The following is a 230686-nucleotide window of genomic DNA, read 5'->3' as shown; positions in this document are numbered from 1 at the left end:
CAGCATCGGGGTCAGCGCTTTGGGCGGCAGTGGCCAGCGGATCGACCATGATCGTCAGAAACGCCTCAGCGCCGGGTTCGGGCCCGACGACGACCAGCCATCGATCGCTCGTTTGGACGATGCCGGGCACGAATGCCAAACCCGACTGCGCCCCCAGCACGGGCGGGCGGATCTCGACCACTGCCTCTGCGTCAGCATCGTCAGATTCAGGGTCGCCGGTCTGCGTGCCGGCCGAAGCCGATTCGTCGGTCTGGGCGACCACCGTCGAAGACTCGCCGCCGGAAAGCTCGGAGACAGACTCGGCGGCAGCGTCAACACGGTCTGAGGCAAGCGCAATGTCGGTCAGCGGGCTCGCTGGGGTGCCGACCAGCGTCTCCGCCCACACGACGATCGGGACATCGTTCTGCGAGACAACGGAGACTCCGAATGGGAGGCCCGGCGGGGCGAGGAGCGTGTCGAGTCCAGGTGCCAGCTCGCCAGGCGCGGAGATCGTCAACTCCGTGACATCGTGCGATGCCACCGCGAATGCCACACGGTCACCCGCTAAGCCCTCAGCCACCACCGATGCGACGACTTCCGCGACCTCATCGGAGGGATTGAAGATCCGTACCCACAGGTGTGTTCCATCGTCGATACCGGCCACCGGCACGAGCCAGCGTCCGCCGAGGTTCACCGAAGCCAGCTCCGCAGCAAATCCACGCCGGCCGATGCTCCCGTCATAGGCCACGAAGGAATCCACCGCGACGCGACCTGTGCGGGCCCGCACCGATGCAGCCACAACATCTCTGCGACGTGCATGTTCGCCGACGTTGACGACAACCGTGCTCCACGCTGGTACCACCACCCCGGTCAGCGCTGGTGCGACGAACGGTCCGAATTCCGCCTCCGAGGCAAATGTGACGTCGACGATTGCGTCCCGCGGCAGTGGATTCATGATTGCGAGCAGTCCCAGCGCATCGGCCTGGGTGTCCCCGACCGGGACGTACCAGTTCGGGGCCAGCACGCTTGAACAGCGAGCCTCGTCCACCCCAAGCGGGGACACGAATCTCCGCGTCACTGCCAGACCGCCCGAGGAGGCCTCCACCAGCGCCCCGATGACCTCGTCGCGCGCATAGTCGGAGGTGTTCACGACCCCGGTGCTCTGCGGTGCAACTTCAGCCCTCACGAATTGCCGGCCCGTCGTACGGCCGCGCAGCTCGACCGATACCGATGCCGTTGCACCGGTCATGTTCGTGAGCAGCAGCTCTGTAGTTGTCTCGCCGAATCCCCGAACCGGAACCCGCATGCCGACGACCGGGCAGAACCAGCTCGACGTCAATGCGTCAGGTGGCGGTACCACGACTCGCGTCAGCGCCTCACGCCCGTTGACCGCGGCCGTCGGCAGGTCCCGATCGATGCGCGCATCGATCACCAAGGCCGCAACGATCAGCAGCGGGATCAACAGCCGCGGCAGCCAGCGGATGATCCTCATCGTCGTACCAACCGCTTCAAGGAGGCAGTCACGCGATCGGCGAGCGGCGTGGGCTGGCCGATCGCAACCCAGACCATCGCCAGCCAGATCAGCGCTTGAGCCGCCGTCCGGTTAGAGACGGCAACCGAGCGCTCATAGCTCAGCTCAGCCTGCCCAGCGTGGGGAGGATCGAAGCGCATCGCCCAACCCAGCGCCGGAGTCGGCTCCGTCCGTGTGTCCCCGATCTGGAGATACCAGCCCGGGTCGTAGGTCTCAGCCACCAGTACCGCTCCGGCGCCCACAGACCCGAATTGGCTCGTGGCCGACTGGTAGTCGGTGAGCACCCCGATGCCGTCGCTCAAATCGCTCACCACGAGGTCGACCGGATTAGTGGCGAAGCTGGCCGGGATCGGCTGTTCGAACTGCGAACGCGACGACCACCACGCCTCGTTGCGGAACACCTGCACCGATGGATCCGCCGCCAGGGGGCGCAGATCGATCTGGGAGGCGAGTGCCTCAGAGGTAGCCGATGACACCGGTCGGTCCCAACCATCGGAGTACGACGGGCCTGAGCGCTCTACCACCACCACGTACCTGATGCCGAACGACCCCAGCAGCCTCCCCAACCGCAGCGTGTCGCCCGCCAGCCCGATCCGAACAGCTTCAAGCAGGCGCTCGGTGCCGGGTGCCTGCGGAGTCGCCCACGAATGCCTCACGTCGGGGTATCCCCGTACCGAAGTCCCCGCCGCAAGTCCCTCCACGCCGAGATCGGTGCCACGCAGCGGCAAGACCTCTGGAGCGCCGATCCAGAGGACTCGGTAGTCGGGTCCGACGTCGCGGTCGTCGACCAGTCCCAACGGCACTCGGTGGTCGAAGCCCGGAGCTGACCAATTGCCGTCGACCGATGCCCACGCCGTAGGGAGCACCATGGCCCCGACAGCGATGCCGCACAGCAAGACCATCGCACTGCGAATCCGGGGCGACGTGTCGCCGTCGTCGGCTGCGAGCGCCGCCGGTCCCGAAGTTGCCGCCCAGCACAGACCCACGGCCCCCAGCGCCAGAGATACCGCCGCCAGCGAGTGCCCCAACAACCTCTCGCCCACCAGGACATCGGCCCATCCTGCGACGATGGCCCATGCAAGGGCGAAGCCGGCAAGCCCTACCAGCCAGCCGCGCACCGCCCACCACAACCGAGCGCCGCGTGCGACCAGGAGGGGCACAACTGCAGCAGCCACCAGCCCCCAGTTGAGCGGCAACTCGCCGAGCGGACCGGTCTGGAATCGCAGCAGCTCAGGCAGCGATGACGGCGTCGAGGCCGTGCGATTGCCGAGTGAGGCATCGAAGTAGGCCTGCAATGAGCCGAACTCGATCAGCCAGGGAAGGTGCGCAACGAAAGCGAGCGCCACTGCGCCGACAACCTGCAGCAATCCGGCAAGCGGTGTACCGATCGGCTCGCGGCTCGCCGTTCGCCTCATCAACTCCACAACGGCGAGGGCCAACGCTGCAGCCAGGGCCAGCACGACGATGAACGGCTCGAAGGCCGCTGCCACGGCGAGGAGCAACCCAAGCGATGCCACCCTGGCCGAGGTGCCGCGCCGGCTTCCGTCGCGGGGGCCCCGAGCGGGGGACGCGCCGATCAGCCGGCTCACGAGCAACACAACCACCGGTGCAGTCCCGTAGGCCAGCAACACGTCCCAACGACCGCCGGCGAACGCGTTGTACGGCAGCGGGCAGGCGGCGTACAGCACCAGTGCGACCAACCTGCCATTGCGGCTCGGTGAGGACGCGCACAGTTTCCAGATGCCGACAAGGCCGGCCAGGACCAGGCCCCAGACGGCGATACCTCTCAACAGTCCTGTGGCACCCAGCGCGACGGTCCCGCCGAGGCCCAGCAGGCCCATTGCCGGATGGCCGATGCCCGGGGCACCGACACCGCTGTCGCGCCAACCGTCGAGATACGCCCCGAGCATCGTGCCGGCGTCGGCGAACGCTGAGAACTGACCGTATGCGGGGATGCCTCCCCGCAGCAGGTGGCGGGAGCCGAAGGCAATGGAGCCGAGCACGAGCAGCCAGACCACCCACACGGATCGGTGCGCGTTGCGTCGCCATGTGCCCAAGATGCTCTCGTCGATGGTGGTTCGTGCAGCCAGACCTCCTTCGGGACTCAGGCGGTATCGGAGCCAGTCGGCGACTCGCACCGAACCGCCCTGCTGCAATCGACGCAGATCGGCGTCGCGTACCCGCCGGTAACGCTTGGCGGCACCTCGCAGAGCGAATGTGCCTCCCACATGGCGCGCGTTCCACAGCCAAGCCAGTGTCACATCGGCGGCCTGAGCGAACCTCCCGCGCAGCGCCGAGAAGAGCACCTCACCCACGCCGAGCAATGCTGCGAGCGCCGCAGCCGGCAGCAAGTGCACCCACCCGTAGCACTTGAGCAGAGTGCGAAGCCGAGCGCGGTGGTTGTGCTGGCGCACCGAGGGCCCTTGCGGGGCGCGTGCGACTTCGGGCCGCAGCAGCCCGGTTGCGGCCGGTACGACACGGACGCGAGCACCGGACAGCTGAATCCGCCAGCACAAGTCGACGACGGCGCCGTCGCCTTCGAGAGCAGGATCGAACCCGCCGACGATACGGAAGTAGTCCTCACGCACCAGGAGGGCTTCGGTTGGCGCCACGAACAGATCGCGGGCCTCGTCATGCTGCTGTTGATCCAGCTCGCCTTCGCCGGCGACGGGAATTCGAACGCCGAGACGGTCTGCTGTGCCGCCCAGGTCGCGCAACGTCGCGGCGTCGTCGGCGTCCAGCAGCTTGGGGCCGGCGATGCCGACGATTCTGCCTGGGGCATTCTCGGCGTCTTCAATCAGGGTGCTGATGGCGTCGGCTGCCAGCGCGACGCGATCGGACAGGAACAGGAGATAGTCCGCTCCGCGCACCAGCGACGCGCCCCGATTGTTGACTGCTCCCGTGCGCTGGCGGTGCGGGCCGCGGCTGCGATTCCGTCGTGACGACACTCGATTTGCGACAGCGGCGGTCGGGAACGCTTCCTGAACACGGCGGCCCTGTGCGCCCTCCGCATCGCACAGCACCAGCACGGCGAGCCGTGGATAGTCCTGCGCAGCCAATGCGCGCAAGGTGGCCTCGGTGTCGGACCATCGCGATCCCATCGTGACGATGGCTGCTACCGCCGGTGGAGGTGCCAGGACTGCCGGACCCACGGCGCCCTCGGACGACAGTCCGGTGGAGACGGGCGAAGTCATGGCGATGTCACGTTTCGCACAGTTGCTTACCGCACCGATTCGGCAGCAACGACGCCGGAACCCGCCCGAGAGGTGCGGTAGTCCGGCGCATCTCCGTAGTTGAAACTGGTTCCGTCACTCCATACCAACCAGTAGCCGTCACCAGTAGCAGTGCCTGCGATGGCGACCGTCCGCAGACGGTTCTGCCGGTCCGCCCGGTCATCGTGGTGCTCGGCCGACCCGACCGGATGCACCGCGGTATCAGCCCCGGCGAGCCAGTAGCCCTCGCCATCAGGCTTGACGGCTAAGCCGACCGCAACCCCGTCGGCGCCAAGTGGCGCACCGCAGCCGCCGTCATACGCATCGCCAAACGCCAGCACTCGGCCGTCGGCGAGTGCCAGCCAGTAGCCGTCACCCGTCGGTGCGGCTTCGATGTCCACCACTGACGACGCCAAACGCAAGTGAGCGACGCCACCCCAGTGTCCGGCGGCACCAAATGCGAACACCGTGCCGTCGCCGGTCGCGAGCCAGTAACCGGCGCCCCCAGGGTGTGCAGCCATTGCCACGACAGGCTCCGCAAGGTTGACACCCATCGCATCACCGTGATCGCCAGCGTCCCCGAATCGGTGAACGTCGCCATCGGATGTGGCCAACCAATAGCCCTCGCCGCCGGGTTGCCCAGCCATCGCGACGAAGCGAGTCGACGAAGACGTGCCATTGCCGAAGTGCTCAGCGGCGCCGTCGGCGAGGACCGTCCCGTCTGATTTCAACACCCACAAGCCTGGACCGCTCGCTTCTACGGGTGTATCGCCCGACCCCGGCTCGCACGTGAAGCTCGGATCGAACTGCGAGAAGCGGTACCAGTCCGACCTCAGCGAGAACGCCCGCCGGAACGGATCGCGGGCCCATCGGCCCCATCGCCCGTCGGTAACACCCCTGTAGTCCTCGAAGTCCTCGACGCCGTTCGTCCCGACGAGACGGAGCCCGCGCGTCCGACCCCCCCAGGCGCCGTTCCCGTTCCGGTGCGTCACCTCGATGCAGATCAGCTGGCCGATGTCCGGGAACTTGGTCTCGATGTCCGAGCGACGGATCCCACTTTCCCATGCGTGATTCGGGTTGCCTTGCGTGGCATCGCCGAGATCCTCAACACCCGGGAAGTGGGATCCCTCGTCGATTCCGGCTGTCCAGCCGCCACTGGAAGAATGGAACTCGGCGAACGCAATCCGGCCGTCGGGGTGAACGAGGACTCGCCCGGCGGTATTGATGATGGCCGTGTTGCTGTGGATGTAGCGGGTGCCATGGTCAAGGCCCTGCCCGTTCTTGGCGGCACCTGCATAGACCTGACAATTCCAGTAGTCGCACGTGTCGGTGAACATGCCGCCGCGTTCACGCGCAGCGGCAAGCGAGAGCACATATGACCGCGCTGCGATGGCCTGGGCTTCGAGCGCTGCGATGCCGCGTCCGTTGCCTGCTGCTCCCCACTCGGGGATGCTCTCGCGCGGCACTACACCGCGCAAGTACTGCTCTAGCGGAACTCGATTGACGGCAACTGGACCGTTTTGATCGATCACTGCGAGCGAGCCGCGGTACGCGACACGCATCGATTCCACTGCTGAATCGGTGCCGTCGCAATAGATCATCACGAGCATCTGAGACTGGTCGTCGACACTGAAGTCATCGTTGCTGGGCAGCACCTCCACAAAACGATCTCCGCGACGGCTCGATGCTGTCAGCCCATCGGCGACGAGGTTGCCCCTCGCTCCGCAACCGCTGTTCGAGCGGACCCAGAAGTCGCCACCGCTGACGCCGACTCGAACGACGGCCCCGCCGCCGAAGTCGCGACCGGCAACGCTGAACGCAGATTCGGAGGTGACGAGCAGGTCGCCACGATTGCGCGTCAGGTGGACCCAAATGTCCCGTTCGGCGATGTCGGTTTGCGAGGTATTGCTGTAGTAGTGGCCAAGGATGCGTTCGCTGGTCCAGCCGTAGTCCAGCGCATAGCCGAGCGCTCCCCATTGGCTCAGACCATTGCCGTGGCCGAAGCCGCGGCCCTCCACGATGATCACGTCGGGCGCCAGTCGGTATTCGTTCTGCTGAGCACCCGCACTAGGCGCCACTACTGCCAGCGTGGCGGCCAGCACTGCCGCGGCGACGATCGCCCGTATGGCACGCGTCGGCATCGAGTCCATCACTGCAGCTTGCGCCGCTCGATCTCGAGGTCGTGGGAGACCATCGTTGTCACCAATTCGTCGAATGTCATCCGAGGTTCCCATCCCAGGACCCGTTTGGCCTTGGATGCGTCGCCCACCAGCAGGTCGACCTCAGCTGGGCGAAAGAACCGGGGGTCGATCCGAACGTGGCGCTCCCAGTCGTCGATGCCCGCTGCGGCAAATGCAAGCTGGACGAAGTCGCGCACAGCGTGGGTGTGCCCGGTCGCAATCACGTAGTCGTCGGGCTCGGGCTGCGCCAGCATGAGGTGCATCGCCCGCACGTAGTCGCCGGCGAAACCCCAGTCGCGCTTGGCGTCGAGGTTTCCGAGCGCTACTTCGTCCTGCAGGCCCAGCTTGATGCGCGCAACGGCGTTGGTGACCTTGCGGGTCACGAACTCGAGGCCGCGTCGCGGCGACTCGTGGTTGAACAGGATGCCGCTGCAGGCATACAACCCGTAGCTCTCGCGGTAGTTCACGGTGGTGTTATGGCCGAACACTTTGGCTGAGCCATATGGACTGCGCGGGTGCAATGGAGTCAGCTCGTTCTGAGGGGTCTCGCGCACCTTGCCGAACATCTCGCTCGAAGAGGCCTGGTAGAAGCGGATCGGATTCTCCACCCCGCCCACAACGCGGATTGCCTCAAGCAGTCGAAGCACGCCCAGACCGGAGATGTTGGCGGTCAACTCGGGCTGTTTGAACGACAGCGCCACGAAACTGATCGCGCCAAGGTTGTAGACCTCGTCGGGCTGGGTGTACTCGAGCGCGGCGATGAGGGACCCGAGGTCGGCGAGGTCGCCGGGCACGAGCTCCACATAGGGCAGGTCGGCGGCCATCGTCTCAGAGCGCGGATTGCGCTGGCCGGTGATGAGCCCGACGACCCGGTAGCCCTCGCCGTGCAGGAACTCAGCCAGATACTGGCCGTCCTGGCCGGTGATTCCGGTGATGAAGGCCGTCGGCACGAGTCGGCTCCGGATCGGGTGGGTGGAGTGCGGGCGTCGGGGCGCGGCGGCGTTCGGGACCGGACCGATGGAGGTCGTTCCGGCTGAGAGGCGAGTCCCGGGTGCGGGATTGTGGCGCCTCGGTTCAGGGTACGGGGCACCGGCATCGCTGTGAAGTCACGTGGGATCGCTCTGAGGCTCACCCGTATGACCGACGGGTTCCGATACCGTACCGCGGATGGCACTCCGCCCGCCCGCCAGCCGGCGGCGCCCACCGCTCGCAGTGGTGGGCGCAATGCTGGCTGCAACGGCCGTCGTAGGAGTCGGGACTTCGGCTGGCGCTGCGTCGCAGATCGAATCGAATCGACTGTGGGGGGCCGACCGATACGAGACTGCGGTGGAAATCGCCACCGAATTCGTCTCCGAGGCCGGCGCGATCGACACCGTCATCGTGGCCTCCGGGGAGTCCTTCGCCGACGCCCTGGCAGCCACCCCGCTGGCGAACGTGCTCAATGCACCGATCCTGCTGACGCCCTCAGACGTGCTCCATCAAGCGACGCGCAAGTTCATCGAGAGCCATCGCATCACTGACCTCATCATCGCGGGGGGCCCTGCCGCGATCTCAACCGATGTCGAGGACTCGCTGTCTGAGCTGATCGACGGTGCGCCTGAACGGCTGGAAGGCGTGAATCGCTACCGGACGGTGACAACGATTGCGCGCAAGATCGGCGCCAACGAGATCGGCAGCTTCTGCGAGGACGGCCTCCGGACGGCTTTACTTGCCAACGGGGAGACATTTGCCGATGCTCTAGCGCTGTCGCCGCTCGCCTTCGCAGGCCCGCATCCGGCTCTTCTGACGAAGCGCGACCGGCTTCCCGAGGCGGTCAAGGAATACGTCGTGGACCTTGACATCGAGCAGGTCGTGATTGCCGGCGGACCGGCCGCGATCAACGTCTCGGTTGCCGAGGAACTCGAGGAACTGGGAATCGAAGTTCAGCGCCTGTGGGGCCAGGATCGCTTTGAGACAGCAGTCGAGATCGCTCAATCGCTGACCGATCGCTGCTTCGACACTGACGAATTCGGCCTCGCGAACGGCAGGAAATTCCCCGATGCGCTGGTTGGCGGGACGCTGTTGGGCCTGCTGCGCGCTCCGTTGCTGCTCTCCGAGCAGGTCCTGCCGGACCCGACATGCGGCTTCTTGGGGAGTCCGACTCCCGATGCAGATGCTGTCAAGCTCACGATCTTCGGCGGGTCCGCAGCTGTCGCCGATTCCGTTGTCGAGGCTGCAATCGACGCCCTGCGCCGGCTGGACCCGGACTGCGATCCGCGCACTGACAGGCCCGGGGTGCCACGCGACTTCGCTGTGCGACCGCGAGACCGGGGATTGGAGGTCAGTTGGAGGCCGCCATTGAACGTCGGCAGTGCCGAGCCGTCCGGCTACCGAGTCAGATACCGGCCAGTGGGCGGGTCGTGGACGACGATGCGCAATGTCAGCTCGCCAACAGAGATCACCGGCTTGCAGAACACGACGCTCTATGAGGTCCAAGTGCAAGCAGACGGCGATTCCTACGGCATCTGGACACCCAGTGCTTGGGCATCACCCTCCAGCGCTGCGACACCGGGTCGCTAGCGTCACAGGCTGTGTTGGGGGCTGAACGACCGACTGCTGATGGCGCAGCGGATTCGGTCGCCGTCCTCGCCGGCGGGGTGGGAGCAGCCCGGTTCCTGAGCGGACTGCTGCGCGTCCGCCGACCCGCGGAGGTGACCGCGATCGTCAATGTGGGCGACGACTTCACTCTGTACGGCCTGAACATCAGCCCCGACCTCGACACCGTCACGTACACGCTCGCCGACCAGATCAATCCCGAGACCGGCTGGGGACGGGCCGGCGAGACCTGGCGCGTGCTCACCGAGCTGGGGCGCCTCGGCGGACAGGACTGGTTCAAGCTCGGCGACCTGGACTTGGCGCTGCACCTGTTCCGCACCCAGCGCCGCAGCGAGGGCGCATCCCTGTCGCAGGTGACCGGCGAGATCGCCGCCAGATTCGGACTTGAATTGACACTGCTGCCGGTCAGCGACGATCCGATCCAGACACGGATCACACCGGCAGAGCCCGTCGGGGCCGCTGAGATCGACTTTCAGGACTATTTCGTCGCCCATCAGCACGGCATCGCGGTGAGCGCGGTTCGCTTCGCGGGCATCGATGCCGCTAGGCCCGCGCCGGGAGTGCTCCGAGCCCTGCAGGACGCCGAGACCATCGTGGTGGCGCCGTCCAATCCGTTCGTCTCGATCGGCCCCGTGGTGGACGTGCCACAGGTGCGCGAGACCCTGTGCCGCCGGCGCGACAGCGTCGTCGCCGTGTCGCCCATTGTCGGCGGCACATCGATCAAAGGGCCCGCCGGCGCCATGATGCGCGAATTGGGCCACGAGCCCAGCGTTGCGGGCGTCGCACGGCTGTACGCCGACTTCGCCGGCACCTTGGTGATCGACCATGCCGATGACGACCTCGCCCCCGCAGTGGCCGAAGCGGGGATGACGCCCGTCGTCACCGACACGATCATGGCCGACCCGGACCGCGCTGCCGCGCTGGCCCGGGCAACGCTCGAAGCTGCGAGTGCGAAGGGAACCACGTGACCATCGAATTGCACCCTGTCGAAGGCATCGGCGAGATCACCCTCGGTGCCGATCTCGGAGCGGTCATCTCGAGTGCCTGCGCGGGATCGCCCGCGGGCCTGCGTGACGGCGACGTGCTCGTGGTGACGCAAAAGATCGTCTCCAAGGCCGAGGGCGCGATGGAGACCATCGATCCCGACGACCCGCTGTCGCATAAGCCGCTCGTCGAGCGCGAATCGGTGCGCATCCTGCGCCGCCGCGGCGATCTCATCATCAGCGAGACCAAGCACGGCTTCATCTGCGCGAACGCCGGAATCGACCTGTCCAACGTCGAACGGGGCTACGCCGCGCTGCTGCCCGACGACAGCGACCGTTCCGCCAACAAGATCCGCGATCGAATCCGGGCACTCTCGGGCCGCACCGTCGGAGTCATCATCTCCGACACGTTCGGACGCCCATGGCGGCGCGGCGTCACCGACGTGGCCATCGGCTGCGCGGGCATCGCCGCCGTCGTCGACCTGAAGGGCACTGCCGATGCACTGGGCCGCGAGCTCATGGTCACCGAGGTGTGCGTAGCCGACGAGATTGCCTCCGCAGCCGACTTGGTGTGCGGCAAGGCGCTAGGCGTGCCAGTCGCAATCGTGCGGGGCGTCGATCCCAGCTGGTTGCGGCGTGCCTCAGTACGCTCGGAGGTCATCCGAGATCCCGCCGAGGACCTGTTTCGCTAGTCGTCAGACGGCGGCCGTCGCAGGCTGGGCCGCTCAGCGCACCCCGGCCGGCACCCTCGGCTGAACAGCCTGGCTGACTCGTCCGCGACCGGAAAATCGAGCCCGTTTCCGTCTGGCGCGGCGCTACGGTCGCGGGTGGATTGCCGCGCCTAGCCGCGGCCGACTGCGCAGCCAGCGGCCCAGCCCGAACGGCGGTGCCCGAACCGCCGAGCCCGAGCCGCAAAGCCGAGCCGCGGCTGGTTCGCGCGCTCATCGAGCGTGCCCGTACGCCGTCGCGGCAGGCCGCGTCCGGCAAGGCCACGAAAGGGAGTCAGCTGTGACTGAACTAGATCGATCTCGGCTCTACGCTTGGTTCTGTGACCACGCCGACGAGCCGCTCGCGGAGTACCTGATGTCGTGCCTGGCACCCGCTCCGCTCGCGGACATCGCGACCAAGGCCGACACAGGCGACCTCGCCGCCAGAATCGACGCACTCGCAGCACAACGCGAAACCGACCGCATCGCGACCAAGGCCGACATGCGCGACTGAACCGCTCTGGCTTTGTTGGAGACTCAGTGGTTTGGTTTTCCAGCCCCGGTTGGGGTGGTCTGGTGGGCAGCGTAGAACGCTGCTTCGAATTCTGCGGGCGGGGTGTCGTCGCAGTGGCCGTGGAGCCGTTGCTCGTTGAACCAGTGCACCCAGCCCAGGGTGGCGAGTTCGAGCTGGTCGACGTCGTGCCAGCCGTGTGTGTCGGGCCCGTAGGCGCATTCGGCCTTGTAGAGCCCGTTGGTCGTCTCGGCCAGGGCGTTGTCATATGATTATCCGGCCAATCACGGCTTGGGTTGGGGCGTGGTTCGGTTGGCCGGTCGGTTAGTTGGCTTTGCGGCGGGGTTGGCGGTGTTCGAGGTGGCGGAGCCGTTCTTCGTGGTTTCGGGTTCGGTCGGCGAGTGCTTCGAGGCCGGTGCGCAGGTGGGCGATCTCGGCGGCGAGTGCGGTGAGGGTGTGGGGGTCGTGGCTGTGGTGGCGGTGTTCGTCGACGATGGCTCGGAGTTGGGGGTTGCGGTAGAGGGTGGTGCGGCTGATGCGGGCGTGTTCGGCGACGGCGGTGAAGGTGATCGCTTGGCCGTGGTTGGCGAGGCGGGCGCAGGCGGCTTCGACGGTTTCGACGTTGGTGGTCATGGGGTGTTGGCGATGAGCGTGTCGAGGCGGTCGAGGAGGCGTCGGTGCCGGTCGGTTTCGTCGATCCAGCCGCGTGCTTGGGCGTCGGCGAGGAGTGCTTGGGTGTCGACGCGTTGCGCGGAGAGCACGGCGGCCGACGCGGCATCGGTGCGGAAGCTGGGGCAGTGCTCGCAGATGTTGGCGTAGGGGCAGGCTCCTTGGGCGGGGGCGCGTAGGCAGTGGCCGCCGGCGAGGCGCGCTTTGATGGCCGGCGCGACGCGCCAGTCGTCGGAGGTGCCACCGTTGGCGGTGACGGGGATGCGCGGCCGGCCCGTTGGTGTGGGCATGGCGCCGATGCGGCTCTTGGCCAAGTCGAGGGCGCGTTCGTATTCGGCGCGGACGGTGGCGTCGAAGAGGTGCGCGTAGCGCAGGCTCATCTCGGCTGAGGCGTGGCCGAGGAGGGCCATGAGCGCTTGGAGGGAGACGCCGGCGTTGATCAGGGCGGTGGCGTAGGTGTGGCGGAGCTGGTGGGGGGTGACGTGGCCGATCCCGGCGGTCTCGGCGCTGCGGGCCAGTTCTGTGCGGACCGCGGTCTGCGACAGCCGGCGCCCGTGGTGGGTGAACAGGAACTGGGTCGCTCGGGCGGTGCGTGGATGCCGCAGCGGCTGACCCGCCGAGCGGGTGGCGGTGATCCGGTCGATGAGAGCGACGGTCTCGTCGTCGAGGGGGACCATGCGTTCGGTGTCGAGCTTGCCGAGGGGGACCTTCAGCCAGGCGCCGTGGCCGCTGATCTCGTGGACGCATTCCAGCTCGAGGTCGAGGAGTTCGCCGATGCGCAGCCCGACGGCTCGGGCCAGCAGCAGCGCGTCGGCGGCGAGGCGATAGGCGGAGGCTTCGAGCGCTTCGGTGAGTCGCCGGTCGGCGTCCACGGGCAGATAGCGGGGCAATGGCCGCGGCTGGCGGGGATGATCGGACCGGAAGATCAGCTTCCGGGCGGGGGCGTCGTCCCAGCCCCACTCGGTGATCTCTGCGAGCATGTGGCCGACAGCGCGGATCCGGCGGTCCTGGTCGGCGACGGTAATGGCCCGCCCGTTCTTTGATGACACTGCGTGGGCGACGGAGTTCAGGTAGGGCTCGATGTGGCGTTGGCGGCTCAGCCCGGCGAGCGATTCGAGCTCGGGGTCGTGTTCGGCGAGGAACCGGCCGAAGTGGGCGAGTCGGGTGGCCAGACTGGACACGGTCTTGGGCCGACAGGTTCCGCTCTTGCGTTGGAGGTAGGCGGCCATGGCGGAGCGCAGGCTCGGGCCGCAGTCGGCCAGCCGAGCCTCGAAGGTGTCCGGCTGCTGGTGGGGTTCGGGTGGTTGGGGGACGATGTCGAGGTGGAACAGCACCGTGTGGGCGCACACGAGCGCCCCCCGGTAGTGCCGCCAGCGTTGTCCGGTCGCAGCCTCGCGTGCCCGGCACGCGTCGGCCAGCGTCTCCATGTCGCCGATGGTCAACTGTTCGAGTGGGCGCCCGGTCTGGATCAACAGCCGGCCGGCCGACTGGGACGCGGCCCGCTTCGCCTGAATCTGGGTGAACCCGACCGCCACCGCGGTGTCGCAGAACCGACCCATGTCGGCCTCGAGCGGCGAGCTGCGGATCTCGCGCCACAAGCTCGACAGCTTGCGTGACACCAGCCAGTCCCAGCCCGGCCGCAGCCACCGGTGGGTCATCAAGAACATCAGCAGCGACATCGTCGAAGGCGGCAGCACCAGCCGGGCGCGCAGGGGTTGGCCGGCCCAGGCCTGCGGGTCGGGCCAGCGGTCCAGGAATGCCCGGGCCGCCCAGTCCGAGGCCGGGTTCCCCCGGCCGGTGGCGCGCTGGCGGTCCCGCCACGCCGCCAGCAGCTGGCCCGGTGCTGGGACCGGCACCGGTTCAGGTGTTGGCGCGTTGGCGGCGGCGGGCAGCATCGAACTCGGCCTTGACATGGGCGGGGGCAACATGGATGTAGCGGGCGGTGGTGTCGATGTGGGCGTGGCCCAACAAGGCCGCCATCACGGCCAAGTCCACGCCGGCCTCGGCCAAAGCGGTGCCGAAGGTGTGACGCAACGCGTGGGGATGCGCGGCCGTGATGCCGGTGATCTCGCGGTGATAGCGAAAGATGCGCCGCAGCCCCGCCGGGGTGAGCGGCTGCCCGCGGGTGGGGCCCTTGGCCACGACGAACAGCCTGGCGCTGGTCGTCTCAGGGCGCTCGGCGAGCAGGTAGGTCCCGATCACCCCGGCGACGTCGACGTCGAGCGGGACCCGGCGCTCCTTGCCGCCCTTGCCCGACACCAGCAGCCAGCGGGCGCCGATGTCGACATCGGCGACGTCGAGGGCCAACACCTCCGACGAGCGCAACCCGCAGAACACCATCAACCCGGCGATGGCCCGGTCCCGCCACGCTCGCAGGCTCTCCAGCAGCGCCACGACCTCTCGGCCGTCGAGCGTGCGCGGGAGCCGCCTGGCGTCGCGGACCCGCAACGGCGAGCGCCGCCTCGGCGCACGCGACACGTGGGCGAGCATCCCGCCCCGCTCACCCGCCGACGCTCGCTTGGCCTCCCGGCCCGCAGGCACCGGGTTCGGCGCGTCCGGGTCGCGCATCGACCGGAACGAGAACAACCCCGACACCGCAGCCAAGCGCAGGTTGATCGTGGCCGCAGACAACGTGTCGGTCCGGCGGCCGTCGAGCCCGACCACGTTCGTACCGCCGGGCCGGCCGGCCACCCGCTCGCTGCGGCACGCGGTCAAGAACCCCAACAACACATCCGTCGTGACCTCGGCCAGATCCAAGTCCTCGGCGCCGAGCCAGCGGCACAACGCCAACAGCCCGAACCCGTAGGTGCGGATCGTGCGCGGCGAGTAATTCCGGTCAACCAGATACGACAGATAGTCGTTCACCAACCCGAACCGGCCGGCGCTGTCGCCGGCAAGCTGCCAGCCAACCCCAGTCCGCTCGAGGAACAACCCGCCATCCGGCACAGCCACATCTGTAACGCCCAGCGAACCACAATGCAAGCATTACCCAGCCCCAACCGGGCACTCATCTACCAGCCCCACAACAAATTGGCCGGTTAACAGGCAATCGGCGACGGTGCCGATGCTGGGCCGGGCGCCGATCTCGTCGAGGCGTTCGGTGAATCGCAGCGACGTGAATTGCGACCCCGCGTCGGAGTGTGCCACGAGCCCGACCAGGCGACGGCCGCCGCGTGAGCGGCGGGCCATCTCCAAAGCGTCGAGGACCATCTCGGTGCGCATGTGCGAAGCGACGCGCCACCCCACGATGCGGCGGCTGAACGCGTCCACGATGAAGCACACATAGGCCATCCCCGACCGGGTCGCGACATAGGTCAGATCCGTCACCCACAACGCGTCGGGCCGATCAGCAGTGAAGTCGCGGTTGACCAGGCCCGGGGCGCGAACCGCGTCCCGATCGCGGCGGGTGGTGAACATCTTGCGCCGCCGGCTGACGCCGCGTACGCCCAGCTCACCCATCAGCCGGGCGACCTGGTCCCGGCCGATCTCGTGACCGGCGCGCCGGGCGGCCTTCCACAGCTTGCGCGCCCCGTAGACCTTGCGGTTCGCGACCCACAACGCCAACAAGATCGGCATCCACACCGCGTCCGAGACCGCCCGCGCCGACGGCTCGCGCTCGCGGCGCTTGGCCGCGTAGTACGTGCTCGGGGCCACCTGCAGCGCAGTGCAGATGGGCTCGACCCCGAGCTCGCCACGATGAGCGTCGACGAACGACACCGTCACCTCAGTGGGCGGTCGAGCCCCTTACGCGAAGAAAGCCGACGCCTTGCGCAAGATCTCGTTCGCCCGACGCAGCTCCCGGTTCTCGGCCTCCAGCGCCTTGATCCGCTCAGCCTGCTCGCTGTTCACACCAGGCCTCAACCCAGCATCGACCTCGGCTTGGCGCACCCACGACCGCAGCGACTCCACCCCGATCCCCAACTGGGCCGCGACCCGTTTCACCGTCCCGTGATCGGTGCCCATCTCCTTACGGAGCTGACGCACCGCACGCACAGCACGCTCCTTCTCCGCCTCGCTGTACCGACGCGTCGTCGGCTTCCCAGGCGACATCTCATGTGGCATGACTCCATCCTCGTATCCAAGACCAGGAGCCTCCAACCAACCCAGGGCGATTCAGGAAGCAGCGGCACTGCGCGCTGCCGACTTGCGAACGGCACGACATCGCCACTACTGGGCTGTGGGCATTATGACGACACTGTTCGGGGCGAACATGGCAGTGGTGCTGGGCGCGCTGTTGAACGCGCTCTAGCGGGTCGCCGCATAGCTGCGTCGGCGAACTCCGGCTACAGCAGCGACGCGGTCATGGCATGGCGTATGCCTACACGCGACCGTCGCCGTTGTCGGACACGCACATCGCGCTGCTGCCAAGCGCCGGGTCCGGAACATGCGTGTCGCCTGGGAGACCGCTGAGCAGTTGTCAGTAGCACCGAGTTGCGACTGTGGCGAGCGCGCAGGCCGCAGCGCTGCAGGGCCCACCCACGTCCGAACTGCTCAGCCGTTTCCTAGGCGGGCTGCAGCGGTGGTATCCCCTCGACGATCCGATCGACACGCTCCGTCAGAGCACGCATATCGAGCCGGAGTTCATCAAACCGAGAATCGACGCCATCGACACGCTTGTCCAAGGCATCGAACCGATAATCGACCGCATCGAACCGCGAATCGACCGCATCGAACCGCGAATCGACTGCGTCAAAACGGGCATCGAAACGCGCTATGAGTGCCTCGAAGCGGGAATCGACCGCATCGAAACGGGAATCGAAGCGCTCAGCGAGTTCGACGCGCATCACCTTCAGCACCGCCCACATAGCGCCCGCCAAAGCAACGAGCGACGCCAAGACCACAGTGAGCAGCGGCGGCACCGACCCCCAGTTCATAGATTGATGCTACTTCTCGCCCAGACGCCGAGCCAGCGATTTTTCGCTCAGCACCAATGCTCAGGCGGGCGGCTGGCGCTGCGCTCGCAGTACTGCGCCCGGGGCGACTTGCTCGCCGCTGCCGATCACCGAGAACTCGGAGAGCACCGCGCCAGCGCCTACAACCGCGCCTGTGCCGAGCACCGAGTCGATCACGACAGCACCGGCGGCGAGGCGGCAGCCGTCCCCCACTACTGATCGCTGCACGACGGCGTCGGGTCCGATTTCGCATCCGCTGCCAATGACCGACGTTCGGATGCGCGCATCGGGATGGATGCTCCCAGACGCCACAGTGCTGGCGTCGACCACTCTGGCACCGGCACGCCGGCCGTCGAGGATGTCGAGATTGGCGGCCAGGTACTGCTGCGGCGTGCCCGTGTCGAGCCAGTACGTATCTGAGACCAGCGCCGCCAGCGTCCCGTCTGCGACGAGCTGTCCGAAGACCTCGCGCTCGATGGAGACGGGTCGGTCGGGCGCGATGCGGTCGAGCACCGCGGAGGTCAGCACGTAGGTGCCGGCGCTGATGGTGGGCCGTTCGGCATCCGGCAGTGCCGTCTGGGCCGTACCCGGTTCGGGCTTTTCCGAGAACGACAGCACCCGGCCCGATGGATCGGCCACGACCAGGCCATAGGGCGTGGGGTCGGCAACCGGCTGCAGCGCAATGGTCGCTTCCGCAGCCGAGCTCTCATGAAAGCTCGCGAGGGCCCCGACGTCGAGGTCGGTGAGCACGTCCCCGTTGAGCACCAAGAACGATCCGGTGATGCCGCTGGCCTCCGCGGCGAACCGCACCGCTCCCGCAGTGCCCCGCGGTTCAGGCTCGACCGCCACCTCGTACGCCAGCCGGCCGATGCGACCCTGCGGGTACGCCGTGATGAATGCCTCGGCTCGGTAGCCCAGCGAGAGCACAACTTCGTTCACACCGTGTCGGCTGAGATGCTCGCAGACCCACTCGATCATCGGACGCCCGCACACCGGCAGCATTTGCTTCGGAGTGTCGTTGGTCAGCGGCCTCAGCCGGGTGCCCGAGCCTCCCAGCAGCAGGATCGCCTTCATCTCGAGGTCCCCGGTGCTGGCCCTCAGGGTGTCGCGGCAGCCGGCTCGCCGCCCATCGAGTTCTCGTCGGTGCCGGGCTCGACAGTCTCATTGGGTTCAGACGTGACCGGCAGGTCGCCTTCGACCGGCTCGCTCTCGCCTCCGTCATCAAGTACCGGTCCCTCTTCGATCGAGCCATCGGTGAGCGGCTGGTCCTCTGCCGGCAGGTTCAAGTAGGAGCGGAGGAACGCGTCGTCGGGTCGCGGAACGTCGGCGTTTTCGACGCTCGGATGGACGTAGGCGAACACGAAGATCTGGCCGTCGCCCAAGAAGCGCACATCTCGCAGGTCGTCCGTGAAAGCCAGCGCCTTCTCGGCCTGCAACGTCTCCCAGCGCATGATGCGCAACTCCGCTCCCGGTTCAGAGATGTCCGGGTCGTCGCTGTCGGGATCAGGCGACGCACATCCCTCGCCGGATTCGTCGAGAATTGTCCCGTCGGGCAGCTCGATCGTCGAGTCGTCCAACTGGAACTCGATCTCACCCATGAATTCACCGACGGTGGCGAACTGCCCCGTCACGCCGGTATGGAACGGATGGATGTGGATGAGCCCGTCGCCGTGAGTGTGTATGCCCGACAGGTCATCGACATCGTTGGGGTAGAGGTCGAGGTTGAATTCGTCACAGTCGTAGATCGCGTAGAGCGAGTGCCAGTGGTCGCCCAGCCGCGGAGGACCTGCGGGGGCATTCGTGGACCGTTCACTTCGGGCCATCAGGATCAGTACGACGCCCAGAATTACGACGAGGAGCATCGCCGCCGGGAACAGAAGGTCGCGCCGAGGGCGGAAGCCTCTGCCGCTTCCGCCGGCGCTCGCCGCTTTGGCGACTTTCTTGGCAGCGGCTGATCTCGCCATACGGGGCGACAAGCTACCGGCGCGCCCGCCCGGTCCGGCTCAGCGAAGGCGTTAGCGCCTGCCGAGGCCTTCGTAAGTGAAGCCTGCTGCGCGCAGCTGGACGGGATCAAGCACGTTGCGGGCGTCCACGATGCGGGCAGCAGCCATCTCGGAGGCCGCCCGGGCCCAGTCCAGCGTCGCGAACTCGGGCCACTCGGTGAGCACAACGGCCACTTCGGCGCCGCGCAGAGCCTCGAACGCAGAACTGCGAACGGTCAGGGCCGCCGGCAGCAGTGCGGAGATGTCGGGTCGAGCGTCGAGGTCGTCGCCCAACGCTGGGTCGTACGCCACGAGTTGCGCTCCCACAGCTCCAAGCCGGTCGGCCACCCTGAGTGCGGGAGAGCCTCGCAGGTCATCGGTGCCCGCCTTGAAGGTCAGGCCGAGCACCGCCACCGTCACACCATCGAGACACCGAACGTCGGCCTCGTGTGCGCTGGCGCCGAGATCGGATGGCGGGGCAAGCTCGATGCCGACTACGCGAGCAACCTTGTCGACCACTCGGTCGAGCTGCTGCTCGTTCACCGCGATGACTCCTTCGAGCAGATGGAAGACGTAACCAGCGTCATTTGCGACCGACACCAAGGCGCGAGTGTCCTTCGGCAGGCACGAACCGCCCCAGCCGGGGCCGGGTTGCAGGTACGCAGAACCGATGCGGTGATCAGAGCCGACCCCCTCGAGCACCGAGTCGACGTCGGCCCCGACTGCTTCGCACACAGCGGCGAGCGCGTTCACGAACGAGACCTTGGCGGCCAGGAAGGCATTCGCCGCGTACTTGACCGTTTCGGCTGACGTCGGATCGCTGAGAATCACCGGCGCATCCATGCCCGCATACAGCGCTGCGACCCGGTGCGCCGCCGAGAGGTCGTCGGCCCCGATGACGATTCGATCGGGTGCCAGGAAGTCGGCCACCGCCGACCCTTCCCGCAGGAACTCGGGATTCGACGCCAGCGCTACATCGGTCCGTCCCAGCGCCGCCGCGATCTTGGGTGCAGTGCCGACCGGCACGGTCGACTTGGTCACCAGCACCGAGCCAGGCCGCAGTCGTGACGCCACCGAATCGAGTGCAGCCATGAGATAGCTGAGCTCCGTCTCACCGTCAGCACGCAATGGCGTCGGGACGCACAGGAAGGCGAAATCGCATGTGGCCGCAAGAGCCTCCGCCGAGATCACGAAGCGGAGGCGACGCTGTGCGATGCCCTCAGCGACCAGCCGGTCGAGATCGGTTTCGCGAATCGGCACGACGCCAGCTGACAGCGACGCCACCTTGGCACGATCGATGTCGGCACAGATGACGTCATGGCCAAGGTGGGCGAAGCACGCCGCCGTCGTGAGGCCGACGTAGCCGGCGCCGACGACGAGGATCCGCTGCGGGAGCGCTGTTTCGCTCATGGCACAAGTTGTTCAGCAGTCGGCACGTCAACCCGCCGGTAGCCCGCATCGACGCGCAGTGGCCGCTCGCCTGCGTGCAGGATCACCGTGGTTGCATCGAGGTCGTCATGGCCGGCGAAGTCTGGCACAGGCACGAGGTGACTGGCGAGCAGTCCCGCTGCAAGGCGACCCTCAGAAGAGAGATAGACGACCGTGCCGACCGGAGGGCGACCAACGCCTTCGGGTATCGCTCCCGCGGCCTCCGCGTCGAAGCCGAGTTCGCTCAGCTCTGCTGCAAGCCGATGGCGCGCCGTGCCCGTGACGTGCACCGTCACGCGTGACTCCACAATGTCGTCCCAGCCGATGCCCCGGAACACATCCAGCACACGCTGGTTGTGGGGGTCGGGCGTGAGCCCCAGCGACCACCGCACGGGATCGTGGAGATCCTGCACCCGCAGCTCATATTCCTCGATGTCGGCATCGAAGTCGATGCCCGGGAATCTCGACGCGAGACGCCGGCCATCGTTCACAATGCTCAGAGTGTCAGAGGTCGACAGATGGTCGGCTGCGATGTCAAGAATCGAGAGCAACTTGATCGGACTCGCGAGAAGTCCCGGAGCGACTTGCTCGGCGGCAATACGCATGAACTCGCGTTGGCGGTCGTTGCGAGCGAGATCATTCCAGATGCCATGGCGTTGCCACGTGCCGTCAGGAGACTGCTCTTCGAGGTGGCGGCTCCGTACGTACGCCAGTGCCTGCCGGCCGTCAAGGACGTGCGTGCCAGCCTTGGTGACGAAGCCACTACGGCTCTCAGTCGGGCTGCTCGTACCGCCGTTCGGTTGATCTCTGAGGGGCTGGCTAAACGTCATCTGAACGCCGCCGACTGCGTCCACGAGTCGCAGGAAGGCCTGGAAGTCGACTTCGATGAAGTGCTGCAAGGTGATCTCGAGATTCTCCTCCACGGTGTCGATCATTCGTGCAGCGCGACCAGCGGTCGTTCGGTCACGGTTGTAGGCGCTGTTTATCTTGGCAATCTGACCGATGCCTGCGATGTCGCTGGTGCTTGCGATCTCGGCGGCGAGATCGCGCGGGATCGACATCATTGCGGCCGTCCCGTCATTGCGCAGCCGAATCACCATGATCACGTCTGCGAGTCGGCTGAAGTCTGAATGGCCCGCGCGCAAAGGGTCGTCCGCTGGGAGCCCCAACGTGCTGTCGATGCCCACGAGCAGGTAGTTCTCGCCCGTCGGGCTGCCTGGGAGCACTGGCTGCCCTGGGGATTGGTTGTCTGTACCAGCCGATCCCGATGCCGCGTCGGCCTCATCGGCTGCTCCGTCGCCATCTCCCGTCGTGCCGCCTCCGCCGCCCTCAGCTGTGTGTCCAGGGGGCTCACCATCGGGATTCCCGAGCGCTGTCGACGTCTGGCCGATCACGACATCGGCCGCCGTCACTGGCTGCTGAGGCGCTGAGGTGAGCACGTCTGCGAGGGGGTGACGTTCGATCCGCCCGAGCTGGAGCAGCACGAATGCAGAGCCAGCGGTCGCGACTGCTCCCAGCAGGGTCAACGCCGCAAGCGAAATAAGAATGAGGCGAGCCCGCCAACTGCGGTGGCTCACTCGGCGGCCTCAGGCCTACTCACTCGGCTGCCTCGCAGAGGGCCTCGCTCAGGGATGGATATACGAACAGGCTCTCGGCGATGTCCTGGACTCGCAGGTTCGCGCTCACAGCCAGCGCCACCACCGAGATCAGCTCGGCTGCATGGCGGCCCACGATCGATCCGCCCAGGACCTGGCCGGTCAGCGGGTCTGAGACGATCTTGACGAAGCCACGAGGATTCTCTTCGATCAGCGCCTTGGCATTGGCACCGAACGGCACCTTGGTGACGCGGATCTTGCGGCCCGTGGCAAACGCCTCGGCCTCGGCAAGTCCGACATCGGCGATCTCGGGCTCGGTGAAGATGGCCGACGCGGCCTTGTCGTAGTCGAGGTGCCGATGGGGCCGGCTGTCGTGCGGGCCCATCGAATGCTCGACGATCTTGCGCCCCTGCATGGCCGCCACCGACGACAGCGGCAGCTTGCCGGACAAGTCGCCGGCCGCATAAATGCTCGGAACCGACGAGCAGAGGTTGTGATCGACCTCGACGAATCCGTGCTCGTCGACGCGCACGTCGGTGTTCTCGAGACCCAGCCCGTCGCTGTTGGGGATCGAGCCGATGGCAATCAGCGCATGCGATGCCTGCACCGTTCGCCCATCGCTGCAGACGACTTCTACGGCGTCGCCGTCACGCACGATGCTCACCGCACGTGCGCCCTTGAGCATGTGCACGCCGAGATCGCCGAAGGTCTGCTCGAGCACAGCGGCGGCCTCGGGATCCTTGTGCGGCAGCACCTGCTGGCGGCTGACGATCAGCGTCACCTTCGAGCCCAGCGAGGTGAACATGTGCACGAACTCCACACCGGTCACACCGGAGCCCACGACGACGAGGTGCTCAGGAAGCTCCGCTGGCGGGTACGCGTCACGGGTGGTGAGAATCCGCTCACCGTCGATGGGTGCCCAGTCGGGGATCCGGGGACGGCTGCCGGTCGACAGCACGATCACGTCGGCGGACAGCTCGACCGCTCCGTCGGATGTGTCGGCGCAGACCTCGTTGAGCCCGAGCAGCCGACCTGAGCCAGACAAGATCCGCACACCCTGTCTGACCAGCATCTGCCGGGCCACGTCCGCGAGGCGGTCCTCGATATCGCCGATGCGCTGGCGCAGGTGCGGCGTGTCGACCGACGTGGAGACATTGGCTAAGCCCATGTCGTCAAGGTGGCCGGCGAAGCTGAGCGCGGAGCCCGTCGCGATCATGATCTTGGACGGCACGCAATCGCGCAGGTGCGCAGAACCGCCGACGATGTCACGCTCGATGAGCGTCACCTCTGCGCCGTAGCGCGCCGCGTAGGTTGCCGCCGAATGGCCCGCCGGGCCACCGCCGATCACGACGAAGCGCTTCTGGGCCATGAGTGGGCAGCGTACCGGTGGCTCCCGGCCCCTCTGTCGTCGCGGCCCCCAGTGCTTCCCGCTCTTGTTCGCTCCGCTCACGGGCCGCTCGGGCCACGGCTTCGCCATTCGGCTCAGCCTCTGGGGTCAGCTCAGCTCAGCGTGGGGCTGCAGAGACCGTCGAGCTCGCTGACCGTGATGCGTTCGCGATTGGCGTAGGTCACCTCGTTGGAGGGGTCGGGCCGCAGCCGGAACTCGCGGAACGACATCTCCAGCGAGTCGAACGCGATGATGCGACCCGCCAAGCCGTCGCCGATGCCCAGGATCAGCTTGATCGTCTCGAGCGCCTGGATCGACCCGACGATGCCTGGCAGCACGCCGAGCACGCCAGCTTCAGCGCACGAGGGAGCAAGTTCTGCCGGCGGGGGCTCGGGCAGGTAATCGCGATAGGTCGGACCGTTGTGCGGGTCGAAGACCGTGATCTGGCCCTCGAAGCGGAAGATCGAACCGTGCACCACCGGAATGCCCAGCTTCACCGACGCGTCATTGAGCAGGTAGCGGCTCGGGAAATTGTCGGCGCCGTCCACGACGACATCCCAGCCCGACAAGACATCGAGCACGTTGTCGGCTCCGAGCCGGGTGTCGTAGGTGACCACGTTGACGTCAGGGTTCAGGGCAGTGAGGGTCTTCTTGGCCGAATCCACCTTGCGGTCGCCTACCCGGTCGACGTTGTGGAGGATCTGGCGCTGCAGGTTGGATTCGTCCACCACGTCCATGTCGATGATGCCGATGGTGCCGACACCGGCCGCAGCCAGGTACAGCGCTGCGGGAGAGCCGAGGCCGCCGGCGCCCAGCATGAGCACCTTGGCGTCAAGCAGCTTGAGCTGTCCGGCCTCGCCCACCTCGGGCAGCATCAGGTGACGCAGGTAGCGGTTGCGCTGTTCGGCGCCGAGGGAGGCAGGCGTGGCCCACGGACGACCTTCGTCCTTCCAGCGGCCAAAGCCGCCATCCATGGAGACCGAGTTGGGGTACCCGAGTTCGGCGAGTGTCTTGGCCGCAAAGGCCGAGCGAACGCCGCCGGCGCAATAGATGATGATCTCGGCGTCGTGATCGAGCACTCGGTTCTCGATCTGCGCCTCGAGATGCCCGCGCGGGATATGGATCGCATCGGTGAGCGCACCCTGGGTGTACTCGTCGGGCTCGCGCACGTCGAGCACGACCGGTGAGCGGTCGGAGATCCACTCGGCAGCGGTGGCCGTGTCGATCTCGGTGATCTCGCGTTTGGTCGCTGTCAGCAGTTCGCGGAACGAGGGCATCTGGGCCTCCCTGTTCGTGACTCGGCGTCGCGTCCGGTACGACCTGATCAACCGATCAGGCTCGGATCCTAAATCCTACCTATCTAGTCAGGAATTAGTCACCCCGGACGCCACGCGGGTGTCAGCTCAGGCGGGCGATGCCGCCGCAGATTCGCGGCAGCACCTCAGAGATGGACATCCGCAGGACCATGTCGGCTAGGTGATCCATCTCGGTGGGCTCGGCGTTGACGATCACCACGCGTGCACCGGCCGACTTGGCTGTGGGTACAACCGCAGCGATGGGGTATACGGCCAGCGTCGTGCCCACGGCCAGCATCAGGTCGCAATTCTCGGCTGCGATCTGAGCGCGCAGCAGGTCTCGTGCAACGAGCTGCTGACCGAAGCTGATCGTGGCGCTCTTGAGAATCCCGCCGCACTCGGGGCATGGTGGGTCGTCCGCGCCGAGCCGAACCCGGTCCAGCGCGATTCCCATGTCGTCGCGGTAGTCGCACTCCAGGCACGCAACCTCGCGGATGGTGCCGTGTACCTCCACGATCTTGTCGGGGTCTGATCCGGCGTCGTGGTGCAGCCCATCCACGTTCTGCGTCAAGAGCGACACCAACTTGCGACGGCGCTCCAGCTGCACGAGGGCCCGATGACCGTCGTTGGGCTCGGCGCCCCAGGCCCGGTGGTCCATGCGAGCTCGCCACGCCAAGACGCGCACCTCGGGATCGGCCAAGTAGTTCTGCAGCGTCGCCTGCTTCTCGGCGGCGGGGTTCTTCGTCCACACGCCATTGGGACCGCGAAAGTCCGGAATGCCTGAATCGGTGGAGATGCCTGCACCGGTGAGCACCGTGATGGCACGTGCTTCGTCGATCCATCCAGCCACAGTTCGCACGTCGTCGACTGCGGAACTCGAATCGGCCCCAGTGTTCATCTCATCCGGGTTCATCTCACCCAGTCTGACCCATCGCGCAGGACTCGATCTGACGAACGTTGTAGCACTTCCAATAAGTTTCATATTATTTTAATCTTTTTTGATATACAAGTATTCCGTTCCAGGTGAATGGCAGTCGCGCGAGAACGTGAGGGAGATCCCAGTGCCAGCTGAACAGAGGCCCACAGTCCCCGTCCGCTCGGCCGCTCCAGATGGGGCCACCCCAGCCACGCTGCAACTGGTCGACGGCACTGCAACCGGGCCGGGGGGCACCGCACACAACGGAACTGCGGCGGAGCCACTGCGGGTCCTGCAGGTACAGCCTTGGGACGATCCCAACCTGCACCGCGATGGCCACGACCCGCGCTCGGCCTACGTGGAGCGCTTCTGGATCGCTGTGCTCGGCCCCAGTGCGGTCTGGCTGCTGCGGCTGCTTGCGCGCGAATTCGACGAACTGGCCCCAGGTGAGATTCTGCGCCTAGACCTCGAGTCCACCGCGCAGCGACTCGGTCTTCAGCACCGCGGCGGTCGCCAGAGCACGTTCATGAGAACCATCGACCGCTGCCGCATGTTCGATCTGGCCCGCTTCGAGAACGACGCCGTCCTGATTGTGCGCAGGCAGATGCCGCCGGTACCACGCAGGCTGCACGTTCGCATGCCACGCGAACTGCGCGACGAGATCGGTCGCTGGACTCGCACCGTTGGACATACAGACTTTTCCGTGGGCGAAACGCGGCTGCTTGCGACGTGCATGCTGATGCTTGGTCACGGCCTCCACGAATCCGCAGAGCGGCTCGTGATGCTGGGATTGGCGCCGAGGGTCGCCAACGAGGCAACCGCGTGGGCGTGGGCGGAACGCTGCGTACGGCCTCACGCAACCCGAGGTGTGTGACGCGGCCAGCCGGGGCGCCGACGCTCTCCTGCACATACAGCGCGGCACCCAATCACCAATTGCAGACCAGTTCGACCAGCGTGCGCACACCGAAGCCGGACGCACCCTTGGACAGCTCGCCAGCATCAGAATCGGCTCGCACTGGCCCGGCAATGTCGAGATGCACCCAAGGGGTCTCGCCGACGAATTCCGACAGGAAGATGCCGGCCACGAGCGTGCCCCCGTAGCGGCCTTTGCCGATGTTGCGCAGGTCGGCAATCGGCGAATCCAGCTGCTCCCGATACTCCGCCGGCAGCGGCAGATGCCACAGGTGCTCCCCCGCAGCATGAGCCGCAGCCTCGGTGCGCTGGATCGCCGACGCGTTGTTGCCCATCAGCCCCGCGTACGTGTCGCCCAGGGCGACGAGGCAAGCGCCCGTGAGCGTGGCGAGATCTACCACGAGGTCAGGCTCCTCTTCGACCGCCAGCGAGAGGCCGTCCGCGAGGACGAGCCGGCCCTCGGCGTCCGTGTTCAGCACCTCGACCGTCTTGCCATTGCGGATGCGCAGCACATCGCCGGGCTTGGTGGCCGTGGGTCCGGGTTGATTGTCCGTGCAGCAGCAGATGCCGGTGACTGCGACGTCGGGTGCCAATCGGGCGATGGCGCTCATCGCCCCGATGACTGCCGCAGCGCCGCCCATGTCCACCTTCATCCACTCCATGCCTTCGAAGGACTTGATGTTGAGCCCGCCGGTATCGAAAGTGATGCCTTTTCCGACGAGATGGACAACCGCACGCGGAGTGGCCGCCGGCTGCCATCGCATGCGGACGAGGGTGGGGGGCTCTGTCGAGCCTGCGTTGACGCCGAGCAGCCCGCCGCATCGTTCGGCTGCGAGCCGTTCGCGGTCCCATACCTCGACCGACGCCGTGCCCGCTGCGGGATCGCCATCTGCCGCAGCTGCTTCGATTGCATCGACTGCGGCAGTGGCGAGGCCGCTCGCGGTGAGCGCCCCGGCTGGCTGGTTCACGAGGTCGCGGGCCAGCGCGATCCCGCCGGCCATGGTGGCGGCACGTGCAATGGCTGCTGCCGCGTCGGTGCCATCGGGCGCCGCGAGCGCTATCCGCCCGAGCGCAGCCGGAGCCGGCGGGTCGCCCTTGTGCTCGTTGAACCCGTAGGACGCCAGCAGCATGCCTTCGACGACTGCGCCGAGAGCGACATCAGCGCCAACGTCGTCAGACGCTGCAGCCGCCAGCGCCGAGGTCAATGAGTCGAGCTTCGAGGCGGCACGCCAGAGACAGGCCGACACCTTGCGGATGTCTGCCGTGGTCAGATCCTCTGAACCCAGCCCGACTGCAATTGGAAGCATGTCGTCTGCAGTATCGGACGCACCGGCCATGAGCGCCGTGCTGCCCAGGGAGCCGTCGAATCCGCTGGCGGCCAAGTAGTTGGGCGTTGCACCCAGCGTGTCCAGGGCATCGCTGCGCACCGGCCGGTCGCTGGCGGCCGTGGGCGGCGCAGCAGCAAAATCGGCGACAACCTCGAATGCGTCGATCGAAATGGTCAGCGGCACGGCATCCTCGCTCTGTTGGTGCTTACGCGGTGTTAGCGGGCGGGGTCCCGCAGCGCGGTTCTACCCGACGCCGAGTCTGGGCACAGGAGAGTCTCGCCTAGCGTCGACCACTAGTGGGCCGAGCGCAGATGCACGACATCGCCGACAGCCACTGTGTGGGTAGCGCCGGCGTCATCGGTGACCAACAATCGCCCTTCAGCATCGAGGTCAGTCGCGAGTCCATCGAGGACGCGCGAGATCCTTGTCGCATCAAACGAGATGCGAACTCGACGGCCGAGCGTGGCCGAATTCTGCCGCGCCTCTTCCAGCACTTCAGTTGTCCCGGTGGCGTCGCTGGCGTCTTCGCCGCTGTGGCAGAGGCGCTCGTATCGAGCTTCGAGTCCCTCAAACACCCGGCGCGCCAGCAGCGTTCGGTCCACTGGAACACCAGATTCCAGGTTGAGGCTGGTCGCAATGCCGTCCAGTTCTGCGGGCATCTCCGGCCACCCGGTGTTGAGGCCCATGCCCACAACAAGTGCGGTGATCTGTCCTTGGGTGCTGATGGACTCAGCCAGGATGCCGGCGAGCTTGCGGTCTTGAAGGGTTGTGCCAAAGCCCGCATCGCCAGCGATCACAAGGTCGTTGGGCCACTTCAGCTGGGGTCGGACGCCGCTCGTCTGCTCGCATGCGTCGGCTGTGGCAAGCGCGACTGCAAGCGTCACCAAGGCCGCACGAGCAGGAGGCAGCGGACCCGCTGGCGGTCGCAGCAGCACGGACATCATCAACGAGCTGCCCGGCGGCGCCGTCCACCTGCGGCCGCGGCGACCGCGACCGGCGGTCTGGCGGTCCGCGATCAGCACGACCCCTTCGGGTGCGCCGCGTCGGGCCCGATCGAGCAGTTCGGTATTGGTGGAGCCGATCTCGTCGTGCCACTCGACATCGGTGAAACGGGTGCCGTCGACACTGCTGAAGTGCGGTGAGTCGAACTGCCCCGGATCCTGCTCGACAGGCACGCAGCGACAGTATCGGTAGCGAACAGGAGCGGAGAGCAATAACGTCGCCGATCGATGTTCTGCCTATCCGCGCGCCCTGTTAGGACCTGATTCGTGTTCAGCAAGCTCCTCATCGCCAACCGGGGCGAGATCGCGGTGCGTGTCATACGGGCCTGCCGCGAGCTGGGCATCTCATCGGTCGCCGTCTACAGCGAACTGGACCGCGACGCCGTGCATGTGCGGCTCGCGGATGAGGCGTTCGCCCTCGGCGGCCGGACGGCAGCCGAGAGCTACCTCAACACCGAAGCAATCCTGGACGTGATCTCCCGCAGCGGGGCTGACGCAGTCCATCCCGGCTACGGCTTCTATTCCGAGAACGCCGAATTCGCGCGGGCCATCGCCTCCCGGGGTGTGGCCTTCGTGGGACCGCCACCGGAAGCCATTGAGGTGATGGGCGACAAGATCTCGGCGCGCCTCGCTGCCCAACGGTCCGGGGTCGCCAGCGTTCCGGGCACCACCGAAGTGATCACCTCGACCGACGAGGTCGCTGCTTTTGGGGCAACCCATGGCTACCCCATCGCCATCAAGGCGGCTTACGGCGGCGGCGGCCGCGGCATGAAGGTCGTTGGCGGGCCTGACGAGATCGAAGCCGCGCTGGAGTCTGCGCAGCGCGAGGCCGCGGCGTTCTTCGGACGCGGCGAGTGCTACATGGAGCGCTACCTCACCTGGCCGCGCCACATCGAGGTGCAGATCATCGCCGACCATCACGGCAACGTCGTCTGGCTGGGCGAGCGTGACTGCTCCGCTCAGCGCAGGCACCAGAAGCTGGTTGAAGAAAGTCCCGCGCCGCTTCTCGATGACACCGTTCGCAAGGCGATGGGAGACGCAGCGGTGGCGGTTGCCCGAGGCTGCGACTACACGAACGCAGGCACCGTCGAATTCCTCTACCAGGACGGCGAGTTCTTCTACTTGGAAATGAATACCCGGCTGCAGGTAGAGCACCCGGTAACGGAGATGGTGACCGGCGTCGATCTGGTCCGCGAACAGATCCGGGTGGCCGCCGGCGAGCCGCTGTCGTTCACGCAGTCGGAGGTGACCTCGGTCGGGCACGCCATCGAGGCGCGTATCAACGCCGAGGATCCCGCAGGCGGGCGATTCCTGCCCTCACCCGGGTCGCTGACGTCACTGCGTGTGCCCGACGGTTTCGGCGTTCGCTGGGACGGCGGGTACGAGGCAGGCGACACCATCAGCCAGTACTACGACAACCTCATCGGCAAGCTCATCGTGTGGGGCTCGGACCGCCCGACAGCAATCGCTCGCATGCAGCGGGCGCTGGGCGAATTGAGCATCGGCGGCGTTGCGACAACTGTTGCCGCCCACACCGTGATCATGGCGTCGGAAGATTTCCGGGCCGGCACCCACAGCACCAGATGGGTTGAGGAACAACTCGACCTGAGTGGTGTGAGCGGCAAGGCCGACGTCGAGCCCCCCGTCGGGTCTGGTGGCACATCCGACAGCGACGACATGCCGCGCGTGCGGCGCGACGTCGTCGTCGAGGTCGATGGCAAGCGATTCTCGGTGAGCGCATGGGTGCCCGAGGCAGCCTCGTCCGCCACCGCTGCGACTGCTTCGGCGCGCCCAAGGCGCGCGAGCAGCGCCGCGTCAGCCGGCACCGGTACGGGTCAGGTGACCGTCCCGATGCAAGGCACCATCGTCGAGATCCTTGTTGAGGTCGGCCAAGAGGTCACCAGCGGTGACGGCGTGGTCGTGCTCGAAGCCATGAAGATGGAGAACAGCATCAACGCGGACCGCTCCGGAACCATCACCGAGATCAAGGTCGCGCCAGGCGACACCGTGGGCGCCGGCGACGTGGTGATCGTTATCTCGTAGCTGCGGAGCCCCCTGGCGCGGCGGGTGGCGGAGGAGCCTCCTGCTCCGGGAATCCAGCAGGTTCCAACCTCGCAGGGTTCTCCTCCGCCACCCGCTTGTCACTAGTGAGGGTGCCGACGTCGAGCTCGATGGCGCGAACCCGGCGCAGCGTTCGCTCGGCAATCACCCGGTTGGCTCGCAGCAGGTCCGCTAGGACACCGAGCATCAGCAACTGCATCGCCACCAGCAGCGCGACCGCGCCGATGATGAGCGACTGCACGTGGCCCGAACCGTCCGAGGTCACCAGGAACCATCCGAAGCGGGCGAACAGGAAGACACCAACCGCCGCGAACCCCGCAGCCAACACGGCAAAAACCCGCAGCGGCTCGTGCATGGCGTACACGCGGACGATGGTGCCCGCGGCCCTGCGCACGTACTGCCGCTTGGATTTGAAAAGGCGGGACGGGCGGGTGGTGGGATTCACCCGAACCGGCACATCGGTGACGGCCAAGTCCGACTTGCCGGCCTGGATCACCGTCTCGAGCGTGTACGTGAAGCGCGACACCACGTTCGCTGCGAGCGCCGCCTCCCGGTTGTAGGCACGGAATCCGGAGGTGACGTCGGCCACATCGGTGGCCGAGGCCTGGCGCACGGTCCACGAGCCGAGTCGTTGCAGCCGCTTCTTGAGCGGTGAGAACTCAGGGTGATTGCGGATGTCCCGTGAGCCGATGACCAGGTCGGCCCGACTCGCGACGATCGGCTCGGTGAGCCGGCTGATGTCTGCCGCGTTGTATTGGTTGTCGCCATCGGTGTTGACGATGACGTCGGCACCCATGCGCAGCGCTGCGTCGACGCCGGTGGCAAAGGCCACCGCGAGCCCTTTGTTCTGCGTCAGGCTCACGACTGCGTCGGCGCCATGAGTCCATGCCACGTCGACCGTGTCATCGGTCGAACCGTCGTCGATGACCAGCCACAGCACTTCGCTGAAGCCCTCCACCTGGCGCGGCAGCGCGCTCAGGGTCTCACCCAGCGTCGCTGCCTCATTGAGACAGGGGATCTGGATCACCAGGCGCACCCGCACATTGTGTCGGGTCAACCCGACACTGGGGGAACTCGGGCTCTGAGAGGCCGCGCGGATAGGTGACGTCTCGGAAAGTTGCTGTCACGCCTTCTTTGTGCAATTTTGCCGTCTGTGGCGGCATTTCTGCGCAAAGTCCAAGCCGTCGGGGCTGCCGGGCATCGCCGCCTATCCGCTGAGGCACTTAGTCCACGTTGAGATGCCTGAGGCGCAACGCGGCGAGACCGAGGCTCGCGACCGACACGCAGGCGAGCACCACGATGGCCGTGACCCCACGGTTGGGATCGAAACCCAGGTCGACGTCGGCGATCTGGGCGAGCACCGAACGGGCATAGCCGCGCAGCGAGAGCCGCGCAGCGAACTCGCCGAGACCGACCGCCAATCCTTCCCACAGCAGCACGTAGGCGATCCCCCACAGCACCGCCTTGCGGAACAGCAGCCCGACGAGCATGAACAAGCACGAATACGCCACCGTTCCCAGCGCCGCCGCAGCCAAGATCCCGACTGCAAGGTCTCCCGACCCTGCAGCGCCGCCTGATGCCAGCCAGCCCCCCAGCACCGTCGGTGCAACGCACAGCGGCAGCGCCACCGTCATGGCGACCGCGGCCGCGGCGGCTGCCACAGGCGCGCGACCCATCGGACGCAGCCACAAGTACACGAGCGTGCCGTCATCGCGGGCATCACCCAGAGAGGCCGCGGCGAACACCAACGACACGATCGGGACGATCACGATCAAGCCGAACGCATCGGCGTAGCCCGCCCCGTCGCGCAACATCTCCGCAGCGCTGAGATCCCGGTCAGCTGCAGCGATCCCCGCGACCCAGCCGACCACGATCATGACTGCTCCGAGAGCGGCGAGCGCCGCGAGCCGGCCGGCCGTCACGATCTGGCGGATCAGGACTCGGTAGCACAGCACGGTCGCCCGTACGGATCCGACACGACGGCGTTGCACGGTCGTCTGCGCGGTGTCGATGGCTTCGCTCATCGTCGTTCCACCAGGTAGCGGAATACCGATTCGAGGTCCTCGTCCAGCGGTATGACGCGTCGCAGACAGGTGCCGAGGCCCTTCGCCAATGGCGCGATCTCACGCCCGAGCCGATCCACGTCCAGCGTGTCTGCCACCACCACATCGCCGTTGATGCGCACGCCCACGACGGTGCCCGAGCTGACAAGCGCAGCGGCGAGAGCACGAGGCTGGTCTGCTTCGATGCTGATGCGGTGCGGGCGATCGTCCATCAGCTCCCGGAGATCGCGGTAGTCGCCGCTCGCCACCAGACGGCCTTGGGCGATCACCAGGATGCGTGACCCCAGGCGAGCGACCTCTTCGAGCACATGCGAGGACACGAGCACGCAGCGTCCCTGCGCGCCCAAGCCCTCGAGCAGTTCGATCATGCGACGTCGCTGGACTGGATCGAGGCCGTTGAGCGGCTCGTCCAAGATCAGCACCTCAGGATCGTGGACGAGTGCGGCAGCCAACTTGGTGCGCTGCCGCATGCCCTTGGAATAGCCCGACACCGGCCGATGATCGTCCGGGTCGAGTTCGACAACTCCCAGCGCATGGCGTCCGGCAGCTCTCGGGTCAGCCACGCCCTGGGTTGCCGCGGCAATACTCACGAAGTCGAGTGCGTCGAGCCGGTCGAAGAGGGCGTCCTGCTGGGGCGAGAGACCGATGCGGCCTCGCACGTCGCGATCTCCCCGGGCGTCGGCTCCCAGCACTCGCACCGTTCCACGCGATGGCGGGGTGAGCCCGCACATCATGCGAAAGAGCGTCGACTTGCCCGCACCGTTGGGACCGAGCAGCGCGGTGACGCCGGCGCGAACCGTGAACGTCACGTCCGACACGGCCACCACGTCGCCGAAGAACTTCGACACGCCATGCACCTCGACCATGCCGGAGGGCGTGGCGCCATTCGGGGAGTCCGTCGAGGGGTCAGCGGATCCGCTGCTGGGCGAGGGCCGTCCGGTCGTCGAATCGGGTTCGGGTGCGGGCACCGGATGGGGGCGCGCGTTCATCAGCTCCCCTCAATCCGCCGGTAGCGCCACCAGACCACTGCCGCGCCTGCTGCGACCCAAGCCGCGTTCACCGCCACGACGAAGATCGTCGACAGCTCGCTGAGGCGCTGGCCCTGCGACGCTTCACCCGCCCCCAACGGGGTCGGCGGACCGACGCCGTAGATGCGGTCCTTCAGCGCCGCACCGATTTCGCCGAGGTTGAACGCGTACACCCGTGCGTCGAGCTCGGCGGTTTCGACGAGCACGCTGGTAACGAGATTGCTGCCCAGCAAGAGCAGGACGACGCCGATCACTGCGAAGGCGCGTCGGTCGGTGAGGCTCGAAATGGCCAGGCTGGCCGCGGTGATGGTGGCGGCGATGGCGATGCCGGAACCCAAGATGCGCACGAGCACGATCAGCCAGTCCCCCAGCCCATCAGGACCCGATCCCTCCACGGTGTAGGCAATGAGCAGGAACAGCAGCGGCCCGATGGTGATGACTGCCAACGTCACGGCCACCGCGACCGACTTCGAGACGAGATAGCTCCACAGCCGCAGCGGCGTCGACAAGTACAGCGGCAGCATCCCGTTGCGGCGGTCGGCGACCAGGATCTCCGGCACCACGATGCCGCAGTAGAAGAACAGCGCCGCCTGAATCAAGCCGTAGTACTGGTGGTAGTCGGGCAGGATCTGCTCGGAGATCATGTCGACGTCGATCACGGTGGCGATGCCGACGAACACAATGGCAGGAACCAGTGCGATCACCACAGCCAGCCACGGCAGGAACTTGTGGCGCGCCGGTCGCCCGAATCCCAGCGTGAACCTGAATGACGACCCGACGACGGCGCGCATCGCGCCGGCAAGTCCGCGGCGGGGGCCGCTGTAGGGCCGGTAGCGCTGGTCGAGAATCTGTGCAGCGTCGTCGGCGGCTTCGGTCGCCATCGTGCGGGCGTCGTTCGTGTCGTTCATATGGCTGACGCTTCGAACAGGTCGGCCAAGGTGCGGCGGCGGGTCTCGAGACGCCGGATACGCGCTCCTGCTTCCGCTACCGCGTCGCGAGCCCGGTCGCACAGCTCGTCGCGGTCAACGCCTCCCAGCCGCAGCGTGGTGCCCGAGCGCTCCACCTCGATACCGGCACCGAGCAGCATGCTTACGACCGCGTCCACCGACCCCGAGGGCACGGCAATGTCGACGAGTTCCAAGGTGACGCCCTCGCCGTCGCCGATCAGCTCGGCGATCGGCCCTTCGGCGACCAGGCGACCCGCGTCGAGTGCCACGATGTGGTCGCAGACCCGTTCGACCTCCTCGAGCAGGTGCGACGACAGCACCACGCTCACCGAGTGCTCGTTGCTGATCTCGCCGATCAGGGTCAGCATGTCGCTGCGTTGCGTCGGATCGAGCCCGGACGTCGGCTCATCGAGCAGCACCAGTTGCGGATCGGACGCCATGGCCTGTGCCAGCTTGACCCGCTGGCGCTGACCGGTGGACATCGTGCCGAGCGTGCGTGTGCGCTCCTCGCCCAGGCCGACCAGCCACAGGCTGTCCGAGGCACGGGTGCGCGCCTCGCTGCGAGGCAGGCCGCGCACCTGTGCCAGATGGCGCACGAATTCCACGGCGCGCATCTCGTCGGGTAGCACGTCACGCTCGGGAGCGAACCCCACTTTCGCCCGCAAGGCCGCACCCTGGCTGCGTGGATCCAGTCCCAGCACCGTCGCCGAGCCCGCGGTCGGGATGCGCAGGCCGAGCAGGGCGTTGAGCAATGTGGTCTTCCCCGCGCCGTTTGCGCCCACAAGCCCGGTGACGCCGGTGCGCATGCGCACGTCCAGCGTGTCGAGCGCCACGGTCGACCCGAATCGTTGCGTGAGCGCCGATGTCTCGACGATCACCGCATTGTCATCGATGCCGTCGCTCACCTGCTCAACGTACCTGCCGTGATCCGAACTGACCGGTCAATGGGGGAGGCCGCAGAAATCGTCCCGGCACAGCGGGTGCGCTAGAACGACTCGCATGACCGATCCTTCTTACAAGGGCCCTGTGCCTGACACCTCGGATCCCGACGCGGCTGCCACGTACGAGCTCGACGGGCACATCGCCACCATCACCTACAACCGGCCCGAGGCCATGAACGCCATCAACGGCGACATGCGCCAGTGCCTGAACGCGGCGTGGATGGAGTTCTACAACGACCCCGATGCCTGGGTGGCGATCATGACCGGCACCGGGCGGGCATTCTGCGCCGGCGCCGACCTGCGCGACCCGACCCGGGGCTCGGCAGGATCGTGGGCGGGGTCGTACTTCGAGATCCCGACCGTCAACAGCCTCGAGAGCGGACTTGAACTGTTCAAGCCCGTCATTGCGGCCATCAACGGGGCATGCATCGGCTACGGGCTGACAGGGGCACTGGTAGCGGACTTCCTGATCGCGTCCGACCGCGCCATATTCGGCATGCCCGAGGTGAAGATCGGCGTGCCGACCATCGTGGGATCGATGCGGATGCCGCACAAGATCGGCTGGGCGAACGCCATGGAGATCCTGCTGACGGGCGACAACATCGACGCCGAACGCGCCCGCGAGATGGGCCTGGCATGGAATGTCGTGCCGCACGACACGCTCATGCACGAAGCACGTTCGCTGGCGGCGCGTCTGTGCCAGGGAGCGCCGCTGGCAGTACGGGCCGTCAAGGAAGTGGCGTGGCGAAGTCAGCGGATGGGCTGGACCGAGGCCCTGCGCATGGGCGAGTCGATTCGTAGAATCGTCGGCGACAGCGACGATGCCAAAGAGGGCGGACGTGCCTTCGCGGAGAAGCGCCCGCCCGAATGGACCGGCGCCTGAGGGGCGTTAACCGGTCAGGGTGAGGCGGGCGACGAGGTCGGTGCCAAAACCGGTGAGGATGGCCAAGTAGAGCAGCCCGGTGGCAGCCATGACGGCTTCGTACTGGCGCTCTCGCAGCGCCGCCATGGCAACGGCCGCGAGCGCCACCGTGGTGATGGCACATGCGGCCCAGAACCAGCCCAGCAGTCCGCCATAGCCGTCGTCGATGCTGCCGGTGAGCACAGCGATCATGCCCGTGGGCAGCAACAGCAACCCCACCTCGACGGGCCAGATCCCGCCCAGATGCCGTACCAGTTCCCGCAGCGGCTCCCGGCGCAGCCCCGGCTGCACGAGGTACCAATGACCCAGCAGCATCGAATCGCTGACGGCGCCCAGGAACGCGGCGCCGACCACGACACGCGCGAGGTGGAGCGCAGGCGCGATATCCCCGGTCGCACCGAGCCCTGCTGCGGTCACACCCACCAAGCCGGCAAGCGGCGCTGCGATGTCCCAGCGCGGATCGAAGCCCTCGATGGTGCGAGTCGCCCCGTCGGTGTCGTGGGTGGCTCGGTGGCGTCCGTCGGTGGGAAGTGCGGAGCGCACAAGCGAAGCTGCCGCGCAGAGCGCCATGGCAATGCAGGCAAGGTCGCGCACCGCATTCGGCTGGAACACGAAGCCGGTGACAGCTGCAATGACCGCGATCGCCCCGTACAGCGAGCGCAGCAGCCAGCCGTATCCGAGCCCGACTTCGCGTCGCCGGGTTGTCACCCACAGGTAGGCCAATCCCCCGGTTGCCCATTGGCACAGCACGGTCGCCACATCCACGGGTGCGCCTTCAGCCATCGCCGCGCTGCCTCTCGTTGCCTGGGTCTGGCCCGCTACGCCGGCACTTGCTGGCGGCTTGGTCCGAGCGCCACGGCTGCGGCAGATTCAGCGGCGTGGTAGCTGGAGCGAGTCAGCGGGCTGGACTCGACATGGGCGAAGCCGAGCGCCGAGCCGATTTCCCTCCAGCGCCCGAAGGACTCCGGCGGCACCCAGCGGGCGACAGGGATGTGGTGGCTGGTCGGCCGCAAGTACTGGCCGATCGTCACGATGCTGACGCCGACTGCCGCGAGATCGGCCAAGGTGACGTCGACTTCGGCATCGTCCTCGCCCATGCCGACGATGATGCCCGATTTCGTGACGAGCCCGGCCGATGCGCTGCGGGCCAGCAGCGCCAGGCTGCGCGCATAGCCCGTCGATGGACGAACGGCTCGCTGCAGCCGAGCCACGGTCTCGATGTTGTGGTTCAGGATGTCGGGGCCCGCGTCGAGGACTGTCTGGAGGGCCGCGGCATCGCCGCCGAAATCGGGCACCAGCACCTCGATTGTCGTGCTTGGCGATTGCGCCTTGATCGCCGCGATGGTCTCGGCGAACGCAGCCGCCCCACCGTCGGGTAGATCATCCCGGGCAACCGCGGTGACGACCGCATGGTCGAGTTCCATCTCGGCGACCGCGTCGGCCACCCGGCGAGGCTCATCGGGATCGAGCGGCGCCGGCTGGCTGGTGTCGACCAAGCAGAAACCGCACGCCCGCGTGCACCGCTCGCCGTTGAGCATGAAAGTGGCTGTGCCCGCACCCCAGCACTCGAAGATGTTCGGGCAGCCCGCCTCCTCGCACACCGTCACCAAGTCGTGCCGGCGCATCACCCGGCGCAGCCGCAGGTAGCCCTCATTGGGGTCCATGCGGGCACGCAGCCAGGGCGGCTTCCGCTCGGCGAGACCGAGACCGCCGTTCACCCCGGCTTCTGTCAACCTGGCTCGGCTACGCGGCGGAGGGATCTCGACCTGACCGGGACCGAGACCACGGCTGAAGGCGCTGAGATCGGACGGGCGGTGCCGCCACGCCACATCTGCACGCTCGAAGCCTGTGGGCGACCACCGTTCGGCTGCACGCCGGACTACCGCATCTGCCACGTCGCGCATCGTCGCCGTGCAACCCTCGGCCCGCAGCGATGTCGGTCGGAAATCACGGATGCCGCACGGGATGATCCGCTCGAACCACGACAAGTCGGTGTCGACGTTCAGCCCGAAGCCGTGCATGGTGCGGCCGCGGCTGAGTCGAACGCCGATCGCGGCGAGCTTGCGAGGCGTGCCGTCGAGGTCGAGCCACACGCCCGGATAGCCACGTAGTCGGCCGCAACCGGCGAGACCGAGGTCAGCCAGTGCGTCGATGAGCACTTGCTCCAAGTCGCACACGTACGCGGCCGTCTCCGCCAGTCCGCCGCCCCGGTGCCCTGGCAAGGACAGGATCGGATAGCCGACGAGCTGGCCGGGACCGTGGTAGGTGAAGTCGCCGCCACGGTCGATGCGCACGCAGTCGGCGCCGACCTCAGCCGGATCGACCAGCAAATTCGCCTCGTCGGCACTCGGGCCCGCCGTGAAGACGTGATCGTGTTCGAGCAGCAGCAGGTAGTCATCCACGCTGTGCGTCCACAGGCGTCGCTGCAAATCCAGCGCCTCGCGGAAGCGAACCCGCCCCAGCCACCGCACCTGAAGCATCGGACTAGAGCTCCGCTCCCCAGTCGTGCTGTTCCAGCATCTGACGGATGTGCCCCAAGAATCCAGCTGCATAGCTGCCGTCGAACGCACGGTGATCCCAGCCCATCGCCAAGTGGCCTACCGAGTGCACCACGATGCTCTCATTGCCAAATCGATCTGCGACCACGACCGGGCGGCGGGCAACGCCGTCGGTCGAGAGCACCGCAACCTGGGGCTGGTTGATGATGGCCGCCGTCGTGTAGGTGCCGAACGAGCCGTTGTTGGAGATGGTGAAGGTGCCGCCGGTGATGTCGTCGGGCGTCAGGCGTCGGGCGCGGGCCCTCGTCGCGAGTTCGTTCATGGTGCGGGCGACCCCTCGCAAACTCAGCGAGTCGGCGTCCCGCAGCACCGGAACGATGAGGCCGTCGTAATCGAGGTCGACGGCAACGCCGATGTTGCGACGCCGCCGGATGCGCAGCCCGCCGTCTTCCACCGAGGCGTTTAGCCGGGGCCAGTGAGCCAATGCGTCGGCCACGGCAATGACGATGAAGGGCAGGTAGGTGAGGCTGAATCCCTCTGATGCTCGCCACGCTTCGCGGTGCGCCCGGCGCACCTGCTCGACGTTCTCGTAGTCGACCTCGACGACGGTGAGAGCGTGGGGCGAGGTGGCCACCGAGTTGACCATGTGCTCGCCGGTCCGGCGCCGGATGTTGTTGAACGCCTCGAAACGTGAGTCGCCGTCGGTCCACTCAGCCGCTGCAGCGGCTGCCACCGGTGCCGGCACCGAAGGCGGGCTCGGAGTGGCGGCGCGTTCGCCTGCTGGCGATGTTGCTCTTGCTGGCGCGGTCTGGGTGGTTGCAGCCGCCGAGCGTTTCTGCTCGTCGATGGCGTTGAGCACATCGGACCGGGTGATGCGACCGCCTACACCTGTGCCGACCAGTGCAGCGGGATCCAGGCTGTGCTCTCGCACGAGGCGCCGCACCACCGGAGACAGCAGCCGACCACTTCCATTGCGCGCCGACCCGCTGGCTGCGCCATCAATCGATGCGGCCGCGGCGGCTGCGGCCACTGGGACCCCAGATGGCGCTACGGGGGCCGGTTCCGCCGGCGGCGAAACGGGTGCTGGGGCCGCGGCTGCGCTGGTGTCGGCGACGGGCGCAGCCGGCGGCGGCACGACGGCACCCTCGCTTACCTCGACAATGGCCAGCACCGTCCCGACGTCCACCGTCTCGCCCTCGGGCACACGGATTTCGCTGATGACCCCCTCCATGGGCGAGGGCACCTCGCTGTCCACCTTGTCGGTGGACACCTCATAGAGCAACTCGCCCACCGTGATCGAGTCGCCGACGCCTTTGAACCAGCGGGTGATGGTCCCTTCGGTGACCGTCTCGCCGAGCTGCGGCAGCACCAGGTCAGCCATATCGCTGCCTCGAACGGCGTCGAGTGCCCGCACGCCGGCTCATCCGTGGAGCCCCCGACCTGTGAGCGCCATCATCGTCTCGCCGAACAGCTCGGACAACGTTGGATGCGGCTGCACCAATGCGGCCACCTCGGAGACCGTGGCCTCCCAGTTGACCGCCAGGTAGCCCTGACCGAGCTGCTCGGTGACCCACGGCCCCATCATGTGAACGCCGAGCACGCGCCCTGCGGAGCCGTCGGCATCACGCTCGGCCACGATCTTGACGAGGCCCTCGGTGTCGTTGACGATCATCGCCCGGGAGTTGCCGCTGTAGCGGTGCTTGGACGACACCACGTCATAGCCGGCTTCACGGGCCGCCGCTTCGGACAGCCCGGTGAAGGCCACCTCGGGATGGCAGTAGATCGCCCACGGCACATTGGGGTAGTCCACCGGCGCCGGGTCTTCGCCCAGGATGTCCTTGACCGCAACGATCGCCTCTGCGAAGCCGACATGGGCAAGCTGAGGCGTGTTGATGAGGTCGCCCACGGCGTAGACGCCGGCCATCGTCGTTCGGCACAGCTCGTCAACGACGACGAATCCTCGTTCATCGACTTTGACTTCGGTGTCATCGAGGCCGAGGTGGTCTGGGTACGGCCGCCGTCCCACCGACACCACCACCGCGTCCACTTCCAGCTCGGCCGTGTCGGCGTCGTCGCCCTCTGACGCAGCCGTGTATCGCACGGTCGTGCCGCCATCGTCGAGCGGCGTGTGACCAGTGACCCCGCAGCCCGTCCGCACGGTGATGCCCCGCTTGGCAAACGCCCGGGTCAGGGCCTTGGAGATATCCCCATCGACGCCGGGAATGATCTGTGGCGCGTACTCGAGCACGGTCACGTCGGCGCCGAGGTCGGCCAGCATCGAAGCGAACTCGCAGCCGATGGCCCCGCCGCCGATCACGGCGACGCGACCTGGCACCTCGTCCAGCGCCAAGACTTCGTCCGAAGTCATCACGAGCGTCCCGTCGCGATCGAAGCCCGGCAGCGTGATCGGCACCGAGCCTGCCGCCAGCAAGACGTGGTCTCCATGCAGCGTCTGGGTCTCGGACTCGCCGTTGCGCACCACGACGGACCGGTCGGAGGCCAGCCGGCCCGTCCCTTCGTGCACCGCGACTTTGCGGCGCCGCAGCAGTCCCTTCACCCCGGTTTCGAGGCCGTCCACGATGCGTTGCTTGCGGCCCTGCGAGACGCTGAAGTCCAGCTCGGGCGGCTCGGTGTTCACGCCGAACTCGGCCGCTTCGCCAACCGTGCGCCACACGGCTGCTGTCTCAAGCAACTCCTTGGCGGGTATGCAGCCCCGGTGCAAGCACGTGCCGCCCAGCCGGTCCCGCTCCACCAGCGCGACCTTCATGCCCGCCGCGCCGGCATACAGCGCCGCCCCGTAGCCCGCGGGCCCGCCGCCGATCACGACGAGGTCGTAACGAACCGGGGCGCTCGATTCGCCGGAATTCGCTTCATCTGCCATCGCGCGACGAGGGTACGCCTCGGGGCTCAGCCGTTTGCACCGGGGCGATCATCTGTCCAGACCGGCGCCGAAGCGCTACAACCAAATCAGCACCCGGATCGCGAACGCCACCAGGATGACGACGCCCGTGACAAGCGCTGTGACAAGCAACGCCCGGGTGCTCACGCGGACGAATGTAGCGACGGTCGCGACCGGGACCCCCTTTTGCCCACGGGTAGGATCCGCACCGTGACCGTATTTACCCGCCGCGGGACTGCCGGCTTGGCTGCGTGCGCCATCAGCCTCATGGTGTTGGCGGGTTGCGGTACCGATGAAGACGCATCTTCGACAGCGTCGCCGACGGATGCCGCTGAGACATTCGAGCCTTCGAGCGCAGCCGCTGCTGAAAGTGTCGAACCGGCATCTGCCGCCGAGAGCGTCGAACCCGCATCTGCCGCCGAAAGCGTCGAACCCGTAGCAGCCGACGGTGGCGCAAATGCCTCCGCCACTGAAGGATCATCGGCAGACGAGAGCGCCTCAGCGGCCGAGACCCGGCCCGAGATCCTCCTGCTCGACACGAGCTAGGTTGACGGGCAGCCCTTCGAGCTGGCTGCTGCGGTAGGCAACGACGTGCTGCTGTGGTTCTGGGCTCCGTGGTGACCGGCCTGCCGGAGAGAAGCTCCTGCGGTCGCAGAGCTGAAAGCAGAACACGGGGATGGCTTGGTGATCGTGGGCGTCGCCGCGCACGACTCCATCGCTTCCTTCGAGGGATTCGTGAGCTCTCATGGACTCGAGCAGATGCCTCACTTCGGTGACGAGAGCGGGGATCTGTGGGACGCGTTCGGCGTACGGAGCCAACCCACCTGGATGCTTGTACGAGCCGACGGCACTACTGAGCGCGGCCAGGGCCATATTCCCGGCGAAATCGTCACCGACGCTCTGTCACCGGCCTGAGACCGGGCGTATCGATGGCTGAAGAACAGAGTGTCAGCGTTGAGCGGCTCATCGCCGCATCCGCGGAACAGATCTTCGACGTGCTGTCGGACCCGAGCCGCCATTGCGAGATCGATGGCTCGGGGAGTCTCGTGCGGATGACCAGCTCGCACACCCGTCTGGCGCTCGGCAGCACCTTCAGCATGCGAGTGCGTCTCGGCGTCACGTACCCCACCAAGAACCGGGTCCTGGAATTCGAGGAGAACCGGCTGATCGCGTGGGCGCACTGGAACGGACATCGCTGGCGCTACGAGCTCGAGCCCACCGACGACGGCGGCACGCTGGTGCGCGAAACGTTCGTGTGGGGAACGGCACGCTGGCCGCGTGTCATGGAACTCACGGGTTGTGACAAGAAGAACGTGCCGTCCATGGAAGCCACGCTCGAGCGGCTGGCAGCCATCGTCGAGACGCCTCCCGCCGCAACGCCCGACACAGACACTGACAACGCCGCCTGAGCAACCGGCCCGGATGGCCCGCTGCTGCTAGTCGGGCTCGATCACCCAGACGTCCCCGCCGAGCGCTTCTTCCAGGCGCCGGTGCAGGTCCGCCAGCGTGCGGTCGCCGGCTCGGCGAACGAGGATCGCTTCGTCGCAGTTGTGCATGAACCACGTGTCCCGCCGCCGCATCGCCTTGCCGAACGCCTCTCCGTCGACTGGTGACTTGGCACCGAGCATGAATTCTTGAGCTGCTTGCTGGCGGAGCTCGGCGAAGCGTTGACGCGACGGCCCCGGCCACCGTCGTTCGACGCCCTCGAACGCAAGCACCACGGCATATGGCACACCAGCCGCCAGCGCAGCCTCGGCACCCAGCGTCTCGGCACCAAGCCCGAGGCCCGTCGCGACCACGAGATCGGGATACATCTGGCGCTTGGCAGCGAGTACGTCGCTCAGCTGCCGGAGCACCTTGCGTAAGACCGGGTTCTCGTTGTACCCGCCGAGCTCCGGCGGCCGGTGGCCCAGCACGGTCACGACGTGACCGGCGATTTCCCGGTTCCCCGATGTCGGCTCGTCGGTGCTGACGGTGCCCTTCGGGGAGCCGTGCGACCCCGACCGCCCGTCAGCGAGCTGATCGAGCACGTCATCGTCGAATCGCTTGCCCCGGAGCCCGGCACCAGTGCTCGCAGCGTGGACGGCCAGGGCATCGGCGGCGGAATTCAACCGCTGGCCGGCGTGACCCTTCACCCAAGCAAACTCGATGTCGCCCCGCGCAAGCACGGCATCGATGAACGGCTCCCACAGGTCTCGGTTGGCCACCGGCTTGCGCGCTGAGTTCAGCCAATTGCGCCGGTGCCAGCCCTTCCACCATTCGTCGGTGAAGCACTTCACCACGTAGGTGGAGTCGCTCATGATGCGCAGCGGCCCATCCAGCACCTCGACGGCCTGAGCCGCAGCGGTGACCTCCATCCGCTGGTTCGTTGTCCTGGGTTCGTGACCGCACGCCCACGGCCCGCCGTCAATCACGTACGCCCAGCCGCCCGGTCCCGGATTGCCCAGGCACGACCCATCGGTGAAGACTTCACGGGCTTGGGCGTTCGGCTGGGGACTCATCCAAGTGCGACACTAGAACCCATGCTCTTTGACGGGTTGCATGAGCAGATCCCCGACATCGATCCCGACGAGACCGACGACTGGCTGCAGTCGTTCAAAGCTGTCGTCGAGGAACGGGGCAAGAACCGGGCGCGATTCCTGATCCGTCGCCTGATGTCCAAGGCCCGCGAACTTCAGGTCGACTTCCCTGCGACTGTGTCGACGCCGTATATCAACACCATCGCCCCAGAGGACGAGCCGTGGTTCCCCGGCGACGACGGAATCGAGAAGCGCCTGCGAGCCTTCATCCGCTGGAACGCAGTCGCAATGGTCACCCACGCCAACTCCTGGGCGGACGGCATCGGCGGCCACCTGTCCACGTTTGCCAGCTCCGCGGCGCTCTATGACGTGGGCTTCAACCACTTCTGGCAAGGCAAGGACGACGGCGAGCCCGGCGACCACATCTACATCCAGGGCCATGCCGCACCTGGCATCTACGCACGGGCCTATCTCGAGGGCCGCCTCGACGACACCGACCTCGAGCACTTCCGGCGCGAGATCGGCCGCACCGGACTGTCGTCGTACCCCCATCCGCGTCTCATGCCCGACTTCTGGGAGTACCCGACGGTGTCGATGGGCCTCGGGCCGATCATGGCGATCTACCACGCCCGCTTCAACCGCTACCTGCACAACCGTCGCATCGACAACACGGCCGAGTCGAAGGTGTGGTGTTTCGTGGGCGACGGCGAGACCGACGAGCCCGAAACCCTCGGTGCGCTGCACCTCGCCGCACGGGAGCGTCTCGACAACCTCATCTTCGTCGTGAACTGCAACCTGCAGCGTCTCGACGGGCCCGTGCGTGGCAACGGGAAGATCATCCAGGAGCTCGAGGCCAACTTCCGCGGCTCTGGGTGGAACGTCATCAAGGTGATCTGGGGAGGCCGCTGGGACGATCTGCTGGCCCGGGACCGTGACGGCGCACTGCTCAACAAGATGAACGAGACCATCGACGGCGAGTACCAGCGCTACTCGGTGGAAAGCGGGGCCTACATCCGCGAGCGGTTCTTCGGGCCCGATCCCCGGTTGCGAGAGATGGTCCAGCACCTCTCCGACGAGGACCTGCAGACCCTGCCCCGAGGCGGTCACGACTACAAGAAGCTGTACGCGGCCTACCAGGCAGCCGTGGAGCACGAGGGCAGCCCAACCGTCATCTTGACCAAGACCGTGAAGGGCTGGTCGCTGGGACCTGACCTCGAAGCACGCAATGCCACCCACCAGATCAAGAAGCTGAACCGGACCCAGCTCATGACCATCCGGGAGCGCTTGCGGCTCCACAACGAGATCGACGCCGAGTTCGACCCTGACGATCCGCCCTATTGCCGCCCCCAGCCCGGCAGCGCCGAGCACGAGTACTTGGTGGCCCGCCGGAAGGCTCTGGGCGGCCCGTTACCCAAACGCATGGGCAACTGGTGCCGCAAGGCACTGCCGATGCCGAGCTCGAAGCCGTTCGAGGAGTTCTCGGCCGGCTCGGGCAAGTTTGCGGTGTCCACCACCATGGCCTTCACCCGGATGCTGCGGGCGATGACGCGAGAGCCGGGCTTCGGCGACCGTGTGGTGCCGATCATTCCCGACGAGGCCCGCACGTTCGGCATGGACTCGCTGTTCCGCGAACTCGGCATCTACGCCAGCCAAGGCCAGCTGTACGAGCCCGTCGACCACGACCTGCTGCTGTCCTACACCGAGCACATCGACGGCCAGATCCTCGAAGAGGGCATCACCGAGGCCGGGGCGCTGGCCAGCTTCACCGCCGCCGCCACCTCCTATGCCGTCCGCGGCGTGGCGATGGTGCCCTTCTACACCTTCTATTCGATGTTCGGCTTCCAGCGTGTGGGCGACATGATCTGGGCGCTGGCCGACATGAGGGGTCGCGGTTTCCTCATGGGGGCCACGGCCGGGCGCACCACGCTGATGGGCGAAGGCCTGCAGCACCAAGACGGCCACTCGCCGCTGCTGGCCTCGGTTGTGCCGCCGTGCCAGGCCTACGATCCGGCGTTCGCCTACGAGCTGGCGACGATTGTGCGCGACGGGATCCGGCGCATGTACGGCGTGGGCGAGGACATCTTCTACTACCTGACGATCTACAACGAGAACTACATCCAGCCTCCTGAGCCGGACGACCTCTCGACATCGGACCTGCTGGCTGGGCTGTATCGCTTTGCCCCGGCTCCGGAAGGTCGCTCGCACGCCGGCACCATCCTGTTCTCGGGTTCGGCGCAAGGCGCTGCCCGAGCGGCGGCCAACCTGCTGGCCGCCGAGCACGACGTCGGCGTGGACCTGTGGAGCGCCACCTCATACAAGGCGTTGCGTGAGGAAGCGCTGTCGTGCGAGCGGTGGAACACGCTGCATCCCGACGATCCCCAGCAGGTGCCGTTCGTGACCCGGCAGCTGGCCGACGGCACCGGGCCGGTGGTGGCCGTGACCGATTTCATGCGGGCCGTACCCGACCAGGTGTCTCGCTGGATCGGCCGCGACTACACCTCGCTGGGAACCGACGGCTTCGGTCGCAGCGACACCCGCAGCCGGCTGCGGGAGCACTTCGAGGTGACCGCCGAGCACATCACAGTGGCGGTGCTGTGGCGCCTTGCCGAGCTCGGCGAGATCGACGCGACTGCGGCAGCCGAGGCCATCAAGCGCTACGGCCTGGCCACCGACAGCGCCGACCCCTGGTCCTCGGCAACGCACTGAGCTAGCCGGCGCCGACGATTCCCGACGCTGCGAGGGCGGCGCGTGCAGACTGTCACGATGCCCAGCGACATCCCCTGCCCGCAGCGATGGTTCGACGACTACGAGGCCGGTGAACGATTCACGTTCGGGACGACGACCATCGACGAGGCCGAGATCATCGAATTCGGCCGTAAGTTCGACCCGCAGCCCTTCCACATCGATCCTGAGGCAGCTCGAAACACCGTCTATGGCCGGATCATCGCGTCGGGATGGCATACCGGCTCGATCATGATGAGGATGCTGGGTGAATACCTGTTGGGGCCATCGAGCATGGGTTCGCCTGGGCTCGACGAGCTGCGTTGGCTGGCACCGGTGTATCCAGGCGACCCTCTCACCCTCGTGGTCGAGATTCTGGAGGTTCGCCCGAGCCGCTCCAAGCCCGACCGCGGCATCATCAAGATGACCCACGAACTCGTCAACCAGGACGGCACCACGGTGGTGCGCGCGGTGGCGAACATGATGATGGCCCGCCGCACATGAAGCCCTCGAAGTGCTGATCGCTCACTGCGGGCAGCGTCGAGAGGGGCTTGCTCAGGCGAGCTGCAACGGACCCGGATCGGGCGTGCCGGAGCTGCCTTCCAGGCGTGCTACGCGCTCACGCACCAAGGCGACCTCGGCGGTCACGCCGTCGATGCGGTCGGACTGGTGGTCGATGCGGTCGGACTGGTGGTCGATGCGGTCCGACTGGTGGTCGATGCGTCCGCTGAGGTGGAAGGTGATGCCCAAGCCGGTGCCGAGCACGCTGGCGACGATGCCCGCGGCGGCGACGAGTACCGCCCATGCCTCGACGACAAGCTGTGTCGCTGCCATCATGCCCGCTGCCATGACCTCACCCTAGGACACACGCCGCCCGACCCGGCAGAGCTTTAGGCGTACCGGGCAGCGGCCTGGTGTTCCAGCCAGCCCAGCAGGATGGCGACGGCTCGGGGGTCGTGGCGGATGCGGTGATCTGCCCCCGCGATGAGGCGCAGCTCAGCACTGGGGTGTAGCGAGGCGAGGTGGCGGGCATCTTCGTAGGGCACCTGCCGGTCATTGATGCCGTGCAGGATCAGCAGCGGCCGGTCGGTGAGTCGCTGCACTGCGTCCACCGCCCTGTTCTGCTTCAACTCACGGTTCCACGTGCTTGGCGAGCGCGGGAAGTCCTCGGACCTGATGACACCGACATTGCGGCAGTGCGCCAGGAAAGCCTTGGGGTCGCCTGCCCAGTCGTCGAAGTCGGCCCTCGGCGCCATGGCTGCCACGCCGCGCACCCGGGGGTCGCGTGCAGCAGCAAGGATGGCCACCGAGCCCCCGGTCGTGGAGCCCACGAGCCACACACCGCGGCAGCCGTCTTCCAAGACGTGCTCGATCGAGCGCCCGACATCGTCGATCCATCCGAGCAGGGAAAAGTCACCGTCGGACTCGCCGCAGCCCCGCATGCTGACCGCGAGCACCGTCCAGCCCTGCGCTTCGGCAATGCGCTCCGCGAAGAGCCGGTACGTGCGATTCGGAATACCAGGTCGCTGCTTGGAGGGGAATCCATGACACAGCACCACCGCCGGTCCGCTTCCCGTCGAGCGTGTCGGCCGAACCATCAACGCCGCAAGATGCGGGCTGCCCTCGATGGTGATCTCGGTGACGGTGGTGCTCACCGCGCTGCGTTTCGACCGGGGCGGCGCGACGGCAGCGCTGTAGGGGGGAGCATCGGCCACTACTAGCCACAGAGCCGCGAAAGGCGATAGCCGCGGTTGCGCGCTTCAGGCAGCTCGTCGGGTCCGAAAGTGGCGTAGGACTGCGCCGTCACGATGTCGGCGACGGCCGCAGCCAGCTGTTCGTCAACGGCGGGATCGTCGGACGCCACTTCCATGTCGTAGACGATCTGGTTGCGCTTGTCGCCGACGAATCGACAGCCGGCGAGCTCCCTCGGGATGTCCATGTTCACATTCTGCCGTCCAGCGGACGCTCCCCTCACGCGAGCCGTGGCCAACATGGCCCGAACGGGAGAGATTCGGCCCAAGGCTCACCTGCCGTTGGGGGAGACGGCGGCGAGGGCGCCGATCCGGCGCAGGTATTCCAGGTGCGCGTCCACGACGGCGTAGACCTGTTCGAGCGTCACTTCGAGGCCATCGCGACGGACGGAGCGGTACAGGTCGGCCGCAGACGAACGATCCTCGGTGATCGTCGTGCTCGCGTCACTGGCAGTCCCGTCGGTGTCGCCTGCCGCGACGCCAGCCGACTCAGCGGAACCGAACTGCAGCTGATTGAGATGCTGCCGAAGCAGCGCTTCAAGCTCGTCAGCGTCCAGTGAGGCAGCGATGTCGAACGGCAGCAGATCGGAGACGAACTCCGCTGCCTCGGCGAGACGCCACACCGGTTCGCGGCGCTGGCGGCCAAGCCGCTGCGCCTGCGTGCCGACCACGCCCGCGGCGACGACGAAGCCGATCACCAATGAGATGACGATGACCGTGACGATCACCGATGCCTCCTCGGCCTCAAACGTGTCATGCGGCGCACCGGCCGCGTTGCGTTCTGTGTTGTCGGGTCTACAGACCGATGCGCTGCGCCAGCTGCTCCCGATGGTACGCGGGATCGCCGAAGATCAGCTCGGAGCTCTTCGCACGCTTGAAGTAGAGGTGCGCAGGGTGCTCCCAGGTGAAGCCGATGCCGCCGTGGATCTGGATGTTCTCCGCGGCGCAGTGGAAGTAGGCCTCCGAGCAGTACGCCTTGGCCAGCGATGCCACCGATGGCAGCTCGTCGTTCATCTCTGCGGCGCACCACGCGGCGTAGTACGCAGCCGACTTGGCCGACTCGACCTCGAGCAGCATGTCGGCGCACTTGTGCTTGATGGCCTGGAACGAACCGATCGGACGACCGAACTGCACGCGGTCCTTCGCGTACTGCACCGCCATGTCGAGCACGAATTGCGCACCGCCCACCTGCTCGTTCGCGAGGGCCACAGCAGCGAGGTCGAGCACTCTGTCGATGTAGGCGAAGTTGTCGGTGTCGCACAGGTGCTTCCCAGGCGTGTTGTTGAATGAGATCCGGGCCTGCTTGCGGGTCTGGTCCATCGTGGCGAGATTCTCCCGGCTGAGGCCAGCCGCATTGCCCGCGACGGTGAACAGGTGAATGCCGCCGTTGCAACGGGCCGCCACGATGAACAAGTTCGCTGTGCCGCCGTCGGTCACAAACATCTTCTCGCCAGTGATGGTCGCCGAGTCGCCCGTGTCGGTGGCCTCTACCTCGATGCCCTCGGCATCCCAGCGACCACTGGCCTCTGCCAGGGCCAGCGTGGCGATGATCTCGCCGGAGGCAATTCCCGCGAGCAGCTCTTCTTTGGCCTTCTCGTTGCCGGAGTGCAGGATGGCGTTGCCGGCCAGCACCACCGTGGAGAAATAGGGCGAGCACAGCAGGCTGCGGCCCATCTCTTCCAGCACGATGCCCAGCTCCACGTAGCTGGCACCCTGCCCGCCGTATTCCTCGGGGATGATCAGCGCCTGCAAGCCGAGCTGTTCGGCCATCTGCGACCAGACGGCAGTGTCATAGCCGTCGTCGGTCTCCATCAGCTCGCGTACGGCGGTCTCCGGGGACTTCTCCTCAAGGAACGAGCGGACAAAGTTGCGGAGCTCTTCCTGCTCCTCGGTGAATGCGAAGTTCACGGACGCGCCTCCGGGCCGGGTGCAGCCAGTGCAATTTAATCACCGGTGCAATAGTCAGGCGAAGTTCTATCACCCAGACACAGGAACGGCTCAGTGAGACTCACGCAGGCGGCGTGGAACCTGCGGTGCGAGCCGGGCGTTAGCTTTCGTGACGAGCTTCCCGCATACGAGCGAGGCGGATCGCAAGGCTGATCCGAAAGCGAACATGACTCAACAACGGAGCCGGATTCCTCACAGTTCGGGCAATGCGGCCAGCAAGGCGGTACAGCAATGAGTGACGGGTCCAGCCAGACCCCAGACGCGGACACGCCTGAAACGGGCACGGCCGCATCGGCCGCGTCGAATGGCGGCGCGGTACGCCGGCTTGTCGGGCGGCCCGGTGCTGGTGCCGGCTTGCTGGCCGGCATTGCGGGTGCTGCCGTGGCGCTGGCGTTCGGGGAGCTGATCGACGGGCTGGTCGACACGATCCCGTCGCTGGTGGTCGCCGTCGGCGAGGCGTTAGTGGACTACTCGCCTGACTGGGCCGTGAAGCTGAGCATCGAGTTGTTCGGCGAGAAGGACAAGGCGGTGCTGGCGATCGGCATCGTCGGAGTCTCGCTGTTCATCGGCGGCCTGCTGGGTGCCTGCGCGATGGCGTCGCGCCGACGCTGGGTGCCGTTCGCAGGCTTCGCTGCGTTCGCCGTCATCGGCGGATGGACTGCAGCCCGCAACCCGATGAGCCCGTTCGTCGGCTCGTGGATCGTTGCCGTGATCGCAGCAGCGCTCGGCTACCTCACGCTGAGAATGCTCTTGCGACTTGCCCCAGCCCACAGTCCCCCACACAGCGACGATCAACCGCCCCTCGAATCTGCCGCTGGGGAAGCTCCGGATCCGGCTCCCGATGCCAGCCGACGGGCGTTCCTGCTCGGCGTCGGCGGCGCCGGCGTGGCGGCTGTGGGCCTTGTGGCGCTGGGACGGGGCGTACGCGGCCCCTCAGCGGCAGAGACCGCCCGGGCCAACATCAACCTGAATCCGTCCGCGCCCCCCACCACCGCTGCCGCCGCAGGCGCCGCAACCGCAGCAGAGACAACCGCTACGACTGCGGCCCGCCGAGCGGCAGCCGCCGAGGTGGCCGCGCTGGACACGCTCGACGAGGTCGCCGGCATCTCCCGCTACCTGACGCCCAACGACGACTTCTACCGGATCGACACGGCGCTGACGGTGCCGCAGGTCGACCCGGCCAACTGGAAGCTCCGTTTCACCGGAATGGTCGATAACCCCTACGAGCTGACCTTTGACGAGATCTTGGCGATGGACCTGCAAGAACACGTCATCACGCTGTCGTGCGTGTCGAATCGTGTCGGCGGCCGTCTCGTCGGCAACGCCATCTGGACCGGTGTGCCGCTGGTGGACCTGCTTGACCGGGCAGGGGTGCAAGACGGTGCCGACCAGGTCGTCGGTCGCTCGGTGGACGACTGGACCGCTGGATTCCCGACAGGGATCCTGCGCGACGGCCGCAACGCAGTGCTGGCCGTCGGCATGAACGGCGAGCCATTGCCCACCTCCCACGGCTTCCCCGCCCGCCTGGTGGTGGCGGGGCTCTACGGCTACGTGTCAGCGGTGAAGTGGATCGAGGAGATTCACCTCACCACCTGGGATGGCTTCGACGGCTACTGGGTGCCGCGGGGATGGTCCAAGCGGGGGCCCATGAAGACGCAGAGCCGCATCGACGTGCCCGGCAACGGCGACCGGCCCGTCGCCGGAACCCCAACCGCCATTGCAGGCATCGCCTGGGCGCCGACTCGAGGCATCAGCGCTGTCGAGGTGCGCATCGACGACGGCCCGTGGCAGCAATGCGAGCTGGGCGAGGCGCTGGGTGACGAGAGCTGGGTGCAGTGGCACCTGGCCTGGACGCCCACCGCAGGCACGCACTCGCTGCAGGTGCGGGCCATCGACGGCACCGGCATGACGCAGCCCGAGGGTCCGAAGGACGTCCGGCCCGATGGTGCCGAAGGCTGGCACCGGGTCGCCGCGCGTGTGGACGCAGCCTGAGCAACGCCCTGACGATGCCCCATCGCTGGCGGGCGAGGGACGCACGCCTGCCGCGCTCCTAGGATGCGGTCATGGCATTGCACTGGTCCGGCACCGGCATCGAAGTCCACAAGCACGTCGTGCGCCCCATCGAAGGTGACTTGCCCAGTGGCTTCCCCGACGACTTCGACAACAACGTCTTCACCATCCGCTGTACCGAAACCGGCGAGGCGATGCTCATCGACGCCGCGAACGAGCACGAGCGTCTGCTCGAGGTGTGCCAGGCGCTCGGCGTGACCAAGGTTGTCGAGACGCACGGTCATTGGGACCACATACAGGCGGTCCCGGCCATTCGCGACGCGGGCATCGAGGTGGGCATCACCGCAGAGGACTCGTCGATGCTGCCGAGTTACGACTTCATTCTCGAAGACGACTCGGTCATTGAGGTGGGTCGCCTGCGGATCCGCACCATCCACAACCCCGGTCACACCGCTGGCTCCATGAGCTTCCACATCGTGGGCACGCCGCTGCTGTTCACCGGCGACACGCTCTTCCCGGGCGGACCCGGCGCAACGGGATTCGGCGGCGACTTCGATCAGATCATCCGCAGCATCGAGGACCGGATGTTCTCGGCGTTCGGGGGCGACACGATGGTGCTGCCCGGTCACGGCCTCGACACCACGATCGGCAACGAGTCACCGCATCTGCAGGAGTGGATCGACCGAGGCTGGTAAGCCGCTGGGTCTCACACGTCGCTACGCGCGACGGCTGGGTCTAACCCGTCGCCACCCGGCGACCGAGCGACCTGAACGCTATGTAGAACGTCACGATGGCGAGTCCAACGATGGCGGCGGCTCCCTTGAGGATCATGAGCCCGTCCCAGCCTTCGAACAGGATCGCCCGCATCGCCTCCATGAGATAGGTGACCGGGTTCCACGCCGCCACCGTGCGGAGCCAGCCTGACATCAGCTCTCGAGGCAGGAATGACGGCGTCAGGAACGCGAACGGGAAGAAGATCAAGAACGACGAGTTCACCGCCGCCGGATTCCCGGTGCGCAGCGCAACCGTGTAGGGGATGCCGCTGTACGCAATGCTCCAGGCAATTGCGAGCAGCAAGAAGACCAAGAACCCCAAGAAGCCGGTCTCGAACCACACCCCGAAGCCAAGGCCCATCGCGACCACGAACAGGGCCAGTCCGAGCGCCATCACGATGTCAGCCACCATCAGCCCGAACAGCAGCGTGGACCGGCGAATCGGCGTCACGAGCATCCGGTCGAGATAGCCGGACTGAATGTCGATCACGAGCACGCTGGCCCGAGAAATGCCCGTGACGGCAAAGATGATCGCGACGGGAAGCTGGAAAGCCCGGTAGTCGAGGCCGACATTGCTCCCCGAAGGCGCCTGACCCTCCACGAACGACTCCAGAGCGCCGGTATTCACGACAAAGAAGAAGACGGGGATGATCAGCGCTGGGATCAGGTACTCGGGTTCGCGCACCACGCTTCGGACAGCCCGCCTGGAGATCGTCGCTATGTCGGTCAGGAAGCCGACGCCGTGGGTCAGGCCTCCCCCCGGGGCGACAGCGGCTTCGGTCATGACTCGTCTCCCGCTGCGGCGTGCGCGCCGTCGGGGTGTGTGCCTGGGACGACCGAGTCGGCCTGGTCTGCAGCAGCCTCTTCGGCTGCGGATGTGCTCTCTGCAGCAGCCTCTTCGGCTGCGGCCATGCGGTAGCCGGTCGCCTGCAGGAACACGTCGTCGAGCGAGGGCGTCCGCACGGTGAGCGCTGTTGGATGCACGTCGGCACCGGCCAGCGCCACAGCGACGGCACCGACGAGCCCCGCGCCATCCGAAGTCGCAATGGTGATGCCGTGGCGACTCACAGTCACTTCGTCAGCCTGAGGCACGGCTTTCGCTGCCTCCGCCGCGCGAGCAATATCTTCGGGCTCGAGATCCACCACGATCACGTCGGAGCCCACGGCGCGCTTCAGCTCGGTGGGGGTGCCCTGTTGCACGATGCGACCGTCGGCCAAGATCGCCACCCGATCAGCCAGCACATCGGCTTCTTCCAGGTATTGCGTCGTCAGGAAGACCGTCACGCCCAGCTCGTCATTGAGGCGGCGCACCTCGTCCCACACCTGGGTTCGGCTCACAGGGTCGAGGCCCGTTGTGGGCTCGTCCAAGAAGATCACCTCCGGTGCGTGGATCAGCGACGCCGCTAGGTCCAGCCGCCGCTTCATTCCGCCGCTGTAGGTGGAGATACGGGCATCGATGGCGTCGCCAATGTCGGCGAGGTCGATAGCTCGCTCAATGGATGCAGCGCGGTCGGCGGGGCGCAGCCCATAGAGCCGAGCCTGCAGGTCAAGGATCTCGCGGCCCGTCTGCTTCTCGTCGAGCGCTGCGTCTTGCATGGCGACGCCGATGCGGATGCGGACCTCACCGGGATTCTTCGCCACGTCGTAGCCGGCAACCTTGGCGGTGCCCGCCGTCGGGCGCAGCAGCGTGCACAGCATGCGCACGGTCGTGCTCTTGCCAGCGCCGTTCGGACCCAGAAAGCCGAAGATCTCGCCTTGGCGGACCAGCAGATCTACGCCGTCGACCGCCCTCACCGAACCGAAGTCGCGGACGAGTCCATGGGCCTCAACGGCCGTTACTGACCCGTCAGACGTCGCCTCAGACACGGGCGGCAGGCTACCGAGCCGCATGCCGAGCAGACGGACGCTCTCGGGGGTTCAGGATGTTGGGGACAGCGACGGGAGCACGTCAATATGGCGAGTGGTGGATTCCCACGCGTGGGCCAACTCGAGCACCGAGCGGTCGGCTCGATGGCGGCCTACCAGTTGCAGGCCGACGGGCAGGCCGTCGGCGGTGAAGCCGGCGGGCACTGAGACGGCGGGGTGGGTCGTGACGGTGATGTCGCTGCACGAGCGCATCCAGTCGATGTAGGTCTCGAATTCGACCCCGTCGATTTCGGTGGGGTATTCGACCTCGACATCGAAGGGCGGCACCTGGGTGGTCGGGCACGCAAGGAACTCGAAGCCGCCATCGGCAGGGGACATGAACGCATCGACGCCGGCGAACAGCTGGGTGTGGCGACGGCAGACGTCGGTGTACTCGCCGATGGACATGGCGAGACCCTGTTCGATGTTCCACGCCACTGTGTGTTTCAGCTGGTCCCGGTACTGCTCCAGCAGCGGCCCGAAACCCACGGCAAACAGCCACGCCCGCCGGGCCTGGAAGATCTGCGGGGCATCGGACAGGTCCGGCCAGGCCTCGACGACCTCGCAGCCCAAGTCGGTGAGCACATCAGGCACGTTCGCCGTCGCGGCCCGCACCGCAGGATCGATGGGCAGTCCGCCCGCATCGAGCGACCACGCCACCCGCACGCCGCGCAGATCTCGCTCCAGCGAGCCTGCAAAGACCTCCGGCGACTCCTGGTTCGACACCGGCGAGCGGGCATCGGGACCGGCGAGCGCCTGCAGGAAGAACGCCACGTCGGTCACGGTCCGCCCCATCGGGCCTTCGACGGCCAACGGGAACCAAGCGTCCTGCGAGGTGGTTGACGGCACCCGTCCTGGGGATGGCCGGAAGCCCACGATGTTGCAGAACGCGGCAGGGTTGCGCAGCGAGCCACCGAGGTCCGAGCCGTCGCACAGCGGCAGCATCCGGGTAGCCAGTGCAACCGCTGCTCCCCCGCTGGAACCTCCGCATGTCTTGGCAACGTTGTAGGGGTTGCGGGTGATGCCGAACACCGGATTGAACGTGTGCGAGCCGGCGCCGAACTCGGGTGTGTTGGTTTTGCCCACCATGACTGCCCCCGCCTGGTGCTGACGCTCGACCACCAGCGCATCGATGTCCGGCACGAAGTCTGCGAACAGCGGCGAGCCCAACGTGGTGCGAACACCGGCGGTGAGCGCCAGATCCTTGTGCGCCACCGGCAGACCATGCAGCAACCCGAGCGACTCGCCGCGGGCGTGGGCTTCATCGGCCGCAGCAGCCCGCTCGGCGGCCAGTTCGGGCGTGAATGTCACAATCGCATTCACGGCCGGATTGACCTGGCTGATGCGTTCAAGGTGTGCCGCGAGCAATTCTCGCGCCGAGATCTCACCGTTCGCCAGCATCGCCGCCATCTGCGTCGCCGTCAGCCCGCAGATGCCCGCTTCGTCCCCAGAGCGCGTGTCCATCGGTTCATTCGACCACAGCCGCCGCCTAGGTTGCAGCCCATGAGCCAGTCATTCACTGCTGGGACCAGCGATGAGAACCGTCGCACCGGCCAAACCGTCGAGCTGCTGCAGACCCTGATCCGCAATGAGTGCGTCAACTACGGCACAACGGAGTCCGGGGGCGAGGTTCGCAACTCCGACACCATTCAGGCCTACCTGGAGGGTGCAGGCCTGGATCTTGAGGTGTTCGATGCGGCTCCGGGCCGGCGGTCGCTCGTGACCCGTATCGAAGGCAGCGATCCGAATGCGCCCACCCTGTGCCTGATGGGTCACACCGACGTGGTGCCGGTCAATCCCGACGGCTGGAGCCGCGACCCATTCGGAGGCGAACTCATCGATGGCGAGGTGTGGGGCCGCGGCGCGGTGGACATGCTGAACCTGACGTCCTCGATGGCGGTGGCATTCCGGCACATGGCCGAAACGGGCTACCGACCCAAAGGCGACCTCATCTACTTCGCCTGCGCCGACGAGGAGGCCGGCTCGGCCTACGGGGCTCGCTGGATGGCCGAGAACCACCCTGATGCAATCGGTGCCGACTACGTGCTGACCGAGAACGGCGGTTTGCACTCGGGCTCGCCCGAAGCTCCTTTCATCGGCATGAACGTGGGTGAGAAGGGCGTGGCCTGGCGGCGCCTGCGGGTACGGGGCGTGCCCGGGCACGGCTCACGACCGTTCCGGCAGGAAAACGCCCTCGTCAGGGCAGCCGCAGTGGTGCACCGGATCTCGCAGTACCACCCGCCGCCGAGGTTCCATGAGCTGTGGCGGGAACAGGTCGACACGCTCGGTGTCGACGACGAGACCCGGGCGATCATGCTGGACGAGGCACTCATCGAGGACTGGCTGGATGCCCATCCCAGCGCGTCGGTGGCAGCGCACCTGTACTCGTGCACCCATACCTCGTTCTCGCCGAACGTCATCGGCGCGCCCACGTTGATGAAAATCAACGTGATCCCCGACCACGTCGACATCGAGGTGGATGTGCGCACGCTGCCGGGTGAGGGCGCAGCGGAGGTGCAGGCGCACCTGGATGAGGCGCTCGGCGACCTGGCGGACGATGTCGAGGTTGAGATCATCATGAACGATCCCGCTTCGGTCAGCCGCGTCGAGACACCGCTGTGGGATGCGCTGCAGGTGGCGGTGGGGCGGCGGTTCCCGACTGCTCGGCTCACCCCGCAGCTCATCATCGGGTTCACCGACTCCCGCGTGTACCGCGACATGGGCGCTGTGGCCTATGGGGCCGGTCTGTTCAGCCCCGATCTGGACGGCGGCGACTATGGCGCCCGCTTCCACGGCAACGACGAGCGCATAGACGTCGAATCACTCGCGCTGACCACTCAACTCTGGCTCGACGTGGTCGACAGCCTCTGGAACTAGCGTCCTTTGGGCAATGGGAGCGAGATCGGGTGTCTGAGGGCGAAGTTGTCAGCAAGGGCGTCGGCGAGCTGGCCTACTGGTCGAAACGCAAGGACGCCGAAGGGAAGCTCGATAACTACTGGTTCGAGCGCTTCTACACCGATCACTTCGGCCTGACCCACGACGACTACCGCGACAAGCGGGTGCTCGACATCGGCTGCGGCCCCCGGGGGTCGCTGGAGTGGGCAACGATGGCCCGCGAACGCGTAGGCGTGGATCCGCTGGCTGACGATTACCTGCAGATGGGAGCTGCCGAACACGCGATGACCTACGTCGCAGCCGGCGCGGAAACAATCCCGTACCCCGATGCCAGCTTCGACATCGTCTGCTCGTTCAACTCGCTCGACCACGTCGACGATCTCGAAGCTGCGGTCGCCGAGATGAAGCGCCTCACGGCCCCCGGCGGCCTGCTGCTCGTGATCACCGACGTGCACGATCGCCCGACGCCCCAAGAGCCGATCTGTTTCGACTGGGACGTGGTCGAGCACTTCGCGCCCGAATTCGCCATCCAGTCGTTTCGCTGTCTGGAAAAGTTCGGCAACGGCGCGTACCAGAGCGCCGAGCAGAACATCTTGTTCGACCACGCGAACACCGAACGCCGCTACGGGGTGCTGACAGCGAGGTTCATACGGGTCTCCGATGCCCAACCAGACGCGTCAGCCGAGCCTGAAGCGTCCGAACCAGAACCCGAAGCCCCGGATTCTCCGACGCCGTCGGAACCGACCCTTGGCGAAGCCGCCACGCAGTTGGCGGCTGCAGCCATGCGCACCATCCGATCCAGCTCGGAGCAGATCGTCGAGCGCGTCGAGCGAGCTAGGCGCGACCGGCACAGTTGACGGCGCAGGCGATCGGCGACACCCGCCATCTCCATCAGGGGCGCCGGTTGGGGCATTTCGGGCCAGCCATACACTGCGTCTGATGGCATTGGGCGACACAGCGGCGGGAGGCGCGGCAGCCGACATTGCGCCGGACGCTGCGGGGGGCGCACTCCTCTTCGAGATCGACGGCTTGGGTGTCCGAGCTGTCGACGGGCCGCAGATCCTCCAGAGCGTGGATCTGACAGTCAACGCGGGCGAGTGCCACGCCATCATGGGCCCCAACGGGTCGGGCAAATCGACGCTGGCCACCACGATCTTGGGGTCGCCCGAGTACGAGGTCACCGGCGGTGAGATCCGGTATCGCGGCGACGACATCTCCGAATGGGATCCCGATGCCCGCTCCAAGGCCGGCCTGTTCCTGGCCTTCCAGTACCCCCAGCACATCCCTGGCGTATCGGTGCGCAACTTCTTGCGTCAAGCAGTTTCGGCACGCCGTGGCGAAGACGTGTCGGCGATCGAGATCTATGTCGCCATGGGCGAATGGATGTCACGGCTCGGCATGGACGAGTCGTTCATGGACCGCTACCTCAACGAGGGGTTCAGCGGCGGCGAGCGCAAGCGCAACGAGATCCTGCAGCTGGCCTTGCTGGAGCCCGATGTGGCAGTGCTCGACGAGACCGATTCGGGACTCGACATCGACGCGTTGCGGGTGGTCGCGACTGGTCTGCAGCAGGTTCGCGCCGAGCGGCCGCACATGGGCGTCGTGCTCATCACCCACTACGAGCGCCTGCTTGGCGAGATCGAGCCCGACCATGTGCATGTGCTGGTCGACGGGCGGATCGTGGCCTCGGGCGGTCCTGAACTGGCTGCCGAACTCGAACGCGACGGCTACGAGCCCTTCGAGCAGAAGGCCGCGGCGTGAGCACCGGGGGCGACGTCGCCATCGACGGCCCTATCGATGCGCCGGTGAAGGCGCAGTTCCCACTGCTCGAACGCAGCGTCCACGGCCATCCGATCGTCTACCTGGACTCTGCCGCGTCGTCGCAGAAGCCGGCGGCCGTGCTCGACGCCATGGACGACTACTACCGCACCGTCAACGCCAACGTCCATCGCGGCGCGTACGAGATCGCAGCGGCGGCAACCGAGCTGATGGAGAATGCCCGCGCTGACGTGGCTCGCTTCATTTCGGCGCCCAGTGCCGACGAGATCATCTTCACCAAGAACGCCACCGAGGCCATGAACCTGGTGGCCCGTTCATGGGGCGGCTCCAACCTGGGCCCGGCTGATGCGATTGTGCTCACCGAGATGGAGCACCACGCCAACATCGTCCCCTGGCACATCCTGGCCGCTGAGCGGGGTTTCGAGATCCGCTGGATTCCGATCACCGCCGACGGCTGCCTGGATCTGACGGACCTGGACCGCTTGCTCGACGGGGCGAAGCTGCTGTCGGTAACCGCCATGAGCAACGTGTTGGGCACGCTGAATCCCATCCCCCGGCTCGCGGCCGCCGCCCACGACGCAGGCGCGCTGATCAGCGTGGACGCCAGCCAGTACGTACCTCACCTGCCCACCGATGTGGGCGCTCTAGGCGCCGACTTCATGGTGTTCACCGGCCACAAGATGTGCGGCCCGACCGGTGTGGGCGTGCTGTGGGCGCGTTCCGATCTGCTCGAAGACATGCCGCCGTTCCTGGGTGGCGGCGAGATGATCCTTGACGTCACCAAGGAGGGCTTCCGGCCCAACACGGTGCCCCACAAGTTCGAAGCCGGCACCCCGCCTATCGCGGAGATCGTGGGCCTCGGGGCCGCCGTGCGGTACCTGGAAGGGCTCGGCATGGACGCCGTGCGCGCCCACGAAGTCAGCCTCACCGGGTATGCCCTGCGCACGCTCACGGACCGCCATGGCGACGACATCACCGTGCACGGTCCATCGGAGCCGGCCCAGCGCGGCGGCGTGCTGTCGTTCGTCTACCGCGACGTGCATCCCCACGACATCTCCCAAGTGCTCGACCAGAGTGGCGTGTGCGTGCGGGCGGGACACCACTGCGCCAAGCCGCTCATGCGATGCCTCGGCGTCACCGCCACGACGCGGGCATCGCTGTACGTGTACAACGACACTTCCGACGTAGATTCGCTAGCTGAGGCGCTCGACGAAGTCGGCGCACTGTTCGGCCGCTAGCGGCAACAGGACTGGGGCGGAACGAAACCCGATGGCTGGGCTCGAAGACCTGTACCGGGAGATCATCCTCGACCACTACCGGAACCCGCGCAACCGCGGCGAGCTGGAGAGCCCGCCGGCGCACCGCAGCGAGGGATTCAACCCCCTGTGCGGCGACGAGGTCGTGCTGACCTTCGAGATGGACGGCGACACGGTGACCGACTTGCGTGTCGGCGGGCAGGGCTGCTCGATCAGCCAGGCATCGGCATCGATGATGTCCTCCGCGGTTATTGGCAAGTCCGCTAACGAGATCCGTGATCTCACCCGGGCCTTCAAGGCCATGATGTCGATCCACGAGGAAGTCATCGGTGGGGACGGATCCGAGGCCCTCGATCGCGACGGCGGGGCGTCGAACGGCGGAGTGCTCCAACTCGGCGACTTGGAAGCGCTGCGGGGCGTGGTGAAGTTCCCGGTGAGAATCAAATGCGCGACGCTGGGCTGGAACGCGCTCGCCAGCGGCCTCGACGAGACATCCGGGGCGGAGTGAGCCTTCCGGCGGATCGGTCCGCCTGCACACAGCGATAAGGCGGGACCATGACTGAGCAGGCTGATCGCCGCGCTGAACTCGTCGAGCGGGCGCGGCAGGTTGCTCCGAAGCTGGCCGCCCGAGCGGCGGCCGATCCCTGGGCCCGTCAGATTGCCCCCGACGCCATCGACGAGTTGCGGGCCGCCGAGTTGCTCACGATCGGCCAACCGAGCGCCAATGGCGGTCAGGAACTCGACTGGATCACCTACCTCGAAGTGCATACGGCGCTAGCCGAGGGCTGCCCTTCGACCGCCTGGCTGGCGTGCGTGGGCAATGCCCACGCCTGGCTCGCAGGGCACTGGCCCGGTGCCTGCCAAGAGGAGATCTACGCCGACGGTCCGGACACCTACGTCGCCGGAGTGCTGACCGATCGTGGCGACACAGTCCGGGTCGACGGAGGTTGGACGCTCAACGGCTTCTGGCCGTTCGGGTCAGGCATCGACCACGCTGGCTGGATTGTCCTGGGCGGTCACATCCCGTCACCAAACGGCGGCGAGCCCATTTCGGGCATGTTCGTCCTGCCCGCGAAGGACATCGCTTTCCTCGACGACTGGCATGCCAGCGGTCTGCGGGCCACGGGCAGCAGCAGCATCGTGGCCAAGGATGTCTTCGTGCCCGAACACCATTTTGTCCCCGGCGAGGTGCTGGCTTCAGGCGACACACCCGGCATGGCCCGCAACCAGGGTTGGATCCAGCGCAGCGCGCTCATGCCGACTTTGGCGTACGCCCTCACGCCGGTCGCGATCGGTGCCGCCCGGGCATCGCTCGCAGCGTTCGCCGAAGAGGTCGACGGCAAGGTCATCAGCCACGTCGACGTGCTGCAGACCGATTGGCCGCTGACACACCGGCAGTTCGCCGAGTCTCATGCGCTCGTCGACCAGGGCGAGCTGCTGCTGCGGCGAACCGCGGAGCTGATCACCGAGACCGCACGCAACGGGGAGTTCATGGAGCTCGGGCTGCGAGCACGGGTGCGGCTCGACTGTGCCTATGCCGTGCGACGGTGCCTAGAAGCCGTAGAAACGCTCTACCTGGCAACCGGGGGACGCGGCGTGCGCGACACCAACCGCATCGGCCGCTTCCAAGCCGACCTGCAGGCCATCAACATGCACGCGATCACCGCGCTCGACCCAGCGTTGGAGGGCTACGGCCGCATCCTCATGGGCCACCCACCCCGCACCCCCCGCCTCTAGCGATTTGCGGTGCTCAACTGAGTGCGTCAGAGTTCTACGCGGAGGTCGCGCCAGCGCCAGGGTGAGTCCGCAATGAGCAGCTCGGGGTCACCCGTCCAGAGCTCGGCATCATGGGCCACGGCGGTGGCCGCAGCGAACGCGTCTGCATAGGACATTCGATACTCCGACTTGAGCGTCGCCGCCTCGATGACTCGTGAGGCGGTTGGGATCTCAGCCGTAACGTTTCCCAAGAGCCGGGGCAGCACACGATCTGCGAGTGGCGATCCCCAGCGACGCCGAGTCGAGTAGTACACCTCGCCGACGTTGATCCACGACATCACGGCTTCGCTGCCTTCGAGCAACTCGGACATCCGGCGCTCAAGCGATTCCCTGCCCTGCATGAACTGCATGACCGGCCAAGCGTCCAGCACGACCGCCATCAGCCAGAGTGACCGTGGGTCTCGTCATCGGCCAGCGATGCCCCGTACCGGGCCAAGCGAGCTTCCTCACGCTCACGATCGGCTCGCCGTTCTGCGAGCAAGTCCTCGGTCAAGTCGGGTTCGCTCGGCAAGCAGCCGAACAACGAGGACAGGTCGGTCACGCGGCGCACGCTCACCGCGTCGCCGTCGCACCAGAAGCTCACACGATCGCCCGGCCGGATGCCGAGTTGGTCACGGATCTCCTTCGGAATCACGACTTGGCCTTTCAGCCCCACCCGATGAGTCATACCAATGAGTATAACCCCGTCCAGTTGGCCGGTCCCGTTGGGAGTCGTCGAGGCTGCGTGCCGCGTGGACACCGCAATCTAGGCGTCAACCGGGCGGTATTCGGCGCCGATGCCTGCCATAGCAGCCCGGATTCTCGGCCCGTCATCACCAGACCACACGCACAAGGGCGCAGCTAGATGCTCCGCGGCAGCCACAGCCTCCGCTCCGAGGCTGGACAGCCGGTACGAGTCGGCCAGCTCGGCCATGCGAAACGCGAGCACGCGCATCGGCACGACTTCGATGTCTTCACTCAACGTCGCCAGACGTCGGCCGAGCGCGTGACGAGCAGCCCGGGGCCATGAGCCGGTGAGCGCACCGCCGGCAGCCGTTACCACGCTTCGGCAGAGCCGCACCAAGTAGAGGTTCGTCGTCGCAGGCGAATGCTCAGCCAAAGTTCGCGCGAGGTCGGAGCCCGCTTCGTCTGCCAGCAGATCACGCAAGAGATGATCGTCAAGGACGACCTGACTCATGTGGTGGCAAGCTCTGGATCGTCGTCGAGGGTTCGGACGAAGCTGGCGTGCTCGTCACGGCTCAAGAGGTCACCGAGGAGTCGACGCCCTTGCCCGATAGGGACGGTGAGCACCCCAAATCCAAGATCGAGAACGTCCACCGGGCCGCCATCGTCCAAATCCCATCGATGGCGTACCGCGGCCGGCAGCGACATCTGCCCCGACGAGGACACCAAGTACTCGCGCACGGAACTCATGCTTGGAGCCTACTTGGCAGCGCACCTTCGTATACCAAGTGACTCTGAGGCAAGTTGCCCGTGCGCGCCACGATTGCGCAGGCGCCCGGCTGCTGCAGTCGGAGCAGCCGTCCGTGGGCGGCGGGCATCCCCAAGCGCTGCCCGCCCCTGCAAGACTGTCTCGTCGCGGCGGCTTAGGTCGGGACGGAGGACGAATGCCTCGGTGCAAAACCTGTTCATCACCGATGATCAAAGAAGTTGCCGATGCCCGCCCGAGCAAGGGCCAACGCATGTGGGTGTGCCAATCTTGCTCGTCGCAGCACCATTCGCCCCGGCCTGAAGATACGCCGCCGGCCGGCATCCCGACACGACGTGCTGCTGCCCGAAGAGCGTGGCAACGGCCGACCACGAGGCGGTCAAGCCCGACGAGACAGTTGCTGAGATGAGCCAGTTCGTCCCGCAGCGTCGAGTGCTGTGGAGCGACAGCACAGTCGCTCATCGGGCCAAGAACGGCTGGCGCGCCTACTACGCGAGTGCCGGCGCATCGCTGAGATCCGTTCCTGACAAGCAATGGGCCTCGCTTGCGAACTGCTGGGTAGCGCGCCGGGTGCCTCGCGGCACGACCCGGCCGCCTGCGGAATCTGGCCGTCGACGGGTGGTTGCAACTTTGCGCAAACTGCTTGCCCGAGGCAGTACGCCCCCGCTGCATCCTGATGCCGAACGTCTCCTCCTTCGGCGGCAGGGCTTGGGGGGCCGAATCATCGGGACCGGCATACGAGGCGATATGACACCGAAGCTTGATCCGCCTTGGTCGCTCGCGCAGGGGGCATTCGCCGTCCCGGACAGAGGTCAAGCCTCATTCGAACAGGGCTTGACCGATGCCGCATCGCAATCGGAGGCAGACTTCGTCCGATTGGTGCAGGAACGAGTGCCTCATGCCGTGAGGTGGCTCACGCCGCAACCGGCACTGGATGCGCTGTTGGCATCGGGCAGCCGCGATGTCGGCCGCGCGACGAAGCCTGCATCCCTGCAGGAGGATCGGCGCCGCAACGACTTCCTGTGCTCGGCACCGGGCGCGGCGCCATTCGTCATCGAGATCGACGGCCCGCAACACCACGAAGAGCAGGCAGCCGACGATCTGCGGGACGCAGCACTCAAGGACATCGGTATCCAGACGTTTCGAATTCCTACCAACGAGCTGCACGCTGGCCCGCAGCGGCACGACGGCCTCGATCGGACGTTGGACGAGCTGCGACGACTCCCGGCGCCCTCCCAGAATCCCGACTCGCTGGTGTGGGCGGCAATTCAGGTCCACCGCCTGGTGCTGGGATTGTGCGAAGCGATGGATGCTGGCTGGCTTGATGGCGACACATGGCACATCGAAGTGCGCGATCCCGCCTCCGGTGCCGTGGAACTCGTGGGCCCATACCTAGGGCTGCTGGACGCGCTCGACGTCATGTGGAACAACGGTGCGTCAGCGCCGCACTGCGTGGTGTTCTCGTGCGATGTCCAGTCACGCCAGTACGTGCGCATCGCACCTGGAGTGTTCGCGGAACGCCCGTTCAGCGGACAACCATCCGACGTCGCAGCCGTGCAGATTCGGCTCGACTGCGACCGCACGCCGTGTGAGCCATTGCCAGACGACCCAGACGAGCGGACCGTCATTGTTCGCTCCTGTGGAGTTCCCGTCCTGCCCGCCGATGAGACCCGAGGATTGCCTGAACGCATCACGGCCTTCGAACGGTGCGAATCCGATGACGACCAGCGAGCCGCCATCGAAGCCGTGCTGAAAGCGGTGTTTGCCAAGGAGGCGCTGCGCGAAGGTCAGCTGGAGGCCATCACCGAGATCCTCGAAGGCCGTGACTGTGCGGTGTTGCTGCCAACCGGCGGTGGCAAGAGCATGATCTACCAGCTCGCAGGCCTGTGCATGCCAGGCGTCACGCTGGTGATCGACCCAATCAACGCCCTGATCGAGGATCAGATCGAGGGTCTGCTCAGCCACGGCATCGACCGCAGCCTCGGCATCACTAGCGAATCGAGAGATCTTCAGGATCAACTCGGGGAGGCCTGCTTTGCCTTTCTGTCACCCGAACGTCTGCAGCGCCAGCAGTTTCGCAACCAGCTGACTGAGATCTCCAAGCAGTCGCCGGTGAATATCGCGGTAGTCGACGAAGCTCACTGCGTCTCGGAATGGGGTCACGATTTTCGCACCGCCTACCTCAATTTCGGCACCACGTTGCGGCACGTGTGCCGAGGTGAGACAGGCCCGCCCCCGCTGCTGGCGCTCACCGGGACGGCATCGCGGCCCGTGCTGAAGGATGTCCTGCACCAGCTCGGGATCTCGCAGACACGCGAGAATTCCGTCATTCGGCCGGCCACGTTCAACAGGCCCGAGTTGAACTACCGAGTCGTGCGGACGCAGCCAGAGCGCCGCGAGGCCGAACTCAAAGGCGAGCTGCGTGCATTGCCGAGCAGGTTCGATGCAACGAGCACCACGTTCTTTGTGCCAGAGGTTGGCTACTCCGGCATCGTCTTCGTGCGCACCGTGAAAGGCCCTAAGGGCGTGACCCCGACGTGGGAGGCAGTACGGGAGTTGGATCGATCGGCCACGAGATACTCGGGCGGGGCACCCGAGGGCGTGAGGCCAGCGGAATTCCCGCTCCTGAAGAAGCGGTGGGCCGCGGACTTCAAGCAAGACCGCGCCGCCACCATGGTTGCCACCAATGCCTTCGGTATGGGGATCGACAAGTCGAACATCCGGTGGGTGATCCACTACGGACTGCCGAGTTCGATCGAAGCCTTCTACCAAGAGGTCGGCCGTGCCGGCCGAGACGGAGACCCAGCTTGGTGTGTGTGGATCCTCAGCGACGACGATCACGACCTGAACGAGCAACTGCTGCGCACCGGGCACAAGTCCGACAAGTGGGACGATGTCAGCACCGCACTGTACTTTCTCCATCAGTCATTTCCGCCACGTTCAGCAGAGCAGAGCGCGCTCATGACCGTCTACGACAGGCTGTCGTCCAACAGGAACCAGATCCGGCTGGCCGTTGACGGGAGCGATAGCAGCGTCGGCAAGCGGGCGCTGCACCGCTTGGCGGTCTTGTCGAACGTCACGGATTACACCATCGAAGGATTCGGCAAGGACGAGGTCGCCCAGGTCCGAAGCCAGCAGAGTTCCCCCGATGACATCGTCGAAGGCCTGCTGAGCTTCGTGGAGCGCAGCGCTCCCGGCCGGCTCGAGAGCGTCCGATCGGAAGCAGACCAGCACTACCCGACAGTGAGAGACGCCGTCGAGCAGTGCGGCAAGCTCCTCATCGATGTCATGTACGACACGGTGATGCAAGCACGGCTGCGGAGCCTGCGGGAGATGTGGCTGGTGGCTAGCGAGGCTGAGTCCGACGGCGAAGCCCTGCGGGACCGCATTCTCGCATATCTCAACGAGGGCGATATCTCCCGCCGCATGGAGGAACTGGCCGACCAACCGACGTTCTCCTTCGACGACTGGCTGACGAACTGGGTCTCCCATGGCGGCGAGCCAGCGGCGCGTTCGCTTTCAGATGAGTCGCCCGACGAGGTGGCAGGCATCTTCGTCTCCGAGAGCGATACGCAAGAATGGCGGTCGGCGGCTGCTCGACTGCTCGGTTCCTACCCTGAGCATCCCGGGCTGCTTGCGAGCCGCGGCTTGGCCGAGGCGATGCTGCGTGATGGCGACCTGCGTCAGTTCGAGCAGAACATGTCGGACGCGCTCACCTCGGCGCTCGAACTCTACGAAACAGACCGCAGCGAGGTCGAACAGTTGCTGGCTGAGTTGGTACGTGCACTTACCGGCCGCAATGGCGACATCATGGAATATGCGTTAGCCAGCTCCGCGCTGGACCGGGCGGAGCGAGATCCATACCACCTCGCAACCGGCCTGCTCGGCGCCGTGACGAGCGCGAAGGCAGTAGGCGGCGAATTCACAGGCTGGCTCGACGACCATTGGCATCAACACCAACAACTCGCCGTCCTCAAGTTGGCGCAGTCGGTCGAGTTCGCCAATGACGTTGGGGACGCAGCACTAGCCCATTACGAGGGGACGAGATGATTGAGACTGAGACTGAGATCACTTTCGACGCAGTTCGTCAGCGCTGGAGTGAGTCCCTGGAGGCATTGGAAGCACTGCACGGGCGCCTCGCGACGCTGGGCGAGGCAGAAGAACGCCAGACTTCGGCCGCGGATTCCCTTGACGCAGCAGCGGCGGCGATGCGCAACTCAGCAATCAGCATCGATGGCGCGGCGGAGGTGGCCAGCAGTGCTCTGACACAACTACAGGCGACGTTGGAAGCGGCCCATCAACTGCTTGACGGTGAGCCGTTGCGAAACCTCCGACAGGCCATGACCGAACAACAGTCCGCCTTCAGCGAAGATCTCAACAGCCTCCGCAACCTGCTCTCATCCAAGCTGGAAGCGCTTGAGAACGAGCGAGAGGAAGCTCGTGAACAACGTGACGTGCTCCAACGGCGAGTTGACCAGTTCGAATCGGCCATCGCTCGCATATCCGAAAAGCAGCGCCAGAAGCTGAATCAGAAGTTCGGCCTGTCCTGAAGGCGCGACCGGACGACACGTCGTCTCTGCGGGCCGTCGGCACTTCAGGTTCGATCGCCGCCGGACCTACCAGCGGTGGCCGGGTGGGACTCCGGTCATCCACTCGGAGATTCGGCGTGAGGTGCCGGGCGTCGTGCCGGGCGGCAGTTCGCCCGGAGGGAAGAACGCCACTTCGGCAATTTCCGGCGAGACGGACTCTTCAACCCGCCAATCGGTGACGACGAACACGACGATGTGGTCGCTGCGACGCCCATGGCGCGAGGAGTACACGCCGAGCACCTTCCGGGGAGCCTCGGCGACGACAATGCCGGTCTCCTCGCGCAGCTCTCTGGCTGCCGCCTCCGAGAGCGTCTCACGTGGCTTCACGCCGCCGCCTGGCAGGAACCAGCCGTCCCTGTAGGTGTGGCGGACCAAGCAGATCCGGCCTTTAGGGTCGACCACGAGTCCGCGCACACCGAGCGTGACCCGAGCCGGCCGCAGGCGCACCCATGCTTCGAAGAGCTGATGCAGCAGGCGGCGCGCGCCGGGCTTCGATTCGATCGTCCCCTCCACCATCTGCGGAGTTGCGGACCGTTCTCCCCTCTTGCGCCGCTTCAGGCGCCTGCGAGCCATCGAACAGCGATCAGCTTGCGCCGCCCGCCAAGCCGTCCATCGCGCGCGCCAGTGCAGCGTCCAGCTCGGTCACGCCGCCACGGTCGTGAGTGTTCAGCGCGACCTCCACTGTGCTGTACACGTTTGACCAGTTGGGGTGGTGGTTCATCTTCTCTGCCACTAGGGCCGCAGAAGTCATAAATCCGAACGCCTCCACGAAGTTCCCGAAGCGGAACGTGCGACGCAATTCAGCTCCCGACACGTCCCAGTCCCCCAACTCGGCCGCCAGTTCTGCAAGTTCGTCCTGCGACAACAGCTCTCGTGCCATTGGATCATCCTCCTCATGTTTCCCCTTGCCCAGTCAACACCAACCGGCAGGCACATCGAAAGCGCGCTATGCCGCTCGCGTCAAGGAAGATCCAGCGGCGCTCAGCCCAATTCATCGAGCGGGTCTGCCCAGGGGTCAGCAAACGGATCGTCGGCGGGTGACGGCCGCGCCCCTGCAGCGAGGGAGCTGTCGAGCCCGCCGATGGACACCGCCACGCCAGCCTTTGGTTCGTCGGGCAGGTACGGCGCGTAACCGTCTTCCTCGAGCGCGTCCGCAAGCTCGGGTCCACCAGAGTCGACGATGCGACCATCCACGATCACGTGGACTTCGTCGGGGCGGAGGTACTCGAGGACCCGGGTGAAGTGCGTGATGGCCAGGACTCCCAGGCCGGCCTCGGTGAGCGCCTCGATGCGGTTGGCGCACGCTCGCAGAGCATCGATGTCGAGGCCGCTGTCGATCTCGTCCAGGATGGCGATGCGCGGCTGCAGCACCGCCAGCTGGACCGTTTCGTTCCGCTTCTTCTCGCCGCCTGACATGTCGACGTTCAGCGGCCGCGCCACCAGCTCAGCCTTCAGCCCGACTGCGGCTGCTTCGGCCTCGAGCAATCCCCGGGTCCGCTCCAGCTGTTCGGCACCCGAGCTGTCGTAGCCGGCCCGCAATGCAAGAGCCTCGGCCAGCGCCTGGGCTGCCGAGACACCTGGCACCTCGGTCGGATGCTGCATCGCCAGGAACAGCCCGGCTTGCGCTCGCTCCCAGGGAGCCAGGCTCAAGACGTCGACTCCGTCAAAGGTGACCGAACCGGCGGTGACCTCGTAGCCGGGTCGGCCCATCACCACGTGCGCGAGCGTGCTCTTGCCCGAGCCATTGGGGCCCATGACTGCGTGCACCCGTCCCGAGGACACTTCGAGATCGACGCCTCGGAGGATCTCCTGACCGCCCGCGGACGCACACAGCCCTTCGATGCGCAGCGTGTGGGTGGAATTGGCGCTCATGGCAGCACCACCGCTACGCCTTCGCCTTGAGTGCGTATCTCGTAGACCGGCACGGGCTGGGTGGCGGGGAAGCAATTCGGCCGCCCGGTGCGCAGGTCGAAGCTCGACGAGTGCTGAGGGCATTCCAGCGCGCATTCTTCGGGCCAGACCCAGCCGTCGGCCAACGAGTAGTTCTGGTGGGTGCATCGATCGCCGATGGCATAGAAGTCGTCGCCGATGCGAGCGAGCGCGATGCGATGACCGTCGACATCGAAGCGTCGGGCTTCGCCGTCAGGGACGTCATCTCGCTGGCACAGCACCACGGTGCGGACCTCGACTGCTTCGCTCATCACGCCGTCTCCATGACGGCCGGGCTCATCACGCCGTCTCCATGACGGCCGGGCTCATCACGCCGTCTCCATGACGGCCGGGCTCATCACGCCGTCTCCATGACGGCCGGGCTCATCACGCCGTCTCCATGACGGCCGGGCTCATCACGCCGTCTCCATGACGGCCGGGCTCATCACGCCGTCTCCATGACGGCCGTGGACACCAATTCGTCGATGCGCCGACGCACCGACGCAGAGATCTGCTGCGACGGCAGCGCATTGAGGACCTCGTCGAAGAAGCCCCGCACCACGAGTGCCTCGGCCACGTCGGTCGGCACACCACGGCTCTCGAGGTAGAAGCGCTGGTCGGCGTCGACGGGACCGGTCGAGGAGGCGTGGCTGCACTGCACGTCGTTGTTCTCGATCTCGAGGTTCGGCACCGACTCGGCCCACGCATACGGCGACAGCTTCAGATTCCGGTTGGTCTGCTCGGCCACGACATGGAAGGCATCGGCCTCGATACGGATCAGCCCGGTGTAGACCACCCGGGCGTGGTCGTCGACCGCCCCCTTGAACAGCAGGTCAGAGGTGGTGTGGGGTGCCACGTGGGTCTGGAACGTGCGGAAGTCGAGCGTGGAAGTACCACGGCCGAAATACACAGCGTCGATCTCGCTGTGGCCGCCACGACCCGTCATGTCCGTGCCGATGCGGGCACGGGCATACGCGCCGCCCATCGCCACGTGCCCAATCCGCAGGTTGGCGTCCCGGCCCACGTCCGAGCAGTGGTTGACGAGCTGCCACGCGGCATCGCCGAGTTCCTGCACGGTGAGGTGGCCGAGGTGCGCACCGTCGCCGAGGCTCAGCTCGGTGAGTGGGCAGATGAGTGCAGGCGCGTCACCGCCGGTGTGGTGCTCGATAACGGTGGCCTGGCTTGTGCGCCCGGCCACAACGACGAGTCGGGGGAACCAGGCCAGCCCGTCCGCATCGGTGTGAACGTGGACGACGACCGGCGCAGCAATCACTGCCCCCGGCTCGATCCTGATCGCGACCGGCGCTGCGGACAGCGCCAGGTTCCAATCGCCGAACACATCGGGACCCTCAGGAGCCACGATCCCGATCAGATCCTCGGCGCCGTCATCGAGTGTCATCACGCTGATGCCGTCTGCCTGAACAGACACATCCACGATGGCCCCATTTGTGACGCGGATCACTGCGGCGGCATCGTCATCGACGCCCGCAACCAGACCCTCCGGACCTGCGGAACCGCCGGGCGTTCCGAAGGCGTACCGATCAGCATCGAGATCGTCGATCGGGGTGTAGCGCCAGACCTCTTCGGTGAACGACGGCATGCCGACCGCCGCCGCCCGATCCGCGGCGGCGCGACGCCGCTTGGTCAACGCGTCGGAACCGTCGAGCGCGTCGACCAGATTGGGCGTGAACACTGTTCGGAGGCTATCGGCGTATCGGCGACGGGCTCAGTTGCCCCGGCGGCGCTTCTTGCGCTGTTTCTTGCCGCTGCGACCTCGCATTTTGGCCCGGAGTCCCTTGGTTCGGGCATGCTCGGCAGCGACCTCTTCAAAGATGCGCGGACCCGCCATATTCACGATGTCTTCGGCCTCGTCCAGCAGCGCCGCGATGGAGTCGTCCTGGCCGATGCTCTCGGGTTCCTTTGCGAAATTCTGAACGCCCAGCGAACCGTGCTGCCAGCCGACATCGAGGCGCCGGGGCGAGTACGAGGGACAATCCTCCGGGCAACGCCACGGGGCTTCCGGCGCTAGGTCAAGATTGCACTTGCGCACCGTGTCGCCGTTCGGATACGTCCGGCTCTCGTAGTGTTGGCAGTTCGTCCGCATCGGCATGGCAGCTGCCTCCCTCAGCGCTGTTCAATCGCGTCGGCGAGCGCAATGGCCCGCCAGGCCTCGTCCACGTGAAGATTCTGGACCATCTTGCCGTCCACGGTTACCACCCCACGACCTTCCGCGACTGCCACTTCGAACGCTTCCATGACCCGACGGTGGAAGTCCAGCTCATCGAGGCTCGGTGAGAAGGCTTCATTGCACGGCTCGACCTGGCTGGGATGGATCAGCGTCTTGCCATCGAAACCCAAGTTTGCTCCCTGCCGGCAGACAGCGGCGAATCCGTTGGCATCGCGGATGTCGTTGTAGACGCCATCGAGGGCGCTCACGCCTGCCTCGCGGGCAGCCACCAGGCAGGTGGCCAGATGCGGCACCAGCGCGGCACGATCAGGCGTGATGGTGGCCCGCAGTTCTTTGGCGATGTCGTTGGTGCCCATCACTACGGCATCGGTTCGGTCGAAGCTGGCGATCTCGCGGGCGTTGGCAATGCCCGCCGGTGTTTCGATCATGGCCCAGATGCGAGTGGATTCGGGCGCGCCCGCTGCCTCCAGCAGGCCGGCCACCGCTGCCAGATCGGCGGCGCCTGACACCTTGGGGATGACCACCGCGGACGGTGCCGCAGCTCCGGCGGCAGCGATGTCATCACGCCCCCACGGAGTGTCGAGCCCGTTGCAGCGAATCGTCAGCTCCCGGTAGCCGTACTCGCCCGAAGATGCTGCGGCGCACGCACCCTCGCGGGCGGTCTCCTTCGCATCGGGCGCCACGGCGTCTTCGAGGTCGAATATGAGAGCGTCGGCGTCGATGCTGCGGGCCTTATCGAGCGCTCGGGCGTTCGCTGCCGGCATGTACAGCACCGAGCGCCGCGGGCGAGGGTAGGCGATGCCGGAGCTCATGAGAGTTCTCAGGCGGTCTCGAGGCCGTAGGCCGCCGCCAGTGCGGGATCGGCTGCTGCCAGATCACGAGCCAGCCCCAGCACCACCCGGCACTGCTTGACCGTGGCGTCATCTTGCATCTTGCCGTCGATCATGACTGCGCCTGTGCCGTCGCCCATCTCGGTCACGACCCGCTGCGCCCATGCCACCTCGGCGGGCTCGGGGCTGAACACGCGCTTCGCAATGTTGATCTGGCTCGGGTGCAGGCTCCACGCTCCGACGCAGCCCAGCAGGTAGGCGTTGCGGAACTGGTCTTCGCAGCCGATCGGATCGGCGATGTCGCCGAACGGTCCGTAGTAGGGAAGGATCCCGGCGGTGCCGCAGGCGTCGACCATGCGGGCCAGGGTGTAGTGCCACAGGTCTTGCTGAAACGACGTTCGAGCGTCGTCGTCAACCTCGGGCACTGGATCAGTGCGCACGAGGTACCCCGGATGGCCGCCGCCGACCCGGGTCGTCTTCATGCGTCTGTCGGCAGCGAGGTCCGCTGGCCCGAGCGACAGGCCCTGCATGCGGGGGCTCGCCAGGCAGATCGACTCCACGTTGGCCACCCCCCGGGCTGTCTCCAAGATCGCGTGCACCAGCAGCGGCCGTTCGAGCCCCACACGGGCCTCAAGCTGCGCCAGCAACCGATCCACGTAGTGGATGTCGGAGGCGCCTTCCACCTTGGGGACCATGATCACGTCGAGCTTGTCGCCGATCTCGTGACACAGCGCCCAGACGTCGTCGAGAAACCACGGCGAGTCGAGGCTGTTCACGCGCGTCCACAGCTGGGTGTGGCCCCGTTCCCAGGCCTTGCCCACCTCGATCAGCCCCGCCCGTGCGGCGTCCTTGTTGTCAGCAGACACGGCATCTTCGAGGTTGCCCAGCAGCACGTCGACGGTGGGCGCGATGTCGGGCACCTTGGCCCGCATCCGTTCATTCGACGGATCGAAGAAGTGGATCATGCGCGAGGGCCGGAACGGAACCTCGTGCAGCGGTTGGGGCGCCCCGAGCGCCAGCGGGGCAAAGAAGTCTTTTGGGCTGCGCATCAGCCGATCGATCCCTCCATCTGAAGCTCGATCAGCCGGCTCCACTCGACGGCGTACTCCATCGGCAAGGTGCGCGTCACCGGCTCGATGAAGCCATTCACGACCATGCCCATTGCCTGTTCAGCCGACAGGCCTCGACTCATCAGGTAGAAGAGCTGATCGTCGGCCACCTTGGACACCGTGGCCTCGTGGCCGATCTCGGCATCGCGTGAGCCGATCTCCTGGTACGGGTAGGTGTCCGAGCGGCTGTCCTGGTCGAGCAGCAGGGCATCGCACTGCACGTGGCTGCGGCAGCCGCTCATGCCTTCCTCGACCCGCACCAGTCCGCGGTAGGTAGTGCGCCCGCCGTCCTTGGAGATGGACTTCGAGACGATCTTCGAAGTGGTCTCGGGCGCGGCATGCACCATCTTGGCTCCGGCGTCCTGGTGCTGGCCGGCGCCGGCGTAGGCAACCGAGAGCACCTCGCCCGAGGCCTTGGGCCCCATCAGGTACACGGCTGGGTACTTCATGGTGAGGCGCGAACCGATGTTGCCGTCGATCCACTCAACGTGGGCCTCGTCGTAGGCGGCCGCTCGCTTGGTGACCAGGTTGAACACGTTGTTCGACCAGTTCTGGATGGTGGTGTAGGTGATACGTGCGCCCGGCAGCGCCACCAACTCGACGACGGCTGAATGCAGCGAGTCGGTCGTGTACACCGGGGCCGAGCAGCCCTCGATGTAGTGCACCGTGGCGCCTTCGTCGGCGATGATCAGCGTCCGCTCGAACTGGCCCATGTTCTCGGCGTTGATACGGAAGTACGCCTGCAGCGGCATCTCCACCTCGACGCCGGGCGGCACATAGATGAACGACCCGCCGGACCACACAGCCGAGTTCAACGCTGAGAACTTGTTGTCACCCGGCGGGATCAACTTGCCGAAATAACGCTGCACCATCTCGGGGTATTCCTTGACGGCGGAGTCCATGTCGCTGAACAGCACGCCCTGGGCTTCGAGGTCCTCGCGGTTGCGGTGGTAGACGACCTCAGACTCGTACTGCGCCGTGACGCCGGCGAGGTACTTGCGCTCGGCCTCGGGGATGCCCAGCTTCTCGTAGGTGTCCTTGACCGAGTCGGGCAGTTCTTCCCAGGCGTCGACCTGACCCTCGGTGGGCTTGATGTAGTAGTAGATGTCGTCGAAGTAGATCTGCGACATGTCCCCGCCCCAGTTGGGCATGGGCTTGCGCTGGAAGATCTTGTAGGAACGCAAGCGGAAGTCGAGCATCCACTTGGGCTCTTTCTTGAGCGCGGACATCTCGCGGATGATCTCTTCGTTCAAGCCCTTGCGCGGCTTGAAGACGTAGTCTTCCTCGTCGCTCCACCCCAGCTTGTACTTGCCGAGGTCGATGCCGACGGCAGCTTCGGCGGTGTCGGTCATGGGTTCAGCCTAACGCCGCTCGCCGCCGGGTCCGAGTGCACCGGTCGGCGGCAAGACTTCAGCTCAGCAGAGCGGGGGCGAGGCGGCGCCAGCCGTCGAATGCAGCCTCAGGATTTGGGGCCAGAACCTGCACGCAGACGTGGTCGGCGCCGGCATCGAAGTGAGCATCCACTCGGGCCTTGACGTCTTGCTCGGTGCCCCAGACCACGATGGCATCGACCAGCTTGTCTGACGGTCCCCCGTAGGGGCCGCCGTTGAGGTCGGCCTGGGTGAAACCCAGCCGCAGCAGGTTGTTGGCGTAGTTCGGCAAGCCCAAGTAGATGGCCATGTTCTTGCGGGCCAAGGTCCGGGCCGACTCGGCGTTGGTGTCCAGAATCGCCATCTGCTCGGGGTACAGCGCGGCGTCGGGGCCCATGGTTTCCCGGGCGACTGCAGTGTGCTCGGGCGGCACGAAGTATGGGTGGGCGCCGGCGGTTGCCGTGGCCGAAAGCTCCAGCATCTTGGGGCCCAGCGCAGCCAGCACGATCTCGGGCAGCTCCTGGGGTCCGAGCGCCAGGAAGCGGGCCTTGCCCATGCGCTCGAGGTACTCGCGCATGTAGCTCAACGGCCGGGAGTAGTCGTGCTTGCGGATGAACTGCACGAGGTGGTGGTGGCTGACACCGAGCCCCAGCAGGAATCGTCCCGGGAAGGCCTCGTCGAGGGTGCGCAGCGTGTTTGCCATCGTCATGGGATCGCGGGCGTAGATGTTGGCGATGCCTGTGGCGACCTTGATGGTGCTGGTGCCTTCGAGCAGCCGAGCGGCCGCGACGAACGGGTCACGCCCGACGGCCTCGGGGATCCAGAACGCCCCGTAGCCCAATTCCTCGGCCTCTGCGACGAATTCCACGCCCTGCGCGGACGGCAGCGCATCGAGCACGCCCGTCCAGATGCCAACACGTCCCAGGTCAATGCTTCCCATGCTCATGGGCCGTGACGCTACCGCCGCGCCATGCCTGCTAGCCGCCCGGTGCCGTTATGTGGCCATCGGCGTGGCCTGCCAAGCCTGCGACTGCCGGTGCACCTCGCGCCGCGCATAGCAGTGGCGGCGCCAAGTGGCACGTCATACGAAATAAGCTTGCTGTATGACATCACGGATGCTGAGCTTTCGAGCTGATGAGGACGACTTTGCAGCAATCCGGCAATGGTCCGAACGTCTCGGCGTCGATCGCTCGGAACTGATGCGCGACGCACTCCACCGCCATCTCGTCCGGCTGGCGTCCGAGCACGAGCCGGCAAGGTACGAGGCCGAGCCATTGACCGAGGAGGAGCTGTCGCTCGCCTTGATAGCTGACTGGGGACCGGCTGAAGACTGGTCTGATTGGATCGATGCAACGAGGTGAGGTGTGGTTCGCTGCGGTGCCGAACGGTGACCGGCCTGTCCTCGTGCTCACTCGCGATCCAGTTGCCGACCGGATCGGTTCCGTCGCCGTCGCCGCACTCACCAAAACACGCCGCGGGCTGGTATCAGAACTTGAGTTGACAGCTGCCGCCGATGGGGTGCCGACCGATTGCGTGGCGAGCTTCGACAACATCCACACCGTGAGGCGCGAAGACTTCCGTCGCTTCGTCACCAAGCTCAGCCCCGCTCGCATGGAGCAAGGCTGTCGCCGCCTCCGGGATGCAACCGGCTGCTGACGCCGAGCGGATCAGTCGATGCGGCGGAGCTCGCCCATGTAGCGGACCCTGCGGTCGAGGTAGTTCTGCACGCCCGGCAGGATCAGCGACGCCGTGTCGGGGTGCTCGCGGATCTTGGCCGGCGTGCCCACGGCGATGGTGCCCGGCGGGACCTTCATGCCGCCGGGCACAACAGCACCGGCACCAACTAACGCTCGCTCGCCGATCTCGGCATCGTGCAGCACGATCGCACCGGTGCCCACCAGCGCCTCGTCGTGCACCACGCCGCCCTCGATATGCGCGAGGTGCCCAATGGTGCAGCGCTCCCCCACTGTCGTGGACCACTCCTCGGTGACGTGCAGTACGGCGTTGTCCTGCACCGAGGTGCCAGCGCCGATCCTGATGTCGTTGTCGTCGCCGCGCAGCACCGCACCCGACCAGATCGAGGCCTCGGGACCGATCGTGACGCGACCGATGATGATCGCCTCAGGCATCACGAAGGCATCGGGATGGATGTCGGGCTCGTAGTCGCCAAGCGCGTAGATAGGCACAACGCCAAGCTAGGCGCAGCGGTGGCTGCGCACCACCCGCCACGAACGTCGGCGCGAGCCCTGTGCCCGATACGGTGCGCACTCCATGGCGCAGCCTCCTGTGGCACCGAAGCGGCCGCACATCCGGCAAGTGCACGGCACCGAAACCGACGATCTGTGGCACTGGCTGGCAGACCGCGACGACCCGATGGTGCGGGAGTACCTGGAAGCCGAGAACGTCTACACCGAGGCAGCCACCGAGCACCTGGCCGATCTGCGTGAGGCCCTCTTCGAAGAGATCAAGTCGCGAATCAAAGAGACCCACCAGTCGCTGCCGACGCCGAAGGACGAGTGGGAGTACCGGGCTCGCACTGTCGAGGGCCTCCAGTACGGCATCCACGTTCGGCGGCCCAGAGGCGGGACTGACGAGCAGGAAACCGTGCTGCTCGACGAGAACGAACTGGCCGACGGGCACGACTACTTCGCTGTCGGCGATCTGGCAGTCAGCCCCGATCATCGGCTGCTCGCCTACACCACCGACACCGACGGCGACGAGAAGTACTCGCTGACGGTCTTCGAGATCGCCAGCGGTCGCGTTCTCGATGCGCCCGGTATGCCCACAGAGGGCTGCGGGCTGGCAGACCTCAGTTACGGCTTGATCTGGGCGAACGACAACTCGACCATGTTCGTCGTGCGCACCGACGACGCCCAGCGTCCGAACCGTGTGATCCGCCATGTCGTCGGCACCAACCCCGCCGATGATGTCGAGGTCTACCGGGAGGACGACGAGCGGTTCTGGGTCGGTGTCGGAGCCTCCCGCAGCGAGCGGTACATCGGGATCGGATGCGAATCGAAGACGACCTCCGAGCATCGCCTGCTCGACGCCGATGATCCGACTTCAGCGCTGCTGCTTGTGCAGGCGCGCCGTCGAGGCATCGAATACGGCGTCGACCACCAGGGCGATCGCCTGCTCATCGTCACCAATGACGGCGCCCCCGATTTCCGCCTCATGGAAGCACCGCTCCCTTCTGGAGACGGGGACGACTCACGCCTGTGGCGGGAGCTGATCGGTGCTCGGCCTGGGATCCGCCTCGACGGCGTGGACTGCTTCGCCGACTTCGCTGTCGTCCACGAGCGCAAAGACGGACTGGTGTCGTTGCACGTCCACGACACCCGCTCCGCAGGCGAGGGGTCCCCGCTGGGCCCGGGGTCCGAGATCGAGATGCCCGAGCCCGTCTATGAGGCAGGCGGCGGCTCGAATGCCGAGTACCAGACCAAGCGTTACCGCTTCGGCTACACGTCGATGGTGACGCCTCCGTCGATCTTCGAACTGGACCTCGACAGCCGTGAGCGAGAACTGCTGGATCAGCTCCCGGTGCTGGGCGACGTCGACCTGACGGCATACCAGACCGAGCGCATCACAGCGACAGCTCCCGACGGCACCGAAGTCCCCATCAGCGTGGTGTGGAAGCCGGGCGCCATCGGTTGGCCTGCGCCGTGCGTGTTGTACGGCTATGGCGCGTACGAGATGCCGATGCCGGCGTCGTTCTCGACGGCGCGGTTGTCGCTGCTCGACCTGGGAGTTCTGTTTGCGATCGCCCATGTTCGCGGCGGCGGCGAGCTCGGCCGCCCCTGGTACGAAGGCGGCAAGCTGGCCAAGAAGTCGAACACGTTCGATGATTTTGCTGCGTGCGCTGAGCATCTCGCAGCAGCCAATTGGGCCGACCCCGCACGGATCGCTGCCCGGGGAGGCAGCGCTGGCGGATTGCTGATGGGTGCCATGGTGAACCGCCGGCCGGAGTTGTTCTGCGGCGTGGTTGCCGAAGTGCCGTTCGTGGACGTGCTGAACACGATGCTCGACCCCGACATCCCGCTCACGGTCACCGAGTACGACGAGTGGGGCGACCCCGCCGATCCGGCGGCGTTCGAGACGATTCGCTCGTACGCGCCCTACGAGAACGTGGAAGCCGTCGACCATCCGGCGCTGCTGGTGACCGCTGGGCTCAACGACCCGCGGGTCCAGTACTGGGAGCCTGCCAAGTGGATCGCCAAGCTCCGCGACACGACGACGTCGACCAAGCCGATCCTGCTGCGCACCGAGATGGGCGCCGGCCACGGCGGCCCGTCAGGTCGCTACAACGCCTGGCGTGACGAGGCATTCATTCTGGCCTTCATCTGCGACGTGCTCGACGTGGCGTAGGCGGAGCTACGGGCAACGCAGATAGGTCACGGCTTGGCGGAGGAGAGGTCGCGGATTCTCTGCGCAAATTTGCTGCCTGCAGCGGCATTTCTGCACAAAGTCCGACGCCAACCATCTCGCTGCGCAAAATTGCTGCCGGTATGCGCGGCTTCTAAGCGAGGGCCACGACGGCGAGCGCGGCGAGCACGCCGTTTCGCAACAGCGAGCCGGCGCCCACCGGCTTCGCAGACCAGCGACCGAAGCAGGCGCACACGGGTCGGTCGTCAAGCGGACGCCTCAGCACCCGCGCCAACGCCGCGCTGAAGGCCGCCAACAACGCCAGCGCCAGCCACGCGGGCCACGGCTCGGCCAGCCCTGCCGCCAAGCCCGCTCCCAACACGATCTCAATTGGAGCGATGAGCGACACCGACCAGCGGGGCGCACCCATCGCTCGGGCGGCGCCAGGCCACGAAGGATCACGCAGCTTCAGCGCCCCCGACGCCAGGAACAGCACGCCCAGCGCTACCCGGGTGACGGTGCCGATCACCTGGTCGCCCGATCACCGGGCCACGCCGCCCCGCCGTCAGGCAAAGGTGCCGTAGCCACCCTTCCAGAAGAGCAGGGGGTCCTTGGCGTCGAGCACATCGAGCTCCACGACACGTCCAACCACGATGTCGTGGTCCCCCCCGTCGTAGACCGCCTCGATGGTGCAGTCGATGTAGGCGATCGAGCCGTCGATAATCGGTGCGCCTGTCGGTCCCGGCCGCCACTCCACGTCGGCGAACTTGTCGTCGGCCCGGCTGGCCATGACGCCACAGGTGGCCATCTGGTCCTGGGCCATGATGTTCACGCAGAACGAGCCAGCCGCCCGGATGTCGGCCCATGACGTCGAGTCCTTGGTGGGCAGGAATGCCACGAGCGGCGGATCCAGCGACACCGACGTGAACGAGCCGATGGCCATGCCGACGGGACGGCCCTCGTTGTCGGCGGTCACGGCGGTCACACCGGTCGGGAAGTGCCCAAGCACGCTGCGGAAGAGCCCGGAATCGATGGTCGGCTGGTCGCTCGCGTCAGTCACGGCTGCAACCCTAGACACGCCATCGGTGCCGTTTCCCCGTCTCGATGGTGCCCGCAACACCCGGTCGGCCCCATACAGCCCTATGTAGCCTCCGGCCATGACTTCGAGCGCTGACGGGAACACGGCCAACACGGCGGCGGCGGACTTGCCACACGATGGCCTAGTGGCCGTGGTGAAGTGGGACTGCCCGACGTGCGAGCTGGTCGCGCCGGTGCTTGCAGACATCGAAGCCCGGGGTTCGCTGACCGTGTTCACCCAGGACGATCCTGCCTTCCCCGAGGCTGTCGCAGCCAAGGTGCACGACGCCGATCTCGGGTTCTCATGGCATCACGACATCGAGACCGTCCCGACGCTGATGCGCTTCGCCGACGGCGACGAGGCCGGTCGAATTGTCGGCTGGATGCGATCCGAGTGGGAGTCGTTCACCGGCCTCGACAGCTTGGGCGAAGGGCTGCCCGAATTTCACCCCGGATGCGGCTCGCTGTCGGTGGATCCAGCCCATGCTGACGCTCTCGAAACACGATTCGGCAGCTCGGGCCTGAGCGCTCGCCGCGTCGAGTTCGGCAGCCAGGAAGACATCCACGAGGCGATGTTCGATCGGGGCTGGTCGGACGGCCTGCCGCTGGTGCCCCCGACTGCCGAACGGGTTGCAGCGATGCTCGCGGGGACATCACGTGCTCCCGACGACCTGGTCGCCAACGTCGCACCGGATCTCGCCGACTGCACAGTCGAAAAGGCTGCCGTCAACGCAGTCATGGCTGGCTGCCGACCTGAGCACTTCCCGGTTGTGCTCGCAGCGCTGACTGCTGTCTGCAACGACACGTTCAACATGCACGGGATGCTGGCCACCACCATGCCCGTAGGGCCTGTGTTCATCGTCAACGGCCCCATTGCGCGCCAGATCGGCATGAACAGCGGCATCAACGTCTTCGGTCAGGGCAACCGGGCCAACAGCACCATCGGCCGGGCGGTGCAGCTGATCGTGCGAAACGTCGGCGGGGGCCGGCCCGGCGAGGTTGACCGGGCAGCGCTGGGCCAACCCGGCAAGGTGGGCTTCTGCTTCGCTGAAATCGAAGGCGGGATCGAGACTGCGCCCGGCTCCGGCGACGGCGACACCGGCAGCGGATGGGATCCGCTGTGCACAGACTTCGGCTTCGAAGCCGGAGCGAACACGGTGACGGCCTTCCCCGGCGAAGCGCCCCGCTCGGTCGTCGACCAGATGTCACGCGATCCCGAATCGCTGGCGCGCACGATGGCGGCCGCGCTGAATGCGATCCACCACCCCAAGCTCGTCCTGGGCTTCGATGCAATCCTGGCGGTGGCACCCGACCACTCCCGTGTCTTCATCAACAGCGGCTGGTCCCGCCAGCAGACGGCCCTGCGCATCAACGAGCTGACGACCCGTCCCGGCGCCGAATTGGTGCGCGGCGCGGGCGGCATCGCCGAGGGAGTCCCCGAGTTCCTGGCCGAGACGGACCTCTCCAAGTTCCGTGAGGGAGGCCTGCACCTCGTGCACTGCGGTGGCGGTGCTGGCCTGTTCTCGGCGGTCATCGGCGGTTGGGTGAACGGCGATGTGGGATCCCAACCCGTGTGTGTCGAGATCGATCCCTGGCGCTAGCAACGCCACTCGTCCCCGGGGAAGTTCGGGCCCTGGGCTACCCGCTCTTGTTCGCTACGCTCACGGACCGCTCAGGCCCTGGGCGACTACAGTCGATCGGGACGTGCCCACCGGATCCAACACAGGGGAGACCACATGAGCACTGTCGTTTTGGACCCCACCAACGAGGCGGCGCCTGCGCACCGTGAACGCGTGGCGCGGCCCGACTCGCTGGATGGCCTCACCGTCGGCCTGCTGGACATCAGCAAGCCCCGCGGCGACCGGTTTCTTAACCGGCTGGAGGAACGGCTGACCGAGCGGGGCCTACAGGTCGAGCGCTACTCCAAGCCCACGTTCACCAAGCCGGCGCCGGTCGACCTGCGCCACGAGATCGCCACCCAATGCGACGTGGTGATCGAAGCGCTAGCCGATTGAGGCAGTTGCACGTCGTGCAGTGTGCACGACATCGCTGATCTGGAACGCCGCGGCATTCCGTCCGTCTTCGTCGCCACCGTCCAATTCGTCGACGGTGCCGAGGTGCAGGGCAAGGCCCTCGGCTTCGACCCTGCTGCGGTATGGGTGGAGCATCCCATCCAGGACCGCACCGACGACGAGATGGTCGCCATTGCCGACAAGGCCTTCGACGAGTTGATCGAGCAACTTGTCGCTTCGTGAGCGACAAGCTCGACAAGCACAGCGTCGCGGCATAGTCATCCCAGCCGGAGCTGTTCGCCGTCTGCGGTGATCAAGCCTTCGGTGATCAATTCATCAAGGAGCCGCTGCGCACGGGCTTTATCGCGTTCGAGACCCATCGCAACCGGTCCCTGCGCGCGGGCGACTTCGCGCTCTGACAGCGCAGCGAGCAAGCGTCCCCGGGCCTGCCGGTCGCTGCCCTCGTACGGCGCCTGGCGAGTGCTGACACCAGCACTGCGATCAGCCGGGTCAGGCCCGTTAAAACCCGCCCATGCGCACCACTTCCGTACCGGGCAGTTGCCGCAGCGTGGCGTTCGCTTGGTGCAGATCCGGTTGCCCAAATCCATCATCGCCTGGTTCCACGACCAGCCCTCGCCCGCCGGCACCAGCTCGTCGGCCATCTGCTGCGCCTGGGTTGGGCTGAGCCGTTGACCCGCCCAGCGGGCGAGGATGCGACCCACGTTCGTGTCGACGACTCCGGTGTCGATGCCGAAGGCAAATGCCTGCACGGCCCGGGCCGTGTAGGGGCCGACACCGGGCAGAGCCAGCAAGTCGTCCAGCCCGGCGGGCACCGTGCCGCCATGTCGCTCGCTGATGAGCGTCGCCGTCCGCCACAGGTTGCGAGCACGGCGGGGATAGCCCAGTCCTTGCCATGCCGCCAGCACATCGGACAAGACCGCCTCGGCACAGTGCTGCGGCGTGGGCCAGCGCTCGGCAAATGTCTCGTAGTAGGGCAGAACCCGCTCAACCTGGGTCTGCTGCAGCATGACCTCCGAGACCAGCACCAGCCACGGGTCGCGGGTGCGCCGCCACGGCAGGCCGCGCCGCTCGGCTGCCCACCACCGGCTCAGCTCGGCGTGGCGCAAGCCACGCGCAATCAGCTCGGCGTGGCGCAAGCCACGCGCAATCAGCTCGGCGTGGCGCAAGCGGTCAGGCCTCCCCGTCGGCGGCCTTGTCGCTGTAGGGGAAGCGTCGCTCGGGCGATGCATCCCGCTTCCAGATCATGACCTTGCGCCGGAAGTAGCAGACCTCTTCGGACCGCTGGTTGAACGCCCGCGTCTCGACGGTCACCACGCCCCGGTCGGACCGTGAACTGGACTCGCGCTTGTCCAGCACCTTGGTGACGGCGTAGATGGTGTCGCCGTGGAAGGTCGGGCGCGAGTGCGTGAGCGTCTCGACTTCGAGGTTGGCGATGGCAGCGCCGCTGACGTCGGGCACGCTCATGCCGAGCACCAGCGAGTACACGAGGTTGCCCACCACCACGTTCTTCCCGTGCACGGTCTCCTGCTGAGCGAACCACTCATTGGTGTGCAGCGGGTGGTGGTTCATAGTGATCATGCAGAAGAGGTGATCGTCGGCCTCGGTGATGGTCTTGCCCGGCCAGTGCCGGTACACGTCGCCGATCTCGAAATCCTCGAAGTAACGCCCGAACGGGCGGTCATGGACGGTCACGGGAACCTCCGCGATGTGTCGCTGTTGCAAGGGTCGAATCATCGTACGGCGCACGGCCCCCGCTGGCCGGGCTGACAGAAGGGTCAGGCCTTCTCTGTGCAGAAATGCTGCCTGAGGCGGCAAAATTGCACAGAGAAAGCGGGGCGGACCCGCGCTGACCGAGTCGGCGGCCGGGTCGCTTGGGGGAGCGGGCTTTAGCCTGTGCGGCTGTGACCACAACGGGGACAATCGCTGGGACGTATGCAGGACCTGCAGAACCGGACCTTGGGGCCGCGGCCGACGCGTTGGCGGCGGGAGCAGCGGCAATTGCGCGGGCCGCTGACCATGCCGCAGGACTGGGTGACGCCGATGCGCACCAGTGCTTCCTGTACGACCTGGCGCACACGGCGTCGGCCATGCGCATCTGCGAGTCCCTGCTCGACTGGGGCGCACTGGGCGACGCAGAAGCGCGGCTCGCCTGCGGGTTCATCGCCGATGCTCTCGGTGAGTTTCACGCCCGGCTGTTCGCTCGCGAAGACCAATGGGGCCTCGAGCCGGGCGCGTTGGATGCCACACGCGACTTCGTGGCCGCCTACCGCAACCCGGCCTACGTGGCCACCATGGCTGGCCTCGATGCGCCCAGCCACCTCGACGAGGACTTCGAGCTCGTAGCAGAGACGTTCCGCCGCTTCGGCGAGGACAAGATCGCACCGGCCGCTGAGCACATCCACCGCGGCGACACCGACATTCCCGAGGACATCATCTCCGGCCTTGCCGAGCTGGGCTGCTTCGGCCTGTCGGTACCCGAGGAATACGGCGGGTTCGCCTCCGGCTCCGAGAGCGACTACCTGGGCATGGTCATCGCCACCGAGGAGCTGTCGCGGGCCTCGCTCGGCGCGGGCGGCTCACTCATCACCCGGCCCGAAATCCTGACCCGGGCGCTGGAACGCGGCGGAACCGAAGAGCAGAAGAAGCACTGGTTCCCCCAGATCGCCACGGGCGAGACCATGGTTGCGGTTGCCGTGACCGAGCCCGACTACGGCAGCGACGTTGCCAACCTGGTTGTCTCGGCAAGCCCGACTGAGGGCGGATGGCTCATCTCGGGCACCAAGACGTGGTGCACCTTTGCCGGCAGGGCCGACGTGCTGATGCTGCTGGCCCGCACCGATCCCGACCGGCGCAAGGCACACCGAGGGCTCAGCCTGTTCATCGTGCCGAAGCCACGGGCGGAAGGCCACTCGTTCCAATTCACCGACGAGCGCCGCGGCACCATCGAGGGCCGAGCCATCGCCACGCTCGGCTACCGCGGCATGCACAGCTTCGAGATCGCCTTCGACGACTGGTTCGTGCCCGCAGAGAACCTCATCGGCGGCGATGACGGCATCGGGCAGGGCTTCTACCTGCAGATGGCCGGCTTCGAGAACGGACGGCTGCAGACTGCGGCGCGTGCGGTCGGCGTGATGCAGGCGGCCTACGACGAAGCCCGGTCCTATGCAGACGAACGCCGGGTGTTCGGCCAGCCGATTTCCGAGTACCAATTGATTCAGGCAAAGCTGGGCCGCATGTCCGCGATCATCGCGGCAGCCCGCCAGTACAGCTACGAAGTGGCGCGCATGATGGCACGAGGCGGCGGTGCGCTCGAAGCCTCCATGATCAAGGCGTACGTCTGCAAGGCCGCCGAATGGGTGACCCGCGAGGCCCAGCAGATCCACGGCGGGTTCGGCTTCGCCGAGGAGTACACGGTAAGCCGGCTGTTCGTCGATGCCCGGGTGCTGTCGATCTTCGAGGGCGCCGACGAGATACTGTGCCTCAAGGTGATAGCGCGTCGGCTTCAAACTCAAAACGCCTGAGCCGGGCCGCTGAGCGCCCGCACCGAGTACGCAGCGGACCCGTTCGCCGGCACGGGATAGCTTCGGCGCGTGCACCCGATCGAGCACCTGCGCTACGTGGCACGCGCCGGCGACCTTTCCCAAGAGATCCTGGTGCGCGAGACCGCTTCTGCGCTGGGCGCCTTGTCGTCTGACCCGTTGGAGCTCGTCACTGTGTGCCGGCGCATTCTGGACAAGTACCCGATTGCCGGGGCGCTCTGGTCGATGGCGGCCCGGGTGTGCGCATCTGCGCAGCCGTACCGGGCTGCGCGTGAGTTCGCGTCTGAGCTGCGCGCTGATGCCACCGGCGACCATGCCGCCGACGCTCTGCCCGCCGACGCTGCGGTCTGCCTACTGGGCTGGCCCGATGTTGCCGCCGACGGGCTGGGTCGACGGTCGGACGTGACCGTGCGAGTTATCGACGCCTACGGCGAAGGAGCCGGCTTGGCACGGCAGCTGGCCGGGCGTGGCTGCGATGTCACCGACGTACCGCTGGCGGGCATGGCCGCCGCCTGCTCGACCGCCGATGTGATCCTCGTGGAAGCTGCCGCTGCTGGGCCCCACTCGGTCATCGCCGCGAGCGGCACCCACGCTGCTGCTGCGGTCGGATACGTCTCGGGCGTACAGGTGTGGTGCGCGATCGGAATGGGACGGGCTCTGCCCCAGCAATTCTTCGAGGCGGCCGCGAGCACCGTCGCCGACGAGCCGTGGGAATGCGACGAGGAGATCGTGCCGCTCGGCCTGTTCAGCCATGTCGTCGGCCCCCGGGGCATCGAACTTGCAGCGGGCTGGCAACGCGCCGATTGCCCGCTCGCTGCCGAACTGCTGCGCCCGGCGATCTGATCACCGTCGACTCGCCCGGGCAGTCGCCCGAACCGGCGAGTGAACCGTGGCCACGCCGGGCGGGAGCGGTAGTTTGCCTGCCGTGCTTGCTGCGCCGTCTACCGACATCAAGCTTGAGACCCTGTCTGGCCACGCCCACACGCTGGGTGAATGGCTGGTGGTGTTCAACCTGTTGGCCGTCGTCATCGATCCCTTCACGCACCAGAGCGGTTGGATCCTGCCCACTGCGTCGCGGCTGTTCTTGGTCTATGAGGAAGCCGACGTCCGCTGCGCGTTCGTGGTGTGCAGCGATGCGGAGGGCGCTCGCAGCTTCCTGGGCCGCTTCGCCGACGAGCATCTCGTACTGCTGGACCCCGACCGCGAGTTCGTGCGTTCGCTCGGCCTTGAGCGTGTGCCGGCTCTCGTGCACCTTGCCCAGGACGCCAGCGTGCTCGGCTCGGCCCAGGGCTGGGCCGCCGACGAATGGTTGACGGTGATCAACGGCGTGGAAGAGGTCATGGACTGGCGAGCTCGGCCGGTTCTGCCGACTGCTGAAGATCCGGGCAGCTTCGAAGGCACTCCAGCCATCGTCTAGGTCAGCCGCCGTCGAGCACCCTGAGTACTGCGTTCTCGACCGTCGCTCCCTCGTCGGAGTTCTCTAGCCAATCTCGTGCTGTCTTTCGCGCCGTAGCCACCGTCAGCAGGTCCACACCACGACGCTGACACTCGGCGGCGATTCTGCTCTCTACGCCCACGGCGGCCTCCGCAGCCGCATGCGCCAGTTCGACGTGCGCTGACTTACCGCTGTCATAGCTCGGAATCGGCAATTTCCAGAGGTGCGTGTGGAGGTGCCGGACGCCGAACTGACCCTTCGGCATGAACGGGGCTACAAGTTCACGTAGCGAGAGGGAGTTGATGATGCCGCACACGTAGTAGGCCTCTTCGTGCGTGTCTACAGGCATCCAATAGAGGGAGTTCTCCACGATGACATTCGGGTCATCGCAAACTGCAGCTGTGGGGTGCCCTGATGACGCGTATATGACTCGAATTGCGCGAACTCCATCGATTGTCAGTCGCCACTCCAACTGCGCTGACAGTGCATGTACGTAGTCGAGCCGGCGAGCGAGAGTCATCGCCCGGCGTTGTTCCCAGACGTCGGACACATATGCCCAGCGCTCCCGCATTCGTGGCAAGAGCGATGCCGGATCGATCCGAGTGGCGTCAGAAGGCAACCACTCAAGACTCTCATCAGATACAAATGGCAGGAGAGCCGGAAATGTGCGTAAGAAAAAGAACGGGGCGATGCTCGCCCCCAGAGCCACATCAAACAAATGATCAGTCTCGACGGTTTGCTGTGTGATGTCGGCGAGGTCGAGAGAACTCCAAGGCTCTCGACTCGCTAGCTCACTATGGGGGCTGACTCGAATCGTCCCCGCAGCGGCGACAGGCCCAACCAGAGGTGTTTCCTCGACAAAAAACAAGCGCCTCGGAAAAATCGTCGCGCCGTTGCGCACACGCCCCGCATATGGCGACTGAAATCCTTCGTCGCGTACCAGTCGGGATAAAGATCGCTGGACGTCAACAGAACCTGGTTGACCAATCCACTGCTCGACTTCTGGCGGGAGATCGCTGCTGGACTCCGTCCGACTGCCGTACACGACGCAGGCGGGCACCGGGAAGAAGCTGTTCGGTTCGAGTGGCTCCAAGTCCCACGGAGTCAAATGCGCGAGATTCATGTTGAGTGGCGCAACGGACCCCATCCAGCGTCCAGTTCGCCACTTCGCGTAATGGCCCTGAGCAAGGGCTGAATGCGGCATGACCATGGCACAAACGCCGCCGGGAGCGAGATAGAGGTCCGCGCAGCGGGTAAAGAAAAGCGCTGCGAGATCAGCATTGGTCGCGAATTGGGCGCCGTCCCAGATGCCGTAGCCGACGCTGAGATCCCGCAGGCGAGCACCCAGGCGGTCGACGGTCTGGTTGTACGTGATCCAAGGCGGATTGCCGATTACGACATCGACAGCCTCTTCTGCGAGCACAAGGGGCCGTACTACGTTGCGCGTGTAGTAGCTCCAGATGTGATCGCGGCCCTCAGCGTGAAGGTCGTTCAAGAGGTCAAGTGTCGGTTCCAGCGCCAAGCGCTCGTCCTCGGGAATTCCCGCGTCAACAAGCGCTTGACGGGAATCACCGCCGATCCGAACCTGCGCGGCGACGTGCTCCATGGCTGCATCGAACATCTCGGGCCGTTCGATGAGGGACCGTGGAAATCGCAGCTCGCGCCGTAGCGGATCCCCGGTGACCGGAATGCTGACTTCGACCTGACCCAACATTCCCTCGGCACGGGTGATCATCTGCAGGGAATCCCCTAGATAGACGGGCGGCGCGAAGTCAGGGCGATCCGTCGCATCCGCGATCGCATCGCGTGAGGCCAGAACCCATTCCGAACGGGCAAGGTGAACGGCCACGGGGTGCACGTCCACGCCGATGATGTTGCGGCGGAGCTTTGCGAGCGTCTCACTCGGCGCCAAGTTCGCCTCGTTCGCAGCATCGAGCAGGTGTCGAATCGCGGCGACAAGGAAGCTCCCTGAGCCGCACGCCGGGTCGAGGACTCGTTGTGCGAGTGGGTCCTCGACGGCTTGGCGGACCATCGCCTCGGCGAGCCAATCGGGCGTGTAGTACTCACCCAACTGCTCGCGCTCAGCTGCAGGGATGACGCTCTGGTACAGCGTGGACGCCAAACCCAATTCGGCACCCGACCAGTCGTAGGAGGCCACCCACGCAGTCATTTCCCGGATGACGTCGACACCGCCGTCAACTTCGGCCAGCCATGTGAAGAAGTCCGATTCGATCACACCATTGAGACCGGTGTCGGCGGCAAACCGTCGCCCGATGAGCAGGTCTGCTGGTTCGTACGCGGAGAGGCGTTCGATGTCTACGCCGTATGTGGCTTGGGTAATCATGCCGATCATGGTCACCAAGTACGTGTGCCGGACGAACAAACTGTGCAGCGACTCAGTCGCCCCGGCCCCGACGATCTCTCCGAGGGCAACCTCCAGCAGTTCCTGCCACAGGTCGTACTTGATCGCAACGGTGCGGTCTTCTCCGTGCTGCTCGAACAGCCGCCGAATCAGCTCGATGTGGGTGGCAAACACCGGACTGGCCGGGCCGAACTCGGTGCCTACCGTGTTCGCGGTCACAGGCTTCGAACGTTGACCGCTGAAGATGTACTCGTTGAGCCAGCGATAGAGCTCGACTCCTCGGCCGGCCTGGTCCAAGGTGAACGCCCAGGGATACCCCGTTGGTACGTCAGGCTGTCCGGTTGTGCGGCGCAGCCAATGGCGTCCATCGGTGAGAACTCCGAGGTTTACATCGGGCGAGTCTTCGAGATAGCCGTCGAGTTGAGCCACGTGTTCAGCAGCAGGCATCGCCGCGTCTGCCGCTGTGCCGATGCGCGTCTTGACTTCGACCAAGGCATCCGACAACACAAGATCAACGCGGCGTCGGGCGATGCGCTGAGGGTCGGGGCTCGCTTCAGATTGCACCTCGTAGAACTCAGTCAGGCCAGTCCCTACTAGGAAGTTGCGCACTGCGGACCGGATGTTGTCCTCGTGTGCCGCGGTGCCGTGCCAATGGAGCAATTCGTTAGCCAGTTCAACGAAGACTGGATCGTCTGCGCTCAGCTCGCCTCTCGTCGCCACGGGAGCGAGTGTGTCACCTCGCTGTGACACAACGTGTGACCTGGTCGGGCGCCGTGTGTGGTCCGTGACGGCGTGGGCGGGGTCAGGGCCGCCGGCCCTTCTGGCGGTACATCGACCGGTCGGCTGCGTGAATCAACGCCCCGGGCGTCGCGTCGCCGCCGCGGCCAGTTGCGCTGCCGATGCTGACGGTGACACTCATCTCGTGCAGCAGGTTGGAGGCGTCGCTCCCTGCGGAGGCGCAGTCCAGCGCCGCATGCAGGCGCTCGGTGACGACTCCCATGTCCTCAGAGCTGCGCAGGCCGCCGCACACGACCACGAATTCGTCCCCGCCGACACGGGCCACGACATCGGAGGGTCGCACTGCGTCACGGATGCAGTGCGCCACCGTGACGAGCACGAGATCGCCAGCGAGATGGCCATGTTGGTCGTTCACAAGCTTGAAAGCATCGACGTCGCAGAACGCCACACCGACCACCCGGCCGGTACGCGCCGAGCGAACCAACTCAGAACGCAGGTGACGAAGCGCCCCGTCGCGGGTGGCAACGCCGGTCAGCGCATCGGTACGCCACGTACGGCGGCGGCGGCCCGATGCCCACCACATGCCGCCGCCGAATGCTGCGACCAATGCGGCCGCCCCGACTCGCAGTCTCGACATGTCCAGCCAGCTCAAGGTGCGCTCCAGCGTCGCGGGCTCCCTCGGGGCGTGAGGGTCATCGGGCGGTCCAGCCCCCGTCCACCATCAGCGAACTGCCCGTGACGTAACTGCTGGCGTCACTGGCCAGGAACAGCAGCGCACCGTCGAGCTCGTGCGGCGCGCCGGGTCGCCGCATCGGGGAGTTGCGGCTGATCCAGGCCATCGAACGGTCGTCATCGAACATCGGCGCCGTCAGCTCAGTCTCGAAGTAGCCAGGGCATAAAGCGTTGACCCGCACGCCCCGAGTGGCCCATTGCACGGCAAGGTCGCGAGTGAGATTGACCAGGCCCGCCTTGGATGCCGCGTAAGCGGGCTGCAGGTTCGGGGCCGATGCCACGTGGCCGTGCACCGAGGCCACGTTGATGATGCTGCCGGTGGCCTCCCGGCCGATGATGTCGGCGGCGGCGAGCCCGGCCAGCAGGAAGCACGCGTTCAGGTTGATGTCGACGACGTGCCGGAAGCTCTCGACGTCGGCCTGTTCTCCAGGGTTGATGGCATCGCTCACACCGGCGTTGTTGACCAGTATGTCGACCTGCCCGTAGTGGTCAACGGTCCGTGCGACAAGATCGCGGCAGGCGTCGTCGTCGCCGACATCGCAGGAGATCGCCAGCGCGTCTGGCAGCTGCGAGGCCAGCGCTTCAAGCCGGTCCGCTCGCCGGGCAGCCACCACCACCTTGGCCCCCGCTGCCGCGAACACCTCAGCGAACCGCACGCCGAAGCCGCTCGATGCGCCCGTCACCAGGCACACCTGCCCATCCAGCCGGAACGGCGAGGTCAGGTCGATCTGCCCGTTCGCTGCGGTCTCACTCATCGACATTCCTGTTCTGGCGCTGGGGTGGGACTCCGGTGCCTGAGCGTACGGCCCTGTGAAGTTCGAATGGGAAGTGCGAATAGAAAGTTGCCCGGGCCTGACACGGGCATAGTGCCCTAGCGTGGGTGCCATGAAGATCCGCATCGGCTTCGGGCTAGGCACGCGCAGCTTCACCAACGACCATGCCACCTTCGACCCGTTCGTGGACGCGCTGGAGGACTTGGGCTTCGACTCCTTGTGGCTGAGCGAGCGGCTCGGCGGCGAATGTCCCGACCCGATCGTGGGCCTCGCGTATGCGGCAGGCCGCTCCAAGCGCATGAAGTTCGGCATGTCAGTGCTCGTGCTGCCCGGCCGGAACCTCGCCGTGCTGGCCAAAGAGCTCGCCAGCCTGGATCGGCTGTCCGACGGCCGCCTGCTGCCTGCGTTCGGCCTAGGGGTGGCCGATGTGCACGAGCAGGCCGCATTCGGCGTCGAGCGACGCCAGCGGGCGAAGATGTTCAACGAGGCCCTTCCGTTGCTGAAGCGCTTCTGGGAGGACGAGCCCGTCACTCACCACGGTGACTGGTACCACTACGACGACGTGACACTGGCGCCCAAGCCGGCCCAGAAGCCCATGGACATCTGGCTGGGCGGAGCGGCGGATGTCGAGCTACGCCGCTGCGGGCGCTTCGGCGACGGATGGCTGCCGTCGTTCTGCACGCCCGACATCGCGGCCGCCGGCTGGAAGATCGTGAACGAGGCCGCCGACGAACACGAGCGCTGGATAGACCCTGAGCACTTCGGCGTCCTCGTCCCCTACACCCAGGGCGAGATGAGCGCCGGATACAAGGCAATCCTCGAACGGCGTGCCCCCGGCATCGACCCAGGCGAGATCATCCCGACCGGCTGGGACGGCCTGAGGGACCAACTGCAGCGCTTCATCGAGGTGGGCGCGTCGAAGTTCGTGCCGATCCTGGTCGGTGAGCCCGAGGACTGGTTCGAAGAACTCGAGGGCGTCGCAAACGCCGTTCTGCCGCTGCAGAACTAGGCCTGCTCGTCGCCGTCCGTCGACGTCGCTGCTGAGCCCAGCAGGGCCGCGATCATTCGCTCGACGGAGGCCCCTCGGGCCTCCTTGAAGACCCCAAGACGCTCGAACACCTCGCTCGCGGCGCGGTGAAAGCCGTCGGGGAGACCTGCCGCAGCGAACGTGTCTGCGATCTCGTCCATCTCACCCGTCCAGCGCCACGCTTTGGGACCCACTGCGATTGCGGTGTACGACAGTCGCTGTGACAAGCCGCTCTGCGACAGCGCCCACTCGGCAGACAGCTCATCAGCCACGCCCTCAGCCGCAGCGAGTGCAGCCACCGACATCAACAGGGCGCTGGTGCCCTTGGTCCACGATGCATAGGCCATCTTCAACGCCGATGCGGCACCCGTTTCGCCTCCCTGCAGGACGCGAGGCTCCAGTGCGGAACCCTCGAAGCGGGCGGCTACACCCTCAGCGTGAGAGCCCGACAGATAGAGCCGGGTTGTGCCGGGCTTCGTCGCCGGTGGGCCGATCAGGCTGCCGTCGACGAAGTCCTCGAAGAGCGCTCCGATCTTGTGGGCCGTCGTGGGCGACACTGCGTTCGCGTCCACGTAGCAGCCTGCGAAGCCCGTATCGGCCACGGTGTCAGCCAGTGCCTCGGCCCCATGGGGCGGGCAGACCGAGATCACCATGTCTGCGGTGGCGACCATCGATGCGAGGTCGCCCACGTCAACGAGACCAGCGTCGGCTGCTCGCTGGCGGGTCGCGTCCGAACGGCCCTCGCTGGCCCACAGCACGGTGCCCGAGCACGCAGCTCCAACGGTCACGCCCATGGTCCCAGGGTGCAGGATTCCGGTAACGGCCTCCTGGGGTGCCTCGCTCACGGGCAAAGTCCTAGCAGCGACGCTTCTATGCCGAGTCTCCGGACGGTGTGCCGTCGGAGCCACCGCCCAGATAGGACGTGCGCAGGGCTGGGTTCGCCAGGAGCGCCTCGGCGGTGTCGTCGAGTACGACTCGGCCGGTTTGCAGCACCCAGCCCCGGTCGGCGATCGAGAGCGCCATGTTGGCGTTCTGCTCGACCATGAACACCGTCATGCCGGCTTCGTGAATCTGGGCGATCAGCTCGAAGTTCTGTTGCACCAGTGCCGGCGCAAGCCCCATCGAGGGCTCGTCCATCAACAGCACCCGCGGCTGGGACATGAGCGCCCGACCAATGGCCACCATCTGCTGCTCGCCTCCCGACAGCGTTCCGGCCTTCTGGCCGAGACGCTCCTTCACGCGGGGAAACAATTCGAAGACATGCTCCAGATCGGTCGCTATGCCGTCGCTGTCGTTGCGCAGGTACGCGCCCAGTTGCAGATTCTCCCGCACGGTCAGTCGCTTGAACAGCCTCCGGTTCTCCGGAACCATCGTGACGCCGCGGGCGACCCGGTAGCTGGTCGGGCGGTCGTTCACGACCTCGCCGTCGAGCACCACTTCTCCCGATGTGGGCTTGAGCATGCCGAGCAGGGTCTTCAGCGTCGTCGACTTGCCACTGGCGTTGCCGCCGAGCAAGCACACCAGCTCGCCCTCGTAGATGGCCAAGTCGACGTCGCGCAACGCGTGCACTGCGCCGTAGTGAGCGTTCACCTGACGCATCTCAAGGAGCGGAACGGTCGGGTCCGACTCCGGCGCGCTCATGGCCGGCTCGCCCTTGTCCCGCTCGCGGAGCGTGACCTGCTCATGAGGCCGCCGCGCCATGGCCCAGATAGGCCTCAATGACTTGTGGATCAACCGACACGTCGCTGTAGTCGCCCTCGGCGATCTTCTCTCCGTGGTCAAGCACGACGACACGGTCGGAGACTTCCCGGACCACTTCCATGTCGTGCTCGATCACAACGATCGCGTACCCCCACTCATCACGCAGTCGCCCGATCAGGCCGGTGAGCTCGGCCGACTCAGTGGGGTTCATACCCGCCACGGGCTCGTCAAGCAGGATCAGCTTGGGTTGCGTGGCCATCGCACGGGCGATCTCTAGGCGGCGACGGTTGGCATACGACAGGGTGAAGGCAGGCTGGTGGAAGCGGTAGCCCACGAGTCGATGGCCGAAGAACGACAGCACCTCTTCGCCGCGCCGGCGAATCTCTTCCTCCTCGCGACGAAAGGCCTTCGTCCACAGCAGCGCTCCCACAACGTTCTGGCTGGTCCGGCAGTGCTGGGAGACCATGACGTTCTCGAGCACCGTCATGTTGGCGAACAGCCGCACGTTCTGGAACGTCCTGGCGATGCCGCGCGACGTGACGCGGTTGGGATCGAGCCCGATCAGCGACTGCCCCTCGAACAGGATGTCGCCCTCTGAGGCCGGCACAGTGGCACTGATCGCGTTGAACAGCGTGGTCTTGCCTGCGCCGTTCGGTCCTATGACCGAGACGATCTCGCCCGGGTACACAGCCAGGTCCAATCCCGCGAGCGCCTTGAGGCCGCCGAAGTCGACGCTGAGCCCTCGTGTCTCGAGGATCGGTTCGGTCGCCGGGGCATCGGTTTGTGTCGCCGCGCTCACGCCGACTCCCCTGCCGGTCGACTGGCGTCAGCCCCGTTGCCGTGGTCGTCGTCTTCTGTCTGGCCCCGGAGCCAGGCGTCCTGGGCCATCTCTTCTTGATGCAACTCTCGGGTGCGGCGCACGCTCGGGATGAGGCCCTCGGGCCGCGCCAACATCATCCATACGAGCAAGGCGCCATAGATCAAGAGCTTGAATTCGGAGAATTCGGCGAGAAGCCCGGGCTGCTTAGGCCCGCCGAGCACACCGATGAGGACGGCCGAGCCGGCGATGACGCCGACGATGTTGCCCATCCCGCCGAAGATCACCACCACCAGGATGACGATCGAAACGAGGATCAGGAAGCTGGCGGGGAAGACCGAGCCCACCTTGGCGGAGAAGATCGCTCCGCTGAACGAACCGAGCACCGCGCCCACCACGAATGCCAGCAGCTTGACGTTGACCGTGTTGATGCCCATGGCCTCAGCCACGGTCTCGTCCTCGCGCACGGCCATCCACGCCCGCCCGATGCGCGAGCGCTCCAGGCGCCACGACACGTAGATCGCGATCGCACAGAACGCGAGCACGAGGTAGAACACGCTGCGGGGATCGGTGCCCGACACTTCGGCCAGTCCGAAGATCTGTGCCCCGGGGATGTTGGTGATTCCCTGCGAGCCTCCGAACCATCCCGACAGCCAGTCCGACAGGAACAGCAGGCGGATGATCTCGCCGAAACCCAGCGTCACGATGGCGAGGTAGTCGCCGCGCATGCGGATGACCGGCGCCCCGATGAACAACCCGACCAGACCCGTCAGGACAACAACGCCGATGAGGGCTACGAACCACGGCAGCTCGGGGTGGATCCTGGGCGATGTCGCTGCGGTCAGCACTGCGGCGCTGTAGCTGCCGACAGCGAAGAACGCCACATAGCCGAGGTCGAGGATTCCCGCGAGCCCGACCACGATGTTGAGCCCGAGCGCCAGAAGCACGAAGAGCCCCACGTTGGCCAGCAACTCGTTGGTGAGCTTGCCGGCAAACATCGGCAGGACGATCAGCACCGCAGCGGTTGCCAGAATCAGCACGAGGTTCGCCTTACTGCGTGCCGCGCCCTCGAGCAGCTCGACACGAGCTCGTGCCCGGCGCACCCGGCCGCGCCCGACGAACGCGAGAACCCCGGATCCCGCAGCGAGGACCACCGCTCCCGTGATGGTCAGGCCACCCCTGGATGCGTAGAACCAGTCCGTCACCGAGTCGATGTGCATGCCCTCGGCGAGGTCCTCGACCAGCGCCTCGAGTACCGCTGCTCCAAAGACGGCGAGCACCATTGTCCACAGGACCCGCCGAGCAACCGCCGGCACGACCCGCAGGAGCCCGCCCGCCGCGCCGATCGCTGCGCCGATGATCAGCCAGATCACGACGGCGAATGCCGTGCCCCGGCCGAAGGCCAGCAGATCGGCCAGGATCGGGCTCCAATTCACGAGCGGCTCGCGTATGTCGAAGTTGGCAATCAGGATCGCAAGCAGCGACAGGCCGCCGCCCGCGAGCGCGCCAATGACAGCGCCGCCGACGACTTCGTGCGCGCCGGCTGCGTGATAGGGAACGCCCTCTCGACGGACTTGATGACCGACGCGAGTCCCGACTGCGAACGGCACGATGACCAGCGACAGGTAGCCGAGGCTCAACAAGCCCTCGATGATCGTCCTGCCGTCGAGCCGCACCGGCATGTTGGACAGCGAGATGAAGAACTGCCCGAGGACAGCCACAGCACCCATCCGTCCGATGCGACGCCAGTCCTGCGCGAAAACAGGGCGGGGAGGCGCCGCCGCGGAGGCCGCGGTCGTATCGGGAGTCGCCGCATCGGGGGCCGTCAGTGCGCTCACGTTCGGTCCTCCCCTGGCAGACGCTCGCCGAACAAACCTGCTGGCCGCACCAGCAGCACGATGATGAGCATCGAGAACGCCACGGCGTCACGCAGCTGGGAGACGCCGCTCACGCCCAACGGCTCCAGGATCAACAGCGGCCCTACAGATTCGGCCACTCCGATCGAGAGCCCACCGGCCATCGCGCCGCCCAGATGCCCGATCCCGCCGACCACCGCAGCACTGAATGCCTTGATGCCGGGCAGGAAGCCGGTGGTGTGAATGACGCTGCGGAACAGGATCCCCCACAGGATCCCGGCCATCCCCGCCATCGCTCCGCCCACTGCGAACACCTTGACGATGGTGCGGTTGACGTTGATGCCCATGAGTGCCGCTATCTCGGCGTCCTCGGCCACGGCCCGCATCGCCTTGCCGGTCTTGGTGCGGTCGACGTAGTACCACAGGGCCGTCATCGACAGGGCTGCGACGACCACCACGAGAATCTTGCCGCCCTCGACCTGCAAGAAGGTGTGCTTGGCCTTCACCCAAGCCGGCACATCGGGGTAGGACTTGCTGGCGGGGCCCAGCAGGACCACCGAGGCGTTCTGGAGGAAGAACGACACGCCGATGGACGTGATGAGCGGGATCAACCGGGGTGAGCCGCGCAGCGGCCGGTATGCGACGCGCTCCATGACCACCGCCGTGAGCGTCGACACGATGATCGACACGATGACGATGAACACCAGTGAGCCGATGAAGTTGGACTCCCACAGACCCGCGTCAGCAAGCTTGTTCGAGGTGATCATGCCGGTCATCGCGCCGACCATGAACACCTCGCCGTGGGCGAAGTTGATGAAGCCCAGCACGCCGTAGACCATCGAGTAGCCGAGGGCGATCAGGCCGTACATCGACCCCTGCGCAACACCCGATACCACCAGCCCCCGGAATTGCGCCCCGGTCAAACCGGTGGCGTCGGGGTTCGCCCAGCGGGCGAACGGGTTGTCAGGGTTGATCTCCTGGGCGATGAACGCCAGGAAGCCGACGAGGAGAACCGCCAGCACCCCCACACGGATGACGGTGAGGAACCAGTCGACCTTGGTACGCGGCGCTCTGAATCTGAAACGGACAGTCCGGTGACGGGGCGCCCCACTTGGGGGCGCCCCTTCTTCTAACACCGAATTGACCTTAGAGGGCCGGACGTGTTTGGGCTAGTACCTCGCCCATCCGGCTCAAGGAGCGAAGGAGAACATGACGTTCTCCATGCTGGCTTCTACGTTGTCCTCGCCGCCGATGTTCTGGACGACCGTGATGCGGGCAGCGCCGCAATCACCGAACTCGTCGCAGTTGATCGTGCCGATCAGGCCGCTGTAACCCGTGACGCTGTTCAGGTGGTCGCGAATGCCTTGGCGGTCGACGACCAGTGTGTCGCCGTCGAGGAACGAGGCCGCCGTGATCGCGTCCAGCAGCAGCGTGGTGGCGTCGTAGCCATGCGCCCAGAACGGAGCCGCCGGCTTCTCACCCCACCGCTCCTCGTACGTGGCGAGGAAGTCGTTGGCGGTCTTGTCCGTGCTCTGATTCACGTTGTCACCAAAGCGAGTGTCCGGACCCGAGAAGTACATTCCCGCGGTCTGCGGCAGCGCCAGGTAGTTCGTGTTCAGCAGGCCGTCAGCCGCGAGCAGGACGGTGTTCTCGAGACCCGAGACTCCCGGCGCCTGGTCGGCGATGAAGTCACCGGCCGGCTGGAAGATCGGGAAGAACAGCGCCTCGGGACTCCCGGCGGCAATCTCGGTCAAGACCGGCACCATGTCGGTGTCGTCCTTGTTGACCGCCGTGAACCCAGTCACCGTGCCGCCCTCTGCCTCGAACGCGTCAGCAAACGCCTGCGCGAGGCCTTGGGTGTACGGGTCGCCGTCATGGATTGCGGCAGCCGTGGTCAGCCCGAGTTCGCCGAAGACGAACTTCGCCATGGCGGCACCCTGGAACAGGTCGTTGTGGGCCGTCCGGTAGTAGCCGACGTTGTAGTTCGCGCCCGCGGTGCCCGCCAAGTCCGAGGTCAGGGCAGGCGAGGTGTTGCCGCCCGAGATCAGGACCATGCCGGCCTCAGTGATGAGCGGTGCTGCAGCGACCGCCGCACCCGAGCAAGAGGTGCCGATCACGCCGAGGACATCTTCGTCAGCGACGATGGTCTGCGCCGCCGCCTGGCCGCCGTCGTTGGAACATAGGTCGTCGAGCGTCGTTCCTAGGTCCACGTCGAAGCCGTGGATCTGGCCGTAGTCCTCGATGGCCAAGACCGTCGAGCGTTCGATCGGCAAGCCGAAGAACGCGACATCGCCGGTAATGGCCTCGAGCGACCGGATCTGGATTGCGTCGCCTTCCTCGACTTCGACGACGCCAAGCGCGCCTTCCTCAGGTCGGTCTTCACCGCACGCTGCCGCAATGAGCGCCATCGAGAACAGCAAAGCCAAGAGGGTCAATAGCTTTCGTTGCATGCGCATTCCTCCCCGTTGAGTTGGCCGGGCGCACCTGCACCAGCGGCCTCGTACGCATGGCGCACTCAGTCGGATAGCCGTCGGCACCGTGTACTCGCGCCGACATGGCTTACCAAGCTGGATGCGTCACATCTGACCCTAGATCACTGCTAGGTCACAATCGGACCGACTTGCATCTGAAATTGCTGCAAATTCACGAACATGTACCGGACCTACCGCACAAGTAATGCGCATATGTGAGGGGACATCAAGCCGGGCGCACTTCAGCCGCCGGTCGGTCGAATGAGCCTGCTAGCCATACGGCGTGACTGGCACTGGGGGCGGCCGCTCATGGGCCCGCAGAGTCTCGCCCGAGGCGCTGTTCGCCGTCGGCGCGGTGTCGCAGTACCTCGGCGCGGCAACGGCCGTCGAGTTGTTCGACGAGCTGTCGCCCATGACGGTTGCGCTGCTGCGTGTTGCGGGCGCGGGCGCCGTGCTGGTGGTGTTGCGCCGTTCGTGGCGACGGCACTGGTCACGCATCGAGCTGGCCTGGACCGCTGCATTCGGAGTGGTACTGGCGTCGATGAATCTGTTCTTCTACCTCGCCATCGCCCGCGGCCCCCTGGGGAACTCGGTGGCCATCGAGTTCATCGGGCCGATCGCTGTCGCGGTCATCGGCACCCGGACTGCCCGATCAACGTCGGCGCTGGTGGTAGCCGTTGCTGGCGTTGTGACCTTGGCGGGTTTCGCGGCGCCAGAGGCGCAGCTGGGGGCGCTGTTCTCACTGATCGCAGGGGCGCTGTGGGCCGGATACATCGTGCTGGGGCACCGGGTTGCGCGTTCAGGCATGGCGGTCGACGGCCTCGGCGTGGGCATGCTGATCGGTGCCGTGGTGATCAGCCCAGCAGGTGCCGGCGACCTCGGCTCGGCATTGGGCGCTCCGCTCCTGCTGGCAGGAGGCGTTGCGGCGGGGGTGCTGTCGAATGTGATCCCCTACGGCATCGACCAGCTCGTGATGCAACGACTGGCGCGTGCACGGTTCGCCCTGCTGCAGGCTTTGCTTCCCGTCGCTGCAACCTTGATCGGGCTGGTGTGGCTGTCGCAGGTGCCGAGCGCGCGTGAGTTGGCAGGCATCGTGGCCGTGGTTGCAGCGATCGTTATCAACCGGGAGTCCGATCAGATGCCGGGTGACGTCGTTCCCTGACCGGGCGAAGGCGCTGAGGCGTCGCTAGAAGAGCGGGTTGCGCCAAGTGCCCGCGGCCACCAGTGCCCCCATGAATGCTGCTGTCCCGATCGCCGTCAGCAAGCCCCACACGACATAGGGCGAACGCCGCATTGGCATGTCGACGATCTCCCCCGAGAGCCGTTCGGCCAGCGTCGGCGGACCTCGGCGCCGGCTGGTGTCGCCGATCGCCAGGCCGGCGAGAACGCCGGCCACAAGTCCGCCCAGGTGACCGCCGATGGAGATGTCGGGAATGAGTAACGAGATGACCACGTTGACGATGATGAGGCTGCCCAACCCGTCCCTCCACGGATTGCCGCCGCGCAGGTACTCCACCACGTACGCGGCACCCATCAGGCCGTACACCGCGCCGGATGCCCCGACCACGAACGCGTCGGGTCGAAGCAACAGCGCACCTGCCGAGCCGCCGATGAGCGACACGACGTAGGTGCCGGCCAGCAGAGCCGGGCCGGTGAAGCGTTCGAGCCGCCGGCCCAGCAGGTACAGCACCAGCATGTTGAACAGCAAGTGCCGCAAGTCGGCATGCAGGAACGTGCCGGTGACGATCCGCCACCATTCCCCCAACTCAGCTACGTACGGCCCCACAAGGCCGTAACCGTCGAGAGCGGAGAATCGCAGAGAGCCTCGTGCGAACGGCACGATCCGGGCCAAGTTGTGAGTCAGGGCGAAGACCACGACCGAAGCGCTCGCGAACACAACGGTTGCAGTCGGCTGCCCGCCTCGTCGAACACCCAGCCTTCGCACGATCCTGAACCCTAGGAGTTGTACAGGTGCGGTCGGATGCAGGCAGCAGTAGCTTTCCGTCGGCCGTGGGGTCGAGCGACGTTTGCTGAGGGGCATGGAAAAATGTCAACGCTGCAAGATGTGATGGCCCGGTTGCAGCTCGCCGGCACGGCGCAGAACCGCAAGGTCTATGCGCGCCATGGCGCCGCCGAGCCCATGTTCGGCGTCAGCTACTCCGAACTGGGCCGCATCGGCAAGCCATTGATGAAGGACCACTCGCTGGCAGCCGAGCTGTGGGAGACCGGCAACCACGACGCCCGCGTGCTGGCACTGCGCATCGCCGACGCCGCGGAGATGACCAAGACGAGGGCGCGTCGCTGGCTGCGAGACGTCGGCAACTACATCCTGGCCGAGGCGCTGGGTGGGCTGCTTGCACAATCACCGCACGCTCGGGAACTCAGCAACGAATGGCGCGACTCGCCCCGGGAGTGGCCTGCCTCGGTCGGCTGGTTCATCGTGGCCTGCACAGCCGAGCAGTCCGACGTGTGGTCAGCCGGCGAGTTACGGGATCTGGTGGTTCAGATCGAATCCGAGATCTCAAAACGACCCAACCGGGTTCGTCATGAGATGAACGGTGTTCTCATCGCCATTGGATTGCGCGATGAGAATCTGCGCCGCCACGTCATCGACCTGGACGGCCGGATCGGTCCGGTGCTCGTCGATCACGGCGAGACCGGCTGCAAGACCCCCGACATCGCGCCCTATATCGAGCGCACCATTGCACATCGAGCCAGCGTGGCCGCCCGGCGTGCCGCAAAGGCCAGATCCAAAGCCAGCGCCTAGCGCTAGCCGCCTAGGAGTCGACGGGCGATCACTCGGGCCTCATCGAGGTCGGCGACGAAGTGATCCGATGGAACCCCGCGGAGCACGTCCAATTCCTTGACGCCCGTTGCCTGCGATCCCTCGAGGCCCATCACGATGCACTTCGCACCCGAATCCAATGCAACGTCGACGAGCTGACCGACCATGTAGGTCGCGCTGTCGTCCATGTGTCGCGTGTCGGTGAAGTCGAAGATCACCACCTCGTGCTCGGCCACATCGGCGTTGATCGTGTTGAACAGCTTGATGGACGATGCCGCCGTATAGATGCCTCGCAGCGACAGCAGGCCGGTCCGTGCTGCAAATGGGTCCGCAGCATCGAGGTCGAAACCGGGTGCGTCGCTATCGTCCCCAGCGCTCAAGAACGTCATGTCGAGCAAGGGAGTGGACACCACGTTGTCGAACTCGAGACGTTCGAGCTGGCGCGAATTCGTCAGTGCCGCAGCGACGAGCCCTGCGCCAACCGCCACGACGAGGTCGGCCACAACCGACAGGCCCAACGTCAGCGCCATCACTCCGTACTGGTCCAACTGCGCCCGTCGTACCTGCGTCAGGTACTTCCAATCGATGATGTCGAAGCCGATCTTGATGAGGATTCCGGCCAGCACAGGATGCGGGATGACCTCCGCGTAGCGTCCCAGGCCCAGCACCAGAGCCAACAGCACCAGTGCACAGAGCGCTCCCGACAGGCGCGATCGACCGCCGGCCTTGACATTCGCAACCGTTCCAGAGGTGGCACCAGCGCCTGGTACGGCTCCGATGAACGCCGCCAGGACATTGGCGGCTCCCACGCCAATCAACTCACGATTCGGACGATGCTGGTCGCGTGTCATCGAGTCGGCGACCATCGCCGTCAACAGGCTGTTGACGGAGCCGAGCAGCGCGAGCGTCACCGCGGGCGCCACAGCACCACCCAGATCACCCCAGGCGAACTCGGGCAGCGCGATGTCAGGCAGCCCTGAAGGCACATAGCCGATGATCGCCACGTCATCGATCCACAGCACGCTGAACAGCGTGCCGACGAGCAGCGCTGCCACCGACGATGGCAGAAACCGGCGCAGGCGCTGCGGCCAGAACACGCAAACGCCAATGGTGAGAGCGCCGAGCGTCACCGCCCCAACTCCGATGTTCCCCACGACCTCTGGCAGAGCGCGGACGGAGGCCACCACTCCGCCGGGCACGACCTCGCTACCCAGCAACGGCAGCAGTTGCACTACGACGATGATCAACCCGACCGCGGAGGTAAAGCCCGACACAACCGGATAGGGCGTGTACGACACGAAGCTGCCAAGGCGCAGTAGGCCCAGCAAGACCTGCACAAGCCCGGCGATCACCACGATGGCAAGCGCTCGGCTTATCTCACCACCCGCGTAGTTGACAACGACCACCGACATCGCCACTGACAGCGGCGCGGTGGGTCCGGAGATCTGCGTTCGGGAGCCGCCGAACAACGCCGCCAGCAAGCCGACGGCGATGGCGCCGTAGAGGCCTGCGATGGCGCCGAGACCCGATGCGACACCGAAGGCCAGCGAGAGCGGCAGCATGACCACCGCTGCGGTGAGACCGCCGAAGACGTCCCCGCGTAGCCGTTCTGCGTTGTAGTTCAGCGTTGGCACAGCTACAACGAATAGTCCATTCAGAGGCCGAGGATGGCGTTAATGGCCCCCAGCACGGCGGCGACGTCTGGATCGACGAACAGGACCGCAAACCCTGCATGGTAGATCGTGTCGCCCACACGCGCTGTGACGCTGTAGCGGTTGACCGGGAAGCCCGCGACGATGCCGGCGTAGTCGTGGCCGTAGGACTCGTCGCCCAGTTCCGGAGTGTCGCCGGGGCTGAACGCGCCCAGCGCTGTCGTGCGCGGCTCGACGAACTCCCCGCACGCGATCAGCTCGGCGTCATAATCCTTGATGGCCTGTGCGGCCACCTCGGCCGAGTCGAAGCGGGCAGCCCAGACGTCGAGGAAGGGTCCCGTCGTCGGGTCTCGGACCCACGTCGCGGCGGAGAACGCCACCGGCTCCACGCCGCTGAAGATCGCAGTGCCGGGACAGGTCTCTGCCACCGGCATGGTGGTTTCGCTCAGCAGCGTGTCGAGACCCTCAGGCGTCGAGCCTTCGAGCAATGTGCCCTCCACGGCAGCGGGTGTTGCCAAGGCCGCATCGATCTCCGCGAGGTCAGGGTCGAGATAGTCGCAGCCTCCCGGCTCGGCAGCACCGGCCAAGCGGTCGCCGACCCAGGTGAGGGTCTCACCCAGATACGTCAGCGTCGTGTCGACGTGTCCGCCGCTTGGGTACACCTCGAGGGTCGCGTGGGTGCCTTGCGAGCAGTAGGCGCCGTGCAGCGCTCGGACCAGCTCGGGTGCCACGACGGCGTCGGCCCAGCCCTGCACGAACAGCACCGGCGCATCGACGATGGGCGCCCCGCCGGCCTCATTGGCAGCGAGTACCTCGGCTAGCGGGCCGACCGGCTTGATGCCGTCCCAGCCGCTGGGATTGCGCATCGCATCACCGTCGACGCCAAAGAAGGCCTCGAAGACCGCACCGAGGCAGTCCTCCTCGACGATTCCCATCTGGTCGATGGCCTCCGCAGAGAAGTAGTCCTCGAGACGGAGTTCGTCGTACGCGGCCGCCATGGCGAACGCCGCCATGACAGCGAAGCCTTGCGCATTGGTGCCGACGGTGTCCATCAAGCCGCTCATGTTGGCTGCCGGGGCCGCAGCCACCACTCCGGCGAGATCCAGTTCGGGTGCGTAGGAGGGCGCTATCTGTCCTGTCCACAGCGCGGCGTGGCCGCCTTGGGAGAGGCCCCAGACGACGTAGCGGTCGCTGGCGCCGAGATCCATCTGGCGCACCGCCCGCACGATGTCGATGGTGCCGCGGCCCTCGCTCTCGCCGACCAGGTAGGGATGCGTGCCCGGCGTGCCAAGGCCCTCGTAGTCCGTCGCCGCCACGATGTGGCCAGCGGAGGCGATCGCCATCGGGATTCCGGATTCGGCGGGATGCGTCGCCGACGGCGCGCACACGTCAGCCACACCCGTTGTGCCGTGCGCCCACGTGACAATCGGCGAGCCGGCTGCAATGCCCGCAGGAGCGAGGACGAGTCCGCTGACCTCGACGAGATCGCCGCCCACACCGGTCGACAGGTACGTGATGCGCCAGCCGTCAAGGTCGCCGGCGTCAATGGGCTCGGCTGATACCAGGTCACCGGCCGCTGGCTCAGCCGGTGGCGCCTCGGTTGTTGTGGCGGCCGGCGCTTCAGTGGTTGCGGCCGGCGCCTCGGTGGCGACCGGTGCTTGGCTGGTTGCCACTGCGCCCGCATCGGTGTCGGCGGACGTGGTCGGAGCAGCTGTCGCCTCTGGGGACGGATCGGAGTCGGCGTCGCTGCAAGCAGCAGCGACGACGGCGAAGACGAGCAATGGAGCCAAGATGCGGCGCATCCCTGCACAGTACGGCCTAGGACAACATGCACCGAACGAATCGGGCGTCAGGTGCGCCGGTGGAAGTGTCCGGGCCCGACTTCAGGTTCGAGCCAGCTCGGCTCGTGCCAAGAACGTCCTCAGAGGCCGAGAATCAAGTCAAGCGCTCCCAGGGGAATCGCGGGGTCCGGCGCGACGAATATCGCTGCCAAGCCCGCGCTGTAGATCGAGTCGCCGATGCGTACGGCAGTGGCGTACCGGAGGATGGGCAGCCCCTGCACTATGCCCTCGTAGTCGACGGCGAAGGACTCGTCACCGAGCCCGGGATCCTCACCCAGGGTGAACATACCGAGCGCACCGGTCTCCACATCGATGAATTCGCCGCACTCGATGAGCCCGTCGCCGTAATTGCTGAGCGCCTCTGAAGCCGCCTCAGGCGATTCGAAACGGGCGATCCAGACATCAAGGAAGGGCCCGGTCAGCAGATCGCGGACCCACACAGCCGCGGAATACGCGACCGGCTCGACATCGCCGAAGGTTCCGATTCCGGGACAGGTTTCTGCCCTGGGGGTCGAACTCGCCGTCTGGAGATTCTCGAAGCCTTCGGGCGTCGAGCCCTCGAGCAGCGTGCCTTCGACAGCAGCAGGCGTCGCCGGCGCCTCTTCGACTGCCGGCTCCTCTACTGGCGCTGCCGTGGTGGTGGTGACGATGGGTGCCGCGGTTGTCGTAGTGACGACCGGTGCCTCCGTCGTGGGCGGCGGCGCCTGAGTTGTAGGCGGCGGCGCCTGAGTCGTGGGCGGCGCTGCCTCGGTCGTGGCGACCGTGGTCGGCGCGGCCGCCTCGGTGGCCGGGGGCGGATCCGGATCGGAGCCACCGCAGGCGGCTCCGATGAGGGCAATAGCAAGGAACAAACCGGAAATACGTCGCATAAGGGCAGACTACGACCTAGGGAGAGACCGAGAGGGGTGTGCAGTGAAGTTCGGAATGACGCTTGCCAATACTGGGCCGCAGGTCGAGGGCGGGGGCGCTATCGCCTACGCGCAAGCTGCAGAGGCGGCCGGTTTCGAGTCGCTGTGGACTGTGGAGCACGTGGTGGTGCCCGAGGGTTATGCGTCGCCGTACCCGTATTCCGAAGACGGCAAGATGCCTGGCAAGCGGGACGACATCGACATCCCCGACCCGCTCATCTGGATGGCCTTCGCGGCAGCGGCAACCTCGGAGATAAAGCTCGGCACCGGGATTCTCATCGTCCCCCAGCGGAACCCCGTGGTGACCGCCAAGGCGATCGCGACGCTGGACCGCCTGTCGGGTGGACGGGTGATGCTCGGGATCGGTGCCGGTTGGCTGGCTGAGGAATTCGACGCACTGGGTGTCTCCTTCGACGACCGTGGCGACATCACCGACGAGTACCTGGCGGCGTACCGATCGCTGTGGCATGACGAGGTGTGCTCGTACGAGGGCAAACACGTCTCGTTCGACCGCGTGTACTGCCGCCCGCAACCGACCGGATCGGTGCCGATCGTCGTCGGCGGCGACAGCAAGCGGGCTGCTCGACGCGCCGGTGAGTACGGCGACGCCTTCTTCCCGGTATCCGGTGATTTCGACGAGATGACGGCGCTCTATGAGCATGCGAAGCGATGTGCCGAGCGGGTTGGACGCGACCCGGAGCAGATCGACTTCATGACACAGGGGCCCGCAGCGCCGGAGCACATCGAGCGGGCGGCCGCGGCCGGCATCACTCGTCTTGTCACCTACCCGATGTCACGTACCAAGTTCGACGACTTCAGCCGTGACGTGATCACGGCATACGCCGACGCTTAGAGCCCACATGCTCGACCAGCTATTCGAGTTCATCGAGGCATCGCCGTCGCCGTACCACGCAGCTGCGGCAGCCCTCGATCGGCTGGTGGCGTCAGGTCTCGTCGAGGTCGGCCGCGACGACCCGTGGAACGAGCTGGAGCCGGAAATCGGATGGGCGACGCGCGACGGCGGCACGGTTGTGGCAGTGCGCGCCGCGGCCCACGTCGATCCCGACAGGCTGCGCTTCAGCGTGATCGGCGCGCACACCGACAGTCCGAACCTGCGCCTGCGCCCGCAGCCGGACAGCGGTGCGTACGACTACCGGCAGCTCGGTGTGGAGGTGTACGGCGGTGTGCTGCTCAACTCGTGGTTGGACCGCGACCTCGGCCTGTCCGGCCGCGTCACCGTGTTCAACAGCGACCGTCTCAGCGACCGATCCCGGTCGCTCTTCGACGACGAGTACCAGCACACGCATTTTCCGTTCTGGAGTGACGCTGACGAAGATCGCACGTTGACGTCGACCGCTCCGCGCACAGTGCTGTGGCGCTGCGACCGGGCGCTGCTGCGTGTCCCGCAGCTCGCTATTCACCTCGACCGTGAGGTGAACGATGGCCTCAAGCTGGACCGCCAGCAGCACATGACACCGGTGTGGGGACTCGGCGAGCCGAGCACGGACGGGTTCCGGCAGTTCCTCGCCGGTGAGCTCGATGTCGAGCCCGACGCAGTGCTGGCGTGGGATGTCATGGCGCATGATCTGTGCCCGCCCGCTCGGCTCGGGCGCGACGGCGAGATGTACGCCGCCGGTCGCATCGACAACCTGGCGTCGTGTCATGCGGCCGTCGAGGCGCTGGTCGGGCTCGACGCGGCGCCTGACGACACCGCCGCAGTCGTCGTGCTGTTCGACCATGAGGAGATCGGCAGCGACTCCGCCACCGGTGCCGGCAGCCCAATCCTGGCTGACGCACTTGAGCGAATCGCCCAGAGCCTCGGCGCCGACCGCGAGCAGTACCTGCGGGCGGTGGCACGCTCGTTGTGCGTGTCAGCCGATGGAGCCCACGCGGTGCACCCGAACTATCCCGAGCGCCACGAACCTGGGCACTTGCCGCTGCTGAACGGCGGTCCGGTCATCAAGACGAATGTCAACGTGCGCTATGCGACCGATGCGGCGACCAGTGCCCGCTTCGTGTCCGCATGTAACGCCGCCGGGGTGCCGCACCAGATCTATTCCCACCGCGGCAACCTGCCGTGCGGCTCGACCATCGGGCCGATCACGGCCTCCCGGCTGGGAATGAGCGTCGTCGATGTGGGCTCGCCGCAGCTGTCGATGCACTCGGCCCGGGAACTCGGCGGCAGCGACGACCCTGCACTGCTGACGGCGGCGCTGGGCGCCTTCCTCGCTGAAAGCTGACAGCGCTCGGCGGATCGCCGTCGCGGCCAGACCGAGTTGCACTGAACAAGCGCTCAGCGGTGATGCAAGTAGTCGTCGAGGTGTGAGCAGTCGTTGAATCGGCGCAGCACCCAGTCGTCGTCGCAGCGCACGATCTGGGTGATCGAGCAGTTGTCGGAGCCGCCGAACGAGAACGGCGTGGCCCCGACGATATGGGCCAGTGCGGCGCCGATGACTCCGCCGTGCACACAGACAGCGACGAGTCGGTCGGGGTGCGCCCCGGCGATGCGTTCAAGGGCACCCATGCACCGGCCGATGAGCTGCTCGTTGGTCTCGGCCCCGGGAATGACGTCCCAGCGGCGCTCCGTGTGCAACCGCACATAGAGGGGGTGATTCTCTGCCGCGAACTGGCGGATCCTCCCGCCGTCCCACTCGCCTAGCGCCACCTCGCGCAGGTCGGGCTCGATCGCGGGAGTCATGCCCAGTCGTTCAGCAAGCGGCTCGAAGGTCTGCTGCGTGCGTTGCAACGACGAGACAAAGAGCGCGTCGATCGGCTCGGAAGCCAGCCGGCGGGCTACTGCCGCCGCCTGCACATGCCCCTCGGGTGCGAGCGCAGGGTTGCCCTGAGTGCCCAGCATGGGGAACGGTTCGCCGGGCACGAACGCTTGGGACGCGCCGTGACGCACCAGCAGGATCTCGGTAGCGCCCGGCGGCCGCTGCCACCGCTGCTGCTCGAACTGCCTGACCTCGGTGTCGGAGGCTGCGAGGTCTTCATGTTCACGGTCTGGAGCGGTCTGTGTCACGGCCGCAAGCTAGTGGCCTGCCCGCGGGCTCGTTCAGCTGGTACGCCGCCGCGCCGTTGGCCGCCAGGGCCGAACCGGCATTGAACTCGAACCAGCCGAACCAGCCGATGCCTGCACCCAGCATGACGAAGGGCACGTTGGAGCGTCTGCAACCCCGGCTGGTCAGGCGCCAACGTTCGCCGCAGCGTCGAGAGCTGCGCCCAGGTCGTCGAGCAAGTCCGAGATGGTCTCGAGACCGACGGACAGCCGTACCAGGTCGTCGGGCACTTCCAAGGCCGAGCCCGCGGCGGACGCGTGAGTCATTGCTCCGGGATGCTCGATCAGCGACTCCACTGCACCCAGCGATTCGGCAAGCGTGAACACCCTGGTCGCGGCTGCGACCTGCTCTGCGGCAGCCCGGCCGCCGTGCATCCGGAACGACACCATGCCGCCAAGGCCGCTCATCTGCCGGCTCGCGATGTCATGGCCGGTGTGGTCGACGAGACCCGGATACAGCACGGAACGCACCGCCGGGTGCCCGGCGAGCAGGTCGACCACTGCCTCTGCGCTCGCGCAGTGACGGTCCATTCGCACCCCGAGCGTCTTGACGCCTCGCAGCGTCAGGTAGCAGTCAAAGGGGCTCGGCACGGCCCCAACCGCGTTCTGGGTGAACACGAGGTGTTCGGCCATGGCGTCGTCATTGGTGGCCACGAAACCGCCCACGACGTCGCTATGGCCGCCGAGGTATTTGGTTGCGGAGTGCACCACCGCGTCCGCACCGAGGGCGAGGGGCTGTTGCAAGTACGGCGTAGCGAACGTGTTGTCCACCACGACGATGCCGCCCAAGTCGTGGGTGATCGCGCTGATGGCCTCGATGTCGAACACGGTGAGCAAGGGATTGGTCGGCGTCTCCAGCCACACCATGCGCGTCTGGGGCGTCCAGGCATCCCGGATCTTGTCGGGAGCGGTGAGATCGGCGGCAGCGAAAGTGACGCCAGCGTTGCCGAACACCTTGTCGATCAGCCGCAGGGTGCCTCCGTAGGCATCGTCGCCGAGCAGCAGGCTGTCCCCGGGGCGCAGGACTCGCAGCAGGGCGTCCGATGCCGCCAGCCCGCTCGCAAACGCAAACCCGTGGCGGGCGCCTTCCAGGGACGCCACGCATACCTGATAGGCGTGGCGTGTGGGGTTGCCGGTGCGGCCGTACTCGTATCCGTGGCGGGGCTGCCCGACGGCCTCCTGGGCAAAGGTGGTTGCCAGCGAGATGGGCGTGACCACCGCTCCGGTGTAGGGGTCATGAGGCTGGCCGGCTCGAATGGCGCGCGTCTCGAAGCCGAAGTCGTCTGGATCCTCGAAGCCAGACAGCTGGGGATCGCCGCCCAGCACTACCCAGGCTCCTTGCAATCGCCGCCGGACGCGGGCAGCGTGCCGTCGACCGGCAGTCCCCGTTCCGCCAGCCATTCATCGTCGAAGACCCGGCTGAGATAGCCGCGACCGGAATCGGGAATGAGGGTCACTACGAGGGAATCCGCCGCCCGGCCCGCCGCGTCCAGCTCGACGGCAACCCGTACAGCGCCAGTGATCGCGGTGCCTCCGGAGCCGCCGATGAGCAAACCTTCGGTGCGGGTGACGTGGCGCGCCATGGCAAATGACTCGGCGTCAGTGACGGGAATCACCCGGTCGACGATGCTGGCGTCGTAGGTGGTCGGCCAGAAGTCCTCGCCGATGCCCTCGACCAGATAGCTGCTGCCGTCGCCGCCGGCGTAGACCGACTCCGGGGGGTCGGCCACGACGACCTCGATCGCCGGATTCTGTTCCTTGAGGTAACGCCCGACGCCGCTGACGGTGCCGCCCGTACCGGCGCCGGCCACGAAGTGGGTGACCCGCCCGCCGGTCTGATCCCAGATCTCGGGTCCGGTGGTCTCGTAGTGGGCGCGGGGATTGTTCTGGTTGGAGTACTGGTCGGGCGAGAAGGCCCTGGGCGTCTCGGATCGCAACCTCGCCGCAGTGGAGTAGTACGAACGAGGGTCCTCCGGCGCAAGGGCGACCGGACATACCACGACCTCGGCGCCGTAGGCCCGCAGCAGCGCCACCTTCTCGGGCGCCACCTTGTCTGTGCAGACGAACACGCAGCGATAGCCACGCTGGGCCGCGACGACAGCCAGTCCCACGCCGGTGTTCCCGGAGGTCGGCTCAACAATCACGTCGCCGGGTCGCAATTGCCCGTCGGCCTCGGCCGCGTCGATCATCGCGATCGCCGCACGGTCCTTGACCGATCCGCCGGGGTTTGTGGTCTCGAGTTTCGCCACGACCGGCGTCATGATGTGCGGCGCGACCCGACTGAACCGGACCATTGGAGTTCGGCCCACCAGTTCCAGAATTGATGGGGCGATGTCGAGACCGTCGAGCGGGTCCGGCACGCCCGATGCCATCGGGCCGTCTGCAGCCATCGCTGCGAAAGCCTAGGGAGCCCGACGCAGCCGTGCCCCGCTGTTGCGTCGTGAGGTCAGCTGGTTCAGCTGGACAGAGCAGCGAGCGGCGACAGCTCGGGTCGCATCAGCTCGACCCCACCGTCAGGCAGCACCGAAACCTCGTGCCAGAGCCGGAGCTTGGGCGGGCGTCCCAGAATCTGAACCGTCGAGAGGAACGAGTGGAAGATGGCCAGGTGCGTAGAGTGCGACCGGGACCACGCCTCCAGCGACGCCAGGTCTTCGAACCAGCCCACGAAGCTCGTGGACTGCAGATCCTCGCCGTCGATGGTCTGCTCCCGCAAGAACCGGCTGGAGATGCAGCCGGTATCGGGGTTGCGGGCCAAGAAGTCGATGCCGGCCCGCAGCTTCGGTTCGATGTCGGTGAAGTACAGATCTCGCTCGTCGTCGGGGCAGTCGTCCCACTTCTGACCCGAGCGGATGAGACACAAGTTGGCCGGCAGCGGCGAGCCGGGAGCCGACTCGAAGGGATCATCAGCGCTGGCCGCCATGCGGTCCCGCGCAGCGCCCCAGTAGTCGTGTAGCTCGGTGATGTCCACCGAGGTCAGGTTCCGAATTCCCGGCAGCGGCCGCTTGGTCCCGGCAATGGTCTCCCAGCGCTCTGCGGGAATGACGGCTGTCTCGCAATAGACCCCAGCCCGTCCGAGCGCGCCGCAGCCCTGCCGCCAGCGCTCGTAGGCCTCGGGATTCACCCAGTACGCCATGAAGACTGTCTCGACATCGCCCTGGGCTTCCGCCGCGTCGTCACCCTCGTCGGTGAAGTTCACGATCCGGGCCCGCTCAACGTGATCGGGCCGATGGTCGCCCTCGGTCAGCGCCGACTGCAATTCGGCCAGCGTGTCGTCATTGTCCGGACCCTTCAAGAAGACCATCGAATAGACGGTCACCTCGGGGAAGTCGACAACGCACCACGCCGGAGCGCTCGGCGAGTGCCCCTCCGGTCGATTCGCTGCCATCGGTCTGACAGATCCCGACGAGGGATCCGCTCAGGCGCCGAGCTCGGCTGCGCGAGCGCGGAACCGCTCGACGTTGTTCTCCTTGATGTCCTCGTAGCCGCGGATCATGTCCGGCAATTCGGCGATCTCGACGGCCCGGGCGTAGGCAGCATCATCGCCGCTCGCCAGCGTGTCGAGCGCCCGGGAGATCATCCCGCGGTACTCGTCGATCAGCTCCCGCTCCATGCGGCGATGGACGGTCTTGCCGAAGATGTCCAGCGCGCCGCCCCGCAAGCCCTTCATCCGGGCCAGCAACGCAAATGCGACATCACCCGACCGGCCAAGGCCGATCTTCTTGTCGACGCCCATGCGCCGCATGATCGGCGGGTGCAGCTTGTAGGTGATCTCGGTCTTGTCGCCGAACTGGTCACGCACTGCCCGCTGGAACGCCTCGCTGCGGTGCAGGCGAGCAACCTCGTACTCGTCCTTGTACGCCATCAGCTTGTACAGGTACCTCGCCACGGCCTCGCTGAGGGCCGTCTCGTCACTTGCAGCAGCCTCGGCGTCGCGCACCTTGGCCACAAACTCCGCGTACGCCGCCGCATAGTCGACGCTCTGGTACGCAACGAGGTCGGGCACGCGGATGCGCAGCAGCCGAGCCAGCTCTTCTGACTGATCGGGCACCGCGTCGACGAGCTTCTGCTCCCGCTTGGAACGACCGGTCTCTCGCTTCACCCGGCCGACACGCTCCACGTGCAGCGTCTCCATGAAGTCCGGGTCGAGCACGATGTTGCGACCGATGCGGAACGCCTGGGTGTTCATTTCGACGGCGACGCCGTTGAGCTCGATGGCCCGCTCGATGGCCGCGGCGCTGATCGGCACCACGCCCGACTGGTAAGCGGCGCCGAGCACCAGCACGTTGGCCGGCATGTGCGAGCGGAACAGGTTGTCCGACAGCGTGCCTGCGTCGAAGTAGATGTTGCGCTCCGGCGTGGTCGCCTCGTCGATCGAGCGCTGGAACGCCGTCCACTCGGGGAACTCAGCGGAGGTGTCACGCACCATCGCGCTGGTCGGCACCTTCGACGACGACACCAGCGCCACCGTGCGGCCCGCCTGAGCCTTCTCGAGGTTGACCGGATTCGTGCCCGACAGCAGGTCGAACACGATGTAGGCGTCGGCCTCGCCGGTCCCGACCTTGTTGGCCTCGCCACCATCACTGCCGTGGGAACCATTGGCGTCGGGTGTGCTGCCGAGGCGGCGGATCTTCAGGTTCGACACCACCGGACCGCCTTTCTGGGCGAGTCCGGTCTGGTCGAGTCCGTTGGCCTGCTTGCCGTCGAGCAGCGCCGCTGTGGCGAGCATCTGGTTCACGGTCACCACGCCGGTGCCGCCGATGCCCATCATCAGCATGTTGCCCTCGTCGAGCCGATCTGGCTCAGGCAGGTCGTGGCCGATCTCGTCCACGGCCGCTGTTGCTTTCGTGGGCACCTTGCCCCCGGGCACCACCTCGATGAATGCCGGGCAGTCGCCGTCGAGGCAGGTGAAGTCCTTGTTGCACGAGGACTGGTGGATCTGCGTCTTGCGACCGAACTCGGTCTCGACGGGCTGCACGCTCAGACAGCTCGACTTCTCGCCGCAGTCGCCGCAGCCCTCGCAAACGGCTTCGTTGATGAACACCCGTGTCTTGGGCTCGGCCACCTTGCCGCGCTTGCGGTCACGCCGGAGCTCGGCCGCGCACGCCTGGTCGTAGATGAGCACGGTGCAGCCCTCGATGTCACGCAGCAGCCGCTGCGCCTCGTCGAGCCGGTCGCGGTGCCAGACGTCGGTGTCGGGTGCGAACTGAGCCTCGGCGGGGTACTTGTCGGGATCGTCGGCGACGACCATCACCTTGGCCGCACCCTCGGCATGCAGCGAGCGGGTCAGCTCCGGCACCTCCATGCCGCCGTCCACGTCCTGGCCACCCGTCATTGCGACCGCTGCGTTGTAGAGGATCTTGTAGGTGACGTTGGTGCCTGCTGCAATGGCCTGGCGGACCGCCAGCGAGCCGGAGTGGTGGAACGTGCCGTCGCCGATGTTCTGGAAACGGTGATCCATCGTCACGAACGGCGCTGCGCCGACCCACTGCACGCCCTCGCCGCCCATCTGGGTGGTGCCGCGCACGTTGCGGGTGGGAGTCATCGCCGCCATGCCATGGCAGCCGATGCCGCCCCCGGCCTCGGAGCCCTCAGGCACCCAGGTCGAGCGGTTGTGCGGGCAGCCCGAGCAGAAGCCCGGCGTGCGTCCCGCTGCTTTGGCACCGTCGGAGGTGGTGACAGCCAGCGGGATCGTGATGCGCTCCGGCACGGCGGAGCCGATGCCGTCGCTGCCGAAGCGGTCGACCAGGAACGGGCGGATCTTGCGGGCGATGAGGTCGGCGTCCATCTCGCCGTGACCGGGGAACCAGAAGCCGTCGGCGGCGTCGCGCTTGCCCAGCACCCGGGGGGCGGAAGCGGTGCCGTAGAGGATCTCGCGCACCAGCGTCTCGATGACCGAGCGTTTCTCCTCGACCACGACGATCACGTTGAGCCCACGTGCAAACTCACGCAAGCTGGTGGGCTCCAGCGGCCATACCACCGTCGGCTTGAAAATGCGGACGCCACGGCGAGACAGTTCTGCCTCGCTGAGACCCATGCGGTCGAGCGCCTCACGCAGGTCGTAGTAGGTCTTCCCGGCCGCGATCAGGCCGACCTTGGCGTCGGGACTGGTGACGGTCTGGCGATTGAGCTTGTTCTCCGCCACGAACTTGTCGACCGCGACCATGCGGCCCTCATGGATCTCAAGCTCCATGCGCACGGCATTCGGGCCGAACAGGGCGTCCTGCTGGGTGTGCGCCCAAGGCTTGCCGTCCCATTCGAGGGCGGGACGCACGGCGCTCACCCTTCCCGGGCCCACCTCGACGGTCGAGTAGCCGTCAGCGACATTGGTGACAATCTTCAACGCCGACCAGAAGCCCGAGTAGCGGGACAGCTCGTAGCCCCAGCGTCCGTAGTCGATGACTTCTTGGACCGAGCCGGGGTACAGGATCGGCGTCTGGAAGTGGATGAGCACCGGCTCGGATTCCGACGCGAGCGTGGACGACTTCGAAGCCGGGTCGTCGCCCGCTACGAGCAGCACGCCGCCCTTGGGGTCGACGCCGCAGACGTTCGCATGCTTGATGGCGTCACCTGACCGGTCGACGCCGGGCGCCTTCCCGTACCACATGCCCAGCACGCCGTCGTAGCGGCCTTCGAAGTTGCGGTTGGCGAGCTGGCTGCCCCACACAGCCGTTGCGCCGAGGTCTTCATTGAGCCCCGGCAGGAACGTGATGTGGTTCTCGGCCAACTCGGTTGCGTTGCCGAGCATGAGGCTGTCGATGCCGCCAAGCGGCGAACCCCGGTAACCCGAGACCATCGCGGCGTTGTTCAGACCGTCACGGCGATCGGCCCGGAGCTGGTCGAGCAGCACACGCAGCAGCGCCTGCACGCCTGACATGGCGACATCGCCTTCGGCGCGGTCGAAACGGTCCTCGAGCTTGAAGTCTGCGAGTGCCATCGAATCCCCCTGATCCGCCGTCATGGCTCCTTGCGGAGGCTACCCGTCAGCCCAAAGTGCTGCCCGTATGACGAACGCACTCATGTCTTGACGATGCCCGCCAGCCCCGACGACCCAGACTCTGCGCAATAATGCCGCCACAGGCGGCAAATCTGCACAAAGAATGCGTGGGAGTCGTTCCCGAGCCGTGACCTATCCGCCCGGCTGCTTGGGCAGCAAGACTGGCCGCGGGAGCGTGAAGGCCAAACCCAGTGCGCAGGCATTCGACACTGCCGCCAAGGAGAACGTCCAGCCGTAGCCGCCAGTGGCTCCGAGCAGCAGCTGCGCGACGTACGGACCCACCGCGGCACACGACCCCGCTGTTGCGAAGAAGCGTCCCACGATCGCGCCGGCATGGGTACGCCCGAAGTAGTCGGCGACCAGTGCCGGGAATACCGCCACGCTCCCGCCATAGGACAGGCCGAAGGCGATCGACGAGGCGTACAGCAACACCAGCCCGTCGGAGACGGCGATGCCGACGAACGACAGCGTCTCCACCGCCAGGGCCAGCATCACGGCCCGGCGACGGTCAATGCGGTCCGACAGCGGGCCGGTCACGATTCTGCCCACGAGCCCGCCGACGCCGACGGAGCTGATGACTCCCGCAGCCCACAGCGGTGAGAATCCGAGGCTCCGGGCGTACTGGACGCCATGCGCGAATGGCACGAACACCACCACGAACGTCAGGGCAAACATCCCGAAGATGCGCCAGAACACCGAGTTACGCCAAGCCTGCGGGGCAGTCCACGCGGTGGCGGGGTCCTCGGTCTTCGGATCGCGGACGTCCGCTGAGTCCACGTCGGAGTCCGCCGGCCTCGACGCGACTCGTGATCGCCCGAGCGGGCGGTCCCGAGGATCGGGCGCGGGCCCGTCGGGTTCCTGGCCGATCGACTCTGGGTCGCGCACGAACACCGTTGCGGTGACAGCCATGAGTACACCGCCCGTCACCGCCATCACGGCGATAGCGGTCCGCCATCCGTATTGCTCGACGAGCCACGCGGCGATCGGGGGCGCAACGATGCCGCCGGCGCTTCCGCCTGAGCCGACGATGCCCGTCGCCAATCCGCGACGCTCGGTGAACCAGCGCACGACGGTGGCGTTCGCGGGCACCCACGATGACGACATCCCGAGCGGTGCAATCACGGCGAGGCCGACGAACACCATTGCGAGGTTTCCCGCGGATGACAACACCAAGTAACCCGCTGCCAGCAGCACGGCACCGCCGGCAATGACTCGGCGCGGACCGAAGCGGTCGGTGAGCTGTCCACTCCATGCGCTCACGGCGCTGTAAGCGAGGATGTACGAGGCATATGCGAGTTGCAGCCAGCTCGCCGACCAGCCGGTGTCGGAGCTGATGGCACCCTCGAAGGTGCCGTAGCTGAACTGGATGCCGTAGACGATGAACAGCACCCAGAATCCGGCCCACGCCACGCGCCAGCCGTGGAACGGCTGGCCAATGAGCACGCTCGCCCCGTCGGGCGGCGAGCCATTGGACGCAGTCACAGGACGCGCTTTCTCGTTCGCGGGAGGCCGCTCCCGGCGGCCATCGCTACATGTCGCCAGGCGTGATGTAGAACCAGATGCCGTGCTTCTCGCCGGAGTCGGCCATCGCCTTACGGGCTGCGACGATGGTGCGCCCTGCTTCGGTCGACTCGAAGAACCAGCGAGTGCCTGCCCACGCTGAAGGAGCGTGCTCGGCGATTGCAAGCGCCGCTGTCTCGTAGTAGCCGCGGATGTCCTGGGCCACACGTGCCGGGATGCCGGGCACACCTGCCTGCTTGCACGGCTTGCCGTCAGCGATGTCAGCGAACGCCTGCACCGCGGCTGGAATATCGCCGGCAGACACAGTGCGCCCGGCGCCAACCCGGTTGCCGAGCTTGGCTACGGCACGGTCGTAGGCGGAGCGCAGGCCGTTGGCCTCGTCGACGGCGGGGTGCAGGTTCGGGTCGTGGCGGGGCGGCAGCGTGCACGACACCGTCTCGGTGCCGTCGTCGTCGATCGTCTCGGCGAACTTCTCCACGACCGGCCCCGGCGACGACAGCAAGCTGAACGCGTGTGCCAGCACCCGATGCTGGAATTCGGCGTGGTTGGGCTTGCCGAGCGGCCGACCCAGCGGGAACTCGCACCAGAGGCCTCGCGGCGGAGCGGTGCCCTGGATGTGGGCGCCGATGGATCCCAGCGCGACCGTCGCCAGTCCCTCTGCCTCAAAGACGTGTGCGAGCGTACTCACGGTACGCGTGCACAGCGGTCAGACGGGAGTGAACAGGACGACGTCCACCTCGTGCTCACGGAGGAACTTCGCCCCCGCAGGACCCGAGTCCATCCGCACCGCAGACAGGTCGAACTGGTTGCCGGCATAGGACAGGTGGATGTCGGAGACCCGCCCGATGGTGCAGTCAGCCGCCAACTCGTCGAGGCGGTCGATCGGAAAGACGGTGTTGATGTCGAGGGCGATGCCGGTGGCGTCGAAGTTCGGGCTCCAGTGGCCGCACATGTAGTCACGCCGGCCCGCCTCAAGCACTCGGTAGCCGACGTCGATGGGTGCAAAATCGTCCTGGTCGGGATGATGCAACGACGCCGAGGACACGATTGCCACGGTGGCATCGGCCAGCGGTGGGGGCGTGGTGAACGCCGTGGTCTCGAAATCGGGCAGCTCGAGCCCGCCCGTCAGTGCCTTCACATCAGAATCAGCCATGGCGGCAAAGTTAGGGCACAGGCCGCTCTACGCGCTGAAGCTGGCGCGGCGCGGCGGCCCACCCACCTCAGGCGCCTTCTTCGAGGTTCATCGAACGTTGGCGGAGGCGGCGCATGCCTCGCAGCCAACGATCCGGGTCGGAGACCTTTCGCTCCACGTAGGTCTGGGCCTCGGGGTGCGACAGAATCAGGAACCGCTCCTGTGCCATCGCTTCGGTAATGACTTGCGCCACGAACTCGGGCTCGACGATGCCGTCGGTTCCGCCGTCGGCGAGCCTCCGCGGCGCCATGGCGGTGTTCACGCCCTGCGGGCACAGCACCGAGACCCGGATGCCGTCGTCGCCGTGGAGGATCGCCTCCATCTCGGCCAGCTTGATGCATGCCGCCTTGGTGACCGAGTACGGCGCGGAACCCATCGCCGCGAGCAGACCGGCTGCGCTCGCTGTGTGGACGAGGTAGCCCTGTCCCCGAGCCAGCATCGACGGCAGCACCGCACGGGCGGCGTACACGTGGCTCATGACGTGCAGCTCCCATTGGGACTGCCAAGCGTCGTTGGACGCGTCCACTCCGCCTTCGGCGCCGGCTCCTGCGTTGGAGAAGAACACGTCGATCGGTCCGTGAGCTTCGAGCGTGCGCTCTACGAGGTCCGCGACGGCCGCCTCGTCGGTGACGTCCAACCCGACGCCCTCGCACCCCAGCTCATCGGCCACTGCCACCGCAGCGTCAGCGTTGTAGTCGGCGACCACCACATGGCGGGCGCCCTCCGCCAGCCAATGACGAGCGGTGGCGGAGCCGATGCCGCCGCCTCCCCCGGTGATGATCGCTACTCGATCGCGCAGTTCCATGACCCTCATCCCTCCTGCGGTTGTGAGCTGCACCGTCGTCTTGGCGCAGAAATGCCCAACGCAGCGGAATATTGGCGCAGAATTGCGATGCGGCGCATTTTTTGCGCAGAAATGCCGACTCCAGCGGCAAGCTTGCGCAGAACTGCGCTAGGCCGCCGGCTCTGCGGTGCCGATGCCGCCGACTTCTTCGCCCTCGTCGATTGCCTTCAGCCGAGCTGCGTACGCGGTCTCGGTGAGACCGTCGGCGCCCAGGTACCGACCGGGGCTCGCCCCGTCGACGTGGCCCATGATCCCCCGGTACAGGCTGAACCCGCACAGCGCCGCCAGCTCGTCGGGCATGTCTCGGACGTCTTCGGGGGAGAGGCTGTAGTACTGGTTCTGCTGCTGGCGCATCCAGCCCCGGCAGTACTGCACGCTGATGCCGAGGCGCCAGTCGTCGGGGGACGTGTTGGCGCCGCCGCAGTGCCAGGTGCCGCCGTTCACGACGAGGACCGAGCCAGCAGGCATCTCAGCCGCGATGTAGGAGGGCTTCTCCCCCGGCTGGGGCTCGTGGTCGAAGCGGTGCGACCCAGGAACCAAGCGGGTTGCGCCGTTCTCTTCGGTGAAATCGGTGAATGCCCAAATCGTGGTGACCATGAAGGGAGCGCGCGGGCGCGGCACATCGATCTGATCGACGAGGCCGTCGTCGGAATGCAGGCCTTGATGCACCTCACCAGGGCCGATGTGCATGCAGGTGGTGCCCGACAGGATCGCTCCCGGCTCCATCAGCCGCTGCGGGAACGGCAGCACGTTGCGGTGGATCGGCAGCTTCCAGAACGACCGGTCCTTGCCCAACAGGTTGTACATGCGCTTGGTGGCGAACCCCTCGATGCGGTTCCCCTTCGGCTGAACGTTCAGCTCGTCTTCGACCCGAGCGACGGAGTCGCGGATCTCGGTGAGGAGTTCTGGCTCGATGGCACGCTCGACGATGCAGTAGCCGTGAGCTTCCACCTCGTCGAGATAGCGCTGAAGTTCGTCTTCGTTTGCGGTGAGATCGGGGGTGCCGCTGCTCATGGTCCCAGTCTTGCAGGACACGATCGCCGATACCTCACCGCACAAGCGTTGCGGTACCGCGTTCGTAGGATGACTCCCGTGGATGGCGAGAGCAGGTACGCGTCGAGCCACGACAACGCCCACCTGCGCCCGCTCATTGACCTGACATCACGGCCCACGTCGCTCAACTATCTGCGCGAAGCCTGGCGCCGGCGAGAGTTCGCCATCGTCGTGCCCGCACAAGATCTTCGAGCCCAGAACATGGACACGACGTTGGGCCAGTTCTGGCATCTGATGAACCCAGCGCTGCTTGTGGGCGTCTACTTCCTGGTTTTTGGTGTCGTCATCGACACCAGTCGCGGCGTCAGCAACTTCCTGGGGTTCCTGATCGTCGGGATTGTGCTGTTCCATCTCACCCAACGGGTGGTGCAGGAGGCGGCAGTCTCGATCACTCAGAATCTCGGACTCATTCGATCTATCCAGTTCCCGCGCATCTTGCTGCCCGCCGCAACGGTGAACGGCCAGACCGCAGCATTCGTTCCGGCGATCGTTCTGGCACTTCTAGCGGTGTTGACCACAGGAGAGCGCCCATCGATGCGCTGGTTGTTGCTGCCGCTCGTACTGTTGGCGCAGTTCGTCTTCAACTTCGGATCGGCGCTGATATCTGCACGCATCGGCACTGCTGTCCCGGACCTGCGGCACATCTTGCCTCACCTGTTCCGGCTCTTGTTCTACGCCTCGGGCGTGATCTTCAGCGTCGATGCATTCGTGCACAGCTTCGCCTGGCGACGGGCTTTTGCGCTGAACCCGATCTACGACCTGATCACGTGCGCACGCTGGTGCCTGCTGGGACAGGCAGTCGACGTCTGGGTGCTGGCTGGCACGGTTGCGTGGAGCGTCCTGATGCCCATCGTTGGCTTCATGATCTTCTTCCGCTCGGAACAGCGACTCGGTGCGTGATGGCAGCGTCGACACGGGTGACCGTCGAGATTCGCGACGTTCACGTGAACTACCGGGTGTACGAGGAACCGGCCAAGGGACTCAAGCAGGGATTCGCCCGAGGTCGGATGCGTCGCCGCTACCGCATCATTGAGGCGATACAAGGTGTGACGCTGAATCTCCACGAGCACGAGACACTCGGGCTGATCGGGGCCAACGGAACAGGAAAGTCGACGCTGCTCTCGGCCATGACTGGGCTGTTGCCCCTTGCGTCAGGCAGCATTCGCGGCCGGTCGAGGCCTTCGCTTCTCGGCGTGTCGTCGGTGATGCGGCCGGCACTGTCAGGTCGCCGCAACATACTGATCGGCGGTCTGGCTCTGGGTTTCTCCCGGGTTGAAATCGAGCGCCGCATGGATGAGATCATCGACTTTGCAGGTGTACGTGAGGCCATCGATCGGCCCATGCGCACCTACTCGTCGGGTATGCGCGCCCGGTTGCACTTCGCCATTGCCACGGCCCGCGTACCTGAAATCCTCCTGATCGACGAGGCGCTCACAGTGGGCGACGAGGAGTTCCGTCGACGTGCCGCCGAGCGCATAGATGACGTCTGCGGCGCTGCTGGTTCCGTCGTTCTGGTCTCGCACAACATGGCGGAGATCGAGCGCTACTGCGATCGGGTTGTGTGGCTGGACGGTGGCCGCATCCGAGCCGTCGGAGAGCCAGCCGAGATCGTCGAGGCCTACGTCACGACCTCCCGCCCCAACTCCCGTTGAGCCGGCGGGGCGCTGCGGGGGCGACAATGCGAGACTGACCCTGTGGCGGGAGAAGCAAGGCCGGGGCGGCGGATCATCCTGAACGCCTTCACGATGAACTGCGTCAGCCACATCCAGCAGGGCTTATGGGTGCGCGACGACACCCGCCAGCGGGAGTACACCTCGCTCGAACCGTGGCTCGAGCTCGCCCGCATCTGCGAGGCGGGGTGCTTCGACGCCATCTTCCTGGCGGACGTAATCGGGCTGTACGACACCTACCAGGGCAGCGCCGACACCTCGCTGCGCGAGGGCATGCAGGTGCCCGTGAACGACCCGATGCTGCTGATCCCAGCCATGGCGACGGTCACTGAGCACCTCGCATTCGCCTTCACCAGCTCAGTGCTGCAGGCGCACCCGTTCACGTTCGCCCGCCAGATCACCACGCTCGATCACCTCACCGGCGGGCGCGTGGCGTGGAACGTCGTGACGTCGTACCTGCAGAACGCCGCCCAGAGCCTCGGCTATGACCGCCTTCCGCGCCATGACGAGCGCTACGAACAGGCCGAGGACTACATGGAGGTCTGCTACAAGCTCTGGGAGGGCAGCTGGACCGACGACGCCGTGGTGGCCGACACCGAGCGCCGCGTCTACGTCGATCCCGACGGCGTACGGCCGATCAACCACGAGGGCGCCTACTACTCGGTGGCGGGGCCACACCTCTCGGAGCCGTCACCGCAGCGGACGCCAGTGATCTTCCAAGCAGGTTCCTCAGATCGCGGGCGAGACTTCGCCGCGAGACATGCCGAGTGCGTCTTTGTCGTGGCGGCATCGCGGGGCCTCACCCGCATCGCCGCAGACATCCGCCGAAGGGTGAGCGCGGCCGGTCGCCATCCCGACGACGTGAAGATCATTGCCGGCCTGTCCCCTGTCGTGGGCGGAACGGAGGCCGAGGCGAAAGCCAAGCACGCCGACTATCTCGAAACGCTCTCGCTGGAAGCGGGCCTCGCGCATCTGAGCGGCAACCTGAACGTCGATCTCAGCCACATCGACCCTGATCAGCCGCTCGAGACCTTTGACACCGAAGGCGTGCGAGGACCGGTGAAGTCCTTGCTGGATTCCGCTCAGCCGGGCACCCGCACCTTCGGGGATCTCGTCAAGCTCAACATGACGGGGCAGTTCCTGGTCGGCTCCCCCGAGCAGATCGCCGACGGCATGCAGCGCCGTCTGGACCAAGGCGTGGACGGCTTCAACTTGGTCTACGCCACCACGCCCGGCACGTTCGTGGACTTCATCGAAAGCGTGGTTCCCGTGCTCTCAGAACGTGGGCTGGTTCAGCGGGAGTATCAGCCGGGAACGCTGCGGGACAAGCTCTTCGGCCGCAGTCGACTGCCCGAGACACACTTCGGCAGCGGCTTCCGCCGGTAGTCGGCGCAGCTGCTGCGCCGTCGCCTGGCCGTTCCGCTCGGGGGTTCAGCCGGCCAGCGTGGCCCGTGACGGCCCCCGCAAGGTCACACCGCCGTCGACGACCAGCGTGTGGCCGGTGATGTAACGAGCCTCGTCGGTGCACAGGAACCTGACCGCTGCGCCTACATCCCAGCCGTTGCCTTCGATGCCGAGCACGCTGGCGCGCCGGCGTGCCTCTGCAAGATCTTCGGGCATGTCATCGCCGCCGACGAGTGGCGTACGGACGGGACCAGGGGCGACGCAGTTCACCCGAACGTTGTCGGCACCATGGTCGACCGCCATCGCCGACGTGAGCGCCATGATCGCCCCCTTCGAGGTCGAGTACGCCGTCATGCCTCGGGGCCTTAGCGCCGAGATGGATGAGATGTTGACGACGGCGCCTCCGCCCGAGTGCTCGATCATGGCGGGGATTGCGTGCCGTGACGCCAGCACCATCGAGGTCAGGTTCACATCCATGACGCGCTGCCAGCGGTCGACGTCATCGGTCACCACCGATCCGCTGCTGCCGATGCCCACGTTGTTCACCAGGATGTCCAGCCGGCCCCAGCGATCGAGCGCAGCCTGGGTCATGGCCTCGCAGTCGGCTTCGACGGTCACATCGGCCTCGACGGCGATGGCGCTGCCGCCTTCGGCGGTGATCATCTCGACGGTGAACTCAGCGAGCTCCGCCTTGCGGTCGACAGCGACGACATGCGCTCCGGCCTCGGCCAGCAACACCGCAGCGGCGCGGCCGTTGCCGATCCCGTCCCCCCGTGCCCCCGCGCCGGTGACCATCGCCACCCGGCCGCTCAGATCAGCATTCGCCCGTGTCGCACTCATTGACAGCCTCCTGCGCTGGGCGACCGCCTAGCCGCTGTTGCGGCGCAGCGTGCTGCGGTCGTCCAGCGGTGTCCACGCATCGGTGTAGTCGTCCTGCAGCTCACTCAGGCCGGCTGCCCAGGCGGTGGGGATCCACGCATAGCGGGACTCGAACATGAAGGCCAGCATGTCGGCCATCCGCCGGGGCTCGAGTTCGGCCGTGGTGCCGGCGTTGTAGGCGTCGATGTCGGGGCCGTGGGGCAGGAACGCGTTGTGAATGCTCACGCCGCCGGGCAGGAAGCCTTCGAGCTTGGCGTCGTAGGTGCCTTCGATGAGCCCCATCAGCTCGCTCATCACGTTGGAGTGGTACCAGGGCGGACGGAACGTGTGCTCCTGAACGGCCCAGCGTTCGCGGAACAGCACGAAGTCCACGTTGGCGGTGCCCGGAAGGTCTGAGGGCGACGTCAGCAGCGTCCAGATCGAGGGCGCGGTGTGATCGAACAGCAGCGGCCCGAGCGGGCAGTAATTGCGCAGGTCGTACTTGTAGGGGGCGAAGTTGCCGTGCCACGCCACCACATCGAGCGGTGAGTGCGGCAGGTGTGTCTCGAGCAGGCGGCCGTCGTGCTTGAAGACCAGCCGGGTGGGATTGTCGTCGGCCTCGTAGCCGGCGACCGGATAGAGGAAGTCCCGCGGCATAGCCAGCGCGTCCACGCCGATCAAACCCGGGTCTGGCAGCCGGAATGGTGCGCCGTAGTTCTCGCACACATATCCCCGGGCTGTCTCCTCCATGAGCTCGACGCGGAACTTGACGCCACGGGGAACTGTTGCCAGCTCGGCAGGCCCAACCGTGAGCGTGCCGAGTTCGGTGACGAGTCGCAGCGTCCCCTGCTGGGGCACGATCAGCATCTCGCCGTCGGAATTCGCGAACACTTCACCGTCCATCGAACGGTTGGCAAAGTACAGGTGCGTAGCAGCGCCGCATTGGACGTGAGCATCGCCATTGGCCGCCAGCGTGCAGAGCCCTTCGAGCCAGGTGCGCGGCTCGTCAGGAACCCCAATGGGGCCCCAGCGCAGCTGGGCCACCGGCGGTGAGCCCTCACGGCATGGGGAGGTCCGGATATTGCCCGGATCGATGTCGCGCAGTCCCGTGACGTGACGTACCGATGGCCGGATCCGGTACATCCACGTGCGCAGCGCATCCGTCCGAGCGACAGTGAAGGCGCTGCCGGTCAGCTGCTCGGTGTAGAGGTCGTGGGCGACACGCTGGGGGCTGTTCTGACCGATCGGCAGCACGCCGGACTCGGCCTCGGTGGCGTGCTCGTTGCCGAACCCGCTCTGATACTCGACGCCGAAGTCATCCCCCATGCCTGCCAGCCTAGATCGGGCCTGCCGACCCGCTTGAGGGGGCGAGCACAGTCCAGCCAGACCGGCGCTAGTAGCTGGGTCGGCGGTGGCGGCGCATGACCAGCGCCAGGATGGTTGCGCCAGCCGCGCAGACCGCGAAGCCGGTCCAAACCAGGTCGAAACTGCCCGTCCATTCCGCTATGTAGCCGGTCGCGAGGCCGCCGATGCTCAGCCCGGACATGAATCCGAGCATCACCGTGCCCGATGCCCGACCTGCCAGCGCAACAGGAATGCCGGTGATGACCGCCAACATCGCGACGGCGTTCCAGGACATCATGGTGAAGCCAGCCAGCAGGGACATCACCCACAGCAGGCCGCCGTTGACAGAGGTGGCGGCGAGCAGGAGCCCCATCGCGACGACGGTGAACCCCGCTTGGACAGCCAGTGCGCTCGCCGGCCGGACTCGTCGTTCGGTGAGCCGAGCCCACCAGATGCGTGATCCCACCGCGGTGATGCCCGCGAGCGCGCTCGCCAAACCGGCCCAGAAGTTGGTCCAGCCCAGTGATTCCTCGGCAAAGAGGATCTGGAAGCGGCCGACGCCACCCGCGACGGCTCCCATCAACAGCGAGTACCAGGTGATCGCAATGATGAAGCGGTGCTCGGAGCGGCCCATGCGGAGCACCTTCGGAAGCAACGGGGTGATGGTGAACACCGCGCCCGGCGGTGCGTCGTACGCCGCCGCCGATTCGGAGCCCGTCCGCGCGTCAGGACGCATCCACAGTTGGATGCCGAGAGCGCACACCAGAGCCACGACCCCATAGACGCCGACCGCGGTACGCCATCCGAACCAGACAGCGAGCGTCGGCAGCGTCGCCCCTGCCAGGAAGGCCCCGAACATGACGCCCGATTGCTTGAGGCCGGTGATTGTGCCTCGTTGACCTTCCGGCACACGCTCGGCGATGAGCTTGTTGGTTGCCGGGTTGCACCAGCCCTGGCCAAGGCCAGCGAACGTTGCAGACGCCATCAGCGCCCAAACGTTGGGCGCGAAGGCCATGCCGACCATGCCGACCCCGGCCGTAACGATGGTCAGCACGGTGGAGAGCTTCGGGCCGATGCGGTCGGTGAGGCGCCCCGAGAGCGGGGCGAACAGCGCTGCTGCAACCGTGTTGGTCGTGAGCGCCACCCCGAAGACACCTTTAGTGATGCCGAGCGACCCGATGAGATCGGCCGCTACAACCGCCGGTGCGATCAGGGGAAACGGCCCGAGCACCATCGTGGCGACGAGCACGAACCTCAGACCGAAGCGCTGCAGCGGGCCATCGGGACCCGGCGGGGGCGCCTCGGCAGCGTCCGGTACTGCGCTGGAGACGCTGCCGACCGTTCGCATCGCTGCGCACCCTATGGCTGCTGTCACGCTTTCTGTGTGCAAATTTGCCGTCTGTGGCGGCATTTCTGCGCAGAGTCGAGGCCGTCGGGGCTGCCGGGCATCGCCGCCTACTCGCTCAGGCTCTAACGGATCGTCCCGGCGATCGCATCTGAGATTGCGTAGCGTTCCGGCGTGAGTTCTCGACAGGTCCTGCTGCCCGCCGACGACTATGGGCGACTCGCTGATCGGCTGTCGGCGCTCGTTCACGACATCGAGCCGCTGTTGTGGAGTCGCGACGGGGTAACGCTCGCCGACGGCACCCCGGTCGCCGACACGAACGGGATTCCGGTCGGCTCAGCGACGTACACGCCTGCTGCGGCTTGGGTGTCCATCGGGCTGCTGTTCGGCGGCGACCTGGCCGGGTTCGTCGAAGCTGCGCTCGCTCCGGGGACGCTGCGTTGGACCCAGGCGTGCCTGGCCGGAACCGATGCGCCACCGTTCCAGCGACTCGTGGCCGATGGCGTTCAGTTGAGCCGCAGCGACGCTCCGAACGACGCCACCGCCGAGCACACGATGTCGCTGATCCTGCACACTCTTCATGGCTGGGAAGTACGTATCGATCGCCGGAGAGCCGGTGTCTGGCTGCAGGTGCCGTGGCGAGAGTTGCGGGGCAGCCGCTGGCTGGTGATCGGCTTCGGCTCGATCGGCCGCAAGCTGGCGGCGCTGGCACGGCCGTTCGGCGCAGTCGTCGTCGGTGCCCGCCGCAGCGTTGCCGATGCCGTCGACCTCGGGGCCGCGGACGCGATGGTGACGATGGAAGCCCTTGCTGATGAGCTGCCGCTGGCTGACGTGGTGGTCCTGACGTGCCCGCTCACTGATGAAACGCGGGGACTCGTCGATGCCAAGTTCTTGGCGTCCCTGCGCGACGACGCGGTGCTGGTCAACGTGGCCCGTGGATCCGTCATCGACGCCGATGCCCTGCTGGCATGGTTGGACGAGGACCGTCCCGCGACGGCGGTGCTTGATGTCTTCGACATCGAGCCGTTGCCCGCTGACAGCCCGCTCTGGAATCATCCCAAGGTTGTGATGACGACCCATATCGGAGGCGCCGGCAGCGGGATGCCGTCTCGCAACGACGACCTGTTCATTTCCCAGCTCGATTCGTTCCTCGCGGGCCACACGCCTCGCCTGCTGGTGGAGGGCTGAGCCATGAGAACCGAGACACTGCTGCCACTGGGCAAGCTCGACCCCGGGCTGCGAGCACCCGACGCGCCGCTCGACGTGACGAGCATCGGCGAGGCCGCTGCGCAGGTCGAAGAACTGGGCTACGACGCCCTCGTCGTCGAGGAGACCAAGGACGACCCCTACCAGCTCCTCGCAATGGCAGCAATGGCAACGACCACGCTGGGACTCGGCACCTCAGTGGCGATGGCATTCCCGCGGTCACCAACTGTCACAGCACTGTCGGCATGGACGCTGCAGAAGGCTTCTGGCAACCGGGCGATTCTGGGGCTCGGATCCCAAGTTCGTGGCCACATCCGCCGCCGCTACGGCATGGAGTGGTCGGCGCCGGGGCCGTGGATGCGCGATTACGTCGGCGCAGTGCGTGCGGTGTGGCGCTGCTGGCAGGATCGCTCCCCGCTGGACTACCAGAGCGAGCACTACAACCTGAACCTGATGGTGCCGCTGTTCGATCCAGGCCCGATCGCCCATCCCGACATCCCGGTGCACATCGCGGCAATCAACCCGAACATGTGTGCAGTCGCAGGCGAGGTCGCCGATGGCGTCCGGCTGCACCCGGTGTGCTCGCCGCTGTACATCACTGAGGTCATGGCGCCTGCGGTCGAGCGCGGCGCCCAACGAGCTGGGCGCAACGCCGCCGCAGTTGACTGGTGCATGAAGCCGCTCGTGGCCACAGCGCCAGACGAGGCCGCGCTGGCGGTCGTGGCACGCACTGTTCGCGAGCGCGTGGGCTTCTACCTGTCGACACCCGCCTACCGGGCAGCCTTCGACGTGCACGAATGGACTGACGAGGCGGAGCGGGCCGCGGTGATGTCGAAAGCTCAGCGCTGGGACGAGATTTCGGCGCTCGTATCGGACGAGATGCTGCACACCATCGCCACGGTCGGCACCTATGACCAGATCGGACGCCTGCTCGCCGAGCGATACGGTGCCCTGATCGACCGCATCGAGTTCTCGATCCCCGTCAACAATCCTGAAGACGGCGAGCGGTTGACCAGCATTGTCACGGAGCTTCAGGCCACCAGCCGACGCTGAGCGGCGCCACGGCTCCTCGCCGGCAACGGCACCTGAGACCTTCTAGGTCTAGGGTCTCGTCGTCAGTCGCGTGCAGGCGCGGCCATGGAGTCAACCGCACACAGGCTGGGAGGCAGCAGATGGGTGTCCTGGACGGGCGAGTCGCGATCATTACCGGGGGCGCACGAGGGCAGGGCGCTGTCGAAGGGCAGCTCTTTGCTGACGAGGGTGCAACCGTGGTCCTCACCGACGTGCTCGACGAAGAGGGCGAGCGGACCGCCGGTGAGGTGGGATGCGAGTACCTTCACCAGGACGTGGCCTCGGAGGCCGATTGGGGTGCGGTCGTGGCCGACGTCGTGAATCGTCACGGCCGCATCGACGTCCTGGTGAACAACGCCGGGATCTTCCAGGACACCGGCCTGATGAACACCACGGCCGAGGACTACCACCGCATGATGAGCATCAACGCTCTCGGCCCCTTCTTGGGAATGCAGAAGGTCGGGGCAGTGATGGCCGAGGCAGAGTCCGGATCCATCATCAACATCAGCTCAGTCGCGGGCCTCATGGGCACCTTGGGAGGGTTCGCCTACGGTGCCAGCAAGTGGGCGGTGCGCGGCATGACCAAGTCGGCGGCGAAGGAACTCGGCCGCCGCAACGTGCGCGTCAACTCGGTTCATCCCGGCTACATCGACACCGAGATGCTGACCCAGACATCGGTCTTCAACGAGGACCCCGACCGCACTCGCCGGGCGCTGCGCAACGTGCCGCTGGGGCGCATCGCCGAACCGGCCGAAGTCGGCCGCGTGGTCCTGTTCCTGGCGTCGGACGCCAGCAGCTACTGCACCGGCCAGGAATTCACCGTCGATGGGGGCATGTTCGGTTGAGCTTGCTCAGCCGAACCATCAGACACAGCGGTTGAGCTTGCTCAGCCGAACCATCAGACACAGCGGTTGAGCTTGCTCAGCCGAACCATCAGACACAGCGGCTAAGAACGGCGCTCCCGCATCTTGACGGCGGGCGGACATCTGGCAATTGCTGCCCCACCTCGGGTCCGCTGGGCGAGTTTCAGGTGCTGCGGGGCGCAACGTCAGAGTCCGCAAGTGGCGATCAAGCAGTGAACTACAGTGACCCGCGGGTTAGCCCCATGGGGGGAGGTCGCACATGAACTACGACGCCCAGCTCCTCCGTGCGGACATCCGAGCTGGCATCACCTCTGCCGCTGTCGTGTTGCCGCTCGCGCTCGCCTTCGGCGTCGTGTCAGGGCTGGGTCCCGTTGCCGGTCTGTGGGGCGCAGTTGCCGTCGGGTTCCTGGCGGCTGTCGTTGGGGGCACGCGGGTACAGATTTCCGCGGCGACGGCCCCGGTGGCGATCGCCGTGTCGTTCATTCTCGTGAGGTACGCCGATTCGGCCGTCGAGGCGCTCGCAATCATCTTCATCGCCGGCATCATCCAGATTCTCCTGGGCCTGTTGCGACTCGGGAATCTGGTGCAATACACGCCGTATTCGGTGGCTTCGGGCTTCATCAGCGGTGTCGGAATCATGGTGGTGCTGCTGCAGATACTGCCCTTCTTCGGCGCCGACCCAGTGCTCGGCAACCCACTCGATTCGATCCGCGAGTGGCCCGGCGCTGCCCGCGACATGGACTTCCACGCGTTCGGATTGGCCGTCACCACCTTCGTGATCTTCGCGGGATGGCCAAAGCGGTGGCGCAACTACGTGCCAGCCGCCGCTGGCGCGCTCGTGTGCGGGATCGTTCTCGGCGCATGGATCTTCGACGGGGCTCCCCGCCTCACCGAAGTCGTCGACGCTCCGGATTTCTGGGCAATGGAGATGCCTGCCGGCGGCTTCTGGGGTGCTGTCGGCGCAGCGATGATCATCGCTCTCATCGGCACGCTGAACAGCCTCCTGAACGCCTCGGCATCGGACTCAATGACCGGGTACCAGCACGACCCAGATCGGGAACTCATCGGCGTTGGACTCGGCAATGCACTGGCGGGCATGTTCGGCGGCCTGCCGGGTGCCGCTGCTCCGGACGCTACGCAGACGAATATCCGGGCAGGGGCTCAGACCAGAGTGGCGGGCGCAGTATCGGCAGTGGTGTCGCTCGTGCTGATCATCGTGCTCGGCGGCCTCGTCGACGACATCCCGTACTCGGTCCTGGCGGGCATCTTGCTGTGGATGGGCTTCAGGCTCATCGATTGGCGACTCATAACGCACTTGAACAAGGTGCAACGAGAGCACGTGCTGGTGATGTTGCTCACGCTTGGGCTCACCGTTTTTGTCGACCTGCTGGTGGCCATTGCCGCCGGCCTGATCGCTGCGGCTCTGGCTGCCAGCCGTCGCTTTGAGCGGCTGGAGCTGGACAGTGTCTTGTCGGTGCCGATGCTCGACGCGGTGTTCTTTGCTGACAGCGACAGGGTCGACATCAGCCAATTCGATGCGTTCTCGGCGCGAGTCGGGATGGTGAAGATGCGTGGCAGCTTCACCGTTGCGTCATCCAACCGGCTGAGGATCGCCATCAGCAAGGACATCCAAGAACACGAAGTCGTGATCCTGGACTTCTCCGAGACGAGCTACATCGACGACAGCGCAGCGCTCGTGATGGAGCAACTCATCGACGCTGCGATGGAGCACGACACCGAGTGCATCGTGATCGGCCTCGATGGGCTGCCCTCGACCAGCTTGCAGACCCTCGATGTGCTGCGCCGGGTGCCGGGTGACCACTTCGTCCAGAGCTTCGATGACGCCCGGGCAATCGCCGCTCGGTTGCTCGAGATCAACATGGAGGCCTGAGCCAGCACGCTGCGATTCCGAATCGAGCCAGCCGAGGTCGGCTGAGGCAAGCTCAGTACAGCTCCGGGACGAACGTCTGATCTGACATCGGCGGACGCACGTACCCGCCTGAAGGACTGCGTTCTGGCAGCTCGACGGACTCCCACGGCACGGCTTCGTAGGGGATCTGCGACAGCAGGTGGGCAATGCAGTTGAGCCGCGCGGCCCGCTTGTCGTCCGCCTCGACGACCCACCACGGGGCCTGCTTGATGTCGGTGTGTGCGAACAGGGAGTCCTTGGCCCGTGAGAACTCCACCCACCGTGCACGAGCTTGGAGGTCCATCGGCGAGAGCTTCCAGCGCCGCGCCGGGTCGGCAATGCGGCTCTGGAAGCGACGCTCCTGCTCCTCGTCGCTGACGGAGAACCAGTATTTGATGAGGATGACGCCCGAGCGCACCAGCATCCGCTCAAACTCGGGGCATGAGCGCAGGAACTCCTCATACTCCTCATCGGTGCAAAAGCCCATGACCGGTTCGACGAGTCCGCGGTTGTACCAGCTGCGATCGAACAGCACCATTTCGCCGGCTGCAGGCAGCTCTCCGGCGTAGCGCTGGAACCACCACTGCGTCTTCTCGCGATCACTGGGCGTGCCGAGCGCCACGACGCGCACCACGCGAGGGTTCAGGCGTTCGGTGATGCGCTTGATCGTGCTGCCCTTGCCGGCCGCATCCCGGCCCTCGAAAATGACCACGACCTTGAGTCCCTTGTGGCGAATCCAGCGCTGGAGGCGGGCCAGTTCTTGCTGCAGGAGCTTGAGTTCCCGCTCGTATTCGCGGCGACCGATGCGACTGCGACGCTTCGGCGGCGGGGCGGGGGGATCGGTGTCTGGCTCGGCGGCGGCAGCTGCTTCAGGCTGAGCGTCTTCAGACGTGGCCTCCGACCCCATGGGTTCGGACAGTAATTCAGCGATCCGAGTGACGAAGACCCAGCGGAGGGGGCTGGTCTCAAGCCTTCCTGATCGCCTGAGTGGTGGTTCGATCAAGCACCGTCGCGTAGAGCACACCGAAGATCACGATGATGGCGCCCGCCACCGTCGTGAGCGTCGGGTACTCACTCAAGAACACGGCTGCCCAGACGATGCCGGCCACGGTCTCCACCGGAGTGAACAAGGCCACCTCACCGGCAGGGGCGTATCTCGATGCGGTGCTGTAGGACAGGTGTCCAAGCGGGTTGCAGACCAAGCCCATCGCCAGCACGGCAGCCCAGGCTGTGGCGTCGAGCCGGCCCAGGTCAACGACGAATGCCGTGGCGATGACCATCAGCGCCGAAGCCAATGCCAGACCGACGATGCGGCTCATATCGCGATGGCGTCGCCACACGACCGTGCTGGCGGCGAATGCCACGACTGCGACCAGTGCCAGGAGGTCGCCGAACAGGTTCGGCGTGCCTATCGAGTCCGAAACCACCAGGCCGATGCCCGCCAGCGTGAGCGTGATACCTACGACGACGCGCAACGACGTTCGCTCACGCAGAGCGAACCATGCGATCGCCGCAGCCAGAACTGGCGCAGCCGCCACGATGGCCACCACATGAGGGATCTCGGTGTGCGTGATCGCCGAGATGAACGTGAGCTGGCTGAGCGCGCCGAGCACGCCGATGGTGAGCAGGGGAACGGTGTGGGTCCGGATGGACACCCAAGCGACGGATGGGCGCCGCATCGCGATTGCGCCAAAGAGCACCAGCGACAGCACTCCGACGATGAAAGCGATGTCGAGTGCGTCGGCTTCCGAGGTACGCACCCACAGCGAGTCAGTGGACACCAGCAACATGCCGCTCGCCGCGAGGAACCAGCCAAGGCGTCGACCGTCGCGGTCGGAGCGAGTGTCCGTCACAACACCGTCGCGCTGCCGAGGTGGCCTGTTGTGATCATGAGAGGTTCAGTCATTGGCAGAGATGTCGCCGCCGAGGCGGCGGTGCACCAGCTGGGCTCCGGCCATGTCCGACAAGGCGAAACCGACTGACTTGAACAGGGTGATCTCGGAATCGGAGGTGCGCCCGGGATGGTTGCCGGCGACAAGTGCCGCCAAGTCGGCGGCGATCGAGTCGCTCGTAATGAGTTCATCGGCGAGCGGTTGGGCGAGATCGCCTGCGAGCACTGCTCCGGCACGCGTGTCGACGAACAACGTCGATCGAACGACCGCGGCATCGTCGGCCTCGCGCATGTCGGCGCGGAAGCCGCCCACGAGGTCGAGATGCGTGCCGGGCTGCAGGAGGCTGCCGCACACCAGCGGGCTGGTCGCGCCAGTGGCGCAGGTGACGATGTCGGCACGCTCGACTGCGACGTCAAGCGAGGGAGCAGGTCGGGCCGGCAGGCCGTGGTCTTCGAGTGCGCACGCCACTGCAGCGGCCTTGGCGGGATCCCGTCCCCAGACCTCAATGACGCCGAATTGCCGGACCGCGGCATGGGCGAGCGCGAGGTTGGGTGCCAGCTTGCCCGTACCGACAACGAGCAACCGATCCGCATCGGAACGGGCCAGGCGATCAGCGGCCAGCGCTGAGACGGCGGCCGTGCGCCGCAGCGTGAGCTCGTCGCCGTCAAGCACAGCAGCGAGCTGGCCCGTCTGGCCGTCGAACATCAGGTAGCCCGCACTGATGATCGGCAGGTCGGTGCCCGCATTGGAGGGGTAATACGTGACGGCTTTCACTCCGAGCAGTTCGCGATCAACCCATGCGGCCATGACCAGCAGCGAGCCAGTGCCTCCGTCGGGCAGGGCCACATCGTGCACCTCCCGCTGGGGCACCGTGGCACCACCGTCGAGGAGCATCTGGGCAATCGCCTCCATCAGCTCGTTCCACGGCGTGGCCCGCCGTACCGCTGCGGCATCGAGCGAGAGCATCACGAAGTGCCAGCGGCGAACAAGCGGGGAGGCCGGTAGACTCCGTGGGTGACGGCGCCGTCGACAACGTGAAGCTCCCAGACGGACGCCTTCTTGCAGCGGCTCGGGGTGACGTCGACTCCCCGGTGGGCGAGGCGCCACAGCACTTCGGGAATGACGTCACCGTGGCTGCACAACACGCTGTCCCCTGGCAGGCCGCACAGGTAATCGAGCATGGCTTCCGTGCGCGAGCCATCGGCGCCCTCGTCGAGCTCGACAGCGGTCCCGATGTCCAGTCCCAGCGCTGCGGCGAGCGATTCGACGGTCTGGACGCAGCGCACCGACGGGCTCGACAACACTCGGCGCACTGGTGCTGCGGAGAGCAACTCGGCGATGGCCGCCGCCTGGGCCAAGCCCTTCGAGTCGAGAGGTCGGACGCTGTCGTCACCCTGCCAGGCCCGCCGATCGCCAGCGGAAGCATGACGAACGAGGTAGAGCACAGCGTGAACGCTAGGGCCGCGCAGGAATGTCTGCCGCCCCTTCCGCGACTACTGAGACCGGGGTGGGGTATGAGACGATGAGCCCGAACCGAACGGGGGTGGGCGATGAGTAACACGACTCAGGATCCGGATCCGAGCGAGACGCCAAGCGTCGCAGTGCCAGCGCTGCCCGACGGCGCGTTTGCCTGGCACCGGCTGATCGGCGTCGACGAACTCGATGTCGGCCGGGTCACCGCGGTGACCGTCGAGCGCGAGAGCCTGTGCGTCACTCGCACGGATACAGGATTCGGGTGCCTCGCCAACGCCTGCCCGCATCAGGGCGGTCCGCTCGGCGAGGGCAGCATCGAGGGCGGTTGGCTGCGATGCCCGTGGCATGGCTACGACTACTCCCCCAGCAATGGCAAGCCGCCACCCCCATTCGACGATGCACCTGCCGCCTACCGCACCGAGGTCCGGCCCGACGGTGTCTACGTGGCTCTGCCGGTTTCGGCCACCCGGACTCGAACCGTGTCGGACCAGCTCGTCGAGACCATGACTGCGTGGGGCGTCGGGTGGGTCTTCGGCATGGTGGGGCACTCAAACCTGGGCTTCGCCGATGCACTGCGAGAGGCCGAGGCTCGCGGCTCGCTGCAGTTCATCGGTGTGCGCCACGAGGGCGCCGCCTCCTTCGCAGCGACCGCCTACGGAAAGCTGACCGGGAGTCTGGCCGCGTGCTTTGCGATTGCCGGGCCGGGCAGTACCAACCTGCTGACCGGACTGTATGACGCCAAGATGGATCGGGCGCCGGTGCTGGCGCTGTCGGGCCAGGTGCCGTCGAGCGTGCGTGGCAGGGGCGCATTTCAGGACACCGACCTGTCAGCGGCCTTCGCCGACGTAGCGCGCTATTCCCAGACCGTCCAGGCCGGCTCCGACGCAGCAGAGCTGATGAACTTGGCCTGCAAGACGGCGTTGGTGGAGCGCGACGTGGCACACCTGGTGCTTCCCGACGAGGTGCAGGTGCTTCGGGCGCCCGGCGGTGGCCGCAGTGATGCCGGATCGCCGCAGGGCCGCACCGGCGAACGGGCGGTCTCGCCCGCGGCGAGCGCGCTCGACGCGGCAATCGATGTGCTGTCGGGCGCGGCGCGGCCGATGATCATTGTGGGGCACGGCGCCCGCAGCGGTATCGACGACATCGTGGCGCTGGCCGAAGTGATCGATGCGCCGGTCGCCACGACGTTCAAGGGCAAGGGTCTGATTGCCGACCAGCACCCGCTGGCCTGCGGGGTGCTGGGCCGCTCAGGTACGCCGATTGCCAGCTGGTTCATGAACGAGGCCGACGCGCTAGTGACCTTCGGCGTGTCATTCGCAAATCACACCGGCATTGCGTCGTACAAGCCGATCGTGCAGGTCGACTTCGACCCGATGGCGCTGGGGCGGTTCCATGCGGTGACGGTGCCGATGCTGGCCGATGTGGGCGTGGCGGCACGGGCGCTCGCTGATGCACCGCGCAGCCGGGCCGTCCCAGGTACGGCCGCGGCCGAGGTGGCAGCGCGTTGGGACATCTGGCGTGCGGAAAAACAGAGCCGGCGCGACGACGACCGGGGCAGCGGCATGAACTCGGCGGTCGTCTTCGAGGCTCTGAGTCGCCTCGTTCCGGCCGACGCCATCATGACGGTGGATGTCGGCAATCACGCCTACTCCTTCGGCCGCTACTTCGAGCCGTGCGGGCAGACCGTGCTGATGTCGGGATACTTAGGGTCCATCGGCTTCGCATTCCCCGCTGCGATGGGGTGCTGGGCCGCAACCCAGCGCGCGCCGGGTGTCGACGGATCGCCGTGGGCGGAGCGATCTGTGGTCTCCGTGTCAGGCGACGGCGGCTTCGGCCAGTACGCCATGGAGTTGACGACCGCCGTGAAGTACGGCATGAACATCACCCACGTGCTGCTCAATAACGGCGAGCTGGGGAAGATCTCCAAGGAGCAGCGAGCGGCCGAGCTCGATGTGTGGCAGACCTCGCTGTACAACCCCGGCTTCGCGTCCTTCGCGCAGTTGTGCGGTGCGATGGGGCGCGAGGTGACATCGGCAGATGAGCTGGACTCGGCACTGTCGGACGCCCTCGCCCACCGGGGCCCTGCGCTCGTTGAGGTGATGACCGATCCACTGCTCGTCTAGGGGCCGCGCGGATAGGTGGTGACGTCTCGAAAAGTTGCTGTCACGCCTTCTTTGTGCAAATTTGCCGTCTGTGGCGGCATTTCTGCGCAAAGTCCAGGCCGTCGGGGCCGCCGGGCATCGCCGCCTATCCGCTGAGGCTCTTTGGGGGCCGTCCGGAGGTGATCACTAGCGTCGAGGGACGATGACGAGACAAACGGCAGCACAATCGGCAGCCTCGAAGTCCTCAGACGGGCTCGGGCTCGACGAGGCGTATGCGGTCGAGGGACCGGACGCCAACCGCGAGCTGTACGCGTCGTGGGCGGCGACATACGAGTCGGAGTTCATCGTCGACAGCCGCTACGTGTACCACCAGCAGGTGGCCGAGGTGTTCTGCGCCGGCATGGCCGCCTTTGACCGACCGGTACTCGATGCAGGCTGTGGCACCGGCATCGTGGGTGACGAGCTGGCGAGGCTGGGCGTGACGGTCGTCGATGGCATCGATATTTCGACGGAGATGCTGGCGAAGGCCGGCACCAAGACCCACGACAGTCGGCGTACCTACCGGCAGCTCGTCGAAGCCGACCTCACCGGCCGCATCGATCTCGCTGATGAGTCCTACGACGGCATCGTGAGCGCAGGCACATTCACTCACGGACATCTCGGTCCCGACTCGATCTCGGAGCTGCTGCGGGTGGCACGCCCTGGTGCGCATTGCGCGCTGGGGATCAACTCGGCTCACTTCGACGAGCTCGGATTCGGCGACTGGCTCGAGCAGTGCCGCGCAGACGGGCACATCACCGAGCTGCGCTACGAGCTGCGGCCCATCTATGGCGGCGCCGACGAAGCGGATCCCGACCAGTGGGCCCGTATCGCCGTCTTCACGGTCCGATGAGCACCGCTTCGACTTCCCAACGGGCGATCTTCGCCGACTTGGGTCGCAGCCAGTGGTACCTGCACCTGAGCCGCCCATCAGCGGGTGGGAGTGGATTCGACCTGGGCTGGCTGGGTGCTGTGCTGGGCGAAGCGCGCGCAGCGTGTACCTCGGCCAGCCTGGAATTGCTGCTGGGCTTCGGCCCAACGCTGCTGGGCGAGTTCAGCAATGACGTGCCCGACGACTTCGGGCCCTACGAGACGATCGAGTCCGCCGATGGTTCGGGTCGCCGCGCCGTGGGCACGCAGGAAGAACTGTTGCTGTGGTTCCACGGATCACGCACGGACGACGTGTGGAAGGCCCAGTACGACACCCGGATCTCACTGCGGCCGCATTTTGCAGTGGCACGCGAGACGCCAGCATTCGTCTATGGCGAATCGCTCGACATGACCGGGTTCGTGGATGGCGTCGGGAACCCCGACGATACCGAGCGGGTCGCCGTGGCGACGGTTGCCGCCGGCGAGCCGGGAGCGGGCGGCAGCCACGTCATCGCACAGCGCTGGGTGCACGACCTCGGGGCGTGGAAACGAGTTGCCACCGGCGAGCAGGAGGACATCATCGGCCGGCGCAAGTGGCCGGGCACTGACAAGCTGGCGGTTCAGGCGCCGCAGAGTCATCTGCGCCATGTCGAGCTGCGTGTCGATGGGAACCATGGATTGAGCGGCAGCCCCGAGCGCGACGAGATGTGGCGCCGCTCGACGCCGTATGCATTCCACGACGGCACGGTCGGGCTGTACTTCCTCGGTTTCTCGGCGTCGCAGGCGCCGCTGCGTGAACGGATGCGTCTCATGTACGGCCTCGATGCCGCTGACGGGGTACGTGACGGGCTCACTGACTTTTCGACACCGGTGTCAGGTTCGTACTATTTCGCCCCTAGCCAACAGACCCTCGACGCAATCTGCGGCTAGGTCGCCGCGGCCGCTGCGCAGTGGAGAGCTACTTGCGGTACGCGAAGGTCTCGTCGAAACGCGACTGGAGGTACACGCCCGACGTCGCGGGCGGGTACTTCGGCTGCTCGCCTTCGCCGAGGCAGCTCGGCAGGCACTCGACGACCGTGTCGAAGGACGGGTTGACAAACGTCGGCACCGAATATCGGTCGGCGGCGCGCGGCGACTGCACCCGGTGAACCGTGGCGCGATACCGATCATTCGTCCAGCGGGCCAGCATGTCGCCCAGATTCACGATGAAGCTGCCCGCCGGTGCTACGACATCGTGCCACTGCCCGTCGACGTCCGCCAGCTGCAGTCCGGGCGTTCCGTCGGTGTGCAAGAGCGTTACGCAGCCGTAGTCGCTGTGGGCACCGCAACCCAGCTGGTCCAAAAGCGGTTCGCCGACAGCGGGGTACCTGATGAGACGGGTGCCGACCAGGGGCCGCACGAGGCGCTGATCAAAGAAGGACGGCGGTTGGTCGAGGGCCTCGGCAATCAAGCGCAGCAGGCGTTTCGCAGCATCGAGTACTGCCTCCTGGTAGGCCTCGACAGTCATACGAAACCCGGGCAGGTCCGGCCACTGATTCGGTCCCTCGAGCGGCGAACAATCGGGATCATCGAGTGAGCGTTCGGGGCCGAAGTCCAACGTCTCCTTGAAGTCGGCACGCAGCCCTGGCTCGAGCAATTCGCCCTCCACACCCGCGTAACCCCGGTGATGACCGGAGAGTTCGATTGCGAGCGCGCACTTGGATGCAAGAGGCTGTGTGAAGAACTGACGTGCGGCCATGAGTACGCCGTCGAGGAGTGCGCGCTCGACGCCGTGCCCCGTCATGGCAAAGAAACCGATTCCGCTGCAGGCAGCGTCGATCTGCTCGCTCGCGGCTGCGAGCGAGGTGTCGCCGGAAATGTCGATGACCGGAATCTCCGTATCGCCGCCCGGCATGGCATGCAACGTATCGGGTCAGCTAAGCGCGCCGAAGCGGGCCGGCGGAGAGGGAACCGGCCCGCTTCGGATGCTGCTGGGGGTCTATGCAGCGGTAGTCGAAGCAGTGGAGCCGGAGCCCTCGGAGTGGGTGTGGCCGCCCCAGCGGCCCTTGCCCATGAAACCGCCGCGGTTACGGTGCCAACCGTCAGGGTCTTCGGATCGCTCTGGCCGCTCGCCGTTCACCGTTGCAGTGATCTTGGCGGTCAGCTCGTCGGCGTCGATGTCCCTGTCATGTTCTGCCGCCCGCTCGGTGGCCGCCGTGACGAGTGCGTCGACCACGTCGGAGACTTCGACGCCCTGCTCGGCCGCCATGTCGGCCAGAGTTGACCCCTCCTTCAGCTTGGTCCGCAAGGTCTCAGCGTCGATGCCAAGCACTTCGGTCAGCGCTTCGGCAGTGCCGAATCGCCAGTGCCTGCCGCCCCGGTGCGTGCCGCCGTCGGTGTCCTCCGTCTGCGCACTTACGCTGCCGACGCTGAACGAGATGGCGGCGACCGCCGCCAAGAGGGCAGCGAGGAGAACGGCCAGCAGCCGGCCTCGCTTGGGCTTGCGATGAGGCATCTCGCTCTGCAGGGTGATCTCGCCGGATTCGGCCATTCCGCCAGTCCTTTTTTCAGGGTGTTCTGCGACGACCCTGACGATGGCGGGCGAATGTGAAAGGCCCCTGAGATCAACCTGAGAGCGATCTAAGAACGCGCGCTCGGCAGAAGTGATCGCCGAGGCGGAGCGTGACCAGCCGGCTGTCAGCCAGCTTCGGAGTGGGTGACCGGCTCCTCGCCCATCCATTCGCGCAGCGTGTTCTTGAGCTTCGTCTGCTGGATGAACAGGTCATGCTCGGGACCGGCGGGATCTGCGGACTGCGGCGCCTTCAGGTAGAACGACAACCACTCCTGCACGCCGCCGTGACCGGCACGCTGGGCGAGATCCAGGAAGAGCGCCAAGTCGAGCACGATGGGCGCCGCCAAGATCGAATCGCGGCACAGGAAATCGATCTTGATCTGCATCGGGTAACCGAGCCATCCGAAGATGTCGATGTTGTCCCAGCCCTCTTTGTTGTCTCCACGCGGCGGGTAGTAGTTGATCCGCACCACGTGGTCGATCTCGCCGTAGAGAACCGGGTAGGTCTCCGGCTGCAGGATCGTGTCGAGAACGCCCAGCTTGGAGGTTTCCTTCGTCTTGAAGTTCTCGGGATCGTCGAGGACCTCGCCGTCGCGGTTGCCCAGAATGTTGGTGGAGTACCAGCCGCGCAGGCCCAGCATTCGAGCCTTGAGCCCCGGCGCTACCAGCGTCTTCATGAGTGTCTGACCGGTCTTGAAATCCTTGCCGGCGATCGGGACGCCGCGGCGTTCCGCGAGCTCGGTCATGACCGGGATGTCGACCGCCAGGTTCGGCGCGCCGTTGGCAAACGGCACACCGCTCATAAGTGCTGCGTAGGCGTACATCTGGCTCGGCGAGATGTTCTCGTCATCGGCTGCAAGCCCAGCTTCGAACGCCTCCACGCTGGCGTGCACCTCGGTGGGCTCCTGGTACGCCTCGGTCGACCCGCACCACACCATCACCAGCCGGTCACACTCGTTCTCGGCGCGGAAGCGTTCAATGTCGTCCATCAGGGCTTGCGTCGCGTCGAGCTTGCTCATCGGCGGCTTGGTGCGTGTGCCTTCCAGGCGGCTGACCCAGCGGGGATCGAACACGGCGTCCATCGCCACGATGCCTTCGAGCTCGCGGGAGATCACGCCGAGGTCGCGCTCTTCGAGCACCCCCGCAGCGCGAGCACCCTCGAGTGCGTTCGGCGTAATGGGGTCCCAGCCGCCGAAGACCAGGTCGTCGAGACTGGCCAGCGGCACAAAATCGCGAATCAACGGGTTGCGGCCCTCGCCCCGGCCTCCCAGGCGAATATGGGCCATCTGGGTCACCGACCCGATCGGCGCTGCCAGCCCGGCCCGCATTGCCAGCACGCCAGCGATGAACGTGGTGGCAACGGCGCCCATGCCGGGCGTCAGCACACCGAGCTTGCCCGTCGCAGGTGCGATCTGGGGTGTCGTCATACCGCGAACCCTATGGGACAGGCGTGTTGCTGCGACTGTCGAGCGCAGCCAGTCAGGCAGCCAGCGGAGCCGTCGGCGTGAACTCGACGTCGAGGTGCTTGACGCCGTGAATGAACGCTGCTTGCAGGGCGTCGGGCTCGCTGACAGCGACGATGTCCGGTAGCCGGTCGAACAGCTCGCGGTACATCACCGTCATCTCACGCCGTGCGAGATGCGCGCCGAGGCAGTAGTGGGGGCCGGGACCGCCGAATCCGTACTGCGGGTTCGGATCTCGCAGAACGTCGAACTTGAAGGGGTCATCGAAGGCCGCTTGGTCGCGGTTGGCGGCGACGTAGAGCATTGCGACCTTGTCGCCCTCGCACATCTCGCGGCCCTCGAAGACGTAGTCGCGGGTGACGGTCCGGCGCATGTAGCCCACGGGGCTGGACAGCCGCACGATCTCCTCGATTGCAGTGGGCACAACGCCCTCGAAGTCCGCAGCCCAGATGGCCCGCTGGTCGGGATGGTCGGTGAGGTACTTGAGCCCCCACGAGATGGCGTTGCGGGTGGTTTCGTTGCCGGCCACGACCAGCAGCACGAAGAAGCTGGCCAAGTCGGCGTCGTTCAGCTGATCGTCGGGGAGCTCGGCGTTGACGAGCACGCTCGTGAGATCGGTGCCGTCGCCGCCGCGCTTTGCCTGGGCGACTTCCTTCATCAACTCGGCCAGTTGGCCGCCGGCGGTGAGCAATGCCGTGAGGAAATCGACATCTTCGGGTTGGTACTCGGGATCCGAGATGCCCAAGATGACGTTCGTCGCCTCGAACACGCCCTGGTACTCCGACCCCGGAATGCCCATGAGGTCGCACACGATCTTGAGCGGGAGCGCTGCGGCCACATCGGTCACAAAATCGCAGCTTCCCTGCTCGCACACGGAGTCCACGATGTCCGCCGCTGCCGCCTGAACGCTGCCATCGAGATCGGCCAGCATCCTCGGCGTGAATCCCTTGGCGACGAGGCGCCGCAGCCGGGCATGGCGCGGGTCGTCCATAGCGATCATCGAACTGAAGAATTCGGTGAACTCCGGCGGCGCATCCAGCAGGGTGATGCCGGCAGCAGAGCTGAAGACCTCGGTGTTGCGGGAGACGGCGGCTACGTCGGCATGCCGGGTGACGCACCAGTAGCCGGGGCCCGGTTTGACAACTTCGTCGTCGTAGTCAGGCTCCTCGAACCAGTCCAACGGAGCCTCGGCATGGTGCCGGGCGATCACCGCGTCGATCACATCGGCGGGCTGGGTCCAGAACCACGCCTCCATCAGGTTGGGCAGGTCCGTGTTCCACTCGCGCATAGCAGCACGGTAGCGCCGCGCCGCGAACGGCAAGCACGGCCCACACTCAGGCACGCGGCCGTGCGGGCCGCACGCGGGGCCATCTGGCACGATGTACCGCCGTGGTGACGGAACGTGTCCCAGATCTCGATTCGGCCGAGGACGATTCCGAGCTGAACTACATCGTTCACGGAGCCGGGGCCATCGGCTGCGTGCTCGGAGCTCGGCTGACCCAAGCGGGGCGCCGGGTGGCCTTGGTCGCTCGCGGGGAGCATCTGGAAGCTCTGCAGCGCGACGGGCTGCGGATCTCGGGTTACACCGAGGGCCATTTCAGGCTGCCGGCCGTGCGCACCGCACACGAACTCGATCTTGATGAGCGCACTGTGGTGCTGCTGGCCATGAAGACCCAACACACGTTCGAGGCGGTCGAAGAACACCGCGAGCTGTACGAGGGCGTGCCGCTATTCTGCTTCCAAAACAGCGTCAGCAACGAGGAGTGGCTGATCGAACGGGGCTTTCGCGCCTATGGCGTGATGGTTCGGATCGGCGCGCGCATCGACGAGCCAGGGGTGGTCACCCACACCGGTGCACGCCGGGCACAGATCGGCTGCTGGCCCACCGGCTCCGACGAGCTGTGCGCTGCAGTGGCGGACGACCTTGTTGCCGCCGACATGCGCGCTTCAGTCGACGATCACGTGGCCGATGCCAAGTGGGGAAAGCTGGTGCTGAACCTCACGAACGCGTTCTCGGCGCTGATCGACTTGCCGGTACAGGAGTGGTTCTGCGACGAGGAGACCCGTTTCTTCATGGCCGACCTTCAGGAAGAAGCAGCCGACGTGCTGGACGCAGTCGGGATCTCGCCGGTCATGGACGACGGTCAGGACTTGCGCTCGTGGATCGAGCGCATGCGGAAACCGGGCCAGCGCGAGCCCCGGGGTGATTCGGACCCGGTGATGCACAGCTACCCATCCACCTGGCAGGACCTGCACTTCCGGCGTCCCACTGTCGAGGTGGAGCACTTCAACGGTCGCATCTGCGAACTCGGGGAGAAGTTCGGCATCGACACGCCTCTCAACCGGGCGTTGAATGAGTTGTGCCACGACACTGCCGCCCGCCGGCTAGGGCCCGGCACCGAGACCGTTGCGTCGCTGCGCGCCGCCGCCCAGACGTGACCGCTGGGTAGGCAGCGGGTTGGTGCCCGGGGCGGGATTCGAACCCGCACGCTCCCGAAGGAGCCGAGGGGTTTAAGCCCTCTGCGTCTGCCAGTTCCGCCACCCGGGCCAGCCAGCACGGCGAGTGCCGCCGCAGACGCAATCATGCTCGCTCCGCGGCCATCACGACACCTCGACCGCTGAACAGCCCGCGTGTCGCACCCAAGGCCCCGCGGACGTGTCCGACACCGTGCGATCCGCCGGATCGGACTGTCGCCCTACCCGTGTGTTGTTCCGGGCGCCTCACGTGCTCCGATGATCAGGCGGCCTCGTCCCACGGGTGCGGCGGGTCAGACACTTCTGAGGGCTGGCGAATGGCCGGCGCTTGCGCAGCGGCTGGTGCCGTAGCTGCCGAGGACATGCCGACACCGTCGACCACTCCGTCGGTGCCCTCGGCCGCACGCCACAGCTCATCTCGGGCTGCGCCCGCCGTTTCGGAGGCCAGCTCGTTGCAGACCACGATCCCCTCGATGGCGTCGGCGACGACCGCTCCGAATGGACGGCCACGCACACGCACCGCTACTACACAATCGTCGGGAGGCCTGCGCTGGATCGAGCGATCAAGCTGGTCGGAGCGCGGCGGGCTTTGAAAGCTCGGGACGTTCAAGTCCAGCGCACGTGCCGCCGCGGCGAGCGCTCGCACTGTCAGGACGAACCGGCCAGATGCGTCGAGGCTGGGGCGCTCGACGCCCCGCTGATTGTGGGATGGTGTGGCTCCCCCACGGTGTGGCCGGCTGCGGACCGGCGATGCATCGACCAGTCGAAGCGGTGCGGGAGGGTGGGTACGGGGTGTTGCTGGCATGTGCTCAGCATCACAGGGGGGTGTGACGGTCATGCTGTTCGGGTCTGTGGTTCGGGCCTGGGTCTGACTCATCAACTATCCGAACAGCCACCCACTTGCTTCCCCACGCGTTGACAATCACCGAGGCCTGCGCGGAGGCGACCACAATGGGCAGCGATGGCCGGCACTGCAACAGGACTGCTTCCAGCCCAGCAGGCGACGCTCGATGCAATCCGCATGCCTTCGCAGCAGCGGCCCGTCTATCACAACGACTTCGCCATTGAGTTGCGCCAACAGTCCGAAGACGCGCTGGCTCAAGTGGTCGATACGGCACGCGAGCTCGACAGCCGGGGCCTGTGGGTGTCCAAGCGAGACCTCGCAGGCATCTTCGGCTGCGAAGCACGACACCTCGCCGATACCGAGATCCCCTTTGAATGGTCGGTGCCGACGGCCCGCGGCACAGTCCTGCACAAGGCCGTGGAGTTGTCGACTCATCGACACTTCGAACCCATCGATGGAGTGAACGCCGCTGTTGAGCGCCTCATTGCCGACGATGAGAACTTGGGCAGCTTCCTGGCCGACTCCAGTGCCGGCGAGCGCGCCGACCTGGTGGCCAGGTGCGTGGCACTGCTCACGCGGTTCGGTGAGACCTTCCCGCCGATGCAACGATCCTGGCGGCCAGCCGCCGAGGTCAAAGCGCGCGCGCGACTGTGCGGCGGTGCCTTCGTGCTCTCCGGCAAGTACGACCTGACGCTGGGAACGCCAGCGCCGTTGGGTGGTCCTGAGGGCAGCCAGCGCGCTGGCAAGGTCATCATCGACCTCAAGACCGGATCACGGTCTCCAACCGATCCGGAGGACCTGCGGTTCTACGCGCTAGTCGAGACGCTGTCAGTCGGCGTGCCGCCGCTCGGCGTGGGCTCGTTTTATGTCGCAGAGGGTCGTATCGAACACGAAGCAGTCACCGCCGAGGTGCTCGACAGCGCACTGCGTCGAACGGTTGACGGCATCGGGAAGCTCGTGGCGCTTCGATCAGGCGACCATAAACCGCGCCGGGTGCCCGGCCCGCCGTGCCGATGGTGCCCGATCTCGGCGGATTGCAGCCCCGGTCAGGTGTGGCTGTCCGACCCTGACGACTGAGCGACACCGTCGCTGCGAGCGGCTCGCAGCCGCGCTGCCATCTCGTCGCGGCCCGCCCGCCATTCCTCCAACGTCAGGCCGAAACGCACGTGGTCTTCCCAGACGCCGGCGATCTGGATGTAGCCCTGCGCGATCCCCTCCGAGCGCAGGCCCAGCTTTTTCACCACCCGCAAGCTGGCGTCGTTGCGGGGCATGATCGAGACCTGCACCCGGTGAAGTCCGGCCTGCTCGAAGGCGAACTCGAAGACGGCCACGAGGCCCTCGGCGACCAGTCCCTTGCCCGCCAGCCGCTCGTCGACCCAGTAGCCGACATGAGCGCTCTGGAACGCTCCCCGTGCCACATGGGAAATGTTGATCTCGCCGCAGAACCAGTTTTCGTGCCACAGGCCGAAGTCGTACGCGGTGCCCAGCGAGCGCTCGCGTTCACGCACGCGGCAACGGTTGGCGAATGCTTGGGGATCACACGACGGATCGGACGCGCTCGAGGGTGGGCGCGGCTCCCATTTCGCCAACCAGTCGCGGCATCGTTCGCGAACCTCGCTCCATTGAGCGAAGTCCGACGACACGAGCGGGCGAAGCTCGAGCCGCTCGGTGCGCAGGCGACTCACCCCCCGCACAGTACTGGCGCGCCGTCGGCGCTCACCGAGCGGCATGAGCGCCTCCTGCGGTATCCGTGGGGCGCTGCGGCGTTCGCAGCTCGGCGGCAATGCCATCGAGAAGATCGCGTTCACGCACCAAGCACTCGTCGATCTCCCAGTGGCGCATGATGGCAACCAGGATGCAGCAACCGCCCACGATCACGGGCGCCCGGTCGACGTGCAGGCCCGGATTGTGGACGCGGTCGGCCAGTCGCTCGGTGGCGAGCGTGCGGAACACGTCCTCGGCTGCAGCCCTGGTGAGTACGAACTCGTCGATCATCTCAGGATCGTAGGGATCGAGACCAATCTCTACCGCAGCCACCGTCGTGATAGTGCCGGCAACACCCACGAGCCGTGCCGCCGGAACACCTCGGCCGATGACCGGGTGCTCGCGGTCGATGTCGTCGAGGTGCAGGCGAGCGACCGAGATCGCCGAACTCAGCTCGGAGGGCTGAGGGGGATCGGATGCCAGGAATCTCTCGGTCCACCGCACCGATCCCATGTCGACTGACGTGGCGTCGACCGGGAAGGCGTTCGCGGCGGGCGTGCCGTAGGCGAGCTCAGTAGAGCCGCCGCCGATGTCGAGCACCAGCGCGGGGCCCGCATGGGCGCCACCGAGGCCCGAGGTGGCTCCGGCGAATCCATATGCCGCCTCGCTGTTGCCGTCCAGCAGCTCAACCTCAGTGCCGAGCCTGCGGCTCGCCTTCTGCAGGAATTCGGCGCCGTTCGCTGCATCGCGTACAGCGCTGGTCGCCACCGCCCGCACTGCGTTCACCTCACGGCGTTCGATGATCTCGCGGTACTCCCCCAGCACGTCGAGCACACGGCCTATGGCGTCGTCCCGCAGCCGACCGCCAGCGTCGACGCCGCGCCCGAGCCCAGTGATCCGCTGCAGCCTCAGACCCAGGCCCTCGCCGTCGTCGATGAGCAGCCGTGTGCTGTTCGTACCGCAGTCCACCACCGCCACTGGGCCGGCTGGGTTCTCGGCAGTCACCGAACCAACCCCTCGGGGCCCAGCCGTACAAGCACCCAGTCACCGACGGGGTCGTCGCCGCCCGCCAGCCGGTACGCCAGGTGCGCATGCAGGCACTTCACGCCCTGCGACGTGCCCCCGACACCGCCGCTTGGGCGCGGTCCGCGGTGATCCTGGGGCAATAGCGCATCCCGTTCGGCGGCGTAGCAGCGGTGGGCAGCAGCGAGCGCCGCTGGGTCAACGGCTGCCTCGGCCATCCGGACACCGCCGTCGCCCTCAAGCTGGGACACCCGCCTGCGCAAGTCGGCATCGACCAGCCAGTAGCGGGTCGGCATGGGGCGTCCGTCGTCAAACAGCGGGGCATTGGCAATCACGACCGGTCGCCCGTCGTCGTGCGCGACGGCCACATCGAAGGTGCACTGGGGCGGGCGGCCGAGCAACTCGGCCACCGCTTCAGCTTGAGCGGGCGTCAGAGGTGCGCCGCGAGCGCAACGGACAAGCAACGCCCTGTGGGGAGTCGCGGAGGCGGACCCTCAGCCTTGGCGGCGCTTGCGCCTGCGGCGACGATTGAACAAGAAGAACACCACCACGGCGAGCGGGGCCAGGATGCGTTTGAGCAAGGGCCTGCCCGCTGTCTCGAGCAGGTCAACCGGCTCCGGTTCGGCCATCTCGATCTGGCGCGGGCCCGACTCTGCGGGGGTCTCCGCCGCCTCGCCCGTCGTTTCAGCGTCGTCAGCGGAGGCATCGTCCGCCTCAGCACCGGGGTCATCTTGGTCACCAATCTGGGACAGTTTCTCCTCGAGCGAACTCACGAACTGCCCGATGAGCTTCTCGGTCACATCGGCCATGACCCCGCGGCCGAACTGGGCCACCTTGCCCGTGATCTTGAGATCGGTGGTGATCGACACGACTGTGCCGTCGCCGTCGGGGGTCATTTGGGCGGTCACCTCCGCGGCTGCATTGCCAGCGCCCCGAGAGTCTCGGCCGGTGGCCTCCAGCACGATCCGGTGGTTCGCCTCGTCCAGCTCGACGAAGCGGGCCGAGCCTTTGTACTGCGCGGTGATCGGGCCCACCTTGATCTTCACACCGCCCTTGAACTCATCGCCGTCGATCTCGGTGAGCTGCGCGCCCGGCATGCACGGCGCGATGAACTCGACGTCGGTCAGGGTGTTCCAAGTCTGCTCGACGGGAATGCCGACACGGAATTCACTCTTCAGCTCCATCGGCTCAGATCCTCCACGGTGTCGATGTCGTCGGGTGGCCCTTCGCAGGCTACCGGCACCACGATTTCGGGAAATCGCCGCATCACCATTCGGGCCCCCTCATCGCCGTCGTGCGGCAGCAACGGCCAGACCTCGCGTGCGAGGCGGACCGGATTGCCTCGACGGCCGTCGTAGGTGGCAACTGCGATCGGCCCAGCGCTGGCCGCCACGGCGCGCCACGCCGCCGAAATCACGAACGGCTGGTCGGCAAGGCCGACCACGACTGCTTCGTGGCCCTGCCGTTCTGCCCAGCCGGCGGCGCACCGTACCGATGATGCAATACCCGACGCCCAGCGCTCGTTGGAGATCAGCGCAATCTTGTGACGTGCATCGGCGAGCGCGCCGGTGAGATCGACGGCGCCGGTCACGACGGCGACGGCGTCCAGCGATGCCTCGAACAGCGATTGGAGCGCTCTGCTCACCACGCTTCGGCCGTCGATCGTCGCAAGCAGCTTGTGCTGAGAGGCGGTGAATCGTGTCCCCGCCCCTGCGGCCAGCAACACCCCCGCAGTACTCACCGGATTCAGCTTTCCCGACGCTGCCTGGCCAGCCGGCTGGATATCGCTAGTACGAGCGCGGCAGGCCCAGCACCTTCGACGACACGAAGTTCAAGACCATCTCCTGGCTGACGGGGGCGATCTTCATAAGCCTCGCCTCGCGCCAGTAGCGCTCCACGTCGTACTCCTTGGCGTAGCCGAAGCCGCCATGTGTCTGCATCGCCCGGTCGGCGCATTCGAATGCTGCCTCCGACGCCAGATACTTGGCCAGGTTGGCCTGCTCGCCGCAGCTGAGGCCGTTGTCGTAGCGCCACGCGGCATCGCGCACCACCAACTCGGCCGCGTGCAGGCGGGCATGACTGTCGGCCAACGGAAAGGCAATGCCCTGGTTCTGGCCGATCGGCCGTCCGAAGATCACCCGGCTCTTCGCATACTCCGCAGCGCGGCGCAGCGCTACCCGGCCGATCCCCAACGCTTCGGCGGAAATCAGGATGCGCTCGGGATTGAGGCCGTCGAGGATGTAGCGGAAGCCCTCGCCCTCCTCACCGACCCGGCGGCTGACCGGCACCCGCAGCCCGTCGTAGCGGACCTCGCACGAGACAACGGCGTTGCGGCCCACCTTCGGGATCGGCGTGATGTCGACAGCTGGGTCCTGCAGATCGACGAGCAGCAGGGTCATCCCCTGGGTCGGTCCGTCGCACTCTTCCTTCGGCGTGGTGCGCACCAGCAGCAGGCACACGTCGCAATACGGGGCTTTGGTGGTCCACACCTTGGCGCCGTGGATCACGTACTCGTCACCGTCGCGCACCGCCCGGGTGCGAATCGACGTCGTATCGGTGCCCGCATCGGGCTCGGTCACGCCAAACGCCGCGTGGATGGAGCCGTCGGCAACGCCGGGCAGGAACTCCTTGACGAGCGCATCGGAGCCGTACTTGCGCACCGGCTCCATGCCGAAGATGGACAGGTGCAGCGCCGAGCAGCCGTTCATGGCCGCACCGCTGGCGGCCACCTCCTCGAGCACGATCGAGGCCTCGGTGATGCCCTGGCCGCCGCCGCCGAACTCAGTGGGAATCGCGATACCGACCCAGCCTCCTTCGGCTATGGCGTTGTAGAAGTCCCAGGGGAACTCGTGGTTCTCGTCGCGGTCGCGCCAGTACTCGTCGGGGAAGTCGGCGCAGACCCGTCGGACGCCTTCGCGGATCGCCTCGTGGTCCTCGTTCGTTGTGAAGTCCATCGCGCCGAAGCTACCCGTCATCGCGACGCGCTTCGGAGGAAACCGTGATGAAGCGACCAGGCGCGGTCGTCACCCGGCCGGAAGTGACATCAGGGGCCGAGGTTCGGTTCTCCAGAGTCCCATAGCAGCGCAGAGCGTCGACAGGGACTGTCGAATTCTTAGTGGGGAGGGGATTCGTCCGTCGTATCGAGCAATATGACGCTAGCTGGCAGGAATCGCCACTGGACTAGGCACTTGCCCGGTAAGGCACGTCAAGCTCGACATCGTGCGAGAGCGGCTTGCCATCGCCCGTGCACGCCTGAACCTGGCAGGCCGCTTGGCCGTCTTCGGGCATCACGCATTCGGTTGCAGCCGGGAGCAACAGCGACACATCGGCAGCAGTGGGCTTCATGTGGATCTCCCACAGGTCGTTGCGCTTGACGTCGCGCTTGAACTTGAGAGCCTTTCCGTTGGTGACTTCCAGCAAGTCGTCACGCAGCGTGCGATAGCTCACCTTGGGCGGCTCACTGAAGAGGATGCGAACCGTGAACTTCCTAACGCCGGAGTGCGATTCGGGCACGGAACCTTCAACGAATTCGGCAGTCAGGGGGGTTCCGACGATTCCTCCTCGTCCTTTGTTTCCGTCTCACCGCCCTCGCCAACGTTCTTCGTGTCGGTGACGACGGTCTCAGTGCCCGAGTCCATAGTGACCTGCCGATCCGACTGCACCTCATCCTCGCTCGAAGATGGCGAGCATTGCTCGGGGGTCGCCGCAGTCTGGCTTCCAGCGCTGGCGCTCGGTGTGCCGAGGGATGCCTGGTTCAGATGGAACGGAGTGCTGAGATCGCCCCACGAAGTCTGCGCCCGCGCCACCACCTTGTACGAGACATCATTCGACAGACCAGAAATCACATGTTGCAAGTCCTCGGGCCCGTCCTCGCCGTCGCAGGGGTCGACGCTCGGGATGAACTCGCTCCTGGTCCATCTCGACAGGAGAAACTGGCTGTACGCGGTGGACTCGATCCAGTAGAGGTAATAGCCGGTGTAGTCGATGTCGGCGGCGTCCGAGAACTGCGGCCAAGTCACCTTCAGACTGCCGTCGCCAACCGTCACTGTCGGCCTGTGGATCGGTTGGGGGCGGCTCCGGGAGCGGTCCGTGAGCGAATCACTCCACGGGCCGAATCCCTGCTCGTTGCCCACACGCACTTGGATCACGTACCGGACATCGCGCTCCAAGCCGTTGATTTCGTGGTACCAGCTGGCGTCGGCCGTCTCGACCGTCCACTGTTCGTCGGACTTGTCCTCTGCGTCCTAGCGGATATAGCGAACCTCGGCACGGTCCGACTCGACATCGTCAGAATCGCTCACCCATGTGAGCCACATCCAAGTAGGACCCCACATGTACAAGCAGCAAACAGGCGCCTTCATGACAGCAGGAATCTCGCCGCCATCAGATTGCGCGTGAGCCTGCGTCGGAATCGCTGCGATGAGCACCGCTGCACACAACGCCGCAACAATCCGCGACCTTGATGCATGGAGGAATCTGTACATGAGCACCTGCCTTCCGAGCCGTGGGCACTTCACCCTGGCGCCCAGCCAGCACGTCATATTCAATTCACTCATGTAGCAATGCATCTAATACAGATGCATTGCGCCGGCTCAGTGGATGCGGCCTTCGCCGTCTTTGAGGCGGGGGGCCTGGTGGCCGGTTCGGGAGGCGATGATCTCGGCCACGATGGACACGGCAGTTTCTTCGGGAGTGCGGCCGCCGATGTCAATGCCTATGGGGGCGGCGACGCGGGCGAGTTCTTCGTCGGTGACACCGGCTTCGCGTAAGCGCTCGGATCGTTTCTCGTGTGTTGTGCGCGAACCCATGGCGCCCAGATAACCGACGCGTGTGGGCAGGGCGCCGACGATGGCAGGCACGTCGAACTTGTGGTCGTGGGTGAGCACGCACACGGCATCTCTGGGGCCCAGGTCGTCGCCGATCCGGTCGAGCAAGCGGTTGGGCCAGTCCACGACCACCTCGTCAGCCATCGGGAATCGTCGCCTGGTAGCGAAGACCTCCCGTGCATCGCAAACCGTGACGCGGTAGCCGAGCAGCTTGGCCTGGGAGGCGAGAGCGCGGGTGAAATCCACCGCTCCGAAGATCACCATGTGGGGACGGCGGGCGTGACACTCCACGAACACGCTGAGGTCCATCTGGCGGGCCTCGCCGTGCTGGCCGTAGTGGCGTACCTCGCTGATGCCCGCATCCAGCATCCCGAGCGCGTCGCGCTCGACGACCCGGTCGAGATCGCCGTCACCCAGGCTGCCGAGTGTCGGCGTGTCGGGTCGCACGAGGAGCTTCGCTCCGGCATCGGGGCCTTCGATGATCGTCGCCAGCGCAACAGGTTCCTCGGCCCGGATGGCATCCCGGAACACCTCGTAGGTGCTGGCCCCCTCGGTGTTCGACGCGGCGCTCACCAGTCGAGTTCCTCCACGAACAGGTGGATCGTGCCTCCGCAGGTCAGACCAACGGCGAAGGCCTCGTCGTCGCTGTAGCCGAACGTGGTGATGCCGGCACCGCGGCTGCCGCCCAGCAACGCCAGTGCCTCACCCACCACGGCACCTTCGACGCAGCCGCCCGAGACAGAGCCCGCCACTTCACCCTCTTCGTTCACGGCCATCGCGGCGCCGGGGTCTCGTGGTCCCGAGCCTTCGATGTCCACCACCCGAGCAACTGCCACGCGTTGGCCCGCGGCCCGCCACCGGTCGATGTCATCCAGGATCTCGTCCATTCGTCCAGTCTCTCTTTCTTGGCAGGTTGTGCGTCGGGTGACCTCAGAGCTAGCGCTCTCAGGCGGCGATGGCGGCAGCAAGGTGCTCCAGCGAATCGAAAGAGTGGCCTTCGATGAATTCGTCAACGTGCGGCAAGGCCGCGGCCATTCCACGGGCCAGAGGCGCGTAGCCGGGAGTGTGCTTGAGCGGGTTAACCCACACCAGACGGTGGGTCACCAAGTGCAGGCGCGCCATCTGCTCGGCCAGCTCGTCCGGAGTGCCGCGGTCCCAACCGTCAGAGCAGATCACCACGATGGCGCCGCGGGCGTGGCCCCGCACCCCCCAACGGTCGTTGAACTCATGCAAGGTGGCGCCGAGGCGAGTGCCGCCCGACCAGTCCTGAACTGAGTCGGATGCGGCGCGCAGTCCTGCGTCGGGATCGCGGGACGATAGCTCACGGGTGACGCGGGTGAGTCGGGTGCCGATCGTGAACGCCTCCACCCGGGTGCGTCCCACCACAGCGGCGTGTGCGAATCGCACGAGTGCGCGGGCGTAAGGCTCCATGGAACCCGACACGTCGAGCAGCAGCACGACCCGCCGCGGCTTGCGGTCCCCCGTGAGGAACTCGCGCTGGATTGCCTCGCCTCCGGTGCGCAAGGCACGGCGAATGGTGCGACGCAGGTCAGGCCGACGGGTGAACCGCTTGGCCCTCACCGCCCGGCGCGAGCGGCGAGTCACGGCATGGAATCGAAGCTCGCTCATCAACGAATGGAGCTCTGTCAGCTCGGCGTCGCTGCAATCGGCGAAGTCCTTGTGACGCAGCGTCTCGACATCGCTGTAACGAACGCGCAGCGTGGGTCCGGTCTCGGGCTCGTCACCCTCAGCCGTCGGCGGAGCGTCGCCGTCGTCGGTGTCAGTGGCGAGCGTTACCGAGATCGGCGGCAGCTCCACAACGATCCCGCTGGGTTCGCGGCCTTCCCAGAACACTGCGAAAACACGGTCATAGACGCCGATGTCGGCCGGGCTGCCCACCAACGTGGCCCTGCCCGCCCAATACACGTCGTCGCGGCCGGAAACCCCCAGCAGCCGCAGCGCCTCGGTGAACGCCATTACTCGGCGGATGGTGACGACAAGCCCCGCTCCGCGCAAGATCGACGAGAACGCCGAAGCCAAGAACTCGGGCTCGTTGACGTGACCGTCGGTCGCCGACTGCTCGGCACCCAGTTCAGTGCCGGTGGCGCCCATGGCCTTCCCGCAGTCCAGGCCGCTCAGGCCTCGGCCACGGCGGCCATGATCATCTCCATGCCCACTGAGGTGACCCGCTGCTGGTCCTCGCGGTACTTCAGCACGGTGCCCAAGGTGGCCTCCAGCATGGGACTGTCCAATTCGGCAGCACCGAGACGCCCAAGAGCGGTGGCCCAGTCGATGGTCTCGGCTACGCCGGGCGGTTTGTAGAGCCGCATTTCCCGCATGGCGGACACGGCCGAGGCAACCTGCCGGGCAAGGGTGCCGTCCACGTCGGGCAGCTTCAGCTTCACGATCTCGACTTCCCGCTCCACCGAGGGATGCGAGACCCAGTGGTACAAGCAGCGTCGCTTGAGGGCGTCGTGCACATCGCGGGTCCGGTTGGATGTGACCACCACGAACGGCGGTCGGGCGGCCGTGATCGTGCCCAACTCGGGCACGGTGACGGTGAAGTCGGAGAGCACTTCCAGCAGGAATGCTTCGAACTCGTCGTCGGCGCGGTCCACCTCGTCGATCAGCAACACCGCCGGCGTGGCGTCGTCGTGGTCGATGGCCTGCAGCAGCGGGCGGCGGATCAGGAACCGCTCGGAGTACAGCTCGTCCTCGATGGCCTCGGCATCGGCAGCGGCACGTCCTGCTGCTTCCGCAGTGCGCAGGTGCAGCAGCTGGCGCGTGTAGTCCCATTCGTAAAGCGCTTGGGCCGCATCGATGCCCTCGTAGCACTGCAGGCGGATGAAATCTCCACCGGTCCACGCTGCGAGCACCTTGGCCAGCTCGGTCTTGCCAACGCCAGCGTCGCCTTCGAGGAACAGCGGGCGACTCATGGTGACCGACAGGTACACCACCGTGGAGAGTCCCTCGTCAGGCAGGTAACCGTGCCGAGACAGGGCCGCCGAGACCTCAGCAGGAGTACCGGGCGCCTTGAACACAGCGGCCAAGGCTACGGCCTGGCGTTCATACGGACGCAGTTCGGGCCGAACGCCCCGACCCAGCCGTCCCTGGTCGGCCGTTCCCCCAGGACTTTGCGCAAGAATGCCGTCATAGGCGGCAAATCTGCGCAAAGAAAGGTGAGATCTCCTCGACGCATAAGTAGTTCGCATATTTCATGCTGTTTCAATAGTTTCCAGTCGGCATGTGCTCTCCAGCCGCCGAACCAGATCCATCCGGCAACGGGCCGGTCGTGGACGAGGCGCGTCTTGAAGCCCACATGCGGCGACAGTACGGACTCGTCTCGCGCACCCAGTCCCTGGCAGCCGGAATGACCCGGCATCGCATACAGCACCGAGTGAGCACCGGGCGCTGGCGGCGTGTCGGACCCGGCGTGTACCAGCACTCGGCCCTGCCCGTCACTCCACATTCGAAGCTGCTGGCCGCATGCATCGCCTACGACGGCTTGGCAAGCCACCGATCCGCAGCGGCGCTGCACGGCATCGACGGCTTCGAGTTGGGGCGTCCCGAACTGGTCGTCAGCAAGGAGCGTGCGAGGTCCGCCGTCGGGGTCATCCTGCATCGCTCCGGACAGATAGACCTGGCCCAGCCGACCTGGCTCGACAGCATCCCCTGCACGGGACTGGCCCGCACTCTGCTCGACCTCGCCGCAGTCGTGAGCCGCAACCGGCTCGAGCGGGCGATCGACGCTGCGATGCGTGACCGGCACCTGCGGTACCAAGATCTCTCCGAGGTGCTCGCGACCCACACCGGCACGGGCAGGCGTGGCCGGGGCCCGCTCGGCGCGGTGCTCGCCGAGCGATGTGCCGACGTTCCCGTGCCGCTGAGCGACTGGAGTCGTTGGGTATGCGAATTGCTGTGTGAGTCCGGTCTTCCGAGGCCAGCGTTGGAGCATCGGGTGCACGAGGCCGACGGTCGCTTTCTGGCTCAGGTAGATCTGGCGTACCCCTCTCGCCAACTGGCCATCGAGCTTGACAGCATCCGCTGGCACCACAACCGCGAATCCTTTGTGAATGACCGGCGCCGCCGCAACCGGCTGCTAGCAGCCGGTTGGGATGTGCTCTCCTTCACCTGGGACGACTACTCCGAGCAGCCCACCGAGCTGTGCGCTGTTGTTGCCAAGGCCCTCGGTGATATGGCGTCTCGCTGAGTACCACGTAGGCAGTCCACGAGAACGCACCTACAGGCACGTCTCATCGGACTTTGCGCAGAAATGCCGCCTTGGGCGGCAATTTTGCGCAACGAACCGGTGCTCGACGACACCGGGACGGACCCACCGCCCAACGCAGACGATCCCGGCCCAGCTACGACCTAGCGCTTACGCGGATGCGTTGGCCTCCAGGCGGCAGAAGCACGAGGCAGTGATCGGGACGTCGGCGCGTGCGACCGCCAAATCGAGGCGCTGGCGGATGAGGGGCGCCTCGACGGTGTCCCCTCGCCGGACGAGGCACTCGTGCAGCCCATGCAGGCTCCAGACGTTGTCGGGATGCTGGCAGGGTCGACGCAGCTGGCCATCCAGGCCCAGGTCGGCTCGGTAGAGGACTTCGGCCTCGTCGAAGTGGCCCTGTTCTGCCAGCAGCGCGCCCAGCGCGTGACGCGTCGGCTGCATCCAGCCCCAGGGCTCGTCGTAGGGCAAGTTGTCGTCGAGCTCGACCGCCCGGCGGAGATGGGAGAAGGCGACGTCGAAGTTGCCGCGTCGGTACTCCACCTCGCCGTCCAGCATCGCCCCTGCGACGGCCAGGATGTCCAGGCCGGTGTTGTTGAACAGCGTCCGGCTCGGCAGCACCTGGGCCTTGGCGGCCAAGAAAGCCTCACGTTCGGCCAGCGCGTTGTCGACCCGGTTCGTCGAGGCATACGCCACCGTCCGTGCGTAGCGCATCATCGCCGTGGTGACGCAGTAGAACTGCTGGTCAAAGGGCAGGTGTTGGGCGAGGATCTGCTGCCACTTGCCGAAGCGCACCAGGACGTGCTGCTTGATCGCCACGAATCCCTCCAGCCAGTCGGCCATCGGCGGCGAGCCGGTACGCAGCAACTCCTCAGGCAGCGTGCGGTTCATCTCTTCAGCCGCTTGGAGTGCCGGGCCGAACTGGCCGGCGAGCATCGCCCCGTACACCTTGAAGTGATAGTCGTGGCAGCGGTAGGCCGAATAGAAGTTCATCGGACCCTTCAGGTCCAAGTACTTCCGATCGGCGACGATTGCCGCTGAATTGCGCTCCACGACATTGTGGTAGTGGCCACACAGCACGTCGATATGGGTCGGCATGTGGACCAGGTGTCCTGCGTCAGGCGCAAGATCGACGAGCCGGTCGCCGGCTGACAGCGCCCGCTCGGGATGGGGCGACATCTCCATGAGGTGGATGTACATGTGCAGCAGACCCAGATGGCTGTTGGCACCGGAGGCATCGAGCGTCTCGAAGGCAGACTCCAGCACTTCGACCGCTTCGAGGGTTCCCGCGCCGTCGGCTGGCTCGCCGGTAACCAGGTCCCACAGCCCCCACGGGGTCCGGTTCATGATCGCCTCGGCGAACAGGGCGCAGATATCGAGGTGATCGCTGTGGGCCCGGTAAACCTCGCGCATCGCCTCCGCGTAGGCGTCATTCCATCGCCCAAAGTCGTCCTCGTCCGGTACTTGGGGATTCGATGGATAGCGGTGCGTCAGTGCACCGATCAGCGCTCGTTCGAGATCGCTGGTGCCTGCTGATGCATCGTCAGCTGCCACCACCTCAACTCGAGCACGTTCCAACGAGGTGCGCAGATCGTCCTCGTCGAAGTCTTCCCACGGCTTGTTGTAGTTCGGCCCGACGGCATACGCGATGCCCCAGCGGGCCATTGCGAAGCCGGGATCGTGCAACAGAGCACGCTCGAAGCAGGCGATCGCCTCTTCATGATGGAAGCCGTAGCACCACGCCATGCCTCGGTCGAACCAGAGCTGGGCTTCGGCATCCCGTGTTGTCACCGGCCACTGGTACGAGCCCAGATCGAAGTACGCCATTCTTGTTTCTCAAGCCCTCCCGCTCGTATGAACAGTATTCCTCACGAAACCCGGCAAAGCCATGACCACTGCTCATCTACTATATCCGACTGCGCTCAGGGTCCGACGGCTCCTACGAGGTCGATGATTCCGATTGACGGGCGGACGCCGATTCGGAGCTGTGGGGCATTGCCACGCTCGCGGCCGACGCCGGTTGACACATAGATCGGTGTTCCGTCCAGCTCATGCAACCCGCCTGCGGCGACGTGCCTCGGCACGCTCGACAACGTCAATGGCGGGCCGATGAGCGGGAACGAAACCTGCCCGCCGTGGGTATGGCCGGCAATGAGAAGATCGGCCGGCCGTGCGTGCAGCAACTCGATTGCGTCTGGCTTGTGGGCGAGCAGTATCCGAACGTCGGCGTGCTCATCGCCCGTGAGTCGTTCAGCCATCCGCCGCGCCGACGCCTCGTCGCCGAAGAGCGTCGTCCCTCCGATGCTCAGCGTGATGCCATTGAGCTCGAACGTGTCGACCTCGTTGTCGAGCACTCTGGCGCCGGTGCCAGCGGTGATCTGCCGGAGGCCCGCAACGGTGTCGGTGTTGCCGCTCACCAAGAAAACCAATGGCACGTCGTCGAGAATCCGCCGGATCACTTGCGTGAATTGCGGCGCTCGCTCGTCGAAGAGGTCGTGGTCGAACTGGTACAGATCTCCAGGCATCACGACGATGTCAGGTGCGAATCCAAGCAAGCGGTCGACGGCCTCGTTCTCGTAGTTGCCGACCGCTGTCGTCTGCAGATCAGCGAGCACCCCGATCCGGATCCGCTCGTCGACGCCATCGACCGCGAGCTCCGCAGTGTCCACCCGTAGCCAGAAGGGCTCGACATAGGTCGCATAGACGCCGACCGGGATTGCGACAAGGGCGATCACGCAGACAGCGGTGATGGCTTGCGGGCGCGTGCGGGCAGCCAGCAGCGCGATGCCACCGGCGATCGGCGCACCCATCGCCCCTACGACATAGGTGACATGCACAAGCGTGAACCCGTCCAGTCCGGTAATGAACAACGCTCCGCCGCTCAAGATGACCGTGCCCACGAATCCAACGGTCACCGCGCGGGCAACGACCTGGCCGCTGCGGAGTCCTGTGCGGATCCACTTCACCCCGAGGATCCCCGAAACGATCCCCACGACGACTGCAGCGACGATGGAGTAGTAGTTCAAGAACATCGGCAACAGACGCTCGCATCCCGAGGGTGCCACAGACCTGTCGAGCCGTTCGGTCGGAAGGGCGCCGGTGCGGCTGCGCTGTGCGTTGAGTGCGACCTCAGCTGGTGCCGAGGGTGAGCAGGTTCTCGACAGGCTGGTAGAGCTCTTCGAGGTAGGCGGTGTCGTCGGGGCTGAGCTCGATCATCGTGGCCTCGACGAGCTGGTCCAGCTGGCTGATCTTCGACACGCCCACGACCGGGGCGGTGATCTCGGGCTTGTTCACCAGCCACGCCAGCGCTACCTGGGCGGGGCGCACATCGAGCCGCTTGGCCACCTCGGACACCCGGGCGGCGATGTCGAAGTCCCGCTCGCCCCGGTACAGGCTCTCGGTACGAGCACGATCCTGACCCTGGGACCTGTCGGTGGTGCCGGCGTCGAGGCCGCCCTGATACGAGCCCGCCAATATGCCCCGTGCCAGCGGCGACCACGGGGTGAGCGCCACGCCGGTGCGGGCGCAGTAGGGGTTCATCTCCCGCTCTTCCTCGCGGTAGATGAGGTTGTAGTGGTTCTGCATCGACACGAACTTCGTCCAGCCCCGCATCTCGGCGGTCAGCTGCATCTCCGCGAACTGCCATGCGAACATCGACGACCCGCCGAGGTACAGCGCCTTGCCCGCCTTCACGACGTCGTGCAGCGCCTCAAGCGACTCAGTGATCGGCGTCTCGACGCTGCCGGGGATGCCGTGAGGATGGCGGTGAATGACCAGCTGATCCACGTAGTCGACACCGAGGCGGCGCAGCGAGTTGTCGACGCCTTCGATGATGTGCTTTCGATTCAGGCCGCCCTCGTTGGGGTTGCGCCCCATCGGCATGGAGACCTTGGTGGTCAGGACGTACTTCTCACGCGCAAGCAGCTCCCGCAGCACCTGGCCCACGACCTCCTCAGATGCGCCCACCCCGTAGATGTCCGCGCAGTCGAAGTAGTAGAGACCGCGCTCGATGGCGGCTTCGAAGATCGGACGGGCCTGGTCGACGTCGAGCGTCCAGTCGCCTTGGTGGCCCCGCCCGGGGATCCCGAAATTCATGGTCCCCAGACACAGTTCGGAGACCCGCAGGCCGCAGTTGGACCCGAGCTGGATTGACTTCAGTCGCGACATGGTCACGAAACGTATTCGACCGCGGCGCTCCCCTGTCGGGTCGACACCGTCAGCAATGCGGGACCGGCGCTACGCGGGCTCCGGCATACCAGAAGCGAGGGCACGCCAAAGCGAGCGGTAAGTGGGCCACGAAGCCTCAGTGGGAAGGTAGCCGTCGTCGACGAGCGCCCTGTTCAGACGCTTCAGGTTGCGAGCCGGCACACCCGAATCGACGTGATGGGCCAGGTGGTAGCCGACGTGGTATGGCACGAAGAGCACCCGGGCCAGCCAGCTCTGGCGGATGTGGTGCGTGGTGTTGCGACGGTCGGAAGTTCGGGTCATGCCGCCGTGCTCGGCGATGGCCCGCAGGCGGTTGATGATCTGGTACCAGGTGAAGAACGGCACCACCCACAAGAACAGGTACAGCCATGGGTGACCCGACAGCCAGAACGCAGCGAACACGATGGCCTGCCCCGCGAAGAACCGCAAGCTCAGCGGCAGGAACCTGAGCTTGGCCAAGCCGGTGAATCGGGGCTTGACGATGCGCCACGCGGACACGCCCACCACATCCCTCATGAACTTGCGGCGAAGCGACGGCCACGAAATCGGGTAGAACGAATACAGCAGGAAATCCGGCTCGCGGGGGCCGAATTCGTCCCGGTGGTGGTTGGCATGGCCCCGGCGGTAGTGGTGCGCGCCGGTGCCGAACGGGAACCAGCCCACCAGGTTGATGCCGATCCGGTCGTTCAGCCAACGATTCGAGAACAGCAGCCGGTGGGATGCCTCGTGGTGGAGGACGAACATCCGCAATTGCAGCGTGCCGATGATCGGCACCGCAGCAACGATGGCCAGCGGATGATCGATGGCGATCACTGCGGCAATGACTGCCACGGGCGCAGCCAGCGTCGCGATCACCTCGAACGCGTTGATCGCATCGGGAATGCGGCGCAGCTTGGCTCGGAACGCGGGCTTGGGCCGGCCGTCGGGTCGCAGACGGCTTGAGCCCTCGAACGCTGGCAAGTCAGAACGCGCCATGCCGCCGGTCATCTTCGCCACGAGCTCGTCGTGAGTCGGCGGTGCGGCGGTCGAGCTCACGGTTCGATGCTACGGCGCTCGCGCAGTGACGGCGGCGCGTGGCGACACCGGGCTGGCAGGGCACGCCGGCCGTTGGCTACGGTTCCGGGCGACCACAGATGGGCTGATGAGAATCAGCTGACCGAGACAGGGGAACCGGCGATGGACTTGGGAATTTCAGGACGCACAGCAGCGGTGGCTGCGGGCTCAGCAGGACTGGGGCTCGGATCGGCAAAGGCGCTCGCAGCCGAAGGCGTACGCGTGGCCATTTGCGGCCGCGATGCGGAGCGCTTGGCTGCCGCGGTGGCGCAGATCGACGGCGAGGTAGTTTCCATCACCGCCGACTTGGGCAACCCCGACGAGGGTCGCAGCTTCGTCGAGCAAGCCATCGAGAGCCTGGGCTCGGTGGACATCCTGGTGACCAACGCCGGCGGTCCGCCACCGGGCATGTTCACGAACACCGAGATCGACTCGTACCAGATGGCCTTCGACATGAACTGCAAGGCCATGATCGAGATGTGCCGGGTCGCCATCCCTGCGATGCGCGAGCGGGGCTGGGGCCGCGTGTGCGCCATCACCAGCGTCGGCGTCAAGCAGCCGATCCCGTTCCTGCTCGCCAGCTCGGTTGCACGGGCGGGGCTGACCAGCTTCCTCAAGATCACGGCCCGAGAGGTGGCAGCCGACGGCGTGACGGTGAACTCCGCTCAGCCGGGTACCCATTGGACCGACCGCGTGTCCAAGATGATGAACCAGGAAGACGCCGGCAAGAGCAACCCGATGGGTGTGTGCGGCGACTCCGACGACTTCGGCGCCGCAGTGGCGTTCTTGTGCAGCGAGCAGGCCAAGTTCGTGACCGGCACTGGCCTGCTCATCGACGGTGGCCAAGCCACCGGGCTGCTGGACTGAGCTCGAAGCGCTAAGTGCCTCAGCGGATAGGCGGCGATGTCCGGCAGCCCCGACGGGCCTGGACTTTGCGCAGAAATGCCGCCTCAGACGGCAAAATTGCACAAAGAATACGTGACAGCAACTTTCCGAGACGTCACCTATCCGCGCGGCCTCTAAGAAACGCCGGCAGCCTCGAGCGCCCGCCGGGTGAGTACCCGGGCGAGGTGGTTGCGGTAATCCGGAGTGGCGTTCAGGTCGGTGGGAGCGTCGGTGCCCTCGGCGGCCTGCTCGGCAGCTTCCGCCGCCGATGCCCCGCCTGCCAACGCCGCCTCGACCGAAGCAGCTCGAATTGGCGTGGAGCCCATGTTCACGAGCGCCACGTTGGCCCCGCCGTTGACGGTCACCGCAGCTGCGCCGACGATCGCCCAGTCCTGGGCCCGCCGGTTGAACTTCTGGTAGTTCCAGCCGTCGCCGGGCGCCTTGGGAACCCGGATCTCGGTCAGCATCTCGTCGTCCGCCAGCGCTGAGGTGAAATAGCCGGTGAAGAAGTCGCCAGCGGCGATCTCACGGCTGCCGCTGGGACCTTGGGCGACGAGGGTGCCGCCCAGTGCCAGCACCGCCGCCGGCAGGTCGGATGCGGGATCGGAGTGGGCAAGCGAGCCGCCGATGGTCCCACGGTGGCGAACCTGCGGATCGCCGACCTCGCCAGCCACATGGCCCAGCAGCGGGCACTCAGCAGCCAACAGATCGCTGGTCTCCAGCGCCCGGTGACGGGTCAGCGCGCCGATGCCGATGTGGTCGCCGTGGTCCTCGATGAAACTGAGGTCGGTCACGCGGCCGATGTCGACGAGCACGCTCGGCACCGCCAGGCGCAGCTTCATCATCGGCAGCAGGGAATGACCGCCAGCCAGCAGTTTGGCCTCGTCGCCGTGCTCACCGAGCAGTGCGATGGCCTCGTCGGCAGAACCAGCTCGTACGTAGTCGAATGCTGCAGGAATCATTGCTGCGCTCCCCTCAGGCTGACGTCTCGCCGGCCGCGCAGGCCAGCACCGACTTGACGATGTTGTGGTACCCCGTGCAGCGGCACAGGTTCCCTTCCAGGCCTAGGCGCACCTCTCGCTCGGTCGGGTCGGGATTCTCCTCAAGCAGCGATACCGACGCCATGACCATGCCTGGAGTGCAGTAACCGCACTGCAGTCCGTGGTTCTGGCGGAAGGCCTCCTGCATCGGGTGCAGCTCGTCCTCCGACGGCGCCAATCCCTCGATGGTCAAGATCTCCTCGCCGTCGGCCTGCACCGCCAGCATTGTGCACGACTTCACCGATTCGCCGTTCACATGCACGGTGCAGGCTCCACACGAGGACGTATCACAGCCCACGTTCGTGCCGGTCAGCCGCAGGTCGTCCCGCAGCCAGTACACGAGCAGCGTGCGCGGCTCAACGTCGCCGGTGCGAGTCTCGCCGTTCACAGTGACGCTGATCTCCACAATGACCTCTCTTCTCGCCGGCCACCAGGCCGAGTGTTTGGTTGCGTGGCCGTCAGGCCGGGCGTGTGTCTGCACGGCCCGCCGGGCCGAGCGGCCACCATCATGCATCATGCAGCGACCACGCGCAGACAAGGGGACAAGCGGCACTGAACCGCAGCAGTAGTTTGACGATGTGGCCGGCGAGGAGGCCGTTGCGGGTACTGGCGACCAGTCGGAATGCGCGGGCGAACCTGCGCCGCCGGACACTCGGGACTTGATCCTGCAGCGGGCACGCGACCTGTTCGCCCGGCAGGGCTACCGGGGTACTTCGGTCCGGCAACTCACCTCGGGCCTCAGCCTGACGCCGGCTGCGCTCTACTACCACTTCACCGGCAAGGAAGACGTGCTCGCCGGGGTTCTGGCCTCGATGGAGCGCGACGGTGAAACGATCATCGCCCGGATGGCCGAGCTCGAGCGAACACCCGTGGCCCTGCGAGAGGTGCTCGACCGCTTCTTCGACCTGCTGGCCCGCGACATCGTGGCGTTCCGACTCGTCGCCGATGACGTCGACGTTCAGCAGAGCACTGTCGGTCAGCGCCTACGGGTGCAAGCCGGAGATCTCTTTGCCTGGCTCACAGGACCGTCACCCGAAGTCGAGGATCGCATCCGTGCTGCGGGCGCCGTCGGCACGGTCCGTCTGTCGCTTGAGCAAAGCGGCGTGGATCCCGATGTTCACCGTGATGCGATTGTTGGACGCGCCCTGCGCATCATGACCGACTAGCTGTGACCACTCGCCCTCTCAGTGGCTTGTTCTGGTGCCAACGAACGGATTCAGTTGCCGAGCAGGTGCGCCACGCCGCGCAGCGGCCACGCTGGCGGCAGCTTGACCACATCGGCGGGATCCACGTTCAGGCGGTACAGCGTGTCGCCGTCGCGCACCAGCGAGAGCTGCTCGCGGGCGATCCGCTCCACGACCACTGGATCCTTGGCCTGGGCCACCTGCTCGGCTAGGTGAGCGGTCTCCACCTGCAGCCGTGCCAGCGTGTCGGAAGCATGGTCGATGTTGCGCCGCTGGCTCGTCAGCGATGGCCAGGGAAACAGCAGCACTGCGAGCAGGCCGGCTGCGCTCACCACGATCACAAGACCGACAAGCACCGCCATCACCCGGGGTCGCCCCTCCCGGTGGCGGAGCTGCGTCGGCGCGTTCATGGGCTTCGGGCCAGTGAGCCGCCACCTCGATAGGCAGCAGCCTCGCCGAGCTCTTCCTCGATGCGGAGCAATTGGTTGTACTTCGCGACCCGATCCGAGCGTGCCGGCGCGCCCGTCTTGATCTGCCCGCAGTTGGTGGCGACAGCCAGGTCGGCGATGGTGGTGTCCTCGCTCTCGCCTGAACGGTGCGACATCACCGCGGTGTATCCGGCCTGCCCGGCGAGCTCGACGGTGTCGAGCGTCTCCGTCAGCGTGCCGATCTGATTGACCTTGACCAGCACGCTGTTGGCGACCCCCGCAGCGATGCCGCGTCCCAGCCGCTCGATATTGGTGACGAACAGGTCGTCGCCGACCAGCTGTACCCGATCGCCGAGCAGGTCGCCGAGTCTCGACCAGCCGTCCCAGTCGTCCTCGGCCATGCCGTCCTCCACTGAGCAGATCGGGTATCGCCCGCACAGTTCGGCCAAGTAGCTCGCAAAGCCCACGGCGTCAAGCTGGCGACCCTCGCTGGCAAGGGAGTAGGTGCCGTCGGTGAAGAACTCGGTGGATGCCACGTCAAGCGCGAGCGCCATGTCAGCGCCGGGCTCAAAGCCAGCTTCGCCGATCGCCTCGACCAACAGCTGGAGCGCAGCCTCGTTGGACTCCAGGTCAGGAGCGAACCCGCCTTCGTCGCCGACCGCTGTCGACAGGCCCCGGGTTCGCAGCACGCTCCGCAGTGCGTGGTAGGTCTCGGTGCCCCACCTCAGAGCCTCCGAGAATGACGCCGCTCCCACCGGGACGATCATGAACTCCTGCAGGTCCACGTTGTTGTCGGCGTGGGATCCCCCATTGATGACATTCATCATCGGCGTGGGAAGCACATGTGCATTGGCGCCACCGACGTGGCGGTACAGCGGCACGCCCAGCGTTGCCGCCGCAGCGTGGGATGTCGCCAGCGAGGCGGCCAGCACTGCATTCGCCCCGAGCCGGCCCTTGTTCATCGTGGCGTCGAGCTCGATGAGCATGCGGTCGACAAGGCGCTGATCGGCAGAGTCGAATCCGACGAGCGCGCCGGCGATCTCGCCGTTCACGTGCCCGACCGCGACGGCGACACCTTTGCCGCCGTACCGGTCACCACCGTCACGAAGCTCGACGGCCTCGAACTGTCCTGTCGAGGCACCGGAGGGCACGATCGCACGACCTACGGCACCCCCCGCCGTGCGCACCTCGGCCTCAACCGTGGGATTGCCCCGCGAGTCCAGCACCTCGCGGCCGGTCACCTGGACGATCTGAGTGAGTACGCGCGCTGTCACGCAATGCGAGAGTACCGAAGCTTGGCGCCAGCAAGATCAGCGCTCGAGCCAAGCGACTAGGCGGTGTGCGCCTCGCGAGCCGCGATGCGGTTCGCCCGTGCGGTGCGTTCGGCCTTCTTGATCGCCTCCCACTGCACCGACAGCTCGTCATCGCTGGGTTCGGGAGCGTCGGGATCGCGTGCGAACACATGGGGATGACGACGCAGCATCTTGGCCTCGATGGTGTCGAGCACCTCGGCCAGCGTGAACGTTCCCGCCTGCTCGCCGATGGCGGCATTCATCAGCACCTGCAGCAACACATCGCCGAGTTCGGAAACAAGATCCTCGATGGCGGTTGCCTGATCGTGCGTTGAGCCGGACAACGCGTCATGGGCGGCCTGCAGCGCCTCGGCCAGCTCGGCGGCCTCGTCGAGGGCGTATGGGGCCAGCGAGGCATGCGTCTGGACCCGGTCCCAGGGGCACTCGCGTCGCAGCCTCGCAATCACCCCATGCAGCGAGACGAGTCTGGCACCGAGATCTTCCTCAATGGCCATAGCGACCCCCACGCAAGAAATGGCTCACGGCAGGATCGGCAACGACACCCTCAGGCTGTCGGCATTCCATGCGCCGAGCTCTGGGGCGACGCTCACCTCGTAGGTCGACATGATCGCGGTCAGTACGTGGCCCGCGAACGGACCGATTGACGAAAGATCGGTCTCATTCGAAAGCAGCGCATCCAGATGCAGCACCACCCAGAGCTCGCCGGTCGGACTGGCTGCGGACGGCAACATCAGCGGCTCGGTCAACCCTCCGGGCTCGAGGTCGAGCAAGGCCAGCGCCAAATCGCCTCCTCCGAACAGACTGAACGGCTGGCCGCATCCAATGGCGCCGTCAGCACCGCCGAGCCCTGGAAGGTTGACCGCAGCAGCGACGTCGGGCAGCGCCTCACCTGCCCGCACGCGATCGGAGGCCGAATTGGCGTCGGCCTCGGTCGTCACTGCCAGCGCACTGACGCAGTGTGGCGTGGCCAACCGCTCGATGCTGGGATCTTCTTCGACGCTGCGTTGCTGCGCAAACTCCTCGAAGGAACCCTCGAGGTGCGCCTGGACCTGCGCATTGATGGCCTCGTCGGCGGCGCTGATGTCGACGGGGAAGCCCAGTCCGTCGAGAGCGACACCAGCAAGGCGCAACTGAATCATTGACGAGAGCCGTGACACGAACTCCTCGTGCGTGGGGTTCTCCGGGTCGTCCATGAGCGTCACGGGCGAGTCCACGATGTTCGTACGAACCTCATCGACAAGCACCTGCCCGCCCGGGAAGCTCGCTGCGACGGCGGCACCATCGGAGAGCAGTGCCCCGAAAGCGGCCTCTTGAGCAGCTCGCGCAGCGTCGCGTTCGGCTCGCTCGGCCTCCCGTTGGGCATCCAACTCTGCCTGCTCGTTGGCCGCCTCAACGGCATCGCGTGACACCACGCCGTCGTCGTCGGTGTCGAGTGCGTCGACGAGATCGGGGTCCACCGCTGTGTCAATGGTGACGACTTCGCCATCGTCCGCACACGCAAACGCCATGAGCGCTACGAGCCCCGCGATGGCCCCGATGGCCAACTTGCGGCGCAGCGCCCGCCGTCGCCCCGACCGGGCAGTCACCGCCGCCTCGGACCCCGAGGCCGCCAGGCTTCGATCGGCATCAGGAATTCTTGGCGCCGAAAGGTTCGCCGTGGTCTGAGGCATCTAGGCAGGGTAGGTGTTCGCCGCTGCGGCGGTGTTGACACCATCGCATCGGAAGGTCAGTCGGCGGGCGGCCGCAGTTGCTGGCAGAACCCAAACAGGTGCCCGACAGTGGCCGGCTTCAACGCTCGGACTGACAGCTGCACTTCGCCCACGTCTGCCTTGTAGCGCGCTGCGCTGAAGGGCGTGCCTGCACAGATGCGCCGCATGCGCAACTCCTCGCTTGCGGTCAGCCCGAACGGTCCCAGGCGCACTCGTCCGCCGTCGTGACCGGGCGCGAACGCCACGGTTCGCATCCTCAGCCGGTGGCATTCCGCACGCAGCAGCGCGATATGCAACAGCGTCCGCGCTGCGTCAGGAATCGGACCGTAGCGATCGACCCATTCGGCTTCGATGTCAGCCACTTCCACCAACTCGGTCACAGCCCCGAGGCGGCGATAGGCCTCCAAGCGACCCGTCTCGTCCGCCACGTAGTCGTCGGGCAAGTGCGCCACGAGCGGCAGATCGATGACGATCTCGGCCGGCTGCTCGGGCGTCTCGCCGTTCAGCTCGGAAACCGCCTCGCTCACCAACTCGCAGTAGAGGTCGTAGCCGACAGCAGCGACATGGCCAGACTGCACGCCGCTGAGCAGGTTCCCGGCGCCTCGGAGTTGGAGGTCGCGCATAGCGATGCGGTAGCCCGAGCCCAACTCGGTGGACTCGCCGATCGTGCGCAGCCGCTCGTAGGCCTCCTCGGTGAGCGAGCGACCCTCAGGGTGGAACAGGTACGCGTATGCACGCTGGCCTGACCGGCCCACCCGTCCGCGGATCTGGTGCAGCTGCCCCAGACCCAGCAGGTCGGCGCGGTCGACCACGAGGGTGTTGACGCTGGGCATGTCGATGCCCGATTCGATGATGGTCGTGCACACCAGCACGTCGTAGGCGCCTTCCCAGAAGTCGATCACGACCTGTTCGAGCGTTCCCTCGTCCATCTGGCCGTGCGCGACCGCGATCCGCGCCTCTGGCACGAGCACCGCGAGGTCCCCAGCCACCAGATCGATGTCCGCGACCCGGTTGTGCACAAAGAACACCTGGCCTTCCCGCAGCAGCTCCCGCCGGATGGCCTCGCTGACGGCGCGCTCGTCATAGGGGCCGACGTGCGTGAGGATTGGCTGGCGCTCAGCGGGCGGTGTCTGCAGCAGTGAGAGATCCCGGATGCCAGTGAGTGCCATTTCCAAGGTGCGGGGAATCGGTGTGGCCGTCAGCGTCAGCACATCGACCTCAGAACGCAGGTGTTTGATCGACTCCTTGTGACTGACGCCGAAACGCTGCTCCTCGTCCACCACCAACAAACCGAGATTCTTGAACAACACGTCCCCCGACAGCAGCCGGTGCGTGCCGATCACCACGTCGACCGTGCCGTCGGCTACCCCGGCAAGCACCGCGCGCTGGGCGGCAGGTGTGAGAAAGCGGCTGAGCACCTCGACACGGACGGGTTGGTCGGCGTAACGCTCGGCGAAGGTCTGGTGGTGCTGCTGGGCCAGCAGCGTCGTCGGCACCAGCACCGCCGCTTGCTTGCCTGCGCTCACCGCGCAGAATGCCGCCCGCACCGCCACCTCGGTCTTGCCGAAGCCGACGTCGCCGCACACCAGCCGGTCCATCGGCGTGGGTTCTGACATGTCGGTCAGTACCTCGTCGATTGTCCGGCGCTGATCTGGTGTGGGCGTGTAGGCGAAGCTGTCGGCCAATTCAGCCATGCCGAATCCGTCGGGATCGAACGCGTTGCCAGCAGTAGTGATTCGTCGCTGGTACAGCACCACCAGCTCTTGGGCGATCTCGGCCACGGCCGCCCGCACCTTGGCCTTTTGGCGCTGGAAGTCGCTGCCGCCCATGCGGCTGAGCCGAGGCGTCTCTCCGCCGATGTACGGGCGGATGAATTCGATCTGCTCGGTTGGCAGGTAGAGCCGATCGGTTCCGCGAAACTCCAGCTCGAGGTAGTCCCGCTCATCGTCGCCGAACGCCCGGCGGACAAGCCCCGCGTAGCGGGCGATGCCGTGATAGTGATGAACGACGAAATCGCCGACGCTGAGATCTTCGAACGACGACGACACTCCAGTCCGCCGGCGAGCTGCCCGGTGAACGCGGCGGCGGCCGGAGAACTCCGCCTCGGGCAGCACCGCGACACCGGCTTGGGGCGCGATGAATCCCTTCTCCAGGGGCGCGACCACCACGTGCCCGCCCGGCGCCGGAGCGAACCCATCTCGATGCAGGCGCAGCGGCACCTCTTCCGCGCCTAGCGCGTCAGCGAGACGTACAGCCGAACCCTCGCCTTCGGCTGCCACTATCACAATGGGTCGCTGCGCTCCCGGCACAATGGGTCGCTGCGCTCCCGGCACAATGGGTCGCTGCGCTCCCGGCACAATGGGTCGCTGCGCTCCCGGCACAATGGGTCGCTGCGCTCCCGGCACAATGGGTCGCTGCGCTCCTGTCACCAAGCGACGCAACTGAGCCACCAAGCGCGTGACGTCGCCAGCAGCGGGCACCCAAGACTTGGTCGCTATGTGCGGGCCCAGTGTTCCGTCTGCCGACGGAGTTGCGGTCGAGTCCACCGACCACACCGCGGCCTCGCAGCGCGCCAGCAACCGGTCGAAGGGAACGTGCAGCCGCGGGAACGACACCTCAGCCTGTTCGTCCGTGCCGTCGCGCTGGCCCGCATCGTCGGGATTGTTGAGGCCCCACGTCACCGCCAGAGAACGGGTCAGGTCGTCGGTTTCCGCCGTGATGTCGGCGGCCCGGTCGGCGAGTCGCCGCGGTTCGAGCAGCAGCACCAGCGCCTCGGGTCCGAGCAGATCCGGCAGCACGATCTCGTCGGGGCTGAGCCACGGCAGCCACGACTCCATCCCGTCGAACAGCTCGCCTCCAGCGAGGCGCTCCATGTGTTCGCGGCACCACGGTTCGCTGATTGCCAGCGCTGCGGCATGTTCCCTCATGGCGGCATCGGGACGCATCTCGCGTGCCGGGAACAGACGTGTCTCAACAAGATCTGCCACCGAACGCTGATCGGAGACGGAGAATGTCGTGAGACGGTCCACCTCGTCGCCCCACAGGTCGATTCGTATCGGCGCATCGGCCGTCGGGCAAAAGACGTCCACGATCCCGCCGCGCACCGCAATCTCGCCCCGGTGCTCGACCTGATGCTCGCGGCGGTAGCCCCACCCCACCAGCTGCGACACCAGCTCGCCGAGGTCGCACTGGCCGCCTCGGGCCACGCGGATCGAAGACGTTCCCCCAGCACACGTATCGGGACTGAGCCGTTGCAGCAGAGCTCGAATCGGGGCGACGATCACCTCGGGCGCAGGTTCGCCTGGGTTTGAGCTCGAGCTCAGCGCCCCCAGCACCGCCAGACGGCGACCCATGGTCTCAGTCGCAGGACTCACCCGCTCGAACGGCAGCGTCTCCCAGGCACCGAACAGTGCTACCTGTTGCTCCCCCAGCCAGGTGCCGAGGTCATCGGCATAGCGCTCAGCCTCGAGGGCCGTCGCTGTCACGACGAGAACCGGCGTCCGCGACCCCAACGTCGCCAAGCCGGCGGCGACGTAGGGGCGCGCCCCCTCTGCGACAGCAATCGAGCCGGACTCCCGGCCCAGCATCGACACGAAGCCCGGGTCGTTGCCGAGGCGCTCGGTCAACACCCGCAGCGGCGCTGAGCCTGCGGTGCTCACTGTGCGTCGGGGTCCCGACCCCGCCGGCGGGTGTTCGTGACGTTCATCGCCGCCTCGGGGCCATCGCGCACCAGCATCTCCAGCCCTGCCACCGCCAGGTCGACGGCCTCGTTGATCAATGGTTCCTCCCGGCGCGACGGGCGCTGCAGAACCCACTTCTTGCCGGCTTCGGGCCGCGGCGGCTTGCCGATGCCGATGCGCAGACGCACAAAATCCCGGGTGCCGAGCTGGCTGGAGATCGAGGCCAAGCCGTTGTGACCGGCGATCCCCCCGCCCACCTTCAGCCGCACCTGGCCAGGCTCAAGGTCGAGCTCGTCGTGCACGACGACAAGTCGCGACGGTTCGACAATGCCGTGGCGCTTGACCAACATGCCGACGCTGCGACCGCTCTCGTTCATGAATGTGGACGGGCACGCAAGCGTGACGCGGCACTCGCCGACCGTCGTCACTGCCACCCGAGCGTGTTCGCGTCTCTGCGCGGTCAACTCGCACCTGAGCGCCTCGGACCAGCGTTCCACGGCTAGGGCCCCGACGTTGTGGCGGCTCCCGGTGAAGCGCTCGGGAGGATTGCCGAGACCCACCACCAACCAGTCTGCGGTTGCCCCCCGCCGCGCGGCCGCCCGGCGGAAGACGGACACTGAGTGGGTCAGTCCTCGTCGTCGTCGGCGACGTCGTCGTCTTCGTCAGCCTCGGTTGGCTCGCCGTCGGAGTCCAACTGCTCGGCTGCGACAGCGGCCCGTGATCGCTGCGCGATCACCACCAGCGTGTCGCTGTCGAGCAAGCTCACCATGCCCGCGGGCAGGGCGAGATCGCTGACGCGGATAGAGTTCTCCAGCGACAGCGATTCCACGTCGACGTCGATCGCCGGGGGGATGACTCCTGCTGGCGACTCGACATGCAACGACATGAGCTGCTGCTGCACGACCGCTCCCTCGCGACCGGCCAATGCCGCTTCACCGACGAGCCTGACCGGCACGTCGACCACGAGGCGCTCGTCGAGCGAGACGAGCATGAAGTCGACATGCGTGACGCGGTTGGCGATCGAGTCGCGCTGCATGTCCTTGACGATGGTGAGATGGTTCTTGCCCTCGACCTCGAGGGTGATGATCGCGTTCGGCCCCGCTGCGTTCAGCGCCGCCCGGAAGCGCAGGCGGTCGAGCGTGATCAACACCGGGTCGCTGCCGTGGCCGTACATGACCGCGGGAATCTTGTTATCGGCGCGCAGACGTCTTGAGGGACCTGAGCCGGTTGCCAGACGGGCCTCGGCGACGAGCTTCAGCTGTTCCATGCCGATCCCTTCAACATTTGGCCCCTTCAACACTTGGGCTCTTGGGCGATTGGCGCATGTTCTGATTGCGGCTGGGAAGCCTACGAGATCCAAGCGTCGACGCCGCCGAGAATTGCTTTAGAACAAGTTCTGGCCGTCAAAGATCTCCGAGACCGAAGCGTCCTCGAACACCGATTCGAGGGCATCGGCGAACACCCCAGCGACACTCAGCACCACCAACTTGTCGAACTGCTTCGAGCTTGGGATCGGCACTGTGTTGGTGACGATGACCTGGCTCAGCGACGAGTTCTTCAGGCGGTCGACGGCCGGCTCGGAGAACACGCCGTGAGTGCTGGCGCACATCACGTCGGCCGCTCCATGGGCCATCAGCGTCTCGGTGGCCGAACAGATGGTGCCAGCCGTGTCGATCATGTCATCGATGATCACGCAGGTGCGTCCCGTCACCTCACCCATGATGCCGAGCGCTTCCGATTCATTCGCGCTGTCAGCCGAGCGGCGCTTGTAAATCGACGCAACATCGCAGCCCAGCCGTGTGGCATAGCGCTCAGCCACTTTCACCCGACCGGTATCGGGCGACACGATCACTGAGTCGGGGTCCATGACGTCGGACAAGTACCTGATGAGCACCGGCGCAGCAGTCAGATGATCCACCGGACCGTCGAAGAAGCCCTGGATCTGACCGCTGTGCAGATCAATCGACACGAGACGCTCTGCGCCGGCGACGGAGAACATGTCGGCGAGCAGTCGCGCAGTGATCGGCTCGCGGCCGGCGGCCTTGCGATCCTGGCGGGCGTAGCCGTACAGCGGCGCAACCGCGGTGATGCGCTTGGCCGATGCACGCCGGGCGGCATCCACCATGATGAGCTGCTCCATGATCGCGTCATTGAGGCTCATGGTCTCGCAAGCGGCGTGACTCTGGATTATGAAGACATCGCCGCCGCGAATCGACTCCGCGAACTTGCACTTGATCTCGCCGTTTGCAAAGTCGATGAGTCCTGGATCACCGAGTTCCACGCCCAGTTGCTCAGCGATCTCAGTGGCCAATTCAGGATTCGCCCTTCCGCTGAACAAGTGCAGGCGCTTCTTGGTGACCAGCTCCATTGCGTGTTCCTTTCGCAGCCGTCCCCTTGGCGCCGTGCTCAACACAGACGCGCTCGAAGCAGCAGCACTTGAAGGCTGGGCGAAACGCTCGGCAATGGGTTTTGGCGGCATGTTCAGCAGTCCGGCGACACTTTGAGGCTACCTGACGGCACCTGCAGAACACCGGAGATTTTCGCTGTGCGACTGCGTTTTGGACGCTCAGCGACCGCGCCGCGCCGCCAGCACTGCCTCGCACGCCGCCAGCTGGTCGGCATCGTTCACACCCAGCACTTCGGCAGGGTCCGGAGCCGGCACAGCCGAGATCGACTGGCCGGTGCGCGCGAGCAATCCGATGGCATCGGTGAGGTAGTACTCCGACTGAGCGTTGGCCGGGCTCAGCTCGCCCAGTACCCGGCGCAATAGTGAGATGCGAAAGCAGTACACGCCCGCATTGATCTCGTTGATTCGTGCTTGCGACGGCGAGGCGTCTCGTTGCTCGACGATCCCGATGAGCCCCCGAGAGCGCACGATGCGCCCGTAACCGGTTGGGTCGTCGACGTAAGCCGTGAGCAAGCTCGCAGCAGCGTCAACGCGCCGGCGCTCCGAGATGATCTGGCCCAGCGTCGCGGCACGCAGCAACGGCGTGTCGCCCGGCAACACCAGAACATCTGAGGCTTCTGAGAGCTGGCTGAGGGCCAGCAGGCCCACGCGTGCTGCGTCGCCGGTGCCGAGCTGGGCGGGCTGGGTCGCGAACACCAGGCGGTCGGGCTGCGGCGCTGCGGTCTGAACGGCGTCGCGGACTTGGGTTGCGCCATGCCCGATCACGACCACGACCGGCTCGGCGTCGACACCTGCGAGAGCGTCGAGCACCCGCAGCACTATGGCGCGGCCTGCGACCGGAAGGAGCGGCTTCGGCACGTCCGAGGCCATTCGAGTGCCCGCGCCCGCTGCCAACACGATGGCTGCGCAGGGTTGGCTCATCGGAACCGAGCGCATCGTGCGGGTCCGACCTGGGAATGGGGCGGTTCGGGGAGGAGGGTTCGAACCTCCGTTGTCGGGACCAAAACCCGATGTCCTGCCAATTGAACGATCCCCGATCGCGCATGCCGCGTCAACCGGCGTGCTTGTTTATCGAGGGTAGCGACCTGCGCGAATGTCATGGTCAGGGAGTTGCCCGCGCTCGGAATCCGCGAGTTCTCGTGGGACGCCGACTGCGAGGCGGTAGCGTTCAGCGCTCGATGGGATCGCTGGTCAAGAAGCGCCGCAAGCGGATGCGCAAGAAGAAGCACCGCAAAATGTTGCGGCGCACGCGTTACCAACGTCGCAACCGCTGACCCAGCGACCGCAATGGTTTAGGGCGATGGCCTAGAGCCGTCCGATGACACGCGCCCGCAGGGCGCTGATGCCGTCGCGCACGGGCAGGTTGAGGCGTGTGCCGAACGGCGCGGCGACGAACCACGTGCCGCCGCTGCCAGCCAGCTGAGGCGTTCGCCCGGTGGCTTGCGCGAGTTCATCGCGCCAAGCCGCAAGTTGGGGACAGACGGCCAGTGCGGCCGGTTCGAGGTCGTTCGAGCCCCCGCCCGGTCCCCCCATCTCGTCCCACATCCGGTACACCGCTGCGGTATTGACCTGAATCGGCGGCGTCCACAGCACAAAGGCCTGATGCCGGAACGGGATCGACTCGAGGATCTCGCCGATTCCCGTCACGCGAGCTCGGCCGCCGGTGAGGCAGAACGCCACGTCTGCGCCCAGGGTCGCCGCTTGTTGCGGAGAGACGAGGGTCGGAGTCTGGGGACGGGACGTTTTCGAGGCTGCCTCGACGGCCTCGCTGACTGCGAGACGATTCGTCCAGCGAAGCACTGCGCCTGCGTCGGCCGATCCTCCGCCGAGCCCGGCGCCCGGCGGTATGCGCTTGCGGATCTCGACGTGGGCGGTCCGGCCCGCCAGCTCCAGCGCCCGGATCACCAAGTTGGAACGGTCGCTGGGGATGTCCCAGTCGGCTGCACCGGCTGCGCCGACCGATGGCACCACCTCAACCGACGATGCAGTGCTCGGATGCACGACGAGCTCGTCGCACAGGTCCAGCGTCACCATCTCGGCATCAATGAGGTGATGGCCGTCTCGGCGAGTGTCAGTGATGCGCAGCTGCAGCGTCAGCTTCGCTGGGGCAAGCAGGCGAATTGGCTGCCGGTGAGCGGAGGTGTGCGCCGGCACAGCCGTCTCAGGCTTGCTGCCGAGCGGCCAGCGAGACTGTGGCGAGATGTACCCACTGCGCAAGCCCCAGCCGTTCGGGGCGCTCGGTCGGGTCGACGCCCGCGGCCACAAGCGCTGCATCGGCGTCATCGAAGGCGCTCCGCAACGTACGACGCAGCATCTGCCGGCGGTGCGCGAAGGCCGCGGTGACGAGCCGTTCGATCTCGGCGCGCAACTCGGATTCCAGCGCGTCTGCACGCCGGGTGATGCGCACCAGCGCGGACTCCACATCGGGACGGGGATAGAAGACCGTGGCCGGTACCGCGCCAGCCGGTTCGGCGTCAGCGTGGATCGCAACACGCACCGAAACGGCGCCATAGGCACCGCTGCCGGGCTCCGCAGCCAGTCGCTCGGCGGCTTCTCGCTGGCACATCACCAACAGCTGGGAAACGGCAGGCACCTCGTCGAGCACGGTCAGCACCAACGAGGTGGCGATGTTGTAGGGAAGATTCGCCACGAGGTGCCAGCCAGTACCCCCCAGGAGTGCGTTCCAGTCCATGCGGCGAGCGTCTGCGTGCACCACCTCCACCGAGCTTTGGTAGGGACTGAGCACCTCGCGCAGCAGTGGCACCAGCCGACCGTCGGTTTCCACGGCGACGACGGTGGCTCCGGCCTCCGCCAGGGCCGCCGTCAACGAACCCAATCCGGCGCCGATCTCGACGACACGGTCACCAGGCCCGACTCCTGACAAGCGGGCAATGCGGCGCACGGTGTTGGGATCGACCACGAAGTTCTGGCCGAGGCTGCGGCGCGGAACAGTGCCAGCCCGTTCCAAGAGCTCCTTGACGGCAGGGAGCGTCAGCAACTGGTTGGTCATGGGAGAGCAAAGGGGCCAAGCCGGAACATGCGCTCGGCATTGGCCGTGGTCTCAGCCGCAACCTGGGCGGCAGAGATGCCCCGTGTCGCTGCCACCGCCTGGCCTACGAAACGCACCCAGCTCGGCCGGTTCTGTTTGCCGCGCTTGGGCACAGGGGCCAGGTACGGCGCGTCTGTCTCGACGAGGTAGCGGTCGGCCGGAACGAGGGCGGCAGCATCACGGATCTCGGACGCATTGCCGAACGACACGATGCCGCTGAACGACAGCGAAGCGCCGCGATCGAGTGCCGCGCGGGCCTCGTCGGGTCCCCCGGTGAAGCAATGGAAGATGGTGCGTTCAGGCACGCCCTCGGCGTCGAGCACGTCAAACGTGTCCTCCCAGGCGTCGCGGCTGTGAATCACCAGCGCCAGCTCGTAGCGGTGCGCCATCGCAATCTGGGCCGCAAACGCCTCACGCTGGCTGGCCCGATCGGAGTGCTCGTAGTAGTAGTCCAACCCGCATTCGCCGATCGCGACCGGCGACTCACCTGCAGCGATCAGCTGCTCCAGCGCCTCGAGCGCCGCAGGTCCGGAGTCCGCATCGTGGGGATGCAGCCCGATGGTGGCGGCGACACCCGGCAACGTCCGGGCGCGCTCCAGTGCCGAAATGCTTCGCTCAACGTCGGTGCCGATGTCGATGACCCAGGTGACCCCGTCTCGGTGCGCCTCGGCGACGAGGTCGGCGCCGTTGTCCCACAGGTGGCAATGGCTGTCGATCCAGACTTCGGCCAGGTCCTCTGTGTTCATCGCAATGGGCTCATCGCAGGCGCGGATACAGCGGCTCGCCGGTCTCCACCGGCAGGCCCCCCGGGTAACCGCCCCAGTTGGCGGCCTCCGGCAGACGCTGATCGACCACCGAGCCCTCCATGCCGATGCGCCGCCACACTTCCTGGCAACCCCTCGGCGTGGCCACCGATGCCAGCACCGCCACGATGCGCAGCGCCTCGAGCGCATCACCGAGCACCGCGTCCACCTCGGGACCTGGTTCGGCCTTCCATGGCTCGGCCGCCTCGAGCATGGAATTGGTCTCACGAATGATCCGCCACGTGGCGTCGAGGGCATCTGAAGGCGCCAGTCGTTCCCACGCCTCGGCCGCCTCGCCATAGCACTGGGTCACCGCGGAGGCCAGCGGGCTGTCGGGGCGAGGCGCCGGTCCGATCCCGTTGCACTTGCGAGCGACCACGGTGGCTACCCGGCTCATGAGGTTGCCCAGGTTGTTGGCCAAGTCCGCGTTGTAGCGGGCGACCATCGCCTCATAGGAGAAATCCCCGTCAGGTCCGAAGGGCTGATCGTGCAGGAAGTGGTGCCGCACACCGTCGCTGCCGAAGTCGTCAACGAGGTCGCCAGGAGCGATCTGGTTGAGCGCTGACTTCGCCATCTTCTCGCCGCCGACCAGCAGGAAGCCGTGGACGTGGACCCGCCGCGGCGGCAACACGCCACCGCTCATCAGCATCGCCGGCCAGTACACGCAGTGGAATCGCAGAATGTCCTTGCCGATGAGATGAACCCCCGGCCAGCGGTGGTCGAACTGGACCGGGTCGTCGCCGTAGCCAGCCGCCGTGATGTAGTTCGTCAGCGCGTCGAACCAGACGTAGGTGACATGCCGAGGGTCCCACGGGATCCTGATTCCCCAGTCCAGCGATGTGCGGCTGATGGAGAAGTCCTGCAGTCCGCCGCGGATGAACCCCAGCGCCTCGTTGCGCTTGGTCGCCGGGACCACGAAGTCGGGATGCGCCTCGTACCAGTCGAGCAACGGCTTCTCGTACCGGCTGAGCGAGAAGAAATAGTTCTCTTCGGTGACATGCTCCGCGGGACGGCGGTGGATGCGGCAGTTGCCGTCGTCAAGGTCGTCGTCGGTGTAGTAGGCCTCGCAGCTCACGCAATACAGGCCCTCGTAGGTCTGCAAGGTGATGTCGCCGTTCTCGTAGCAGGCCTGCAGCAGTTGCTGCACCGAGCGGTGATGGCGGGGCTCGGTTGTGCGGATGAAGTCGTCGTTGGCGATGTCGAGCTGCTGCCATGCCTCCTGGAAGCGCACGACGGTGCGGTCCGCCCACTCGATGGGGGTGCAATCGTGCTCGGAGGCTGCCCGCTGGACCTTGAGGCCGTGCTCGTCGGTGCCGGTCAGGAACATGACGTCATCGCCGCACAGCCGCTTCCAGCGAGCGATCGCATCGGCGGTGATCGTCGTGTACGCGTGCCCGATGTGGGGGGCGTCGTTCACGTAGTAGATCGGCGTCGTGACGTAGTAGGAAGCCACGCCTGCAGGGTAGTGAGGGGCAGCGGGGGAGCTTGCGGAGTTTCAGCGACGAGTCCGGGTACTCGCTGGCTCAGTCGCGAGCGCCTGCCAGTGCCACCGCGAGGGGGTACACCCGGTTGCGACCGACGCCGAGCTTGCGTGCCACTGCGGCCGCAGCATCGCGTGCGCTGACGCCAGCGGCGAGCTCGTTCGCCAGTTCGGCCTGAATCTCATCGTCGGAGGGGGCCGCTGAAGCTGCCGGACCGATGACCACCACGATCTCGCCCTTGGGCGGGTCGCCAAATCGGGTCGCCAACTCGGCGAGCGTCCCGCGGCACACCTCCTCGTGCAGCTTGGTCAGCTCCCGTGCCACCACAGCGAGTCGATCGCTTCCGCAGGCATCAGCCAGCTCGGCCAGCGTTGCGCCGACCCGTCGAGGCGATTCGAGCAGAACGACGGTGCGCCCCGAGACAGCGATCTCGGCCATCCGCGCCTCGCGGGTCTCCCCGCTGCGGGGCAGGAAGCCCTCCATGATCCAGCGTTGCGTCGGCAGGCCGGACACGGCGAGCGCAGCGATGGGCGCAGATGGCCCCGGCACGACGCTGATGAGCACTCCAGCAGCCGCTGCGGCCTCGACGAGGCGCTGTCCGGGATCGGAAATGCCAGGCATACCAGCGTCGGTCACATATGCAGCCGTCTCCCCGGCAACCAAGCGCTTGACCACCTGTTCGCATGCCACAGCCTCGTTGTGCTCGTGCACTGCGAGGAGCGGCCGCTGTCCGATGCCTAGCCGCTGCAGCAACAAACCCGTGCGGCGTGTGTCCTCGCAGGCCACGAATGACACCTCGCGCAGCACCTGTACCGCCCGGGGAGCGATGTCGGCCATATTGCCGATCGGCGTAGCGACCAGCCACAGCAAAGGTTGCTCTGCGGTGGCTGCGGCTGACCGGTCAGTCATGTCTGTAGGCAAGCATGCCCAGCGAGTGCCGGTGTGCTTATGCGTCGAGCCGGACGTCCAGCAAGTCGCCCACTCGAATTCCCCAGCGTTCGAACGCGCCCGCTCGGGCCTCGATCACCGACCGTGCACCGAGCCGGGGACGGCCGATCCTGCCCGGCCGCATCGTGACGATGTCGACCACCTGCCGGTCGGCGTCGAGGTATGCCACATCGATCTCGAAGTTCATTCCCACGGTGTGCACCGCACGGCAACGCTCGATCAGCAGCGCCCCGGTCAGGTCGTCGCGCCCCAGCAGTCCGCGACGGCGTGCGCGCCGGGCGCGGGCGACTTCGAGGCTTGCCACCACGCGGTCCTCACAGGCCAACCACGGCATGGCTACACGTTGAAGCGGAACTCCACGACGTCGCCATCGCGCATCGGGTAGTCCTTGCCTTCGACGCGCATCCTGCCGGCTTCGCGCGCCGCGCCCCATGAGCCCAGTTCGAGCAGCTCAGCCCAATCGATCACCTCTGCCCGGATGAAGCCACGCTCGAAATCGGTGTGGATCCGGCCAGCGCACTGCGGTGCCCGCCAGCCAGCACGGAATGTCCACGCCCGTGACTCCTTCTCGCCGGTCGTGAGAAAAGTTCGCAATCCCAACAGGCCGTGCGCGCCAGCAACGAATCGCTCCAGCGCTCCGGAGCCCAGACCGAGCCCTTCCAGCAATTCAGCCCGTCCGGCCGCTTCGAGCTGGGCAGCTTCTGCTTCGAGCTGCACGCACAGCGGCAGCACCGTGGCGCCCGGCAGCTCAGCCTCGATGGGCGCGGCAAGCTCGGCTGCCGCATCCAGCTGGTCCTCGCCGATGTTCAGGACCGCCATGACCGGCTTGTCGGTCAGCAGGAAGTGGCTCCGCAGCGCCACGCGATGCGGGTGTTCGTCGGCACCGTTGCACGTCGCAGCGAGCGGCCATGCCCGGAACAGCGGTGTGCCGGCTTCGAGGTGCTCGAGTGCAGCCTCGAGTGCTGCTACTTCTTCGGCAAGCGCTGTGTCGGAGGGCTGGCTGCGCAATGCCTTGCGCCGGCGGTTGATCCGAGATTCCACCGACTCCAAGTCGGCCAGTGTCAACTCGGTTTCCACAATGCTGAGGTGCTCGAGCGGATCGGCGGGACCTGGCACATCGGCATCGGTGAAGGCACGCAGCACAAAGACAATCGCATCGACATCGCGAATGCCGGCCAGGAATCGGTTGCCCAGTCCCTCGCCCTTGCTGGCGCCCTCTACCAAGCCTCCGATGTCAATGAACGCGGTAGTCGTGGGCACCACCTTGCGGCTTGCGCTCATGCGCGCCAGGGCATCGAGGCGGCCATCGGGCACGCGTGCCACGCCGACATTCGGATCGGTTGTCGCGAACGCATACGGCGCGGCCAGCGCACCGCCGCCAGCGAGGGAATTGAACAGCGACGATTTCCCCGCGTTGGGCAGGCCGACGAACCCAAAGCGCTCCATCGCCGGGCGAGGCTAGTGAGTGCGCCGACGCGGTCCGGCCAGCACCCCGACGGCCGTGGGCTCGCAGCACGCCCGGGCGATGCGGTGTGTTGCGTGCAAGACTTCGCCGACACGGGTGTGCGGCTACGGCGCCCACTGACGGGGAGGAATCCATGGGACCGCTGCAGGGACTCAAGGTGATCGAGCTGGCGGGCATCGGCCCAGGGCCGTTCTGCGCAATGCTGCTCGCTGACCTCGGGGCGGACGTGGTCCGCATCGATCGCATGACGCCCGAGGACCTCGGCATCGACCGGGGACGCAAGTTCAACGTGCTCAACCGCGGCCGGCGCTCGGTTGCGGTCGACCTGAAGTCGCCCGACGGCGTCGAGACCGTGCTGAAGCTGGTGGAACAGGCCGACGCGCTGATCGAGGGCTTCCGCCCCGGCGTGACCGAGCGACTGGGCCTCGGACCCGACGAGTGCTTCGCCCGCAATCCGAAGCTGGTGTACGGACGCATGACCGGCTGGGGCCAGGAAGGCCCGATGGCGCACGCAGCCGGCCACGACATCAACTACATCGCCCTCACCGGCGCCCTGCACGCCATCGGTCCCGCCGAGGCACCTAGCCCACCGCTCAACCTGGTCGGCGACTTCGGCGGCGGGGGCATGTACCTGGCATTCGGCGTGTGCGCTGCGCTGCTCGAAGCGCGCGACTCTGGGGAGGGCCAGGTGGTGGACGCAGCGATGACCGAGGGCGCGGCATCGCTGATGGCGGCAATCTACGGCATCTATGGCTCAGGCGGCTGGCAGGACGAGCGGGAGTCCAACTTTCTCGACGGCGGCGCCTACTACTACGGCGTGTACGAGACCTCCGACGGCAAGTTCGTCTCGGTCGGGTCGATCGAGGGCAAGTTTCACGACGAACTGCTCTCCAAAACCGGCCTGGCCGACGCCGCCACCGTGGACCGCAACGACCGGGATGAATGGGCTGACAAGCGGGCACGCCTCGCCGAGGTCATCAAGACCAAGACACGGGACGAGTGGGACGAGATCATGGCCGGCTCAGACGTGTGCTACGCGCCGGTGCTGGACCTGTCCGAGGCTCCCCATCACCCGCACAACGTTGCACGCGGCAGCTTCGTCGAGGTGGAAGGCGTGATGCAGCCCGCGCCCGCGCCTCGTTTCAGCCGTACCCCCGGCGAGGTCGCCCGGCCGCCGGCTTCACCGGGCGAGAACACAGACGAGGTGCTGGCCGACTGGGGCTTCGACGAAGACGACATCGAAAAGCTGCACGAGGTCGGCGCAGTCGGCTGATCGGGCCCTGGCCTCGGAGGCCGGGAAACAGGAACTGAAGCCTCAGGACTGATGCCGGTGCGGCGTCGATAGCCTGCAACGCCTATGTCGAAGCGCACCAAGAAGCGAAAGCTCCGGGCGCGCCGCAGCAAGGCCAATCACGGCAAGCGCCCCAACTGCGGCCGCGGCTAGTCCGCGTCAGCCGCTGCGGCGCTCTATTTCGGTCAGGATCGGCTCCGTCAGCACGATTCCGCCGTAGTAGGTGTAGTGAATGCCGTCCTGGGTGCGGATGTTGCGTTGCCCCGGTCCGAGACGCCGTGCATAGGCGCCATCCACCGCCACTGCGTCAAATGAGTCCATGTAGATCGCGCCGTCGACCTCGGCGGCGGCTGCTGCCGCGAGCGGGTTGACGACGCCGGGCAACGGGGCAAAGTGCCTTGGTTGCAACGGCGGCAGGCCGATCCAGATGACCAACCGGCCGGGCCTGGCGGCCGCTGCGACGAGATCACGGACGCGGGCCTGATAGCGCTCATTCCATTCCGGCTCTCCAAAGCGCTCGGGAAAACCCCGGAAGCGCTGCTTGTCATTGGCGCCCATCGCCAGCACGATGACGTCGTAGGGCCCCTCGGCAACTTCTGTCGCCATATAGGTGACCCAGTCGAAGTACCAGTCGGTCACCACCCCGGTCGACTTGATGATGTCCTCGGTGAAGCGGAAGCGTTCGTCGTCGGCAATGAGCTGGCGGAAGCCATAGACGGGGCCGCCCGATATCGAGTCGCCGCCTGACCACACCCGCAACGGCCGCTCCGGTGTCGCGGCCGGCAGGAGCGACCGCCGGTCGTCGCGTGCAAACCAGTAGTAGGTGGGTTCGGTGCCGAGTTGGGATTCCGACAGCGGGTCCGGCCAGCGCAGCACCGGGTCTGCCCATGGATCCTCAGTGACCCTGGGTGCCGGCTCGGGCACTTGTTCGGGCGCTGGCATTTCCTCGCTGGCACCGTCGTCGGTCGAGGCCTCGTCGTCGGTCGAGGCACCGTCGTCGGTCGAAGCCTCGTCGTCGGTCGAGGCCTCGTCGTCGGTCTGCGCCCCTGCCGGTCCCCCAAGCAGCCCTGACGCCAGCAGGCACACGACGACTGCGGCCGCTGCTGCCCTCAGCGATCGCCGAGGGCGGCGCAGCTCCTGCTGGATCACGAAGGAGCGCCTGATGTCAGGTCGACGACGAGGCCGAGTTCGTCCAGCAGCACCTCCGACAGCCATCTGCCACCGATCGTGCTGAGGTGGACGCCGTCGGTGAGCCGGACATCGGTGAGCTGGCCGTCGGCATCAGCGACGTAGCGGCTGAAGGTGCCGTTCGGTCCCCTGAACAGGTCGCGGATTTCCACGTAGTGCACCCGATCGCGCTCGGCAGCTTCTGCCGCAAAGATCTCGTTGACCCGCTGCATCCGGGAGTCGTAGTCGGGGTCTTCCATGATCGGCTGACCGACCCAGATCAAGACTCGTTCCGGGTCGGTCGTCACCAGGTCCATGATGTGACCGACTCGCGCCGAATACTCCTGTAGCCAGCTCTCGGAGAAGCGGCGGGCGATCTGTCCGTCCACGACGATCGCCTGGGCGTCGTTGCCTCCGAACATCAGCACTACCGCGTCGGGGTCTTCACCTGCCATGACTTCGACGATGCGTGTCGGCCAGTCGTAGAAGTCGGGTCGACTCAGGCCGCTTGCGAGTTGGTGCTCTGTCCAGGCATCGATGACACCAGTGTCGTTGGCCAGTCCGACCATGGTCGTGCCGAAGAACTGCACCATCGAGTCGCCCATGATGGACAGCTGCAGCGGGTCGGCGGGTGTCGGGAACCACGGCACCGTGGTGGGAGGTGCGCTCGTCGCCGTGTCGCCGAGGGTGCCTAAGGCCGGCTGCTCGTCCCCGGCTGTCAGCTCAGTGCCAACTGTTCCGCCGACCGTCGCCTCGGCTCCCGTCGTTTGGTCTGCCAGCGCCGGGGTGTCGCCGCTGTTTGTGCCGACGGGCCCGGTGGCGGGCGTGTCGGCGACCACGACCCCGGTGGGGGTCGAATCGGCCACTGCTGCGTCGCCGGCGGCATCACCCACGACGGCGGAGGCGAATGGGTCGGTGGTCGCGCCCGGATCGGTCACCGAGTGGCCCAACGCCTCATCGGCCCACAGGCGCGGCAGGTGCAAGCCGACGGCGCTGGACGTGCCCTCAACCGGCTCCCACACCGCCACCGAGGCGTCGCGCTCCCAGCCGAATGGCTTCTGCTGTGCCTCGCGCAGCAATTGCTGCGAGTTGAGCACGATCGCCAGCAGCAGCCCGAGCGCTCCGGCTGCCAAGACCCGGCCGGCAGCCACCCCGGTTCGGCGGTCTGTGGCGTCGAGGCGTGGCGGCCCTGCGGACGGAGCGGTCCGGGGATCGGGCGGAAGGTGCGATGCCGTCATGACTCAGAACTGGAAGTAGATGAACGGGGCGACGCCCGTCGGGCCGAGGACATCGATGGCCACCAACGAGACGCCCACCACGGCGCCTTGTGCCACCCAACCCAGGCTGGCAAAGCCGTCGCGCAGCTGATCGAACCAGTCGGTGGGCATGAACTGGAACGCCAGTGCGCCGAATGTCACTGCGATCACGAGCGGCGTTGCGGTGCCTGCGTAGTTGTCGAAGCTGGCGACTGCGCCGAGCATCTCGATCGCCGCCGACAGCGACTCGGACCGGAAGAACACCCACGCCAGGCACACGACATGGAAGGTGACCAGCCAGCGCACCACCTCGCCGATGCCCGGGGAGAGCAAGTGGCCGGCGCCGCTGCGTTCCCGCTGCTCGCGCACCAGCCGTTCCACCGCCAGCACCACGCCGTGGATGCCGCCCCAGATCACGAAATTCCAGGTGCTGCCGTGCCACAGGCCGCCGAGCAGCATGACGATCATGAGGTTGCGGTACGTGTTGACGCGGCCACCCCGGTTGCCGCCCAGCGGCACGTAGAGGTAGTCGCGCAGCCAGCGGGACAGGGTCATGTGCCAGCGCCGCCAGAAGTCCTGCAAGGTCAGCGCCCGGTACGGATTGTTGAAGTTCTGCGGGAAACGGAAGCCCAGCAACAGCGCCACGCCGATGGCGATGTCGGTGTAGCCGGAGAAGTCCGCATAAATCTGGACTGCGTAGGCGTAGACACCGAGCACGACCTCAGGTCCGCTGTGGGCCCCCGGATCGGCGAAGACACCGTCCACGATCTCGCTCGCCAGGAAGCTGGAGATCACGACCTTCTTGAACAGCCCGTTCAGGATCAGCCCGAACGCCTCCGCGGCTGGGACGTAGCGAGGGTCGGGCCGTGCAGCGAGCTGCGGCGCCATCTCTGCCGCCCGCACGATCGGTCCCGCCACCAGCTGGGGAAAGAACGACAGGTACACCGCAAAGTCCAGCGGCGCCATCTCGCGGACGTTCCCGCGGCCGATGTCGATGATGTAGCTCATCGCTTGGAACGTGTAGAAGGAGATGCCGACCGGCAGCGTGTACTCCAGCACCGGCAAGGCGCCCGAGATCCCGATGCTCTCGAGCAGGTTGGACATCTCGACGGCGAAGAAGTCCCAGTACTTGAAGACGCCGAGAATGCCGAGATTGGCGGCAACGCCGATCCGGACCCACCACTTCGCAGCTTGGGCAGAGCCGGCGACCCCCTGGCCCGAGTCCCACAACCGAGCTGCGGCGAAATGCCCCACGACCCAGTTGATGACAATGGTCGCGAACAGCAAGAAGACGAAACGCCAGCTCCACCAGCCGTAGAACACGATGCTGGCCGCCAGCATCAGCGGCTTCCACAGGGCCGGGTGCGGCCGCGTGAGCCAGTTCACGACAAAGACGACTACGAAGAATGCTCCGAAGACGAACGTCGGGAACAACATGCCGAGCCGAACATACTGGCGTTCCCGTCCCTCCAATAGACACAGCTTCAGGATGGACACCGGTGAGCCAAGGCGTTTCTGTATGACGACCCCCGCAGCAACGCTCGACGCCTGGCTAGCCGTTGACCCAGATCCCGGGACGCGCAGTTCGATCGAGACCAACCGCGAGCGCCCGGACTGGGTAGAGGCCCATTTCGGCAGAACGCTGCGATTCGGAACCGCTGGAATGCGAGGGCCGACCGGACCAGGGCCTGCCTGCATGAACCGGGTCATGGCTCGATTGACCGCCCGGGCAGTCGGCGCTGAGCTGGTTTCCAGCGGCCTGGCCGACCGGGGCGCCGTCGTCGGATTTGATGCCCGGCCGGGTTCTGCCGACATGGCGTTCGACGCTGCACGACTGATTGCCGCCATGGGGATCCCGACGGCAATCATCGACGGAGGGGCGCCGACGCCTTTGCTGGCACGGCAGCTGCTCGCCCGTTCCGCAGGGGCGGGGCTCATGATCACCGCCAGCCACAACCCGCGCGAGGACAACGGCCTCAAGGTGTATTGGTGCGACGGAACGCAGATCCGGCCGCCGCTGGACCGGCGCATCGAAGCTCGTATTGACCTCGGGGATCTCCCGACCGACGACGACCTCGCAGCCCGACACGAGCTGGAGCTGCTTGACGTGCGCTCGGTCATCGCCGAGTACGTCGGCGCGGCCGTCCGCCGACCGGTGTTCGATTCGGACGGCCGACCGGCCGATCCGACCGACGTGCCACCGATCGTCTACACAGCGCTGTGCGGCGTCGGCTCGCAGACCCTGGGCCATGCCTTCGCCACCGCCGGCCTGCCGCCGCCGATCTACGTGGAGCACCAGCGACATCCCGATGGATCGTTCCCGGGATTGCCGTTCCCGAATCCCGAGGAGCCGGGCACCCTCGATGATGCGATGGCGCTGGCGTCTGACGAGGGCATCGACTTGGTTCTCGCCAACGACCCCGACGCAGACCGGCTGGCGGTGGCCGTTCGCGATCGCGACGGCGCGTGGTGTCGGCTGAGCGGTGATGCATTGGGCGTGCTGCTGTGCGACTGGCTGATCGGTCTGGAGGGTCATGAACGGGCTGCGCGACCGTTGATCTCAGCGTCATCGGTCGTGTCAGGTCGCATGGTTGAAGCCCTGTGCGCTGCGCGAGGCATCGCCCACCACCGCACCTTGACCGGCTTCAAGTGGATCATGGAGCCACGGCTGGCGCATCCCGATGCCCGCTGGGTGTTCGGCTACGAGGAGGCGCTCGGCTACTCGGTCACTGACGCCGTGCGCGACAAGGACGGCATCTCGGCGGCCACCGAATTCGCGCGGCTGACCGGTGCCTTGGCTGCTCGCGGCATCGGACCGCTCGAACGCCTCGACGAGCTGGCCGCCGAGTTCGGCCTCCACGTCACAACGGCAGCATCGGTGCGAGCTAGCGCCAACTCGATCGCCGCCGCCATGGCGAGACTGCGGGCCAATCCCCCCGTCACGGTTGCTGGCCGCGGGGTCACAAGGGTTACCGACTGGCTCGACGCCGGCACGCCTCACCCCGCTGACCTCGTCGAACTGGAACTCGCGCCCGCCAAGGCGGTTGACGCCGGCGATGTGCGCGACACCCTGGCGCGCATCTGCATCCGGCCGAGCGGTACCGAGCCCAAGGCGAAGATCTACCTCGAAGCCGTGATGCCGAGCCCTGGTGACCTCCGTGTCGAGCGCCGTCGCCTCCGGGTGTGGCTCGATGCCATCGCCGCCGAAACTCTCGACTCGCTCTTCGTGAGCGAAGAATGAGGGACTCCGAATACCCGCTGGTGCCATTCGAACGAAGATGACCGCCTGGCGCAACCGGCACCCCTCGACGGGATCAGTTCTCTGTGCAGAAACGCCGCCTCAGACGGCAAGACTGCGCACAGAAATTGCTCGCCAAGAAATCGGCTCTTCGCGATTTTTTGGGATGACGGTGGGTTGAGGGTCCTTGGGTAGGGGTCGAGGCCCTGCTGGGATCGGTGTTTGTGGACGCCGAACCCTGGAGGGCCTCGATGGCGAGAGATGTTGTGTCGGTGCGGCTGTGGCTGCCGCAGGTGCGGGTGCTGGGGGTGTTGGTCGACTTGGCCGAGCGGCTGGCGGTGCGGGTCGTCTCGACAGTGCTGCGTCCGAAGTGCCCGCGCTGCGCGACGCCGAGCGGGCGGGTGCATGGCCGCCGCGACAACAAGGTGCGCGATCTGGAGGTGTCGGGTCGGCCGGTGACGCTGGTGTGGCAGCGGCGGCGGCTGGTGTGGGGGCCGTGCGGCCGTCGGTTCTGCGAGGACCGCCCGGCGTTGGGGGGCCGTCTCACGGCCCGGCTGGCCCGTCGTGTGGTCCAGGACGCGCGGGCGATGACGGTCAACGCGGCGGCCCGCCGCCGCCGGCTGGGCTGGGATCTGGTCAATGCGCTGGTGGTCGCCTATGCGGGGCTGGTCGCGGACCGCCGGCGGCGGCGAAGATGCCGGCTGCTTTTGGTGGAGGGGACCTCGATCCGCCGTCGGCACCGGTACGTGACGGTGCTCGTGAACGGCGACACCGGCGAGGTGCTCGCGATGGTGCCCCACCGCAACGCCCAGGCGCTGTCGGGGTTCCTGGCCTCCCAGGGGCACAGATGGTGCAAGGGCGTCAAGGTCGTGGTGTCCGACGGCTCGAAGCCATACAAGGCAGCAATCGAACGGCGGCTCGGCCACGCCCGCCACGTGCTGGACCGGTTCCACGTCATCAGATGGTTCGCAGCGGGCCTGACCGCGGTGCGCCGCGACGTCCAGCGCCGCCCCGAGGGCTCCAAGCCGGCGTCCGACCCCGAAGTGTTCCGGGCACGGTTCTTGCTCATGCGCCGCCCCGACCCGAATTTGACGGGTTGGGGTGCGTGTTGGGCGGGTGTCGGGTTTGTGACCTGCGGGTTTGGGTGCGGCGAGGTTGTTCCGTGATGGTTTTGTAGGGGCGACATTTGCAGCTTGGCGGGAGTGGTGGGTGTTATGCTGCTGGGGTGTTCGTGAAGACGACGAGGCGGCGCAGGGGCGACAAGACGTATGAGTATCTGTCTTTGGTGGAGTCGGTGCGCGACGGCGCGAAGGTCGGGCACCGCACGCTGCTGCGGCTGGGCGAGGCCTCAGCGCTGCGACGCTCGGGCCAGCTCGAGCGCATCGTCGCAGCCTTGGAGGCCCATCTGGAACGCGAACGCGTCGATCCTGGGGCGGTGGAGGCCGAGGGGGCGCCCGCGGCGGGCGGGGTGGCGTGCGCGGCGGCGGTGTGGGAGCGGCTGGGCCTGGGCGGCTGGTTCGCCGAGGCGGGATCGGCGCGCGGCGCCGACCGGCTGGGCGACGCGGTGTTCGCGATGACGGCGAACCGGCTGGTCGCGCCGTGCTCGAAGCGGCGGCTGCCCGAGTGGGCCGCAGCCGACGTGGTCATGCCCGAGGGGTGGTCCGCTCCGTCGCCGGCGCAGTACTACCGGGCGCTGGACGCCGTCGCGGACGTCAAGGACTCGACCGAGGAGTTCCTGTTCGGTCGGCTGTGCGACCTGACCAGCCTGGACCTGCGGTTCGTGTGCTATGACCTGACCTCGACCTATCTGGAGGGCTCCACGGGTCCCTCGGAGCGGTTCGGGTCCAAGGCGTTCGGCTATTCGCGCGACCGGCGCCCGGACCGGCCCCAGGTCGTGATCGGGCTGCTGTGCACCGGCGACGGCGTCCCGATCGCGCACCACGTGTTCGCCGGGAACACCAACGACGCGTCCACGCTGCCCGGCGTGCTCGCCGACCTCACCGAGCGGTTCGCGGTCGGGAGGATCTGCGTGGTCGCGGACCGGGGCCTGGTCTCGGCGGGCAACGTCGCCGCGGTCGCCGACGCCGGCTGCGACCACGTGCTCGCCACCCGCCTGCACCGCGACAAGGCCTGCCGCGAAGCCCTCGAGACCATCGGCGCCGACACCGCCTGGACCGACGTGGCCGCCTGTCGGTGCCGCGCCGCCGAGGCCGTCCTCGCCGACGGCACCCGAGCCATAGTCGTGGAGTCCGACGCCCGCGCCCGACGCGACACGCGGCGCACAGCCGAGCTCGTCGCCCGCGCCGAAGCCGGCCTGGTCGCCCTCGAACACAGAGTCCGGGCCGGACGGCTCGCAGACCCCGCCCTGATCGGACGCGCCGCGCAGCGCGTCCTGGGGCCCAGCGGCGTCGCCGCCCTGTTCGACCTCGAGATCGCGCCCGGCCGGTTCGTCTACCACTACGACGAACACGCTCACGCCTACGAGAGACTCCTCGCCGGCCGCTACGTGCTCACCACCAGCCTTGACGCCCAACAGGCCCCCACCGCACGCGTCGTCGCCGCCTACCGTCAGCTCGCCGACGTCGAAGACCGGTTCCGGACCCTCAAGGACTTCCTGCGGCTGCGCCCCATACGGCACTGGACCGAAAAACGCGTCCGCGGCCACATCGCCGTGTGCGTCTACGCCGCTTTGGCCGAGACCCTCATCTCACGCGACCTCCAAACAGCCCACATCGCCGACCCCGACCAGCCCGACCAGCACCTCACCGCCGCCCGAGCCCTGCGAGAACTCGACCGCATACGCCAAGTCCGCCTCACCGCCCACGACAAGCACATCACCCTCACCACCCGCCGCAGCCCCCTCCAAAACCAGATCCTCGCCGCCACCCACACCCCCACACGCACCTGGGACAAAGCCCGCATCCACTAACGCGTACCCCCTCCCCAGAACCGATGTAGTGGAAACACCAACCCGCGCGCCCCCACTGACCTGCCAAAACGCAAAACACCCGTCAAACTCGGGCCCGACACGCTCGACGCCACCGAGCGAGCACGCCTCGACGGCCTCTTCGCCGCCCACCCGAGGCTCAAGGCTGCATGGGCAGCGCTCGGCGAGCTGCACGGCCTCTACCTCGCCAAGGACCGAAAAGGCGCCCTCGAAGCGCTCGACCGGTTCGCGGACATCTACCGCACCGGCCAGATACCGGGCCTGTCAGGAATTTTGTGTATCGGGCGTGATCTGAGGGTCCGCAGCTGAGGGCTGTGGGCTGGGAAGGATCATGTCTGTGACTGATCATGACGTGCTGGCTGTGCCGGCGAGCGAAGCTGCCGACGATGCAGCGATGAAGGACTGGGCCGAGTATCTGGTGGCCCAGGCACGCGCGGAGGGCGTGGAGCTGACCGGCGACGGCGGCTTGTTGACCGGGTTGGTGCGCCAGGTGCTCCAGACCGGTCTCGAGGTCGAGATGACCGAGCATTTGGGCTATGAGCGTCACGCCCCGGAAGGCCGCGGGACCCCGAACTCTCGTAATGGGTCGACGCCCAAGCGGGTCACAACCGAGATCGGCGAGGTTGATCTGGCGGTGCCTCGGGACCGTGCGGGGTCCTTCGAGCCGGTGACGGTGCCCAAGCACCAGCGTCGTCTCGACGGCCTGTCGGGGAATGTGATCAGCCTCTATGCGAAGGGGCTCACGACCGGGGAGATCCAGGCGCATCTCGCCGAGATCTATGACACCTCGGTGAGCCGGGAGACGATCTCGAAGATCACCGACGAGATCGTGGCCGACATGGCGGTGTGGCAGAACCGGCCCCTCGACGCCGTGTATGCGGTGCTGTTGATCGACGCGATCGTGGTCAAGGTCCGCGACGCCCAGGTCGCCAACCGGCCCGTCTATGTCGCCATCGGCGTGGATCTTCAAGGCGAACGCGACGTGCTGGGGCTGTGGCTGGGCCCGACCGGCGGCGAGGGCGCCAAGCAATGGGCCACGATGCTCACCGAGCTGCGCAACCGGGGCCTGGCCGACGCGCTGATCGTGTGCTGCGACGGACTCAAAGGACTGCCCTCCTCGATCCGGGCGACCTGGCCCGACGCCACGGTGCAGACCTGCGTGGTGCACATGGTCCGCAACAGCCTGCGGTATGCATCCACCAAGCACTGGGGGCCCATCACCAAGGCCATGCGGGAGATCTACACGTCTTCCACCGTCGAGGCCGCCGAGGCACGCTTCGAGGCCTTCGCCGACGACTGGGAAGGCACCTACCCCGCCATGATCGGCTCATGGCGGCAGGCCTGGGACGAATTCGTCCCGTTCCTGGAGTTCCCGCCCGAGCTGCGCCGGGTCGTGTACACGACCAACGCCGTCGAGAGCCTCAACGCCCGCTTCCGACGGGCAGTGCGCCATCGAGGGCACTTCCCCAACGAACAAGCAGCAATGAAAGTCCTCTACCTTGTCGCCACCGCCAGACGCAAGAACCGAACCAACCTGACCGGAAAGACCAACGGCTGGAAAACCATCCTGAACACACTGACCGTCCACTACGGCGACCGGATCGCCGACCACATCTGATGAAAACCATCACGGCCGGTTACACAAAATTCCTGACAGGCCCCAGATACCCGAGTTTGACGGGTGTTTTGCGTTTTGGCAGGTCAGTGGGGGCGCGCGGGTTGGTGTTTCCACTACATCGGTTCTGGGGAGGGGGTACGCGTTAGTGGATGCGGGCTTTGTCCCAGGTGCGTGTGGGGGTGTGGGTGGCGGCGAGGATCTGGTTTTGGAGGGGGCTGCGGCGGGTGGTGAGGGTGATGTGCTTGTCGTGGGCGGTGAGGCGGACTTGGCGTATGCGGTCGAGTTCTCGCAGGGCTCGGGCGGCGGTGAGGTGCTGGTCGGGCTGGTCGGGGTCGGCGATGTGGGCTGTTTGGAGGTCGCGTGAGATGAGGGTCTCGGCCAAAGCGGCGTAGACGCACACGGCGATGTGGCCGCGGACGCGTTTTTCGGTCCAGTGCCGTATGGGGCGCAGCCGCAGGAAGTCCTTGAGGGTCCGGAACCGGTCTTCGACGTCGGCGAGCTGACGGTAGGCGGCGACGACGCGTGCGGTGGGGGCCTGTTGGGCGTCAAGGCTGGTGGTGAGCACGTAGCGGCCGGCGAGGAGTCTCTCGTAGGCGTGAGCGTGTTCGTCGTAGTGGTAGACGAACCGGCCGGGCGCGATCTCGAGGTCGAACAGGGCGGCGACGCCGCTGGGCCCCAGGACGCGCTGCGCGGCGCGTCCGATCAGGGCGGGGTCTGCGAGCCGTCCGGCCCGGACTCTGTGTTCGAGGGCGACCAGGCCGGCTTCGGCGCGGGCGACGAGCTCGGCTGTGCGCCGCGTGTCGCGTCGGGCGCGGGCGTCGGACTCCACGACTATGGCTCGGGTGCCGTCGGCGAGGACGGCCTCGGCGGCGCGGCACCGACAGGCGGCCACGTCGGTCCAGGCGGTGTCGGCGCCGATGGTCTCGAGGGCTTCGCGGCAGGCCTTGTCGCGGTGCAGGCGGGTGGCGAGCACGTGGTCGCAGCCGGCGTCGGCGACCGCGGCGACGTTGCCCGCCGAGACCAGGCCCCGGTCCGCGACCACGCAGATCCTCCCGACCGCGAACCGCTCGGTGAGGTCGGCGAGCACGCCGGGCAGCGTGGACGCGTCGTTGGTGTTCCCGGCGAACACGTGGTGCGCGATCGGGACGCCGTCGCCGGTGCACAGCAGCCCGATCACGACCTGGGGCCGGTCCGGGCGCCGGTCGCGCGAATAGCCGAACGCCTTGGACCCGAACCGCTCCGAGGGACCCGTGGAGCCCTCCAGATAGGTCGAGGTCAGGTCATAGCACACGAACCGCAGGTCCAGGCTGGTCAGGTCGCACAGCCGACCGAACAGGAACTCCTCGGTCGAGTCCTTGACGTCCGCGACGGCGTCCAGCGCCCGGTAGTACTGCGCCGGCGACGGAGCGGACCACCCCTCGGGCATGACCACGTCGGCTGCGGCCCACTCGGGCAGCCGCCGCTTCGAGCACGGCGCGACCAGCCGGTTCGCCGTCATCGCGAACACCGCGTCGCCCAGCCGGTCGGCGCCGCGCGCCGATCCCGCCTCGGCGAACCAGCCGCCCAGGCCCAGCCGCTCCCACACCGCCGCCGCGCACGCCACCCCGCCCGCCGCGGGCGCCCCCTCGGCCTCCACCGCCCCAGGATCGACGCGTTCGCGTTCCAGATGGGCCTCCAAGGCTGCGACGATGCGCTCGAGCTGGCCCGAGCGTCGCAGCGCTGAGGCCTCGCCCAGCCGCAGCAGCGTGCGGTGCCCGACCTTCGCGCCGTCGCGCACCGACTCCACCAAAGACAGATACTCATACGTCTTGTCGCCCCTGCGCCGCCTCGTCGTCTTCACGAACACCCCAGCAGCATAACACCCACCACTCCCGCCAAGCTGCAAATGTCGCCCCTACAAAACCATCACGGAACAACCTCGCCGCACCCAAACCCGCAGGTCACAAACCCGACACCCGCCCAACACGCACCCCAACCCGTCAAATTCGGGCCAGATACCCGAGTTCAGCGACATCGTCGACACGTTCCTCGCCTGGCACGAGGAAATCCTCGACCGGCACCGAGCCCGACGGCCCAGCAACGGCCGAATCGAAGGGACCAACAACCTGCTCCAGGTCCTGCGCCGCAAAGCCCACGGATTCACCAACTACGCCAACTTCGAAGCCCGCGGCATCCTCATCACACAGCCTGACAACACCGAGCCCAGCAGCCCGATCCCACAAAACCGCGAAGGCTCAAGAAATCTGTGCAGAATTGCCGCCACAGACGGCAAGACTGCGCACAGAATGCGTGTCGGCCGCTTCCCGAGCCCGGTCGACTGGCTCTAGACCAGGTCGGCAGCCAGCTCGTCGAGCGGCACCAGCGGCCGGGTGCCCACGTGGGAGATGACCTCGGCAGCGGCCACCGAGCCCAGCCGGCCGCATCGCTCCAGGTCGTATCCCTGAGCCAGCCCGTACGCACACCTGCGGTCCTCGGACACTACAGCTCAGCTCTCACGGCCTGCATCCACTGGTGCAGAGGCCAAATGGCAACGGCGACTCCGAACAGGACATGCGTTCGAGTCCTGATGTGGTCGCCCTCGTCGCCGATTTCGTATGTTTCAGTGGAAGGCTGGAGAACAGCATGTGACTCAACACTTGTAGTCACAATCCCGACTACTCGCCGTGGACTGAAGTCGTGCGAGATCACAGGTGAGCCGCTTTGCCCGTCAACTACGGGGAAGCTCACTTCATACATCGGGTGCTCACGTTCCAAGAAAATGCGTTGAATGTGGCCATGCATCACCCGTGGCTCAAGCTGAATTTGGCCCGGGGCAATTTGCCGGAATGGGTATCCATAGGATTGAACCTCAAGCCCGAGATTGTGGCTGTCAGTTTGACTTGTTGAGACATCATCGGACTTGAGAGGGGCGCAATCGCGTTCAAGTTCGAGCTTCAATGCTGCAACATCAACTCTCGGATGGAGTTCAATTGACTTCGCTGGAACTAACTGACCATCGACTCCTACATAGACATCTCGGGTATTGCTCGCGCCGTTCAGGACATGCGACGCCGTCAGGAACAAGCCCGGCTCGTCAAGCTCAAATGCCGTCCCAGCGAAGTTCACCGTAGATGAGGCAGCGCGAATACCAACAGGCCGGACAAGTGTACCGATGTTTAACCATTCCATCGAGCCTCATTCCTAAATCTTGGACGCACACGTGGCACTAGCGGGTGAAGTGTCTTGAATCTCTGTACAACTCTGTCGACTTAGCGTTGAATCATTCGTATGGTCCCAAGAACCTGTCGCCGTCGTAGTGGATGAGGTGGTCGGGCGATTCGGCTATCCACACGTCGGTTTCCCATGCGATGTCCGAAGCGAATTGGCGGAACGTAGGACGGTCTGCGAACGCGGTTATGTAGACGAGATCCAGGGATGTCGAACCCAAGAGCTCATCGAGCTCGTTCCGGCGCTTGGGATCGATCGGGCCGTGGGATGTCACGGCTTCCACCACAACCAACCAGTCACGCCGCGCGTCATGCACGATCAAGTCAGGCATTTTGCCATGACGACCGGTGTGGATTCCGGCTTCGACGAACGAGTCCTCTTCGAAGACCGCAAACTTCGAATCGGCATCCCCGACGTACCAAACTTGTCCGCCTGGGGTAAAGCGCGAGCAGAATTCTTCAATGACCTCCGCGATCAGCGGATTCTGCCCGCCGGGTGACAAGTCGATATCCGAACCGTCAGGGAGGCGCACCGGAATGCGGCGCATCTGGCGCCGCCGCTCGAGGCGGCTTGCCATGGTCCCGACACGCGCCAGGTAGTCGTCACGGAGCTGCGGCCAAGCACCTGTGCCGTGAGCTCGCATCAGACCACGCGCGAGACTGCTGATCTGATAGACGGTCAGCCCACTGTTGGTCGGTCGATCCGGTTCATTTGGGTTAATGACGGCGAGCCCAGCTGCGCAGAACTGGTGCACAGTTTTACGGCGAACAGACTCGCGAGAGTTTGGCGCGTAGTTCTTGCCATACCGAGTGCGCATGAAGTCCATCATCTCGGTGATACCGCGCAAGGGAGCTCCGGCGTCCGACCACGCGCTGTCGGGCCCTAAGTCGAGTAGGGCCAGGAGCACCAACGCGGACCGGTCGTTGCTCTGTGCCGACGGGAAGCCGAGTTCAGTCAAGACGCTCCGCGCCTCGGTAATCCGGTCGCTCACAAGAGACCCGCCAGCCGAGGGACATGACGACTGACCACCGCGTCGATGGCAGTCTGCTCGAATTCGCAATGGCGCAACTCGATACCCATGTCCAGCAACACATCTCGGCTCGGGCACCGCAGCGACCGTAGATCAGACGCGTTGACTTGCGTATGACCATTGAATTGCCGGAAGAACAAATCCACGACCGTGGAATTCAGGTAGGCCGCCATGCCCCACGCCAGGTCTCGTTCCATTCCGGCGTTGGAACAATGCAACACGTTGACGCGGTTCTCCATAGCGACCATCTCGCCGGGAAGATCATCGCGTTCAAGCACGGCCGCAACTACGCGACGCCGCTCCTCCTTGGCCGAGAATCGTCGGACGAGCACATAGTTGCCCGTGGGAAGGAATAAGTTGCGGGTGTAGTGATCTGAGACGATGGCGTTCGCCTTGCCGCTAGTCGCGTTGGGCCACTTGATGCGACCCCGACGCATGTGCGCCGGATAGATCAGCGGCACGTCTCGCGGCGTGAACTCTGATCGCAAGTAGTCGCGCGACCGGAAGTCGACAACGCGGCCCGTCGACACCGTCACCCCTAGATCGCCAAAGGACAGCGGCAGCGCGCCGATCCGCTCGGCGAGCTCAACACCAGAGCTGTCCTCGGGAATCCGAATGAAGCGATCGGCATCGTCAGGATGCACTACTGAGGCTGTGTTGACACAGTGGCGGCGAGCTGCGTCCAGACCGTTCCCCGAGCTCGTGGCTATCTGCACCTGTGAGTGCTTACCCCCTCGCTCAACGCGGAACACGATGTTCTCCTGGAGTACCGCGTCGTCGCTGAACGCTGCGTTGCGCTGATCGAAGACATGGATGTTGCGTAACGAGTTTCCATCCAGCAACGCACGACGGAATGACTTGAAGTAGGTGCCGTTGCAGAAACTTCGAGGCGTGATGGCGACCAGCTGGCCTCCTGGCGAGAGTAAGCGGATCGCCAGCCAGACAAACGCGGAATAGAGGTTGCTCGTCCGGATGCCCAGTTGCCGAAGTCGGCCGCACGCGGCCGAGGAGGTGTTCATCTTTCCATAGGGCGGGTTCATGATCACCAAGTCGTAGCGCTCATGCTCGAGGTCGAATACGCCAGGAAAGATCTGGGTCGACGCCCAAGTCAGAAAATCAGCGTTGACTGCGCGCGCCTTCATCGAAGGCAACGCCATCGAGCACTCAGTGAGCGTTACCTCGAGGTCGTCAATGAGGTTGCTGTCAATCTCCACAGAAGTCAGATCCAATTCGCACGGCCAGTGCTCTCGCTCAGCGCGGTCAACCAATGCAGCGGACAGAGAACCAACACCGGCACCCGGGTCCAGGACGCGAGCCGCGCCTCTCGGCGCTTCAAACATGTCCGCCAGCAGCGCCGCAACCGTCGAAGGCGTAAAGAACTGACCGAACGAAGCACGTCGATCGGGCACGAGTCGCTCGGCAACCGAAACGCGACGCTGCTCCGTGGACTCAAGAAGACCCAGCACAGGTGCTTCACCGACAACAGTCACTAGACCTCGCCAAGCTGGAAATCGGAACTCTCGTCGAGCATAGGTACCAAGCGCGGTCGCTTTGGGGAACATTTGCGAGCACCAGAAAGAACCACCCAGCAGGCGCGACCGATCCTCGATGCGGTTCAGCTTCGCCGGTTGCCGCAGGTGCATCGATCACAAGAACGGTCAAGCTACGCGGGTACGTCGGATAGAGGGAATGGTCCGCTAGATCAAGTCGGCGGCCAGGGAATCGAGCGGCACGAGCGGTCGGGTGCCCACGTGGGAGATGACCTCGGCGGCTGCCACCGAGCCCAGCCGGCCGCACCGTTCCAGGTCGTATCCCTGCGCCAGCCCGTACAACACACCGGCTGCGTACAGATCGCCCGCACCCGTGCGGTCCACTACCTCGTCGACCGGTTCGACTGGAACGTTCACGACCTCGTCGGGGGTGACAAGCACTGCGCCCGCTGCCGAGAGCGTCACCGATGCGATGTCCACCCGGCCCTGCACCGCCGCGAGCGCTTCGTCGAGATCATCGGTCTCGTACAGCGCCTTGAGCTCGGCAGCGTTCGCAAACAGGACGTTGGTGCAGCGGTTGACCATGTCGATGAGCTCGCGCCGGTGGCGTTGCACGCACAGCGAGTCGGACAGGCTGAGCGCCACCTGGCAGTCGTTGCCGGCCGCAGCGCAGTGCTCTGCCACCTCGCGCAGCGCAGCCCGAGCAGCCGTCGGATCCCACAGGTAGCCCTCCAGCAGCACCGTCCGGGCGCGCGCCACCATTGACCAGTCCACATCGGCCGGGGCGAAACCGGCCGATGCGCCCAGGTACGTGCTCATGGTTCGTTCGCCGTCAGGGGTGATGACGACCGTGCAGCGACCCGTCGGGTCGTCTGCGGGCGCCCGTGCAGTGGCGTGCTCGACCCGGTGACCGACCATGTCAGAGACGAACAGATCGCCGAGCGGGTCGTCGCACACCCGGCCCATGTAGCCGGCGCTGCCGCCCAAAGCCGCTATGCCCAGCATTGTGTTCGCGACCGAGCCGCCGGGCGTCATCTCGTCGGCGCCGCCGAGCATCTGGACGAGCGCGCTGAGCTCGACCGCCCGCTGGGTGTCCACCAGGGTCATCGCTCCCTTGACGATGCCCAACTCGGTGACGACGGCTTCGTCGGCGCGTAGCAACACGTCCACCATGGCGTTGCCGATGCCCACGACATCAAGAGGATGCTCACGAGCAGCGGCATCGGGTGCGTTGCCGATGCCCACGACATCCAGCTGTTCGCCCGACTCCACCCCGTCGGCTTAGCACCTCGTCCTGCCCGTTCGCACGATCTACCCGGCCCTCAGGGCGTCGGTAGTGTGCGCGCCGTGACGTTCCTCATTCCTGGCCCGCCCCCCAAGTCGGGATCCGACGGCTCCGGTGCACCTGATGCCAACCCGTACCGGCTGCCACGAGATGTGCAGCCAGTTCGCTACGACATCGTCATCGAGCCAGATCTCGAAGCTGCACGATTCGTGGGGGAGGTCCGCATCGAGGCGACAGTGGAGCGCCCGGTCGACAGCGTCACCTTGAATGCCGCCGACCTCGAGTGCTCCGATGCGACCTTGCGCCAGGGCGGCCGGGCCGTCGGCGCTGAGATCTCATTCGATCCCGCGACCGAGCGGATGACGCTGCGGCCGGTCGACGGCAGCAGCCTCGATGTCGGCCAAGTGCAGATCGCATGCAGGTTTGCCGGCGAGCTGAACGACCAGCTGCGCGGCTTCTACCGATCCACGTTCGTCGACGAGGCCGGGGAGACGCGCACGATCGCCACCACCCAATTCGAATCCACCAACGCCCGGCGTGCTTTTCCCTGCTTCGACGAGCCCGACCTCAAGGCGGTGTTCGGCGTCACCATGATCGTGCCCCCCGACCTCATGGCGGTCAGCTGCGGCGAATTGGTGTCGTCCGAAGCCACCACCGACGGCCGGCGCCGCGACACCTTCGCCGACACCATGGAGATGTCGACCTATCTGATGGCCTTCATCGTCGGCGACCTCGAAGCGACCGATCCGGTGGACGTCGGCGGAGTGCCGCTCCGGATCGTTCACGTGCGCGGCAAGTCGGCACTGACCGCGTTCGGGTTGGAGGCCGGGGCGTTCTCCCTCGCGTGGCTGGTCGACTACTACGGCATCGACTACCCGGGCACCAAGGTGGACCTCATTGCGGTTCCGGACTTCGCGTTCGGTGCCATGGAGAACATGGGTGCCATCACCTTCCGGGAAACGCTGCTGCTGGCAGATCCGCAGAAGGCGACCACCGCGGAGCTGCTGCGCATCGTCGATGTCGTCGCGCACGAACTCGCGCACATGTGGTTCGGCAACCTCGTGACGATGGACTGGTGGAACGGCATCTGGTTGAAGGAGGCGTTCGCCACCTTCATGCAGGTGGCGACCACCGATGCCTTCCGACCGGAGTGGAATCGCTGGGACGAATTCTCGATCGAGCGTGGGGCGGCATTCGACGTGGACGCGTTGAGTACCACCCGGCCCGTCGAGTACGAGGTGGTCTCCCCCGCCGATGCCGAGGGCATGTACGACGTGCTGACCTACGAGAAGGGCGCTGCGGTGGTGCGGATGCTCGAGCAGTACCTTGGCCCGGACCGGTTTGCAGCGGGAGTGCAGCACTACTTGGAACGCAACAGCTATGCCAACACCACCACGACCGACTTGTGGGACGCCCTTGAGTCCTCCAGCGGCGAGCCGGTGAGGTCGGTCATGGACGGCTGGATATTCAAGGGCGGCTACCCGATCGTGTCCGTCGAAGCGCATCGCAGCGGCCTGACGGTCTCGCAGCACCGATTTGTCTATGGCACCAGGGAATCCGACGATGCGGATGCCGAGATCTGGAGCGTGCCCGTCATGGTGCGCGCTCGCCTTGCCGACGGCAACACCGTCGAGCGGCGACTGCTGCTCGCCGATGCCTCGGCGACTGTGGACTTGGACGGACCGGTCGAGTGGACCGTCGTCAATGCCGGCGGCCACGGCTATTACCGGGTGCGCTACAGCGGGGACCTGCTCGCAGCTGTGGCCCGCCAGGCGCTCGAGGTGCTTGAACCCATCGAGCGCTACGGGCTGGTGGACGACACCTACGCCGCCGTCGTGGCCGGCGACGCCAGCGCTGCGGAGTTCATCGGGCTCGTGACCGACCTGGGCTTGGAGACAGATCTGCACGTGTGGCAGCGGATGATTTGGGGGCTGAAGGGGTTGCACGCCATCGCCGAGCCGGCGGGGCGCGAAACCCTGGCTGTTCTCATCAGGGACTTGGCCACGACCGCCCTGGGCGTGCTGGGCTTCGAGCCTCAGCCCGGCGAACCCGATCTGGACCGCGAACTGCGCGGTGTGCTGTTCGAAGCGGCTGGCGGCAGGGGGCGCGACGAGCTGGTGCGGACCCGCGCACGGGAACTCTTCGAGGCAGCTGCTGGCAACGGTGCCGCCGTCGAGCCGAATCTGGCCGCGGCAGCCGTGCAGGTCGCGGCGGCCTCGGGCGACGAGACCGACTACGAGCGGATGGTCGAGTTGTACCGCTCAGCCGACACTCCCCAGAGCGAACTGCGCTACCTCCAGGCGCTGCTGCTCTTCGAAGATCGACAACTGTTCGAGCGCACGCTGGAGTTGTTCGCCACGGAGGTGCGGACCCAGAACGCCCCCTACCTGCTCGGTGCCGCCATGACGCATCTCGACTGGGGACCGGTGGCATGGGAGTTCATCCGGGACCAGTGGGACGAGTTGACCAGCCGTTTTCCCCAGAACTCGATATCGCGCATGGTCGGCGGGATTCGCGGATTGAACACTCGCGATCTCGCCACCGAGGTCGAGACGTTCTTTGCCACCCACGAGGTGCCACAAGGCGCTCTCACGGTCGCCCAGCACATCGAGAAGATGTGGGTCAACGTGCGGTTGCGCGAACGTGAGGGTGCTCGTATCTGATGTTCGGTCGCCCGCCTCGACGCTCCATGCGACCGGGCGACGAGGTGTGGCTGTCGTTACGTGCACTCGCGGCGGCAGGGGCGCTGATCGCCGTGGTGATCTACTGGGCGCTCGTCATCGTCGACTAAGCGGGCCAGCCGGGCTGGACGCCCGGGACTCGTCGGCCCAGCGCATCATCATGGCGATGATGGCTCCCCACACGATGGGAATGCCGCCCAGCTTCATGATGAGCCCGGCCGTCTGCTGGTCCGTCGCTGCGTCGAGGCCATAGAACCGGGGCGCCAGTTCGTAGGTGGCATAGAGGGGGAAGCTGGCAAAGGTCAGGAACCCCGCAGGCACCGCCGGAACGACACCTAGCGCCAGAAAGAGATACACCATCTTGCCGGGGTAGGCGCGAAGCCGGTGCTCGGTGAGCGGCGACAAGATGGGCAGCCACACGAGCACGCCCGAGACCAGCCACACCACGTCCATCACGAACGAGCCGAATTGGTTTGCCCGCAGGTTGTCGACTGTCCACGGCGAGTGCGTCGCGACGAGGCAACCGTTGAACACCAATGCGGCGGTAACCGGCTTGGTGAGCCGGGTCATGAGGCGGTAGAGGCGCAGCTTCGCCAGGATCCTGCGAGCCATCGGCTCAGGAACGCCCATCACCAGCAGCGGCGCAGCGACCAGCGTGTACAGCATGAACTGCAACATGTGGGCAGAAGCCAGATAGCCCGCTCCCAGCACACCGAGCGGCCAATCGGAAGCCACCCAGAACGCCACCACCCCGGCCAGGAACAGCCACATCTGGCGGCGTTCCGCCGCTGCATCGGCTGCATCCAGCGGCTCGATGCGCATGGCGCGGGCGCGGCGCCGGGCCATCAGGTACGGGACTGCAATGGCAAGCGACGCCGCCCAGACGCCCGGGTAGGCACGCCACGTCCAAGTCCATGGCACCTCGAGCGCTGAGCACCAGAAACGCATCGTGTTACAGGCCCGCGCCGGAGGGCGCATCCGGGTCGATGACGGCCAGGATCGGCAGGTCGTGATTGAACTGGGACTGACGTGTGGGATACGGGTACTGCGCGTAGCCGAACCCGTTGGGGGCAAAGGCGAAGACACGACCGTCGTGGCCTACGTCGTAGGCGCCGTGGTCGTGAGCCGCGTCGGCCTCGGCATCTGTGCTGTGGTCGTGTGCCGTCGTCGGAGTCGTGTCGAAGACCTTGATCGAGGCCAACGAGCCCAGTGCGTTCTGCAGGTCGGTCAACTGCTGCTCGCTCCGGGGAATGAGCCCAACAAAATCAGCGCTGAACTGGTCAAGATACGCACGCAGGATCTCAGGGGCATCCCGATCAGGGTCGACGGTGACCGCCAGCACTTGCACATTCTTCGGGGCACCTGGACGGTTGAGCACGCTGGCAAGCTGCGCCAGCTGCACACCGCAGATATCGGGGCAGTTCGTGAACAACTGGTACACGAGACGTACCTGCCCTTCCGTGTCGGCCGCGAGATCGAAGTCGTTGCCAGCGGTGTCTGTCAGCGACATCTGGGGGATGTGCCGCAGTTCGGAGGGGGCCACCGCGAGGCCTTCGTAGCGCGACTCGGTGTCGCCCCCGCCTCCGCATGCTGCCACGAAGACAGCAGCGACCAGAACTGACGCGACCACCCGCAGGCGTGCCCGGCGCGTGCGTCCTCGACGGCGACGTGCGTGAGACTGACGTGACGCCGATGTGGAGGTGAGGGGAATCGAACCCCTGGCCTCTTCGATGCGACCGAAGCGCTCTACCAACTGAGCTACACCCCCGAGTCGGGCGGTTGTCGAATATATCTGCGCCATCAGCAGGCCCGTCTGCGACCACGCTTCGCTGCACAGCAGCGCTTGGATGCACTGGCTGATCGCCGTTCGGCGCTGTGCCTACTGGTTCGCTGTACGGCGCTGTGCCTACTGGTTCGCCGTTCGGCGCTGTGCCTACTGGTTCGCCGTTCGGCGAATCATCCTCACCGTCGACGAGCTGGCCGGATCTCGCAGTGGCAAGTAGTGCACCTCAGCGGTGGGAGCCGCTCGGCGCCGACGCACCGCCAGCGCGACGTAACCCGTGGTGAGCCCGAGCATCACGACGAAGGCAGCGAGCGCCCACAGCGATCCCGTGGCGAGTGTGCCTGCGAGCGTCACCAGCATGCACAGCACGAGCAATGTGCCGATGTCGCGTCGACGGACCGCTGCCTGCTTGGGCGTGGTCGGCATTGAGGTGGATGGGCTCGTCCACCGAGGTTGCGGCTCGCGGAATTCCCTCAACACATGCGCTTGGGAGATACGTGCTGCAGCCGGCGCCGAACGACCGAGCGAGTCGAGTTGTTGGTGGAACTGGTCGACGGACGATGTTGTTCTGCGTCGTGGCTGGAACAGGCGCGCAACGTCGGGAGCCAGTACCACGATCCAAGCGACAGCCAACAACACCAAGACCAGTTGTGTCACGCATCACCTGCTTAGCGGGCGGGCCTGCCCACAGAGGGTGCCATTCCGCCGCGCGCCCAACCTGCATTTCCGCTGCCCGCGCACTGCAGCAGACTAATCTTCCCAGATTGAGAGCGGCGATCGCGCGATCGTTCGCTCGGCGGGAACTTCGCAGCACCGCAACCGCGTCAGGCGACTGGATCAGTCGGCGGCTTCCGCTTCTCGCCGGTAGGTGCCCGACTTGCCGCCCACTTTCTCCCACAGGGCGAGGTCGCCGATGACCATGGATCGGTCGGCCGACTTGCACATGTCGTAGATGGTGAGGGCTGCGACGGAACACGCCGTCATCGCCTCCATCTCAACACCAGTGCGGTCCACTGTCTCCACCTGCGCCTCGATCTCGATCCAGGTGTCGGCAATCTCAAAATTCACATAGACAGCGCCGACGAGCAGAGGGTGGCACAGCGGGATGAGATCTGGTGTGCGCTTGGCGGCCTGGATGCCAGCCACCCGAGCGACTGCGATGACGTCCCCCTTCGCAATCGCACCCCGGGCAACCAGTGACGCGGTCTCCACGTCCATGTATACGCGGCATCGAGCGATCGCCCGTCGATGTGAGATCTCCTTCGGCGTCACGTCGACCATGCGCGCCCGACCCAGAGGATCCAAGTGTGTGAAAGGTGACTCGGTCATGATCTCAGCCGCCCCTGTATTTGATGAATCGGCGGACTTCAGCCGCCGATTTGACTCATGGTTCGCTTTGGTTTGATGAAATTGACCTGCCCGATCGAGTGGCCGGCCCACTTGGTGCCGACCGCATCGCGGACTGCAACCGCGAGGCGGTCATCGACCTCGTCGCCCGTAGCGCCGCTGCGCAGGATCGACCGCATGTCGAACTCGTCCAGCGCAAACAGGCAGGTGCGGAACTGGCCTTCGGCTGTCAGACGCACCCGGTCGCAGTTGCCGCAGAAGGGCTTCGTGACGCTGGCAATGACTCCGACATGACCGCCGCCGTCGAGGTAGCGGTAACGCTCGGCGGGCTCGTTGGAACGCAGCACGGGCTCGGTCGGGAACACGTCTGAGATCGCCGCCAAGATTTCATCGGCGGGAACCACCACGTCTGAGGTCCACACGTCTCCGGCTTCGAGCGGCATGAACTCGATGAAGCGGACCTCGACTCCGCGCTCGCGGCCGAACCGGGCGAAGTCCACGACTTCGTCGTCGTTGATGCCGCGCATCATGACCGTGTTGATCTTCACTGGCGCGAGCCCAGCGTCGATGGCTGCATCGATGCCGTCGAGGACCCGATCCAGCTCGTCGCGGCGCGTCAGCTCCAAGAAGCGATCGCGATGGAGCGAGTCGAGGCTGATGTTGATGCGCGAGAGGCCCGCTTCCGCCAGCGGCTTGGCATGCATGCGCAACGTGGCGCCGTTCGTGGTCAACGCCACGTTGACGCCAAGGGCGGCGAGACGTTCGACCAGCCGTGGCAGGTGAGCCCGCACCAACGGCTCGCCACCCGTCAGCCGGATGCTCTCGAAACCGAAGCGGTCCACGCAGACCTTGGCGAAACGCTCGATCTCCTCGAAGCTCAGGATCTCTGAACGCGGAAGCCACTTCATGCCCTCCGCGGGCATGCAGTACTGGCAGCGAAAATTGCAGCGATCGGTGACCGAGATGCGCAAATCGCCCACGGTCCGACCGAACGGATCGACAAGATCAGCCGATCGCGCCGACGCTACGGCACCTGCTGCACCATTCATTGACCTGAGCGTATCGACGGCCGCGCAGCGAGGTCGCTGCCGGGTCCCCGACGATGGACTTGCTCAGTCCAGCAGGAGCACGTCGAGCTTGTCTCCCGCACGCACGCCATCGCCGTCGGGGATGACTGCGAGGGCATTCGACTTGGCCATGGCCCACAGCATGTGCGAGCCCTGACCTCCCGCGGAGCGCACTGCGGTCCGACCGCCCAGCGGTGTCGCCAGCACCCGCATGAAGTGCGTCTTGCCGTCCGGGCGCCGGAGCAGGTCTTCCGCTGCGAAGGCCACGACCGTGGGTCGGATCGGCTGCGGGTGCCCCATCATCGAGCGCAGGCCGGGCCGGGCGAAAAGCTCGAAGGACACCATCGATGAGACCGGGTTGCCCGGAAGCCCGAAGACAGGCACATCGCCCACTGTGCCGAACGCCAGCGGCTTTGCCGGCTTGATCGCCACCTGCATCCACCGCATGTCGCCGATGCGGTCAAGCACAGCTTTCACGTAGTCGAAGTCGCCCATGCTCACGCCGCCCGAGGTGACGATGGCGTCGCATGTCTGGACGCCGATGGCGAGGGCGGCCTCGATCTCGGCTGGGTCGTCGCGAGCCAGGCCGAGGTCAACCGTTTCCACATCGGCTCGGTGTGCCAACGCCAGCAGCGTCCGACGGTTCGAATCGCGGATCTGTCCCGGCTGCAAAGGACTGCCATCGTCGACGAGCTCGTCGCCTGTGGACAGCACGCCGACTCGCGGCCGGGGGTACACCTCAACCTCGGTCATCCCGAGGCTGCACAGGACGCCGAGATGTCCCGCCGCGAGCTCAGTTCCTGCGGGGAACACGTTGTCGCCGGCATGCAGATCATCGCCAACAGGCCGCACGTGATTGTCGGGCGGGACGCTGACCTCGACTCGTACGATTTCGCCGTCTGCGGCCGAGTCCGAAACGATCGCCGTGCGCTCCACCATGACGACGGCATCGGCCCCGGGGGGAATCGTGGCGCCGGTCATGATGCGACTGGCTTCACCGGGCCCCACGGTGACCTGCGGAGCATGTCCGGCGGCGATCGTCTCGACGACGCGCAGCTCACAAGGAGCGTCCGCAACGTCCGCCGATCGCACGGCGAAGCCGTCCATGGCCGTGTTCGGGAATTGGGGGATGTTCTGCGATGCGATGATCTCGCTGGCCGTCACCAAGCCCAGCGCGTCCGCGACCCGCACACGCACGGACTTGCGCGCTTGGCATCGGTCCAGAACGAACTCGCGCGTGGTCTCGAGCGGAAGCACCGGGCGCAATGTACTGGGCGCAATGTGCCCGAGGCGGCCTAGCGGGGGGTCTCGATGCCTCGCGCTGCGAGTATCCGGGCGATCTCGGGACGGCGCGCTTCGAGTTCGGCAGGATCCTTCACCGGCTGGAAACGCCCGTCAGGCCCGTCACGCTCGACGAGCAGCATCGTGGTGTCCACGAAGGCCGAAAGCTCGCCGATCAGCCGTTCGAACTGGACGACCTGGGCGCCCTCGACCTGTTTGTGGACCTCGAGCCACGTGAGCGGCCAGTCCGCCTCGAAGACGTCGACGTCGGCAACCAGTGAATTGGTGTTCACCGCACACGTCGCCAGCGGATCGATCCCGGGTGGCAGGCGAAATGCCTCCACGATCTGCAGTCGCCCGTCCACACGCCACGGCGATCCCCCCGATGCGCTGCCCGGGACGACTTCGCAGGTGAGCGGCTTCGCTTCCACCACGTGGGCGCCGATCACTGCCGGATCCAGCGTTGCCGCAGCGTTGTCGACATTGGTCACGAACAAGTGCCGACCGCCTGCTTCGGCAAACTGGCCAAGCAGGCCGCTCCGGCGCATCGCCCATGGCGCGTCCCCGTGTCCCGGCGCGTGCAACGACACGGTGCCGCTGCGATCCCGGAACAGATCGCCGTCGGGCGTCAGGCGCATGGAGACGCCCTGGGGAGCGAAGTCGACCGGTGCCTGTGCGCTGCGGGTGCCGGCCGTTGCCCAGTCGCGCAGAGCGCCGTCGGACTGGAAACTCGTCATCAGCCACAGCGGGACGGTGCACCCCAACTCGCTCACCAGGCGCCGCAAGTCGGCCATCTTGGCGTCCGCGAACCTCAGACCGGGCAGCACCTCGGCCAGCGCTTTTACGCCGCCGCCGAAACGAGTGGCCATGCCGCCCGCCAGGAGCAAGACGCCCACCTGCCCACGTGCGATTGCCTCCCGACCCGCATCTGCGAGCCGTCCGCGTTCGGCCGAGCCCAGCGGTGCCAACGCCACAAGTTCGTCGGTATGAGCGGCTGCGATGCTGCCGCGCACCCAATTCGCAGCGGTCCGGTCGCTGCCGCTGCCCGAATTGCCGGTCAGCCGGCCGCGCAGCTCATCGAACGTGCCGGTGTCGAAGCCGTAGGCGGCCAGCGTCCGAGCCGAGTGCTCGTCGATGCTGTACCGGGCTGCCAGATCCGAAACGCGCACGCCGCCAGAACCTAGAGCGTCGGCGGAGAGGCGGCGATGCCTGCCAGGCCCGACAGCCGCGACTCTGCGCAGAAATGCCGCCACAGACGGCAAATTTGCACACAGAAGGCGCGACAACGGCTTCCCGAGCCGTGAAACCCACCTGCCGGCGCGGCGCGCGCCGAATTCGCCGGGCAGTCCACGACGCCCGACAGCTACACTGCTCGGCGGCTGGAGCCAGGACCACATCGCAGAACGGGACCTCATGCCGACCTACCAGTACCGCTGCACTGACTGCGGAGAGTCGTTCGAGCGCCATCAGAGTTTCTCGGACGATCCCATCACGGTGTGCCCACTGCCGCGGGAGGGCGAAGCGCTCAACGGGGCAGGGTCGACGTGCGGCGGCGAGGTCCGCAAGATCTTCTCCAACGTCGGCATCAGCTTCAAGGGCAGCGGCTTCTACCGCAACGACAGCCGACCCTCTTCAAGCTCGGATTCGTCGGGCTCGTCGGAATCCGGCTCATCCTCATCAAGCACAACCAGCGAATCCCCAAGCAAGGAATCGACCTCTTCGGAGAGCGGCTCGTCAAACGACAAGTCCAGTTCAACCGTCGGGGCCGCCTCGGCGTCAGGCTGACGCCTCCAGCATCGAAACGAATCCGCGGCGATGCAACCGCCGCGATGACTTCGCGGCGGAGGCTTCCATGGCGTACATCTCACAACTCGGCGATCTCTGGCAGCGCCGTCCCAACCTGGTCCACTGGACCGCCGTCGGCGCTGTTGCGCTCGTGGCACTTGTGCTCGTCTCCGGGATGACCGGCCGGGCGCGCACGGCTGCTGCTGCATGGGGGACCTCGGTACGCGTACTTGCCGCACAGTCCCCGTTGGCAGTAGGGACATCTCCCGAAGGGCACGTCGATCTCATCGAGGTCCCGGCCCATCTCGTGCCTGCCGGAGCGCTCACCAGCGCTTTCGAGCTCGGCGAGCTGACCCGAGCCGTCCCACGCGGGGGCCTGCTGACCGAGCTGGACTTTCACCCCGCGGCAGGAGTGAGCCCAGGGCGCCGGGGCATCGGCATCAGCGTCGATTCCCACGCACCCGACGTCGAGCCCGGCACCGGCGTGGAGTTGCTGCTGTTCGCCGACATCGATCCGTTCGATCCCTCCGCCGGCAATGCAAGCCCCGATCGCGTGCCTGCCTATGTCCTGGCCGCATCGGCAGATCGATGGTTTGTCGAAATCGAGCCCGTGCACCTCGAGGGGGTCGCGCGCGCCAGCGCGACTGGCATCGTGGTGCCGGTGGTCCTCAGCGCAGACCGCTGATAGCCACCACGGCCACGGCAGCCGCCAATGCCACGCGGTAGCCAGCGAACCACGCAAACGGGGATCGCTGCGGAGCCCGGCTCGTCCGATCCAGCAGCCACACCATTGCGGCAACGCCCGCCCACGACGACACCACTGCTGCTGCTCCCCCGACGATGAACAGCTGCAACTGCGCACCTGTGGGCGCGGCATCTGCGAGCGTGACCGAGCGGTAGACGCCCGCGCCCCCAATGAGCGGCAAGCTCATGAGGAAAGCCAGTCGCGCCGCCGCAGCCCGGTCGAAGCCGAGCCACCGGCCTGCCGTGATGCTCACCCCCGAGCGGCTCACACCCGGCAGCAAGGCTGCTGCTTGCGCGAGTCCCATTCCGACCGCGTCCCGCAGGCCGTAGGAATGCTGGGACCTCTGCGCACCTCGTCGCCCCGCCGATGCGTCGCTCCACCACAGCAACCCACCGAAACCAGCCAGCAGCGCAGCGATCAGCAGCGGCTGCTCTGCGAGGTCGAGCAAACGGTCCTCCAGCGTGACGCCCACCAGCGCCGCGGGGACGGCCGAGAGGGCCAAGCTCAGCGCAACCACCGTGTCGCGATCGGCGCGGCCGCGGATGCCGCTCCACAGTGCTCTGGCGTAGCGGGCGATATCGGCACGCAAGTACACCGCCGCTCCAACGAGCGTGCCGACGTGCAGCGCGACGTCGAAGGCATTCTCCAGCTCGTTGTCACCATCGAAAAGATCCCAACCGGCCAGCCACGGCACCACTTCGAGGTGGGCGCTCGAAGAGACCGGGAAGAACTCGGTCACTCCTTGCAGCAGGCCGAGCACGATCGCCACGGCAAAGTCCGGCACCGAAGCGGCCTCTAGTCGTCGCTCCCCACCGATGGGACAATGCGCGGTCTCCAGCGACGGGGTGGGTCGTAGTGATGGCCGACCGCCCAGCCCTGACGCATCGATGCGAGGAAGGTTGCGGGATCGTCGTCGTCGAAATCCGGCATCTCGAGGTAGGCGCCCCCGAGTGCTTCGGCCACGTGGGCGTCGCTGCCGGCACCCGGCGCCAAGCCGTGCTCGCCGGCATAGCGCGCCGCACGCGAGTTGAGGCTGGTGAGGCTCGTCTTCGCGTTGAGCACCTCGATGCCGTCGACGAGACCCTCGCCGACGAGCTCATCGAGCACGTCGTGACGCAGGTTGTTGCGCAGCGGATCGAACGGGTGCGGGATATAGACGAGCCCACCCTGGTCCTTCACGGCTCGCGCGGCCGTCACCGGCGCCAGACCTTGCGGCACGCGGTCGGTCAGGAAGAGCCCGATGATCTCACCCGCGTGGGTCTTCATCTCCTCGCCGACCACGACCCGAGCATCCAAGGAGCCCTGCAGCTGTTGGGCACCGCGCACGGCGTTGTGATCGGTGATGCACACCACATCGATGCCGCTCTCCGACAGGCATTGCGCGAACTCGTCCGGTGTCGTGGTCGAGTCGCCCGACCACATCGTGTGCGTGTGAAAATCGACCCGCACCCAACCCGACGGGCACTGGTTGGCGAGATGCGGATGGCGTTCGACAGCTGCTGGTGCGGGTAGGCGCGGCATCGCTCACACCCCCGAGAGCGCCACGTCAGCGATGACCAGCGGCGGCATCGACATGCCGCCCGCGAGAGGTTCAGCGGTGGCGCCGACGCCGCAGATCTCCAGCAGCATCCGCTGAAGGGTGGACGCGATAGTGGCCTCGCGAAACGGCTCGGCGAGTTCGCCCCCAGCGATGCGGTGCCCCCAGGCGCCGACCGAGAAATCGCCGCTCGTGGGATTGACCCCGCTGTGCAAACCGCTGACGCCGCGCACCAGCACACCGTTTCCGACCGCAGCGAACAGATCTTCAGCGGCGATATCGCCAGTGGCGACAACGCGCGCATGGGTGCCCACACCAGGAACGGACCGCGTGCCGCGCACTGCCGAGCCGGTCGAGGACGTGTCCGACCGGCGTGCCGTGTAGGCGTTGTGCAGGAAGCCGCAGAGCACGCCCGCCGAGATCAGCGCGTTGCGGCGGGCCGCCAGACCCTCGCCGTCGAAGTTCGCTGCACCAAGTGTCGTCGGGTCGGTGGGGTCGTCGACCAGGTGCAGGCGCTCATCGGCAATCGGCTCGCCAACCCGGTCGGCGAACGGCGAGCGGCCCTTGAGCACACTGTCTGCGGCGAGCACGCTCGACACCACACCGATGAAAGCTGCCGCAACCGGCGGGGCCAGCACAACATTCATTCGTTCGCTGGGCGGCTTGGTTGCGCCCAGCTGGCCGGTGGCCAACGCTGTTGCTTCTGTGACGACTCGTTCGACGTCAAGTTCGTCGGGACGCCACGCAGCATCACCGGCGTAACCGATCTGCGTCTCGTCACCTTCGGTGGCGAGAGGTTGGGCGCCGATCGAACAAGTGCCGCGCTCGGATTGCACACAGATGCCGGTGCTTGAGGCCAGCGCAGACTGCGACCACCCGTCGCTCCACGCCGCGACACGCACTCCCGAGATTCGGGGATCTGCGGCTAAGCAGCGGCGCTCGAGGTCGATGGCCGCCGCGATCTTGTCGGCGTCGGACACGCCCAGCACTGATGAGTCGCCGAGGTCAAGGCCGGGGGGCGCCACGCCATCGGGCTCGGCAAGTCCCTGGTGGGGATCAGGCTCGCCGAACGTCACGTTGCGGCGGGCAGCTGCGAGCGTGTCGGACACCACGTCGGCGTCCAGAGAGCCGGCCGATGCGAAGCCTTGACGCCCTTGCGAGACAACCCGCACGCCGATCGCGGCACTCACACCCGAGCGCAAAGATTCGACATCGCCGTTGTACGCACGCACCGTGGTGGAGCGCCCCGTCGACACGCAGACCTCGATCTGCTCGTTTCCGTGGGCTTGCTCGCACACCCGTTGGGCGAGGCGAGCCAACTCGTCAGTGTCGTAGTGCCGTCGTTCGCTCACGCGCGATCACACCCCGCCGCTCACGCGCGACAACACCCCGCCGCTCACGCGCGACAACACCCCGCCGCTCACGCGCGACAACACCCCGCCGCTCACGCGCGACAACACCCCGCCGCTCACGCGCGACAACACCCCGCCGCTCACGCGCGACAACACCCCGCCGCTCACGCGGCGGTGCCCCCGACCGTGAGGGCACGCACTCGCAGAGTGGGCTGGCCGTCGCCAACGGGCACGCCTTGGCCGTCCTTGCCGCAGGTGCCCGGGCTCCCCATGGCGAAGTCGTTCCCAAGGGCGTCGATGTCGAGAAGCACCTGAGGGCCATTGCCGATCAAGTTGCCCTCGCGCAGCGGCTCGGTGATCACACCGTCTTCGATGAGATACGCCTCGGTCATGCCGAATACGAAGTCGCCTGTGGCGGTGTTGACCTGACCACCGCCAAGGTGCGCCACATAGACACCCCACGGGGTGTCGGCGATGATGTCGGCGGGATCGATGTCGCCGTTGGTGACGAAGGTGTTCGTCATCCGGACCATCGGCAGGTGCGTGTAGCTCTGGCGGCGACCGTTGCCCGACGGCGCGCGGCCATCGTCGCGGCTGCGCAGCCAATCCCACATGTAGTCGGTCAGCACGCCGTCGGAGATCAGCACGTTGCGTTGGGTCCGATGGCCTTCGTCGTCGATGGCCAGCGCGCCCCACTCGGGACCCATCGTGCCGTCGTCGACCAGCGTCACTCCGCTGGCAGCCACTTGCTCCCCCACCCGACCAGCGAACACTGACGCGCCCTTGCGCACCAGATCGGCTTCGAGTCCGTGACCGCAGGCCTCGTGGAATAGCACTCCGCCCCCGCCCCGAGCGATGACAACGGGTACCTCGCCGCTGGGCGCCGGGCGAGCCGACAGCTTGGTGACGGCACGCTGCGCAGCGCGCTCGGCAAGCTCGGCCGGGTCGTAGTCGTCGAACAGCTCCCACCCGACCGTGTAGCCGACGGTCTCGCGTCCAGTCTGCAAGCCGCTGTCGCCGCTCGCGACGCATCCCACCGAGAAGAGCGTCCGCACCTGGTCGTCGGCGGCGCACACCCCACTGGTGTTCGCCACCATGATCCGGCGGCGGCCCTCGCCATAGCGGGCGGTGACCTGAGTGATGGCCTGGTGACTGGACCGGGCAGCATCATCGGCGGCGCGCAGCAGTGCCACCTTGCGTTCCGCGCCGATGGTTGCGGGCAGTACTGCCACCCGTGGCTCTGCGAGGCCGTTGCCCCCGAGCGACATCATGTCCACCGTCCCGCCTTGGGGCGAGCGGGTTGCCACCGCTGCAGCCGTGTGGGCCGCATCTGCCAGTCCTGCGGCACTCAGGTCGGACGTGTGCGCATAGCCCGTGATGTCGCCAGCGGTGACACGAATCCCCACACCACGGTCGCGACCCGAGTTCATCTCGGTGACCCGGCCCTCGTCGAAGACCACGCCAACCGATTCACGATCCTCGGCGAACAGCTCGGCCCACTCGCCGCCGGCGTGCAGCGCCGCGCGCAGCGTCGCGTCAACCACGTCGAGGTCGACGAGCGGCTCCGCTGCTCCGCTCACGGGTGTCATCGTGTCCGTTGTACGTGTCATCGCCAGTTTCGCTGCCAGAAATCCTCAGGCCGTGCCCAAATGTACGACCCGACACAATCGACGAAGTGGGGCCGCTGTACGGCCGCACGTGGATCGCGCCGTCGCCACACTATTGTGCGAAGCCACGTGAAACGCTTCGAGAGGGAAGTGCGCCGGGGCGCTGATTCAGACACCGCAGTGAGCAGGCTCCGCGGGAGTGCAGCCTGAGTGCGCATCCCACACAGCCTCGTCACGGCCTTGCGCGTCTGCGTGAGCGCAGGGCTCTTGGCGCTGCTGATCATCATCAGCCGCGATGAGCTGTCGGCGCTCGACGTCGACTCCAAGAGCGCCACCGCCGCCTGGCTGATTGCAGCGGCCATCGCAATCGCGGCTGCGTTCGTGACCGCCGCTGCACGCTGGTGGCGGGTAGCAGACACGCTTGACGTCAAGGTGTCCGGACGCTCGATGCTGTCGATCTACCTCGCCGCACAGTTCGTCGGAAACTTCTTGCCCACCACGATCGGCGGCGACGTGTTGCGCGTCAACCGGCTCGGTCGCATCTGCGGCAGCGAAGCCAGCGCATTCGCGACCGTCATCATCGAACGACTCACTGGCTGGGTGGTGCTCCCACTGCTCACCCTCGTCGCACTCGTGTCGCAGCCGAGCCTGCTGACGCACTCGGGAGGTCAGATCGCCGCCGCGCTGGCGCTCGGGACCTTAGCGGTGCTCGCCTTCATTGTCTGGATCGCGGAGCATCCCCGCGGTCTCGGCCGGTTGTCCGGCGGCAGCCGCATCCGGGACGCCCTCGGCGCCGTGCATACCGGTCTGAGCGTCTTCCGACGCGCACCGCGAGCTGCCCTGCACCTCCTCGGCGTCGGGTTCGCATACCAGTTCCTGCTGGTGGTGGCGACGGCTTTGACCGGCGCAGCGATCGGCGTGAACCCGGGGCTGCGAGCGTGGCTGGCGTTTGCACCGATGGTGCTGATCGTCCAGTTGTTGCCGGTTGCCATCGGCGGCCTCGGCGTGCGAGAAGGCGCGCTCGTGCTGTTCCTGGATGCGCACGGTGTCAACGAAGGTGAGGCAGTACTGCTGGGCTTGCTGCTGTACGCGCTGACGCTGCTGGTGAGCCTTTCCGGGGCTCCGACGCTGGCGTTCGGCGGGCGACGGCGTCGCGGCAAGCCACGGGCCGAGGTCCCGTTGGGGCGCTGAGTACCCTTGTGCCGCGAATGCACCTCGCCAAGCTCACCAGTCCGGCTGACCTGCGAGCGCTCAGCCCCGCACAGCTCGATGAACTCTGCGCGGAGATCCGGCACTTCGTGGTGCAGGCCGTCTCGCGGACCGGTGGGCATCTCGGATCGAATCTCGGTTCGGTCGAGCTCAGCGTGGCACTGCATCGCGTCTTCGAGTCGCCACGTGACGTCATCATCTGGGACACCGGCCATCAGGCCTATGTGCACAAGCTCATCACCGGCCGGCGGGATGGCTTCGAACGGCTCCGCCAGCGGCACGGTCTGTCGGGATACCCCAGCGCGACCGAGTCTCCCCACGACATCGTCGAGAACAGCCATGCTTCGACATCGCTGAGCTGGGCGTCCGGCCTCGCCGCCGGCTTCCAGCTGACAGGTCACGAGCACCGACGCGTCATCGCCGTCATCGGCGACGGCTCCATGACCGGCGGAATGGCCTTCGAAGCACTGAACAACCTCGGCCACTACGCCCAGCGGGCGCTGATCGTGCTCAACGACAACGGCCGCTCGTACGCCCCGACCGTCAGCCGGCTCTCGGCCGCGATGTCTCGACTGCGACAGTCACCGCACTACGTGCAGGGGCGTCGAGCGATGGAGCAACTGCTCGATCGCGTGCCGCTGGGAGACGGCGTGCGACGGGGGATCGACAGCGCTGCCGCCGCGATGCGCGAAATGTGGGAGCCGCCGGCTTTCTTTGAGACGCTCGGCGTCCGCTATCTCGGCCCGGTCGACGGGCACGACATCGCGGCCATGGAATCGGCGTTCCGCGACGCTGCGGCCTATACCGACGGCCCCATCGTCGTCCATGTCGTCACGCAGAAAGGGCGCGGCTACGCCCCCGCCGAACACGACACCGAAAAGCACCTGCACGACATCGGCCTGTTCGATCCCGTCACTGGTGGTGCGCCGGCGCTCAGCACGGGCGCCTCGCAGCTAGAGGCGAACGTGGTGGCGCAGGCCGAGCCTGATGCAGATGCTGACTCGCAGGCGGCTGCGAAGTCCCAGCCGACTGCATCTTCGGAGCCGGCTATGCGCGACTACACCGCTGTCTTCACTGAAACGCTCATCGCAGCAGCACGACGCAACCGCGACATCGTCGCGATCACGGCTGCCATGGGTGGCTCCACCGGGCTATTGCCATTCCAGCGAGAGTTTCCCGAACGCTTCTACGACGTCGGCATCGCCGAGCAGCACGCGTTGACCTCAGCTGCAGGCATGGCGCGCGCCGGGCTGCGGCCTGTCGTGGCTGTCTACTCGACATTCCTTGCACGAGCCTTTGATCAGGCGCTGTATGACATCGGCCTCCATCGCCTGCCGGTCATCCTCTGCGTCGACCGGGCCGGCATCACCGGACCCGATGGCGCCTCGCATCATGGGTTGTACGACATCGCCATGTTCACGCGCGTACCCGGCATGACGGTGTTCGCTCCATCGTCGCCCGACGAACTGCCCGTGGCATTCGCGCGGGCCTTGGAGATCACCGACGGACCCGTGGCGATTCGCTGGCCACGCGGCAAGGGCCCGGTGACGCAATCCAGGGAACACGCGGACGCAACGGCAAGCGGCATGCGGATGCAAGCCCGCCAGCACCGCTCCGGCCCCGACGCCTGCATCCTGGCCGCGGGCCAGACACTCGTCGCCGCCGCCGAGGCTGCCGAGCTCCTCAGCGTCGAAGGAGTGGACGTCTCGCTGTGGGACCCAAGGGTGCTGAAACCGCTCGATCGAGCGATGGTGCTCGACGCCGCCACGCACCCGCTCGTGGTGACCGTCGAAGACGGCGTCCGCGTAGGAGGCTTCGGCAGCCTTGTCAACGACGCCCTCCAGCAACTGGATGCGCCGACGGCGCCGCGCGTCAGCCAGCTCGGAACCCCGGACGCTTACCTCCCCCACGGAACCGCCGCAGAACTGCACGCCGAGCTCGGCCTCGACGCAGTCGGCATAGCCGCCGCAGTCCGCAAGACCCTCGCCCGCATCACAGCCTAAGAACCGCGAGCGCCAAACGGCCCGGGACAGGCAGCCCAAGCCGTTCAGCGAATTCGGTTGTGTGCTCGGCTCAGCCCAGTTCAGAACCGACGACCGAGACGAAGCTCACGCATGCGCCCGGCTGGCCGCCGAGGTTGTGCGTGAGGCCCAGCGTCTTGCCCTGCTCGGTGACCGAGGCAATCTGCCGCTCAGGCGGTGCCTGACCACGCAACTGCAGCCAGCACTCGAAGAGCATCCGCAGGCCGGATGCGCCAATCGGGTGGCCGAAGCTCTTCAGGCCGCCGTCGGGGTTGACCGGGAGGTCGCCGTCGAGGTCGAACGTGCCGGCCATGGCTTCCTTCCAGCCCAGGCCACGCTCGGCGAACCCGAGATCCTCCATCAGGACGAGCTCGGTTGGCGTGAAGCAGTCATGCACCTCGGCCATCGCGATCTGCGAGCGAGGATCGGTGATGCCGGCCTGCTTGTAGGCCTCGGCTGCCGATACCTCCACCTCGCGGAACGTGGTGTAGTCGTAGGTGCTGTCGAGCGCCCCGGTCGCAGGACCTGAGGCGAAGCTGAGCGCCTTGATGTACAGCGGGTTGTCGCAGTACTGGTGGGCGTCCTCTGCCCGGACCAGGATCGCGGCGGCCGAGCCGTCGCTCACGCCGGAGCAGTCGAAGATGCCCAGCGGACCAGCGATCAGCGGCGAGCCGGCGATGGTCTCCTTGGCGACTTCCTTGCGGAACTGAGCCCGGGGATTCAGCGCTCCGTTGCGGTGGTTCTTCCAGGCGATGCGAGTGAGGACTTCCTTCATGGTGTCCTCGTCGAGCCCGTACTTGTGGGCGTATGCCGGTGCCAGCAGGCTGAACGTCGCCGGAGCGGTGATCGATGAGTCGGTACCGTCGCTGGGCGGGCGAGCGCCGGTCAGGCCGGAGTAACCGGAGTCCTTCAGCTTCTCGACACCGATGGCCATCACCATGTCGTAGGCGCCCGATGCGACTGCATACGCAGCGTTGCGGAATGCCTCCGAGCCGGTGGCACACATGTTCTCGAGCCGGGTGACCGGCTTGTAGTCGAGCTGCAGCGGCTTGGACAGTGTCAGGCCGGAGACTCCCGAGCCCATCGTGCCGAGCCAGAAGGCGTCGATGTCGTCTTGTTCGACGCCCGCGGATGCGTACGCATCGTGTGCGGCGTCGGTGAGCATGTCATCGACGCTGCGGTCCCAGTGCTCGCCGAATTTAGTGCATCCCATTCCGACGATGGCGACTTGGTCGCGAATGCCATGTGAACTCATGTGTGCCTGCCTTGTGGTGGGTTGGGTGTTGGGTGGTGGACCAGTGGGTGCTCCGTCGGTGCGCCGCTGAGTGCGCAGGCGCTAGATCTCCCTGCGACATTATGGCCGCTGGGGCACGGTGCTTGCTTGCTGCTGCTCTCTCGCAGCAAGTGCGTGCTGCGTCACGCAGCGGCTGGGCGAGCCTTCCAGAAGTAGTTGTGAACGCCTTCGGCGCTGTAGAGGCGCCGGAACGTCATCTCGACGCGGTCGCCAATCCTCACTTCATCGGGATTGACGTCGGTCATCTCGGCCTGGAAACGACCGCCGCCGTCGTAGTCGATGACGACCGCCACGACCGGCGGCGAAAGCGAGAAGGCCAGCCGATCGACGGTGAACGTGGCGATCGTGGCGGGAATATCCGCCATGCGGATGCGCTCCATGTCGTCCACGGCTCCACCTTCCATCGACACGCGCATCGGCGGCATGTGGATCGCACCCGAGCTTCGGTCACGGGAGCCGACGAAGGCGTACTTCCAGTCCTCGGAACGGAACGCAGGCGGCGCGCCTGGGCGTTGAGGGTCTGGACGGCGGGGAGGCTCCCGGTCGAGGAAGCCGCGCCACGTGAGGTACTTGTTGTAATCGAGCGCGTCGTTGCCGCGATCGATCTGAGAACGCACCGAGGCGAACGGCATGTGACCGGCGATGGCGTCGGTCGTGCGCAGCACATCGACCGTGGCGCCGTCGGCCAGATGGACCAGCAGGATCGTCTCGTTGGGGTCGGCCTCGTCCAGAATCGATGCCAGCACGATCGCCGGGTGGGCGGTTCCGGTGTTGCCGATCTCGCCTGTCAAGTCGGTGACCAGCTTGTCGCCCGCGATCCGTGACAGGCTGCGCACCGCCCGCGCGTGCAGGCCGACGATCGCGATCTTGTCGATGTCATCGAGACTGACGCTCGCGTCGCCCAGCGCACGCTCGATGGCGTCGTTTGCGAGCGGCAGATACACCTGCTCGCCGAATCGTTCCTCCCAGATGCGCGAGAACGCATCGCCAGGCTGCCGGTAGCGGTCGGTGAACTCCGCAGTGGCGACCGCTCCGCCGAGCCATTCGCACAGCACCGGTGAAACCGAGTCATCGCCGAAGACGAACGCAGCCGCGCCGTCGCCTCCGGTGGCCTCGTCACCGCTGGTGGGACGACCGGTGCGCAGGTCAGAGGCGACGGCCAGGTTGGTGCCCCGATTCGCTGCGGCGAGCGCCCAGGCGGCCTCCGATGACCGCGGCGCTCCGCCGACGTCCACCGCCCACGATGACTGGGGCAGATCGAGCGCCGCGTGAATCGCCGCAGCGTTCGTCTTGTCCATGTATGCAGGATTCGCCGTCGAGAACAGCACCGAGTCGGGCACAAGCTCGCTGCCCCGCAGTGCATTGCGCGCCGCTTCGACACCCATCGTCGTGGTGTCTTCGTCGTAGCTGGCCGCCGCACGGTGCCCCCTGCCGCCGCCCGAGCCCATCGTGGCAGTGATCTTGGAGCGGTCCAGCCGCCAGTACGGCACGTACGCCCCGTACGCAATGATCCCTCGTCCCATAATTCCGTCTCCCATCGACCATCGTCTTGGGCCCTCGAGCGGCCCCCACGGCCCCGGTCCGGCGCACACCGGCCAGCGCAGGAGCCTACGGCGTTGGGTGCCCTTGTCGCCTAGCCGACAGGGACGACACGGTAGGCCTCGGCGACGCGGCCTTCCGGCAATCCGGCGGCTTGCGCAGTCCTGGTGCACCATTCCCGAACTCGGTCGGCGAGCCCATCGAACGGGGCCAGCTGGCTGTGGTGTTCGCGCAGCGCTGCAATCTTGCAGTCGAACGTGTCGGTGATGTCGATGTAGCGGTTCGGCTCGGTGCCGGTCAGCCATACCTCGCTGACGCTGTGGGGCTTGTGGCCCTCGTCGAGAAGTTCAGGGAAGGCACGGGGATTACGAGCATCTGGGTAGACGGCTGCCAACGCAGCCGTGGCCGTGGCCATGTGGTCGGGATGGGAGATGTAGATGTGGTCCCAGTTGGGGATCGTCGTCTGGCAGAGCACCACGTCGGGTCGGGACATGCGGATGACCCGGGCAATGTCGCGGCGCAGGCCCAGGTCGGCCACCACCATCCCGTCAGGGTGGCCGAGCCAGTGCAACTCGCTGACACCCACTTTTCCCGCGGCCGCCGTCTGTTCGGCCTGCCGCATTTCCGCCAACTCCTCGGGCGTATGGGAGAGATCGTCGTCGCCGGCCTCGCCGCTGGTCGCCAGGCAGTAGGCCACGTGACATCCGGCGGCCGTAAGCGCCGCCACGGTTCCTGCCATCCCGAAGTCGATGTCGTCGGGATGCGCCACGATGACCATCGCGCGCGCCGGTGCCGCGATCTCGCCCTGATCGGTGAGAATCACGCCCACAGCAACTGCCTCCAGCGCTCGAAGGGCCGCTCTTGGAGGCCTAAGTGAAGTAGGGGTTCTCGCCCGAAGCGTGGTCGGTGAGGTCGACCACCCGCTCGATGTCGGGGATCAGCTCACGCAGCGTCTTCTCGATGCCGGCGGTGACGGTGGCGTTGGCCATGCCGCATCCCTGGCAGCCGCCTCCCAGCTTCACAACCACCGTGTCCCCCTCGACAGACACCAGTTCGGCGAAGCCGCCGTGGGCCGCAATGGAGGGGTTGATGCGCTTCGTCAACACCTCGCGGACATTGTCTTCGACGGTGCCGTCGAGGTCGAGCGCAGCGTTGGGTCCGAGATCCGGACGGTTCGGGTTGCGCAGCACCAGGCCCGGCTGGTTGGAGTTGGACGGCAGGTCCAGCGAGGCGCCGTCGAGCTTGGCAACGTCGCGATCTGGAATCAGCACCGTCAGACCGTTCCCAACCGCGAATGGCACGTCGGCAGCGTCGGCCTCGGCCAGCAGCTCGAAGGCGAGGTCGTAGGTGTAGTCGACGCCTTGAGCGCCCGTCACCTCGATGCGAAGCGCCAGCTGTTCGCCGTCGACCTCGCTGTTGCGCAGTTCGATCACCTTGGAGAGCGCAGCCGGCGCGACATCGAAGGTCTCGCGTCGCGTTTCCATCATCGATTCGCGCACGGTGTCGCTCAGGGCCATGCGGTCAGCCTACTGACGGCACCCCTCGAGTCCGAGGGCGGCTTCGAACGGTGGTGCCGAACCCCTGGGCGGTAATGTCCCGCAGGCTCGCTGGGCTTCTCACTCCGAGGACTCCACGTTGACGAGGGGACCTCCATGGCATTCCGCGCATTGATGCTGAAAGAGCAGGACCGCCCAAATGGATCGAAGGCAGTTACGGTCGAGCTGACCGAGATCGACGACGGCCAGCTGCCGGACGGCAACGTCACGGTCGCAGTGGAATACAGCACCCTCAACTACAAGGACGGGATGATCCTGGGAGGGATCGGCCGGCTGGTTCGCAACTTCCCCCATGTGCCCGGTATCGACTTCGCCGGCGTCGTGGAGTCGTCCGACGATACCCGTTTCGCTGCCGACGGGGTCGGCAGCGTTGCGGTGCACCTGTTGTCGGCCGCCGGCCACCAAGTCGCCGCCTCGACCGGCCGGCCGCAGACCGCCGACTACCTGCGAAGCCTTGGTGCCACCGAGATCATCGACCGGGCGGAGCTGTCGGAGCCGCCCCAGCGGCCGCTCGGCGGCGAGCGGTTCGGCGGCTGCGTGGACGCCGACGGCGGGACGACGCTGGCGAACGCGCTGACACAGATGTCCTACGGGCGCCGCGTCTGTGGATGTGCGCGGCTGACTAGAGCACCGAGGCGATTGCTGCGAACCCGGTCAGCAGCATCGCCGCGACGACGAGGACCGCTGTCCACCACACGCCAGGGCTGCGCTGGCGCAGAGGACGCAAGTTGCCTGCGGCGTCGTAGCGATTTCGTGGCATACCGCAGTGACTAGCCCTTCAGTCTCCACTCGATGGCGCCGATCTCATTCTGGACCTCGACCTCGATGTCGTGCGTGGCTCCCGTATCGGTCCGCTCGAGCGTGCACAAGAAGGTATGGCCGACCGAGACCACGAGGTACTGATCATCGCCGCAGTCCGCTTGAACACTGAATCCCAGCGCAGTCGCCGCTTCGGCACCAAGAGCGGTTTCGGTGGCGTTCACCTGCATCACCGCCTGTCTGGGTCGGACTTCATGGCGGCCCTGCTCGTCGATGATGGTCACTTGCGCCTCGTAGAACGCTCCCTCAACCTTGCCGTCGCACAAGAACGTCGAACCAGGCCTGATGGGGGCGTCCGGGGGACAGGAGATGTCGGCAATCGCCGCCGGTGCCACCACGCTCTGCAGGTAGGCCTGAACCTCGCGTTCAACTTGCGTCTGCTCGGGCCCGCCGCCACAAGCCCCGAGAACCTCTGCCATCAGCAGCGCCGTGACGGCGCTCCACGCAAACCGACCGGTACGATGCATCCTTGCCGTCCGCGCGCGCACGCAGGCAGTCTCCAGCGCGGACGGTCTGGTCAATGTGCCGGCCTCCGGGTAGGACTGACGGGACACTAGCCCACCGCTGCCGAACGGCTTGCACTTCGCACAAGCGGCGAAACCGCAGGTCACCCCCAACATCTGCGATGCCTCTCCCCGCACCCCAGCCAGAGTGCCGATCAGATGAACGGCCGCTCTTGATAGCGACCGAAGACATCGGCAAGGGCATTGGTCACTTCGCCCACCGTGGCCCGCGTCCGCACCGTGTCGATGAGGTGCGGCATGAGGTTTGCGTCAGTCTCAGCGGCCCGGCGCAGCGCCAGCAGGGCCTCGTCGACGGCTGCTTGGTTGCGATCAGCCCGAACTTGCTGCAGCCCTTTGATCTGTCGCTGCTCGTCATCGTTGGTGATCTTTAGCAGGTCGATGTCGTCGTCTTCGCTGCCCTCAGTGAAGGCACTCGCTCCAACGACAATTCGGCGACCCGCATTCACCTTCTTCTCGAACTCATAGGCGGCGTCCGCAATCCCGGACTGATACCAGCCCTCGTCGATCAGGCGGAATGCTCCCTCGAGCATCGAGCCGTCGCCAGCAGAGAAGATGTGAGCAAACATCTCCTCTGCCTCGGCTTCGAGCTGGTCGGTGAGCTCCTCGATGAACCAGCTCCCGCCGAGAGGGTCGATGACGCTGGCGGCCCCGGTCTCATGGGCAATGATCTGCTGGGTCCGCAAGGCGATGCGGGCCGCCTTGTCGGTCGGCAGCGCCATCGCTTCATCCATCGAGTTGGTGTGCAGGCTCTGTGTGCCGCCCAGAACCCCTGCAAGCGCCTCGATGGCAGTGCGGGCAATGTTGATCTCCGGCTGCTGAGCCGTGAGCGACACCCCAGCGGTCTGAGTGTGAAAGCGCAGCATTATCGACCGCTCGTGCTGGGCGCCGTAGCGGTCGCGCATCCACCGTGCCCAAATGCGTCGGGCCGCCCGGTACTTGGCGATCTCCTCGAAGAAGTCGATGTGAGCGTTGAAGAAGAAGCTGAGGCGCGGGGCGAACTCGTCGGTGGTCAGGCCCCGCTGGGCGGCCGCTTCCACGTACGCAAACCCATTGGCCAGCGTGAACGCCAGCTCTTGTGCGGCTGTCGAGCCTGCTTCGCGAATGTGATAGCCGCTGATCGACACAGAGTTCCATCGAGGCATCTCTTGGGTGGCGAATTCGATGGTGTCGGCAACGAGTCGCATGGACGGGCG

The 230686-nt window shown here is 66.5% G+C and carries 212 protein-coding genes, 3 tRNA genes, 3 pseudogenes and 1 other annotated feature (2 of these 219 running past the window's edge); of the genes and pseudogenes, 64 read left to right on the top strand and 154 right to left on the bottom strand.

From position 1 onward, the window contains the following. The 4 genes in view from ACOQPH_RS02155 to gmd are tightly spaced (at most 26 nt apart) and all read right to left on the bottom strand, a layout consistent with a single transcriptional unit that may run on beyond the window. Positions 1-1471, bottom strand: partial view of a hypothetical protein gene (locus ACOQPH_RS02155; protein ID WP_420623114.1) — the 5' portion only. It extends 221 nt beyond the left edge of the window; the window shows 1471 of its 1692 coding nt (coding positions 1-1471); the start codon lies at positions 1469-1471; its stop codon lies off the left edge, out of view. Continuing rightward, positions 1468-4704 (bottom strand): hypothetical protein, encoded by a 3237-nt coding sequence (locus ACOQPH_RS02150; protein ID WP_420623113.1) that lies wholly within the window; start codon positions 4702-4704, stop codon positions 1468-1470. Before ACOQPH_RS02150 ends, ACOQPH_RS02155 begins: the two co-directional genes overlap by 4 nt. A 26-nt stretch (positions 4705-4730) precedes the next feature. Further along, the gene (locus ACOQPH_RS02145) at positions 4731-6872 is read right to left on the bottom strand and encodes a SpoIID/LytB domain-containing protein (RefSeq protein ID WP_420623112.1); all 2142 of its coding nucleotides are present in this window, start codon (positions 6870-6872) and stop codon (positions 4731-4733) included. Then, complete coding sequence (gene gmd, locus ACOQPH_RS02140) at positions 6872-7852, bottom strand: GDP-mannose 4,6-dehydratase (protein WP_420623111.1); 981 nt, start codon at positions 7850-7852, stop codon at positions 6872-6874. Before gmd ends, ACOQPH_RS02145 begins: the two co-directional genes overlap by 1 nt. 217 nt (positions 7853-8069) lie before the next feature. Between gmd and ACOQPH_RS02135 the strand changes: the two genes are divergently transcribed. From ACOQPH_RS02135 to ACOQPH_RS02120, 4 genes are all read left to right on the top strand, one after another. After that, the gene (locus ACOQPH_RS02135) at positions 8070-9461 is read left to right on the top strand and encodes a cell wall-binding repeat-containing protein (protein ID WP_420623110.1); all 1392 of its coding nucleotides are present in this window, start codon (positions 8070-8072) and stop codon (positions 9459-9461) included. Positions 9462-9472: 11 nt separating this feature from the next. After that, the gene (gene cofD / locus ACOQPH_RS02130; RefSeq protein ID WP_420623109.1) at positions 9473-10465 is read left to right on the top strand and encodes a 2-phospho-L-lactate transferase; all 993 of its coding nucleotides are present in this window, start codon (positions 9473-9475) and stop codon (positions 10463-10465) included. Next, positions 10462-11172, top strand: coding sequence for a coenzyme F420-0:L-glutamate ligase (gene cofE / locus ACOQPH_RS02125; RefSeq protein ID WP_420623108.1), 711 nt, complete (start codon positions 10462-10464; stop codon positions 11170-11172). The genes cofD and cofE overlap by 4 nt, the downstream gene beginning before the upstream one ends. A gap of 316 nt (positions 11173-11488) precedes the next feature. After that, the gene (locus ACOQPH_RS02120; protein WP_420623107.1) at positions 11489-11701 is read left to right on the top strand and encodes a hypothetical protein; all 213 of its coding nucleotides are present in this window, start codon (positions 11489-11491) and stop codon (positions 11699-11701) included. Between the two features lie 23 nt (positions 11702-11724). Here ACOQPH_RS02120 and ACOQPH_RS02115 read toward each other — a convergent pair. The 13 genes and pseudogenes from ACOQPH_RS02115 to ACOQPH_RS02055 form a co-directional block, all read right to left on the bottom strand. Then, a pseudogene (locus tag ACOQPH_RS02115) lies at positions 11725-11970 on the bottom strand (integrase core domain-containing protein); the annotation flags it as partial. Positions 11971-12022: 52 nt separating this feature from the next. Continuing rightward, positions 12023-12331 carry a DUF6262 family protein gene (locus ACOQPH_RS02110; RefSeq protein WP_420621899.1) on the bottom strand — a complete coding sequence of 103 codons (309 nt, stop codon included), beginning with the start codon at positions 12329-12331 and terminating at the stop codon, positions 12023-12025. Continuing rightward, entirely contained in the window at positions 12328-14280 is a 1953-nt protein-coding gene (locus tag ACOQPH_RS02105) for a tyrosine-type recombinase/integrase (RefSeq protein ID WP_420621898.1), read from the bottom strand. The genes ACOQPH_RS02110 and ACOQPH_RS02105 overlap by 4 nt, the downstream gene beginning before the upstream one ends. Then, entirely contained in the window at positions 14228-15319 is a 1092-nt protein-coding gene (locus tag ACOQPH_RS02100) for a tyrosine-type recombinase/integrase (protein WP_420621897.1), read from the bottom strand. The genes ACOQPH_RS02105 and ACOQPH_RS02100 overlap by 53 nt, the downstream gene beginning before the upstream one ends. A 96-nt stretch (positions 15320-15415) precedes the next feature. After that, positions 15416-16429: pseudogene (locus ACOQPH_RS02095) on the bottom strand (IS3 family transposase); the annotation flags it as partial. Next, positions 16013-16127 (bottom strand) — a sequence feature (AL1L pseudoknot). (Overlaps the previous pseudogene by 115 nt.) A 440-nt stretch (positions 16430-16869) precedes the next feature. After that, complete coding sequence (locus tag ACOQPH_RS02090; protein ID WP_420623106.1) at positions 16870-17241, bottom strand: hypothetical protein; 372 nt, start codon at positions 17239-17241, stop codon at positions 16870-16872. 60 nt (positions 17242-17301) lie between these two features. Next, positions 17302-18333, bottom strand: coding sequence for a sugar phosphate nucleotidyltransferase (locus ACOQPH_RS02085; RefSeq protein ID WP_420623105.1), 1032 nt, complete (start codon positions 18331-18333; stop codon positions 17302-17304). 23 nt (positions 18334-18356) lie between these two features. Then, a complete protein-coding gene (locus tag ACOQPH_RS02080) occupies positions 18357-19223 on the bottom strand; it encodes a hypothetical protein (protein ID WP_420623104.1) in 867 nt (288 codons plus the stop codon). Between the two features lie 51 nt (positions 19224-19274). Next, a complete protein-coding gene (locus tag ACOQPH_RS02075; RefSeq protein ID WP_420623103.1) occupies positions 19275-20651 on the bottom strand; it encodes a UDP-glucose dehydrogenase family protein in 1377 nt (458 codons plus the stop codon). Further along, positions 20648-22246 carry an LCP family protein gene (locus ACOQPH_RS02070; protein WP_420623102.1) on the bottom strand — a complete coding sequence of 533 codons (1599 nt, stop codon included), beginning with the start codon at positions 22244-22246 and terminating at the stop codon, positions 20648-20650. Before ACOQPH_RS02070 ends, ACOQPH_RS02075 begins: the two co-directional genes overlap by 4 nt. A gap of 19 nt (positions 22247-22265) precedes the next feature. Beyond that, the gene (locus tag ACOQPH_RS02065; protein ID WP_420623101.1) at positions 22266-23633 is read right to left on the bottom strand and encodes an FAD-dependent oxidoreductase; all 1368 of its coding nucleotides are present in this window, start codon (positions 23631-23633) and stop codon (positions 22266-22268) included. 131 nt (positions 23634-23764) lie between these two features. After that, positions 23765-24928, bottom strand: a complete 1164-nt coding sequence (moeB, locus tag ACOQPH_RS02060) for a molybdopterin-synthase adenylyltransferase MoeB (RefSeq protein WP_420623100.1) — start codon at positions 24926-24928, stop codon at positions 23765-23767. Positions 24929-25049: 121 nt separating this feature from the next. After that, complete coding sequence (locus ACOQPH_RS02055; RefSeq protein ID WP_420623099.1) at positions 25050-25859, bottom strand: SIR2 family NAD-dependent protein deacylase; 810 nt, start codon at positions 25857-25859, stop codon at positions 25050-25052. A gap of 148 nt (positions 25860-26007) precedes the next feature. Here ACOQPH_RS02055 and ACOQPH_RS02050 point away from each other — a divergent pair, with 148 nt between their 5' ends. Then, complete coding sequence (locus ACOQPH_RS02050; protein ID WP_420623098.1) at positions 26008-26736, top strand: hypothetical protein; 729 nt, start codon at positions 26008-26010, stop codon at positions 26734-26736. Positions 26737-26788: 52 nt separating this feature from the next. Here the strand turns inward: ACOQPH_RS02050 and ACOQPH_RS02045 are convergent, their stop codons facing one another. Together ACOQPH_RS02045 and ACOQPH_RS02040 are read right to left on the bottom strand one after the other, a co-directional pair. Beyond that, entirely contained in the window at positions 26789-28285 is a 1497-nt protein-coding gene (locus ACOQPH_RS02045) for a leucyl aminopeptidase (protein ID WP_420623097.1), read from the bottom strand. Between the two features lie 110 nt (positions 28286-28395). After that, positions 28396-29277, bottom strand: a complete 882-nt coding sequence (locus ACOQPH_RS02040) for a biotin--[acetyl-CoA-carboxylase] ligase (RefSeq protein ID WP_420623096.1) — start codon at positions 29275-29277, stop codon at positions 28396-28398. A gap of 93 nt (positions 29278-29370) precedes the next feature. Here ACOQPH_RS02040 and ACOQPH_RS02035 point away from each other — a divergent pair, with 93 nt between their 5' ends. Next, positions 29371-31146 (top strand): acetyl/propionyl/methylcrotonyl-CoA carboxylase subunit alpha, encoded by a 1776-nt coding sequence (locus ACOQPH_RS02035; protein ID WP_420623095.1) that lies wholly within the window; start codon positions 29371-29373, stop codon positions 31144-31146. Here ACOQPH_RS02035 and ACOQPH_RS02030 read toward each other — a convergent pair. The 5 genes from ACOQPH_RS02030 to ACOQPH_RS02010 all read right to left on the bottom strand — a co-directional run bounded on the left by ACOQPH_RS02030 (position 31136) and on the right by ACOQPH_RS02010 (position 36107). Further along, the gene (locus ACOQPH_RS02030; RefSeq protein ID WP_420623094.1) at positions 31136-32200 is read right to left on the bottom strand and encodes a glycosyltransferase family 2 protein; all 1065 of its coding nucleotides are present in this window, start codon (positions 32198-32200) and stop codon (positions 31136-31138) included. The two genes, ACOQPH_RS02035 and ACOQPH_RS02030, sit on opposite strands and share 11 nt — an antisense overlap. Before the next feature lie 187 nt (positions 32201-32387). Then, positions 32388-33188: an ABC transporter permease gene (locus ACOQPH_RS02025; RefSeq protein WP_420623093.1), complete on the bottom strand. Its 801-nt coding sequence runs from the start codon at positions 33186-33188 to the stop codon at positions 32388-32390. Further along, on the bottom strand, positions 33185-34216 hold the full coding sequence (locus ACOQPH_RS02020; protein WP_420623092.1) for an ABC transporter ATP-binding protein: 1032 nt from the start codon (positions 34214-34216) through the stop codon (positions 33185-33187). Before ACOQPH_RS02020 ends, ACOQPH_RS02025 begins: the two co-directional genes overlap by 4 nt. Next, a complete protein-coding gene (locus tag ACOQPH_RS02015; protein WP_420623091.1) occupies positions 34216-35163 on the bottom strand; it encodes an ABC transporter permease in 948 nt (315 codons plus the stop codon). Before ACOQPH_RS02015 ends, ACOQPH_RS02020 begins: the two co-directional genes overlap by 1 nt. After that, positions 35160-36107, bottom strand: coding sequence for an ABC transporter ATP-binding protein (locus ACOQPH_RS02010; RefSeq protein WP_420623090.1), 948 nt, complete (start codon positions 36105-36107; stop codon positions 35160-35162). Before ACOQPH_RS02010 ends, ACOQPH_RS02015 begins: the two co-directional genes overlap by 4 nt. 94 nt (positions 36108-36201) lie before the next feature. Between ACOQPH_RS02010 and ACOQPH_RS02005 the strand changes: the two genes are divergently transcribed. Next, positions 36202-37026 (top strand): enoyl-CoA hydratase/isomerase family protein, encoded by an 825-nt coding sequence (locus tag ACOQPH_RS02005; RefSeq protein ID WP_420623089.1) that lies wholly within the window; start codon positions 36202-36204, stop codon positions 37024-37026. 6 nt (positions 37027-37032) lie between these two features. On the opposite strand, the gene ACOQPH_RS02000 is transcribed toward ACOQPH_RS02005, so the two are convergent. Genes ACOQPH_RS02000 through lpdA form a run of 4 tightly spaced genes read right to left on the bottom strand, consistent with a single transcriptional unit; the run spans position 37033 to position 42444 of the window. Beyond that, positions 37033-37848 (bottom strand): hypothetical protein, encoded by an 816-nt coding sequence (locus tag ACOQPH_RS02000; protein ID WP_420623088.1) that lies wholly within the window; start codon positions 37846-37848, stop codon positions 37033-37035. A gap of 35 nt (positions 37849-37883) precedes the next feature. After that, positions 37884-39545, bottom strand: a complete 1662-nt coding sequence (gene lipA / locus ACOQPH_RS01995; protein ID WP_420623087.1) for a lipoyl synthase — start codon at positions 39543-39545, stop codon at positions 37884-37886. Between the two features lie 4 nt (positions 39546-39549). Then, positions 39550-40977, bottom strand: a complete 1428-nt coding sequence (locus ACOQPH_RS01990; RefSeq protein WP_420623086.1) for a dihydrolipoamide acetyltransferase family protein — start codon at positions 40975-40977, stop codon at positions 39550-39552. A gap of 6 nt (positions 40978-40983) precedes the next feature. Further along, positions 40984-42444 carry a dihydrolipoyl dehydrogenase gene (lpdA, locus tag ACOQPH_RS01985; RefSeq protein WP_420623085.1) on the bottom strand — a complete coding sequence of 487 codons (1461 nt, stop codon included), beginning with the start codon at positions 42442-42444 and terminating at the stop codon, positions 40984-40986. A 228-nt stretch (positions 42445-42672) separates the two neighbouring features. Between lpdA and ACOQPH_RS01980 the strand changes: the two genes are divergently transcribed. The 3 genes from ACOQPH_RS01980 (at position 42673) to ACOQPH_RS01970 (ending at position 43871) form a co-directional block, all read left to right on the top strand. After that, positions 42673-43008, top strand: coding sequence for a hypothetical protein (locus ACOQPH_RS01980; RefSeq protein WP_420623084.1), 336 nt, complete (start codon positions 42673-42675; stop codon positions 43006-43008). A 135-nt stretch (positions 43009-43143) separates the two neighbouring features. Then, the gene (locus ACOQPH_RS01975) at positions 43144-43377 is read left to right on the top strand and encodes a TlpA family protein disulfide reductase (protein ID WP_420623083.1); all 234 of its coding nucleotides are present in this window, start codon (positions 43144-43146) and stop codon (positions 43375-43377) included. A 14-nt stretch (positions 43378-43391) separates the two neighbouring features. After that, entirely contained in the window at positions 43392-43871 is a 480-nt protein-coding gene (locus ACOQPH_RS01970) for an SRPBCC family protein (protein WP_420623082.1), read from the top strand. A 27-nt stretch (positions 43872-43898) separates the two neighbouring features. Here ACOQPH_RS01970 and ACOQPH_RS01965 read toward each other — a convergent pair whose 3' ends face one another. Then, positions 43899-44963: an RNase H family protein gene (locus ACOQPH_RS01965; RefSeq protein WP_420623081.1), complete on the bottom strand. Its 1065-nt coding sequence runs from the start codon at positions 44961-44963 to the stop codon at positions 43899-43901. Positions 44964-44984: 21 nt separating this feature from the next. On the opposite strand from ACOQPH_RS01965, the gene aceE reads away from it, so the two are divergent. Together aceE and ACOQPH_RS01955 are read left to right on the top strand one after the other, a co-directional pair. Continuing rightward, positions 44985-47687 carry a pyruvate dehydrogenase (acetyl-transferring), homodimeric type gene (aceE, locus tag ACOQPH_RS01960; RefSeq protein WP_420623080.1) on the top strand — a complete coding sequence of 901 codons (2703 nt, stop codon included), beginning with the start codon at positions 44985-44987 and terminating at the stop codon, positions 47685-47687. Between the two features lie 57 nt (positions 47688-47744). Beyond that, a complete protein-coding gene (locus ACOQPH_RS01955) occupies positions 47745-48206 on the top strand; it encodes a MaoC family dehydratase (protein WP_420623079.1) in 462 nt (153 codons plus the stop codon). 51 nt (positions 48207-48257) lie between these two features. On the opposite strand, the gene ACOQPH_RS01950 is transcribed toward ACOQPH_RS01955, so the two are convergent. The 5 genes from ACOQPH_RS01950 to ACOQPH_RS01930 all read right to left on the bottom strand — a co-directional run bounded on the left by ACOQPH_RS01950 (position 48258) and on the right by ACOQPH_RS01930 (position 51361). Then, positions 48258-48551: a hypothetical protein gene (locus ACOQPH_RS01950; RefSeq protein ID WP_420623078.1), complete on the bottom strand. Its 294-nt coding sequence runs from the start codon at positions 48549-48551 to the stop codon at positions 48258-48260. 41 nt (positions 48552-48592) lie between these two features. After that, entirely contained in the window at positions 48593-49357 is a 765-nt protein-coding gene (locus ACOQPH_RS01945) for an alpha/beta hydrolase family protein (RefSeq protein ID WP_420623077.1), read from the bottom strand. Positions 49358-49419: 62 nt separating this feature from the next. Further along, the gene (locus ACOQPH_RS01940; RefSeq protein ID WP_419552281.1) at positions 49420-49641 is read right to left on the bottom strand and encodes a hypothetical protein; all 222 of its coding nucleotides are present in this window, start codon (positions 49639-49641) and stop codon (positions 49420-49422) included. A gap of 84 nt (positions 49642-49725) precedes the next feature. Beyond that, positions 49726-50181, bottom strand: coding sequence for a hypothetical protein (locus ACOQPH_RS01935; RefSeq protein ID WP_420623076.1), 456 nt, complete (start codon positions 50179-50181; stop codon positions 49726-49728). 67 nt (positions 50182-50248) lie between these two features. Next, the gene (locus ACOQPH_RS01930) at positions 50249-51361 is read right to left on the bottom strand and encodes an acyl-CoA dehydrogenase family protein (RefSeq protein ID WP_420623075.1); all 1113 of its coding nucleotides are present in this window, start codon (positions 51359-51361) and stop codon (positions 50249-50251) included. Positions 51362-51631: 270 nt separating this feature from the next. On the opposite strand from ACOQPH_RS01930, the gene ACOQPH_RS01925 reads away from it, so the two are divergent. Both ACOQPH_RS01925 and ACOQPH_RS01920 read left to right on the top strand, forming a co-directional pair. Then, positions 51632-53392 (top strand): molybdopterin-dependent oxidoreductase, encoded by a 1761-nt coding sequence (locus ACOQPH_RS01925; RefSeq protein ID WP_420623074.1) that lies wholly within the window; start codon positions 51632-51634, stop codon positions 53390-53392. A 71-nt stretch (positions 53393-53463) separates the two neighbouring features. Further along, entirely contained in the window at positions 53464-54105 is a 642-nt protein-coding gene (locus ACOQPH_RS01920; protein ID WP_420623073.1) for an MBL fold metallo-hydrolase, read from the top strand. A 40-nt stretch (positions 54106-54145) separates the two neighbouring features. Here the strand turns inward: ACOQPH_RS01920 and ACOQPH_RS01915 are convergent, their stop codons facing one another. From ACOQPH_RS01915 to ACOQPH_RS01905, 3 genes are read right to left on the bottom strand one after another with little or no spacing between them, the layout of a single operon-like run. Beyond that, the gene (locus ACOQPH_RS01915) at positions 54146-54967 is read right to left on the bottom strand and encodes an ABC transporter permease (protein ID WP_420623072.1); all 822 of its coding nucleotides are present in this window, start codon (positions 54965-54967) and stop codon (positions 54146-54148) included. Continuing rightward, positions 54964-56049 (bottom strand): ATP-binding cassette domain-containing protein, encoded by a 1086-nt coding sequence (locus tag ACOQPH_RS01910; protein WP_420623071.1) that lies wholly within the window; start codon positions 56047-56049, stop codon positions 54964-54966. Before ACOQPH_RS01910 ends, ACOQPH_RS01915 begins: the two co-directional genes overlap by 4 nt. Before the next feature lie 51 nt (positions 56050-56100). Further along, positions 56101-57552, bottom strand: coding sequence for an amidase (locus tag ACOQPH_RS01905; protein WP_420623070.1), 1452 nt, complete (start codon positions 57550-57552; stop codon positions 56101-56103). A 39-nt stretch (positions 57553-57591) separates the two neighbouring features. On the opposite strand from ACOQPH_RS01905, the gene ACOQPH_RS01900 reads away from it, so the two are divergent. The 6 genes from ACOQPH_RS01900 (at position 57592) to ACOQPH_RS01875 (ending at position 63755) form a co-directional block, all read left to right on the top strand. Continuing rightward, positions 57592-58965 (top strand): M20/M25/M40 family metallo-hydrolase, encoded by a 1374-nt coding sequence (locus tag ACOQPH_RS01900; protein WP_420623069.1) that lies wholly within the window; start codon positions 57592-57594, stop codon positions 58963-58965. Between the two features lie 29 nt (positions 58966-58994). Continuing rightward, a complete protein-coding gene (locus ACOQPH_RS01895; RefSeq protein WP_420623068.1) occupies positions 58995-59840 on the top strand; it encodes a class I SAM-dependent methyltransferase in 846 nt (281 codons plus the stop codon). Between the two features lie 82 nt (positions 59841-59922). Next, positions 59923-60744: a Fe-S cluster assembly ATPase SufC gene (gene sufC / locus ACOQPH_RS01890; RefSeq protein ID WP_420623067.1), complete on the top strand. Its 822-nt coding sequence runs from the start codon at positions 59923-59925 to the stop codon at positions 60742-60744. Continuing rightward, entirely contained in the window at positions 60741-62000 is a 1260-nt protein-coding gene (locus tag ACOQPH_RS01885) for a SufS family cysteine desulfurase (protein ID WP_420623066.1), read from the top strand. Before sufC (ACOQPH_RS01890) ends, ACOQPH_RS01885 begins: the two co-directional genes overlap by 4 nt. Positions 62001-62031: 31 nt before the next feature. Further along, a complete protein-coding gene (gene sufU, locus ACOQPH_RS01880) occupies positions 62032-62526 on the top strand; it encodes a Fe-S cluster assembly sulfur transfer protein SufU (protein ID WP_419552267.1) in 495 nt (164 codons plus the stop codon). Positions 62527-62573: 47 nt separating this feature from the next. Continuing rightward, on the top strand, positions 62574-63755 hold the full coding sequence (locus ACOQPH_RS01875) for an acyl-CoA dehydrogenase family protein (RefSeq protein WP_420623065.1): 1182 nt from the start codon (positions 62574-62576) through the stop codon (positions 63753-63755). A 26-nt stretch (positions 63756-63781) separates the two neighbouring features. On the opposite strand, the gene ACOQPH_RS01870 is transcribed toward ACOQPH_RS01875, so the two are convergent. The 4 genes from ACOQPH_RS01870 to ACOQPH_RS01855 form a co-directional block, all read right to left on the bottom strand. Beyond that, positions 63782-64174 (bottom strand): PIN domain-containing protein, encoded by a 393-nt coding sequence (locus tag ACOQPH_RS01870; protein ID WP_420623064.1) that lies wholly within the window; start codon positions 64172-64174, stop codon positions 63782-63784. Further along, positions 64174-64461, bottom strand: coding sequence for an AbrB/MazE/SpoVT family DNA-binding domain-containing protein (locus ACOQPH_RS01865; protein ID WP_420623063.1), 288 nt, complete (start codon positions 64459-64461; stop codon positions 64174-64176). Before ACOQPH_RS01865 ends, ACOQPH_RS01870 begins: the two co-directional genes overlap by 1 nt. Positions 64462-64539: 78 nt before the next feature. Beyond that, on the bottom strand, positions 64540-64971 hold the full coding sequence (locus ACOQPH_RS01860; protein WP_420623062.1) for a hypothetical protein: 432 nt from the start codon (positions 64969-64971) through the stop codon (positions 64540-64542). Further along, a complete protein-coding gene (locus tag ACOQPH_RS01855; RefSeq protein ID WP_420623061.1) occupies positions 64968-65207 on the bottom strand; it encodes an AbrB/MazE/SpoVT family DNA-binding domain-containing protein in 240 nt (79 codons plus the stop codon). Before ACOQPH_RS01855 ends, ACOQPH_RS01860 begins: the two co-directional genes overlap by 4 nt. Before the next feature lie 421 nt (positions 65208-65628). Here ACOQPH_RS01855 and ACOQPH_RS01850 point away from each other — a divergent pair, with 421 nt between their 5' ends. Beyond that, on the top strand, positions 65629-69273 hold the full coding sequence (locus ACOQPH_RS01850; protein WP_420623060.1) for a RecQ family ATP-dependent DNA helicase: 3645 nt from the start codon (positions 65629-65631) through the stop codon (positions 69271-69273). Continuing rightward, on the top strand, positions 69270-69773 hold the full coding sequence (locus ACOQPH_RS01845) for a hypothetical protein (protein ID WP_420623059.1): 504 nt from the start codon (positions 69270-69272) through the stop codon (positions 69771-69773). The genes ACOQPH_RS01850 and ACOQPH_RS01845 overlap by 4 nt, the downstream gene beginning before the upstream one ends. Before the next feature lie 66 nt (positions 69774-69839). Here ACOQPH_RS01845 and ACOQPH_RS01840 read toward each other — a convergent pair whose 3' ends face one another. The 10 genes from ACOQPH_RS01840 to ACOQPH_RS01795 all read right to left on the bottom strand — a co-directional run bounded on the left by ACOQPH_RS01840 (position 69840) and on the right by ACOQPH_RS01795 (position 78184). Continuing rightward, on the bottom strand, positions 69840-70328 hold the full coding sequence (locus tag ACOQPH_RS01840) for an NUDIX domain-containing protein (protein ID WP_420446659.1): 489 nt from the start codon (positions 70326-70328) through the stop codon (positions 69840-69842). A gap of 67 nt (positions 70329-70395) precedes the next feature. Next, positions 70396-70692: a 4a-hydroxytetrahydrobiopterin dehydratase gene (locus ACOQPH_RS01835; protein WP_420623058.1), complete on the bottom strand. Its 297-nt coding sequence runs from the start codon at positions 70690-70692 to the stop codon at positions 70396-70398. A gap of 101 nt (positions 70693-70793) precedes the next feature. Next, positions 70794-71684, bottom strand: a complete 891-nt coding sequence (gene sufC / locus ACOQPH_RS01830; protein ID WP_420623057.1) for a Fe-S cluster assembly ATPase SufC — start codon at positions 71682-71684, stop codon at positions 70794-70796. Continuing rightward, complete coding sequence (locus ACOQPH_RS01825; protein ID WP_420623056.1) at positions 71681-72013, bottom strand: non-heme iron oxygenase ferredoxin subunit; 333 nt, start codon at positions 72011-72013, stop codon at positions 71681-71683. The genes sufC (ACOQPH_RS01830) and ACOQPH_RS01825 overlap by 4 nt, the downstream gene beginning before the upstream one ends. A gap of 173 nt (positions 72014-72186) precedes the next feature. Then, complete coding sequence (gene sufD, locus ACOQPH_RS01820; RefSeq protein WP_420623055.1) at positions 72187-73434, bottom strand: Fe-S cluster assembly protein SufD; 1248 nt, start codon at positions 73432-73434, stop codon at positions 72187-72189. Between the two features lie 33 nt (positions 73435-73467). Next, on the bottom strand, positions 73468-73851 hold the full coding sequence (locus ACOQPH_RS01815) for a hypothetical protein (RefSeq protein ID WP_420623054.1): 384 nt from the start codon (positions 73849-73851) through the stop codon (positions 73468-73470). 14 nt (positions 73852-73865) lie between these two features. Next, positions 73866-74741 (bottom strand): HpcH/HpaI aldolase/citrate lyase family protein, encoded by an 876-nt coding sequence (locus ACOQPH_RS01810; RefSeq protein ID WP_420623053.1) that lies wholly within the window; start codon positions 74739-74741, stop codon positions 73866-73868. 8 nt (positions 74742-74749) lie between these two features. Beyond that, positions 74750-75808: an HpcH/HpaI aldolase/citrate lyase family protein gene (locus ACOQPH_RS01805; RefSeq protein WP_420623052.1), complete on the bottom strand. Its 1059-nt coding sequence runs from the start codon at positions 75806-75808 to the stop codon at positions 74750-74752. Next, positions 75808-77220 carry a Fe-S cluster assembly protein SufB gene (gene sufB / locus ACOQPH_RS01800; protein WP_420623051.1) on the bottom strand — a complete coding sequence of 471 codons (1413 nt, stop codon included), beginning with the start codon at positions 77218-77220 and terminating at the stop codon, positions 75808-75810. The genes ACOQPH_RS01805 and sufB overlap by 1 nt, the downstream gene beginning before the upstream one ends. Before the next feature lie 58 nt (positions 77221-77278). Beyond that, positions 77279-78184, bottom strand: coding sequence for an LLM class F420-dependent oxidoreductase (locus tag ACOQPH_RS01795; protein ID WP_420623050.1), 906 nt, complete (start codon positions 78182-78184; stop codon positions 77279-77281). 169 nt (positions 78185-78353) lie between these two features. On the opposite strand from ACOQPH_RS01795, the gene ACOQPH_RS01790 reads away from it, so the two are divergent. Together ACOQPH_RS01790 and ACOQPH_RS01785 are read left to right on the top strand one after the other, a co-directional pair. Further along, positions 78354-78599, top strand: a complete 246-nt coding sequence (locus ACOQPH_RS01790; RefSeq protein ID WP_420624291.1) for a ribbon-helix-helix protein, CopG family — start codon at positions 78354-78356, stop codon at positions 78597-78599. Continuing rightward, the gene (locus tag ACOQPH_RS01785; RefSeq protein WP_420623049.1) at positions 78586-78894 is read left to right on the top strand and encodes a type II toxin-antitoxin system PemK/MazF family toxin; all 309 of its coding nucleotides are present in this window, start codon (positions 78586-78588) and stop codon (positions 78892-78894) included. Before ACOQPH_RS01790 ends, ACOQPH_RS01785 begins: the two co-directional genes overlap by 14 nt. A gap of 11 nt (positions 78895-78905) precedes the next feature. Here the strand turns inward: ACOQPH_RS01785 and ACOQPH_RS01780 are convergent, their stop codons facing one another. After that, the gene (locus ACOQPH_RS01780) at positions 78906-79424 is read right to left on the bottom strand and encodes a gamma carbonic anhydrase family protein (protein ID WP_420623048.1); all 519 of its coding nucleotides are present in this window, start codon (positions 79422-79424) and stop codon (positions 78906-78908) included. A gap of 85 nt (positions 79425-79509) precedes the next feature. On the opposite strand from ACOQPH_RS01780, the gene ACOQPH_RS01775 reads away from it, so the two are divergent. Next, complete coding sequence (locus ACOQPH_RS01775) at positions 79510-81603, top strand: S9 family peptidase (RefSeq protein ID WP_420623047.1); 2094 nt, start codon at positions 79510-79512, stop codon at positions 81601-81603. Between the two features lie 151 nt (positions 81604-81754). Here the strand turns inward: ACOQPH_RS01775 and ACOQPH_RS01770 are convergent, their stop codons facing one another. Together ACOQPH_RS01770 and ACOQPH_RS01765 are read right to left on the bottom strand one after the other, a co-directional pair. Continuing rightward, positions 81755-82129 (bottom strand): MauE/DoxX family redox-associated membrane protein, encoded by a 375-nt coding sequence (locus ACOQPH_RS01770; RefSeq protein WP_420623046.1) that lies wholly within the window; start codon positions 82127-82129, stop codon positions 81755-81757. Between the two features lie 36 nt (positions 82130-82165). After that, positions 82166-82660: a flavin reductase family protein gene (locus ACOQPH_RS01765; protein ID WP_420623045.1), complete on the bottom strand. Its 495-nt coding sequence runs from the start codon at positions 82658-82660 to the stop codon at positions 82166-82168. Between the two features lie 97 nt (positions 82661-82757). Between ACOQPH_RS01765 and ACOQPH_RS01760 the strand changes: the two genes are divergently transcribed. Beyond that, a complete protein-coding gene (locus ACOQPH_RS01760; protein WP_420623044.1) occupies positions 82758-84278 on the top strand; it encodes a thioredoxin family protein in 1521 nt (506 codons plus the stop codon). Between the two features lie 135 nt (positions 84279-84413). Further along, entirely contained in the window at positions 84414-84932 is a 519-nt protein-coding gene (locus ACOQPH_RS01755; protein ID WP_420623043.1) for a UGSC family (seleno)protein, read from the top strand. A gap of 35 nt (positions 84933-84967) precedes the next feature. Here ACOQPH_RS01755 and ACOQPH_RS01750 read toward each other — a convergent pair whose 3' ends face one another. Beyond that, positions 84968-85876: an A/G-specific adenine glycosylase gene (locus ACOQPH_RS01750; RefSeq protein WP_420623042.1), complete on the bottom strand. Its 909-nt coding sequence runs from the start codon at positions 85874-85876 to the stop codon at positions 84968-84970. Positions 85877-85880: 4 nt separating this feature from the next. Beyond that, a complete protein-coding gene (locus tag ACOQPH_RS01745) occupies positions 85881-86402 on the bottom strand; it encodes a MaoC family dehydratase (RefSeq protein ID WP_420623041.1) in 522 nt (173 codons plus the stop codon). Positions 86403-86611: 209 nt separating this feature from the next. Here ACOQPH_RS01745 and ACOQPH_RS01740 point away from each other — a divergent pair, with 209 nt between their 5' ends. From ACOQPH_RS01740 to ACOQPH_RS01730, 3 genes are all read left to right on the top strand, one after another. After that, entirely contained in the window at positions 86612-88231 is a 1620-nt protein-coding gene (locus tag ACOQPH_RS01740; protein WP_420623040.1) for an acyl-CoA dehydrogenase family protein, read from the top strand. A gap of 69 nt (positions 88232-88300) precedes the next feature. Continuing rightward, entirely contained in the window at positions 88301-89092 is a 792-nt protein-coding gene (locus ACOQPH_RS01735) for a hypothetical protein (RefSeq protein ID WP_420623039.1), read from the top strand. An 82-nt stretch (positions 89093-89174) separates the two neighbouring features. After that, positions 89175-89666: a hypothetical protein gene (locus ACOQPH_RS01730; RefSeq protein ID WP_420623038.1), complete on the top strand. Its 492-nt coding sequence runs from the start codon at positions 89175-89177 to the stop codon at positions 89664-89666. Between the two features lies 1 nt (position 89667). Here ACOQPH_RS01730 and ACOQPH_RS01725 read toward each other — a convergent pair whose 3' ends face one another. From ACOQPH_RS01725 to ACOQPH_RS01715, 3 genes are all read right to left on the bottom strand, one after another. Further along, the gene (locus tag ACOQPH_RS01725; protein WP_420623037.1) at positions 89668-92766 is read right to left on the bottom strand and encodes an N-6 DNA methylase; all 3099 of its coding nucleotides are present in this window, start codon (positions 92764-92766) and stop codon (positions 89668-89670) included. 82 nt (positions 92767-92848) lie between these two features. Next, positions 92849-93421, bottom strand: coding sequence for a GGDEF domain-containing protein (locus tag ACOQPH_RS01720; protein ID WP_420623036.1), 573 nt, complete (start codon positions 93419-93421; stop codon positions 92849-92851). A 55-nt stretch (positions 93422-93476) separates the two neighbouring features. Continuing rightward, positions 93477-94271 carry an SDR family NAD(P)-dependent oxidoreductase gene (locus ACOQPH_RS01715; protein WP_420623035.1) on the bottom strand — a complete coding sequence of 265 codons (795 nt, stop codon included), beginning with the start codon at positions 94269-94271 and terminating at the stop codon, positions 93477-93479. Between the two features lie 130 nt (positions 94272-94401). Here ACOQPH_RS01715 and ACOQPH_RS01710 point away from each other — a divergent pair, with 130 nt between their 5' ends. Next, complete coding sequence (locus ACOQPH_RS01710; RefSeq protein WP_420623034.1) at positions 94402-95298, top strand: LLM class flavin-dependent oxidoreductase; 897 nt, start codon at positions 94402-94404, stop codon at positions 95296-95298. Here the strand turns inward: ACOQPH_RS01710 and ACOQPH_RS01705 are convergent. From ACOQPH_RS01705 to ACOQPH_RS01680, 6 genes are all read right to left on the bottom strand, one after another. Next, complete coding sequence (locus ACOQPH_RS01705) at positions 95295-96161, bottom strand: DUF1932 domain-containing protein (protein WP_420623033.1); 867 nt, start codon at positions 96159-96161, stop codon at positions 95295-95297. The genes ACOQPH_RS01710 and ACOQPH_RS01705 overlap by 4 nt on opposite strands. Positions 96162-96186: 25 nt before the next feature. Further along, positions 96187-96957, bottom strand: a complete 771-nt coding sequence (locus ACOQPH_RS01700) for an ABC transporter ATP-binding protein (RefSeq protein ID WP_420623032.1) — start codon at positions 96955-96957, stop codon at positions 96187-96189. Positions 96958-96997: 40 nt separating this feature from the next. After that, complete coding sequence (locus tag ACOQPH_RS01695; RefSeq protein WP_420623031.1) at positions 96998-97816, bottom strand: ABC transporter ATP-binding protein; 819 nt, start codon at positions 97814-97816, stop codon at positions 96998-97000. After that, the gene (locus tag ACOQPH_RS01690) at positions 97813-99672 is read right to left on the bottom strand and encodes a branched-chain amino acid ABC transporter permease (protein WP_420623030.1); all 1860 of its coding nucleotides are present in this window, start codon (positions 99670-99672) and stop codon (positions 97813-97815) included. Before ACOQPH_RS01690 ends, ACOQPH_RS01695 begins: the two co-directional genes overlap by 4 nt. Continuing rightward, positions 99669-100712: a branched-chain amino acid ABC transporter permease gene (locus ACOQPH_RS01685; protein WP_420623029.1), complete on the bottom strand. Its 1044-nt coding sequence runs from the start codon at positions 100710-100712 to the stop codon at positions 99669-99671. Before ACOQPH_RS01685 ends, ACOQPH_RS01690 begins: the two co-directional genes overlap by 4 nt. Positions 100713-100880: 168 nt before the next feature. Then, positions 100881-102140, bottom strand: coding sequence for a branched-chain amino acid ABC transporter substrate-binding protein (locus tag ACOQPH_RS01680; protein WP_420623028.1), 1260 nt, complete (start codon positions 102138-102140; stop codon positions 100881-100883). A gap of 304 nt (positions 102141-102444) precedes the next feature. Between ACOQPH_RS01680 and ACOQPH_RS01675 the strand changes: the two genes are divergently transcribed. Continuing rightward, positions 102445-103323 carry an EamA family transporter gene (locus tag ACOQPH_RS01675; protein ID WP_420623027.1) on the top strand — a complete coding sequence of 293 codons (879 nt, stop codon included), beginning with the start codon at positions 102445-102447 and terminating at the stop codon, positions 103321-103323. 24 nt (positions 103324-103347) lie between these two features. Here the strand turns inward: ACOQPH_RS01675 and ACOQPH_RS01670 are convergent, their stop codons facing one another. After that, positions 103348-104106: a rhomboid family intramembrane serine protease gene (locus ACOQPH_RS01670; RefSeq protein WP_420623026.1), complete on the bottom strand. Its 759-nt coding sequence runs from the start codon at positions 104104-104106 to the stop codon at positions 103348-103350. A 102-nt stretch (positions 104107-104208) separates the two neighbouring features. Between ACOQPH_RS01670 and ACOQPH_RS01665 the strand changes: the two genes are divergently transcribed. Then, positions 104209-104928, top strand: a complete 720-nt coding sequence (locus tag ACOQPH_RS01665; protein WP_420623025.1) for a DNA alkylation repair protein — start codon at positions 104209-104211, stop codon at positions 104926-104928. 2 nt (positions 104929-104930) lie between these two features. Here the strand turns inward: ACOQPH_RS01665 and ACOQPH_RS01660 are convergent, their stop codons facing one another. The 3 genes from ACOQPH_RS01660 to ACOQPH_RS01650 form a co-directional block, all read right to left on the bottom strand. Further along, positions 104931-106580, bottom strand: a complete 1650-nt coding sequence (locus ACOQPH_RS01660) for a SulP family inorganic anion transporter (RefSeq protein ID WP_420623024.1) — start codon at positions 106578-106580, stop codon at positions 104931-104933. A 20-nt stretch (positions 106581-106600) separates the two neighbouring features. Next, a complete protein-coding gene (locus tag ACOQPH_RS01655) occupies positions 106601-108400 on the bottom strand; it encodes a lipase family protein (RefSeq protein WP_419552226.1) in 1800 nt (599 codons plus the stop codon). Positions 108401-108519: 119 nt separating this feature from the next. Further along, positions 108520-109308, bottom strand: coding sequence for a hypothetical protein (locus ACOQPH_RS01650; RefSeq protein WP_420623023.1), 789 nt, complete (start codon positions 109306-109308; stop codon positions 108520-108522). Between the two features lie 43 nt (positions 109309-109351). Between ACOQPH_RS01650 and ACOQPH_RS01645 the strand changes: the two genes are divergently transcribed. Further along, the gene (locus ACOQPH_RS01645) at positions 109352-110200 is read left to right on the top strand and encodes an LLM class F420-dependent oxidoreductase (protein WP_419552224.1); all 849 of its coding nucleotides are present in this window, start codon (positions 109352-109354) and stop codon (positions 110198-110200) included. A 7-nt stretch (positions 110201-110207) separates the two neighbouring features. Further along, a complete protein-coding gene (locus ACOQPH_RS01640) occupies positions 110208-111587 on the top strand; it encodes a M18 family aminopeptidase (protein WP_420623022.1) in 1380 nt (459 codons plus the stop codon). Positions 111588-111640: 53 nt separating this feature from the next. On the opposite strand, the gene ACOQPH_RS01635 is transcribed toward ACOQPH_RS01640, so the two are convergent. The 11 genes from ACOQPH_RS01635 to ACOQPH_RS01585 all read right to left on the bottom strand — a co-directional run bounded on the left by ACOQPH_RS01635 (position 111641) and on the right by ACOQPH_RS01585 (position 123970). Continuing rightward, entirely contained in the window at positions 111641-112369 is a 729-nt protein-coding gene (locus ACOQPH_RS01635; RefSeq protein ID WP_420623021.1) for a histidine phosphatase family protein, read from the bottom strand. Next, positions 112344-112493, bottom strand: coding sequence for a hypothetical protein (locus ACOQPH_RS01630; RefSeq protein WP_420624290.1), 150 nt, complete (start codon positions 112491-112493; stop codon positions 112344-112346). Before ACOQPH_RS01630 ends, ACOQPH_RS01635 begins: the two co-directional genes overlap by 26 nt. A 38-nt stretch (positions 112494-112531) precedes the next feature. Continuing rightward, the gene (locus ACOQPH_RS01625; protein ID WP_420623020.1) at positions 112532-113731 is read right to left on the bottom strand and encodes a cystathionine gamma-synthase; all 1200 of its coding nucleotides are present in this window, start codon (positions 113729-113731) and stop codon (positions 112532-112534) included. Continuing rightward, positions 113731-114795, bottom strand: coding sequence for a PLP-dependent cysteine synthase family protein (locus ACOQPH_RS01620; protein WP_420623019.1), 1065 nt, complete (start codon positions 114793-114795; stop codon positions 113731-113733). Before ACOQPH_RS01620 ends, ACOQPH_RS01625 begins: the two co-directional genes overlap by 1 nt. Before the next feature lie 65 nt (positions 114796-114860). Next, entirely contained in the window at positions 114861-115790 is a 930-nt protein-coding gene (locus ACOQPH_RS01615) for a phenylacetaldoxime dehydratase family protein (protein WP_420623018.1), read from the bottom strand. A gap of 30 nt (positions 115791-115820) precedes the next feature. Beyond that, a complete protein-coding gene (locus tag ACOQPH_RS01610; RefSeq protein WP_420623017.1) occupies positions 115821-119339 on the bottom strand; it encodes an indolepyruvate ferredoxin oxidoreductase family protein in 3519 nt (1172 codons plus the stop codon). Between the two features lie 192 nt (positions 119340-119531). Then, complete coding sequence (locus ACOQPH_RS01605; protein WP_420623016.1) at positions 119532-120881, bottom strand: MFS transporter; 1350 nt, start codon at positions 120879-120881, stop codon at positions 119532-119534. Between the two features lie 46 nt (positions 120882-120927). After that, positions 120928-121608, bottom strand: a complete 681-nt coding sequence (locus tag ACOQPH_RS01600; protein ID WP_420623015.1) for a hypothetical protein — start codon at positions 121606-121608, stop codon at positions 120928-120930. An 18-nt stretch (positions 121609-121626) separates the two neighbouring features. Further along, positions 121627-122073, bottom strand: a complete 447-nt coding sequence (locus ACOQPH_RS01595) for a hypothetical protein (protein WP_420623014.1) — start codon at positions 122071-122073, stop codon at positions 121627-121629. 67 nt (positions 122074-122140) lie between these two features. After that, a complete protein-coding gene (locus ACOQPH_RS01590) occupies positions 122141-122917 on the bottom strand; it encodes an SDR family NAD(P)-dependent oxidoreductase (protein WP_420623013.1) in 777 nt (258 codons plus the stop codon). Positions 122918-123064: 147 nt separating this feature from the next. Then, positions 123065-123970, bottom strand: coding sequence for a phytanoyl-CoA dioxygenase family protein (locus ACOQPH_RS01585; protein ID WP_420623012.1), 906 nt, complete (start codon positions 123968-123970; stop codon positions 123065-123067). Positions 123971-124048: 78 nt separating this feature from the next. Here ACOQPH_RS01585 and ACOQPH_RS01580 point away from each other — a divergent pair, with 78 nt between their 5' ends. From ACOQPH_RS01580 to ACOQPH_RS01570, 3 genes are read left to right on the top strand one after another with little or no spacing between them, the layout of a single operon-like run. Next, positions 124049-124909: an ABC transporter permease gene (locus ACOQPH_RS01580; protein ID WP_420623011.1), complete on the top strand. Its 861-nt coding sequence runs from the start codon at positions 124049-124051 to the stop codon at positions 124907-124909. Positions 124910-124926: 17 nt separating this feature from the next. Continuing rightward, positions 124927-125661: an ABC transporter ATP-binding protein gene (locus ACOQPH_RS01575; protein ID WP_420623010.1), complete on the top strand. Its 735-nt coding sequence runs from the start codon at positions 124927-124929 to the stop codon at positions 125659-125661. Positions 125662-125703: 42 nt separating this feature from the next. Beyond that, positions 125704-127065 carry an LLM class flavin-dependent oxidoreductase gene (locus tag ACOQPH_RS01570; protein WP_420623009.1) on the top strand — a complete coding sequence of 454 codons (1362 nt, stop codon included), beginning with the start codon at positions 125704-125706 and terminating at the stop codon, positions 127063-127065. A gap of 45 nt (positions 127066-127110) precedes the next feature. Here ACOQPH_RS01570 and ACOQPH_RS01565 read toward each other — a convergent pair whose 3' ends face one another. The 3 genes from ACOQPH_RS01565 to ACOQPH_RS01555 all read right to left on the bottom strand — a co-directional run bounded on the left by ACOQPH_RS01565 (position 127111) and on the right by ACOQPH_RS01555 (position 130633). Beyond that, positions 127111-127923, bottom strand: a complete 813-nt coding sequence (locus tag ACOQPH_RS01565) for an SDR family NAD(P)-dependent oxidoreductase (protein ID WP_419552209.1) — start codon at positions 127921-127923, stop codon at positions 127111-127113. Positions 127924-127950: 27 nt separating this feature from the next. After that, complete coding sequence (hmgA, locus tag ACOQPH_RS01560) at positions 127951-129267, bottom strand: homogentisate 1,2-dioxygenase (protein WP_420623008.1); 1317 nt, start codon at positions 129265-129267, stop codon at positions 127951-127953. 67 nt (positions 129268-129334) lie between these two features. Further along, positions 129335-130633 carry an MFS transporter gene (locus ACOQPH_RS01555; RefSeq protein WP_420623007.1) on the bottom strand — a complete coding sequence of 433 codons (1299 nt, stop codon included), beginning with the start codon at positions 130631-130633 and terminating at the stop codon, positions 129335-129337. Positions 130634-130804: 171 nt separating this feature from the next. Between ACOQPH_RS01555 and ACOQPH_RS01550 the strand changes: the two genes are divergently transcribed. From ACOQPH_RS01550 to ACOQPH_RS01535, 4 genes are all read left to right on the top strand, one after another. Then, on the top strand, positions 130805-131818 hold the full coding sequence (locus ACOQPH_RS01550; protein ID WP_420623006.1) for an NAD(P)-dependent oxidoreductase: 1014 nt from the start codon (positions 130805-130807) through the stop codon (positions 131816-131818). A gap of 3 nt (positions 131819-131821) precedes the next feature. Next, positions 131822-132889, top strand: a complete 1068-nt coding sequence (locus ACOQPH_RS01545; RefSeq protein ID WP_420623005.1) for a TIGR03617 family F420-dependent LLM class oxidoreductase — start codon at positions 131822-131824, stop codon at positions 132887-132889. Between the two features lie 119 nt (positions 132890-133008). Continuing rightward, positions 133009-133752: an SDR family NAD(P)-dependent oxidoreductase gene (locus ACOQPH_RS01540; RefSeq protein ID WP_420623004.1), complete on the top strand. Its 744-nt coding sequence runs from the start codon at positions 133009-133011 to the stop codon at positions 133750-133752. Between the two features lie 277 nt (positions 133753-134029). Beyond that, a complete protein-coding gene (locus ACOQPH_RS01535) occupies positions 134030-135661 on the top strand; it encodes a SulP family inorganic anion transporter (RefSeq protein ID WP_420623002.1) in 1632 nt (543 codons plus the stop codon). Positions 135662-135713: 52 nt separating this feature from the next. Here the strand turns inward: ACOQPH_RS01535 and ppk2 are convergent, their stop codons facing one another. The 4 genes from ppk2 to ACOQPH_RS01515 are packed head-to-tail and all read right to left on the bottom strand — an operon-like array spanning position 135714 to position 139016. Then, entirely contained in the window at positions 135714-136586 is an 873-nt protein-coding gene (gene ppk2 / locus ACOQPH_RS01530) for a polyphosphate kinase 2 (protein WP_420623001.1), read from the bottom strand. 58 nt (positions 136587-136644) lie between these two features. Continuing rightward, complete coding sequence (locus ACOQPH_RS01525) at positions 136645-137532, bottom strand: DMT family transporter (RefSeq protein ID WP_420623000.1); 888 nt, start codon at positions 137530-137532, stop codon at positions 136645-136647. A gap of 45 nt (positions 137533-137577) precedes the next feature. Beyond that, positions 137578-138537 (bottom strand): ornithine cyclodeaminase family protein, encoded by a 960-nt coding sequence (locus tag ACOQPH_RS01520; RefSeq protein WP_420622999.1) that lies wholly within the window; start codon positions 138535-138537, stop codon positions 137578-137580. Further along, positions 138537-139016 carry a SixA phosphatase family protein gene (locus tag ACOQPH_RS01515; RefSeq protein WP_420622998.1) on the bottom strand — a complete coding sequence of 160 codons (480 nt, stop codon included), beginning with the start codon at positions 139014-139016 and terminating at the stop codon, positions 138537-138539. Before ACOQPH_RS01515 ends, ACOQPH_RS01520 begins: the two co-directional genes overlap by 1 nt. 105 nt (positions 139017-139121) lie before the next feature. On the opposite strand from ACOQPH_RS01515, the gene ACOQPH_RS01510 reads away from it, so the two are divergent. The 3 genes from ACOQPH_RS01510 to ACOQPH_RS01500 all read left to right on the top strand — a co-directional run bounded on the left by ACOQPH_RS01510 (position 139122) and on the right by ACOQPH_RS01500 (position 142985). Then, positions 139122-141167 carry a thiamine pyrophosphate-binding protein gene (locus ACOQPH_RS01510; protein WP_420622997.1) on the top strand — a complete coding sequence of 682 codons (2046 nt, stop codon included), beginning with the start codon at positions 139122-139124 and terminating at the stop codon, positions 141165-141167. 181 nt (positions 141168-141348) lie between these two features. Then, the gene (locus ACOQPH_RS01505) at positions 141349-142038 is read left to right on the top strand and encodes a class I SAM-dependent DNA methyltransferase (protein ID WP_420622996.1); all 690 of its coding nucleotides are present in this window, start codon (positions 141349-141351) and stop codon (positions 142036-142038) included. Then, positions 142035-142985, top strand: coding sequence for a Dyp-type peroxidase (locus ACOQPH_RS01500; RefSeq protein WP_420622995.1), 951 nt, complete (start codon positions 142035-142037; stop codon positions 142983-142985). The genes ACOQPH_RS01505 and ACOQPH_RS01500 overlap by 4 nt, the downstream gene beginning before the upstream one ends. A gap of 28 nt (positions 142986-143013) precedes the next feature. Here the strand turns inward: ACOQPH_RS01500 and ACOQPH_RS01495 are convergent, their stop codons facing one another. The 4 genes from ACOQPH_RS01495 to ACOQPH_RS01480 form a co-directional block, all read right to left on the bottom strand. Then, positions 143014-143949 (bottom strand): isopenicillin N synthase family dioxygenase, encoded by a 936-nt coding sequence (locus ACOQPH_RS01495; RefSeq protein WP_420622994.1) that lies wholly within the window; start codon positions 143947-143949, stop codon positions 143014-143016. 84 nt (positions 143950-144033) lie between these two features. After that, the gene (locus tag ACOQPH_RS01490; RefSeq protein ID WP_420622993.1) at positions 144034-144585 is read right to left on the bottom strand and encodes a hypothetical protein; all 552 of its coding nucleotides are present in this window, start codon (positions 144583-144585) and stop codon (positions 144034-144036) included. A gap of 146 nt (positions 144586-144731) precedes the next feature. Next, positions 144732-146033, bottom strand: a complete 1302-nt coding sequence (locus tag ACOQPH_RS01485; RefSeq protein WP_420622992.1) for an inositol-3-phosphate synthase — start codon at positions 146031-146033, stop codon at positions 144732-144734. Between the two features lie 52 nt (positions 146034-146085). Beyond that, positions 146086-147357 (bottom strand): cytochrome P450, encoded by a 1272-nt coding sequence (locus ACOQPH_RS01480; protein ID WP_420622991.1) that lies wholly within the window; start codon positions 147355-147357, stop codon positions 146086-146088. Between the two features lie 101 nt (positions 147358-147458). Between ACOQPH_RS01480 and ACOQPH_RS01475 the strand changes: the two genes are divergently transcribed. After that, on the top strand, positions 147459-148508 hold the full coding sequence (locus tag ACOQPH_RS01475) for a ketopantoate reductase family protein (protein ID WP_420622990.1): 1050 nt from the start codon (positions 147459-147461) through the stop codon (positions 148506-148508). Between the two features lie 20 nt (positions 148509-148528). Here the strand turns inward: ACOQPH_RS01475 and ACOQPH_RS01470 are convergent. After that, positions 148529-148617, bottom strand: a tRNA-Leu gene (locus ACOQPH_RS01470). A gap of 189 nt (positions 148618-148806) precedes the next feature. Beyond that, positions 148807-149349, bottom strand: a complete 543-nt coding sequence (locus ACOQPH_RS01465) for a hypothetical protein (RefSeq protein WP_420622989.1) — start codon at positions 149347-149349, stop codon at positions 148807-148809. Positions 149350-149505: 156 nt separating this feature from the next. On the opposite strand from ACOQPH_RS01465, the gene ACOQPH_RS01460 reads away from it, so the two are divergent. Further along, positions 149506-150465, top strand: a complete 960-nt coding sequence (locus ACOQPH_RS01460) for a PD-(D/E)XK nuclease family protein (RefSeq protein WP_420622988.1) — start codon at positions 149506-149508, stop codon at positions 150463-150465. On the opposite strand, the gene ACOQPH_RS01455 is transcribed toward ACOQPH_RS01460, so the two are convergent. From ACOQPH_RS01455 to ACOQPH_RS01405, 11 genes and pseudogenes are all read right to left on the bottom strand, one after another. Further along, positions 150435-151073, bottom strand: a complete 639-nt coding sequence (locus tag ACOQPH_RS01455; protein WP_420622987.1) for a GNAT family N-acetyltransferase — start codon at positions 151071-151073, stop codon at positions 150435-150437. The genes ACOQPH_RS01460 and ACOQPH_RS01455 overlap by 31 nt on opposite strands. Before the next feature lie 31 nt (positions 151074-151104). After that, positions 151105-152097, bottom strand: coding sequence for an exopolyphosphatase (locus ACOQPH_RS01450; RefSeq protein WP_420622986.1), 993 nt, complete (start codon positions 152095-152097; stop codon positions 151105-151107). After that, entirely contained in the window at positions 152094-152525 is a 432-nt protein-coding gene (locus ACOQPH_RS01445) for a DUF501 domain-containing protein (RefSeq protein WP_420622985.1), read from the bottom strand. The genes ACOQPH_RS01450 and ACOQPH_RS01445 overlap by 4 nt, the downstream gene beginning before the upstream one ends. Before the next feature lie 84 nt (positions 152526-152609). After that, positions 152610-153299 (bottom strand): SRPBCC family protein, encoded by a 690-nt coding sequence (locus ACOQPH_RS01440; protein ID WP_420622984.1) that lies wholly within the window; start codon positions 153297-153299, stop codon positions 152610-152612. Then, positions 153290-153856: a nucleotidyltransferase family protein gene (locus tag ACOQPH_RS01435; protein ID WP_420622983.1), complete on the bottom strand. Its 567-nt coding sequence runs from the start codon at positions 153854-153856 to the stop codon at positions 153290-153292. The genes ACOQPH_RS01440 and ACOQPH_RS01435 overlap by 10 nt, the downstream gene beginning before the upstream one ends. Before the next feature lie 46 nt (positions 153857-153902). Beyond that, on the bottom strand, positions 153903-155069 hold the full coding sequence (locus ACOQPH_RS01430) for an acyl-CoA dehydrogenase family protein (protein WP_420622982.1): 1167 nt from the start codon (positions 155067-155069) through the stop codon (positions 153903-153905). A 226-nt stretch (positions 155070-155295) separates the two neighbouring features. Then, positions 155296-155628: a hypothetical protein gene (locus ACOQPH_RS01425; protein ID WP_420622981.1), complete on the bottom strand. Its 333-nt coding sequence runs from the start codon at positions 155626-155628 to the stop codon at positions 155296-155298. Between the two features lie 23 nt (positions 155629-155651). Continuing rightward, positions 155652-156161, bottom strand: a complete 510-nt coding sequence (locus ACOQPH_RS01420) for a hypothetical protein (protein ID WP_420622980.1) — start codon at positions 156159-156161, stop codon at positions 155652-155654. A 546-nt stretch (positions 156162-156707) separates the two neighbouring features. After that, a pseudogene (locus ACOQPH_RS01415) lies at positions 156708-157828 on the bottom strand (XdhC family protein). A 58-nt stretch (positions 157829-157886) separates the two neighbouring features. Further along, on the bottom strand, positions 157887-159053 hold the full coding sequence (locus tag ACOQPH_RS01410; RefSeq protein ID WP_420622979.1) for a vWA domain-containing protein: 1167 nt from the start codon (positions 159051-159053) through the stop codon (positions 157887-157889). Between the two features lie 23 nt (positions 159054-159076). Then, a complete protein-coding gene (locus ACOQPH_RS01405; protein WP_420622978.1) occupies positions 159077-159982 on the bottom strand; it encodes an AAA family ATPase in 906 nt (301 codons plus the stop codon). A 203-nt stretch (positions 159983-160185) separates the two neighbouring features. On the opposite strand from ACOQPH_RS01405, the gene ACOQPH_RS01400 reads away from it, so the two are divergent. Further along, positions 160186-161151 carry a hypothetical protein gene (locus ACOQPH_RS01400; RefSeq protein ID WP_420622977.1) on the top strand — a complete coding sequence of 322 codons (966 nt, stop codon included), beginning with the start codon at positions 160186-160188 and terminating at the stop codon, positions 161149-161151. 168 nt (positions 161152-161319) lie between these two features. Here ACOQPH_RS01400 and ACOQPH_RS01395 read toward each other — a convergent pair whose 3' ends face one another. The 4 genes from ACOQPH_RS01395 to ACOQPH_RS01380 form a co-directional block, all read right to left on the bottom strand. Then, positions 161320-162993: a tetratricopeptide repeat protein gene (locus ACOQPH_RS01395; RefSeq protein ID WP_420622976.1), complete on the bottom strand. Its 1674-nt coding sequence runs from the start codon at positions 162991-162993 to the stop codon at positions 161320-161322. A 95-nt stretch (positions 162994-163088) separates the two neighbouring features. Then, the gene (locus ACOQPH_RS01390) at positions 163089-164198 is read right to left on the bottom strand and encodes a metallophosphoesterase (protein WP_420622975.1); all 1110 of its coding nucleotides are present in this window, start codon (positions 164196-164198) and stop codon (positions 163089-163091) included. 97 nt (positions 164199-164295) lie between these two features. Continuing rightward, on the bottom strand, positions 164296-165333 hold the full coding sequence (locus ACOQPH_RS01385) for an aldo/keto reductase (protein WP_419552177.1): 1038 nt from the start codon (positions 165331-165333) through the stop codon (positions 164296-164298). A gap of 69 nt (positions 165334-165402) precedes the next feature. After that, complete coding sequence (locus ACOQPH_RS01380; RefSeq protein ID WP_420622974.1) at positions 165403-166407, bottom strand: fatty acid desaturase; 1005 nt, start codon at positions 166405-166407, stop codon at positions 165403-165405. 141 nt (positions 166408-166548) lie between these two features. Between ACOQPH_RS01380 and ACOQPH_RS01375 the strand changes: the two genes are divergently transcribed. Beyond that, the gene (locus tag ACOQPH_RS01375; RefSeq protein WP_419552175.1) at positions 166549-167292 is read left to right on the top strand and encodes an SDR family oxidoreductase; all 744 of its coding nucleotides are present in this window, start codon (positions 166549-166551) and stop codon (positions 167290-167292) included. A gap of 152 nt (positions 167293-167444) precedes the next feature. Here ACOQPH_RS01375 and ACOQPH_RS01370 read toward each other — a convergent pair whose 3' ends face one another. Both ACOQPH_RS01370 and ACOQPH_RS01365 read right to left on the bottom strand, forming a co-directional pair. Continuing rightward, complete coding sequence (locus tag ACOQPH_RS01370) at positions 167445-168272, bottom strand: FAD binding domain-containing protein (RefSeq protein ID WP_420622973.1); 828 nt, start codon at positions 168270-168272, stop codon at positions 167445-167447. A gap of 13 nt (positions 168273-168285) precedes the next feature. Continuing rightward, entirely contained in the window at positions 168286-168756 is a 471-nt protein-coding gene (locus ACOQPH_RS01365; RefSeq protein ID WP_419552173.1) for a (2Fe-2S)-binding protein, read from the bottom strand. Between the two features lie 172 nt (positions 168757-168928). Between ACOQPH_RS01365 and ACOQPH_RS01360 the strand changes: the two genes are divergently transcribed. Further along, positions 168929-169516, top strand: a complete 588-nt coding sequence (locus tag ACOQPH_RS01360; protein WP_420622972.1) for a TetR/AcrR family transcriptional regulator — start codon at positions 168929-168931, stop codon at positions 169514-169516. A 50-nt stretch (positions 169517-169566) separates the two neighbouring features. On the opposite strand, the gene ACOQPH_RS01355 is transcribed toward ACOQPH_RS01360, so the two are convergent. The 10 genes from ACOQPH_RS01355 to ACOQPH_RS01310 form a co-directional block, all read right to left on the bottom strand. Further along, entirely contained in the window at positions 169567-169944 is a 378-nt protein-coding gene (locus ACOQPH_RS01355; protein WP_420622971.1) for an FtsB family cell division protein, read from the bottom strand. After that, positions 169941-171236 carry a phosphopyruvate hydratase gene (gene eno / locus ACOQPH_RS01350; protein WP_420622970.1) on the bottom strand — a complete coding sequence of 432 codons (1296 nt, stop codon included), beginning with the start codon at positions 171234-171236 and terminating at the stop codon, positions 169941-169943. Before eno ends, ACOQPH_RS01355 begins: the two co-directional genes overlap by 4 nt. 56 nt (positions 171237-171292) lie before the next feature. Continuing rightward, entirely contained in the window at positions 171293-171769 is a 477-nt protein-coding gene (locus ACOQPH_RS01345) for a MazG nucleotide pyrophosphohydrolase domain-containing protein (RefSeq protein ID WP_420622969.1), read from the bottom strand. 24 nt (positions 171770-171793) lie between these two features. Next, positions 171794-172945 carry a hypothetical protein gene (locus ACOQPH_RS01340; protein ID WP_420622968.1) on the bottom strand — a complete coding sequence of 384 codons (1152 nt, stop codon included), beginning with the start codon at positions 172943-172945 and terminating at the stop codon, positions 171794-171796. Positions 172946-173001: 56 nt separating this feature from the next. After that, positions 173002-176643: a transcription-repair coupling factor gene (gene mfd / locus ACOQPH_RS01335; RefSeq protein WP_420622967.1), complete on the bottom strand. Its 3642-nt coding sequence runs from the start codon at positions 176641-176643 to the stop codon at positions 173002-173004. After that, positions 176640-177281 (bottom strand): aminoacyl-tRNA hydrolase, encoded by a 642-nt coding sequence (gene pth / locus ACOQPH_RS01330; RefSeq protein ID WP_420622966.1) that lies wholly within the window; start codon positions 177279-177281, stop codon positions 176640-176642. Before pth ends, mfd begins: the two co-directional genes overlap by 4 nt. Positions 177282-177289: 8 nt before the next feature. Beyond that, entirely contained in the window at positions 177290-177931 is a 642-nt protein-coding gene (locus tag ACOQPH_RS01325) for a 50S ribosomal protein L25 (protein WP_420622965.1), read from the bottom strand. Between the two features lie 117 nt (positions 177932-178048). After that, positions 178049-179032, bottom strand: a complete 984-nt coding sequence (locus ACOQPH_RS01320) for a ribose-phosphate diphosphokinase (protein ID WP_420622964.1) — start codon at positions 179030-179032, stop codon at positions 178049-178051. Positions 179033-179230: 198 nt separating this feature from the next. Continuing rightward, positions 179231-179992 (bottom strand): NTP transferase domain-containing protein, encoded by a 762-nt coding sequence (locus ACOQPH_RS01315; RefSeq protein ID WP_420622963.1) that lies wholly within the window; start codon positions 179990-179992, stop codon positions 179231-179233. 44 nt (positions 179993-180036) lie between these two features. Continuing rightward, a tRNA-Gln gene (locus ACOQPH_RS01310) sits at positions 180037-180108 on the bottom strand. 141 nt (positions 180109-180249) lie between these two features. Here ACOQPH_RS01310 and ACOQPH_RS01305 point away from each other — a divergent pair. Continuing rightward, positions 180250-180345, top strand: a complete 96-nt coding sequence (locus tag ACOQPH_RS01305) for a 30S ribosomal protein bS22 (RefSeq protein ID WP_323671112.1) — start codon at positions 180250-180252, stop codon at positions 180343-180345. A gap of 31 nt (positions 180346-180376) precedes the next feature. On the opposite strand, the gene ACOQPH_RS01300 is transcribed toward ACOQPH_RS01305, so the two are convergent. From ACOQPH_RS01300 to ychF, 7 genes are all read right to left on the bottom strand, one after another. Further along, positions 180377-181225 carry a 4-(cytidine 5'-diphospho)-2-C-methyl-D-erythritol kinase gene (locus tag ACOQPH_RS01300; RefSeq protein WP_420622962.1) on the bottom strand — a complete coding sequence of 283 codons (849 nt, stop codon included), beginning with the start codon at positions 181223-181225 and terminating at the stop codon, positions 180377-180379. Positions 181226-181232: 7 nt separating this feature from the next. Next, entirely contained in the window at positions 181233-182081 is an 849-nt protein-coding gene (rsmA, locus tag ACOQPH_RS01295; protein ID WP_420622961.1) for a 16S rRNA (adenine(1518)-N(6)/adenine(1519)-N(6))-dimethyltransferase RsmA, read from the bottom strand. Next, positions 182078-182866 (bottom strand): TatD family hydrolase, encoded by a 789-nt coding sequence (locus tag ACOQPH_RS01290; RefSeq protein ID WP_420622960.1) that lies wholly within the window; start codon positions 182864-182866, stop codon positions 182078-182080. The genes rsmA and ACOQPH_RS01290 overlap by 4 nt, the downstream gene beginning before the upstream one ends. 10 nt (positions 182867-182876) lie before the next feature. Then, positions 182877-184376: a class I tRNA ligase family protein gene (locus ACOQPH_RS01285; RefSeq protein WP_420622959.1), complete on the bottom strand. Its 1500-nt coding sequence runs from the start codon at positions 184374-184376 to the stop codon at positions 182877-182879. A 70-nt stretch (positions 184377-184446) separates the two neighbouring features. Continuing rightward, on the bottom strand, positions 184447-185313 hold the full coding sequence (rsmI, locus tag ACOQPH_RS01280; RefSeq protein ID WP_420622958.1) for a 16S rRNA (cytidine(1402)-2'-O)-methyltransferase: 867 nt from the start codon (positions 185311-185313) through the stop codon (positions 184447-184449). Between the two features lie 37 nt (positions 185314-185350). Beyond that, on the bottom strand, positions 185351-185686 hold the full coding sequence (locus ACOQPH_RS01275; RefSeq protein ID WP_420622957.1) for a DUF192 domain-containing protein: 336 nt from the start codon (positions 185684-185686) through the stop codon (positions 185351-185353). Between the two features lie 2 nt (positions 185687-185688). Then, positions 185689-186798 carry a redox-regulated ATPase YchF gene (gene ychF, locus ACOQPH_RS01270; protein WP_420622956.1) on the bottom strand — a complete coding sequence of 370 codons (1110 nt, stop codon included), beginning with the start codon at positions 186796-186798 and terminating at the stop codon, positions 185689-185691. A 152-nt stretch (positions 186799-186950) separates the two neighbouring features. Between ychF and ACOQPH_RS01265 the strand changes: the two genes are divergently transcribed. Together ACOQPH_RS01265 and ACOQPH_RS01260 are read left to right on the top strand one after the other, a co-directional pair. After that, positions 186951-188090 carry a CaiB/BaiF CoA transferase family protein gene (locus ACOQPH_RS01265; protein WP_420622955.1) on the top strand — a complete coding sequence of 380 codons (1140 nt, stop codon included), beginning with the start codon at positions 186951-186953 and terminating at the stop codon, positions 188088-188090. Positions 188091-188174: 84 nt separating this feature from the next. Continuing rightward, on the top strand, positions 188175-188261 hold the full coding sequence (locus ACOQPH_RS01260; protein ID WP_419554825.1) for a 50S ribosomal protein bL37: 87 nt from the start codon (positions 188175-188177) through the stop codon (positions 188259-188261). Positions 188262-188267: 6 nt separating this feature from the next. Here ACOQPH_RS01260 and ACOQPH_RS01255 read toward each other — a convergent pair whose 3' ends face one another. The 3 genes from ACOQPH_RS01255 to ACOQPH_RS01245 are packed head-to-tail and all read right to left on the bottom strand — an operon-like array spanning position 188268 to position 191968. Then, positions 188268-189257: a hypothetical protein gene (locus ACOQPH_RS01255; protein ID WP_420622954.1), complete on the bottom strand. Its 990-nt coding sequence runs from the start codon at positions 189255-189257 to the stop codon at positions 188268-188270. Beyond that, complete coding sequence (locus ACOQPH_RS01250; RefSeq protein ID WP_420622953.1) at positions 189254-190513, bottom strand: DUF459 domain-containing protein; 1260 nt, start codon at positions 190511-190513, stop codon at positions 189254-189256. Before ACOQPH_RS01250 ends, ACOQPH_RS01255 begins: the two co-directional genes overlap by 4 nt. A gap of 3 nt (positions 190514-190516) precedes the next feature. After that, a complete protein-coding gene (locus tag ACOQPH_RS01245) occupies positions 190517-191968 on the bottom strand; it encodes an MBOAT family O-acyltransferase (RefSeq protein WP_420622952.1) in 1452 nt (483 codons plus the stop codon). 82 nt (positions 191969-192050) lie between these two features. Between ACOQPH_RS01245 and ACOQPH_RS01240 the strand changes: the two genes are divergently transcribed. The 4 genes from ACOQPH_RS01240 (at position 192051) to ACOQPH_RS01225 (ending at position 198334) form a co-directional block, all read left to right on the top strand. Then, positions 192051-193772 carry a phospho-sugar mutase gene (locus ACOQPH_RS01240; protein WP_420622951.1) on the top strand — a complete coding sequence of 574 codons (1722 nt, stop codon included), beginning with the start codon at positions 192051-192053 and terminating at the stop codon, positions 193770-193772. A 248-nt stretch (positions 193773-194020) separates the two neighbouring features. Further along, entirely contained in the window at positions 194021-194935 is a 915-nt protein-coding gene (locus tag ACOQPH_RS01235; RefSeq protein WP_420622950.1) for a transposase, read from the top strand. Between the two features lie 59 nt (positions 194936-194994). Beyond that, on the top strand, positions 194995-196698 hold the full coding sequence (locus ACOQPH_RS01230) for an IS1634 family transposase (protein ID WP_420621888.1): 1704 nt from the start codon (positions 194995-194997) through the stop codon (positions 196696-196698). Between the two features lie 349 nt (positions 196699-197047). Further along, positions 197048-198334 carry an IS256 family transposase gene (locus ACOQPH_RS01225; RefSeq protein WP_420621901.1) on the top strand — a complete coding sequence of 429 codons (1287 nt, stop codon included), beginning with the start codon at positions 197048-197050 and terminating at the stop codon, positions 198332-198334. A 142-nt stretch (positions 198335-198476) separates the two neighbouring features. On the opposite strand, the gene ACOQPH_RS01220 is transcribed toward ACOQPH_RS01225, so the two are convergent. Further along, positions 198477-200180, bottom strand: coding sequence for an IS1634 family transposase (locus tag ACOQPH_RS01220; protein ID WP_420621888.1), 1704 nt, complete (start codon positions 200178-200180; stop codon positions 198477-198479). Between the two features lie 58 nt (positions 200181-200238). On the opposite strand from ACOQPH_RS01220, the gene ACOQPH_RS01215 reads away from it, so the two are divergent. Further along, positions 200239-200661, top strand: a complete 423-nt coding sequence (locus ACOQPH_RS01215) for a transposase (protein WP_420624289.1) — start codon at positions 200239-200241, stop codon at positions 200659-200661. Here the strand turns inward: ACOQPH_RS01215 and ACOQPH_RS01210 are convergent. From ACOQPH_RS01210 to ACOQPH_RS01190, 5 genes are all read right to left on the bottom strand, one after another. Beyond that, entirely contained in the window at positions 200658-200813 is a 156-nt protein-coding gene (locus ACOQPH_RS01210) for a hypothetical protein (protein ID WP_420622949.1), read from the bottom strand. The two genes, ACOQPH_RS01215 and ACOQPH_RS01210, sit on opposite strands and share 4 nt — an antisense overlap. Further along, the gene (locus tag ACOQPH_RS01205) at positions 200813-201502 is read right to left on the bottom strand and encodes a S1 family peptidase (protein WP_420622948.1); all 690 of its coding nucleotides are present in this window, start codon (positions 201500-201502) and stop codon (positions 200813-200815) included. The genes ACOQPH_RS01210 and ACOQPH_RS01205 overlap by 1 nt, the downstream gene beginning before the upstream one ends. Before the next feature lie 91 nt (positions 201503-201593). Then, on the bottom strand, positions 201594-202499 hold the full coding sequence (locus ACOQPH_RS01200) for a BsuBI/PstI family type II restriction endonuclease (protein WP_420622947.1): 906 nt from the start codon (positions 202497-202499) through the stop codon (positions 201594-201596). A gap of 29 nt (positions 202500-202528) precedes the next feature. Further along, positions 202529-204037 (bottom strand): Eco57I restriction-modification methylase domain-containing protein, encoded by a 1509-nt coding sequence (locus ACOQPH_RS01195; protein ID WP_420622946.1) that lies wholly within the window; start codon positions 204035-204037, stop codon positions 202529-202531. Between the two features lie 231 nt (positions 204038-204268). After that, complete coding sequence (locus ACOQPH_RS01190) at positions 204269-205333, bottom strand: adenosine kinase (protein ID WP_420622945.1); 1065 nt, start codon at positions 205331-205333, stop codon at positions 204269-204271. A gap of 75 nt (positions 205334-205408) precedes the next feature. On the opposite strand from ACOQPH_RS01190, the gene ACOQPH_RS01185 reads away from it, so the two are divergent. After that, positions 205409-208009: a M1 family metallopeptidase gene (locus tag ACOQPH_RS01185; RefSeq protein ID WP_420622944.1), complete on the top strand. Its 2601-nt coding sequence runs from the start codon at positions 205409-205411 to the stop codon at positions 208007-208009. 114 nt (positions 208010-208123) lie between these two features. Here ACOQPH_RS01185 and ACOQPH_RS01180 read toward each other — a convergent pair whose 3' ends face one another. The 8 genes from ACOQPH_RS01180 to ACOQPH_RS01145 all read right to left on the bottom strand — a co-directional run bounded on the left by ACOQPH_RS01180 (position 208124) and on the right by ACOQPH_RS01145 (position 214674). Then, on the bottom strand, positions 208124-208975 hold the full coding sequence (locus ACOQPH_RS01180) for a cytochrome c oxidase assembly protein (RefSeq protein WP_420622943.1): 852 nt from the start codon (positions 208973-208975) through the stop codon (positions 208124-208126). A 4-nt stretch (positions 208976-208979) separates the two neighbouring features. After that, positions 208980-209657, bottom strand: a complete 678-nt coding sequence (locus tag ACOQPH_RS01175) for an SCO family protein (protein WP_420622942.1) — start codon at positions 209655-209657, stop codon at positions 208980-208982. A gap of 65 nt (positions 209658-209722) precedes the next feature. Next, positions 209723-209795, bottom strand: a tRNA-Ala gene (locus ACOQPH_RS01170). A 165-nt stretch (positions 209796-209960) separates the two neighbouring features. Continuing rightward, positions 209961-210467, bottom strand: a complete 507-nt coding sequence (locus ACOQPH_RS01165; protein WP_420622941.1) for a hypothetical protein — start codon at positions 210465-210467, stop codon at positions 209961-209963. A 180-nt stretch (positions 210468-210647) separates the two neighbouring features. Further along, the gene (gene moaC / locus ACOQPH_RS01160; RefSeq protein ID WP_420622940.1) at positions 210648-211139 is read right to left on the bottom strand and encodes a cyclic pyranopterin monophosphate synthase MoaC; all 492 of its coding nucleotides are present in this window, start codon (positions 211137-211139) and stop codon (positions 210648-210650) included. Positions 211140-211177: 38 nt separating this feature from the next. Beyond that, a complete protein-coding gene (moaA, locus tag ACOQPH_RS01155) occupies positions 211178-212206 on the bottom strand; it encodes a GTP 3',8-cyclase MoaA (protein WP_420622939.1) in 1029 nt (342 codons plus the stop codon). Positions 212207-212269: 63 nt separating this feature from the next. Beyond that, complete coding sequence (gene glp, locus ACOQPH_RS01150) at positions 212270-213481, bottom strand: gephyrin-like molybdotransferase Glp (RefSeq protein WP_420622938.1); 1212 nt, start codon at positions 213479-213481, stop codon at positions 212270-212272. Between the two features lie 38 nt (positions 213482-213519). Further along, positions 213520-214674, bottom strand: a complete 1155-nt coding sequence (locus ACOQPH_RS01145) for a UTP--glucose-1-phosphate uridylyltransferase (RefSeq protein ID WP_420622937.1) — start codon at positions 214672-214674, stop codon at positions 213520-213522. Positions 214675-214918: 244 nt separating this feature from the next. On the opposite strand from ACOQPH_RS01145, the gene ACOQPH_RS01140 reads away from it, so the two are divergent. Then, a complete protein-coding gene (locus tag ACOQPH_RS01140; RefSeq protein ID WP_420622935.1) occupies positions 214919-215290 on the top strand; it encodes an FmdB family zinc ribbon protein in 372 nt (123 codons plus the stop codon). A gap of 67 nt (positions 215291-215357) precedes the next feature. Beyond that, positions 215358-215975: a hypothetical protein gene (locus ACOQPH_RS01135; protein WP_420622934.1), complete on the top strand. Its 618-nt coding sequence runs from the start codon at positions 215358-215360 to the stop codon at positions 215973-215975. On the opposite strand, the gene ACOQPH_RS01130 is transcribed toward ACOQPH_RS01135, so the two are convergent. The 4 genes from ACOQPH_RS01130 to ACOQPH_RS01115 all read right to left on the bottom strand — a co-directional run bounded on the left by ACOQPH_RS01130 (position 215959) and on the right by ACOQPH_RS01115 (position 220504). After that, positions 215959-216819, bottom strand: a complete 861-nt coding sequence (locus ACOQPH_RS01130) for an undecaprenyl-diphosphate phosphatase (protein ID WP_420622933.1) — start codon at positions 216817-216819, stop codon at positions 215959-215961. The genes ACOQPH_RS01135 and ACOQPH_RS01130 overlap by 17 nt on opposite strands. 11 nt (positions 216820-216830) lie before the next feature. Continuing rightward, the gene (locus ACOQPH_RS01125) at positions 216831-217556 is read right to left on the bottom strand and encodes a PHP-associated domain-containing protein (RefSeq protein ID WP_420622932.1); all 726 of its coding nucleotides are present in this window, start codon (positions 217554-217556) and stop codon (positions 216831-216833) included. A 3-nt stretch (positions 217557-217559) separates the two neighbouring features. Then, a complete protein-coding gene (locus ACOQPH_RS01120; protein ID WP_420622931.1) occupies positions 217560-218924 on the bottom strand; it encodes a TldD/PmbA family protein in 1365 nt (454 codons plus the stop codon). A gap of 164 nt (positions 218925-219088) precedes the next feature. Continuing rightward, positions 219089-220504, bottom strand: a complete 1416-nt coding sequence (locus ACOQPH_RS01115) for a TldD/PmbA family protein (RefSeq protein ID WP_420622930.1) — start codon at positions 220502-220504, stop codon at positions 219089-219091. Positions 220505-220783: 279 nt separating this feature from the next. On the opposite strand from ACOQPH_RS01115, the gene ACOQPH_RS01110 reads away from it, so the two are divergent. Beyond that, positions 220784-221722 carry a lysylphosphatidylglycerol synthase transmembrane domain-containing protein gene (locus tag ACOQPH_RS01110; protein WP_420622929.1) on the top strand — a complete coding sequence of 313 codons (939 nt, stop codon included), beginning with the start codon at positions 220784-220786 and terminating at the stop codon, positions 221720-221722. Positions 221723-221739: 17 nt separating this feature from the next. Beyond that, complete coding sequence (locus tag ACOQPH_RS01105; RefSeq protein WP_420622928.1) at positions 221740-223743, top strand: 1-deoxy-D-xylulose-5-phosphate synthase; 2004 nt, start codon at positions 221740-221742, stop codon at positions 223741-223743. A gap of 70 nt (positions 223744-223813) precedes the next feature. Here the strand turns inward: ACOQPH_RS01105 and ACOQPH_RS01100 are convergent, their stop codons facing one another. The 4 genes from ACOQPH_RS01100 to ACOQPH_RS01085 all read right to left on the bottom strand — a co-directional run bounded on the left by ACOQPH_RS01100 (position 223814) and on the right by ACOQPH_RS01085 (position 228111). Beyond that, complete coding sequence (locus ACOQPH_RS01100) at positions 223814-225016, bottom strand: acetyl-CoA acetyltransferase (protein WP_420622927.1); 1203 nt, start codon at positions 225014-225016, stop codon at positions 223814-223816. A gap of 161 nt (positions 225017-225177) precedes the next feature. Next, on the bottom strand, positions 225178-226593 hold the full coding sequence (locus tag ACOQPH_RS01095; RefSeq protein WP_420622926.1) for an OB-fold domain-containing protein: 1416 nt from the start codon (positions 226591-226593) through the stop codon (positions 225178-225180). A 95-nt stretch (positions 226594-226688) separates the two neighbouring features. Then, complete coding sequence (locus ACOQPH_RS01090; protein WP_420622925.1) at positions 226689-227423, bottom strand: PIG-L deacetylase family protein; 735 nt, start codon at positions 227421-227423, stop codon at positions 226689-226691. A gap of 40 nt (positions 227424-227463) precedes the next feature. Continuing rightward, on the bottom strand, positions 227464-228111 hold the full coding sequence (locus tag ACOQPH_RS01085; protein ID WP_420622924.1) for a NifU family protein: 648 nt from the start codon (positions 228109-228111) through the stop codon (positions 227464-227466). Between the two features lie 135 nt (positions 228112-228246). On the opposite strand from ACOQPH_RS01085, the gene ACOQPH_RS01080 reads away from it, so the two are divergent. After that, on the top strand, positions 228247-228924 hold the full coding sequence (locus tag ACOQPH_RS01080) for a zinc-binding dehydrogenase (protein WP_420622923.1): 678 nt from the start codon (positions 228247-228249) through the stop codon (positions 228922-228924). Here the strand turns inward: ACOQPH_RS01080 and ACOQPH_RS01075 are convergent. Together ACOQPH_RS01075 and ACOQPH_RS01070 are read right to left on the bottom strand one after the other, a co-directional pair. Next, the gene (locus ACOQPH_RS01075) at positions 228921-229388 is read right to left on the bottom strand and encodes a DUF4333 domain-containing protein (RefSeq protein WP_420622922.1); all 468 of its coding nucleotides are present in this window, start codon (positions 229386-229388) and stop codon (positions 228921-228923) included. The genes ACOQPH_RS01080 and ACOQPH_RS01075 overlap by 4 nt on opposite strands. A gap of 239 nt (positions 229389-229627) precedes the next feature. Beyond that, positions 229628-230686, bottom strand: partial view of an acyl-CoA mutase large subunit family protein gene (locus ACOQPH_RS01070; RefSeq protein ID WP_420622921.1) — the 3' portion only. The gene runs 585 nt beyond the window's last position; 1059 of the gene's 1644 nt are visible here — the last part of the coding sequence; its start codon lies beyond the right edge, outside the window; the stop codon is at positions 229628-229630.

It is taken from the genome of Candidatus Poriferisodalis sp. (assembly GCF_965221945.1).
Lineage (GTDB): Bacteria > Actinomycetota > Acidimicrobiia > Acidimicrobiales > Poriferisodalaceae > Poriferisodalis.
Note: the sequence above shows the minus strand (reverse complement) of the source record. Positions and strands in the feature narration are given on the sequence as shown.

Coding starts and splice junctions, on each gene's coding strand:
- ACOQPH_RS01105 (WP_420622928.1), top strand. CDS start 221,740: ATGCACCTCGCCAAGCTCACCAGTCCGGCTGACCTGCGAGCGCTCAGC.
- ACOQPH_RS01390 (WP_420622975.1), bottom strand. CDS start 164,198: ATGTTCTTGAACTACTACTCCATCGTCGCTGCAGTCGTCGTGGGGATC.
- ACOQPH_RS02020 (WP_420623092.1), bottom strand. CDS start 34,216: ATGAACGCGCGCCCCCATCCGGTGCCCGCACCCGAACCCGATTCGACG.
- ACOQPH_RS01860 (WP_420623062.1), bottom strand. CDS start 64,971: ATGAGTCAGGTCGTCCTTGACGATCATCTCTTGCGTGATCTGCTGGCA.
- ACOQPH_RS01100 (WP_420622927.1), bottom strand. CDS start 225,016: ATGAGTTCACATGGCATTCGCGACCAAGTCGCCATCGTCGGAATGGGA.
- ACOQPH_RS01710 (WP_420623034.1), top strand. CDS start 94,402: ATGAAGATCCGCATCGGCTTCGGGCTAGGCACGCGCAGCTTCACCAAC.
- ppk2 (WP_420623001.1), bottom strand. CDS start 136,586: ATGGGGTCGGAGGCCACGTCTGAAGACGCTCAGCCTGAAGCAGCTGCC.
- ACOQPH_RS02135 (WP_420623110.1), top strand. CDS start 8,070: ATGGCACTCCGCCCGCCCGCCAGCCGGCGGCGCCCACCGCTCGCAGTG.
- ACOQPH_RS01355 (WP_420622971.1), bottom strand. CDS start 169,944: ATGAACGCGCCGACGCAGCTCCGCCACCGGGAGGGGCGACCCCGGGTG.
- ACOQPH_RS01815 (WP_420623054.1), bottom strand. CDS start 73,851: ATGCCGATGCGGACGAACTGCCAACACTACGAGAGCCGGACGTATCCG.
- hmgA (WP_420623008.1), bottom strand. CDS start 129,267: ATGGGGGATGACTTCGGCGTCGAGTATCAGAGCGGGTTCGGCAACGAG.
- ACOQPH_RS01970 (WP_420623082.1), top strand. CDS start 43,392: ATGGCTGAAGAACAGAGTGTCAGCGTTGAGCGGCTCATCGCCGCATCC.
- ACOQPH_RS01500 (WP_420622995.1), top strand. CDS start 142,035: ATGAGCACCGCTTCGACTTCCCAACGGGCGATCTTCGCCGACTTGGGT.
- ACOQPH_RS01610 (WP_420623017.1), bottom strand. CDS start 119,339: ATGGCACTCGCAGACTTCAAGCTCGAGGACCGTTTCGACCGCGCCGAA.
- ACOQPH_RS01410 (WP_420622979.1), bottom strand. CDS start 159,053: ATGGGCGCCACCGGCACTGAACTGGGTGCCGAGCAGTCGGCGACCGAC.
- ACOQPH_RS01480 (WP_420622991.1), bottom strand. CDS start 147,357: ATGCGCGAGTGGAACACGGACCTGCCCAACCTGATGGAGGCGTGGTTC.
- ACOQPH_RS01245 (WP_420622952.1), bottom strand. CDS start 191,968: ATGTTGTTCCCGACGTTCGTCTTCGGAGCATTCTTCGTAGTCGTCTTT.
- ACOQPH_RS01655 (WP_419552226.1), bottom strand. CDS start 108,400: ATGCGCCGCATCTTGGCTCCATTGCTCGTCTTCGCCGTCGTCGCTGCT.
- ACOQPH_RS01320 (WP_420622964.1), bottom strand. CDS start 179,032: ATGGAGCTGGTCACCAAGAAGCGCCTGCACTTGTTCAGCGGAAGGGCG.
- ACOQPH_RS01760 (WP_420623044.1), top strand. CDS start 82,758: ATGACTTCGAGCGCTGACGGGAACACGGCCAACACGGCGGCGGCGGAC.
- sufC (WP_420623067.1), top strand. CDS start 59,923: ATGGCATTGGGCGACACAGCGGCGGGAGGCGCGGCAGCCGACATTGCG.
- ACOQPH_RS01260 (WP_419554825.1), top strand. CDS start 188,175: ATGTCGAAGCGCACCAAGAAGCGAAAGCTCCGGGCGCGCCGCAGCAAG.
- ACOQPH_RS01590 (WP_420623013.1), bottom strand. CDS start 122,917: ATGGAACTGCGCGATCGAGTAGCGATCATCACCGGGGGAGGCGGCGGC.
- ACOQPH_RS01485 (WP_420622992.1), bottom strand. CDS start 146,033: ATGACGACACCCCAGATCGCACCTGCGACGGGCAAGCTCGGTGTGCTG.
- ACOQPH_RS01785 (WP_420623049.1), top strand. CDS start 78,586: ATGCAACGAGGTGAGGTGTGGTTCGCTGCGGTGCCGAACGGTGACCGG.
- ACOQPH_RS01315 (WP_420622963.1), bottom strand. CDS start 179,992: ATGAGCCAACCCTGCGCAGCCATCGTGTTGGCAGCGGGCGCGGGCACT.
- ACOQPH_RS02145 (WP_420623112.1), bottom strand. CDS start 6,872: ATGGACTCGATGCCGACGCGTGCCATACGGGCGATCGTCGCCGCGGCA.
- ACOQPH_RS01640 (WP_420623022.1), top strand. CDS start 110,208: ATGCTCGACCAGCTATTCGAGTTCATCGAGGCATCGCCGTCGCCGTAC.
- ACOQPH_RS02065 (WP_420623101.1), bottom strand. CDS start 23,633: ATGGCCCAGAAGCGCTTCGTCGTGATCGGCGGTGGCCCGGCGGGCCAT.
- ACOQPH_RS01715 (WP_420623035.1), bottom strand. CDS start 94,271: ATGAGTGAGACCGCAGCGAACGGGCAGATCGACCTGACCTCGCCGTTC.
- ACOQPH_RS02110 (WP_420621899.1), bottom strand. CDS start 12,331: ATGACCACCAACGTCGAAACCGTCGAAGCCGCCTGCGCCCGCCTCGCC.
- ACOQPH_RS01955 (WP_420623079.1), top strand. CDS start 47,745: ATGCCCAGCGACATCCCCTGCCCGCAGCGATGGTTCGACGACTACGAG.
- ACOQPH_RS01490 (WP_420622993.1), bottom strand. CDS start 144,585: ATGGCCGAATCCGGCGAGATCACCCTGCAGAGCGAGATGCCTCATCGC.
- lpdA (WP_420623085.1), bottom strand. CDS start 42,444: ATGGCAGATGAAGCGAATTCCGGCGAATCGAGCGCCCCGGTTCGTTAC.
- ACOQPH_RS02075 (WP_420623103.1), bottom strand. CDS start 20,651: ATGAGCGAAACAGCGCTCCCGCAGCGGATCCTCGTCGTCGGCGCCGGC.
- ACOQPH_RS01345 (WP_420622969.1), bottom strand. CDS start 171,769: ATGGCCATTGAGGAAGATCTCGGTGCCAGACTCGTCTCGCTGCATGGG.
- ACOQPH_RS01340 (WP_420622968.1), bottom strand. CDS start 172,945: ATGCCTCAGACCACGGCGAACCTTTCGGCGCCAAGAATTCCTGATGCC.
- ACOQPH_RS01870 (WP_420623064.1), bottom strand. CDS start 64,174: ATGGCGGTCGTGCTGGACGCTTGGCCGGTCATGCAGTTCATGCAGGGC.
- ACOQPH_RS01865 (WP_420623063.1), bottom strand. CDS start 64,461: ATGACTCATCGGGTGGGGCTGAAAGGCCAAGTCGTGATTCCGAAGGAG.
- ACOQPH_RS02150 (WP_420623113.1), bottom strand. CDS start 4,704: ATGACTTCGCCCGTCTCCACCGGACTGTCGTCCGAGGGCGCCGTGGGT.
- ACOQPH_RS01835 (WP_420623058.1), bottom strand. CDS start 70,692: ATGGCACGAGAGCTGTTGTCGCAGGACGAACTTGCAGAACTGGCGGCC.
- ACOQPH_RS01370 (WP_420622973.1), bottom strand. CDS start 168,272: ATGATTCCTGCAGCATTCGACTACGTACGAGCTGGTTCTGCCGACGAG.
- sufB (WP_420623051.1), bottom strand. CDS start 77,220: ATGACCGACACCGCCGAAGCTGCCGTCGGCATCGACCTCGGCAAGTAC.
- ACOQPH_RS01810 (WP_420623053.1), bottom strand. CDS start 74,741: ATGAGCTCCGGCATCGCCTACCCTCGCCCGCGGCGCTCGGTGCTGTAC.
- ACOQPH_RS01535 (WP_420623002.1), top strand. CDS start 134,030: ATGAACTACGACGCCCAGCTCCTCCGTGCGGACATCCGAGCTGGCATC.
- ACOQPH_RS01250 (WP_420622953.1), bottom strand. CDS start 190,513: ATGACGGCATCGCACCTTCCGCCCGATCCCCGGACCGCTCCGTCCGCA.
- ACOQPH_RS01565 (WP_419552209.1), bottom strand. CDS start 127,923: ATGAGTGCGACACGGGCGAATGCTGATCTGAGCGGCCGGGTGGCGATG.
- ACOQPH_RS01665 (WP_420623025.1), top strand. CDS start 104,209: ATGTCAACGCTGCAAGATGTGATGGCCCGGTTGCAGCTCGCCGGCACG.
- ACOQPH_RS02015 (WP_420623091.1), bottom strand. CDS start 35,163: ATGAACGACACGAACGACGCCCGCACGATGGCGACCGAAGCCGCCGAC.
- ACOQPH_RS01850 (WP_420623060.1), top strand. CDS start 65,629: ATGAGCCAGTTCGTCCCGCAGCGTCGAGTGCTGTGGAGCGACAGCACA.
- ACOQPH_RS01950 (WP_420623078.1), bottom strand. CDS start 48,551: ATGGCAGCGGGCATGATGGCAGCGACACAGCTTGTCGTCGAGGCATGG.
- ychF (WP_420622956.1), bottom strand. CDS start 186,798: ATGGAGCGCTTTGGGTTCGTCGGCCTGCCCAACGCGGGGAAATCGTCG.
- ACOQPH_RS01140 (WP_420622935.1), top strand. CDS start 214,919: ATGCCGACCTACCAGTACCGCTGCACTGACTGCGGAGAGTCGTTCGAG.
- ACOQPH_RS01510 (WP_420622997.1), top strand. CDS start 139,122: ATGAGTAACACGACTCAGGATCCGGATCCGAGCGAGACGCCAAGCGTC.
- ACOQPH_RS01460 (WP_420622988.1), top strand. CDS start 149,506: ATGGCCGGCACTGCAACAGGACTGCTTCCAGCCCAGCAGGCGACGCTC.
- ACOQPH_RS01585 (WP_420623012.1), bottom strand. CDS start 123,970: ATGAGCAGCGGCACCCCCGATCTCACCGCAAACGAAGACGAACTTCAG.
- ACOQPH_RS01875 (WP_420623065.1), top strand. CDS start 62,574: ATGACTGAGCAGGCTGATCGCCGCGCTGAACTCGTCGAGCGGGCGCGG.
- ACOQPH_RS01520 (WP_420622999.1), bottom strand. CDS start 138,537: ATGCTCTCGCTCGATGCCGCAGCGGTACGGCGGGCCACGCCGTGGAAC.
- ACOQPH_RS01430 (WP_420622982.1), bottom strand. CDS start 155,069: ATGGACTTCACAACGAACGAGGACCACGAGGCGATCCGCGAAGGCGTC.
- rsmA (WP_420622961.1), bottom strand. CDS start 182,081: ATGACCAACCAGTTGCTGACGCTCCCTGCCGTCAAGGAGCTCTTGGAA.
- ACOQPH_RS01630 (WP_420624290.1), bottom strand. CDS start 112,493: ATGCTGGGTGCAGGCATCGGCTGGTTCGGCTGGTTCGAGTTCAATGCC.
- ACOQPH_RS01855 (WP_420623061.1), bottom strand. CDS start 65,207: ATGAGTTCCGTGCGCGAGTACTTGGTGTCCTCGTCGGGGCAGATGTCG.
- ACOQPH_RS01400 (WP_420622977.1), top strand. CDS start 160,186: ATGTGCTCTCCAGCCGCCGAACCAGATCCATCCGGCAACGGGCCGGTC.
- ACOQPH_RS01965 (WP_420623081.1), bottom strand. CDS start 44,963: ATGAGTCCCCAGCCGAACGCCCAAGCCCGTGAAGTCTTCACCGATGGG.
- ACOQPH_RS01075 (WP_420622922.1), bottom strand. CDS start 229,388: ATGGCAGAGGTTCTCGGGGCTTGTGGCGGCGGGCCCGAGCAGACGCAA.
- ACOQPH_RS01080 (WP_420622923.1), top strand. CDS start 228,247: ATGGCATTCCGCGCATTGATGCTGAAAGAGCAGGACCGCCCAAATGGA.
- ACOQPH_RS01375 (WP_419552175.1), top strand. CDS start 166,549: ATGGACTTGGGAATTTCAGGACGCACAGCAGCGGTGGCTGCGGGCTCA.
- ACOQPH_RS01125 (WP_420622932.1), bottom strand. CDS start 217,556: ATGCCGCGCCTACCCGCACCAGCAGCTGTCGAACGCCATCCGCATCTC.
- ACOQPH_RS02025 (WP_420623093.1), bottom strand. CDS start 33,188: ATGAGCGAAGCCATCGACACCGCGCAGACGACCGTGCAACGCCGTCGT.
- ACOQPH_RS01595 (WP_420623014.1), bottom strand. CDS start 122,073: ATGGCTGATTCTGATGTGAAGGCACTGACGGGCGGGCTCGAGCTGCCC.
- ACOQPH_RS01790 (WP_420624291.1), top strand. CDS start 78,354: ATGCTGAGCTTTCGAGCTGATGAGGACGACTTTGCAGCAATCCGGCAA.
- ACOQPH_RS01775 (WP_420623047.1), top strand. CDS start 79,510: ATGGCGCAGCCTCCTGTGGCACCGAAGCGGCCGCACATCCGGCAAGTG.
- ACOQPH_RS02055 (WP_420623099.1), bottom strand. CDS start 25,859: ATGAACCCGGATGAGATGAACACTGGGGCCGATTCGAGTTCCGCAGTC.
- ACOQPH_RS01795 (WP_420623050.1), bottom strand. CDS start 78,184: ATGAGCATGGGAAGCATTGACCTGGGACGTGTTGGCATCTGGACGGGC.
- ACOQPH_RS01615 (WP_420623018.1), bottom strand. CDS start 115,790: ATGGCAGCGAATCGACCGGAGGGGCACTCGCCGAGCGCTCCGGCGTGG.
- ACOQPH_RS01290 (WP_420622960.1), bottom strand. CDS start 182,866: ATGAACACAGAGGACCTGGCCGAAGTCTGGATCGACAGCCATTGCCAC.
- ACOQPH_RS02105 (WP_420621898.1), bottom strand. CDS start 14,280: ATGTCAAGGCCGAGTTCGATGCTGCCCGCCGCCGCCAACGCGCCAACA.
- ACOQPH_RS02000 (WP_420623088.1), bottom strand. CDS start 37,848: ATGGCTGAAGGCGCACCCGTGGATGTGGCGACCGTGCTGTGCCAATGG.
- moeB (WP_420623100.1), bottom strand. CDS start 24,928: ATGCCCTCGTTCCGCGAACTGCTGACAGCGACCAAACGCGAGATCACC.
- sufC (WP_420623057.1), bottom strand. CDS start 71,684: ATGAGCGCCAATTCCACCCACACGCTGCGCATCGAAGGGCTGTGTGCG.
- ACOQPH_RS01265 (WP_420622955.1), top strand. CDS start 186,951: ATGGGACCGCTGCAGGGACTCAAGGTGATCGAGCTGGCGGGCATCGGC.
- ACOQPH_RS01240 (WP_420622951.1), top strand. CDS start 192,051: ATGACGACCCCCGCAGCAACGCTCGACGCCTGGCTAGCCGTTGACCCA.
- ACOQPH_RS01555 (WP_420623007.1), bottom strand. CDS start 130,633: ATGCGAACGGTCGGCAGCGTCTCCAGCGCAGTACCGGACGCTGCCGAG.
- ACOQPH_RS01680 (WP_420623028.1), bottom strand. CDS start 102,140: ATGCAACGAAAGCTATTGACCCTCTTGGCTTTGCTGTTCTCGATGGCG.
- ACOQPH_RS01235 (WP_420622950.1), top strand. CDS start 194,021: ATGGCGAGAGATGTTGTGTCGGTGCGGCTGTGGCTGCCGCAGGTGCGG.
- ACOQPH_RS01915 (WP_420623072.1), bottom strand. CDS start 54,967: ATGACCGAAGCCGCTGTCGCCCCGGGGGGAGGCCTGACCCACGGCGTC.
- ACOQPH_RS01940 (WP_419552281.1), bottom strand. CDS start 49,641: ATGGACATCCCGAGGGAGCTCGCCGGCTGTCGATTCGTCGGCGACAAG.
- ACOQPH_RS01325 (WP_420622965.1), bottom strand. CDS start 177,931: ATGGAACAGCTGAAGCTCGTCGCCGAGGCCCGTCTGGCAACCGGCTCA.
- ACOQPH_RS01540 (WP_420623004.1), top strand. CDS start 133,009: ATGGGTGTCCTGGACGGGCGAGTCGCGATCATTACCGGGGGCGCACGA.
- ACOQPH_RS01925 (WP_420623074.1), top strand. CDS start 51,632: ATGAGTGACGGGTCCAGCCAGACCCCAGACGCGGACACGCCTGAAACG.
- ACOQPH_RS01440 (WP_420622984.1), bottom strand. CDS start 153,299: ATGGAGCTGAAGAGTGAATTCCGTGTCGGCATTCCCGTCGAGCAGACT.
- ACOQPH_RS01905 (WP_420623070.1), bottom strand. CDS start 57,552: ATGGACACGCGCTCTGGGGACGAAGCGGGCATCTGCGGGCTGACGGCG.
- ACOQPH_RS01180 (WP_420622943.1), bottom strand. CDS start 208,975: ATGCGTTTCTGGTGCTCAGCGCTCGAGGTGCCATGGACTTGGACGTGG.
- ACOQPH_RS02090 (WP_420623106.1), bottom strand. CDS start 17,241: ATGAACTGGGGGTCGGTGCCGCCGCTGCTCACTGTGGTCTTGGCGTCG.
- ACOQPH_RS01495 (WP_420622994.1), bottom strand. CDS start 143,949: ATGCCGGGCGGCGATACGGAGATTCCGGTCATCGACATTTCCGGCGAC.
- ACOQPH_RS01620 (WP_420623019.1), bottom strand. CDS start 114,795: ATGGCTGCAGACGGCCCGATGGCATCGGGCGTGCCGGACCCGCTCGAC.
- moaA (WP_420622939.1), bottom strand. CDS start 212,206: ATGAATGGTGCAGCAGGTGCCGTAGCGTCGGCGCGATCGGCTGATCTT.
- sufU (WP_419552267.1), top strand. CDS start 62,032: ATGGCTGGGCTCGAAGACCTGTACCGGGAGATCATCCTCGACCACTAC.
- ACOQPH_RS01395 (WP_420622976.1), bottom strand. CDS start 162,993: ATGGCGTACTTCGATCTGGGCTCGTACCAGTGGCCGGTGACAACACGG.
- ACOQPH_RS02085 (WP_420623105.1), bottom strand. CDS start 18,333: ATGAAGGCGATCCTGCTGCTGGGAGGCTCGGGCACCCGGCTGAGGCCG.
- ACOQPH_RS01700 (WP_420623032.1), bottom strand. CDS start 96,957: ATGAGCGCGCCGGAGTCGGACCCGACCGTTCCGCTCCTTGAGATGCGT.
- ACOQPH_RS01095 (WP_420622926.1), bottom strand. CDS start 226,593: ATGGGAGACGGAATTATGGGACGAGGGATCATTGCGTACGGGGCGTAC.
- ACOQPH_RS01825 (WP_420623056.1), bottom strand. CDS start 72,013: ATGAGCGAAGCAGTCGAGGTCCGCACCGTGGTGCTGTGCCAGCGAGAT.
- ACOQPH_RS01135 (WP_420622934.1), top strand. CDS start 215,358: ATGGCGTACATCTCACAACTCGGCGATCTCTGGCAGCGCCGTCCCAAC.
- lipA (WP_420623087.1), bottom strand. CDS start 39,545: ATGCTTCAGGTGCGGTGGCTGGGGCGGGTTCGCTTCCGCGAGGCGCTG.
- ACOQPH_RS01805 (WP_420623052.1), bottom strand. CDS start 75,808: ATGCGCAGCCCAAAAGACTTCTTTGCCCCGCTGGCGCTCGGGGCGCCC.
- ACOQPH_RS01650 (WP_420623023.1), bottom strand. CDS start 109,308: ATGCGACGTATTTCCGGTTTGTTCCTTGCTATTGCCCTCATCGGAGCC.
- ACOQPH_RS01720 (WP_420623036.1), bottom strand. CDS start 93,421: ATGTCGAGACTGCGAGTCGGGGCGGCCGCATTGGTCGCAGCATTCGGC.
- aceE (WP_420623080.1), top strand. CDS start 44,985: ATGCTCTTTGACGGGTTGCATGAGCAGATCCCCGACATCGATCCCGAC.
- ACOQPH_RS01920 (WP_420623073.1), top strand. CDS start 53,464: ATGGCATTGCACTGGTCCGGCACCGGCATCGAAGTCCACAAGCACGTC.
- ACOQPH_RS01465 (WP_420622989.1), bottom strand. CDS start 149,349: ATGCCAGCAACACCCCGTACCCACCCTCCCGCACCGCTTCGACTGGTC.
- ACOQPH_RS01225 (WP_420621901.1), top strand. CDS start 197,048: ATGTCTGTGACTGATCATGACGTGCTGGCTGTGCCGGCGAGCGAAGCT.
- ACOQPH_RS01840 (WP_420446659.1), bottom strand. CDS start 70,328: ATGGTGGAGGGGACGATCGAATCGAAGCCCGGCGCGCGCCGCCTGCTG.
- moaC (WP_420622940.1), bottom strand. CDS start 211,139: ATGACCGAGTCACCTTTCACACACTTGGATCCTCTGGGTCGGGCGCGC.
- ACOQPH_RS02005 (WP_420623089.1), top strand. CDS start 36,202: ATGACCGATCCTTCTTACAAGGGCCCTGTGCCTGACACCTCGGATCCC.
- ACOQPH_RS01205 (WP_420622948.1), bottom strand. CDS start 201,502: ATGGAATGGTTAAACATCGGTACACTTGTCCGGCCTGTTGGTATTCGC.
- ACOQPH_RS01545 (WP_420623005.1), top strand. CDS start 131,822: ATGAGAACCGAGACACTGCTGCCACTGGGCAAGCTCGACCCCGGGCTG.
- ACOQPH_RS01900 (WP_420623069.1), top strand. CDS start 57,592: ATGAGCCAGTCATTCACTGCTGGGACCAGCGATGAGAACCGTCGCACC.
- rsmI (WP_420622958.1), bottom strand. CDS start 185,313: ATGACTGACCGGTCAGCCGCAGCCACCGCAGAGCAACCTTTGCTGTGG.
- ACOQPH_RS01085 (WP_420622924.1), bottom strand. CDS start 228,111: ATGGCCCTGAGCGACACCGTGCGCGAATCGATGATGGAAACGCGACGC.
- ACOQPH_RS01505 (WP_420622996.1), top strand. CDS start 141,349: ATGACGAGACAAACGGCAGCACAATCGGCAGCCTCGAAGTCCTCAGAC.
- ACOQPH_RS02080 (WP_420623104.1), bottom strand. CDS start 19,223: ATGGCGAGATCAGCCGCTGCCAAGAAAGTCGCCAAAGCGGCGAGCGCC.
- ACOQPH_RS01385 (WP_419552177.1), bottom strand. CDS start 165,333: ATGTCGCGACTGAAGTCAATCCAGCTCGGGTCCAACTGCGGCCTGCGG.
- ACOQPH_RS01845 (WP_420623059.1), top strand. CDS start 69,270: ATGATTGAGACTGAGACTGAGATCACTTTCGACGCAGTTCGTCAGCGC.
- ACOQPH_RS01305 (WP_323671112.1), top strand. CDS start 180,250: ATGGGATCGCTGGTCAAGAAGCGCCGCAAGCGGATGCGCAAGAAGAAG.
- ACOQPH_RS01275 (WP_420622957.1), bottom strand. CDS start 185,686: ATGCCGTGGTTGGCCTGTGAGGACCGCGTGGTGGCAAGCCTCGAAGTC.